The following is a 230686-nucleotide window of genomic DNA, read 5'->3' as shown; positions in this document are numbered from 1 at the left end:
GGACCACTTCCGTCTACAATTGTTCCGCTTACAGTATAAGTTGGCTGTGTTCCGTTAATTACAACTGCCGTCTGATTCACTGTTACATTATTTAGCGATACTGGAACAAAGGTATAACTCGCTTTTAATGCTGTAAGCGAATAGTTTTGTCCTGAAGTTAAATTATTGAATGCAAAGTTTCCTGTTTGAGAAACTACTGTCTGGATAACGGCATTAGATGCATTACGTAATTCAACAGTAACATTGGTAACCAAAGTCGATCCGTTTTTTACAGAACCAGAAATACTTACTGTTCCTGGAACAACGCTACCGAAAGAAACATCCACTTGGTTTAATAATGAATTCGGAATTGCACCTCTGGTATCTTGAGATAATTCCCAAATCATACCTCCTGCTAAGTTTTTCGATTTTATATACTGCACTTTTAAGTCCATTGACTGTTTATCTTCATAAGAAATAAACTCTTTTCTAGTAGCATTATATAAATAAGGAACTTTAGTCGTATTATCAAAATAACGAACCCATCCTGCCGAAGCCGCAGATGCCGTAACCATCATCGTGTTTGGATCTAAATAAGCATGCGAATTGGTAACTGGATTTCCAACTAAATCACAGATTTCGATACTTCCAGATTTTTCACAAGCTCCCGAACCATCCCATGTTCCGGTTGGGTTTTGCGGATTTGTACATCCAGGAACTACATATCTTGGTGCTGCAACAAATAATCCGTTTGTTGAATTTGCAGCAACATTATCGAATTTTTTTCCGTAAAAAGGCAATCCCATGATTAATTTATTGGCAGGAAAACCAATTACGTTTAGATATTGATTGGTTAATTCGTCTAATGATTCTGATTGCGTTGCGCCATACAACGGATCGTTTGGATTTCCACTTGCATATAAAGGAGCATTATAGCATGTTTTATCATACCAGTTTCCTCCAAAATCATATCCGAAGTAAGTAATATAATCACAGTAAGTCGAAATATCTTCGCTCATGCCATACTGCGCTCTGTTATTTGGTCCTAAATACTGTTTAGCAACGTTTCTAACATTGTTTCCTGCAGCAATGGTAACCAATTTATTTGGCATTGCCTGACGCATTGCTTTCAATAAAAGCACTAAGTTTTTATTGTCGTCAGGACTGTATTTTTGCGGAGGAACAGGCGCGCCATTTACTATTTCTGTACCGTCAGTCCCGCCCGAAAGAGGATATTCCCAATCGATATCAAAACCGTCAATAAAAGGATACGTAGTAATAAAGTTTGCCATATCTGCTGCTAAAGCTGCTCTTGCTACAGGACTTGCAGCAATTGGAGAAAGATCTTGTCCTTTTGTCCAGCCTCCAACAGAAATTAGAATTTTTAAATGCGGATACTTTTCTTTTAATTTCATTAAATCATAAAAGTTTCCTTTTACTGGCGCATCCCACGGAATGCCGCCTTCCATATGCTCATAATCAGCATAAGTGTCTAAACATTTTAACTTGGTATTCTCTGGATGGGCAGGATCATAAGTTGTGCCATAAAAAGAATAATTTAAATGCGTTATTTTACTTCCATCAATTTTAGGAACATTAAAATCCCTAGCATAGATAGACCATTGCGCATAATACCCCACTACTTTTTTTCCGTGAGCTGGTTGAGCCAACGCTAGTAAGGGAAACAATAACAAAAAGAGCAATCTGTAATAATGTTTCATAGTTAATAAATATTAGTTAATAGAAAATAAATAATTGGGCCACAGAAGCTTTTAAAATCTTCTGGGTTTCGCTCAACTGCAGATTGGAACCCCGCGGTCGATTGGAAATAAACTCAAATTACATTCTATAGATAAATATTACTATTACTGATTCATTCATAATCATTAGTAAATAGCAGTGATTGATATTTATTTATAATTCTAAAAATTAATCTTAAATACAAATGATAAATTTGGGACTAATCATCAATCTATACTCTCGTTTTTTGTCATGTTTTGTGGTATTCTAATTCTTCTATTTGGTTTTAAAGGTTAATACTAGTCTCATGGCTTATATTTTTATTATTGAATTAAGTTAAGTGCTGTTTACTTCTGAAATCTTGGCTATAACTATCTCTACCGAGGAACTCCGGCAGAGATAATTAAAAGCCTGATTAATGTAACTCTAAAACACTAACTCAACCAAAATTTATATTAGTTTCTTTAAACTCTCATAAACTGACAATTCTACGTCAGCATGATCTTTTGTATTGCATTGCTCTATTAGACTTTTTAAATCTGGTGGTTTTAAAGTCGATTTATTATCTAATACAAGCAATAATTCTTGCGATGCATCACTTAATTTTTTTGACAAAGGCAAAATTGGCTGCACTAATGGCGCATTGGCACTTAGCGCTGTTAAGTCTTTATTTACAGTAATCCATTTATTAAAAAATGCCGTTACTTTTGCTTTATTATCAGCCGATTTATTTGCTAAATATTGATTTACTGCAGCATCAAACGCAAGTGCATCTTTTGCATCTGGTCCGCATGCATCTGCAAACAAGGTAAACGGAGAATACATCTGGTACTCTGTTCCTCCTTTGTTACGCGTATATCCTTTTAAAGGCTCACTAACTTTAGAAAATTCTTCAAGCGACTGAATGTTTTGATTGTTGGCAATATTTCTTAAAATAACATCTTTGTTGCGAATGTGCGTAATGCCTAGCTCTTCTAATCTGAAAGAGATCTGTTCTAAACGTTTGCGCATATTTTCTACATCCACTACATCTTCTGCAGACCACAATCTTTCAGCAATAGCAGCTGTTCTTGGCCAAACTCTAGAATCTATGGTTGTTGGTGTAGCCAATTCTGTCCACATTGTAGCTTCTCCACCCAAGATTCTTGCTTTTTCGTCGCTAGTTAAATTAGCTCCTTTTGGCATCGGATCATTTAAATAATGGCTTGCTATTGGATACATTAGATCGATATAATAGCCATTTGAAAGAACGGTTTTGTATCCTTTTTTAACTGCATCTACTAAAGATTGTCCTGCTGGCATTCCTTCATTTGGACCTCTCCAAGAATGTACAATAGCTTCTTTAGATAAATCTTTTGTCAAGATTTCTTCCCAACCCATTAATTGCTTTCCGTGTTTCTTTAACATCGGTGCCAATTGCATTGTAAAATAAGTTTGCAATTCGTGGTTGGTTTTTAAATTATGCTTCTTTTTGAATTCTTGAATCTTCGGATTTGCATCCCAATCTTTTCCTTCGTTTTCATCTCCTCCAATGTGGAAATAAGCGCCAGGAAATAATGGACAAACCTCATCAAAAACTTCACTTAATAATTGATATGTTTTAGGATTTGAAGGATCTAATGTTGGCGAAAAAATACCCGCATTTCTTTCAATTCCATAGGTAGCAATTGCTGTACCTTGAATATTTTTTTCGGATGTTCCTCCTGTCAGCGTGATTACTTTACTGCCAATTTCTGGATAAGCCGTTAAAATTGCAGATCCGTGACCTGGAACATCTATTTCTGGAACAATTAAAATACCGCGCTCATCGGCATATTTTACGATATTTTTAATTTCCTCTTGTGTATAATACATTCCATCCGAAGCTAATTGAGTAAACTTTGGATGTTTTTTCATTTCGATTCTCCAACCTTGATCATCAACCAAATGCCAGTGAAAAACATTCATTTTCACAGCTGCCAATGCATCAATATTTCTTTTAATTACGTCAATTGGCTGAAAATGTCTTGAAACATCAATCATTAAACCTCTCCATGTAAATCTTGGGAAATCTGAAATTTTTGAAACTGGAAAATAAAAAGATTTTGAGTTGTTTTGAAGCATCTGCAACAATGTCTCCAAACCATGTAAAGCTCCTAAATCGCTTGAAGCGTTTATTGTTATTTTATTAGAAGTAATATCTAAATGATAACTTTCGTCTTCGTACAAACCAATTTTACCGCTTTTAGTGCAATTGATCTGCAATTCTGCATTTGGAACTTCATTTAGTTTTTCAATAAAACCTTGTTCGAAAAATATACCTGTTCTACCATCTAAGCGGCGCAAAAAACGAGTTACTCCTCCAAATATTCTAGCGTTTGGATTTCCTGTAATGTTTACTTTAAAATTTTTAGTTAAATTAAAATTACCTTCATTAATAACAACATTCTGAGGCCAAGGCATAAGATTTAGCTGCTCCTTCTGGACTTGAGCACCTGCTGTTAAACCTGCAAATAATAGTACAAATAGATATTTCATTTTTCTTTTTTTTGGTTGGATAGTTTTTTATAAGTATCCTAAATTTATAAAAAAAACAAAACTCAGAATGATTTCAGCTTTTACCTCACTTTGCTATGAGATCAATCTGAATTTTGCTATTTGATTCATTCTAAAATGAATCGGAAAAAATTTTTAGTAATCAAAACGTTTAAAAGCTTCGATCGCTTCATATTCAGCCAAACCTAATTCATCATATAAAATGGCTGTATTTTTATTTCGATCTTCTGCCCTAACCCAAAATTCACGAGAGTCGTTACCTTGAAACATCACCCTGTCTTTTTGAGACTGATGGTGTAAAATAGCATGACGTTTCAACAAAACCTCTGATGGGCTTAATGGAACTGCCATATCTATTTCGTGAATATCCCACTCGTGCCAAGCTCCTCTATAAAGCCATAACCAGCAGTCATCCATGTACGGTTCTGGCTTAAGTTCTTTTAAAGCTGCAAAAATGGCATTTAAACAAACCTCATGTGTTCCGTGCGGATCTGCAAGATCTCCAGCAGCAAAAACTTGATGCGGTTTTATTTTTGCAATAATATTTTTTACAATAGCAATATCTTCTGGCCCTAACGGATTCTTTTTAACTTGCCCCGTTTCATAAAAAGGAAGATCTAAAAAGTGTGTATTCTCATCTTTCAGTCCAATATATCTTGTTGCTCCGTAAGATTCTCTTCTTCTAATCAATCCTTTTAATTTTCGTACTTCCAAAGAATCGATCTGAATTTCAGATTTGTTATTTAGAAATTCGATTACTGATTTGAAATTGATATCTGATTTTTCATTTCCGATAAAATCGCTGGCAACTTCTGCAAATTTTAATGCTTCATCATCTGAAACCGCAATATTTCCAGAGGTCTGGTACACCACGTGAACATCGTGTCCTTGTTTGATTAATTTCGAAAACGTTCCTCCCATAGAAATTACATCATCGTCTGGGTGAGGACTAAAAAGAATAATTCTCTTTTTTGCCGGATTTGCCCTTTCTGGACGAAATGAATCATCTGTGTTTGGTTTTCCTCCTGGCCATCCGGTAATCGTGTGCTGCAAAATATTGAACATATTAATATTCATATCATAAGCAGAACCTTCTTGAGCCAAAAGATCAGACATTCCGTTATTGTTATAATCGCGGTCTGTCAATTTCAGAATAGATTGTTTTGTTTTTTGACACAGCCAAACAATCGCTTTACTTTTTAATTCAGGAGTCCAAAGACATTCTCCAACTAACCAAGGCGTTTTGAAACGGGTTAACTCTGAAGCTGCCGACTGATCTAAAACAAAAGTTGCGTTTGGATGATTCTGTAAAAATGTTGCTGGAATTTCTGAACTGATATCGCCTTGAACTGTTCTTTTTATAATGTCTGCTTTATTTTGCCCCCAAGCCATCAAAACAATACGTTTTGACCTCATGATGGTAGAAACCCCCATTGTTATGGCACGTTTCGGCACATTATCGATACCATTAAAAGCAGATGAAGCATCGACTCTAGTGATGTGATCTAAGGTAATAATTCTTGTTCCTGAATTGATATGCGAACCTGGCTCGTTAAATCCAACGTGTCCCGTTCTACCAATTCCAAGCAATTGAAAATCAAGTCCACCTGCATTTTTAATATTCATCTCGTAATCGATACAATATTGATTGATTTCCTCAATTGCTACTGTACCGTCAGGAATATTAATATTTTCAGATTTGATATCAATGTGATTAAAAAGATGCTCATGCATGAAATAATGATAGCTCTGATTGTTCTCCTTAGTCATTGGATAATATTCGTCCAAATTAAAGGTGATTACATTGCTAAAACTAAGTCCTTCTTCTCTGTGCATTCTCACTAGTTCCTCATAAACTTTAATAGGAGAAGAACCTGTTGCCAGACCTAAAACACAAGATTTATTTTTCTCCTGTTTAGATCTAATTAGCTGCGCAATTTCCTGTGCTACAATTACAGAAGCATCAATCGAGCCTTTAAAGATTTCAATATGAATTTTCTCAAATCGAGTTTCTTCAAATTTTCCCGCGCTTTTGTAACTAATATCAGGTTTTATTTCTAAAGCACTTTTCATTTCTTTTCTTTTTTGTAGTAATTACCATTTTGGTTTTAAGAATGGTATAGATCGCTTTCGCCATCTATACCATACTACTAACCAAACTTAATATTCTCGTTTTTTTTAGAAATTTGGAGCGTTAACATCCCACCAAGTTCTTGTTCCACCATTGTCAGGACCGTTAAGTTTTGCAATACCTGTTTTAAGACCTTCTGGGTTTCCGTCTTTTTCAGTAGAAACAAAGTTGATTCTTCTTACACCATATTCAGTTGTAATTGCACCAGCACTTTGGTTGTTAAGAATTGGTAATAATTTAGGATAACCCGTTCTACGGTGTTCAGCCCAAGCTTCCATACCGTCAGGGAAATTAGCAATCCATTTTTGAGTAATGATTTTTTGTAATTTTACTTCATTGCTTGCTGCATCATCCCAAGCAACAGTTACTTTATTCACCGCTAAACCACTATTGAATGGAGCAACTGGATCTACATAATCTTTAGCTGTTTTTACATTATTTGCAATATAATCAGCAGCACCACCTACAGAAAGCTGTTCAAAAGAAGCTGTAATACCTGCTTTGTATAATGTTGCAGCGTCACCGCCCATATTCCAGCCTCTTAAAGCTCCTTCTGCTCTTAAGAAGTAAATCTCAGCTGCATTTAACCAAACAACTTGTTTGTCTTCATCTATTATCTTACCAAAATTCGAAAAATTAATGTGTTTTGACTTATCACCAAGAATACCACCTGTACGGATTCCTTTATATTCTCCCGGAAACTCTTCTGAAGTTTTAAAATAAACACTTATTCTAGGATCATTGTAGCCTCCCATGATAGACTCCATATCTGCAGACATACGGCTATCATTATATTCGTAAGCAGCAACTCTAAGTGGGTGTTGCGAAACATCTTTATTCACAATAAAGCTGTCTGCGTTTACTGTCATTACACCAAATTTTTGGTTAACTGCTTTTTCAGCTTCCGCTTTAGCTAATGCTGGATTTGCTTTTACAATACGCATTGCTAATCTTAAACGTAAAGAGTTTGCATATCTAACCCATTTTGTATAATCTCCTTTATAAGTCGAACGATCGATTTTTGTAAAAGAACTTACTTCTCCTGCATCAATTCTTTTTGTTAATTCCGCAACAGCAAAATCTAAATCTTTAAACATTAAGCCATAAGCTTCTTCTTGAGAATCATAACCAATTGCTGCATCTGTAGTACCTAATTTAGAATAAACTATTGGTCCCCATGAATCTGCTGCTTTATGTAAAGTTTGTACTTTTACTATTGTTGCTAAAGCATAAAACTCATCATATTTTCCTTTAGATGCAGCTTCAACTTTTAAGTAATTTGCCATTACTTGCGTGTAAATAGCTTCCCAACCCCAAAGGTTCCAGTTATCAGCAAGCGCATAAGAAAGATTATTATTACCGTCAAAACCTGGTGCTGTAGTATATCCACCCCAAGTGTTACCCGATAAATCAATAGCCACTTGATATTTCCAACCTGGTACATTTACCATCACGTTGTCAAACATCGTAGTGAAAGGTCCTTTAATATGATTAAAGTCTTGCGTTAGTTCCTCTTGAGTAAAACCATCAGGATTGCTATTAATCTCGTCAAAATTATCTGTACAACCAACTAAGGCCAAAAGACCAAGACAGATTAGTGATTTTTTTATATTATTTGTTTTCATGATGTTTTAATTAGAAAGTTACATTTAAATTAAGACCAATACTTCTTGTTGATGGTAAACCATAAATATCAACTCCTTGTAAGCCCTGACCTGTACTTAAAGCAATGTTTGGATCGAATGGTGCATCTTTATAAAAGAAGAATAAGTTTCTTGCGATTAATGATAAAGTTGCTGTATTAACAAATGGAATTGCTTTTTTATTGAAGGTATATCCAAGCGAAACCTCTCTTAAACTTACATTTGTTGCATCATATACATACTCAGCAGTAGCACCGTTAAGACCACCTACAGCTTCATAGTATTTTTGAGCATCTATTTTAGTCACTTTGGTACCATCAGGCATAACTGCATTTACAGCAACACCACCAGCATTTCTAGCATCTGCAGATCTTTTTGATACGCCATAAAAATCATTCATACCTTCAGTAATACTCATTACATCTCCTCCAAAACGACCATCGATCAAGAAGTTAGCTGTAAAAGAACCAAATTTGAATGTGTTTGACCAGCCTAACATAAAATCAGGGTTTGCATTACCAACTTCATGGAAATCAGCTTCAACTGCTAAATTTCCTTTATCATCTAAAACAATTTCTCCATTATCATTTCTTACAATACCTTTTCCTTCAATCACACCAAATGGTCTTCCTTCTGTTAAAGAGTATCTGTAGTTAATATTATTTACAGGAGTTAATGGAATTTTACCTCCTAATTCTTCTGGAATTTCTTTTACTTTATTTTTATTGTGAGAATAATTTACCATAGTTTCCCATGAAAATTTTTGTCCTTCAATAATTTTACCGCTAACAACAATTTCAAGTCCTTTATTTTCTATACTACCAGCATTTATTCCGTAGAAAGTATAACCGTAAGGGTTTGTTGCCGGAGCCGGAACTTGAATGTATTGATTTTTAGTTTCTGAGTTGTAGTAAGAAATTTCAAAACCTAATCTATTGTTGAACATTCTCCATTCAGTACCAAATTCAAATTCTGATTTCAATTCAGGTTTCAATCCTTCACCTGGTCTTGGGCCTACTACAGGAGGAATAATATTACCACCTTGAATAGTCGATTTTGGAGAAGTCACAAAAGCAGAAACGTCATTACCCACTTGAGCATAAGTTCCTCTCACTTTTCCGAAGTTAATCCATTCTGGCATTGTTGCCATTTCACTAATAAGAGCAGTAACCCCTACAGATGGATAAAAATAAGATGAAGTATCAGTATTTACTAAAGTAGAAGACCAATCATTACGTCCTGTAACATCTAAGTACAACATGTTTTTATAACCAAAAGTTGCAGAAGCAAAAATTGATTGAACCTCTCTTGAAGAACCTGTAGCCTGAAGGCTTAAGTTATCTAAACCACTTGCACTTGCAAAATTCCCCAAAGTAAACAAGTTAGCATTTACAAGCCCGCCAACAATACCAGAATCTAAAGTAGTCTGTTGATTTGCTAATGTATTATTGATACTTGCTCCTACGATAGCATTAAAGCTAAAATCTTCGTTGAAATTAGTATTAATTTTAGCAATCAAATCTCCATAACGCTGTGTGCTTAAATTAGCAACGTTTATATATCTACCGTTTATATTAGATAAAGAAGTATTGGTTGTAGCATAAATCTTTTTATCATAATCATTTTCAACTCTATTATAGCTATATCTTGCAGCAATGCTTAACCAATTGTTTGCTTTGTATTCTAAAGCTAAATTTCCGTTGAAGAAATTATCTTTATCAACAGATTTATTTCTGTTGATTAACCAATAAGGATTCTGAACATAAATATCAGCATTTGGTGCGCTGTAAAAGTTTTGGCCATATAGGTTTCTAGAAGGAATAAATGTTTCGAAATTATCTTTGTAATAATTAAAGTCATTTCCTCTTTGGAACAAATAAACTCCCGTTAATGGGTTTGAGTAAAGTCCGTTTACAGGTCTGTTATTAATTGTTTGCGATGTATATTTTGCATCAGCAGAAACAGTTAATTTATTGTTGAAAAATTTACCTGTCTGACGGATTCCAAAATTGTTTTTCTTTAAGCCATTACCTTCAATAACTCCTGAAGCTGTAGTATTAGCATAAGATATACTTGTTGAAGAAATATCAGATCCCGTTGTAAAAGCAGCAGAAGTAATTTGAGTAACTCCTGTGTTAAAGAAGTCTTTTACAAAATCATTCGACTGTACTTTTCCTCCCCAAGATTTTTGTGCATCCGCTGTTCCATATTCATACTGAAATTCTGGTAATGAATGAACAGATTCAAAAGTAGTAACAGAAGAAACAGCTAAATTTCCTGTATTTTCTTTAACTTTTTTAGAAGACAATAAAATAACCCCATTTGCTCCTTGAGATCCGTATAATACAGAAGCTGCTGCACCTTTAAGTACAGTCATTCCTTCGTAGTCGTCTGGATTAATCAAAGAAATAACATCTCCTCCGTCACGGTTACCTCCAGCAGTGCTACCAAATGAATCATTTGACGCATTTGTATTACCTTGCTGATTTGAAGTACCATTATACATAGGAATACCATCAATAACATAAAGTGGCTGGCTGTTCATGATAGAAGAGTTACCACGAATTACAACTTTTGTAGATCCTCCAGTACCTCCAGAACTTTTTGTTACAGCAACACCCGCAATTTTACCTGCAATTGTATTAATAACGTTGGCATCTTTTACACGAGTCAACTCTTCTCCTTTAAGCTCTTGAGCTGCATAAGTCAAAGATTTTCTTGTTTTCTTAACACCTAAAGAAGTTACTACAACCTCATTTAATGCATTTGAAGCTCCTTGAACCATCTTCACATTAATTGTAGCAGCATCTCCTACAACTATCGTTTGAGTCTCTAGTCCTACGTAAGTAAAAACTAAACTTTGACCTTTTTGAACTTCAATAGTGTACAATCCGTCAAAATCGGTAGTAGTTCCTTTTTGACCTCCTTGTACAGCAACAGAAGCACCAGGTAATGGCATACCATCAGAATCTGTAATCACACCCTTGACATTTTTTACTTGTGCAAGCGAAACTTGCGCCGTAAAAACAATCATAAAGATTAAGAAAATTTTTTTCATGTTTATTTTATTTTGTTAGTTATGATGTAAAATTATTCTTAAGGCATTGTTAAAAAAAATAAATTAAACCAACAGCAATAAAATTTAAACGAACGACACAAAACATTCAATAATACGCTTTACGAAAACGTTCTAATAGAAAAAATAAGCACAAATATCCTTTTTTTGCAAAATTTTATTCAAAAAAATTGGCTCTTTGCAGTTAATTGTTTAAAGTTGCACAATATTTCAATATTGTTAAGAAAAACCAAAAAAAACGCAAATAACTTAAAACCAATTGAAAGAAATACGAAAAGTTAAATTTGATATTAAACTTCAAAATCATATCTGGTTTTGGGGAGTATATTTTACTTTAAACTTTTTAAGATGGGGGGCTTACTTTAATGATTATCCTTATGCATTTAAGTCTAATGTAATTGAATTCTCACTAGTTATTCCGTTAGTGTATTTAAATTTATTTGTTTTAGTTCCCAAGTATGTACTAAAACAAAAATACATCCTGTATACTTTTTTGCTTCTAGTAAGCTTGTTTGTAATGTATCTGCTCAAAACGGCCCTAACCTATTATATTATATCAGAAAATATCTGGCCAGAAGCAAATCGCGAATACCATCCTTTTGAGATCAATCACATTGTTGCTGTTTGCATAGGAGAATTGTATGTTCTAGCAATGGCTTCATCTGTATATCTTACTTTAACCTGGTTAAGAGAGCGTGAAAGAAATAGATCATTGAGAGAAAATCAATTTAAAATAAAATTAAAATATCTCGAAAATCAGATTCAGCCTCATTTTTTCTTTAATACACTAAATAATCTGTACGCTTTATCTTTAGAATCATCAAAGAAAGTTCCAGATGTAATCATCAAACTTTCTAATTTGATGGAGTATGTTTTGTATGATGTAAAAGGAACCAAATTTGTTCCGCTTATAAAAGAAATAGATTATATTCAGAACTATATTGAAATCGAAAAACTTCGTTTTGAAAATGTTGAAGTGACCATAAATTTAGAATCTAATATAGAAGATGTTGTTGTACCGCCTTTAATCTTTATTTCTTTGGTCGAAAATGCATTTAAACACGGTGGATTAAACAACAAAAATTTAAAAATAAAAATCAATTGCAAAGTTATAAACAACAAAGTACTCGATTTTGAAATCTTAAATAATTTCGTAATTTCACAAAATCATAATCAAAAAAAAGGAATTGGTCTCGTTAATACAAAAAAGAGACTAAAGCTAATTTACAAAAACAATTTTAGCCTAAAACAGCAAACCAAACTAAATTTCTACATAATCAGATTGCAAATACCAACTCAGAATGAAGATTAAATGCGTGTTAATTGATGATGAGCCTCTAGCTATCAAAGTCTTGCAAAATTATTTTACCAATTTTACAGATTTTGAAGTTGTTGCGACATTCAATAATTCTCTAGAAGCGCTCGATTTTATAAACAGTACTCCTGTTGATGCCGTCTTTTTAGATATTAACATGCCCATGATGACGGGTTTTGAACTTATTAGTCTTATCGAAAACAAAACCAAAGTTATTATTACCACTGCATTTAGAGAATTTGCTGCCGAAAGTTATGATTTGGATGTATTAGATTATTTGGTAAAACCAATTCCGTTGCCAAGATTTATAAAATGCATCAACAAAATCACGACCGAATACAATCTTAAAAACAATATCAAGATTGAAACCGCAAAAGGAGATTCTCATATTTTTATCAAAGTAGATAAAAAAATGATGAAAATTAATATTGAAGAAATTCTATTTGTCGAAGGAATGAAGGAATATATAAAAGTTGTCACTCCCGATAAAACCTATATTACACATAAATCTCTTACATCCTTATCTGAAGAATTGCCTGCAGATCGCTTCCTTAGAATACATAAATCTTATGTAATTGCACTAAATAAGGTGAAATCTATAGAAGGAAACCGCGTTCAAATACAATCTTACAACATTCCGATAGGCAGAAACTACAGTAAAGAAGTTAAAAACAAGATATTGGAATAAAATATAATTACGAATTACATTTTCTAAGTAGGTTAAAATTAACACTTTGTTGAAAAAACATAGCCGTTGGTTTAAATTTAACATTATTTATACCTTTTTATTTTTTTTTGATAATCCTAACAAATATATTTACGGTCTTCAAAAAACAATAAAATAAAAAATTAACCTTATTATTATGAGTTCAGAAAATGTGCAAACCAAATGGGGGCAATTTATCTCTTTGATAATCGTCTTCTTCTTTTGGGGTTTTGTTGGTTCAGCCAATGATATCCTGATTCCAGTATTCAAAAAAGTATTTACGTTATCGCAAGTAAAATCTCAATTAGTAGCATGGGCTTTCTACGCTGCATATTTTGTTGGATCAATTATATTCTTTATCGTTTCTTTAAAAGTAGACGTTTTACAAAAATACGGCTACAAAAAAACACTATCTGCAGGATTAATTTTATCAGCAGTAGGTTCATTCCTATTCATTCCAGCAGCTACAATTCAAAGTTTCCCTTTCTTCTTAACAGCTTTATTCACAGTAGGTTTAGGATTCTCTATCCAACAGATTGTTGCAAATCCGTTAGCTATTAAAATGGGAAGTCCAGAAACTGGAGCACACCGTTTAACTCTTGCGGGAGGAATCAACTCTTTCGGAACAACAATCGGAGCTATTTTATTAGGTATCGCTTTATTCGGAATGGGAGATAACAAAAAAACAGCTCTTTCATTAGAAGATATTAAATTGCCTTTCATCATTTTAGGTCTTGCTTTTATTGCGGTTGCGGTATTTATGAATTTCTCAAAAATCGAAGATCCTGTAAAAGAGGAAGAAGCAGTAATTAAAGACAAACACAGCAAATTCAACATTCTTGACTATCCACAATTATACTTGGGTATGTTAGGAATTTTTATTTATGTAGGAACTGAGGTAACTATCATCAGTAATTTACCTGCTTTATTACACACTCACGAATTCGGAAACATCTTAGAAGATGCTGTAGCACCGTTTATTGCGCTTTACTGGGGAAGTTTAATGATTGGTCGTTGGAATGGTGGAGCAAACGTATTTAATACTTCAAACTTAGTAAATACAGCACTTAAATTTATCGTTCCTGCTGCTGCATTTGGAGTAATCATTGGAGCAAATATTTTTGCTGCTCACGATGTTTCTTCATTCTACATCTACCCATTCTGGATTTTACTATTTATTGCAGTAAGTTTTATTGGTGGTAAAAATGCTGGAAAAACATTAATGCTTTTCGGAATTTCAGGATTAACTATGATGGCATTAGGATTAGCATGGCCAGATCCAGAAATTGCTAAATTCTTCTTTATCTCTGGTGGATTATTCTTATCTATCATGTGGCCTTCAATCTTCGATTTAGCGATTGCAGGATTGGGGAAAAACACAGGAAAAGCATCTTCTTTCTTAATCATGATGATTCTTGGTGGTGGAGTTATTCCATTGGTACAAGGAAGCATCTGTGATTTAGATGCAACAAATCCAAACGGAATTTTCGGTATCACATACACTCACTTCTCTTACATTATACCGCTACTTGGTTTTGCATATTTAGGATTCTATGGTTTCTACTGCCCTAAAATTTTAAAAAGACAAGGTATTAGCCACATAGAAAGTGCTGGTGGAGGACACTAAGATTTAAAAAAATCCAATATAAAAAATCCAAATTCCAATTTTAAAACTGGAACTTGGATTTTTTTATTTCCAAAAAAAAGAAAACCTTAGAAACTTAGCATCTCAGAATCTTAGCAACTTTTATTTGGCATTAATAATATTACTCAAGTTCTTCTTAAAAAGAGCCTTATTTTGAACCGTTAAAGGATAAACCACATCTTTGTCCGCATGAACAATTACTTTATCTATATCGGCATTTAAAAGCGCTTGCGGATCTTTAATCTTCAAGGTGCAGGCTCCATCAAAAAAGCCGTCATCTTCTATAGTTTTTCTAGCTTCTATTTTTGTTCCGTCACTTAAGATTGCCGAAATCGTCATTTCGCTATTTAATGTTTTCGAATAAAATCCATCCATTACCAGCAAAAGACGATATGAATTTTTTAACTCAGGACCTTTAAACTCATGCCTCGTAATATTATATCGAAGACCTTTGGCGAGAGTTTGAAATTTAACTGAGCAATCTAGCTCATAAGTAGCAACATCGCCCGCTTCATTTACCGAAGTAATAACTTTAGCGGCTTGAGCGTTTATAGAAAAACTCGCTACAAAAAAAGACAACATAAATAAGATAACTTTCATATTTAACTATTTAAGATTCAATATAAAAGTAAAAAAAATCGTCTCTTCTCGTTAGAAAAAAGACGATTTTAATTTTGTAAGTATCTAAGGATTATTTATTTCCTTTTTCAAAGTCAGCTACAAACTGAGCTAAACCGATATCTGTCAATGGGTGTTTCAATAAACCGTAAATTGCAGAAAGAGGTCCAGTCATAACGTCTGCACCAATTTTAGCACAGTTTACAATATGCATAGTGTGACGTACAGAAGCTGCTAAAATTTGAGTTTCGTAACCGTAGTTATCATAAACCTCTCTAATTTCTTGAATCAAATTCAATCCATCAGTAGAAATATCATCTAAACGCCCAACGAAAGGAGAAACAAAAGTTGCTCCAGCTTTTGCAGCCAAAAGTGCTTGTCCTACAGAGAAAACAAGAGTTACGTTAGTTTTAATTCCTTTATCAGAAAAGTATTTTGCTGCCATAACACCTTCCTTAGTCATAGGAAGTTTTACAACAATCTGCTCATGTAATTCAGCTAACTCCTCACCTTCTTTAACCATACCTTCAAAGTCAAGAGCGTTAACTTCTGCACTTACATCACCATCAACAAGATTGCAAATGTCAACATAATGCTTAAGGATATTGTTTTTTCCAGTGATTCCTTCTTTTGCCATTAATGACGGATTAGTTGTTACACCATCCAAAACACCTAAAGCTTGTGCTTCTTTAATTTGAGCTAAATTAGCTGTGTCTATAAAAAATTTCATAATTTGTTTAATTAAAAATGGTTTGTTTGTATCTATAAATTTCTTTTCAAAGAAATTCTTTTTAAAGAAATCTAGCTGCAAAATTACAAAATCAATACCAATAAAGATTTTAAAATTAAAACCATTTTAAAATTATATGTTAAAAATAAGTGTATTTTTTACATTTTTCTACAGCTTATAATGATTCATAAGCATTTTCTCATACACTTTATCTGGAAGCGCACGTTTTAAAACAATCGAAAACTTCTGCATAAAAGCGCCCACTTTATAATGTACGTTTGGTTTTTTAGTTTGAATAATTTTATAAACTGCTTCTGCCATTTCATTTGGATTACTTCCTGCATCAACATGATCATTCATTGTGGCTAGAACATCGCCGTAAACTTTTTCGTAAGCAGAATTTTTAATAACTGGGGCGTGATAACGTCCAGCAGCAATATTGGTAGCAAAATCTCCAGGCGCAACGTTCGTAATTTCGACACCAAAAGCCTTAACTTCCATTCTCAAAGCTTCAGTAATCAATTCCAAAGCTCCTTTTGATGCAGAATAAACACTTCTATACGGAAGTCCCATATAACCAGCAATCGAAGTAATATTAATAATAAGACCTGAATTTTGCTTACGCATTTGTGGCAACGCCGCTTTCATAACTTCAATTGGACCAAAAAAGTTAGTCTCAAAATTATTTCGAATTTCCTCAGTCGGAATTTCTTCTAAAGGCCCTGTAATTCCAACTCCAGCGTTATTAATTACAATATCCAATCTTCCAGAAGTTTCGATAATTTTGTTTACCGCTGTTTTAATAGAATCAGAATTTCGAACATCTAAAGCAACTAACGGAAAAACTGAATTTAAAACTTTCTCAGGATTTCTGCTTGTTCCGTATACAACAAAACCTTTTTGATGTAAAAACTCACCAATAGATTTTCCAATTCCTGATGATCCTCCGGTAATTAAAACGACTTTGCTCATTTTTTAGTTATAAGTTATGGGTTATGAGTTATAAGTTTTTGGAATTGGGTTTATTTTGAACCACATAAAGCAGTCAATTTTGAACTTCTAACCAATAACATTTAACTTCAGATAGGGTCAAAAATAAAAAAATCCTCCAAAAAGGAAGATTACAAAACTATTAAATTATAAAAAAAATGGCAAGCGACCTACATCGCACCGCTCAACCACGTACCCTTGCTATGTTCCCATCCTGGGGGAGTCTGCAGGAGCTGGTCGTGTAGGACTTGCCGGTGCAAATATACAACCTTTTTATATTTTTGCAAGACCTTTGTAACAATAAAAATATCGTCGTATATTGGCTTATTGAAATTTTAAACTATGAAAAAATATAACTTCCTAGCTGTCATTTTATTAGGAATCACATTGGTTGGATGTGTAAAGGAAAAGAATGTTGAAAATTCTTTATTTACTATCGATGATTCTGCTTTTCCTGCTCATCTTACGCAAAAAGAAGCGCTTAATATTGGAATTTTAAACCCGAAATCTAAAGAAATTGACAGCGTTGCCTACTTTGTAAACGACCAAAGAGTTGGAGGTACAAAAGGTGCTGCAAATTTTAGATTTGAATTAATAGATCAAAAATTAGGATACCAATACTTAAAAGCTAAAGTTTATTTTGGCGGAGATTCTTCAGACGCAACTGCTAGAATTGAAGTCGTTTCAGACATTGAGCCTAAATTATTAAAATATAAAGTCGTAAATACTTTTCCTCACGACAAAAAAGCTTTTACAGAAGGTTTAGAGTTTTATAAAGATACTTTATACGAAAGCACTGGACAAGAAGGAGCTTCTTTTGTAAAAAAATACGATTACAAAACTGGAAAAGTTTACAAACAAATTGATCTAGACCAACAGTATTTTGGAGAGGGAATTACATTTATAAATGATAAATTATTCCAACTAACGTACAAAAACAAAAAAGGTTTCATTTACGACGCAAAGACTTTAAAACTTGAAAAAACCTTTGATTATGAAAAAGAGATTGAAGGTTGGGGAATGACAAATGACGGAAAGCACATTTATCAAACTGACGGAACTGAAAAAATCTGGAAAGTTGACCCTGCTACTCAAAAAATGATTGACTATATCAACGTTTATTCGGGAGAATCTAAAATTAAAGCCGTTAATGAAATCGAATGGATCAATGGAAAAATCTATGCAAATGTATGGTTCAAAGATGCTATTGCTGTCGTAAATCCAAATTCAGGAGCAGTTGAAGCCATTTTAAATTTATCTGATTTAAGAAAAACAATGACAGATATTACAAAAGATGATGTTTTAAACGGTATTGCATACAATCCTAAAACTAAAACTATTTTTGTAACGGGTAAAAACTGGAGCAAAATGTTCGAAATTACCGTTTCAGAATAAAGATAAAAATATTGAATTTTTAAAATTCCAAATTCCTATCTGACACAAATTTCACGAGTTTTCACAATTCATTAGTGAAAATTCGTGAAATTTGTGTTTTATAACAATATCCACAATGACAACATTAATCATAAACATACAAGAGTTATTACAAGTTCGCGAAACTCCTATCACTAAAGTTTCGGGTGCGGAAATGGCAAAACTTCCAACAATTAAAAATGCTTTTTTGGTATTAAAAGACAATTTAATTGAAGATTTCGGCTCGATGGATAATCTTCCAGAAATCAAAGCTGATAAAACTATTGATGCAACTGGAAAAGTTGTTCTTCCGTCTTGGTGCGACAGCCACACGCATATTGTTTATGCAGGAAATCGCGAGCAAGAATTTGTTGATCGTATAAATGGTCTTTCTTACGAAGAAATAGCCAATCGCGGCGGCGGAATTTTAAATTCGGCTAAAAAACTAAACGAAACTTCTGAAGAAGAAATTTATGAGCAATCTAAAGTTCGATTAGAAGAAGTAATGCAGTTAGGAACCGGTGCTGTAGAAATTAAATCGGGTTATGGATTAACGGTTGATGGAGAATTAAAAATGCTTCGTGTAATTAAAAAATTGGCAGAAAACTATCCTATCGCCATCAAAGCGACATTTCTAGGCGCACATGCTTTTCCTTTACATTACAAAGAGGATAAAGCAGGCTATCTTGACGAAATGATTAACGAGATGCTGCCAGAAATTTCCAAAAATAAGCTTGCTGATTATGTAGATGTTTTCTGCGAAAGCGGTTATTTTTCTGTAGAAGAAACCGAAAAAATAATGGAAGCAGGTTTAGCATTTGGCTTGAAACCAAAAATTCATGTCAATCAATTTAATTCTATTGGCGGAATTCAGGCTGGCGTTAAATTTAATGCACTATCTGTAGATCATCTTGAAATTATGAACCCAGAAGATATTGAAGCGTTAAAAGACACCGAAACAATGCCTGTTGCTTTACCTTCTTGTTCTTATTTTTTAAGCATCCCGTATACACCAGCGCGCGAAATGATAAAAGCAGGTTTACCTTTAGCGTTAGCAACAGATTTCAACCCTGGATCTACTCCATCAGGAAATATGAATTTTGTTGTAGCAACAGCTTGTATAAAAATGAAAATGACGCCAGAAGAAGCAATTAATGCAGCAACAATAAACGGCGCCTACGCAATGGGACTTTCAGAAACACACGGAAGTATCACAAAAGGCAAAAAAGCCAATCTGATTCTAACAAATCCTATATCTTCTTATTACCAGATTCCTTACGCTTTTGGAAGCAATCTTATTGAATCAGTTTTTGTTGAGGGCAAAATTTTAAAATAAATCGTTTGTCCAAATAAACAAACAGTTCAATTCAATAATTAAAATTTAATTTTATCTGCCAAAATCATTTAAATCTGCGTGAAAAAATCTATACGTAAAATGTTTCACGCAGATTTAAAAAGATTTAGGCAGATATTTGCAGATTAAATTGAAAAAATCACCACACATTACCCCATAAAAAAAGGCCTGTGAAAAATCACAGACCTTTAATATCTTAAGTGGTATTGTATCCCTTCGGCCGAATTATCTTAAACTAAAACTAGTTTTAGAAACTAATTCATCATTATCAAAAACATTGATAAAATAAGTTCCTTTAGCAAAATCTTTTCCTGGAAGATCTTCACTAACTTGTACAGTTTTATTTTCGTATTTCACTGTAGTTTTAAAGCTGTAAGTTAATGTGTTTTCTCCAAAACTTTCAGTTTTCTTTTCGCCTAAAACATTGTTTTTAGCGTCGATAACTTGAACATAATACGTTTTGTCTCCAGATTTTGCAATTTGATTTTCAGCAATTGTAAAACTAACTTTCAAAACATCAGCACGACTTGCTTTATCCGTTTCGATTTGTTTTCCAGAGCTTTTCAATTTGTAAGCCGAAGTTTTAGTATTTAAAACAGATAATTTAGATCCTTTTTCCACAGTTTTAGCCAATTCTTCATTTTGACCAACTAATACTTCATTATACTTTTTAGACTCTCCTAAAACTACAATAGTACTATCTCTTTGAGTTGTTAAAACACCATTTTGTTTTTTCAACTCATCGTTTTCAGCAACTAAAGTTTTCATTTTACTCTGCATTGCTTGAACTTGAGATCTGTATTTAGAAACATCTCCTTTAGACTTGTTCAAATCATCCATTAAAGCCACAACTTTGTCTCTTTCTTGGATTAATTCGTCAGACATAGAAGTGTTTTCAGCAATTGCAGCATCATAAGTCGCTTTTAACTCCTGTAAATCTTTCATTACAGACTCTTTCTCAGTCAAGGTTGTTGTAAGTTCAGTCTTAACCACCTCTGTATCAGAAGATAATTTAAAAATATACACTAAGCTACCGATCAGTAGGACTGCTAAAACTGCGATTACCGCCTTTAGACTTGAATTGTTGTTCTTTGGGTTTTCCATATTTAAATAATTTTCTTTAATAACAAATTTAAGAATTAATATAAGGTAATAACGTAAGTTTCTACAATTATATTATTTTTGGAAAATAAATTTTTTTCATGGAAAAATTAATCCCATTCACTATAAATGATTTAGCTAAAATCACAAATCACAGAAGTGGTGAAATAAAGTTCGGAGAAAAAATGATTGTCATTCCGCCAGGAATTGATAAGATTAATTTTATTAAAGAAAGTGAAGCTAAATATGTGCTTCTAGGAATTCCCGAAGATATTGGTGTGCGCGCCAATTACGGAAGGCCTGGAGCTGCTTCTGCATGGCAATCTGCGATAAAAAGCATTGCCAATATTCAGCACAATCGTTTTTCTAAGGGGAGTAACATTATTATTTTAGGACACATTAATGTTAGTGACGAAATGCGTCAGGTTGAAAACTTAGATTTTAACGACATTGACGATCGTTCAAAATTAAGTCAGCTGGTTGAAAAAATAGACAAAGAAGTCTCTCATACTATTTTCACTATAATCAAAGCTGGAAAAACGCCAATTATTATTGGTGGAGGCCACAATAATGCCTACGGAAATATTAAAGGTGCTGCTCTTGCGAAAGGAAAACCTATAAATGCAATCAATTTTGATGCGCACTCTGATTTTAGAATCTTAGAAGGCCGCCATAGCGGAAACGGATTTTCATATGCTTACGAAGAAGGTTTCTTAAAGAAATATTTCATTTTTGGCCTTCATGAAAATTACACTTCAAAAAGTGTTTTAGATATTATAAAAAAATTGGAAGACCGCGTTCGATACAATACTTACGACAGTGTCAACATTAGAAAAGAAAAAGATTTTAATCGCGAAATGATTACCGCTTTGGATTTTATTAAAAGTGATGCTTTCGGAATTGAAATTGATCTTGATGCGATTCCAAACATTGCCAGCAGCGCCATGACTATCAGCGGTTTCTCTGTTGAAGAATTAAGACAGTTTGTTTCTTTCTTTGGCGAACATAAGCATGCTGCATATCTGCATATCTGCGAAGGAGCACCAGATTTAGATAATTCTCCAAACAATAATTTAATCGGCAAATTGATTGGTTATTTAGTTACCGATTTTATCAAAGCAAACATCGAACCCGCTTGATTTTAAATACCCTATTAGGTTATGCCATAAGGCCTATTTGCCAAATAAAAGCAAATTCAAACAAACGATTGGACGAATAAACATATCTTTGCACAGCATTTTAGTTATTAAAACTGAAATACTAAATACCAAAGATATGTTATTCGAAGATCTATCACTTTCAAAAAGTATACAAAAAGCCGTATTTGAAGAAGGCTACTTAAATCCGACTCCAATTCAGGAAAAATCAATTCCGATTGTTTTAGAAGGCCGTGATTTAATTGGCTGTGCACAAACAGGAACAGGAAAAACGGCAGCATTTGCTATTCCAATCATACATCAATTACACCGAATTGTCGGTTCATCAAAAAAAGCAAAAGTGATTCGCGCGCTTGTGGTTACGCCTACTCGCGAACTAGCAGTGCAGATCGGTCAAAGTTTTGACACTTATGCAAAATATACCAACTTAACACAACTGACTATTTTCGGAGGAGTTTCTCAAAATCCGCAAGTTGATGCTTTAAAAAATGGAGTTGATATTTTAGTTGCCACTCCAGGACGTTTATTAGACCTTCATAAACAAGGTTTTCTTGATTTAAATCATTTGCACACTTTAGTGCTAGATGAAGCCGATCAGATGCTGGATATGGGTTTTATAAACGATGTCAAAAAAATCGTAAAACTGACTCCTAAAAACAGACAAACGTTACTTTTCTCTGCAACAATGCCAATTGCAATTCGCGAACTTGCAGAAATGTTTCTTCAAGATCCAGAAAAAGTTGAAGTTTCTCCCGTTTCTTCTACAGCAGAAAATGTCGAGCAACGCATTTATTTTGTTGATAAAACAGAAAAAAGAAACTTGCTATACAATTTAATTAAAGAAGAAAATCTATCGAACGTGCTTGTTTTCTCGAGAACCAAACACGGCGCTGACAATGTGGTAAAAGCGCTTCGCAAAAAAGATATTCCTGCAGAAGCTATTCACGGAGATAAATCGCAAAACGCAAGACAAAGAGTTCTAGATGCCTTCAAAAACAAAGAAGTTGGAGTTTTGGTTGCAACCGATATTGCAGCACGAGGAATTGACATCGAGCAATTGCCTTATGTAATCAATTTCGATTTACCGAATATTCCAGAAACTTACGTTCACCGAATTGGCCGTACAGGTCGTGCAGGAAATGGCGGAATCGCAATTTCTTTCTGCGGAAAAGATGAACTTCCGTATTGGAAAGACATTCAAAAATTAATAAAAGTTGATGTAAAAACGATTGCTGATCATCCGTATCAATGGCATTCTGGAAGTCCAGAAGCTGGAGAAAAGCCTAAAAGTTCAAACAGAAGCGGCGGAGCTCACAAATCGAGAAAGTCAACAAACGCTAAGAAAAACAAAAAACGCTGGTACTAAACAGCGTTTTTTTCTTTTATAAGGAAATTAATTATTTTAAATAATTTAACCGGTTCAAAAGGTTTAATAATAATATCATTCATTCCAGATGAAATCGCCTCATCTGTAATTTCATCTTTATCAAAAGCCGTCAAAGCGACAATAGGAGTTTCTATACCTTGAAGACGTATTCGTTTGGTGGTTTCAAATCCGTTCATTAAAGGCATATTAATATCCATTAAAATTAGATCGAACGTATCGTTTTCTAAGGCTTTAAGAGCTGCAAAACCATCATCGACTACTTTACAGGAATAATTATTTTTTTCGATAATCTTTTTGGTAACAAGCTGATTAATCAAATTGTCTTCAACCACTAGAATTTTATAAACTTCGCTTGAAGTCAAATCAACTTCAATCTCATCAATAATGCTTTTCGTTTTGGCTAAATCATGCTCAAAAGCAATGGTAAACGAAAATGAAGTTCCTTTTCCTAAATCGCTGTCCAAAGTAATGGTGCTTCCAAAAAGCCCTAAAAGTCTTTTTACAATACTAAGCCCCAATCCTGTACCTTGATAATCTTCGTCTTTACGGCCAACTTGAACAAATTTTTCAAAAATCTTATTTTGATCTACAGCGGCAATTCCTATTCCGTTGTCTTTTATCAAAAAATCTAAATAATGGAGCTTTCCTTCTACTTTATTCAGTTTTACTATAATTTCAACTTGTCCGTCTTTGGTAAATTTCAAAGCATTACTAACCAAATTCATTAAGATCTGAGCCAAGCGCAATTTATCTCCAATTAAATATTCTGGAATATGAGAATCAATATCAATAGAAATGCTATTATTATTCTTCTGTGAGAGAAAAGAAAGCGAATTCTTAATTACCGTAATTTCATCAGAAATATTAAAAGTCAAATTCTCCAATACAATCTTGTTCTCTTCAATTTTGTTTATCTGCAAAATATCATTTACGAGAGACAATAGATATCTTGCAGAAAATTTTAAGGAACTTAAATGCTGGCTTCTCGAAATTTCTTTATGTTCTTCGAGCAGCATATTGGTAATTCCGACCACTCCATAAAGCGGAGTACGCAATTCGTGACTTATAGTCGATATAAATTGCGTTTTGAGCAAAGAGGCTTCTTCTGCGATTTCTTTCGCTTTAAGAAGCTCTAAATTGTGTTTTTTCTTGTATCTGATATTCTTTATCAGTGTGATAATTAAAATTAAAAGAATAAGCGAAATCAAAATAAAAAGAATTACAATGATTTTTGACTTTCTTAAACTTTGAGATTGCTCTACTTTTTCTCCCTCAACTTTATCAATCTGCCTTTTATATTCGTCCAATTCTAGACTTAGACCAGCTTGAGAAGCTTTTTTTAGTTTTTTAACATCATATAAATTATCAGAAAGATTATAATGATCAACAAGCGCTTCGTAGGCTTCTTTGTGTTTATCGATTTTATTTAAGAAATGGGCATATTCTAAATATGCATGTGCCAAATCTGTTTTTTCCTGGCATTTTTTTCCTGATTCAATAGCACTCAAAAAATAGGCATTTGCAGCCTTGTTATCATTTTTATGGCTAGCATAAATACCGTTCAGCATATCCACTATAACTTCTGTCGATCCGTCGTTATATTTTAATTTCGTGCTATTAACATATTTCAAAAAAAGATGCCCTTGATTGAAGTTTCCAATATCAAAATACGCCCAAGCAATATTGACATTGGTAAAATACACCTCTTTCAAATCATTAATTTTCAAAGCATAAGCAACTGCTTTTTTATAATTACGGATTCCTTCATCAAACTGTTTCTTTTCAAAACAATACATATTCCCTAAATTATTATAGAGAAGACATTTTATAGAATCGTTATCGGTTTTATTGGCATAATACAGCCCCTTTTTGTAGAAGAAAATCGCTTTATCAAACTCTGCCAATTCATTATAGTTGGCCGCGATAATATTGTAAGAACGAGCAGTAAGACAGTAATCTTTTAGTACTGTTGCCGCATTTAAGGCAGCTCTAGAATAGATAAGTGATTTTTCGAAATTAGATTCTCTAAAATTTAAAAGTGCTTTCTTAACAGTCTTATCAATTTTAGGATCTAGATTACAATTAGATTGCGCGATTGCCGAATTGGCAAAGCAATTCAGAATCAAGAGTAAAAGTAACAAAATCCGTTTTTGGGGCATCAATCGGCTAGTTTGATCAAATATACACTTTAAAATAAAAAAAAGCTGTATTTCATAAAAAAATACAGCTTTTCAAAATATTATTTCAATAACTAAGATAAAAAAATTAAAATCTTAGCTTTTTTATTATTCTTTATTATTTTCCCATTGTCCAACAACAGAAGTCGCTAATGCATTTCCTAACACATTTGTTGCACTTCTAAACATGTCGCAAAAGTGGTCAATTGGAAGAATTAACGCAATTCCTTCAATCGGAATATCAAACATACCACATGTCGCCGCAACGACAACCAAACTAGCACGTGGCACACCTGCAATACCTTTACTGGTAAGCATTAAAACTAAAAGCATTGCCATTTGTGTTCCTAAATCTAAATGCACATTATAGAATTGAGCAATAAAGATGCTCGCAAAAGTCATGTACATCATACTTCCGTCAAGGTTAAAGGAATATCCAAGTGGCAGCATGAAAGAAACGATTTTATCTTTTACTCCAAAACCTTCTAATTCTTCTGTTAATTTAGGAAATACGGCTTCACTACTTGTAGTTCCAAAAGCGATTGCCAAAGGCCCCGTAATACGTCTTAACAATTCTGTCATTCTTCCTTTTAGGAAAATATATCCGATTACAATTAAAATTGCCCAAAGCGTACCGATACCAATTAAAAACGAACCGAAAAATTTGAAGTATGTAATAACCAATTCTTCTGCATCTCGAATAGCAAACACACCTGCAATGGCTCCAAAAACTCCAATTGGAGCAAACTTCATTACATAGTTTACCATTTTCAAAACAATGTGCGATAGTTTATCAAAAGCACTAATAATTGGCTTTACTGTTGACCCTAAAGAAGCTGCTGCTAACCCGAAGAAAATAGAGAAAACTACAATCTGCAGAATTTCATTGGTAGCCATCGCTTCCACAATACTTTTTGGCACGATATGCTCAACAAAATTATCAAAAGACAGATTTTGTGTTTTACCTGTAACCTCAGAAGCCGCTGCCATATCAACGTGTTCTAGCTTTAAACCAACACCTGGCTGCAAAATATTTACGTAAAACAATCCAATTAAAAGAGAAATAAATGAAGCTGTAAAAAACCACCCAATAGCTTTTCCTCCAATTCTTCCAACAGTTTTAATATCACCCAATTTTGCAATTCCCACTACCAAAGTCGTAAAAACCAATGGAGAAATAATCATTTGCACCAAACGAATAAAGATGGTTGCCAGCATTTTAATTTTACTGCTAAATGCCTGCGCTGATTCTGGCGAAATGGTATTGTGCAATATAATTCCTAAAATGGCTCCAAGAACCATCGCAATTATAATTTGCCCTGTTAATCCCGAAAGAAATGATTGTTTTTTAGTTTCTGTAACTTCTTGCATTAATTTATTTTTTAATTATTAAAATAATAAGACCCTCACTGTCTTACCTTTTATTAATATGTTTTGTTGATCAAATAAAAATCAGCCAAAACAATTGCGGCCATCGCTTCAACGATTGGCACTGCGCGAGGCACTACACATGGATCATGACGTCCTTTTCCAGTCATTGGTGTAATGTTTCCTTTATTATCTAAAGAATCTTGAGTCTGCATAATAGTTGCAACTGGCTTAAAGGCAACTCTGAAATAAATATCCATTCCGTTGCTTATACCACCTTGAATTCCGCCTGATAAATTTGTTTTTGTAGTTCCGTCAGGATTGTATAAATCGTTATGCTCGCTTCCTTTCATTTCAGATCCAGAAAAACCGCTTCCGTATTCAAAACCTTTTACTGCATTAATAGAAAGCATTGCTTTTCCTAATTCTGCATGAAGTTTATCAAATACTGGTTCTCCTAAACCAACTGGAACATTTTGAATTACACAACTCACAACACCTCCAACAGTGTCTCCCTGTTTGCGGATCTCACGAATATATTCTTCCATAGTCGCTGCAGATTTCTCGTCTGGACAACGCACTGGATTGCTTTCAATTTTAGAAAAATCTAATTCTTGGTATGGTGTTTCTAAGTGAATTGGACCAACAGAAGAAACATAAGCATTGATTTTAATTTCTGCCAACATTTGCTTTGCAATTGCACCTGCTACTACTCTACTTGCTGTTTCTCTTGCAGAACTTCTTCCGCCACCACGATAATCGCGGAAACCATATTTCTGATCGTAAACATAATCAGCATGGCTTGGTCTGTAATTATCTTTTATATGAGAGTAATCGTCTGATTTTTGATTGGTATTTGGAATAATGAAACCGATTGGAGTTCCAGTCGTTTTTCCTTCAAATATTCCTGATAGAAACTGAACCGCATCTGGCTCTTTTCTTTGTGTAACAATTGCCGACTGACCTGGCTTTCTGCGTGCCATATCTAGTTCAATTGCTTCAAAATCTAATTGTATTCCTGGAGGACATCCGTCAATAATTCCGCCTAAAGCTTCACCGTGAGATTCTCCAAATGTAGTTACTTTATATAGTGTGCCGAAGCTGTTTCCTGCCATTGTGTTTTGTTTTGAGCAAATGTAAGTTTTATGAATTAAATTAAAAAATTTAAAACTGGTATTATTAACGAAACATTAAATGGGATAAAAATCACAATTTGGTAAAATTACCCTCCTTTTGATAACCTTTTAATAAAATTAAATTTCACAAATTTTCTTTCATTTGTAAAACTTCAAATCAAGAAAAATTGAAAAAAAGAAATGTCGAATTGGTCATTCTTTCTGATGTCCATTTAGGAACTTACGGAAGTCATGCTAAAGAACTAAACAACTATCTTTCAAGCATTAAACCCAAAACTTTAGTTTTAAACGGCGATATAATTGATGCTTGGCAGTTTCGTAAATCGTATTTCCCAAAAGCACATTTACGAGTAATTCAGCGCATTATCGGAATGGCTTCTAAAGGAACAAAAGTTTACTATATTACTGGAAATCACGACGAGATACTTCGAAAATTCAGCGATATGAATATGGGAAATTTTGCTCTAGTTGATAAATTAGTTTTAGAATTAGACGACAAAAAAGCTTGGATTTTTCACGGAGACGTTTTTGATGCCTCGGTTCAGCATTCAAAATGGATTGCAAAATTAGGCGGACTGGGTTACGATTATCTAATCCTAACGAATCGTTTTGCCAATTGGTGTCTAGCTAAATTAGGACGCGAACCTTATTCTTTTTCTAAAAAAATAAAAGCCAGCGTTAAAAAAGCCGTAAAATTCATTTCTGATTTTGAAACCACAGCAACCGATCTAGCCATTGAAAAGAATTACGATTATGTAATCTGCGGACATATCCATGAACCAAAAATAGTAACCAAGGAAAACAAACACGGTTCTACTTTATACCTCAATTCTGGTGATTGGGTAGAAAATCTGACTGCTTTAGAATACCATAAAAAACGCTGGAAGCTTTTCTCTTACAAGGCTAGCAACTTTGCTGAAGAAGAAAATCTTTTAGAAATGGAAGATCTTATCACATCTCAGCTCATATCTTCCATAATCCTTAAATAAAGGCCTCAGAAGGAGTTTTTTAAGAATTTTAACGGTCGGAATTCCTAAAAATGAAAATTATATAACAATTTTCAAAAATATTATACGTTCTCTATTTGACCGATATAATACATTTGAAAAAAATTAATTAACCATTTTTATGAAAAAGATACTTTTATCTGCCCTTATGCTTCTTGGTTTAGCATTTACGGCTCAATCGCAAGAAATTTCGAAACACGCTTTAGGATTACGTCTGGGAGACAACAACGGATTTGGAGGAGAAATATCATACCAATTAGGATTAAATCAAAAAAACAGACTTGAATTTGATTTAGGATGGAGAAACAGCAGTGATGTAGACGCTATAAAAGGAGTTGCTCTTTACCAATGGGTTTGGAACATCGACGGAGGTTTTAACTGGTACGCTGGTGTCGGTGGAGGATTAGCCGCTTGGGATCACGATTACTACAACAATAATTATAGATACAGCGATAGCGGAACTTATGTTTTTGCAGCTGGAGATATCGGTATAGAATATAGATTTAGCGAAGTGCCACTTACCCTATCATTGGACGCAAGACCAGAAATTGGTTCAGGTTACTATGATGATGACAATTTCGGATTTGACGTTGGTTTAGGAGTTAAATTTAGATTCTAAATTAAAATTAAAAAATAATTGTAAGAAGAAACCTGTCGTTTAAAAGCGACAGGTTTTTTTTATGGTTTCAAAAGAAATTTTAAAAAAGGGCTTCGACTGCGCTCAGCCTGACAAACTTTGAAATCGCTTCCTAAGAAACAATCAATGTCAGGCTGAGCGCAGTCGAAGCCCAGCCCTTACATAATTTTACTTAATAATAATTTCTTTCTTAGAATGAATTTTCACCACCGTATAAGGATATGAAATTACCTGCATCGTCATAGCATCTTTTGCTGGACTATTTTCTTTTACAGTGATAATGATATTTTTATCTGTTTCTTCTACCTTTTCAACATCTATAGAATAACCGCTTGTGTTTTTTTCGCCCATATTTAGAATCACATAATTATAATCCTGAATATCGGGATCCTTCATTTTATGCGCCAAAAGCGGATCGTTTTCAAGCATTTTGATTTCATTGGGCTCTGTCAAAATTTCAAAAAATTTAATATTTCCACCGCCATCCGATTGCGTTGTTAAAACTTCGTACAATGCCGCATTTGAACTTCCAACCTTCTTCACTCCGCACGAAATCAAAACAAAAATCGCTAAAACAGAAATTACTTTTTTCATCTTATTCTTTTAAATTAGTGCTTCTCCAATTTGTAATCATCAACCGCTTTCTGATATAAAGCCTCATATTTAGGCAAGATATTTTTAATATCAAATTTTCTTGCCACTTCAAGAGCATTTGCCTTAAACTGACTTAAAACCGCATCGTCTTTTAAAATCTTCAATGCGTTTTGTGCCATTTCCTCGACATTTCCGACATTGCTTAAGTATCCAGAAAAACCATCAAAATTTACTTCAGGCAAACCTCCAGAATTACTTGAAATTACTGGAACACCACATGCCATTGCTTCTAACGCCGCCAAACCAAAACTTTCAGTTTCTGAAGGCAATAAAAACAAATCGGTCATGCATAAGATTTTATCAATTTCGTGGCTATTTCCAAAGAAAATCACTTTGTCTAAAATCCCCAATTCCTGACATAAAATCTCTGCTTTTTCCTTTTCAGGTCCATCACCAACCATCATCAATTTAGCTGGAATTTCTTTCTGAACGTTATAGAAAATCTTAATAATATCTGGAATACGTTTTACTTTTCTAAAGTTACTAATATGAGTAATAATACGCTCATTCTCATTCGCCATTACATAACGGTGACAAGGCGCGTTTGGATCTTTTTTGACTTTGTCCAATTCAATAAAATTCGGAATCACCTTAATTTTATTTTTGATTTTGAACAATTTCAACGTATCATCTTTCAAACTCTGCGAAACCGAAGTCACATAATCTGATTTATTAATACTAAAAGTCACCGCAGGCTTATAAAATGGATGATTCCCAACAAGTGTAATATCCGTTCCGTGAAGCGTTGTAATCATTGGTAGATTAATCCCTTCGTTCTTAAGCATTTGTTTTGCCATATAACCTGCATAAGCATGCGGAATGGCATAATGCACGTGCAGAAGCTCAATTTTGTACAATTTTACCATATCAACCAATTTACTAGACAAAGCTAATTCGTAGGGCTGATAATGAAACAAAGGATATTCCGGAACGTTTACTTCGTGATAATGAACATTCGGATTCAAAAGTGCCAATCTCACTGGCTGGCTATATGTAATAAAATGTATTTCGTGTCCTCTTCTGGCCAATTCGAGACCTAACTCAGTAGCTACTACACCACTACCTCCAAAAGTAGGATAACAGACAATTGCTATTTTCATGTATAAAATTTAATTCTACGAAAATACTCAAAAATAGCGTTTAATTAACCGTTTAAATTGTTAGATTTTTGACAAAATTAGATTAACTCTGGTTGATAAATATTTTTTAGAAGCAGAACAATATCATTCAAAAGCACTTGCAGTCCCGCTGTCCGCTAAATTCCCGATCAACAAAAACTACGGCTGAAAAAGCCTTGTTTTTCTAAATCGGGAGATACCGCTCCCATCGGGGCTAGATTAGACCTTTTTGTTTTCATAAGAACCTATTTTACCCAACTTTGTCAAAGTTTAAAACTTTGACAAAGTTCTTACTTACAAATATTCCGTAACGAAACCCGACAGTTTTTAAAAACCTGTCGGGTTTAATTCGCAAACACTATCACCCAAAATTGACAAACTTCTTTACCAACTAAACCTAACAGGTTTTAAAAACCTGTTAGGTTTCCAACCTGAAACTTGAAACCTGAAACTTGAAACTTAAAACCACAAAAAAAGGCACAAAATTTAAATTTCGTGCCTTTTAAATATATTTTTAAATACTCTTAGAAAAATCTGCTGTGCCAGCTATCGGCTGCAGGAACTTCCCAAGACTCATTAAATTCTTCGATATTGTTTACCAAATTATTGAAAACAATTGTATTCTCAGAAACTGATTTATCTTTTACCATTTTCTTGAAATCAATTAATGGTTTATGTGCAATATGTTCTCCAAGTTTAAAAGTAACATTCATTTTATCCAATAAATCAACGTTGTACTTTTTCTCTAAACTTTGAATAAATTCAACAGAACTATCAATAGAACAACCTGTAGCAGCCTGTACATCTTGATTTACTGCCAATATTATAAATCGGTTGTATTTTAATAAAAACGAAGCTTCTAGACTTGTGCCGTGTGCAGCCCATTGTTCTACAAAAGCTTTTAAATCCGTTTCGATTTCAGAAAACTCTTCCTCAGAAAATTTTCTGTTCGACTGGTAAATCCAAACTCTAGACTCACCTGGTAAATTTTCAAAAGGTATATACATTTTTAACTTTTTTTTGTTTGTTTTTGTTTCAGGTTTAAAGTTTCAAGTTTCAAAACTTAGTAGCTTAGCATCTTAGAACCTTAGCACCTCTTTTACAAATCTTGTGCATTTGCAATTAACTCAGCAACGTCCATAACTTTTACCTCACCCTCTTTATGAGCATGTTTAATACCATCGGTTAACATTGTATTACAGAACGGACAACCCGCAGCAATAATGTCTGGTTTTACTTCTAATGCATCTTCTGTACGAAGAACATTTACTTCTTTGTTTCCAGGTTCAGCATCTTTAAACATTTGTGCTCCACCCGCTCCGCAGCATAATCCATTTGCTTTAGAACGTTTCATTTCAACTAATTCAACGTCCAATTTCTGAATTAAATCTCTTGGCGCTTCGTAAACTTTATTGGCTCTACCTAAATAACAAGGATCGTGGAACGTAATTTTTTTACCTTTAAATTGCCCACCCTCAACAGTTAATCTTCCATCATCAATTAATGATTTCAAGAATTCTGTGTGATGAATAACTTCGTAATTACCTCCTAATTCTGGATATTCATTTTTCAATGTATTAAAACAATGCGGACAAGCTGTAACGATTTTCTTAGCTTCATAAGCATTCAAAACCTCGATATTCATCATAGCTTGCATTTGAAACAAAAATTCATTTCCAGCTCTCTTTGCAGGATCGCCAGTACAACTCTCTTCTGTACCTAAAACTGCAAAAGAAACATTGGTACGATTTAAGATTCGTACAAATGCTTTAGTAATTTTTTTTGCTCTATCATCAAAACTTCCTGCGCAACCTACCCAAAACAAAACCTCTGGCTGTTTTCCTTCGGCAAGCATTTCTGCCATTGTTGGTACTACTAAATTTTCTGACATTTCTCTCACTTTTGTTTAATCGGTTAGTCGTGAAATTGTTTAATCGCTAAAAGCAAAATGACAATTCTGTAAAAACCGAAATATTATTTTAAAAATCGATTAAACGGTTAAAGAACTAACCGATTAAACAATAAATATTAATTCTCGTTTTTCCAATTTAAACGGTCTTGCTGGCTGTATTGCCAAGGTGCACCGTTATTTTCAATATTAGTCATCATTGCGTTTAATGACATTGGAGCAGCACTTTGTTCCATCACTAAATAACGACGCATATCCATAATAATAGATAACGGACTAATATTTACAGGACATTCCTCAACACAAGCATTACAAGAAGTACAAGCCCATAATTCTTCTGGAGTAATATAATCGTTTAATAATGTTTTGTTATCTGGAACAAACACACCTTTATTAGCATCAATATTTTTACCAACTTCAGTTAAACGATCTCTTGTATCCATCATAATTTTACGTGGAGACAACTTTTTACCCGTTTGATTTGCTGGACAAGAATAAGTGCAACGTCCGCATTCTGTACACGTATAAGCATTTAACAACTGAACCCAGTTTAAATCCTGAACATCGCTTGCACCAAATTTACTCGGAGCAGCGTTTTCATCAACCGGAGCTGCCGCAAACGGATCAGCATTTGGATCCATCATTAATTTTACCTCTTTTGTAACAGAAGCTAAATTATCAAATTGCCCTTCTGGTTTTAAGTTTGCAAAATACGTATTCGGGAAAGCCAAAAGAATGTGCAAGTGTTTTGAAAAGTATAAATAGTTCATAAAAACTAAAATACCCACAATATGTAACCACCAGAAAACTTCAAATAACAATCCAACTGTTTCATTAGATGTACCATTAAAAATTGGCGCTATAAATTGACTTATTGGATAACTTCCTGCTTTATGAAAATGAGAATATCCTCCTGGAACATTCTGCAAATGCAAATCTGAAGCATTCATTAATAAAAACAGAATCATTAAAACTGTTTCAAAATATAGAATGTAATTGGCATCACTTTTTGGAAAACCAGTTAAATCAGAATGTATAAAACGCTTTAATCGAATAAAGTTTCTTCTTAGCCAAAATACCGTAACAGCAAAAATTACAAGTATTGCCAATATTTCAAATGAAGCAATTAAAACATCATAAACTACACCTAAATAAGGCGCAAAAACTCTATGTGTTCCAAAAAGTCCATCAATAATAATTTCTAATAATTCGATATTAATTATTATGAAACCTACATATACAAAAATATGAAGGATTCCTGCAACAGGGCGTCTCACCATTTTTGATTGCCCAAGAGCAATCAATGCCATGTTTTTCCAACGAGCTTTAGGATTATCTTTTCGATCTACATCAACTCCCAAATTAATATTTCGGATGATTTTTTTTACGCTCGCTGCAAAAAAACCGAAACCTACTATAAGAAGTACTGCGAATAAAATATTATCTAAATAACTCATTTATAATTATTTTTTATCTGTTGAGTTTGTTTCTTCTGTTGGTGCCACGTATGGTTTATTTTTCTTTCCAAAAAGAGAAACATTTACGTAACGAGTTGGATAAAGACGAAGATCTTGCAATAACAATTCAAGCTCTTTTGAAGTTTTAGTCAGGTTATTATACAAAGCCTCATCGTTAAGTATTTTTCCTGCTGTACCTTTTCCAGAATTCAAATTATTCATTAAAACATCAACTTTAGCTAAAGTTTGGTTCAAATTGCGAACTGTTTTACCTAAATCTGCTTTATTTAATGAATCTGAAATCTTATTGAAGTTGCCAGACATTTTATTGAAGTTTGTAACCATTCCATTAATCTGTCCTTTATTCGTATCCAAGATATTGTTAAGACTTCCAGATGCTTTATGAAATTGTTGCATTGTCTGACTTAATTCAGCAATTGTTTTCTTTAGATTTTCTTGAGTATTCTTATCTAAAGTATTGTTTAATCCTGTAACCAAATTATCAATATTCAAAAGCATTTTATCAAGCTTTTGCTGAATTGGTTCAATTTTTCCTCCTAATGATTCTGTCAAACCTAATTCGACAGTAGAAATTAATTTCTGTCCATCTTCTGCTAATTCTTTGTCAGCAAAATTCGGAATGATTTTAATTTGTTTTCCTGCAATTAAACTTGGAGAATAAATTGCCGCTGTACTGCTTTTCGTAATTGGGAAATCTGTTTTAAGCTGAAGTTCAACCAGTAATTTACCTGTTACTTCATCAATTGTAATTTTACTTACTTTACCAATTGCAAGTCCATTTAGTGTTACTGGAGCTGATGGTGATAAATCTTCAACATTATCATATTCAGCATATAAGACAGTATAATTAGTAAAAAGATCTCTACCTTTTAAAAAACTATATCCCCAGATAAATAATAAAATAGATACGATGACTAAAATAGCCGTTTTAATTTCTCTTGTTAGTTTCAAAATTCTAAGTGTTTGTACAAAATTAATATAAATATTCGAACTTGCGCTTATTATTTAAGCGCGTCCTGAATACTGATTTTTTCCCCATCTTTAGTTGCTACTAAAAATGCAGCGCCATATCCTTTAGCTTTAGCTTCTTGCAGATATTTTTGAGCGGTTTCGTAACTTGAGGTTTCTTCGTAGAAATATTTATAAATATTATTTTCGTACACCATTGTTACATTTTTCAATCCTTTAAAATTTTTAGGCTCTAAAGGTGTTTTTTTGATACTTGCAATAAGCTGTACTTTAAAAAATGTCCCTTTTGGAGCATTTTTCGCTACTGCAACTGGAGTAGTTGTTTTTGGTTTTGCAGGCGTAGTATCTCTTACGGGCCGACTCTCAGGAGCTTCCGCTCCTGTCCCAAAATATTCACGTTTATAACTTAAAATAGCTTCTGCAATTGCTCTTGCAATATCATCTTGGCCTTCTTCAGAATTCAGGATATTTCCTTCTGTTGGATTCGACACAAACCCTGTTTCCACCAAAACCCTAGGCATATAAGCTTTATGAAGTACCATAAAGGGAGCTTGCTTCACTCCTCCGTGACGAAGTTTTTTTCCTAATTTCTCAAAATTTTCCTCGATTTTAGTCGCAAGTGTAATACTATTATCTAAATATTCTTCCTGCATCAAAGTCATACCAATCATCGACTCTGGCGAGTTAGGATCGAAACCTTCATATTTACGCTTGTAGTCTTTCTCTAATGTAATTACAGAGTTCTCTTTTTTCGCCGCTTCAAGGTTTGAGGCTACTTTACTTAAACCCATTACATAAGTTTCTGTTCCGTCGGCAGCCGTATTTTTATTTGCATTACAGTGAATAGAAACAAAAATGTTTGAATTTGCACGGTTGGCGATATTAGCTCTTTCAACTAAATCTATAAAAACATCTGTTTTACGAGTATAAATTACATTAACATTAGGATTAAGTTCTAAAATCTTCCCCACTTTCAAAACAATAGCTAAAGCAATATTCTTTTCAATTCGTCCGCTATAAACCGCTCCGAAGTCATGATCTCCGTGGCCCGCGTCAAGCGTTACCTTAAACACATTTGACTGACTCTGAGCACAAAAGGACGATATTATTAGAAATAAAGTAAATATTACCTTAAATTTGTTAATTCTATTCATAAATCTAAAAGTTAATTTTAATAAAATGCAGCTGTTATAATTTTTAGAATTGATTATTTTTGCCAAAAAATTATATGTAAGTTTGACATGTCAAAAAACAAGCCATAATTTTACAAAAATAGCATTTAAACCTTTGCACACAAACTTATTTAATATCGTTTTAATATCATTTTTCCTAACTATAGGTTGTGGTAATTTATACTCGCAAGAAATAAAAAACAAAAAAAAGCCTTTACCTGCTGTAAAACAAACAGATAAGGAAAATCCTGCCATTACAGACACCATAAAACTAGATACTGTTAAACCCAAAAAGACTTTTTTGGATGGAAAAGTAAGATACAAAGCAAAAGATTATGCTAAAATTGATCAGAAAAAAAAGCTGATCACCTTATATAATGAAGCGGAATTATACTATAAAGATGTTGAATTAAAATCTGGTATAATTGTTCTTAATTATGAAAAAGACGAAGTTTATGCCGGAAGAATTAAAGATTCTGCAGGAGTATTAACTCAATATCCTAATTTCAAACAGGGATCAAGCGAAGTGCAACCAGATTCTATTCGCTTTAATTTTAAAACAAAAAAGGCTTTAATTTATAATTCAAGAACAAAACAAGGCGAATTAAACATTAAGGCTTCTGTTACTAAAAAAGAAAACGACTCTGTATACTTTTTAAAAGGTGCACGTATTACGACTGCTCAAGATATCGATCATCCTGAATACTATTTCCAAACGAGTAGAATTAAGTTTGTGCCAGGCAAAAAAATTGTTGCAGGCTTAACGCAAATGGTAATTGCCGATGTTCCTACTCCACTTGCATTACCTTACGGTTTTTTCCCTTTAAGTAAGGAAAAAAGCGTATCGGGTATTATCATTCCGAGTTACAACGATTCTAACACACGTGGATTTTCATTGCAAAATGGAGGTTATTACTTTGCTTTAAGTGATAATTACGATTTAACCGTACTTGGTGATTATTATACCAACGGAAGTTACGCCATGCGTTTTGAATCTGCATATGCGACAAGGTATAAGTATAGAGGAAACGTGAACATTCGTTTTGAGAATTTAATTAGCAGTGAACGCGGTTATCCTGATTATTCAAAACAAAGTATCTACAATATTCAGTGGTCGCATTCTAAAGACACAAAATCGAACCCAAATTCTACTTTCTCTGCTTCTGTCAACATGGGTAGTAGTAAGTACTTTAAACAGTCTATCAACCAAGCCAATATTGGATCGAACTTAAATAACACATTAAGTTCTTCTATTTCATATAATAAAACATTTAATACGATCCCAGGTTCCCGTATTGCGTTATCTGCAACTCATAGCCAAAATACGCAAACAGAAGACATTATTATGACGCTTCCGTCTTTACAGGGAAGTATTGACCGTATCTATCCTTTTGTTGGAAAGAATGGCGTTAAAAAAGGATTAATCAAAAACATCAACTTACAGTATAATGTAAGCGGTAAAAACTATTTTAAAACCAAAGATTCGCTATTTTTCAAACCACAAATGTTTGATGATGCGCAATTAGGGTTGCAACAGACTATTCCGTTAAGCACGAACTTTAAAATCTTCAAATATTTTAGTGCTGGAGCTTCTACAACTTATCAAGAAACATGGGTAAATAAAACGATTCAAAAAGTTTACGACCCTACAGAAGGACAAACAGTTAACAAAACTGTAAATGGTTTTGATTCCTTTAGAACATACAATTTCAGCACCAATTTAGGTACGACGATTTACGGAACTTTTAATTTTGGAGACGATAAAAGAATCCAATCTATTCGACACGTAATGCGTCCGAGTGTAACTTATGCTTATACTCCAAGTTTTGAAAAATACTATGACACATATGCTGTTGATGCTTCTGGCAGAATTACTTCTGAGTATACCCGATTTGAAAGCGGAATATATGGATCGCCAGGAAAAGACAATTCAAACATTGTTGGTTTTGCTTTGAGCAATACTTTTGAAGCTAAAGTAAGAGATCGAGACAGCACAAAAACAGAACCTAAAAAAATAATGCTGTTAAACAACTTAAACTTTAGCACAAGCTACAATTTTAATGCTGACGGAAAATCAACATTTGGATGGCAGCCTGTATTAGTTAGTGGTGGAACACAGTTTTTTGACAATAAAATGAATATGAACTTTGGCGCCACATTAGATCCTTATGCGATTGATAATGGTGGCAACAAAATTGACAAATTCAACATTGACAATGGCGGAAGTTTATTCAGAATGACAAGTGCAAACGTAACTGTAAACTATTCATTCTCGAATAAAGGAAGCGGAAAAGAAAAAGAACAAAACACACAGAGTCAGCGAAACGGAGGTCGAAGCGATGACTTATTTGGTACCAATACCGACTTAAATGACAGCCGTAACAGCCAGTTTGCCAATGAACCCGAAAAAGATGATGTAATTACAGAATTCTTTAATTCTAAAGTTCCATGGGATATGACACTTGCCTATTCGTTAACCTATTCAAACATCAAACGAGAAAGCACTATTTCTGGAAACTCTCTTATGATTTCCATCAATACCGATCTTACCCCTAAATGGAAAGCTGGGGTTTCTACAGGATACGATTTTGTACAAAAAGGAGTTACCTTTACACAATTCCGTTTTGAAAGAGATTTATTAAGCTGGAGAATGGCCTTTAACTGGCAACCTTTGGGTACAAATTCTAACTGGAACTTCTTCATCGGAATTAAATCTGGTATGCTTAGCGATATCAAATGGAACAAACGAAGCGTTTCAAATAGATAATATACTTTCGAATCAAAATAAAATTTTATTATGAAAAAGATCATTTTCACTGAGAAAGCTCCGGCTCCAATCGGGCCTTATAATCAAGCCGTATTATCTGGAAACACACTTTATGCTTCTGGACAAATTGCAATCAATCCTGAGTCAGGAGAATTAATTACAGAGAATATTAATGATGAGACCCATCAAGTGATGCAAAACATTGCCGCTATTCTTGAAGCAGCAGACATGACATTTGAAAATGTTGTTAAGTCAACTATTTTCATCATGGACATGAATAACTTTGGAGCAATAAACACGGTTTACGGTTCTTATTTTAACGAAAAAACCGCTCCAGCTCGTGAAACGGTTCAAGTGGCTTGTTTGCCAAAAAATGTTAATGTAGAAATTTCTATAATCGCTGTGCAATAGCATCTAATAATAATTGTGCCGTTGCTTCATTGGTTGCCAGCGGCACATTATGCACATCGCAAACACGAATTAGCATATTAATATCAGCTTCATGCGGATGGCTTGACAAAGGATCTTTAAAAAAGAAAACCATCTGCGTAATTCCTTCTGCTACTCTTCCTGCAATTTGCGCATCGCCTCCAAGAGGTCCAGATAGCATTCTTTGAGTTTTAAACCCCGCAGCTTCTGCTTTTCCTCCCGTAGTACCAGTACCAATAAGCCTTATCTTTTCATTATGCAAAACAGCTTCATTTTTGATTAAGAAATCGATTAAATCCGCTTTTTTTCCATCATGAGCAATAATGGCAATTTCCATAAAACCAGAACTATTGATTAGCGACATGGTAAGCAATTAATCCGTCAATAGGCCTTCTTAAAACATTACCCAATTGAAGTTCATATTTGTTAAATGTCTCTTGCAATTCATCTTTCAAGTAAAATGCAATTGAACCAACAAAATGTACTGGAACTTCTTTGCAGTTATCAAATTGTTTGATGTAATTCTTAACGAAAGACTTCATTCCTTTGAAGATGATTTTTCTGCAGAACTCAGTGTCTTTATGCTTAATTAAGAATTTAGCGTAAGTAGCTAAATAAGCATTCGGGTTTGGTTCTTTATATAATTTGTTTTTAATAAAATCTGGATCAACGTCGTACTCTTTTTCAAGTTCAACAGCCAATTCTTTAGGCATTTTATTAAAATAGTATTTTCTAATTAATTCTTTTCCAAAAACATTACCACTACAATCATCCATAACAATGTATCCTAATGATTGAACTTTTTGGTGCAATACTTTTCCATCAAAATAACTGCAGTTAGAGCCTGTTCCTAAGATTGAAACTATTGCCTCTTCTCCTTTTGGAGTTGTTGCGTAAACAGCTGCATAAGTATCTTCTTGAACATCTACAAAGGCGTTAGAAAAATATTCTTGAAAGATTCTTTTTAACCACTCTTTCATTCTATCTGTACCACATCCGGCACCGTAAAAGAATAAATGTGTAGCATTTTTTTTATTTTGTAAGATATCAAAACGGTCATTTAATCTTTCGATAATTTCTGGCTCGTCTAGAATTTCAGGATTTAATCCTAAAGTTTGTGTTGTGAATAATACTTTTCCATTATCATCTATCGCAATCCAATCGGCTTTAGTAGATCCACTGTCAACTATTAATTTCATTTGTTTAGTTTTTGGAATTAGGTTTCTCTATTTTTAATTTAAAAGTGTACTTTTTACATTAATTATAGAAGTAACAAAATAAGAAAATCCCGTTATTGTAAAGTAACGGGATTTTGCAAAAATATATATTATTATTTTAAACCTGCAATATGTACAGATAAATCGATTAATTTGCTTGAGTATCCGTACTCATTGTCATACCAAGAAACCAATTTGAAGAAAGTCGAATTTAAACCGATTCCTGCACCAGCATCAACGATAGAAGTTCTTTTATCTGAAATAAAGTCTTGAGAAACAACTGCATCTTCAGTATATCCTAAGATACCTTTCATTTCGTTTTCTGAAGCTTTTTTCAATACAGCTAAGATTTCTTCGTAAGTAGTTTCTTTAGCCACTTTTACAGTTAAATCTACAACAGAAACGTCAGCAGTAGGTACACGGAAAGACATTCCAGTTAATTTTCCATTCAAAGATGGGATAACTTTTCCAACCGCTTTAGCAGCACCTGTTGAAGAAGGAATGATGTTGATTGCAGCAGCACGTCCACCTCTCCAGTCTTTTCTAGAAGGTCCGTCAGCTGTCATTTGAGTTGAAGTAGTTGCGTGAACAGTAGTCATTAAACCTTCAACGATTTCGAAATTATCGTGGATAACTTTAGCCAATGGAGCTAAACAGTTTGTAGTACAAGAAGCGTTAGAAACAACTAAATCAGAAGCTTTTGCAGTTTCGTGGTTAACTCCCATTACAAACATTGGAGCATCAGCAGAAGGAGCAGAAATGATAACTTTCTTCGCTCCACCTTTTAAGTGCTCGCTTGCAGTTTCGATAGTTGTGAAGATACCAGTACATTCCGCTACTACATCTACATCAACTTCGTTCCATTTTAAGTCAGCAGGATTTCTTTCTGCAGTGATACGGATGTTTCTTCCGTTTACATATAGTTTTCCTTCTTTAACTTCTACAGTTCCGTTGAAACGACCGTGAACTGAGTCATATTTTAATAAATAAGCTAAGTGGTCTACGTCTAACAAGTCATTGATTGCAACAACTTCTACATTATCTCTATTGAAAGACTCTCTAAAAACGATTCTTCCGATACGTCCAAATCCGTTTATTCCTAATTTTACTTTTGACATTTTACTAAATTTTTTGCTTTTGTTTTTATTACACTAATTCAAAGTCTAATTTCCTCACAATAAACTTCTCTCTCTTTTTAAACTTTATATTGGTTATGTCGACATGATGTCAGACACTCTTAATAATTCTCTATCAATTTCTGATTTCCCTTTGATAGCTTGCTCAAGTGGTGTTAAGATCACTTTATCTTCACGAAGTCCAACCATATAGTTCGATTTTCCTTCAATTAAAGATTCAACTGCTTTAACTCCTAAACGGCTTGCCAAAACACGGTCAAAGCAAGATGGAGAACCACCACGCTGCATGTGTCCTAATACAGAAACACGTACATCATATTCTGGTAAATTAGCTTCAACATAATCTTTTAATTCGAATACGTTTTTACCAATTTTATCTCCTTCAGCAATTACAACAATACTAGATGATTTTCCTGATGCTTTACTTTTTTGAAGTGAATCTAAAAGACGATCTAAACCTAAATCTTCTTCAGGAATAAGAATTTCTTCTGCTCCTGCACCAATACCAGCGTTAAGAGCAATATGACCCGCATCTCTACCCATAACCTCTACAAAGAAAAGACGATTATGAGAACTTGCTGTGTCTCTAATTTTATCGATACAGTCTACAACAGTATTTAAAGCCGTGTCGTACCCTAAAGTAAAACTTGTACCATAAATATCATTGTCAATTGTACCAGGAATTCCCATTATTGGGAAATCGAATTCTGAATTAAAAATTAATCCTCCAGTAAAACTACCATCACCACCAATAACAACTAAAGCATCTACACCAGCCTTAACTAGGTTTTCGTGTGCCTTTTTTCTACCTTCAGGGGTTCTAAACTCAACTGAACGAGCCGATTTTAAGATCGTTCCACCTTTGTTTACAATATTATTTACGCTTCGTGGTCCCATTTCTTTGAAGTCACCTTCAATCATTCCCTGGTACCCTCTATAAATTCCGATGCATTCTATATTATGGTATGCGCAAGTTCGAACAACTGATCGTATTGCAGCATTCATTCCAGGTGAATCTCCTCCTGAGGTAAGAACACCTACTTTTTTTATTGTTTTTGGCATTATTTAAGTATTAAAGTGTAAAATTAGCAAACATTCAGCACTTTTCGGGTTACGATTATCATAAATTAATAAAATCTGTTAAATTCAAACGTTTTCGTTAATAAGTTTTTTCAAGGAAAAAATTTCATTAAAAATAATAAAACCGTATTTTTTTAATTAAATCGTCAAAATTAACAATACCCAGATGAAGTGTTATAAAACTCAGAATTTCTCGCTCCAATGAAAAATTCTATTAGAGCGCCTAAATTTAGCACAAAAAAAACCATTATCGAGAATAATGGTTTTATAAATGTCTATTTTTAACAAAGTGTTAATAATCACTGTCAGGAATTAATCCCTGATTATTATTTGGAGTTTGTGTTTGCGACTGTTCTTTTTTCTTCTTTTCTTCTTCTTTTTTTCGTTTCTCCTCGTCTTCTTTTGCTTTCTTTTTGTTTTTCTCCGAATCTTTTTTACTTGTAAAATTCATATAATCCGGATTTAAATAAGAATCCTGCATTTGATCAGCAGAAGAACCTTTTACCGCTTTTTCTATTTTATGGCTTTTAAATAGCTTATTGACAAGCTCGCTAAAGGTATCGAAATCTACTTCGTACGAAATACCGACTCCTTGCGTATAACCAATCCCTTGTCCTATATAATTAATGTCATTTTCTTTATTGAATAAGCGAAGATTCATCGTACCGTCTTCATTTACACGATACAAAATCTCAATATCTCCAACAATAGCCGATTCGTTTACACCTCCAACAGGAACTCCCAATTTACCATTGATTGTAATTCGTTCATTTACCTGAGACGATATATTAGCAACAAACTGACCGTCAACCTCCTGCCCTGTTCTTCTATCTGCCGCAATATAATTCAAGTCGATGTTTACTTTATCATTATCCGATTTGATAATTCCACCCAGTAAACTCGAAGCCGTTTCTGTTAATGTACCAGAAAAATCTCCTTGGCTGAATCCGTCGGTACTCATAAACGAACCCGTTGACAATAAATAAAGCGCCTGTGTCTGACGAATATCTTTATCATCCAACTTATACTGTATCTCCGATTTTAAAACATTACTTACTGATGGAAACTGAATATCAAAATTTGGTTCTGGACTAGCCAAATCTCCCCTCAACCCAATAACAACTTCTACAGGAACTTTTTTATTGAACGAAGAAGTATTATCTAAAAGCACCGCTGGATTGGCCTGTGTTTTATAAACGGCTTCCAAATTCAGTTGGGCACGCATTGGGTTTCCTTCCCAAATAATAGAACCTCCTTTTTTAACCGTAAACTTTTTATCGATAAGTCCGCCATATTTAAAATTATACGTTCCTTCGTATGCCTGGAAATCTCCCCACATATTAAACTTACCCAAAGTATTAATTTTAAACAAAAGCGATCCATATCCTTTTCCTTTCATACCATGACCCGAATTTCGATCTAGAATAACTTCTACTTCGGCATCTGGCGTAATATCAAAATCAAATTCTAGCTCAAGTCCATTATAATCTCTGGTTTTTTCTACAATTCCATTGGCTAGATTGTACTTTTCTTTTGGAGTTACAAAATGAATCCAGCTGCTTTCTCCAACACTTTGCGTATTATTAATAGGTATCTTAACCTCGGTTCCTTTTTCAGATTTTGCATCTACCTTAATAAACAGAGCGTCAACGGGACCTTTTATACTGGCCGATCCGTTTATAAATGCCGTACCAAAATAGGCTGCATCATCACTATCTTTTGTATCGAGCGCTACTAATCGTTTAGAAGTAATATTCAAATCTAATTTCCAATCTCCAAAATTATTATGCTCAATACTTCCGTTCAACAAACCTTTTGTGTTGTATTTAGTATCTGTCAACTGATTATTCCTAAACAAGAATTTCTCGTTTGTTAAATCAATTACTGTTCTATCGCTAAGTTCGTAATCTGTATTGAGGTATGGAATGGTCATTCCTGCTTTTTCCACATACAAACGACCGTTGATTTCTGGTTTTTTCAAATTCCCAATAACAGCAGCATTTCCAGAAACAGAACCACGAACATTAGACAAAACATCTCCACCGATAGTTCCTAACGTAGCCAAATTGAAACCTTCAAGTTTAAGGCTCATGTCCATAACTGTTTCTTTATTCTCTACGGCAAAAGTTCCGTTGGCCCTAAATGATTCCGTAAAACCATTTTGAATCGATGAATTAACCGTAAATTTTTTAAAGCTTTCATCTCCAGAAATATCAAAATTAAGCGTACCCAATTCTGTCTTATTCATAACCAGATGATCGATTTTTATGGATGCCGTGGGCTGATAAACATTTTTATTCTGCTTATAATTGACATTTCCATTTAAATTACCATCAAATACAAATTTGGAATTTGCAGGTGTAATTTTATTAATATCAACATCTTCAAAAGTCAGTTGGAGATCTTTATAATCTGTTCCTTTAATAACTCCGTTTAAATCAATTTTTTGGTTTTCGTGAGATAAAACGATATTATCAAATGTGAAATTTTTAAAAAATTGATCAATTATAATCTGATTATCTTTTTCAGCATCTTCATTTAAGTACCAGATATAGTCCTTAAACTTCATTTCAGATTTCTTGATCCCGATAATGTTGTTTTTACTCTTGTCTATCGTATGGTATAAATCTAGATTAAAGTAATCCTCGCCCTTATTCCCTCCTTTAAACTCCGAACGCACATAAAGAGTATCATTTGCTGTAACATTAATCAAATTAAAATCACGTATTTTATAATAAGGTGTTTTAATACTGTCTAATTCGACATAAGCATTATAAAGCGGATTCTTATTATCAATATTAATGCGGATATTATCAAAGGTATTTTTGTCTGCGGTAATTTTTTTAGATCTGAATCGGAATTTAAATTCTTGCAAATCCGAATCAATTTTTCCGCGCACAACTGTAGAGGAATCAATATTAATTTGCGGATAAAGCATTTCAACCACTTTATCGTAAACACGGAAATTAAATCGTAAAAACTGCCCTTTTCTAACTTTATAAGGCTTGTAATTGGTATATAAACTACCTACAGAATTCATAACCAATTTATCCAATTGATCAAATCTGAATTTACCCACAATTTTTCCGTCGACCACATCATTCGAACTAATCGTGATGGTTCTCAAACGATCGGCATCAAAACTGGAGTTCAAATTCACCTGATCAAAAACATAAGTCGATTTTGGGTTTTCATATTCTGCATCATTAATAAAAATGTCTCCTTGCAGATTTTCGATAGAATTTCCAGTTAATTGAACGACCACATCTCCTTTAAAACGCGAAATCGAATCTTTGACCAACTTAAGTTTTCGCAAATCAGAATTTTCAACATTGATATGAAAATCATAACGATTCTCTTTTTTACTCAAATCCAGCAAACCATCAAAACTTAAATTCAAGTTAGGATCGTTTATTGCAATTTGCCCTTTATAATAAGGAAGCTTAAAGTTTCCATTTACTACTATATTATTGTAGGTGTATTTATTGTAATCCAGTTTCGCAATATCTCCTTTAATAACCGTATTCAAATATTTTTCGGTAAAACCAACTCCATCCACATCAAGATTTAATGTAGTTCTGCCAATATCTTTTCTGCTTAAAACAGTTCCAACATCAAAATTCGTCAAAATGATATTCCCAGAATAAGAAGCGCGATCAATAAAGTCCATATTATTCATATGAAGATCAACCTGTCCGTTCCCGATATCGGTAGCAATTTTAAAAGCTGTTTCTAGTTCTGTGGTCGTTACTTTTGCTTTTCCGACAATATTAAACTTACCGATTTTCTTCATTTCCTTCGGAAGTTTTTTACCTAAAACTCCTGGAAGCAAAACCACCAAATCATCATAACTAGAAAGCAGTTTATCAAATTTTCCATCCATAGAAAACTTCTGCTCTTTACTGCCTAAAAGATTTCTAAAATTGATTGTCCCGTTAATTTTTGATCCATTTGTATCGCTTAATCTTAACTTTGTAAGCGTCATATTATTCAACGGACCATCTAGTTTTGTTTTCAGTTTAAAATGCTGATTTTTTCCTAAACCATCATAAAAATAACGGATATCGTTTGTTGCAATAGAAGACGAATCTATCACAACATTAAATCGAACTTTATCTGTAAAATCAAGAAAATCTGACGGTTTATAATTTAAAATAGCTAAACCATAAATAGAGGATCTTTTGGTTTTAATAGCCAGATTTTCAACTTTAATCTGTTTTTTAGTATAACTAAATTTTCCTGCAAAATTAGATACATACAAACCGCGGTGATCCATAAAAGAAAATCGGTGAATGTTTGTATTTACATCTGGCCCATACAATTTAAACTCACTGATGTAGGCATTTAGTTTTGTAAAATCCAGAAATTGAGGAGTAGTTTTATTTTCATCGACAACAGAAAATCTTCCTTTTTCGATATAAGCATTCTTTGCCGTTAGTAAAAAATGTTTCGTCGATTTTTTCTTAGGAGTATTTTCAACTTCAAAAGCTTGAATAAACTTATTGATGTTGTTCTCGTCTTCGCCTTTATAGGTTTTCAGATTAAAAATCAAACCTGTTAAACGCAAATCTCCAAAAATTAAATCTCCGTCCAACAATCTGCTAAAACTAGCAATATCGGTAGTAATGATATCCGAATAAATCATCGTTTTTTTATGATGATCTAAAATTGTTACATTCTTCAATTTTACTCCGCCAAAAATATTGATTGCCGTTTTTTCAACATTAATATTAACCTTGTAATCTTCGTTTAATGAGTTGGTAACATAATTGGCAATCTGTGTCTGAACGACAGGAAGAGATAATATGATAGCAAGCGCTAACAAAAGTAAAAGCAACCCCATTAGGATTCTTGATATTATTTTTTTTACTTTTTTGATAGCTTCTTTAATTTTAGTTTTTCTTTTAATTTATTTTGAACAGACAAAGTACGGCTGTTTTTGATAAAAATTCTTTAATTTTGGGGCACTGCTTAAATCAAAGAAATATAATCGTTTGATTTGTCAAATATAATTCAAAATTTGTGCCTTTATATGCAAAATCCAGAGGTTTTTATTCTAGCCATCGAAAGTTCATGCGATGATACTGCTGCCGCGGTTTTACATAACGACAAAGTATTGTCAAATGTTGTTGCCAATCAATTAATTCATAATCAATACGGAGGTGTTGTTCCTGAATTGGCTTCCCGAGCGCATCAGCAGAATATTGTCCCTGTGATCGATGCTGCACTTCGTAAAGCAAATGTACAAAAAGAACAGTTAAGCGCAATCGCGTTTACGCAAGGACCAGGATTAATGGGCTCTTTATTGGTGGGGACTTCCTTCAGTAAATCATTGTCATTGGCTTTAAATGTGCCGCTAATTGCTGTAAATCATATGCATGCTCATATCTTAGCTCATTTTATTGATGAAGAAGGATATGATAAACCAGAATTTCCTTTTTTAGCTTTAACCATTAGCGGAGGACATACTCAGATTGTAAAAGTGAATAGTTTTTTTGATATGGAAATTATCGGAGAAACCACAGACGATGCTGTAGGTGAAGCATTTGACAAAAGCGCTAAAATTCTTGGACTTCCCTATCCTGGAGGACCTTTGATTGATAAATATGCAAAAGAAGGAAATCCGAAAGCGTTTCCTTTTACAAAACCGAAAGTTCCGGGATTAGATTTTAGCTTCTCTGGATTAAAAACAGCTATTTTATATTTCATTCAAAAGAACAAACAGCAGAATCCGAATTTTATTGAAGAAAATCTGAATGATATTTGTGCTTCTATTCAGCATACGATTATCGAAATCTTAATGGATAAAATAAAATTGGCTGTAAAAGAAACCGGAATTACACAAATTGCAATTGGCGGTGGAGTTTCGGCAAATTCAGGAATTAGAAATACACTGAAAGAGACCGAAAGCAAATATGGCTGGAAAACTTTTATTCCGAAATTTGAATATACAACAGACAATGCTGCAATGATTGGAATTGTAGGATACCAAAAATACTTATCTAATCGTTTTGAAACTTCTGCTGTGGTTTCTAAAGCAAGAATCGAATTTTAAATCATGCAGTTATTTTTTAATCCGAATATAGACGAAACAACCGAAAGCTTTTCTTTTGACAAGGAAGAAAGCCGTCATATTATAAAAGTCCTTAGAAAAAAAGATGCAGATATTCTGCATGTTACCAATGGTTCTGGGCTATTGTTTGAAACTCAGATTACATTGGCTTCAGACAATAAATGTATTGTTGAAGTCCTTAACATTACGAATGCCGAAAAACCAAAGTTTCATTTGCACTTGGCTGTTGCGCCAACTAAAATGAACGATCGTTTTGAATGGTTTCTGGAAAAGGCTACCGAAATTGGAATTCAGGAAATCACTCCTATTTTCTGTGATCGTTCTGAAAGAAAAGTGATTAACCGAGATCGTTTTGAAAAAATCATTCTTTCGGCAATGAAACAATGCAACGAAACATTTCTTCCGAAATTAAATGAAGCTATTTCGTTGAAAGAATTCATTAAACAGCAGCAAAATGGCTTACAGTTAATTGCACATTGCGAAGAAACCGATAAAAAATCATTGAAAGAGGTTTTAAAACCAAATGAAGATGTAACGATACTAATTGGTCCAGAAGGCGATTTTTCTGAAAAAGAAATTGCATTGGCATTAGAGAATAATTACAAACCTGTAACTTTAGGCAATACACGATTACGTACTGAAACAGCTGCTGTTGTGGCTTGCCATAGTGTTGTGTTTTTTAATGAATGAATTAACCGCACAAAGTTTGTCATCCTGAGGAACGAAGGATCTCACGCGATTAGACAAAGATTGGCGACAAACGGTGAGGAATTTCTAATGTGATCCTTCGTTCCTAAGGATGACAAAAAAGCCTTTTAAACATATAAGAGCATTAAAATTACATGAAAAAAATATTTTACCTATTATTCCTTTTTTCAATCTCTTCTTTTTCACAAGAAATTGCTTTGCTTAAATACAGCGGTGGTGGCGATTGGTATGCAAATCCTACTTCTTTGCCTAATCTTATTAGTTTTTGCAACGCTAATATTAATACCCGCATAAAAAACAAACCTTCGACTGTAGAACCAAGCAATCCAGATTTATTTTCGTATCCGTTTGTGCACATGACCGGGCACGGAAATGTTGTTTTTAGCGATGCCGACGTAACAAACTTGAGAAATTATCTAACTGCTGGCGGTTTTCTGCATATTGATGACAATTACGGAATGGATCAATTTATTAGAAAAGAAATCAAAAAGATATTCCCAAATAATAGTTTAGTTGAAATTCCAGCGAATCATCCTATTTTTCAAAAGCCTTTTCCTTTTCCAAACGGATTGCCGAAAATTCACGAACACGACGGAACGCGTCCGCAGGCATTTGGAATTTTTATAGACAATAAGCTGGTTTTACTTTATACTTTCGAATGCGACTTAGGCGACGGCTGGGAAGATCCTGAAGTTCATAATGATCCTGCAAACGTAAGAGACAAAGCCTTAAAAATGGGCGCAAACATTATCAATTATATTTTTACTAATTAAATTTTAGAAGGTGCAGCTGACTCACGAAGAAAATCAATTTGAGAGAAAAACATTTCCCATTACATTAGTTTGCGATCATATTTACTTTCAGCAGAATATTGGTTCTTTGTTCCGAATTTCTGAAGCTTTTGGAGTTGAAAATATTATTTTCTACGGAAAGAATATTCCGTTGACGCCTCGTAAAATAAATAAAACTTCACGAAGCACGCATCTTCATGTAGCACATTCTGTTATTGAAGATTTTGCTGCACTTCAATCTTTTCTACTGGATAATGATTTTGAAATTATCTCTCTGGAAATCGCTTCTAATAGCAAACCTTTAAAAGAAGTTTCTATTCCGAAAAACAAAAAAATAGCGCTTTTAATAGGAAGCGAAATCAACGGAATATCTGAAGAACTTCTAAAACTTTCTCATCAAATCGTGCATATCAATATGTTTGGCAAAAACAGCAGTATGAATGTTGTTCAGGCTGCCAGTATTGCGCTTTATGAGATTACTTCTTTGTAAAAAATCTTTTTTAAGCATTTTATTTCATTTTTAAATCAATTTACTCGTTTTAAATTATCGATAAACTACAGATAATCACGACGAAATGCATTTTAAAAACACAAAAGAAAGAAAAAACCTATTAATATTTTTTATTCAAATTTTGTAGGAATCAGCATTTGTAAGGGTTTGTAAAATTTCTGACAAAATAATCTTTGTAATATTTTTCTACAATATATTTTTGTTATAAAATTGCTGCAATATTTAACTAAACAACGATTTTATAACAAAAAACCCAAATTATTATGAAAAAAGTTATTATTACCACATTTGTAGCCTTAATGTTATTTGCTTGTCAAAATGACCAATCAGCAGATTCTGCTAATCCAGATGCGAGTGTTGCTTCTAGAAGAGGATGCGCAACACAAGACGTTTTAGAGGCGCAATTAAAAGCTGATCCATCATTGGCTATTAGAATGAACGAAATTGAAACTTTTACTGCAACACATGCAGGTTCAAATTTTACAGGCCGTTTGGTAAATGGAAAAATCGAAATTCCAGTTGTAGTGAATGTTCTTTACAGAACTGCTGCACAAAACATTTCGGACGCACAAATTCAATCACAAATTGATGTTTTAAACAAAGATTTTAATGCTTTAAACTCAGATTACAATAATGTACCAGCATTATTCTCAGGAGTTAAAGCTAACATTGGAATCACTTTTGTTTTAGACCAAGTTATTAGAAAATCTACAACTAAAACTTCTTGGGGAACAAATGATGCAATGAAAAAAACTGCTCAAGGAGGAATTGCTCCTACTTCCCCAACTACAAAATTAAACATGTGGTCTTGCAACATTGGAGGCGGAATTTTAGGATATGCTCAATTTCCTGGAGGTTCATCTGCAACTGACGGAGTGGTAATAGATCCTCGTTATTTCGGTTTATCTGGTGCAGCAAACGCACCGTTCAACTTAGGAAGAACTGCCACACACGAAGTAGGCCACTGGATGAATTTACGTCATATTTGGGGAGATGCAACTTGCGGAAGCGATCTTGTTGCTGACACTCCTACTCACAATGAAGAAAACTATGGAGTTCCTGCATATCCACACTACAGCACTTGCTCTGGAACACCGGTAGAAATGACAATGAACTACATGGATTATGTCGACGATGCTGCAATGTACATGTTTTCAACTGGTCAGAAAAACAGAATTTCAGCTATTTTTACGACTGGAGGAGCTAGAGCCTCTTTTGCACAATAGTTGATCTAAAAAAGACAAATGAGCGAGATGATTTTCATCTCGCTTTTTTTTATCTTAAATTTTTAAAATGCTTTTTCCTATATTTATAGTCTAATATTGAAACATGATTACATCAAAAACTATTTCGAACGGAATTTTAAGGGCATTAGCCACAATCTTAATAATTGGCATCGTTTTATATTTTTTATATGAAATACAAACTGTTATTGTTTACTTGTGCATTTCTTTAATCCTATGTTTAATTGCGAATCCGTTAGTTTTATTTTTAAAGAATAAATTAAAATTCAGCAATTCGTTGGCGGCCACCACCACCATCATCCTTTTTATATTTCTAATTGTAGGTTTTATCCTTTTGTTTGTTCCTTTAATTATTTCGCAAGCCAATAATTTAGCATTGCTAGATACTGCACATCTTCAAACCAATTTTATAGAGGCAGAAAGACACCTTGAGGAATACTTTAATATTCAGCACATTGATTTAAATAAAGTGATAAAAGATTCTAAGCTTACTTCTGTTTTAGATTTCAGTTATTTTACAGGATTCATCAATTCGATAATCAATTTTATGGCCAATATGGGAATGGGATTGGTTTCTGTATTTTTTATTACTTTCTTTTTTATTAAAGATCAAGATATCTTTAAAGATCAGGCAAGAAGAATATTACCAGATTCAAATGAGGATAAAATCTTAAATTCTATTACCAAAATAAATCATTTGTTAACTCGCTATTTTGTTGGTTTATTATTGCAATTGATCGTTGTTTTTATTCTTTATTTAATTGTGTTACTGATCTTTGGAAATAAAAATGCTTTTGTAATCGCCTTCTTATGTGCCATTCTAAATATAATACCCTATTTGGGACCAATTATCGGAACCACTTTGGCAGGGCTATTAACCATGATAAGTATGATCGGGAAAGATTTTCAATCAGAAATTCTTCCTACAACCATTTATGTAATTATTGGTTTTTTAGTGGTTCAGGCCATCGACAATAATGTTAGCCAGCCTATAATTTCATCAAAAAGTGTAAATTCGCACCCATTAGAAATATTCTTGGTTATCTTAATCAGCGGTATTACGTTTGGAATTGTGGGTATGATTATAGCCATTCCTGTTTTTACCATGATCAAAGTAATTTTAAAAGAATTTTTTCCTAATAATAAAATTGTCTCCGTATTAACCGAAAGAATTTAGCATTGAATACTTCTATTTTGCATCAAGAAATACAGGAATTTATAATCCAAAATACTGGTGCAGATGTAACAAAATTGGCGTTGCAAAAAAATCCGTTTCCAGAGGTGGATTGGATTTTAATTTTAAGTCAGATTGAAGCCCGAACAAAGGCCAAAGAAAAACTGCCGACTTGGTTTGCTACGGAAAATATAATTTATCCGAGCAAAATATCTGTAGAACAAACTTCTTCAGAGAAAACAGCGGCTTACAAAGCTTCTTTAATTTCTGGCGAATCTTTAATTGATTTAACCGGAGGTTTTGGTGTTGATGATTATTATTTTTCGAAAAATTTTAAATCGATAACCCATTGCGAAATAAACGAAGAATTATCTGTCCTTGTATCGCACAATTTTAAACAGTTAAAAGTTGAAAATTGCACTTTTCATGCTGGCGATTCTCTTCATTTATTAGAAGAAACCAATCAGAAATTTGACTGGATTTATATTGATCCTTCACGAAGAAATGACAGCAAAGGCAAAGTTTTCATGCTGAAAGATTGTCTTCCAAATGTTCCAGAACTGCTGGGTTTTTATTTTGAAAAATCGGATCATATTTTAATTAAAACCGCGCCATTATTAGATATTTCAGCGGGATTGTCAGAACTAAAAAATGTAAAGAACATCCATATAATAGCACTCGAAAACGAAGTTAAGGAACTGATTTTTGAAATTCATAAAGATTATTCAGGCAACGTAACTTTAAAAACTGCTAATATTCTAAAAGAAAAAACAGAAGTTTTTGAGTTTGTTTTAGGCGATGAAATCTCGTATCCGTCCTTTGATTTTCCAAAGAAATATCTTTACGAACCCAATGCCGCGATTATGAAATCTGGTGGTTTTGATGAAGTAAGCATCACTTTTCAAATAGATAAACTTCATAAGCATTCTCATTTATACACTTCTGAGGATTTAATTGATTTTCCAGGAAGAAAATTTGAGATTCAAAAAGTTATTTCATACAATAAAAATGAAATGAAGAGTGAACTGGCAAGTCAGCAGGCGAATATTACTACTCGCAATTTTCCCGAGACGGTAGAAAACATTAGAAAAAAGTGGAAAATAAAAAATGGCGGTAATTTGTATTGTTTTTTTACAACTGATGTAAAAGCTAACAAAATAGTTTTAATTTGCACCAAAATAAACTAATACAATGAAACAACTAATTACACTAACTCTTTTTTTATTGACTATTACCGCATTTGCACAAAAACCATGTGAATACAGTGTAAATGTAAATGACTCAATTGGAAGCTATAAAGTAACCAATGAGTATTTAATGAGCGAAAAATATTTTGGAGGAAACTTTGATTACATTTTCTTTTCATTAGCACAAACCGACGGATTGCCAACTTTAAATCTTCAGGCTATTCAAAAAAGTAAAGATTTTATTAAGGCAAACTGCTTTGATAAAAATTCAAAAATCTTTTTACAATTAGAAAACGGAAAAATTGTAACCTTAATGCACATTAACCAAGAAAATTGCGGTACATTAATTCGTGACGAAAAAGGTTTTAACAACCGTGTAAATACTGGAATTTTTATGTTCATGAAAGACAATTACGAAGAACTAAAAAAATCTCCGATCTCGATTATGCGAATAAAATACTTGACCAACATAGAAGATTATGTTGTAAAACGAGAGTTAACATCTGAGTTAACAGGAAAGGTAACCAATCCGAATACTTATTTCATGCAAAATATTAGATGCGTTGAGTAATCAATCGCATTTCCATTTCTGGTTGGAAACCTTATCTTTTAAACCTGCTTTTAAATTATAATGCCACCACTCAGAATCAAATGAATTGAAGCCATTTTTAATCATTGTATTTTTTAAATAAGCTCTTTTGGAAAGAATTTCTTCTGAAAGCTGTTTAAAATTATGACTGGCCATAATTCCAAAAAAATCAAAAGAAGTTCCCATATCCACTTCTTTTCCTGTTATATCAACCAAAGAAATATCTACGGCTCCACCTCTATTGTGGATGGAGCCTTTTTTTGGATCTGCGACATAAGTTGGATTCGACACAATCTCCCACATTTTTTTCTGAATATCTAAAGGTCTGTAGCAGTCAAATAATTTGATTCGGTATCCTTTCTTCAAAAAATCATTATTGGCCGCAATTAAAGCTTTTACCGTCTTTAAACGAAGCATGCATTCTGCGCAGTCGTATACTTTGGTTTTTAGAAAATTATCTTCCGTTGCATATTTCATATCATAGACAAAATCATTGCTATAATCTCTTAGGTTTACAAAAGTCGTATCTGAGATTTTAGCTTCAGATGAAGATACATAGGCTTCATTTTGCGCTTGTAAAGAGCTAATTCCTAAAAGAAAAAAAACTAAAATTCTCAAAGTGTGATTCATTGCCTAATAATTTAAAAAATTGAAATTAAACAAAAAATATTAAAAAACGATTCTTATGGTTCCTCTTTAAAGCTAAAAATTAGTTTTTTGAGTCCGAAATCCATCCTAAATTACTTTTAAAACAAAAAATATTTTTAATATCTTTATGAAAATTAGACTATTATGACTTTGTATATTAAATTATTAATTCAAAAAAATCAGTTATATGAATTACAGAGCCACATACATTTCGACAGTTATATTGAGCAGTTTACTCTTTGTTTCGTGCAAAAAAGAAAGCTTTAAAAGTATTCCCAAAACAGATTCTACTTCAATAAAAACAGAAGCTTTAAAAGAAGACAGCATCGTTTTAAATCCAAATGATTCTTTATATGCTTTAGCTGATAAAAGTGTTATCGGAACTCAGTTTTTGACCAAAAGCAAGTTGGCACCAAGATTAAAAAAACTATTAGGAACCGACTATGATCAAATGGTAGCAAACTGGAATACCGAAACTCCTTTTGAGAAACAAGATAATATATTGCACGCTTGGGGATGCAAACAGCACGACTGCGGCAGTTACTCTTATGATTTGTATATTGATGTTAAAAGCAATAAAATTAATGTCTACAAATTTGCCGAATCAAAACTAACGGTATTTAAAGAAGATAATTTTGACATTGAAATTAAAGGCAACCTTTTAAAAGACTTGAACATTAAAAAGGAAAATATCATAAATAAAAAATAAGCATAACGTTAAAAAAGTATCGCTCCTCTGGAGTAAATTCAAAAAAAGTCTGGTTCAATAATGAACCAGACTTTTTTTTATAAAATAGCTTTTAATAACTATATCTCTCCTGTCACTAAAATATTTTCTTTTACTCCTTTGTTTTTCAACATTCTAAAATGAGAACGAACGGCATGATAAAATGGATATGAAGTGTAAGGCAAATTATATTCTGCTGCATATCGTTTTATAATTGGCGTAATATAAGGATAGTACGTGTGGCCAACCGCTGGGAAAAGATGGTGCGCCACGTGATGCGTAAATCCGCCATATAAAAAATTAGCCAATTTGCTTTCTGTACTAAAATCTTTAGTTACAATCATTTGATGTACCACCCAAGTATCAGAAAGATTTCCGTCTTCATCTGTACCCGGAAAATGAGCATCTTCATCAACGTGGGTCGAAACCAGCGCCACAACCCCGATTGCACTTCCGAATAAATGCATAGACAGCCAAGCAAAAAGAACGGTATACCAAGGCTGGCTTAAAAGCAACATGGGAACAAAAAGCAGGTAAGTTAAATTAATAATCTTGGCCGCAAACATTCTGTAAACTTCTTGTCTCGGAATCTTGTCGACTACTCTTTTTACATAATTATCCTTCGTGCCGAAAAAGTCTTTAAAATCTCTAATGTAGAGCCAGTTTAAGCTATAAAGAGGATAAATAAACCACATATAAATATGCTGATACTTGTGGTAATTAAACAACGGACTGTTTGGGAATATTCTAATAATATCGCTTTGTTTGATATCTACATCCCAATCGGGCACGTTTGGATAAGCATGATGCAAACTTATATGACGTCGCATCCAAAGCCAATGATTACTCCCAAAGAGTTCTAAAACATACAAAAACCATTCATTATGCTTTGGCTTTTTGAACAAAGCTCCATGTGCAGCATCATGAAAAGCATTTATAAATAAAACAATCATTGTAATACCAGCCAAAATGTAAAAAAGAAATAGTAAGGCAGTCTGGTTGCCGAAAATTAAAATACAGGCATAGAATAAAAAAAATACTGCTAAAAGTCCGAGGGACTTTACAACATTTAATACATATAAAGACGAGTTTTTTAAGACCGTTTCATTCACTTCTAAACGCATCTTTTTAAAAAAATCATCTGTTCCTGGTTTAACGTAAACCGGTCGTTTTAATTTTTCCATATTGGTTACTGCTAGAAATTGTTAACCAAATTTAATAAAAAAAAACTTAACCTCTTAGAATATACTCAACTAAAAATCAGGTATTTCACAATAAAAAACCACTCTAAAAAGAGTGGTTAAATTAATACTGTAAAATTAGAATTGTTAGATATTTTTTTTGGAAAACTTTTACTATTCCTCAAACTTTTTGTTTGCTAATCGCAGTCTAATATCATGAATACGACCTTCTATTTCTTGTAAATCATTTAAAATAGTTTGCTTTTCATAAACTGCTCCAGCTTCATTAACCAAATTTTGCTCATCTGGAGCAAAAAGATCATTCAAATCTACATCCGGAAAGTTTTTACTTAAGCTAAGAATAAATTCAGAACCTATATTAGCCGTTCCATGTAAATACCTTCCAATCATTGCAGGGCTAAATCCTAAAATTGCCCCGACTTCCTTCTGCTTTAATCCTTTATCCCTAAAGAATTTACTTAGTTTCTCGTGATACATCATCATTAAAATTCAAACAAAATATAGTTAAAATATATTTTTTAACATTAAAAAGAATATAAAATATAATAATATTCTTACATTTACACAGACTAACAACCATGCCATTAATAATTAGCAAATATATGTCAAAATTAATCAATAATAACAATTTTAAAGAAGATAATTCTCACAATAAAAAAGCTTATGAATTTATAGATAAGCATTTACCTGTAACTTATGTTGATCTTACCATTTCTTGTATTATCAAAAAAGGGCACCCTGTTCCAAGCAAAGCATTAATTAGAAATGTACGAAACAAAACAATACTTAGAAATGATATTTTATTAGCATTGGTAGAAGTAGCACACGAAAACAAAGAAGCCATTGAAAAAATAAAGCTTTTAACGTCTCAATAAATTTAAGAACTGGAAAATCAAATAAATCCTAACAACAATATTATGTCTTCTACGAACAATAAAAGCAAAAAGACACTTCAGTCAAAAAAAGATATCGAAAATGGCCAATATAATCGTTCTATTAAATTATACGGAATGACTTTGGAGCAATACCATCAAGGTAAAACGATCCATTCTCAGTGTTTTGATCAGCTCAAAAAATTCAAATAAATAATTTACAGCAATTTAAAAGATGCCCATTCCTTCTGGCTTAATTGTAAAACCTATACGCACCATATTAGTATGTTCCTGATAATCTATTAAACTTTCCGTGTAACCAATAAACCATTGAAGAGTGACGTAATAATTTTCATTTTTATAAGGTCGCCAATTAAGCTGTGTCTGCAGAGATCCGTAATTAATAAGCCCACTGCCTTTCCTAAAGAGAACATCTGCGCTCCAACGTCCCGGTTTTATCTGATAAGTTGCACTGGCTTCTCCATAACCAACATATTGGGTTAATCCAGGATTATCATCTTTATCAACAATAGGAATCCAGCCTCTTATTCCAACAATCCATCTTGGCGAAACTTGAGATTTTAATGAAAAAGCGATCATATTCCATGTTCGGGAATAGATGGAGTCTCTACCATTTGACTCGTGTTCAACTGAAATCGACCCGTATGTTAATCTCCCTCCTTTTAAATAAAAAGGCCGAACAATTGCAACTCCAGGATTAAAGTTAATTTCTGAGAAAGGCTTAGAGCTTGCATATATATCCCAAAAAGCTTTTTGGGTATACATTAAGTAGGGGAAAAATCCACCCCATAAAGGCTTAGAATTTAATCTTAGTTTGAAACTAACTTGATACTTTACGTCTGCAGAGTTTCTGGTTATAGGCTCATCTAAAGGAATTCCTGTCAAAAAGTAATTATCTTTATGAACCGAAAAACTATTTTCTTTCAATAAAGAATCTGCCGCTCGAAAATTCTTTTTTTCTTCAACAATTTGAGAATTGGATTTAAAAGATATTAAAATCAGGAATATTGATAAATATTTAAAATGCATTAAACGTGTAAATTTGAAGTTATTTGATGTCATTTACACTAAGTTAAGCTATTTTAATAATTAAAAAAAATAATAAACCCTATCACTTAACAATAATTTTCTAAGTTTTACTTTTTCCAATTACTTACAAACAAGTCATAAAGAGCTTTTTCATTCATATCAATTTCTGAAGCCGAGTACATTATATTCAATTTCGAATTTTGTTCATCAAAAGCCAGTTTCCAAAGAAACTTAGAAGCACGGTCGTCATACTTGTTTACATTATCAATTGTAACAGCAACTAAAGTATCACCGCCTACTTTCTTTAATTGCAAATCGGTAACATCTTGCCACTCTATTCTTCCAAAAGCTTTGGCCACTGGAGTCGTTCTTGCAGAAAAACCACTTGAATCTATTTCAATTAATGGAGATTTATCTTTTATGCTTGTAAGAATTTTAAATATTAAAACAAGCATTATTAAAAGAATTGCACCAGAAGCAATGGAAAGTTTTATTTTAAATATTCCGTCAAAAGTTCCTATGCCGTATAGAAGCATAATTGCTATTAAAATACTGATTCCGCTAGCATATAAAAGTAAGTTTCTGGTTTTCTTAGCGTTTCGGTATAATTTTATTTCTTCGTTCATGGGGCGTAGTAAAAATTTTTCGTTTGTTATTAGAATTAAAAAGAAACAAGCAATTTACTACAAAATAATTTAAGAATACAAGGATCCCCCGTAAACATTGGGTTAATTAGAGTATTAAAAATCAATTTCAAAAATTACATTTAAAGCAACTCTGCTTACAAAACATTATAAATCAATTTTCTAGACGACTGGGAATTGTATAACTTCTATCTGAAATTAAATACTTTCAAACACAATCTCCATTTGTACCTTTATTATAAAATTAAATATTCATAAAAAAAATAAAGGTTATGGCAGAAATTAAAATTGAGAAAAAGAAGCCAATTTGGCCATGGATTGTAGCAGTCCTATTAATCTCAGCACTTGTATATTATGTCTTTTTGAGAGATGATCAAGTGCGAAATGAAAACAGAATGGAAATCGAAAACAATTCTAGTGTAGACAGCACAGCAAATTATTAAGAAACTATGGAAAATAAAGATAGAAATTTATACAGATTAGATGAGCTTTCTGATTATAAAGTTGCCTCAAACTATTCAGACGTAAGAGGTTGGAAAATTGTAGACGGAGACAACCGCACAATAGGAAAAATTGATAATCTTTGGGTTAATAAAGATATGCAACGAGTTGTTTATCTTGACGTTAATCTTGATAAAGGATTAATAGAAGACAGTCGTAATGAAGTACATGATGCAATTGCGAATGAAAACGGAAGGGAATTTATATACAAAGATGGAGACAGCCATATTATTATACCAATTGGTTCTGTCAGCATAAATAAAGACACTAAAATTGTCATGGCAAACAATATTGGATATGATACATTTAGAAAAACAAGCAGATATAATTGGCAAAATGATTTTGATAGGGAGTACGAAAGAAGAGTATTGAATTCTTATTATCCTACTGAAGAATCGCGCCTTGCTTCTGAAAGTAACGATGATACTTTTTACAAACGTAAAGAATTTGACAATTATTGATAAATGTGATTTGCATTAAAAACAAATCTTACAAACGAATAAAGACCAAACGTTCAAGAATGTTTGGTCTTTATTTTTTTAGACTTTCAAGATCTATTTTTACTATTAAATTTTTAATATTTTTATTTCTTATTAAATCAGTTTTTGTAATGACACTTTCATATTTTGAACAAGAAATTACTGTTTTATTTCAAAATGACATCTGCTTTTAAGAAATCAGACAAACTCTTTTCCAATATGTTAACCACTTTTTATATTGCTTAATCTCTCAATCTCCCAAATTTAAAATCAAATTCATTTTCACTTGGTGTTAAATATAAAACCTCTAAATTTTATTTCTAACTGTAAAATAAAACACTACAAATTATCCACAATTTTAGTAATATTAAGTAGAAATTCCTGAGTATGTTTTATATCAAAATAATTTTGCTTCATCCATTCTATTTGATATTTTACTGGTAAATAAATACCCCATTTTGATGTAATTAAGGAATCTGGATTTTTTTCTAATTCTTCTGTTATAATTTCCTCAACAACATCCACATTTGAAGCTATGTAATTAAATTTATCCAGAAAATCATCTTGAGATTCATAAATTTCGAATGAGCCTGTACTCTCGTCTAATGAGTTCTTTATTCCAGAAAATTTAAAAAGAAATTGTAATGTTCTATTTATTTTAGTACCTGTAAAAGTGTAGAATATGAGTTTTTTTTCTGAAGTCAACAAAGGTCTTTCCATCTCCATATTTTTGATTTCAAAAACAGAAAAATCACTTCGCATCTCATCTAACTCTTCTGAAGCTTCCTCACTCAAATCATTATTTTTTTGATTCTTACATAGTAACTCAAACATCTTATTTCTAATTCTGTGATGCACCACTCCACTTCCTCCAAAAAAAAGAGGTTTTTTACCATCATTTGTAGGTTTAACTTCGATTTTTTTTGCTTTGAAATCGACAAAAATAATTTTCCAGATTTTAGCAGCTAATAAAATATTTTCATCTTCTCTAACTTGTGCCGTTAATGGAATTTCACCGATTTTTATTCCTGCATTCACAACCTTAAAGTTATCTTCAATAGTAAAGGAACTGTAAAAATCCCTGCTGTTGACGATTTTTTCGCCTTCAATTCCTATAATAACTTCATCCCTTAATTTTTCGAATAAATCAATAGCAATTAAATGGTTTAAAATCTCTTCAATATCTTTATTCTCAATGTCATTGAATGCGAAATTTTGCTTTAGTATATTTACTAATTCCTTAAAATTAATGCCTGAGTTTCCTTTTGTTATTGACAAAGCCTGATGCAGTAAAAGATCATGTGCCAAAGTCATTGAGTCTTTTGGCTCAATAAAACCTTCTTTATACAATTCCCAGCAAGCCAATGACTGCAATAAGCTCCATTTATCTGTTGCATATAAATAAAGGAAACTTTTTGCACCATCTCTTCGGCCACTTCTTCCAATTCTTTGAATCAATGATGCAATACTGTGGGTTGCATCTATTTGTACTACTTGATCAACAGAACCAATATCAATTCCGAGTTCTAAGGTTGAAGTACAGGAAATGCAAAAATTTTGTCTGTTGTTGCTTTTTGCAAAATATTCGACATATTCCCTCACCTCTTTGTCGACAGATGAATGATGCGAAAAATAATTCACATGACCGTTTAGCTTTTCAGAAAGTTTTTTTAATTTAACAGCTACTTCTTCTGCCAATCCACGGCTATTAGGAAAAACAAGAACTTTATTATCTTTTGTTTCGAGGTATAAATCCTTCAATAAAGCTAGTGGCAATTCAGGTCCGGTACTTTCAAAATATTTAAATTTAGCTTCAATTTCTTTTGATTTACTATCTCTTAAAACTACTGTTGGCACGGTGGTACCTGCAAATTTCTTGACCTCATCATAATCTCCCAACGTTGCTGAAAGTCCAATTAGCCTAAATTGATTATCATTTAAATCCTGTAATCTTGATAAGATAGATTTTAATTGCACACCTCTTCCCGATCCAATAAATGAATGAATTTCATCGATAACAACAAATTTAAGATTCGAAAAAAGATGCTTTACGTTAAAAGGCTTGTTTGAAAGCATAGCTTCCAAAGATTCGGGCGTTATTAAAACCACTCCCGATGGATCTTTTATTAATTTCTCTTTTAAAGTTTTATTTGCTTCTCCATGCCACTTTACAACATTAACTTCTAAGTTTTTACACAATTCTTCAACTCTGTAGAACTGATCATTAATTAATGCAATAAGAGGCGAAATGTATAAGACCTGAACTCCTTTTTCGTTGAAATTTACTTGCGATAAAATAGGCAGAAAAGCCGCTTCAGTTTTTCCCGAAGCAGTTCTAGATACCAAAATATAATGATTATCTGTTGTTAAAACTCTTGAGATCGCTGCATTTTGAATGGGGCGTAATTGCTCCCATCGCTTATCACGAATATATTTTCGGATTGGTTCTGATAATAATTCAAATGACATTATAATTCCTCTATGCTGTCCATTAAAACAGTATCTGGTCTTTCATCTGAAATTTCAATCTCTCCAAATAGTTTTTGTTTATCTAAATCAGGATTCTGTCTTAATATGTTTAGAATATTTAAAAAATCCCTAATAACTTCTCTTGGCGTTAAAAATTCAGACGCTCCGGGTTTATTAAACATTTCTTCCATGAAGTTTTGTATATCTTCATCGGAAACATTTGTCGATATTTTATAATTATAATCAAAGATTGCTTTAAGCTTTATTAAAAGCACAAAAATTTCGTTATGATCGAGTGGTAATAATTTAATTACAGGTTGTGCAAAATCCCGAATTTCTGCAGTCTCAAACTTATTTGTCTCTAAACGTGATTTTAAGGCATGATAACTAAATAATCCTCTTCTTTCATTTTCTAATACTTCTTTAGTTCCTGCAAAATTGAAAAAAAGATTACTCACTTTACCTTGAAAACAATCATTATATATTGCCAGAATCTTTTCATAATTTTTTTCTCTCGTTGCAGAAACAGATATTTTGTAAAGATTTATAGCCTCATCAAGATTGATCATAAAACCACTATAGCCCATGCTTACAAACAATTTTGTAAAGTTTTTAAGCATATCATAATAATTTAAGTCGTTGATTATTTCTCTCACACCTAAATCTTGTTTGGCTTCCGTTTTGGTATTATATTCTCCTTTTAACCATTTTAAGGCATTTCTTCTTAATTGCTCATCATCTTTAATATAACCTTCGTAATATTTCATCACAACTGTTCCAAAATCAAAACCTCCAACTTCGGTTATTTCATTGATGGTTTTCATTATGTTATTCTGAATAAGACTCAAATATTGTTCTTCTCTAATATTTTCTAATGAAATATTATTCGATTCTGCTGTTTTCATAACCACTTGCTCTATCCATTTTTCCATTAAAGTTGGCAATGCTCCTCCTTCAGGTTTAGTCTGAATAGCGACATTGTCCATAATAGCGGCATATAGCGCTACTCCTTTTCCGTCATTTGAATACAGCCTATTATCTGGTGTAAAATCTGCATTTGCTACTACAAACTTTTGTTTTAGTGCAACCGTATTTAGTAAGTGTAACATGAATGATTTTCCAGACCCAAAATCTCCGATCCAAAATTTAACCATACTATGTCCATTTTTCACATCTTTTAATGCGCTTACAACCGCATCAATTTCTTCTGAGCGTCCAACTGTAATATGTTGAACACCAATTTTAGGGACAACACCTCCTATTAATGAATTAATAATTGCTGTAGCTTCTTTAGGTTTTATGTTTTCTGTCATTTTGCTAAAATTCGGTTATAGTAATTTTCGTTAATAATATAAAAATCATCTTCTTCTTCAATCAAAACATCATCTAATGTCTCATAACATATTTCATTAATACTTTCTATCAATTGGTTTTTAAACATTCCTTTTGATTTTGCGAAAGTTTCAAAATCAGCCTGAAGAACAGAAAAATTTGCCTTAGAAAAAGAATCAAGGACATCTTGCTGTATTTTTGTAAAATTGAATAAGCTGTCATAGAGAGATGTATCCGCCGTGCTGCATTCAGAAACAGTCTGCCTCTCGGGTTCTGGATTAATGACTGACTCTGTTTTTAAATCTTCCTGTTCATCTTCATCTCTAAGATATTCATTAAGAAGTTCAACGGTTCCCGAGTGTTTTTCATGAACCTGCTGAATAGCATTTCTATCTAGTTGAATTTTTTTTCGTTTAGCTGTATAAACATTGTTTACAGCTTTTAAAGCCTTTTCTAAATCTTTATCTTGTATAAACTCATTGATTATAGCTTGAAAATCATCAAACTGATCACCATTTTTAAACAAAATTTTTTGTACTGTCACACCTAGTGGTTTCTGATCAAATTTTACCGACTTTAAATCATAATGAATGTAATAAACGTACAATGTAAGCGACGCTTCTTTACTATGAACTGCGATAAATTTTGATGCATCATAAAAAATATTTTCTACTGATGGATTATCTCTATTTAAATATCCAAGATTGATAATCTGTTTTATGAATGTGTCCGAATCTTGATTGAAGTTACTAGTTAATTCATCAAATTTAATTTTCCAACGAGTTGTATTTTGGATATTTAATTCATAATCCGTTTTTTCATCAGGCTCTTTAATTGTTGGTGCGTAAATTTGTAATATCTTATTTAACCTTAATAGTATTCGCTCGTTGTATTGCTCTTTTACAGCATTCGATATATAGGTTAGATCTACATTAAGTTTTCTCTTGTGTCCAAAAATTTCACGAACAGTATTTTCACAGTATTTGAAAATATTAGAATGAAGCTCATTTACAACAGTTTCTATAGAGTATTTATAGTTATTACTTTCAGGTTTATAGTTATAATGTTTTTGCGCAATAATATCAGCTACTGTAGTAAGTTCTTCATGCAAAGAAGATGAATCTTTTGTACATCTTTCATCTAATCTTTTGATTACAGATAAATAAAATTTCATTATTTCGACAGCACAATATTCAATATTAAAGAAATTATTAGCCGGATTCCAAATGTTGTTTAAAAGCACAGCATCTTCATCACTTAGATTTAATTTGACTCTAAACTGAAATCCCAATTTTAGCTGATCATATCCCGAATAGTCATCATAGTAATTTTCCTGTATACGAATTCTTTCTGAATCTTTTCTTAAATCGTGTTGCTCTAATTTTTTAATAAAATGAGAAACACTGTATGTTTTTGTTTTAGGATAGTTTATTTTTAATTCGCTTAATTCTTTTTCTAAACGAGCAATATTTTTATGATTATCAAATTCTTTTAAAAGGTCAAAAAGCAAAACAAATGCATAATTATTATTCCCATCAAGATCTGTATAAATACCGTTTAAGAAATTAAATTTAAAAGTTTTATAAAAAACACGTTGTTGGCTTGTCGCTGAATTTATTTCTGAATATGAATATACATATTGATGTCCCCAATAAGGAACATTTGAAGGTTTTGAAATATTCGAAAGACTATATGATTCTCCTGTAATATCTATGATAGAATTATCCATACATCCTAGATTTGATTTTATCAATACTATTTTACAAATCAGATTTATTATAATAAATCGTCCATAAGATCAGAAAAATCAAATTCATGTATCAACATAATAGAATGTCCTTCTTTTCTTAAGTTAATAGCTTTTTCAACTTTTCTACCGTAACATGAAAAAGCCCAAGCTGGGTTTCCATTGTCACCAACAATTAAATAATCAGTCTTTTTAGTAAGGCTGTCTGTTGGTATACCGCCAAGTTTAATAATATCTCTATGAAGATTCTCTCTATTTCCTCTTTGTAAAACACCTGTAATGCAAAAAGTTTTACCTTCAAAAACTACCTCAGGTTCACTTGTACAAAGACCAGAAATATTTACATCAATTGTTTCATTTTCAATCTTCTGTCTAATTTCATTATCTTGAATTTGTACAAATTGCTTGAAAAAAGCCATCAAAACTACTCTTTCTTCTTCTTCAATTTTATTATCAGATAAAATAGAAAGAACTAAACTTCTTATTTCATCATAAGGATAATAGGTGTTTAAATGTTCATTTTCATCTAGCCATTTTTGAAGATCGTAAATTTCTTTATCAGTAATAATCCCATCTGCTAAAATACCGTGACAAATCCCTTGCAAAATCTGAAGATCTGAAGTTACTGCATTAAAGTAGTAATTACCGTTTTCGTATTTCTGACATAACCAATATAAATCATCAATTGTTTCTTTTGGTGGAATTTTATTAGAGATAGCATCTTCAATAATAATCATGAATTCGTTCAAAGGATTACGATTCATTAACTCTCTATAAGCAATAATCCATTTTTGAAGTTCTTTTATTTCTTGGATATTAATTTCATCATCTAATTTAATACCTAATAAAAATCCTTTTAGAGAACTAATAGCCTTATCTGTTTGGGACTTTACAGTATATATTTTTAATAATTCCTGATCGATATTTTTCATAATTAAGTATTTTTCTTACAATTATAAACAATAATTTTGATTTAAAGATTATTTATAAAGTGTAAATATTAAGCTTTATGTTTTGTAATCATTATGGAAAACCATAATCACAAAAAATTATATCAAAAATATCATTCCCAGATTAAAGATACTTAAGTATATATACCTGTTTTTTTTAACTTACTTAATAACATTTCAAATAGATCATTTATAAATTATTTGAGGTTAATTAAAGACATTAATAAATATCATTGCAGTGTAAAAAAATTGTTTGTTGAATACCCAAAACTTAAGTTGGTTTTCATTAAAATATTTCATTTAAAAAAAGCTGTTTATTGAGATTCAAACATTGGGAGAATAAGTTTTCTAATCCTATAAGTTTTGGGATTGATCTCTTAAAGTTACCTTTATGGCATTCAAACAAAAAACAAAAAAGCCACTCGATTTAATGCAAATGCCCCAAATAGTGTCTAACTTTTTGGGGCATGCTCACTTTTAGCAAATTCGTTTTATTAGATTTCTTTTTATCTCTTTAACTGCTCTACTTTATTTTGAATTTGATTTAATCTTTCAAATAAACTTCCTTTCACTTTAATTACTTCTATCTCAAAATCGTCAATTAATTCGCCAAGAAGATCATTTACCTCATATCTCAGTTCTGGCAAATTGGAGTCTGAACAAGAAATTCTATCCGGTTCTTCAATAGAAACCCATACAAAAACGTCAATTTCTTTAATTGCATTTTGTATTTTAGTAAATACTGATGAAAAATTCAGTTTATTGTCAACCGCAAGCGCATAAGCTAAAAGATCAATTGGAGAACGATCAAAAATAGCGTTTCTATTACTTCTTAAAATTTGCTTTAAAGAATGCTCTAGCTGCATCATATAATCATCGGCGGTAGGCATTTCAGAAAAAGCAAAACCCATTTCCTGTAATTCAAAGTATGGCTCTGGATAAAACTCATAATCAGGAAAAGATTCATGCAGTTTTTCTGCCAATGTTGTTTTACCAACCAAATGAGCTCCCAGTATTGCTATTCTCATGTCATTTTGTTTTTTATCATCAACAACTAAAAATAACTAAAATAGAATCAAAAACAAAAAAGCCACTCGATTGGAGTGGCTTTTGTGATCCCAGAAGGATTCGAACCTTCGACCTACGCATTAGAAGTGCGTTGCTCTATCCAGCTGAGCTATGGAACCATTATTTTAAAATTTCTACGAATAGAAATCAAAACTATCTACATAAAACAAAAAAGCTACTCGATTGAGTAGCTTCTTGTGATCGCAGAAGGATTCGAACCTTCGACCGCCTGCTTAGAAGGCAGGTGCTCTATCCAGCTGAGCTATGCGACCATTATTTCAATTGTAGTCGGGGTGGCAGGATTCGAACCTGCGGCCTCCTGCTCCCAAAGCAGGCGCGATAACCGGGCTACGCTACACCCCGAGGCAAAATTTAAGCGGAGAGACAGGGACTCGAACCCTGGCGACGGTTACCCGTCGACAGATTAGCAATCTGCTCCATTACCGCTCTGGCACCTCTCCTTGCTAGTGGAATTGCTTCCGTTTTGCGAGTGCAAATGTATAACAACATTCCTTTTCTCACAAGCTTTTTTTTGAGTTTTTTTAGTTTTTTTTTATCTTTTTTCAAAACCACTTCACAATCAAACAAATAGAATTAACAAAAATTTGACCTTAAATTTAAAATCACCCTATTCAATACAAAATTTGAATTTATTCAAATAAACATTAAATTTGCTTACTAACTATTATTAAACAGAAAATGAACAAAAGAGTTGTTATCGTTTCTGCCGTTAGAACACCTATCGGAAGTTTCATGGGCGGGTTATCTAGTGTACCTGCACCAAAATTAGGGGCTGCTGCCATAAAAGGAGCGCTTTCAAAAATTAATCTTGACCCAAAATTAGTCGATGAAGTTTTCATGGGGAATGTAATTCAGGCAGGAGTTGGACAAGCACCAGCGCGCCAGGCTGCATTATTTGCCGGATTATCTGAAGAAGTTGCTGCTACAACAGTAAACAAAGTATGTGCCTCTGGAATGAAAGCTGTAATGTTTGCTGCACAAGCAATTGCATGCGGTGACGCTGAAATTGTAGTAGCGGGCGGAATGGAAAGCATGAGCTTGATTCCTCACTACGTTCAAATGCGTGCCGGAAATAAATTTGGTCCTGCAACTATGTTGGACGGAATGCAAAAAGATGGTTTAACAGATGCTTACGACAACAACGCAATGGGAGTTTGTGCTGATTTATGTGCATCTGAATATAAAATCAGCCGTGAAGAACAAGATGCATTTGCCATTCAATCTTACGAAAGAAGTGCAAAAGCCTGGGACGCCGGAAAATTCGACAATGAAGTTGTTCCTGTTGAAGTACCGCAAAGACGTGGCGAACCTGTTATATTTTCAAAAGATGAGGAATATACTAACGTGAAATTAGATAAAATTCCATCTTTAGCACCAGTTTTCACTAAAGACGGCACTGTAACTGCTGCAAACGCTTCAACAATTAATGATGGAGCTGCTGCTTTGGTTTTAATGTCTGAAGAAAAAGCAAACTCATTAGGTTTAAAACCTCTAGCTTACATAAAAGGCTATGCAGATGCTGCACAAGAACCAAAATGGTTTACAACAAGTCCAGCAAAAGCATTACCAAAAGCTTTAGACAAAGCAGGAATTTCAATCTCGGATGTTGATTATTTCGAGTTTAACGAAGCTTTCTCTGTTGTTGGATTAGCCAATGCAAAAATATTAAATCTTGATAACGATAAAGTAAACGTAAACGGTGGAGCGGTTTCATTAGGACATCCTCTTGGAGCTTCTGGAGCACGTATAATCGTAACTTTACTGAATGTTTTAGAACAAAACAATGCAAAAACTGGAGCAGCTGCAATTTGCAACGGCGGCGGTGGCGCATCGGCAATTGTTATCGAAAGAGCTTAAAACAATATCACAAAAAATCAGGAGTAAATACAACTCCTGATTTTTCAACTTATAAATTTCCTTAAATGTTTGGAATTTGCAATTTAGCCATAGTACCCGTTCGAGCTGAAGCCAGCGACAGAAGTGAAATTGTCACACAGCTTTTGTTTGGCGAGCATATCGAAATTTTAGAACGCAAAAATCAATGGGCACGAATTAAGATTCAGTTTGATGATTATGAAGGCTGGGTAGATTCTAAGCAATATCAGGAAATTACCAAAGAGCAATTTGATCTTTTGAGCAAAGAGTCGATTATTTTAAATGCAGATTTAATTGATTACATCACGGCTCCAAACAATCTCCTGCTTCCAATTCCGCTTGGAGCTTCATTATCTTTTTTAAACAACAGCGAAATCAATATTTCAAACTTCGATTTCGAAGGAACCAAAACCAGCGGCATCAAACCTAAAAGCGCTTTAATAAAAACGGCTTTTATGTATTTGAATGCTCCCTATTTATGGGGAGGAAAAACCCCTTTTGGTATTGATTGTTCTGGTTTTACTCAAATGGTTTACAAATTGAACGGTTATAAAATTCATCGTGACGCTTCTCAACAAGCTCTTGAAGGAGATCCTTTAAGCTTTATTGAAGAATGCGAACCAGGTGATTTGGCTTTCTTTGATAATGACGAAGGAAACATTACCCATGTCGGAATCATAATGGACAACAATTACATCATTCACGCAAGTGGAAAAGTTCGTATTGACCGTTTGGACCATACTGGAATCTACAATCCAGAATTAAACAAACACACCCATAAACTACGCGTAATCAAAAAGATTATCTAACCCTCAAAAAAGCAAAATGACAAAACTTGAATTATCCAAAACAGGCTTTCAGATTAATAACCTAAACATCGAATTCCCAATTGATATCACAGTTTTAAAACAAGCTTTAGGAGATTACAGATATCTAAAAAAACAATACAATCATATCTATACTTGGGATGAACTTGGCATTATGGCGTTTTCTAAAGAAGGAAACAAAGTCGAAAGTTTGGCCATTGAATTTGAGGTTAGAGAATATGATTATTGCGCAAAAAGCATCTTTGCAGGAGAATTTATTTTTGACGGACAAGAATTATTTCAATACTACGAAGACAATAAAAATCAGCTTGTAAAGCTTTTTAAAGGAGATCGAAGTGGCGCTTTCATTCTTAACGGGATAAGTGTTTGGTTTGATAAAGAAGATGGCAAAATTACGTCTCTGAGCATTTCCGGTTCCGAAGAAAAAGAAAAGAAAATCACTGCAGCTATTGACCCCGAATTCAAATTATTTGAGCCCTTATGGCAGGAATGGATTTCGGAAATCAATAAAATTGTTTCAACAAACAACGATTACTACAATCTTACAGAAGGAATTTCTGAAGAAGATATTCAAGAACATATGGAGCTTGAAGATAATATTACTATACCGCCAGCTTTAATAAATTTTTATAAAGTTAAAAATGTAGATTACGACCCAGTAACGGCTGTTTTCCAGTTTGGAGTAAACAATTGGAGCTACGATTTAATTCCGTTTGAAGATATTGCCGAAGAATGGAATTCAATTCAAGATTTACAATTTGACGAAGAAGACTTACCAGAACAAGAAATAGATTTCGAAAAAATACAAACCAATAACTACGCTAACCCAAAATGGATTCCGTTTGCTACAGGAAGAAATGGCGATTATTTGCTTTACGATACAGATCCAGCTTCAAAAGGAAAATTTGGACAAATCATCGAACTTCAAAATGAATCTTGGGACAGAAATATTGTTGCTGATTCTATAGAAGAACTAGTTCAAAATGAAATCAACAATTTAAGAGCCGGTAAAACGGAGCATTTTGATTTTATTATCGGAAAAGAAGATTAAAGTACGCGGATAAAACAGATTCGCTTTGCGAAAACACGGATTTACACGGATTTTTTTTTCTCGCAGATTAAGTAGATTTATTTTAAAAATTCATTTAAAATCTGTCCGAAACAAAAAAAATCTTTTTAATTACTTTAATCTGTGGCAAAAAAAAATTAGTGCAAATTCGTGAATTCGTGGCGAACAAAAATTAAGCACTCAATCGAATCGTCTTTCTAAACTCAGACGGACTATAGCCCTTTTGTTTTCTAAAAAACTTATTAAAATGGCTTTCATCGGTAAAACCAAACTCATACGCAATTTCGTTAATACGCTTATCGCTAAATTGCAAACGGTGCTCAATTAGTTTTGTTTTGTAATTACTGATATATTGTTGCATCGTTTCGCTGGCATGTTTCTTAAAATAACGCCCTAAATACGTATTCGAAATCCCGAAATAATCGCTGATAGATTCTGCTTTAATCTTTTCAGGATAGTAAATATTATTCTGAATATATTGCAGAATATCCATCGCTTTTGCTTCCGTATTTATCGTTATTTGTTCTGGAAGATATTTCGCAATATTTCTCGCCACGATAATAATCAGCGTATTCACCAACTGCTGAATCAGTTCCTGATTGTAAACATCTTTATCCTGATGCTCACGGCAAATGGCTTCAATCATAACCTTTACCAGACATTTGTCAGGATCATTTTTAAGAATACAGCCCGGCTGATGATTAGCGTTTTGAAGAATATACTCTAACCGCTGAATATTTTCATTCTGCAGACTAGAATTTTTCAAATAAATATCATTAAACCTCAAAAAGAAAAATTTCGTTTCGGTTTCAATTGTAAAATTATGACAATCTTCAGGCGTCAATAAAAACAAATGTCCCGGATCATACTCAAAAATATTCTTATTAATACACTGCCTTCCTGTTCCTTCCAAAATGTAAACCAGTTCGAAAAAATTATGACGATCTCCTACATCTGGATATTCATTCAGCGTTTCAAAAGAAACCGTAAAAGGTTCATATAAGTTTTCTTTTTTCATAATTCTATTTATTTGAAGATGCAAATATACCTAAAAAAGACAAATATATACCAAATAAGAATCATAAAAACAGTATAATTTTGCCTCGTCAATTTTAAATACAAAAAATCACAATCATGGAATATAGAAAACTAGGCAACTCAGAACTTGAATTATCAGCTATTACTTATGGTGCATTTGCTATTGGCGGAACCATGTGGGGCGGAACAGAAAAGAAAGATTCAATCGATTCTATCCACGCTTCAATCGATCATGGAGTTACAACAATCGACACCGCTCCTTTCTACGGATTTGGTTTAAGCGAAGAAATGATCGGAGAAGCTATTAAAAGTCAAGATCGTTCTAAAGTTCAGTTACTTACAAAATTCGGTTTGGTTTGGGACGGAAGCAATAACGGAAAAGGAGATTTCTTTTTTGACGCAGACGATAATGGAAAAAAAGTTCCGATTTACAAATATTCATCAAAAGCAAACGTAATTAAAGAAGTTGAAGAAAGCTTAAAACGCCTTCAAACCGATTATATTGACTTATTGCAAATTCACTGGCCAGATTCAACAACTCCAATTTCTGAAACAATGGAAGCCGCAGAAAGCTTAATTCAGCAAGGAAAAATCAGAGCTTTTGGAGTAAGCAATTACAATGTTGCACAAATTAAGGAAGCACAAAAAACAATTCAAGTCGCTTCAAATCAAGTAGCCTACAGCATGCTGAACCGTAAAATTGAAGAAGAATTAATTCCTTTTACAGTTGCAGAAAACATCGGAATCATTGCTTACAGCCCAATGGAAAGAGGCTTATTGACTGGGAAATATTTCACAGACAGCAAATTAAAAGAAAACGACCATAGAAACGGTTATTTCAATCAGTTTGATCTTCAAAAAGTAAAAACATTAGTCGAAGAATTAACTTCTTTAGCACATGCAAAAGAAGCAAGCTTATCACAATTAGTTTTACGCTGGACATCTTTACAAAAAGGAATTGCAATTGTTTTAGCGGGAGCAAGAAACGCAGAACAAGCCATTTCAAACGCCAAAGCAATGAATTTCGATTTATCAGCTTCAGAACTAGAATTTATAAATCAAGCGATTGCTAAAATAAAATAATTCTCTTTTTTAAACACATAGAAACATAGGTTTCATAGCGCACAAAAGGTGTTTCAATTGCATTAACAAACATAGTCAACGTAATTTGTCATTCCGAGGAACGAGGAATCTCCGTAAGTAACTCGCCAAAGATTTGCCAACTATGTGTTAGAAACTAGTTTCTTTCCATTCCCTTTTCCAAGAAAGAAAAACCTATGTTTCTATGTGTTTAAAAAAAATCTCAAAACTTAAATAATTTAGAATTTGGGCGTGTCCCAAGGGCCGGGCTATCCGCTAAATCTTTTACTTTTTAAAGAAAAAATTAAAAGGATATCGCTCCTATCCCTCACGCATCACGTATCCATAACAACATAAAGTAAAATGAAAAAGATATTTATTATTAACGGCGGACAAAAATTCGCGCATTCAGGAGGACAATTCAATAAAACCGTTCAGGATTGGACAGTTGAATTTCTTTCTAAAAACAACGATTACAAAATAAAAACAACTCACATTGAAGACGAAATAGATCTACAAAAAGAAGTAGAAAAATTCGTTTGGGCAGATTTAATTATCTATCATACACCAGTTTGGTGGTTTCAACTTCCAAACCTTTTCAAAAAATACCTCGATGATGTTTTCACGCAAGGACACAACAACGGAATTTATAAAAGCGATGGAAGAAGTCGTGTAAACCCAGACATCAATTATGGAACAGGCGGACTTCTACACGGACGCAAATACATGCTTACTACAAGCTGGAATGCACCTGCAACCGCTTTTACACTTCCAGGAGAATTCTTCGATCAGACTTCTGTTGATGATGGCGTAATGTTTGGTTTTCACAAAATGAACAAATTCACCGGAATGGAAAAAATAAACGGCTTCCATTTTCATGATGTAGAAAAAGGCGCAACACCAGAAAATATTGTTATCTTTAAAAAACAATACACCGAACATTTAGAGCAAACTTTTAAAAACTTATAATTATGATTTCGATTACAGCAATTTTAAAAAGTAAACCAGAGCATTTAAATGAAGTTCAAAACCTGCTGACAAATTTAGTTTCTGAAACTAGAAAAGAAGCAGCCTGTATTCGTTACGATTTACACACTTCCGAAAATGTTTTTATTCTTTGGGAAGAATGGAAAGATCAGCCAGGATTAGACCTGCACAACAATCAATCTTATTTACAAGAATTCATCAAAAAAACCGAAAGTCTGGTTTCAACTCCGATTCAGGTTTATAAAACTGCTCAGATTCTATAAAGGTTTTCTGCCACGAATTCACGAATTTATTTTTTTAATCTATACGCAAAGATTTTTAAACTAATTCGTGAATTCGTGGCGAATAAAATCTTATTTAATACCGCCAAAAGCCCCAAAACACATATTCTTGTGTAAAATTTCGACTTTTGAAAAACCTACTTTTTTCATCAAATCCAATTGATAATTCATAGATCTTGGAGAATCTTCCTTTTCGATATAATCCAAAACTTTCTGACGATACTCTGCCCCTCCTATTCCTTCTAAATATTCGCCATAACGTTGCCAAGTATATTCATTCAATAATTCTGTGTCTTGCGTGATCAAATCAGAAATCATCAAACAACCACCTGGCTTCAATAATTTAAATAATTTAACGAAAGTAGTTTCCCAATCCTGATCGTCTCTCAAATGATGTAAGACTGCTCCAGCCAAAATAATATCAAAGCTGTTTTCTTCTAAAGCTGCTTCTCGAATATCGCCTTGTTTGATTTCTACTTTTCCATTTGTTACTGCCGAAACTCTTTCAAAAGCGCGATCCAACATTGGCAAACTCAAATCGACCAAAGTACAGTTTAAATTTGGCACTTTAGATAACATCATTAACGTGTAATTTCCGGCTCCACAGCCAACATCTAAAATGGATGTAGCATTTGGAACAATTCGCTTTGAAGCTTCTGTTATTAATTCTAAAGAAATAGTAGCATCTATTGTAGCCACTTGTCCTGTTTCTAAGTTTGAAAATCGTTCGACATCATTGTCAAATCGTTCTTTGATTTCTTCAATAGTTGATTTTTTCATAGCCCTTGTTTTTTTTCTCTCGCAGATTAAACAAATGGAGCGAATCTTTTTGCTATTATATGATCGGGATATTATTATGATTAAGATGATTTATCTAAAACTAATAATCTGCTACATCTGCCCTATCTGCGAGAGTTTAATTTATCTTAAAAGTTACAAGTTTACTGTTATGAATTATTCGTTACAGCTCTCCCACTTTTAACGTTTCACTTCTAACATTTAACTTAAAACCAAAACTACCTCTTTCATAAATACTTTAAAAATACTATTTTTATCAATTAATAATACTTTAAAAGTATCATGGAATTACGTCACTTAAAATATTTCTTAGCAGTTGCCGAAGAACTGAACTTTACCAAAGCCTCAGAAAAACTCTTTATTTCGCAGCCACCATTAAGCCGACAAATAGCAGAGCTAGAAGATGAACTTCAGGCAAAACTTTTCATTAGAAACAATAAAAAAGTAGAACTTACCGAAGCAGGAAAGTATTTTAAGGAAGAAGTCAAAGCGCTTTTTCAGAATCTGGAACGCATCTCGATCAAAACAAAAAAGATTGCAGAGAACGTCTCAGGCGAATTTAGAATTGCATACATCAGTTCGATTTATTCTTCTGTCATTTCAGATTTGATAAAACATTTGAAAGCGCAGTTTCCGTATGTCAATTTCAAACTTTTCGAGATTTCCACCACAAAACAGATTGATGCTTTAGAGCAAGGAAAAATTGAAATGGGAATAATTAGATCGCCCATTCATTCTGCAAAAATAAAATCTCATTTATGGTTTAAAGATGGATTTTCGTTGGTTTACAATAAAAAATCCGTTCAGATAAAATCAGAAAATGAAATTGCAAACCTAAAAGACGAAACGTTTGTTTTCTTCAATAAAGATTATGCGCCACATTATCATGAGGTTTTATTGGAGCTTTGTGCTTTTTATGGCTTTACGCCAAAAATTATTCATGAAGCGAATAACATCAACTCCATCGTACAATTGGTCAAAAACGGATTAGGAATTTCAATTGTTCCGTCAAACATTACCAAAAACAATCAAGATCCTGAAATTGGTTTTATTGAATTGAAAAAAGTGAATTTATATACGAATGTTTCAATTATTACCGCAAAAGAAGATGAATCTGAGATTACTCGATCTGCGGTTGAGTTTTTATTGCCACAAAGGCGCTAAGACGCATTTTTTTTAATCTCGCAAAGCGCGAAGTCGCAAAGCTTTTATTTATAAGTTGCCTCCAGCTTTAGCTGGATGGAAAAATAATTAAGTTCAAAAGGCTTTAGCCAAACAACTACTGATTTGGCTAAAGCCTTTTCTAATTCAACTTTTATACCTCCAGCTAAAGCTGGAGGCAATTCAATAAATCCTTTTAATCCTTTAATCTGTGGCAAAAAAACTTCGCGCCTCTGCGACTTTGCGAGATTAAATCATAAGAAACTTTGTGTGTTAGCGCCCTCGTGGCTATAACAAAAAATCGTTACAATTTAGTACAGAAATCCGCACCACAAAAAGAGAACTTTTAAATATCTTAGCAAATTCAAATTCTACAATAAAATTTCAATATAAAATGGCCGAGCAATCTTCAATTCAGTGTCCAAACTGCGGAACTCCTATCGATGTCAATGATGTTTTAAAACATCAGTTGGAAGACAGCATCCGTAAAGAATTCCAGCAAAAAGCAAATGTTCAAAACCGTGAATTAGAGCTTAAAAACGAACAATTGGAAAAAGCCAAGTCCGAATTTGAAGCGAAGAAAAAACAGGAAAACGAACTTTTTGCTGAACGTTTGGAGCGCGAGAAAAAAACGGCCGAAAAAGAAATTTCAGAAAAACTAAAAGCGAAACTTGAGGAAGAAAACAAAGATCGTTTGTTATTGATGGAAAAAGAACTCTCTGAAAAATCTGAAAAAATCAGGGAATTAAATAAAATGGAAGGTGAAATCGCAAAATTACAACGCGAAAAACTGGAAATGAAAGATGCTATTCAAGCCGAAGCCGAAAAGCAATTGAATACACAATTGGCTTTGGAACGCGAAAAAATAAGAAAACAGGAAGACGATAAAAACGAATTAAAATTCAAAGAACTTCAAAAACAGCTTGAAGAACAAAAAAAGCTAACTGAAGAAATGAAGCGTAAGCAAGAACAAGGCTCAATGCAATTGCAAGGCGAAGTAATGGAATTGGCGATTGAAGAATGGCTTGCTAACAACTTCCCTCTTGATAGCATTGATGAAATTAAAAAAGGTGCAAACGGCGCCGATTGTCTTCAAGTTGTAAACACCAGAGAACATCAAAATTGCGGTTCTATTTATTACGAAAGTAAAAGAACAAAAGCGTTTCAGCCTTCTTGGATCGAGAAATTCAAAAACGATATTAGAACCAAAAGAGCCAATATTGGTGTTTTGGTAACTGAAGTAATGCCTTCAGGAATGGACCGAATGGGAATGCGCGACGGAATCTGGATTTGTACCTATGAAGAATTTAAAGGTTTAAGTGCTGTGTTGCGTCAATCTTTAATTCAAATTAATCAAGCAGTTCAGGCACAGGAAAATAAAGGCGATAAAATGTCTATGTTATATGATTTCCTTACAAGCAACGAATTCCGTTTGCAGATTGAAGGTATTGTAGAAGGTTTTACGCAAATGCAAAGCGATCTCGATTCTGAAAAAAGAGCGATGCAGAGAATTTGGAAACAACGCGAAAAACAAATCGAAAAAGTAGTTCACAATACTTTAGGAATGTACGGTTCAATTCGTGGTATTGCCGGAAATGCGGTTCAAAGCGTAAGAGCTTTGGAATTGGATTTCATTGAAGAAGAATCAGAAAATGAAGAAGATCCTAAAGAATTGTTTGAGTAACAATATTTTTATCAAAATAAAAAAGGCTTCGAAATCAATCGAAGCCTTTCATTTTTTTTAATTAACCTTTTTTGAAAGACATTGTAAGTCCAAATTGGTTTGAAAGGAAAAGTTTATTATCCTTAATAGAATAACCTGATGTTGTTTTTAACAACTGCGTGAACTCACCTTCTTTTTTTGCATCACACTTTTTAGTTTCTGTTGTGAAATTTGAAAATTGAATTTTCCCTTCACCTTTTGAAACTAAATTGCCCTTTACAGCATTACATCCAGTCGAACCAGAAAATGCAGAGGAGGTAATTACAATTTTCGGAGAACTTGAAAAATCTTTATCAGTAATAACTTTCCCGTTTAAGTTTTCCAAAATCCAAGTTTGCTGTAATTTCTTTTCCACTAAATCTTGATTAGTAGAAGTTGTTGTTTTTGTTTCTTTAGTCGATTTACAACTGCAAACTAACACCATTGCAATTAATAACATTAAAATCCTTTTCATGTAAAATAAATATTATAAGTTTTATTTTACAAAAATATTTTAGTGCTAATATAAAAAAGAGCCGAATAAGCTTTATTTTAGATAAAATAGGACATTTTAAAACTCTAATCTACCTTCTTAAAAACAGCCAATTTCGCAGAAGGATTCGACAAAGTCAATTGATTATTTCCAATAGAATATGTTGTTGTGCTTTGTAAAGCTTTTAAAAACTCACCTTCTTTATTTCCTTGCGGACAAGCCATTAAAGTTGAAATCACTTTAGTGAAACGCAAAACATCTTTTTCAAAAAAGATTTGTCCAGTTATCGAATTACAGCCTCCAAAGCCGGAGAATCTATTTTCTGCAGAATTAATTTCAAGTCTCGGAAATTCTTTTTGAAAATCGGTTGCAAAAACTTTATAGCCATTTAATTCTTCCAAAACCCAAATATCGTGAAGTCTATAATCGGTAAGATATTTTCCGCAACCGCTTAGTTTCTTCGTTTCTAATTCCGAATTATTTCTGATTTCGACTTTTACGCTGTAAGGAGAAATCGCTCCAGACATAGAATCCTGACAATCCAATTGCTGAATCGTAATGGTTGCCGAAGTATTTTCATTACTTACTTGATACATTTTTACATTAGCATCCATAGCCCTAATTGCATCAACTGCTTGAAAAGCGATTTTTTCCTTTCCAGGAATTAATGACGTAAAAACGATTTCTTCATTCCCTATTTTGATTCCCCAAAATGGCTCATTTCCAGTTCCTTTAAAATAATATTTTAGATCTTCTTCTGTTGAACTTACAGAAGATGTTGTGCCAGATTCTTTGTTTGCAGTCGTTTTACAGCCAATTATTAAAGCTGCTAATAACAATATTACAAGTAATTTTTTCATAAGATCTTAGTTTAAAAAATATTCCTTTTATAAAACATCTGTAAAATTCTTATGAATTTACGATATTTTTTCGAAATGCTTATTTAGAATCCTTTCAAATTTAAAAAAACTAAGTAAGGAACAAATTGTTCAAAACCCGCACCACGTAAAAGATTAAGACAAAATACGTAGTCCACCGAACTTACTTACTACTTAAAAAATATTTTATTTACGTATTTTTATAAGTATAAATACTTATATTTGCGTAGTAATACTTAATTAAAGAAATCATGATTAGAGTAATAGTAGTTGGAAACGGCATGGTTGGTTATAAATTTTGCGAAAAGTTTGTTGCAAAATCAGGACAGGAAAAGTATCAAATCACAGTATTTGGAGAAGAACCACGACGCGCCTACGATCGCGTTCACTTAAGCGAGTACTTTGGAGGAAAGACAGCAGACGATCTATCACTTTCAACAAGCCAATGGTATGCTGAAAACAACATTATTCTAAATACATCTGAACTAATTACAGATATTAATCGTGATGCAAAAACTATTCATACACACTTAAATAAAACACATACGTACGACTACTTAGTTTTAGCAACAGGTTCTTCGGCTTTTGTACCACCAATTGAAGGTGTAGAAAAAGAAGGTGTTTTTGTCTACAGAACCATCGAAGATTTAGACGCCATTATGGCTTACGCCAAAAAAATAAAACAAAAAGGCGCAACCGAAGCAGCCGTTTTAGGTGGCGGTTTATTAGGACTTGAAGCTGCAAAAGCCGTTAGAGATTTAGGATTGAATCCGCATGTGGTGGAATTTGCACCGCGTTTGATGCCGAGACAATTGGATCAAGGCGCAAGTGATATGCTTCAATCAAAAATCGAAGAATTAAATATCGGAATTCATCTTAACAAAGCAACGCAATATATTGACGGAAAGGAAAGTATAACAGGAATGATGTTTGCAAACGAGGAATTGTTAAAAGTAGACATGTTGGTTATATCGGCCGGAATTAAACCTCGCGACGAACTGGCAAGAGTTTCAGGACTTGAAGTTGGTGTACGAGGCGGAATTGTGGTAAACAATCAAATGCGAACATCAGATCCTTCTATTTTTGCGATTGGCGAAGCAGCATTGTACAATCAAAACATTTACGGGCTTGTTGCTCCAGGTTACGAAATGGCAGATGTAGCTGCAGAGCAAATCTTAAATGGCGATAAAACCATGAGAGAAACCATCGATATGTCAACACAATTGAAATTAATTGGTGTTGAAGTTGCGAGTTTTGGTGATCCTTTTATTGAAAATAATGACGTTACAGCTATTATTTATGAAAATAAATTAAGTGGCGTTTATAAAAGAATCAACGTTACCAAAGATTCTAAAAAATTATTAGGTGGAATTTTAGTTGGAGATTCTAGCGATTACAATTCGCTATTTCAGATTTATATCAACGAAATGGTATTGCCTAAAAATCCAGAAGATTTGATTTTAGGTTCTCGCGATGGTTCAGAAGGTTCTTCTTTAGGAAGCGTAATGGATTTGCCAGATACAGCTGTAATCTGTTCTTGCGAAAACGTAACAAAAGGCGCTATTTGCTGTAAAATTCTAGACGAATCTTGTGCTACACTTTCAGATGTTGTGAAGGCAACCAAAGCAACTTCTGGCTGTGGAGGCTGTAAACCAATGGTTTCTGATTTGGTAAAAGCCACTCAAAAATCTTTAGGAAAAGAAGTAAAAGAAGTTATCTGCGAGCATTTCAGTTACACACGTCAGGAATTGTTCGATTTGGTAAAAATCAATAAATACGAAAATTTCTATGACGTTCTGGATCATCACGGAAAAGGTGACGGTTGTGAAATTTGCAAACCTGTTGTTGCTTCAATTTTCTCTAGTATTTATAATGATACTGCGAACAAACACGTTACTACTCAAGATACAAATGATAGATTTCTAGCCAATATTCAAAGAAACGGAACGTATTCTGTAGTTCCGAGAGTTGCAGGAGGCGAAATTACAGCCGAAAAACTAATTGTAATTGGCGAAGTGGCAAAACAATTCGATTTGTACACTAAAATTACGGGAGCTCAAAGAGTTGATTTATTCGGAGCACATTTAAGTGATTTGCCAAAAATCTGGAAAATCTTAATTGAAAATGGTTTTGAAAGCGGTCACGCCTACGGAAAATCGCTTCGTGCTGTAAAAAGCTGTGTTGGAAATGCTTGGTGCCGTTACGGAATGGACGACAGCGCCGGATTTGCTATCGAATTGGAAAACAGATACAAAGGAATTCGTTCTCCGCATAAATTAAAAGGTGGTGTTTCTGCCTGCATTCGCGAATGCGCCGAAGCCCGCGGAAAAGATTTCGGATTAATCGCTGTTGAAGGCGGATGGAATTTATACATAGCAGGAAATGGTGGAGCGAATCCAAAACATGCCGTTTTATTGGCTGAAAAAATCGACAAAGAAACCGTAATCAAATATATGGATCGTTTCTTAATGTATTACATACGCACTGCTGGTCCGCTTATTAGAACTTCAACTTGGTTAGAAAAACTAGACGGAGGTTTAGACTATCTAAAACAAGTAATCATCGAAGACAGTTTAGGAATCTGCGAAACGCTTGAAGCTGAAATGCAGACTTTGGTAAACACTTTCGAGTGCGAATGGAAACAAGTGTTGGAAAAACCAAGATTATTAAAACGCTTCAATCATTTTGTGAACTCAGACGAGAAAGACGACAATATTGCTTTTGTTCCGTTAAGAGATCAAAAAATGCCGAAAGCTTGGTCTTAAAAAATGTTTTAATCTCGCAAAGACGCAAAGTCGCAAAGTCAAATTACAAAAGCTTAAAGAAAAAACTTAGTGCCTTTGCGCCTTTGTGGCAAAACACAATAAAGCTCCAAAAAAAAGAAAAAAAAATCATTTAACGTTTGCTGTCCTTCTTACCCTCTTTTTTACTGCGCCATCAAATCTCTCTTGATTGTAAAAAGAGGGCTAAGAAACAGGAAACAAAAACTCAATCAAAATGGAAGAAATCTTAAATCAATACGAAACAGTTCACGCAAGCGATGCAACAATTTGGTTCAAAGCTGGTAAAGTAGAAGATTTCCCGACCAACCGAGGCGGATGCATTAAATACAAAAACAAACAAATCGCCATTTTCAATTTTACACGCCGAAACGAATGGTACGCTTGCCAAAACGCTTGTCCGCACAAAATGGAAATGGTGCTTTCAAGAGGAATGACAGGATCTGCAGAGGATATTCCGAAAATCGCTTGCCCAATGCATAAAAAGACTTTTTCACTTGTTGATGGTTCAAATTTAAACGGCGAAGAATACAGCATTGCCACTTATCCAATTAAGATTGTTGAAAACGAAGTTTTTGTTGGATTTGTAGATTAATTATAGCCACAGATTACACAGATTAAAAGGATTTTTTCTTCGCCACGAATTTCACAAATTACACTAATTTAATTCGTGGAGATCCGTGAAATTCGTGGCGAAAACAATTCAAATTATACACAAAGATTAAAGGATTTTTTTAAATAAATCTTTTAATCTGTGGCAAAAAACCAAAACAATAATTCGTGCTAATTCGTGAAATTCGTGGCGAAAAAAAATAAACCCCAAATTAAATCCAAAAAATCCTTTAATCTGTGGCAAAAAAACAAAAACAATAATTCGTGCTAATTCGTGAAATTCGTGGCGAAAAAAAACATAATTCCGTATCTTTGAAATTCTATTATCAAACCAAAAAATGACTACACCTTTTCAAAAAGCAAGCGAATGGATTGATGCTGAAAACGCACAAGATCCAAACATCGAATTAGACCAAAACGCCGAATATCCAAAAGAATTATTGTATTCAAACAGGATGTACGAAAAACTGATGCAATTTGAACCGAATGCATCAGAAGAAATCCAGATTGCATCAAAAGCACAGCACATCTGCCGATGGAAAGTGGCCCGAGAATCCTACCCAATGGATCGCGTGGGTTATTTAAAATGGAGAGAAGAACTGAAGAAATTCCACGCAAAAACCACTGCTGAAATTCTTGAAAAAGCTGGATATGATCAGACTTTCATCGATCGTGTTTCTTTCTTAATTGAAAAAAAACTACTTAAAAAAGATGCCGAAACCCAATTGCTAGAAGATGTAATTTGTTTGGTATTTTTAGAATATTATTTAGAACCTTTTGTTCACAAACATGATGAAGAAAAGCTAAAAAATATCATCAAGAAAACTTGGGATAAAATGTCGGACAAAGGGCATCAGGAAGCTTTAAAAATCAATTATTCTGAAGAAAATTTAAACCTAATAAAAGCTTCTTTAGGATTGTAAAAAAGATATGAAAAAAAGCAATCAGGAAGCAGCAGAAAAAATCACTTTCAAAAATTTACGCCGTCTGTATTTTTTTGCGCTTCTTACTATTGCCTTAACTATAATTATAAGTCAGTTTTTAGTACAATACAATCTGAATCAGCAGTTAAGCGATTCTAAGATTATCAATTTTTCTGGTAAACAAAGAATGCTAAGCCAGAAAATTGTAAAAGAAGTTCTGATCTTACATTACGTTTCTGATTCGGCTACAGCCAAAAAAACTTCGCATTTAAAAGAAGTTCTAGAAATTTGGAAAAAGAACCAAAACGCACTGAAAAACGGCAGTGACAGTTTAGCTTTTCCAAAAGAAAAATCAGAAACACTTTCTAAATTATATCTTGAAATCAATCCGATTTTCAATAAAATTGCGCAAACTACAGATTCTTTTTTGTTAAATCTGCAACAGAAAAAATCGGCTTCTGAAAATCAAAAATTGGTTCAGATTATTTTAGAAAACGAAGGCGTTTTCCTTTCAAAAATGAATCAAATTGTAACCCAATACGATCTTGAAGCGCACGAAAAAGTAACCGAACAACGCCGAATCGAATATTGGATTTTTGGTTTTACACTTTTAGTTCTTCTGCTAGAATTCTTCTTCATTTTCAAACCAACAAATAAGAAAATCGAAAGGTTAATTGCCCAACTTTTATCTTCTGAAAAGAAAGCTTTAAAACTGGCATACGACACCGAAATCATTAGTGAAATCAAAGAAAACTCGGTAAAAGAGTTAAAATCGCTCAATTATGCGATGGAAAATACTTTGCTTTATTGCCGAATTTCACCTGATGGCTCGATTATTCATATTGGAGAAAAATTCGCAAAACTTCTTAATTACACTAAGTTTTTATCTAACAAAAAATTCTCTGAAGTACTAACCGAAGACGAAAAAGAACAGGTTAATTTTGACCGTTTAATTTTCGAAAAACAGCGTAGCGGTTGGCAAGGCGAAATCAAAATTGTAAATAAAGACGAAAAAGAAATCTGGCTCGATTTGTCGATGGTTCCCGTAATGATCAAAAAAGACGAACTAGAACTTTTGATTGTTTGTTTCAATATCACTGAACGTAAAAAAGCACAGCGCGAAGTAGAACGCTTAAACCTTGAAAATACAACTGAAAAAATCAATCAGCAAAAGATCATTTCAAGCAAAATTGTTGAAAATCAGGAAAACGAACAAAACCGAATCGCCAAAGAAATTCATGACGGAATCGGACAAATGCTTACAGGTCTAAAGTTTAGTTTAGAGAGCATCAATTTAGATGACAGAGAAAAATCAGAACAAAAAATTGAGTATTTAAAGAAACTTTCGCTTGACATTATAAAAGGTGTCCGCACGGCAACTTTCAACTTAATGCCACCGGAATTAAGCGATCACGGAATCGTTTCTTCTTTAGCAAAACTCACACAGGAACTTTCAAAACTGACAGGAAAAGAAATCCTTTTTTACAACAAAACCGATTTTGACCAGCGTTTAGATTCCCTAATCGAAATCAACATTTACCGTCTCACACAGGAAGCGATCAACAACGCGATTAAATATGCCGAATCGTCACATATTATTGTACAGCTTTCGCACAGCGAAACACTTTTAAGCATCATCGTAGACGATAACGGAAAAGGTTTCAACGTGAATTCAGTCAACAAAAAACGCAACAGCGAATCTGGAATGGGACTTTTATTCATGAAAGAAAGAATCCAATATATTAACGGGCGTGTTTTTATGAACTCGATTCCAGGCGAAGGAACGAGGATTACGTTCAACATCCCGATTCTTAAATAATGTGGCAATGTGCCAATTTGATAATTAGATAATTTACCTAAACGTCGAACTTCCATTTGTCAGGCTGAGCGAAGTCGAAGCCACCGCAAAGTAAATCGACAAAATCATTGTCTAATCATCTCATTTCTCATTAATTTGGGCGAGCCACCATCCCGATAAGAGGGCCAAAATTACTTTGTGTTTATTAGCCCTCTTATCGGGATGCTGTCGGGCTATCCGCGCTACTTCGGTAGCTTGCTCCTATCCCTCTCGCGGGCAGTTGTTTTTCAAAAGATGATTTAAGTTTAACACAAGATCTTTCCAGCATTTTTTGTCCTCCTGAGGAACGAAGGATCATACTAGAAACTCCTTAATCTAAATCCACAATATTTAAAAATCATTTAACAGTTTTAGAACAAAAAAATCTGCTTAAATCTGCGGAATCTGCGTGCAAAAATTAGTGATTTAGATTGTAGAATTTCTTTGCGCGGGCTTCGACTCCGCTCAGCCTGACAGTAATGCTTACAATTGGAATTTGGAATTTTGATATTGGAATTAATTTTCTAATGATTTTTTAATGTTGGAGTTTGGAATTTCAAAAATTTGGAAATTTAAATAAAAAAAGTACGTATATTAGCATCTTCTTTTTAGATGAATATACGTAAAAATAGAGAATCAAAATTAAGTAAACTATGAGCAATATCATTCGAGTAGTACTGGCAGATGACCATGTTTTTGTTAGAGACGGAATCAAATCCTTACTGGAAAATGAAGCAAACATCGAGGTTGTAGGAGAAGCAATCGATGGTGCAGATGCTCTGGAAGTAGTTGCCGCAACGCAACCAGATTTACTTATAGTAGATATTCGTATGCCTAACTTAACTGGTATCGAGGTAGTAGAAAAACTTAGAAGCGAGAATAACAACGTAAAAATAATCATGCTTTCTATGCATGAATCAGAAGAATATGTGTTGAAATCGATAAAAGCTGGCGCAGACGGTTATTTACTGAAAGGTTCGAGCAAAGAAGAATTCCTAAAAGCTTTACACAGTGTTGCTGGTGGAGGCAAATATTTCAGCGGTGATATTTCTTCCATTTTAATCAGCCAACTCACTAATTCATCGCCATCTTTAGAACCTAAGCAAACCTTGGGTGAAGAAATGATGATAACAAAAAGAGAAAAAGAAATCTTGACGCTTCTTTTATCGGGAAAAGGAAACAAAGAAATCGCTGAAGCGCTTGACATCAGTAAAAGAACTGCCGAAGTGCACCGTTTCAACTTGATGAAAAAACTGAAAGTAAAAAACCTAATGGAACTTTCAAATAAAGCGGCTGAGTATTCTTTAATTTAAAAATACGTATAAATACGTAATTATTTTTCAAAAACTGCGTTTTAGCAGGTTTTAACTAAGTTATAGTACTTATTTTTACATAAAAATATAAGTGCTATGAAAAATACAAACTCACTATCGCAATCACACAAAATTTTATTTTTGAACACATTGGCATTTACAGTGTGTTTTGCCTGCTGGACATTAAACGGGGTTCTGGTAACCTTCTTAGTCGATAACGGAATTTTCCATTGGGATGTTATACAAGTTGGATGGCTTTTGGGCATTCCAATTTTAACAGGTTCAATCATGCGACTTCCAATCGGAATTTTAACTGATAAATTTGGCGGAAAATATGTTTTTTCGCTTTTACTGCTTCTAAGCTCAATTCCGTTATTCCTCCTTACCTACGCCGACAGTTTTTTCATGTTTGCTCTACTTAGTTTCTTCTTCGGAATGGTCGGAACCAGTTTTGCAGTCGGAATTGGCTACACGTCTATCTGGTATCCAAAAGAATGGCAAGGACGCGCTTTAGGAATATTCGGAATGGGAAATGCAGGCGCAGCAATTACCACTTTTTTAGCGCCTTCTCTGTTAAACCATTTCTCTATTGATGATCCACAAAATGGCTGGAAACTTCTTCCAATTATTTACGCTATTTCCTTGGTTGTAATTGGGGTTGCGTTTTTAATTTTCGCTCAAAATAAGAAAATAGAAAGCAATGGCAAAACTATTTCACAAATGCTTACCCCGTTAAAATCACAAAGAGTTTGGCGCTTTGGAGCCTATTACTTCTTAGTTTTCGGATGTTTTGTTGCCTATTCTCAATGGTTATTACCAAATTTCATGAACGTGTACCAAACCAGTTTAGTAATGGGAGGATTGTTTGCAACAATGTTCAGTTTACCATCTGGAGTAATCAGAGCTTTCGGAGGTTATTTATCTGATAAATTCGGTGCTAGAAAAGTAATGTATTGGGTTTTGGGCTCTTCAGTAATTTTGAGTGCCTTATTGTCGATTCCTAAAATGGAAATTACAACTTCTGGCCCTGGAATCTTAGCAGCAAAAAAAGGCGTTGTAAACGTAATCAGTGACAAAACCGTAAAAATTGGAGATAAAGAATATCCAATTGCGCAAAAAACAGCCAATGGTAATGAAAATGCTATTTTTCCCACTTCTACAAGCTGGCAAGATGTTGTAGTAACACATAATCAAAGTGTAGCAAAAAAAGAACTAATCGCAAAAGGTGTAACCGTTATTAAATTTGATGCTAATATGTGGGTGTTTCTGATTTTAGTAATTTTAATTGGAATTTCTTGGGGAATCGGAAAAGCAGCGGTTTACAAACATATTCCAGAATACTTCCCAAATGAAGTTGGTGTTGTGGGTGGAATGGTCGGAATGATTGGCGGTTTAGGCGGATTCTTTGGACCAATTATCTTCGGATACTTATTAACTGCAACCGGAATCTGGTCTAGCTCATGGATTTTTATTTTAATCTTCTCAACTGTCTGTCTAGTTTGGATGCATTACACTATTACACAACTATCTAAGGAAAAAGAAGTTAAAATAAGTAAAGCAAAATTAGAGCCTGCATATTAGACTTAGATTAAAAAAAAATTAGAAACATGATCTTAATCATAGTTTACTACCGTATTTTCTTATAAATTTACCTTCGATATAAATACAAGAATTTTATGAAAAAACTTAAACTAATTTTATTACTTATCGTAGGATTAAGTTTTGAAATCCAAGCTCAAGAATTAGATGTAAATCTGCAAATTAGGCCACGTTTTGAATATCGTAACGGATTCAAACAACCGTTGAAATACGGCCAAGAAGGAACATCGCAAATTTCACAACGCTCTCGTTTAGGCATTAATTACAAACAAGAGGATTTAATCGTAAAATTGAGTTTACAAAATACCCGAACTTGGGGAGATGTACCAACGACAACTACTTCCGATAAAAATGGAGTAGCAGTTTTCGAAGCTTGGGCACAATATAATTTTACTGAAAAATGGAGCGCCAGAATGGGACGTCAAGTGCTTTCTTATGATAATCAGCGCATCCTTGGAGGATTGGATTGGGCACAGCAAGGACAAAGCCATGACGCGTTAATAGTTTCTTTTCATAATGAAAGTCAAAAATTAGATTTTGGAGGTGCATACAATTCAGATGCTGAAAATCTTGTTCAAACAGCTTATACTGTACCTAATATGTACAAAACCATGCAATATGCTTGGTACCACAATCAATTTAACGAAAATTTAGGCGCAAGCTTTTTAGCATTGAATACAGGATATGAATATACTCGTAATCCAAATACTGCAGAGGGTAAAATTCTAGTAGATTACAAGCAAACTTTTGGACCTTATGTGACTTATAAAAAAAGCAAATTAGATACCAGTTTCTGGGTATATGGACAAACTGGAAAAAGCAATGATCATCAAGTGAGTGCTTGGAATGCTGCTGCCAATTTAGGGTATAATATAACAGAAGCTTTTAAACTAGATTTAGGTTACGAATTTTTATCTGGAAAATCTTCAAATGACGAAAGCAACGTAATCAAATCTTTTAATCCGCTTTTTGGAACCAACCACGGATTTAATGGCTATATGGATTATTTTTATGTTGGAAATTATGTCAATAGCTATGGTTTACAAGATGCCTTTATCAAACTAAACTACAATGTAAACAAATGGCAATTTGCTTTGATTCCGCACGTATTTTTAGCTGCAGCTGATGTAGTGAATGTTCCTCTCAACGAAAAAATGGATTCTTATTTAGGAACTGAGATTGATGCTACTTTTGGATATAATTTCAAGAAAAACATAACTGTAACCGGAGGTTACTCTCAAATGTTTGGATCTAAAACAATGGAATTTGTAAAAGGTGGAGATACAAGCCATACTAATAATTGGGCTTGGTTAATGGTATCTGTTGATCCTAAAATTTTTAGCTGGAAAAAATAATTTTTCTTTAAAATTAACTCATAAAAAATCCCTTTTTCCCATTTCGGAAAAAGGGATTTTTTTTCATCCCCAAAAACTTCATTATTTGTTTTAATTATTTATATTTGAAGCGATTATGAACCCCCAATTCTATCCTAATGAAACCATTTCTAAAATTGTCATTGGTGACTTTTATTGTCACACAAACAGGCATTGCTCAAAAGTACAATGATGCCTTAATTTCTAAAAACTCTGAAATAAATTTTGCAAAAACGCAAAAAAGAGGAATCAAGAAAAACAACATCGTTTATTATGTCGAAAATGACTTACAAACCATTTCTGCTTACAAAAGAAGCAAATTGAAATGGCAAACCAATGTAATTTCTGTTTGCGGAAAACCAAAAAAAGGAGAACCTGAAATTAGATATGTTAGTTATAATTCAGACAAACTGCTTATCGTGATCGGAAAACATAATTTTGCTGAAATTGATGTAAATAGTGGCGAAACTAAATTTGTTGGCTAATCTCATAAAAGTATTACTTAAAATATAGTATATCTTACCCTTTTTCAGTTTTGGAAAAGGGTATTTTTTTGGCGAAATTATGAAAGCAACATTATGCTATAATTTGTACTTTCGTTAGCAACAAAAACTTTTCTTTATTAATCAATCTGAAAACAAAAAACTGTGAAAAGACTAAAATATTCGTTAGTATTAGGATTAAGTACAAGTATTTTTTTAACCCTTTATATTAGTTATAAAGGAAAATATAATTTTAATGTTATACTTTTCACTGCTGTCTTTATGTTTATTTTTATTACATTAATATCTTATTTTAAGATGTTTGCCCACATAAACAATAAAGAAATTAATTTTCAAGAATTAAAAAATATAATCTATTCTGGAAGAGCAAATCATTACTTAAATGGAATTGCAGTTGGTGGTAATCTATACTTAACAGATAATCAACTAATCTTTCAAACCAACATCCTTAATTTTATACAAAAACACGAATGTATAATTAATTTAAAGGATGTTACTTTAATAGAATTTGAAAAAACTTTAGGAATGGTCAACAACGGATTATTAATAAGAACCGAAAATGGTTTAAAAGAACAATTTGTTGTAACGAACAGAGAACAATGGAAAAATGAAATTGAAAAAAAGCAAAAAATAGGATTATAAAATCAATTTAAATCCATAACAATAATGAAACTCATCGCTTGGAACTGCAATATGGCATTCAGAAAAAAAGCTCAATATATTCAAGCTTTAAATCCTGATATTGCTGTAATTTCTGAGTGTGAAAGTCCTGAAAAACTTAAATTTCCAGATGGCATAAAATTACCTTCGGATATTCTTTGGTACGGCGCAAATCCTAATAAAGGAATTGGCGTTTTTTCGTTCGGAGATTATAAATTTGAATTGTTAGGATGTCATAATCCAACTTTCAAAAACATCCTTCCAATTGCTGTAACAGACGGAAAAATTGACTTTACTCTATTTGCTATTTGGGCCAATAATCCTGCAGATAAAGAGGGCGCTTATGTAACTCAGATTTGGAAAGCAATTAATTACTACGAAGATTTAATCAAAGAAACTAAAACCATACTAATTGGCGATTTCAACAGCAATTCTATTTGGGACAAACCGCGTCGAGAAGGAAATCATACAGCAGTTGTAAATAAATTGGCCGAAAAGAATATTTTTAGCACTTATCATAAATACTTCAATCAGATTCAAGGCAAAGAAGAACATCCAACTTGGTACTTGTACCGTCATGAAAATAAACCGTATCATCTTGATTATTGTTTTGTTTCTAATGACTTTATGGAAGTTTTAGAAAGCGTTGAAGTTGGCACTTACAAAGATTGGACATTGTATAGCGACCACAAACCTTTAATAATTAAATTCAATATATAAACCATGAACAATTGGACTCAACGTTGGGACGACCGTTATAAAACCGAAGAATTCGCATACGGCGAAGAACCCAACAATTACCTTAAAGAACAAATTGAAAAACTAAAAACCGGGACGATTCTTTTTCCTGCTGAAGGCGAAGGAAGAAATGCCATTTTCGCAGCGAAATTAGGCTGGGAAGTTGCCGCTTTTGATATTAGCGAAGAAGGCAGAAACAAAGCGCTTCGTTTGGCAGAAAACAATAATGTTTCGCTTGATTATCAAGTTGGCGAACTGGAAACTTTAGATTTTCAGGAGGGACAATTTGATGCGATTGCTTTAATCTATGCACATTTTCCAGCTACCATAAAATCTGAAATTCATAAACAACTTGACAAACTTTTACGAAAAGATGGTTTTATCATTTTTGAAGCTTTCAGTAAAAAGCATTTAGAATACGTTACCAAAAACGAAAAAGTTGGCGGACCAAAAGATATCGAATCTTTATTTTCACTAGAAGAAATCAAAGCTGATTTCCCTAATTATGAAATAATTGAATTAGAAGAAAAAGAAATTGAACTAAACGAAGGCTTATTCCATAATGGAACTGGCTCTGTAATTCGATTTGTTGGCAAAAAAAATAAAAAATAAACTATGATAAAAAAAATAGTACTTCTCTTTCTATTCCTATCTATTCAAAGTTTTGCTCAAGATAATCAACAACTTACCTCAAAAGATATTTATTCTAAAGATGGACTTGTTTATAAAGTCAGTAATGATTCTCTTTTTTCAGGTTCAATAGAAAACCGTCGATGGACGAATAATATCTTACTATCAAAAAATGATTTTAAAAATGTATATCTAATACTTTACACTGAATACTATAACAAAAGTAAAAAAGGAATTCCTTGCAGAAAAACTTATTATTATGATCAATCGTTTTTTAAAAAGAAAAAAGAGGACAAATTAGATTTTGATGGAAGCATTTATTCTTCCTCTTACTTTGACGAAAATGAAAATAAAATTTTAGAAGAAAATTATTCTGAAGGCAAATTAATCTACAGCTGTCAATATAAAGATGGAAAGAAAAATGGCAAACAATTCTGTTTATCAAAAACTGGAAAAGAATTGAATTATATTTATGAAAATGGAAAAAAAGTAAACTAATTTATTTAATTTTTTATGTTCAAAAAATCATTAAAAATCTTTCTTGGAATAATTGTTTTTTTAGGAGTTTTAATATTGTATTTATTAAGCGATTTCAATCCTCTTTACAGAAATAAAGAATTTGTATTATTAACAAATAAATTAAACGAAGCTAAAAAAGAAGATTTTACATCGTTTATTGATATTCATAACAAAATTTACAAAAAGATAAAAGAACCAAGTTGCCCTTGCAGAGATGCCTCAAATAACATTCGCCCATCCAGACATGCCTATTCACTTACTAAATTACTTTATGAGCTAAAAATAAAACAAGAATTTAGTCAAAACGAGTGTCTCAAATTTGTTTTAGTAAACTATGATTTTGGATATAAAAACATTGGTGTAAAGGCTGCTTCCAAATTCTATTTTAATAAAAACATAAAAGAGCTTGATGAAAAAGAAAAGGTAACATTAATTGCCATGCTTAAAAATTCTAGTTTGTATAATCCAATTCGAAATAAAAAAGGAGTTCGCAATAGAGTCCTACTTTTGGAACTTGCACTGCATAGCCAGAATAAAGAGTAGAACCTTAAAAATACTTATGCTCCATAATTTCAGATCTCAACTCTGAAACTTCTAAAATCCCAACACGTTTTCCTTCCGTTTTAATCAATGCTTCTTTTTTAAGGCTTGATAAAATACGTATTGCTTGTTCTTCTGTAGTTCCTGCAAAATCGGCGATTTCTTTTCGCGAAAGCTCGATATCAATCAAACCATTCGTTTGTCCGAATTTGCGATGAATATAAAGCAACAAATCAATTACACGCTCGCGAACATTCATGTGTGCAATCTTGCGGATATTGTTTTCGCTTTTGTTCAATTCTTCGGCATAAAACAACATTAAAGCATAGGTAAATTCAGGAACTTGCTGTAAAATTTCCTGCATAGTTTCGTTGCTGAAGTTACACAGAACCGTGTCTTCCAGCGCATAAGCACCAATTAAATAACGTTTACTCGTTCCAAATCCGCGGAAACCAATAATGTCTCCATTTGCGGTTAAACGAACGATTTGTTCACGACCATTAATTCCGGTTTTTACTGTTTTAGCCTTTCCTTTGCAAATAAAATAAAGACCTTGCAACGGCGCACCTTCTGTAATAAACTGATCTGTTTTTTTACAGGTAATACTTTGCTTTTTAGAAACATAACCTGCCATCTGTTCTAAATGCAGATGTTTCTTGATAAAACAATTTTCATTGACGCAGGAATAACAAACGGTTTGCTCTTCTTTCATGAGTCCTAAATTTTAACAGATTAAAAACTAATTTGTTGTTCCTCATTTATTTTCATCAAAATTAAAAAAATAAATCCAAAAAATACGTATTAATACGTAAAAATACTTATTTTTGCGTAAGTACTTTTCTAAAGTCAGATCAATCAATAAAAATAGTATCTCTAAATAGAACTCTAATGCAAACTACGAAGATCAAAACTACCTGTTCCTACTGTGGCGTTGGCTGTGGTATAATTGTGACCAACGATGCAAAAAATGGAGTAATGGTAGAAGGCGACAAAGATCATCCTGTAAACAAAGGAATGTTATGTTCTAAAGGGATGAACTTGCACTACGTAGTTAATGATACCTCTGACAGAATTTTGTATCCAGAAATGCGAGGAAGTAAATCCTATCCGCTGGAACGCGTCAGTTGGGATACCGCTCTTAACCGCGCTGCTGCTGTTTTTTCTTCTATTATAAAAAAACACGGACCAGATAGCGTTGGATTTTATATTTCTGGACAATGTCTAACTGAGGAATATTACTTAGTCAATAAACTTGTAAAAGGGTTTCTAAAAACCAACAATATTGACACCAATTCTAGACTTTGTATGAGTTCTGCTGTTGTGGGTTATAAAAAAACTTTTGGAGAAGATTCTGTTCCAATTGCTTACGATGATATTGAGCTGGCGGACACTTTTTTAATTACAGGAGCAAATCCTGCTTGGTGCCACCCTATTCTTTTTAGAAGATTAGAAAAACACAAAGAGAAAAATCCGAAAACCAAAATAATTTGTATCGATCCTAGAAGAACCGATACGGCTGCTTTTGCCGATTTACATTTGCAGATTATTCCAGGCTCAGATATTATTTTATATCATGCCATTGCCAAACGCATTATCGAAAAAGGTCACGTCGATCATGATTTCGTTAAAAATCACGCCGAAAATTTCAAACAATATAAAGACCTTGTTTTAGGAACTTCTCTTGAAAAAGCTTCAAAACTTTGCGGAATTTCTGTAAACGACATTAAACTTGCCGCCGATATTATAGGAAAAGCAAAAGGTTTTATTTCGCTTTGGGCAATGGGATTAAACCAAAGTGCTGTTGGCGTTGATAAAAATACGGCATTGCTGAATTTATCTTTGTTAACTGGACAAGTTGGAAAACCAGGTTCTGGGCCATTTTCATTAACAGGTCAGCCCAACGCAATGGGCGGAAGAGAGGTTGGCGGAATGGCAACACTTTTGGCTGCACACAAAGACATTGCAAACCCAACACATCGTAAAGAAGTAGCTGATTTTTGGGGCGTTGACGAGATTTCGGACAAACCGGGTTTAACAGCAACAGAAATGTTTGAAGCCTTAGAATCTGGAAAAATGAAAGCCGTTTGGATTATCTGCACCAATCCATTAGTGAGTTTACCCGATTCTAGAAGAGCCGAAAAAGCTCTTAAAAATGCAAAATTCGTAGTTGTTCAAGATATTTCGCATAATGCTGATACAGCCAAATTTGCCGATTTATTATTGCCTGCTGCGGGCTGGTTAGAAAAAGAAGGAACAATGACCAATTCGGAGCGCCGTATTTCGTATCTGCCAAAAGGAATCAATGCGCCTGGAGAGGCACTTCCAGACATTGAAATCTTAATTCGCTTTGCAAAAAAAATGAATTTCAACGGATTCAATTTCAACAGTGCCGAAGAAGTATACAAAGAACATTGTGCGCTTACTAAAAACACTAATATTGATATTTCATTTTTGAATTACAATCGTTTAAAAAACGAAGGAACTTTTCAGTGGCCCGTTCCAGATTATAATCATCCGGGAACTCCACGATTATTTACCGATAAAAAATTCTATACGCCTTCAGGAAAAGCGATTTTTAATCTTCCCGTTTCAATCGAAAATACTTCGGTACAACCTAACGATGAATTCCCTTTTATTTTGACAACTGGAAGAATTCGCGATCAATGGCATACGATGACTAAAACAGGGAAAGTATCGAGATTATTAACGCATATTCCAAGTCCAGTTTTAGAAATAAATCCGATTGATGCTTTTAAAAATGATATTAAAAATGGGGATATTGTTGTGGTTTCAAGCAAAAATGGAGAAGTTCGCGTAAAAGCAAAAGTGACTGATTCGATCAAAGAAAAGGTCGTTTTTCTGCCAATGCATTGGGGAAAACAGCTTGAAAATGATTTAAATAGAACCAACAATTTAACGAATACTGTTGTCGATCCAGTTTCAAAAGAACCTGATTTTAAATTCACAACCGTTTCGATTAAAAAATACGTAAAACCATTTCAGAAAATTGCAATTGTTGGCGCTGGAGCGGCTTCTTTCCGATTCATTCAAAACTATCGTGAATTCAATTCAACCGATGAAATTATTGTTTTTTCGAATGAAGTAAATCCGTTTTACAATCGTGTTTTACTTCCCGAATATATGACGGGAGAATTTACTTGGGAACAGCTTTTAAAAGTTAAAGATGGCGAAGCTTTCAATAAACTGAAAATTACCATGAAAGCTGGCGTGGCAATTGAAAAATTAGATCCAAAACAAAAAACAATTATAGATAGTCAAGGCGAAATTCACACTTTCGATTCGTTGATTATGGCAACTGGAAGCCGTCCTTTCGTTCCAGAAAATGCACAGCTTCATCTTCCTGGACGCTTTACCGTTAGAAGAAAAGAAGATGCCGACCGTTTGAAAAAACACTTAGACAGCACCAATCTTCCGCCCGAAGAACAACATGTAGTAATTATTGGAGGCGGACTATTAGGATTAGAATTAGCCGCGGCTTTAAAGCATAAAAAAGTAAAAACTACAATTATTCAGCGCGCTTCTCGTTTGATGGAGCGTCAGTTGGACCGAATTTCAAGCAAATTATTGGCCGAAGAAGTTCAGCTTCGTGACATTCAGATTTATTTTGATAATGAAGTTAGCACCGTTTTTGAAACCGATAATCCAAATGAAATTGAAATTGCTTTAAAGAGCGGAAAAATCATTACGGCAAATGCAATTGTGTACACGATTGGAACAATCCCAAATATCGAAATTGCTCGTGAAAGCGGTTTAGCCTGCGGACGCGGCGTAAAGGTCAATCAGTATTTACAAACTTCAAATCCTGATATTTTTGCGATTGGAGAAATAGCAGAATTTGATAATAAACTGTTCGGAATCACTTCTGCCGCCGAAGAACAAGCTGACATTCTAGCAAATTTCCTTGCTGGCGATATTAGCAGTTATTACAAAGGCTCGATTTTAATGAATATTCTAAAACTAGAAGACATTAATCTTTGCAGTATTGGCGATCTTAACATTCCAGAAAATGATGATTCCTACGAAGAAATTGTTTTTGCAGATTTGAAAAAACGTTATTACAAAAAATGCATTGTAAAAGATGATCTTTTGGTTGGAGCGATTTTAATGGGCGATAAAAACGAGTTTGCCGAATTTAAAACGATGATTGAAAGCAAAATCGAATTATCAGACAAACGAAATACGCTTTTAAGAGGAAGCTCAAATGCAAAACCAGTTTTAGGAAAATTAGTTTGTTCCTGTAGCCAAGTTGGAGCTGGAAACATCGAAGAAACAATTAAAAGCGGTGTAAGTGATTTTACGGATTTATGCAAAAACACAGGAGCAGGTTTAGGTTGTGGAAGCTGCAAAACGGAAGTAAAGGAAATATTGGCTAAGTGCAAGGTTTAGTTGCTTTTGTTATGTTGTGTTGATCTAAACGCAAAGTTCGCAAAGCTATGCGCTAAAATCTTTACCCAAAGCTTTGTGAACTTTGGCAACTTATTATAAAATAAAAAAACTTTGCGAAACTTTGCGAAAAACCTTTGCGAACTTTGCGGTAAAATTTATGTTCAAAGTAAAGCAACTTGAAACCTGAAACAAAGAAAACCTGAAACAAAGAAACAAAAATGGAACTAACAAGATTAATAGTAAAAGGAGGCGTTATTTCGCCAGGAGAACTTAGGGAAGTTGTAAACATCGCTTCGGAAGAAGGTTTAGATTCGATTTCGTTTGGTTCTAGACAAGATATTATTTTTCCGAAAGGATTTAAATCTTTGGATAAAACCACTTTAGGAAAACATCATTTTGTTTTTCCAGATCAAAAAAGCGGTAATAACATTGTTTCTTCTTATGTTTCGACAGACATTTTCAGAAATACCAATTGGCTTACTGGAAATAGATTTTTATATATTTTGGAAGAATTTAAAGAACAACCCAAACTTAAAGTCAACATAACCGATCCGAAGCAGCAATTGGTTCCTTTGTTTACAGGTCATTTGAATTTCATTGCTTCAGAGCATGAAGATTATTGGTATTTATACATTCGTCTTCCAAAATGGGAAAAAATAGAAGTTTATCCTGTTTTGATTTACAGCTGGGATTTGGCTAAAATTTATTACGAAATCGAAAAAATTTCAGAGGAGGATGCAATTGATATCGAACTGCTTTTCTCTTTGGTTAGCGAAGCTTTAGACACCAACAACAGAACAATTGACAAACCATTGAATATTCCCTTTTACCCATTTCCGTATTACGAAGGAATGAACAGAATGGGAATTGATCAATACTGGCTGGGATTGTATTGGAGAAATAATTTATACGATTTGGATTTCCTGAAAGAAATGTGCGATCTATGTTTTGAATGCAAAATCGGAAAAATCTGTATTACGCCTTGGAAATCTTTCATAATCAAAGGAATCCCGAAAGACCGAAAACTAGAATGGGAAAAATTCTTAGGAAAACGCGGTATTAATGTTCGCCATTCGTTATTAGAATTGAATTGGCACTTACCCGTTGCGATGGAATGGGCTTTAAATCTAAAAACTTTTTTGGTTAGAACATTAGATCAATTTGATATCAGTACATATGGATTGAATTTCGGAATTTCAGAATACAATCGTGATGGGCATTATTTTACTTCGATTGTCATCGAAAAAAATGAACTTCCTATAGCTTTAGAATCGATCAAAATCAGAGATACTTATAATGTATTGTTCGCTAAGAATTTCGATCCAAATACTCGCGAATATATTGTGCATTCACAAGATATAGATAAGCTCGAACTGCCAACTATTTTAATTGAATTAAGCCGAAAATATTTTGAAGAACTAGGAAACACAACATCTGAAACCACCGAAAAACAACAGAAAAAAGAAAAACCACAACAGGATATTTACCAATGCCAGGAATGCCTAACGCTTTATAATTCAGAATACGGAGATGAAACTCAGGGAATTCCAAAAGGTCTTTTGTTTGAAAATATTCCAGAAACGTATTGCTGTTCTCTTTGTGAAGCGCCAAAAAGCAATTTTAGAATTTTGGAAACAGTTGAAAATTAATAAGTTCTACTATTTCTGTATTCAAAAATTGCGTATATTTAGCTTAACTAAGAATTTACGTTAAAGCACCATACTTCAAAAGCTTTAAAACCACTTGGTTAAGATCTATTTATTCAATAAAAAATACAGTTATGATAAAAAGAACAACACAATCTTCTGCTGATAAAGCTACCGATGTTCCGGCAGAAACAGCTGTAGAAAGCACTACAGAAATACAGCCAGAAACTAAGACAACAATTAAAAGGACTACTAGAACTGCAGTAAAACCAGCAACTGCCAAAACAGCTACAACAAGAACAGCTGCGGCAAAAGCACCTGCAGCGACTGTCAAAACTGCAGCAAAAACTCCTGTAAGAGCAGCTTCTAAAATAGCACCGAAAGCTACTGTGAAAAAACCTGCAACAACAGCTGCAAAAACAGAACCTATCGTTTCTGAGATTGTAGAAATTAAAACCAATGACGTTGCAGAAAGCAAACCTGTTGTAACTGTTGAAAAAATTGGCAAGGAGAAAAACGACATAAAATCTAAGCTAAAAGCTAAACTTAAAGCAAAAAAAGAGAAAGAAAAGAAAAGAGAAAAAGCGATTAAAGCTGATATCAAAAAATTAGAAAAAGAGAAAAAAGCAAAACTAAAAGCAGCCGAAAAGAAAAAAGAAAAGGCTAAAAAAGCGAAAGCTAAGAAAGTTGCTGATAAAAAAGCGAAAGCTCAGAAAAAAACAAAAGCTAAAAAGAAAAAATAGTTTTGAGAAAGGTTTGACTTTAAAAAAGTTAAACCTTTTTTTATTTTCATTAGCAATGTCACATCCAGTTTGTCATCCTGATTTCTATGATAAAACTAGGCGGAAAAGGCTTCGACTTCGCTCAGCCAGACAAAATTTTTGTCATCCTGAGCGAAGTCGAAGGACTTATAACGATGAGTCACTCATAACTCATAACTTAAAACTCATACCCGCCAATCGCAATCATACTGCGATTGTCAAAGTGTTTTTTAGGATCGTCCATTTCATCCATAGTAACCATTCCTGCGCGGACTTTCTTTTTGTTTTGAATGGATTCTGAAATTAACTCGGTAATCGATTCTCCATTTCTAAAAGCAGTCAGTAAATCGGTTTCTGAATTAGAGAAAAGGCAGTTTTTAATTTTTCCGTCTGCCGTCAAGCGGATGCGGTTGCAGCTGTCACAAAACGGATTTGTAATCGAACTGATGATTCCGAAATCGCCTTGGAAACCTTTAATTTTATAATTTCTAGAAGTGAAATTTTTTTCATCTTCTAATTTCAGAATTTCTTCTGAAGAAAATGGAGTTCCAACTAAAGATAGAATTTCTTGTTGCGAAACCATTTTGCTTCTGTCCCATTCGTTTCCTGCAAAAGGCATAAATTCAATAAACCTAACCGAAATAGGCAAAAACTGAGTCAGTTTTACAAAATCTACAATTTCATTATCATTGAAACCTTTCATCAAAACCACATTTACTTTTACCTGAAAATCATGATTTAAAAGCAAATGCAGATTATCAATTACTTTCTCAAACTGGTTTCTAAGCGTTATAGAAGCGAATTTAGAAGCAACTAAAGTATCTAAACTCAAATTAATTTTTTTGACTTTAAACTGCTTTAAAACATCAATATGGCGATCAACTAAGATTCCGTTTGTTGTCATGGAAAGTGAAATGCCAAGCTCTGATAATTTAGAAACAATTTCAGGAAAATCCTTTCTCAGCAAAGGTTCACCGCCTGTTAATCTTATTTTGTCAACACCATTTTTCACGAAAGTTTCGGCAATTGCAAAAATCTCATCGGCCGTCATTAAACTGGCTTTTGGAGATAATGCGATTCCATCCGCTGGCATGCAATACGTACAACGCAGGTTGCATTTTTCCAGCAGCGAAATGCGCAGATAATTATGCTTGCGCCCAAAACCATCCGTCAAAATAGTGTTAGAGGCTGTCATGATTTTTTCCTTTTAAAATATGAAAAACGTGCATTACATGCGGAAAAACAGCATCCATAGATTCTCTAACGCCATTTGTCGAACCCGGCAAAGCCAAAACTAGACTTTTACCCAAAGTTCCCGCAACACTTCTAGAAAGCATTGCATACGGCATTCTCTGCTGGCCGTAACTGCGAATGGCTTCTTCGATTCCTGGAATTCTACTTTCTAATAATGGTTCTAAAGCTTCTGGCGTAACATCTCTTGGAGATAATCCAGTTCCGCCTGTAAAAATGACCAGCTGATTATCTTTAGCGAAAGCTTTTGTTTTTTCCTGAATAACATCTAATTCATCTGGAATGATTTCATAATGAGAAGTTTCAACTCCGTAAGAATCCAGTTTTTCTACAATTGTTTTTCCTGAACGATCTTCTTTATCGCCTGCAAAAATCGAATCGGAACAAACGAAAACTGCCGCTTTAATTACATTCGGAAATTTATTTTTGAAAGACGATTTTCCGCCTTCTTTATTAATTAATTTGATAGTCGAAATTTCGATTTCCTTGTCAATTGGTTTTAGCATATCGTACATTGTCAATGCCACAATTGACGCGCCGTGCATGGCTTCAACCTCAACTCCCGTTTTGTAAACAGTTTTTACTTTAAAAATGATATGAATGTCTAGACCTTCGATATTGTATTCTACAGAAGTAAATTCAATTGGAAGCGGATGACAATCTGGAATAGACAAATGGGTGTTTTTTACCGCAAACAGTCCAGCCGTTTTTGCCATTTCAAACACGTTCCCTTTTGGCACTAAATTGTTGACAACAGCATCAATTGTTTCTTGCTTGCTGACTTTTACAATTGCGGTTGCTGTTGCGACTCTTAAAGTGCTTATTTTATGCGTAATATCTACCATTATAATTTCTTAGGTATTTTGTTTCCAAGTGAATGTATCGTTTTCAAACATTTCTTTGCCAAAAATCGGAACATCGGTTTTAATCCAATTTACAATGGCTTCTGTTGCTTCATAAACTTGCTTGCGACGTGTTGCCGAAACAAAAACAAATAGACAGATTTCGCCCGCTTTTACAACGCCTAAACTGTGGTAAATGTGCATGCAGGTTAAATCGAATTTAGCAAAAGCTTTTTCTCGAATTGCGTACAAAGCTTCATTCGCCATGTCTGTATACGCCGAATAATCGATTGCTACAACCGTATTGTCGTGAATAACATCGGCACGGACTTGCCCTAGAAAAATATTATGCGCTCCAATCGTATGTTTTGATTGATGTTTAGCGATTGATTCCGCTATAAATTCAGGAGCAATTGGTCCTTCTACAAATACATTTTTACTCATTTTTATGTTTTTTTTGCCACAGATTACACAGATTAAAAGGATTTCTTTCTTTTTCTTTTGTCAGGCTGAGCGAAGTCGAAGCCCACGTCCAATTGGAACTCCCTTCGACTTCGCTCAGGGTGACATGCTAACTTATAATCCTTTTTAATCCTTAAAATCTGTGGCCTATAAATTTATCTCCGTTTCTAATAATTGTTTCATCGCTAAAGCACCACCAGCAATGCTTTTTATATTTTTAAATTGATGTTTTTGAAGCAATTCAACTGCTATTTTACTTCTGATTCCAGATTGGCAAAAAACGTAAATAGTTTGATTTGAATTCAGTTTTTTAATTTCGTTTTCTAGATTCACCAACGGAATCTGAAGACTGTTTTTCAAATTTATTTTAGGTTCTTCATCTACATTTCGAACATCTAAAAAAAGAACCTCATCATTTTCTATTTCATTTAAAAGAAGTTCAAATTTTATTTCTTCTATTTGATTTTCAGATGAATTGTATTTATGTTTGAAATCTTCTTTGCTCATTTCTAATTCTGAGCTTTTTTCGAAATCATATTTCTGTTGCTCATTTTTCAAAACATTATAAACTAGAATCTTTCCGCTCAAAACTTCTCCAACTCCAAGAATCATTTTTATGACTTCATTGGCTTGAAACATTCCGATAATTCCAACCGAAACTCCTATTACACCAGCATCTTCGCAATTTAAAGCACTCTTATTTTCATCTGGATACAAACATCTATAGGTTGGACCATTTTGATAATTGAAAACTGAAACTTGTCCCTGAAATCTAAAAATAGATCCATAAACCATTGGCTTATTGGTTGCGAGGCAAGCATCATTAATTAAATATTTAATTGCAATATTATCTGTTGCATCAACAATAATATCGTATTTTTCAAATAAGAAAAGTGCATTTTTTCCAGACAATTTCTCTGCAAAAACATTTACTTTAATAAGCGGATTCAGTTCTAAAATCATCGCTTTCGCTTCAGCCGCTTTTCCCTTTCCAACCGCCAAACTTTTGTAAATTACTTGTCTATGAAGGTTCGAAATTTCGATACAATCATCGTCAACAATTCCGATTCCCCCTACTCCTGCACCTGCCAAATAAGGCAGAATTGCGGCTCCTAAACCTCCAGCACCAATAACCAGAACTTTAGCTTTCAGCAATTTGTACTGGCCAATATCTCCTATCTCAGGAAGTATCATTTGTCTGTTATATCGTGAAGTTTCGCTCATAGGTTTCGTTTTATCCTCCGGCAAATGGTGGCAATAATGCTACAATATCACTGGTCTGTAAAGTAAAATCTGAAGTTTTGGAAACTATTTTCTGATTTACAGCAACGCTAAAAGTCAGTGATTCAAACTCATATTTCTCGTTTAAATCCTGTAATAATTGCTGTAATGATAATTCTTCCGAAAAAGATAATTTTTCGAATTCACATTTTGTTTTTTCAGCAACAGCTCCAAAATATTTAACCTCGATCATTTTTATAAATTTAAATTCTGAAAAATAAATTCGTCTTCAAAGTGTTCTTGAAAATACGAAATCCAACTTGATGTATTTCTCACTACTTCGCCAATCACAATAATGGCAGGCGATGATATATTTTTTTCAGCCACCAATTTAGTAATTGTATTGATAGTTCCAATTACTTTTTGCTCTGAGTTTTTTGTTCCATTCTGGATAATCGCAATGGGCAGATCGTCATTTCTGTTTTGCTGATAGATCGAAATGATTTCGTCTAATTTATGCATTCCCATTAAAATAACCACCGTTGCTGCCGATTTTGATGCTAACAAAATATCTTTTGACAATTTGTGGTCTGAGGTTGTTCCTGTAATAACCCAGAAACTTTCGGCAACTTTACGCTGTGTCAAACTGATTCCTACTGAAGCAGGAACTCCTAAAGCAGATGAAATTCCAGGAACAATAGCCGTTTCGATTCCGAAATCTTCTGCAAATTCTATTTCTTCACTTCCTCTTCCAAAAACAAACGGATCACCGCCTTTTAAACGTACAACATGTCCATAACGATTTGCCATAGAAACAATTAATTCGTTAATCTGGTCTTGTGTGTATGCGTGACAGCCTAAACGTTTTCCAACAAAAACAATTTCTGCATTTGATGCATATTCCAGTAATTCTTCGTTTACTAAAGCATCGTACAAAACCACATCGGCACTTTTTAAAGCTTTAATTGCTTTTATAGTAATCAATTCAACGTCGCCAGGACCTGCGCCTACAATCGTCAATTTTGGTGTTTTTAAATTTCGCATAGTCTTTTAAGTTAAATTGATATTCAGGTCGTTTAACTCGTCAGCCGAATTAATATTGGTAAAATGAAAGTTCTCGCTTTCTTCTATGTTGATAATCTGATGCGGCAGTTTGGCTAGCAGATCCATCATTTTTAATTCATTAGAATCAATTGCTTCTTTTATAACTGGAACAATATTTTTTGAATAAATTCCGATTAACGGATGGGTTTTACTTTCGGAAGCAAAAACTGTAATACCTGCTTCTTGCGTATGTTTTGAAATTAATTCCTGCAATAATTCGGTTGAAATTAACGGAATATCACAGCTTAAAATCAGATTAAATTCGGTTTCAGAATGTGATAAAGCGGTGTAAATTCCTCCCAGCGGCCCTTTGTCTACAACTAAATCCTGTATTTTTTGATAGGGCAAATAATCATATTCTTTTGATCCCGTAATCAGCTTAATTTGATTTGTTATGGGCAAAATCGCCTGAATGATATGTTCTATAAATGGTTTATCTTGAAACAAAACCAATCCTTTTTCTGACTGCATTCTGGTGCTTTTTCCTCCGCAAAGAATAAATACTGTTAGTGTTTCCATGGTCTTTTTTGTTTCAGGTTTTTAAGTTGCAATGAGTTTTTTTTACCGCAAAGTGCGCTAAGTTTTTTATTCATTTAACTTTTAAATTAAGTTCGCAAAGCTTTGCGAACTTTACTATTTCAAAAACCGCTTTTACAAAACCTTGCGTGCTTTGCGGTTAAATTCAATTTATTTTCAGGGAAAGATCAATTTAACGCTTGCCATTAAAATCACTGTTCCTAATACCATTTTTAATGTTCTGTTGGAGAAAGATCCACTTCCGTAAAAACCTCCTAACATTCCTCCTACTACAGCAATTGGAACGAGATAAAAACTTTCCATCGGAATTGTTTTTCCTCCTAAAAAGAATCCCATCATTCCCGCAAATGAATTCACAAAAATGAATAAACTCGATATTGCTGCCGATTCTTTTACTGATGCCCATCCTAAAAATAATAGAATCGGACTTAATATAATTCCACCTCCAATTCCCAGCATTCCAGATAATAACCCGATGGTAAAACCAATTGCCAAAGCAAATGGAAGATTTATTTTTACTTCTTCTTTTTCTTTAAAATTAAAAACTCCAAACAATCTCAAAGCCGCAAAAACCAATACAATTCCTAAAACAATTTTATAAATCGTATTATCTAAGGTTATAAAACCGCCAATAAACGCCGCTGGAATCGATGCTATCGCAAACGGGTAAAAGAGCTTTGGTTTGAAATAATTGTTTTTATAATAAAACAAAAACGAAATACTCGAAACAAACAAATTCAACAGCAAAGCCGATGGTTTCATTACAGAAACTGGAAAAGCAAAAATGCTCATCAATGCCAAATATCCCGATGCTCCGCCATGCCCTACGCTTGAATATAAAAATGCAATTATAATTAAGGCAAAACTGAATAATAGTATATTTTCGGAAGTTAGGAGACTCATGTATTTTGTTTTATTTGTTTCAAGTTTAAAGTTTCAAGTTTATTGCTATGTGTTTTTATTTATATAGCGCTTTTCGTTTTTTATCCAAAAATCTTTATTCTTTATTCTTTATTCTTTATTCTTTATTCTTTATTCTTTATTCTTTATTCTTTATTCTTTATTCTTTATTCTTTATTCTATCTATAAAACTCTAATCAATTGGTAGAATCGTTACCAACTCCCCTTTTTTGATATTTTCAACATCTTCTGGCACTATTACTAATCCGTTCGCGACAGCAAAAGAATTTAGCATTGCAGAACTTTGTCCATCTAAAATTTCAACACTTATTTCATTATATAATGCTTTTAAAAAGAGTGTTTTACCTGTGTTATTTACGATGTCGTTGTCTAATTTTCGAACAATCTTTAACAAATTTGTATTAGAAAATCCCATTCTGTTTTTGACTGCTGAATATACATAAATATAAAAATTAGTCAGAGACGAAGCGGGGTTTCCAGGAAGCGCAAAAACCAAAGTATCTTTTTTAGAACCAAAAAACATTGGTTTTCCAGGTTTTTGATTAATCTTGTAAAAAAGCTCTTCTACTCCATTTTTCAACAATGCTTCTTTTACAAAATCATAATCCCCAACAGAAATTCCGCCAGATATAAGCACAATTTCATTCTTTTTCAGAATAAACTGCAATGCTTTTTTTGTTGCTTTTAAATTGTCTTTAACAGTATGAACTTTAATTTTATTAATTCCAATGGTCTGCAGTGCAGCTTGAAGCATTAAAGAGTTACTTTCGTAAATTTTACCTTTTGAAAGTTTTTTTCCTGGTTTTACCAATTCATTTCCTGTGACTAAAATAGCCACTTTTGGTTTTTTATAAACTGTTATTTCTGTAATTCCTAAACACGCTAAAAAACCAATTGCCGCCGGCGTAATCAATGTATTAGCTTCAAAAACAACATCATTTGCTTTTATCTGTTCGCCTTTGTTTCTTACATTGGCAAATGGTTCTGGCATTTTTGCAATCAAAATTGAATCTTCGCTTGCCATGACATGTTCCTGCATAACCACGGTATCTGCATCATTAGGAACATAAGCACCAGTAAAAATACGAACAGCTTCTGTCGGTTTCAATTTGAAATTGGAATGATCTCCAGCTTGCGAAATACCAACAATATCATATTGATGTCGAATGCCGTGCTTAAATGCGTATCCGTCCATAGCGGATTGGCGAAATGGTGGCATATTGATTGGAGAAATTACTTTTTCTGCTAAAACATATCCCAGTGCTTTGCTGACAGGAATACTTTTCCAAGGCATTTTAGTACTATTCGCTTCAATAATTGCTATGGCTTCTTCAACTTTAATCATTATAGGTATGTATTAAAAAGCAAAAAATACTTATCACAAATATAAGTACTTTTACTTAGTTTGAATTATTAATAATCTTAATTCTTTTAAAAAATATAAATTTAATGCATTTACCGTTAATTGATTTAGAAAAAACCAAAATATCTTTAAGAAATTAAGGATTTTATTTTCTTTCTTTTTTGAAATTTCCCTTAGGAAGATAATACAACCATGAAAAACCAATAAGAAACAGGATTGCCGAAGCGATAAATGCTGGTATTAAAATTTCTTTATTGTTATCTAATGCATTATTTAGAGAAGCATACAAAAGCCATATTTGTATACTGACGTTTAAAATTAAAATAAATATAAGTGTTGAAAGTATGTTATTCAACTTATTGGGGTTTGAATTGTTCTGGCCTGTTCTAAAATTACTCATATCTTTATTTTTTAGCTATCCTTTTTCTCAATAAATGCTTTCACAAAAACAGCATTTTCTTTAAAAATCACTTCTAATTGTGGCAAAGCTCTTGGCGGTGGTCCTGCGATTACGTCTCCCGTCATGGCATCAAATGAACCTTCGTGACAAGGACAATGTATAATCCCGGTTCCGGGCTTGTAGAATACGGAACAAGAAAGATGTGTACACTTTTGTTCGTATGCTTTAAACTCACCATTTTCTAAGTGAATCAAAATATACGGAATCGTACTTCCTTCCAAAACAAAACCTCTTGTACCGCCTACAGGAACATCTTCTTTATTGCAAATAAAATGCTCGCCCTGAACTTCTTCTTTTGGCAATAAAAATGCTTTTGCAGTTACAAAACCGCTTCCAACCATTAATCCGCCAGAAACAAAAGTTAAAAATTTAGCAAAATCGCGTCGGCTGACTTGAGTTGATTCTTGTTTTTTTATTGGAAAATCTTTTTTCCAGTTTTGATTTAAGTTATCTTCTTTAGACATGACTCGATATTTAATAAATTCTTAATTCTGTACTTCCTTTTGGCATCATAATGTTGACTTTAGTCTTAACTTTCTCTTTGCCAAAAATGAAATTATTAATTGGTGTGCTATTGGGTCTCATTTCTTCTATTTCATTTCTCGTTCCGTAAAACAAAGCCCCACTTGGACATACGGTTGCACACATTGGTTTTTTGCCCACACTTGTTCTGTCGTAACACATTGTACATTTCATCATCAAATCGTATTCTTCGACTTTTTTTGGAACCCCAAATGGGCAGGCCATTACACAATTTGAGCAGCCAATACATCTTTCTGTATTGGCAGTGTGCACGACTCCAAATTCGTCCTGAGAAATAGCATCTGCAGGACAAACATTGGCACAAACCGGATCTTCACAATGCATACAAACCTGCACTGTGGTTTGAATTGTGGCAGCACGATCAACATAATTTACACTGATCAAAGTTTGCTGACCATTTGTTTCACATTCAGCACAGGCCATTTCACAGGCTTTACAGCCAATGCAGCGTTGCATATCTACAAAAAATTCCTCGCTGGTATTAAAATTGGTTAAATTCATAAGTTCTTTTTTACAGATTAAACGCTTGCATATGCATCAGATTCTTTCGAAGGCGGAGCCATTGTTCCCAGTGGTTCCAATTGGCACGCACAAACTTTAAATTCGGGCATTTTAGAAACAGGATCAAGCGTAGCAATAGTTAATTGATTTGCTGATTTTATTCCTGGCCAATGATACGGTACAAAAACAGTATCCTGTCTAATTGTTTCTACAATATTTGCTGGAAAAATTCCTTCTCCTCTTCTTGTTGATACCTTCACTAATTCTCTTTGTTTTATTCCGTATTTTGCTGCCAGATCTGGATGAATTTCTACAAATGGTTCAGGAAATTGATCTACTAATTTTCCAATTCTACGGGTTTGCGTTCCGCTTAAATATTGAGAAACCACTCGCCCAGTAGTCAAAGTAATCGGATATGCATTATCTGTCACTTCACTTGGCAATCTATAAGGCGCTGGGTTAAAATGCGCTTTTCCATCTGGAGTTTTAAACTTTTTATCTTCCCATAGCCTTGGAGTTCCTGGATGGTCTTCTGTCGGGCAAGGCCAAAAAACTCCCATATTATCTTCTACTTTTTTATAAGAAATTCCGAAATAATCTGCTGTACCTCCTTTCGAAGCCACACGAAGTTCATTAAAAATGGCTTCGCTATTGTCATAGGTAAATTTATCTTCCTCTCCCAGTCTTTTGGCAATTTCTAATAGTATGGAAGTATCTGTTCGTGCTTCTCCTGGAGGCGTTACAGCTTGTCTAACTCTTATAACACGTCCTTCTGCAGAAGTTGTAGTTCCTTCTTCTTCTTCCTGTAAAGAGCCTGACAAAACAATATCGGCATGGCGGGCAGTTTCATTTAAAAAGAAATCGATACAAACATAAAACTCTAACTTTTCCAGCGCTTCTCGCACATAACTATTATTTGGAAGAGAAACTAATGGATTAAAACAAATTGAAAGCAAACCTTTTATTTCTCCTCTATGAATAGCATCAATTATTTCATAAGCCGAAAGTCCTTTTCCAGGCATATCTTTTTCATCAATACCCCAGACTTCAGATATGTATTTACGATGTTCGGGGTTTTCTATATCTCTATTTCCCGGCAACTGATCGCATTTATGACCGTGTTCTCTTCCTCCCTGTCCATTTCCTTGTCCGGTTATTGTTCCATATCCACAATACGGTCTTCCAATTCTCCCTGTGGCCAAAACTAAATTTATACACCCTACCACATTATCTACTCCTTTAGAATGCTGTTCGATGCCTCGAGCATGAAGTAAAAAACTTGTCTTAGCTTTACCCCATAATTCTGCTGCTTCCTTAATTTTGTTTTTATCAATGCCTGTTATTTCCTCTGCCCATTCTAATGTATAATCTTTCACAGCGTCTATCGTTTCCTGAAAACCTGATGTGTAATTATCTATAAAATCATGATCTAGCATGTCGTGATCTACCAAATATTTCAACATGGCACCATACAAAGCAGAATCTGTTCCGGGTCTTATATCCAAATGAATGTCTGCTGTTCTAGCTAGCGGAATCATTCTTGGATCAATTACAATTAATTTGGCACCACGGTCTCTTGCTTTCCAAATCCAGTGTGTTAATGTTGGAAAAGTTTCGCTGATATTTGCTCCTGTCACAATAATAACTTCGGCATATTCCAGATCTGAATAATTATTTGAAGCACGATCTAAACCAAAAGCTTTTTTATTGCCCGCACCAGCGCTCACCATACAAAGTCTTCCGTTATAATCTAGATTCTTTGTTTTAAGGGCTACGCGCGCAAATTTTCCGACCAGATAACTTTTTTCGTTACTCAGTGATACTCCTGAAAGCATTGAAAAAGCATCTTTTCCATATTTTTCCTGAATTCGTTTTATTTCCGCAACAGTTTTATCCATTGCATTATCCCATGATATCTTTTCAAAACCTTTTCCTTCAACTCTTTGTATAGGATGTAAAAGTCGGTCAGGGTGATTGTTCTGAAGATAACGTTGTACACCTTTTGGACACAAACGACCTTCGTTAAAAGGAAATTCCATCCAAGGTTCAAAACCAACCACCTTATTTTCTTTAACTAATAATTGAATACCGCACTGCATTCCGCAAAAACAACAATGTGTTTTTACAACCTCATCTGGTTCATCTCTTCCTTCATAACCGTCAAGAGGCGCGTAATTTTTATGAGGTCCGAAAACTTCTATTATTTTTTCTGCTGATACTGGTAATTTTGCCATGCTTATTTTGTTTTTTTGTTTAAAGTTTCAGGTTTCAAGCTATCCACAGATTGTACAACTTGGAAACCTAAAACAGGAAACTATATTTTTATTTGAAGTTTGAAGTTTCGCACAAACTTGAAGCGTTAAACCTGAAACTTTTTAAATTATCCAAATAACTTACCTCCCTGCGATCTGGCTCTTAAATGTGCCTGAGCTAATCTTGATCTTTTACCTTCTGGACTTAAATCAAGATGAGAAGTTCCGTCTTCATGTGTAAAATCAAATCCCAACTGATTGGTCACTATTTTTAAATCATCAATATGAAGTTTTGTTGCGAACTCTTCTCCTGTGTGCGGACAAACGGCCATTCCTTTTTTAATGCCCTCCTGTTTGTAAATGTGTGCACCAATTTGTGCCGGACGCTGAATAATGTGGAAGAATTTTCCAAAGGGAATCCAAATCAAAAACATGATAACTGTTACGGCATGAATTACAGCTAAGAAGTCATAAGCAAATCCTTTCATAAACTGATAGGAATACGTCAGACATAAACCCGTTACTGAAATTGCAATCAATAAAATTAGAGGTAGCAAATCGCCTTCAAAAGTTTGTGTTGCAATTAATCCCGGATTGGTTAATCTTCTTCTTAAGTAATAAACCGAGCCAATAATTACAAGCCATGAAGACCAGTTTAAGGCATGAAATATTAAGAATGCAAGAAACGATCCTATTTCAAAATCCATCATTTTAAATCCGAAAAAATGTGCTTCGTAAATCGAAATAGAATTAGGAGCCAATGTAAAATGGATCCATCCAAATGTAAGCGGTATTGTAATGGCAAAAGCCGACAGACAACCTAATGCAATACAAAAATGCGCAAACCAGCGATATTTACTTCTCGGATAAATAAATTTCTGAACGACAATATTCTGCACCGATTCTTTTCCTAAAAACCATAAATGAGAAAATACTCTTCCAGTAAATAGAAATTTTATACTTCGTTTAAAGTACATCCATGTTGGAGGACGCTGCAGCCAAACGGTGTATCTGTAAACGATTCCGAAGAAGGCGAATATCGTTCCAAAAAGGTATGTTACAAGTGCTGCATCAAAATTTTGTAATTCTCTCGAACCATAAAATACAAACACAACAGTAAGTATAGAAACAGCCGAAGCGACCAGCAAAGCTTTCGTGTTATATGTTTTGTTTTTCATCCTTAATTAAAAATTTATTGGTTAGTAATTTTAACTTGGTTTTTCGCAATTTTTACGATTATAGAACCACCAGTTAATAGCTGTAGCTAAAAGGGTAAAAAGACAAACACCAATAAAAAACTGATTTACAGTACCATTTGCTGAAATATTATTGCCTATCAATTTAGAAAAGATAAAAGGTCCAAAAGCAGCAATAGCAGCCGTCCAACCAATTACTCCTGCGGCCTGACGTGGGTTTTCTTTAAAAATAATTGGATATTGTCTAAATGTTCCTGCATTTCCAATACCTGTAAAAAAGAACATTCCTAAAATTACAGTTACAAAAAGCGGAAATTGATCCATACTTGTCGGCGCTACCAAACCTTGTGTTACTAAAAGTATTGATCCTGCTAAAATTCCCATGCCTGTTATAGTCGTTAAAATAGCACCTCCTACTTTATCGGCCACAAAACCGAAAGCTATTCTGCTGGCAGAACCAATTAATGGGCCATAAAATGCATATACCAAAGGATCTGGTGCATTGGGAAAATCTCCATATAAAAATTTAATCATAAGAGGAAATGCTGCAGACAAACCGGCAAATGTCCCAAAAGTCATTACATAAGTAATTGTACAGTACCAAGTATGTTTATTGGAAAAAATATCTAATTGCTCTTTTACAGAAGCTTTCATCGGAATACTTTTCAAATAAAACCAGCTTACAAATGCCATAATTATTAAAAATGGCGCAAACCAAAATGCAGCAGACTGTAGATAAATTGGTTTGTTTTTAACTGCTGGATTCTCGGGACTAATATTGTTCAGTATTTTTTCAGCTAATTTTGGGTTAGCATTTGCAATTGCTTTTGCCTTTGTCTTAATTGGAAGTGACGAAAAAATAACTGCATTATCTTGAGAATTAACTGCCGTGCTAACAGAATCTACAATATTCTTTTTCACATTAGATAAGATTCGAGCCTGAACTTCTGTGTCCAAAGAAGCAAAAACTTCTTTTTGTTTCTGCACCGATGAATTTTCAAATACCGTTATGGTTTCTTTTGGGTCAATACTCGTAAATACCGTTGAAGCTCCAAAAATTCCAACACTAATTACTAAAGGCGTAACGAATTGTGCAAGAGAAACTCCAAAGTTTCCAATTCCTGCCTGAATTCCAAGAGCAGTTCCTTTTAGTCTTTGTGGAAAAAACAAACTTGTACTTGGCATATAGGAAGAAAAATCTCCTCCGCCAAAACCTGTTGTAAATGCTAAAACTGCAAAAACCCAAAATGGCGTATTTACATCCATAATTGCAAAACCAATTCCGATTACGGGAATTAATTTAATTGCTGTTGCAAAAGATACAATGTGACGAGTTCCAAATATTGGAAGCAGAAAGGTGTGAATAATTCTTAATAACCCTGCCGCCAACCCTGGAATTGCAGTTAACCAAAAAAGCTGATCTTTAGAAAAACTAAATCCTAATCCTGGCAATTTTACTGCAATAACACTCATCATAAACCAAGAAGCAAATGATAATGTTAAAGTAATTGTTGTTATAATTAAAGTTCTCCATGCTATTTTACTTCCGTCAGAATTCCAATATGCTTCATCTTCTGGGTTCCATTTTTCTAACCAAGTTTTCATCTTTATTTTATTTAAATTATTGATTATCTTCTATTTGTCTTACAAAATTTGGTGATTTTGTTCTCATAGCTTTTATGATTGTGCGGTGCATCCATACCAGACAAAGCACAGAAACTAGAAATATAAAAATCCATGAACTGGTCCAGAGTCCGGTATAGGTAAGGAGATATCCAAAGATTATGGGACCTAAAAACCCTCCTAAACCTCCTATTAAACCAACCATTCCGCCTACTACACCAACTTCATTTGGAAAATACTCTGGAATGTGTTTGTAAACTGCTGCTTTACCAATTCCCCAAGAAATGCCTATCAGGATTACCAGAACGATATAAACCCAAAGATTGGCACTGAAATTAATTTGGGTAATGCCATGAGCTAATAATTCTTTCTTTTTAACTTCCTGATTTTGCTCTACAACAATTTCTTGCCATGATTTCTTTACGGGAAAAACAGAAGATTCGCTGTTAGTTTCTAAATCTTTTTTACTGTTGATTTGATGTTTTTTACCGTTTACAATTATTTCATTTGCAGTAATTTCTGTAACTGTTCCGTTGGTAAGCGACATAACGCCAGGACCAGCAGTAATGATTTCCATCTTTGGAAACATCAACAAAAAGCTAATTATAATTGAAGATCCTAAAACCCAATACATCACTTTTCGGGCTCCGAATTTATCTGATAGATAGCCTCCTAGAGCTCTGATTACGCCAGACGGCAAACTGAACATTGTGGCAAACATTCCTCCCAAGACCAAACTTGTACCGTACACATTCACAAAGTTTGGAAGAAGCCATTGCGAATAGGCAACAAAAAACCCGAAAACTAAGAAGTAATAGGCACCGAATCTCCAGACTCTTGCTTTTTTAAGGGGCGACATTAGTTCGCCAATAGTTTTTGATACTACCTGATTGGTTTTGTTTTTAGCAAAAACAATAAACAGGATTCCTATAAGCACTAATGTTACTCCATAAATAACAGGAAGCATTTTCCAGCCATTAGTAGGATCATTTTCTGATAAAGTATTTAATAAGGTTGGCGCTATAAAAGTAGTCAATGCGGCACCTGCATTTCCCATTCCGAAAATCCCTAAAGCCCTGCCTTGCCATTCTTTAGGATACCAAATTGAGGTATAACCTATTCCGACAGCAAAACTTGTTCCCACTAAGCCAAAGAAAAAACTAAGAATGGCAAAAGTCCAGAAAGAATCTGCAAACGGCATTAAAAAAAGTGGAATTGAACAAAGTAATAATAAAGCAGAAAAAATAACTTTCCCTCCATATTTATCCGTTAAAATCCCGATTGGAAGTCTGAATATAGAGCCTGAAAGAATTGGAATTCCTAAAAGCCAACCAATTTCTACAACAGTGAAATTAAATATTCCTTTATCAGCCAAAAAAGTAATCAAAACGCCGTTTAAAGTCCAACAAGCAAAACAAATTGTAAAAGCAAGTGTGTTAAGGAATAAAATTCTGTGAGACTGAGATAGATTACCCATAAATAGAAAATTACTTTGATTTAGATTGAGAATACTATTCCTCAATTACAAAGCAAAACTACAGGGTTAAATTCTTACTAAAAATGACAAATATCATATTAAAGGATAAAATGGTATTTTATTAAACCAAAACATTACTTATTGAAGAATAAATATTTATAAAACAAACCAATTGCAACACAACTTTATAAAGAAAGAATATGTGCTCTATTATTTTTTTATAAATTAATATTATAAAGATGGTTTTCAGACGTTTTAAGAGCTCCATTTTACGTCTTAAGCACTCTTAAATTTATAAAAAAGGGTATAAATACTACATTTTTATTTTATTTCTAATTTTAAATTTAACATTTCTGTGAATCAATAATTTAGCACGAAATCAATTGAAATAAGGCATTCCAAGAGAATCAATTCTTTAGGTTCTACTTTAAATGAATATTTTTTTGAAAAAAACTTTACAAACTTTTGGTTTTTATTATATAAAATTTAACTTTGTCTATATGATTAGTAGAGTTTAAGATAATATTTCAAACTATAAAAATTATTATTGTGAAAACAACAGAAAGCATATCGCGTTACATTCTTCCTAAAAAATACACTTATAGCACTATTTGTTATATGTGTTTCTGTTGTTAATAATCTACTTTTATTTTGTTTGCCTTTAGAATACATATCAAAGCAAATCAAAAAAAAAACCACCAAAAATATTTACTGAATTTTAACCAAAAGTCTCTCCGATGCATTCAATTGTATTGGAATAGATTCTTGAAACCACACCTATTATTCAACAAATTAAATAACTAACAACTAAAAAAAACTAAAATGAAAACATTGCAAACCTGTTGCTGTAAATAAAAAAAGCCATTTCTGCGGCAACAGAAATGGCAAGGCTTAAAGAACATTTATCACTAAATCAAGAACACTTTTAGAGTGCTGTATAAACAGTGCTCAGGGCGCCTTGTTAATTACTTAAAACCAACACAAAGAAATGAAAAAAAAGTTAAACATACACATACTGCTGTTTCTACTCTTCATAACGGCAGGAATACAAGCCCAGAATACCACCCCGCTTATACAATCAAAATTGGACGGAACTGTTGTAGATGACATTACAAATCAGCCCATTATCGGTGCTTCTGTAACCATTAAAGGAACAACTCACGGTGTTGTTACAGATGCAGAAGGAAAATTTTATTTTCAGACGGGACAGAAATTTCCTTACACTTTGATTGTAACTTACATCGGATATAAAAAAATAGAAGTAATTGTTGAGAAAAATCCAGTAATCATTAACCTTAAAGAAGAACGCCAAGAACTAGACGAATTGGTTGTTGTGGGTTATGGAACTCAAAAAAGAAAAGACATTACAGGTTCTGTAGCTTCTGTGCCTAAAGCCAATTTATCTCAGGTCACTTCATCGGCAGATAATCTTTTAAGAGGCGCTGTTGCGGGAGTTGTAGTTACACAAAGTTCGGGGCGTCCGGGTGCTTCTTCGAGCGTTCGTATTCGCGGAGGAAACTCTATTACTGCTGGTAACGAACCTCTATATGTTGTTGATGGAATTTTAATCTACAATGATAACAGCAATAGTGGCGCTGGAGTAACTTATGCCGGAGCAAGTGTAAATGTTCTGTCAACTATTAACCCTGCTGATATAGAATCGATAGAAGTGCTGAAAGATGCATCGGCAACAGCAATATATGGCTCGCGTGGTGCCAATGGAGTTGTAATTATAACCACTAAAAAAGGAACAAAAGGACAGGATAATATTTCGTACCAAGGCTATTTCGGATTCCAGAATATTTCAAAAAAACTAAAATTAATGAATGCCAGCGAATGGGCAAGTTTAAGAAACGACGTTCAAGCAAGTATTGGTCAAGCTCCTTCTTTCTCTGCAGCACAAATCGAAGCTTTAAAAACTTCTGGAAATTACGATTGGCAGTCTGCAGCATTTATCACTGCGGCACCCGTTCAAAGTCATAATCTATCTTTTTCTGGCGGTGACGAAAAATCTAGATATGCAGTTTCTGCAGGTTATTTTGATCAAGATGGTATTGTATTAGGATCTGATTTTAAACGTATTTCGCTTCGAGTTAACTACGAAAGAAATTATTCTCAGAAATTCAAATTTGGCGTAAATGCCAACTATACCAATTCAATTGCAAATGGTGTGGGTACAAATGGCGGTGCGGCGGCCGGAAGAAATCCGAATCCGCTTGTAAGTGTGGTCTTGACAGCTCCTGTTGTTCCTATTAAAAATGCAGATGGAAGCTATAATGTAACCAATAACCCTTACGCAACTTCTGTAAATGGTTATATTCCGAACGCAATTAACGATTTGGATAATACAACTAACGAAACCAAATTAAACAGAATCCTAACCAGTTTATTTGGCGAGTATAAATTCAATAAAGAATTAACTGCAAAAGTTGCGGTTAGCGGTGATGTTTTAAATACAAAACAAAATTATTATGCTCCTTCAAACACTACTACAGGAGCTGGAACAAAAGGATTAGCTTCTATCGGAGAAAGATCAGTAGGTTCTGTTTTAAATGAAAACACGCTTAATTACAACACTCATTTTGGCGAAAATCATAAGTTTTCTGCTTTGGGAGGTTATACACTTCAATATACAAAAGGCGAAGTTGTAAATGCTGGAGCTCAAACTTTTGTTAATGATGCCAATACTTATAATGCTATTCAAGATGGTGTACCTGTAAAACCTTATAGTGATGCTTACGAAAGCGTACTAAAATCTTGGTTAGCGAGAGTGAATTATTCTTATAAAGGAAAATACAATTTAACGTTATCTGGACGTGCAGACGGTTCTTCTCGATTTGGTTCAGAATCACTTTGGGGTTATTTTCCTTCTGCCGGATTTTCATGGAATATTACCGATGAAGAATTTGCGAATAACATTAAAGGTGTAACCGAAGCAAAATTAAGAATTACAGCCGGAACAACAGGAAACCAAGAAATTGGAAACTATCTGCCTTTGGCTTCAATGGGATCTGTAAATTACTCTTTTGGTGGAACTTTATACACCGGTTTAGCTCCTACCCGATTGGCAAATCCAGATTTGAAATGGGAAAAAACAAATCAGTATAACGTTGGTTTGGATTTATCCTTATTAGACCGAAAAATCAATTTTGTTTTTGATGTCTATTACAAAAAGACAAAAGATTTATTAATCAACGTTCCAGTGCCGTTGAGTTCTGGCTACGCGACAGTGCTTCAGAACATTGGAGGAGTTGAAAATAAAGGTTTTGAGGTTGGTTTAACAACAGAAAATATAAAAACAAAAAACTTTGCCTGGAACTCCAATATCGTATTTTCTTTAAACCGAAACAAAGTGACTGAGATTGGAAATGGTGTAAACGAATTTTTCCCAGTTGTTCCAAATGGTTCTTTGCTACAGCAACAGCCTGTTATTGTAAAAGTAGGTTTGCCTTTGGGAAGTTTCTGGGGATATAAAACTAACGGAATTTTTCAGACTCAAGAAGAAGTTAATACACAACCAAAAATCAACAGTTTGGCAAACACCAAAGTGGGTGACAGAAAATATGTGGATACCAACGGAGACGGTGTTATTACAGCTCTTGACAAAGGAAATCTAGGTACTTCTCAGCCAAAATTTGTGGGGAGTTTCAGTAACACCATTTCATACAATGATTTTGATTTGAACTTTTCATTTCAAGGAGCATACGGCGGAAAAATCTTCAATGCCTTAAATCAGCAATTAGAAATTTCGACTCTTGGAACCAATGCCGCTTCTACATTGAATGACCGTTGGACACCAACCAATCCGAGCAACGAAATCCCGAGAGCATCTAGTTCTCCATTAGGAATTGTTTCTGAACGCTATGTTGAAGATGCTTCTTTCTTACGATTAAAATTAATCACATTAGGATACACCTTGCCCAAAAGCGTTTCTAAAAAATTGGGAACCAAGAGTGTGAAATTTTACATCTCGGCAGAAAACCTCATTACATGGACTAAGTATACTGGCTATGATCCAGAGGTAAGCTCATACGAACAAAACAACTTATATCCGGGAATTGATTTTGGCTCTTATCCAAACTCCAAAACATTCATCTCGGGCTTGAACGTAACTTTCTAAGTAAAAAAATATATAATGAAAAAGACAATCATAACATTCCTTTTAAGTGCCGGTTTATTGGTATCGTGCGCCGATCTTGAGGTAACACCTACCTCGTTTGTAACCGAAGACAATTATTTTATCACACAAGATGATGCTACTGCAAGTGTGACTGCTGTTTATGCTTCTTTAAGTCTTGATCCTGGTGAGCAGAGTTTATTTGGAAGAAACCTTTATTTCTTGACCGATATGGCTTCAGATTATGCAGCAGCTGGAGTTTCGGCAACCAATCCCCAGGTTAGAGCTTTGAGCAGTTTAACGCATGATGCGACTTCAGATCGTGTTCAAGTGGCTTGGAGACAAATTTATAACGGAATCAATAGAGCCAATGTATCTATTGATAACATTCAAAAAGTTTCTGGTTCAGAGGTAATCAAAACCAGATTGATCAATGAAGCTAAATTTATTAGAGGGCTATTGTACTTTCAGGCAGTTCGTCTTTGGGGCGGCGTTCCAATTGTTTTGCACGAAGCGACTTCTATCAATTTAGGAAATTTAAAAACAAATCGTTCTACAGTTGATGAAGTTTACAATCAAATCATTAAAGATTTAACAGATGCTGAAGCTCTTCCAAAAACGTATACAGCCGCAGATGCAGGTCGTGCTACATCGGGAGCTGCAAAAGCAATTTTAGCAAAAGTATATCTGACTAGAAAAGACTGGCCAAATGCTATTGCAAAATCTAGAGAAGTAATTGATGGCGGATACGGATATGCTTTGTTTGAAGAGTTTCAAGATATTTTCACTAAAACAAAAAAGAATGGAAAAGAGCATATTTTCTCGGTTCAATTTGAACCAAATCAGGCAGGAAACGGTTCTAGCGGAAGTACTTTCCAAGCCACTTCTTTTACCGGATTTACAGCTACAGAACCAGCAGATATTATCTCAGACGTTGCTTTGTTTTATGATATTTATGCGCCTAGCGATAAAAGAAGAGATGTAAGTTACGCCAAACAGCTGCTGAATCCTGCAACGGGAACACTTTATACTTTTCCGAAACCAATCTTCAAAAAATACTTGGATTTGTCCAATTTGGCTACTCCTGGAAACGTAGCTATCAACTTTCCTGTTATTCGTTATGCAGATATCCTTTTGTCTTTAGCGGAAGCTATAAATGAACAGGGTGGACCAACGGCAGAAGCATACGAATTAATCAATCAAGTAAGAAGAAGAGCTTTTGGGAAGCCTATTACAACTCCAGACGCAGCTGTGGATTTAGTCGGATTAAATCAAAGCACTTTTAGAGCAGCGATTCAGGAAGAACGCAAAAAAGAATTTGTTCAAGAAGGGCAAAGATGGTTTGACTTAGTACGATGGGGAACATTGGTTACCGAAGTGAAAAAAGTAACCGCTAAAAACTCAGTTTCAGAACGAAATAACCTCTATCCGATTCCGCAAAGCGAAAGAAATATTAACCCTGATGGATTAACGCAAAATCCTGGGTATTAAAAAATTTAAACACATAGAGACATAGATTTTTTTTAATAAAAGAATAAAAAAAGAAACATGTTTCTCACACATAGATTACTATGTGCATTTAAACAAGTGAAACACCTTTTCAAAGCAAAGCAAATCTATGATTCTATGTGTTTAAAAAACAAGAACCATTATTTAAAACCATATAACTAAAAAACTATAAAAAATGAAAAATTTAAAAAATAGCATTGCAATCAAAAGTCCGAAGAAAGGGCTTTTGATTACTGCTTTCCTGATTGCACAATTGGGAATAGCACAGGAACAACCAGAATTTAAAGGAGTAATCGGAAAAACATTGGCTGATTCTAAAGAATACTGGCCAGATCCTGTAACGGCGCCAAAAGGTGCTCCGAATGTGGTTTGGATTCTTTTAGACGACGTAGGATTTGGAGCTTCAAGTACCTTTGGAGGATTGATTAATACGCCTACTTTTGATAATTTGGCAAATAATGGTTTGCGCTATACCAACTTCCATACAACAGCAATTTGCGCCCCTACCCGTGCGGCTTTATTGACTGGTAGAAACTCAGGAAGAGTTCACGTTAGTGGATTTTCTCATACTATTTTATCCGCAGGTTTCCCAGGCTGGGATGGAAGAATTCCTTCTGATAAAGGAACAATTGCAGAGATTCTTCGCGATAATGGATACAACACTTTTGCTGTTGGAAAATATGGCGTTACACCAGACGAAGAAGCATCAGATGCGGGTCCGTTTGACCGTTGGCCAACTGGAAAAGGTTTCGATCATTTCTACGGATTCTTAGGTTCTCAAACCGATCAATACAATCCTGATTTGGTAGAAGATCAAGTTCATATTAAACCTGACGGACGTCATTTGAATGAATTGATTACAGACAAAGCCATCAGTTATATTCAAAAACAGCAAAAAGCGGCACCAGGAAAACCTTTCTTCCTGTACTATGCTCCTGGAGCGGTTCATGCACCTCATCAGGTAGCTGAAAAATGGGTTGAGCCTTACAAAGGAAAATTTGACGAAGGTTGGGATGTTTACCGCGAAAAGGTATTGGCAAACCAAAAGAAATTGGGAATATTTCCTCAAAATGCAGGACTGCCAGATCGTAACGCTTTAATTACGGAATGGAAAAAATTAACTCCAGACCAAAAGAAAGTATATGCAAGATTCATGGAAGTTTACGCAGGATTCCTGACTTATACTGATTATGAAATTGGAAGAGTTGTAAATTATCTGAAAGAAAGCGGCCAGCTAGATAACACTTTAATTTTTGTTGCCATTGGTGATAACGGAGCCAGTAAAGAAGGAACGCTACAAGGAACAATTAATCAAAGTTTGTTTGCTCAAGGAAAATCAGATGAAGAAAATTTCCAAAGCAATTTGAATAATATTGGAGAAATCGGAACAGCAAAAGGTCTAAATACCAATTATCCTTTAGGATGGGCACAAGCAACCAATGCTCCTTTCAAAAACTGGAAACAAGATGCACATTCAGAAGGTGGAACTCGTAATCCGTTGATTGTTTTTTATCCAAATGGAATTAAAGATAAAGGCGGAATCAGAAATCAATACAGCCACGTAACCGATTTGCTTCCAACTACATTGGCTGTTGCAGGAATTAAAGCGCCAGAATATATCAAAGGAATCAAGCAAGATATTATTCAAGGTTCTTCTTTCCAGGCTTCTTTAGATAATCCGAAAGCCGAATCATTGCACAAAGTACAGTATTACTACATTTTTGGAAATAGAGCAATCTACAAAGACGGATGGAAAGCTTCTGCAGCCCATTTACCAGATTCTTTTGCTGTGAAAAAATCTTTAGGAAGCAACGAAAAACCTGCTCCGAGCAACTTCGATACCGATGTTTGGGAACTGTATAACCTAAACGAAGATTTCAACGAACGTAATAATCTGGCGAAAAAATATCCTGAAAAACTGGCTGAACTTCAAAAATTATTTGACGAACAGGCCAAAGAAAACAATGTGTATCCGTTGATTGACTGGCAGGATGTTTACAACAGAAGAATCCACAACACAGGCGCCGATAAAGGAAAAACAGTTTCCGATTTAATCAAACAGGCAACTAAACCTGGAGGAACCAATAACTAATTGCAGAACCTGCAAGGTTTCAAAAACCTTGTAGGTTTAAATTAAAAGCTTAAAAAAAACATCCCTACAAGGTTTGAAAAACCTCGCAGGCTATAAAACGAAGAATTATGAAACGAGTAGATTATGAAATTATAGGAAAAAAGATTGTCGTTGGGATAATCTTGTTTTTAGTTCCACTGGCGATTCTGGCTGGCGGATTAGCAGTAGTAAATCAATTTTTAAAATAAGAAATCATGGCTATAGTTCAGAAAGAAAAATTAACGAGAGACTTAACAATAAGTTTCTTCATTTATTCATTGCCTGTAGTGGCAATTTATCTTTATTTTAAATTAACGGGTGGAGCTGTAAGTGAATCGCATATTACACTGCCTTCGTTTTTAGAATTTGCACAACCCGTTTTTGCTAATATCAGAACTTGGGGATTAACGGTATTTATGCTTGTTTTGGGAGTTATAGAATTTGCAGCAGGTTTATACGATGACGAATGGACAGGCGAAGAACGTAAAATAGATATCGTTTGTTTCTTAGCTCCAAAATTGCTTTTGCCTCCTGTAATTGCTTTTTTTAGTTTAACTGCTTTGCCTTATTTACTGCCAAACTTAGCAAACTCATTATCATGGGTTCCGTTTTGGGGAGGCTTTTTCTTAATTGCCATTGCAGACGATTTAACGCAATATTGGTATCACAGACTGCATCATCAAGTCCCGTTTTTATGGCGTTTTCATAGAACACATCATTCAGCTCCGTATATGGGAATGGCGATGGCTTCTAGACAAAACTTTATTTACACGCTTTTCTTTTCTCAAATTTATTTGACAGCAACTTTAACCTATCTAGGTTTAGGTCTTCCTGCTTTATTTGTTTTAGTAATTAAAAGTTTCATCACTTTAGGCGCGCACTCAAGCATTCCATGGGACAAACCTTTTTACAAATACAGAGTACTACATCCAATTGCATGGGTTTTAGAAAGACTGATTTCTACTCCTGCAACACATCAAGCGCATCATGCAGATACAAGCGGAGACGGAGTTGGGCATTTTAAAGGCAATTTCGGAAACATGTTTTTTATCTGGGATATCATTTTTGGAACAGGACTAATAACCCGTAAATATCCAAAAACATTCGGAACAAAATCGTACAAACAAGAAGAATGGTATGCGCAATTTCTTTGGCCAATTTTTAAATCTAAAAAAGAAGGAAGTTCTCTTGCCGAGGGAGTATTATCATTTCCATTAAAACCTAAAACGGTTGCTCCTGAAGAAACTCCTACTCCAGTATTAGAACAAGTATAATAGTTACTGATATGAAAAATCAAATCTTTAAAAACAGTATAACAGCAATTGCCTTTTTATGGGCAGTTGCTGCTTTTTCGCAAAATGAAATTCATAGCTCATTGTCGTTAGATTCATTTTATTCGAAAATAAAAAGTCAAAAAAATCCGCAGATTGTTGATGCAAGAACTTCTGAAGAATTTGCTTTGAATCATATTGAAGGCGCTGTAAACTTTAATCTTCAATCTGAAAACTACGCGCAATCTGTTGCTAAATTAGATAAAACTAAACCCGTTTTTATTTATTCTATCGGAGCTGGCCGAAGTGTGGCTTTAGAAAAAGAATTGTTAAAAAATGGCTTTTCTGAAGCCTATAGTTTAGAGGGCGGAATTGCCAACTGGATCGGAAACGGAAAACCTTTTTATTCGAATCTAAAAAGTAAATTGTCTCTGGCAGAATTCAATAAAATTATTGCCGATAACAAAACGGTTTTGGTTGATATTGGTTCCAAATACTGCGCGCCTTGTAAAAAAGTAAAACCAGTTTTAGAAACCATCAGATCTGAATACGGAACCCATTTAAAAATCGTAGAAATCGAATTGGAAGACAGTCCGCAAGTTATTGCCGATTTAAAAACAGTAAAAGTTTTCCCGACTTTAATTTTATATGAGAATGGTAAAATTGTTTTTAAGAAAGAAGGTATAAATGATTTGAAAAGTGAAGTTGATGTTGCGTTGGCTTCTAAGTAACGCTTTTGAACCGCACAGTTTGTCAGGCTGAGCGAAGTCGAAGCCCGCAATCAAAATCGACAATCTTTATAGAGTTTCTTGCGGAGATTTGCTTCGCCAGTTCGCTCTCGCTCGTGTCCTCGTTCCTCGGAATGACAAAAATGCGTGTAAAACTTTGACAAAGTTCTTATAGACTTCAATTCCACTAAAACCCAACCAAAAACCAAACTATGGCAACCTATAAAAAAATAACCAAAATTGTTACCCTTATTTTACTAGTGCTTCTCATTCTGGCAGCATTTTTATTCTGGCCAATTAATACAGACGGAACATTAGTCAAAGAAGATCAAAAACTTGCCGAAGGGAAAAAAGCCTTTTTAGCCTCAAAAGCTCCATCTGATTCTACAGTAAAAAAGCCAAACATCATTATTCTCCTTGCCGATGATTTAGGCAAATATGATATTTCGCTCTATGGCGGAAAATCGACTCCTACTCCACAGATTGATTCTTTGGCGGCTTCGGGAGTTACTTTTACCGACGGATATGCATCGGCTGCAATTTGTTCGCCTTCGCGCGCCGGATTAATCACAGGAAGATATCAGGAGCGTTTTGGGCATGAGTATCAGCCAGGAGATCGCTATCCTAAAAACAATTTGGAATATTATGCTTTTAAGTATTTAGTCAACACAAATAGCTGGAGATTAAACGATAAAATCGAATATCCAAATGATGCCTCAATTGCAACACAAGGACTTCCGAAATCTGAAATTACTTTTGCCGACTTAGCCAAAAGACAAGGTTACGCTACAGGAATTATTGGGAAATGGCATTTGGGACATAATAAAGGATTTTTTCCTCTGGACCGTGGCTTCGATTATCATTACGGATTTTATCAGGCGTTCTCCTTATTTGCTCCAGAAGATAATAATCCAGACATCATCAATCATCATCATAAAGATTTTACCGATAAAATGATTTGGGGCAAAGGTCGTGTCGGAATTGGACAGATTCGCCGAGACAGCACAATCATTGATGAAAAAGCCTATTTAACCGAAAAATTTGCAGAGGAAGCAGAAACTTTTATTGATAAAAATAAATCTAAACCTTTCTTACTTTATATTCCCTTTAATGCGCCACATACGCCATTTCAGGTTCGTAAAAAATATTACGATCGTTTTCCGAATGTAAAAGATGAAAACAAACGCGTTTATTTTGCTATGATCAGTGCTTTAGACGATGCAATTGGAAGAATCCGTGAAAAAATCAAAAAAGAAGGTCTTGAAGAAAATACTTTAATCGTTTTTGCAAGCGATAATGGAGGCGCTGATTATACTTTTGCCACAACAAATGCACCTTTAAAGGGTGGTAAATTTTCTCATTTTGAAGGCGGAATCAATGTTCCTTTTGCACTTTCGTGGAAAGGAAAAATCAAACCTCACACTGTTTATAAAAATCCTATAAGCACTTTAGATATTTTCACAACCATTGCATCAGCGATTGGTTCTGATTTACCTAAAGATCGAGTTTATGACGGAGTTGATTTAGTAAAAACGGTAAATGAAAATAAAGTTGCTCACAAAGATTTATACTGGCGTTCGGGCGATGCAAAAGCCATTAGAAGCGGCGACTGGAAATTAGTCATCAGCGGAAGAACCCATGAAAAATGGCTCTACAACCTTGCTTCTGATAAATTTGAAAAAACAGACCTCTCACAAAAAAATCCTGAAAAAGTAAAGGAATTACAAGCCGCTTTACAAAACTGGGAAAAAGGATTAATTAAGCCGCTTTGGCCTAATTTAACCTATTACGAATTTGACTTTGGCAAACAAAAATACTTTGTCGATTTGTAACCAATCTACAAACATTACAGACTTAATAATTCTAATATCCTAACAGGTTTTAAAAACCTGTTAGGTATTTACTTTTAAGTCAGTACAGGTAAAACAGAAAACCTACACAGATTCAAAATCAACTACATAGCAGTTATTATTTAATTCCCTACAAATAATACCTAACAGGTTTTTAAAACCTGTTAGGATAACAAATTAATTAAGAATAAAATGTCAACCTCTACAAAATTTACAATTCACGAAGATTGGACCGTCGTTATTCTCGGTTTTCTAATTATCGGAATTTCTCTCTTTATTTTTCTGCCAGAAGTTCCCGTTTTTAAATGGACGAGCGGAACAGACTTAATAAATAATGTTTTCGAAATAAAAAACATTCAAACCATTGGTGTTCAATTTCTTTATTTTATTTCTATTGGAGTAATCGGCACTTTCTTAGTTGGAAAATCAGTTAAAAATTTCATTTTCGGATTTCCAATCATTTATCTCTTGACCATAATCGCCATAATCATTGCAGGAAATTCTGAAGTAAAAGCGCTAAATCTAGAAGCAGTTATTTTCAGTTTAGTCATCGGATTGATAATTGGAAATTTCTTCCAACTTCCAGAATGGTTTCGTTCTGCTTTATCAACCGAACTTTTTGTCAAAATCGGATTGGTTTTATTGGGAACAAGTGTTATTTTTTCTGATATTTTAAAAGCGGGTTCATTAGGTTTAATTCAGGCTTTGATCGTAGTTTTATCCGTTTGGTATTTTGCCTTTTGGTTATGTAAAAAACTAAAAGTCGACGACGAATTGACCATGATGATCTCAAGCGCGGTTTCTATCTGTGGCGTTTCGGCTGCAATCGCAACTTCGGGCGCGATAAAAGGAGATTCTAAAAAACTGTCTTATGTTATTTCGATGGTTTTAGTAACTGCCATTCCCATGATGATTTTTATGCCGATCATTGCCAGTCATTTTAATTTTCCAGAAGAAGTTACTGGCGCTTGGCTCGGCGGAAGTATTGATACTTCTGGAGCTGTCGTCGCATCTGGAACTTTGGTTGGCGAAACAGCTTTAAAAATAAGTACAATTGTCAAATTTTCTCAAAATGTTTTATTGGGTATAGCCGCATTTGCCATTTCTATTTATTGGACTTACACTCATAATCAGTCTTCTGAAATTCAAAAATCGAAACCAACTCTCGGCGTAATCTGGGAACGTTTTCCAAAGTTTGTCATTGGTTTTATTGCAGCTTCTATTGTTTTTTCATTTTTTGTTGCACCAGAAACTCGCGATGAACTAAAAGAAAGTTTAAAAAATCTCCAAGGACTTTGGTTTGCATTGGCTTTTACAAGTATTGGATTGGAAACCAATTTTAAAGATTTACTTCAAAACAATAGCAGAAAACCTTTAATAGCTTTTCTCGCTGCGCAATTCTTTAATATCATTATAACATTGATTATCGCTTTTTTGCTTTTTAAACCTTAAAAATAGCATTACTATTCTATATCAAACCCGACAGGTTTTAAAAACCTGTCGGGTTTGATACTTTTAAAATCCTATTACATTCCATAGGAATGTCTGGTTGATAGAATTAATTTGAATTTTGAATATACGTTCCGTAGGAACGTTTGGAATTTATTCACAAATGCATTTATTTCTATAAAATCAAGTGTCCTTACAGGACACACGATACCGAACATTTTTTTTCTACCGACGAGATATTCCTACGGAATATTAAAAATTCCCGCTGATCTGTGTTTATTAAAAAAAGCAAGTAAAAACTGTATAAACAAAATAGTTGACATCTACTTTTATTTTTTAAAACAAAAACAATAAATAACTAGTTTACAGCGATTTAAAAACACTTAAAATATATTTAAAGTTCTTTAAATATACTTTTTTTCAAAAAAATTAAATAATCTTTTGGTTTTCATTATAATAAAATTAACTTTGTCTATAGGATTAGTAGAGTTTAAACAATAAAGAACTACATTTTGAAAACAACAGCTTACACATCGCATTACATTCTTCCTGAAAAATTCACACATAGCACTTTTTGTTATATGTGCATGTGCTGTTAAAAATCCAATCTCCATTTTCGTTTCTTATCGAAAATAAAATCACAAACTAAATTACATCTTGACAACAAACGATTAATACCAAAAGTATTGAACAATTAACTATGTCAAAACCATATTAACTAAAAAAAATAATAACTAAACAAGATTACAAAATGAAAATAATGCACTGCCCTATCCTTTCATAGTAAAAACCATTTCTGCGGCAACAGAAATGGCAAGACTCAAAGAACATTTATCACTAAAGAAAGCCTTCGGAAATTGGAAAACCAATTTTCCGTACCGCTTTATTATTTAAATCCAAAAAAGTAATGAACAAGCAATTACATGCCTTTTTGTGGCTTTTTGTATTCTTAATTTCGATCGGAATTAAAGCACAAAATACACAGCCCTTAATTAATTCGACCTTAAATGGTACAGTCGTAGATCAAGTTACCAATCAGCCCATTCCTGGCGTAACGATTCAGATCAAAGGAACAACTCATAGTTCTGTAACCGATTTAGACGGAAAATTCTATTTTCAAACGGGACAAAAATTCCCTTATACTTTAATTGTAAGCTATTTAGGTTACGTTACCGCAGAGCATATCGCAACCAAAGATTTCATTCAGATTTCGCTAAAAGAAGATGTAAAAGAATTGAATGAAATCGTCATTATTGGATACGGAAGCACTTCTAAAAAAGATTATACTGGAGCCGCCGAAACCGTAGCTCAGATGTCATTAAAAGCGACTCAGAAAACATTAGAAAGTTCGCTTCAAGGTTCTGTTGCGGGTGTTAACGTAACACAAACTTCGGGTCAGCCGGGCGCTGGTATGAGTATTCGTATTCGTGGAGGAAGTTCAATTCAGGGTGGAAATGAGCCTTTGTATGTCATCGACGGATTTCCTTTATACAATTCAGAAGTCACTTCTGGTGTTTTGAGCGGTACGCCAACCAATCCACTTTCAACCATAAATCCGTCAGACATCGAATCGATTACGGTTTTAAAAGACGCTTCTTCAACAGCCATTTACGGTTCTAGAGGAGCAAACGGAGTTGTTATTATCACAACCAAAAAAGGTTCAAATACTGCTACAACTGTAAATTATGATTTTACAATCGGCCAGCAGTCGGTTCGTAAAAAAGTTGATGTTCTAGACGCACAAGGTTTTTCGAGATTAAGAAATGCCGCTTTGTATGATTCCAATCCAGCAGGCGGACCAAACCAATATCTGACCGATGCACAAATTGCCCAATTAGGAAAAGGAACCGATTGGCAAGATGCTGCTTTCCAAAAAGGATTGACACAAAATCACCAATTAAGTGTTTCTGGCGGAAACAATCAGACCAAATATGCGGTTTCTGGAAACTATTACAATCAGGAAGGAATCATAAAAAATACAGGTTTTGAACGTTTCAGCGGACGTGTTAATTTAAATTCAAAAATAAGCAGTAAAGCAAGATTTGGTTTGAACTTAACGATTGCCGAAACCAAATCGAAAGTAGCGCCGAGTGGCTTGGTTACCGCTTTATTGAGCATGCCTCCTACTGCAACGATTTACGAACCAGACGGAAGTTATACTTTAAGAAATCCGTTTGAGAATATTTTTGCCAATCCGATCGCGACATTAAACGAACGCAAAAACCAATCTATTACCGATCGTATTTTAGGAACTATCTACGGTGAATATGATATTTTGAAAAATCTAGTTTTGAAAGTTTCTTTTGGAACCGATATGATTTTCAACAAAGAAAAAAGCTATTTACCCTCTAGCATTTATGAAGGTTCTATTACCAACGGAGAAGGAAAAATTGGAACTGCCGATTCTAGCAGCTGGTTAAACGAAAACACCTTAACGTATACAACAATAATTGGTGAAAAACATCATCTGAATGCTTTGGCGGGTTATACACAGCAAAGCTCAACCAGAGAATTTAACACTTCTGGATCGCAGCAATATGTAAATGATATTACAGGTTATTACAGTTTACAAAGCGGAAATGTGGCTTTAATGCCAACCTCTGGAGAAAGCACTTGGGCGTTAAATTCGTTCTTATCAAGGGTAAATTACAATTACGATTCGAAATATTTCTTAACAGGAAGTATTCGTGCCGATGGTTCTTCGCGTTTTGGAAAAGACAATAAATGGGGTTATTTCCCTTCTGTTGCCGCAGCTTGGCAGATTAGTAACGAATCGTTTTTTAATCCTGTAAAAGACGTTATCAATAGTTTAAAAATCAGAACAAGCTGGGGTGCTACAGGAAATCAGGAAATTGGAGAATACCAGTCTTTATCTACTTTGACGAGTGTAAAATATCTTTTTGGAGACCAGATTTATACCGGTTTTACGCCTACGCGAATTTCAAACAACAATTTAGGATGGGAATTAACGAACCAGTTTGATGCTGGTATTGATGTTGGATTCTTTAATGATAAATTGAATTTAACGGTTGATGTGTATCGCAAAACCACCAAAGATTTATTGTTAGACGTTCAGCTTCCGTACACAACAGGATTTACTTCTTCACTTCAAAATTTTGGATCTGTAAGAAATCAGGGAATTGAATTTGGCTTGAATGCTTCTCTTGGAAATACTGCTTTTTCTTGGACATCGAACTTTAATATTGCTTTCAACCAAAACAAAATCATTGCTTTAGGAAATGGTGCCGAATTTTACACTTTCGGAAACTATATTTTAAAAGTCGGACAATCATTGGGAACTTTCTACGGTGCCGTAACTGACGGAATTTTACAAACAGACGAAGTGGCTACAAAAGGAGTTTATACCGGAAATGCAACGCCAAAAGCGGGAGATCGTTTGTATAAAGACATTAACGGAGACGGAGCATTTACAACCGCTGCAGACAGAACAAGTATTGGCGATGCACAGCCTGATTTTGTTTTCGGATTCTCTAATAATTTCACTTACCGAGGTTTTGAACTAGCCATTTTAGTGAATGGTTCGGTTGGAAATAAAATCTTAAACGGAAACCTACAAGCACTGGAATTGTATAACGGACAGCAAAATGCATCAACCTCAGCATTGGATGCTTGGACACCAACAAATCCGAGTAATACAACGCCAAGAGCAAAATTAGATCCTGCACCGGTTTTCTCTAATCGATTTGTAGAAGATGGCTCTTTCGTGAGATTAAAAAATATTGCTTTAAGCTACAATCTTCCTAAAAAAGTATCGGAGAAATTAAGTTTGACCTCCGTAAAATTTAGAGTAATTGGAGAGAACTTATTAACGTGGACAAAATATACTGGCTACGATCCTGAAGTAACAAACGGAACGACAATTTCTCCGGGAACAGATACCGGAATTTATCCAGCTTCTAAAACAATTTCAGGCGGTTTAATCGTAACATTCTAAAAGACTTATCATGAAAAAAAATATAATATTCAGTTTAGCGGTACTCTTTTTAGTGAGTGCCTGCAATTCTTTAGACGAAGATCCAAAAGCTTTTATTTCGTCTACCAATTTTTATAAAACCACCGAAGATGCTGATGCTGCCGTTATTGCTATTCATAATGCCATAAACAGTTCTACGCATACATTGTACAATCGTTTAATTCAGATTGCGACCGAAATGGCAACAGATGATTATGAAGCAGGACCAAGAGCAAGAAATGCACATGTTAGGGCTTTGTCCAATTTAACGCATGATGCTTCAAACGACCGTATGATTGAGTTATGGCGACAAAGCTATGACGGAATCAATAGAGCAAATGTTGCAATTGACAATATCGGGAAGAATCCAAATCTTAATTCACAGAAAGACAAAGATTTAATTAACGAAGCAAAGTTCTTAAGAGCGCTTTTATACTTTAATTTAGTACGATGGTTTGGAGATGTTCCGTTGGTTTTACACGAAACAACAGTTTTAACACCAGAAGCAATCAATGTCAGCAATACACCTGAAGCAGATGTTTATACGCAGATCGAAAATGATCTAATTGATGCCGAAGCACTTCCTGTAGTGCAGCAAAATAAAGGCCGAGTAACGGCTGGCGCTGCAAAAAGTATTTTAGCAAAAGTATATTTAACTGAAAAAAAATGGCAGAAAGCAGCCGAAAAAAGCAAAGAAATCATTGACAGTAAAGTTTATGATTTATTCGAAAATTATGCTGATGTCTTTAATGTAGCAACCAAAAACGGAAAAGAACATATTTTCTCAGCTCAATTTAAAGGATTAACCAACTGGAACGGAAATATGCTGGCTTCTACAGCAGCGCCAACTTCGGTTCCTGGAATTGCAGGAGATCAAGCAGATGCATTGCACAAGGAAGGTAAACTTTTTGAAGCGTTCGCTGAAACAGACAAAAGAAAGTACATCACTTTTGCAGTCGAATTTGTAAGTCCGACCGATGGAAAAACGTATAAAGTTACGCCACATTTCAACAAATATTTTGATCCAGCGACACCGACTTCGCCAGGGCAGTCTTCTAAAAATACGCCAATTATACGTTTTGCAGAAGTATTGCTGATCTATGCAGAAGCTTTAAACGAACAAAATGGAGGTCCAACTCCAGAAGCGTACGCAGCGGTTGACCGAGTGAGAACTAGAGCTGGAGTTGAATTATTAGCGACAACTTCTCCAGCATTAGGTCAAGACGCGTTTAGAGAAGCGGTTTTTGAAGAAAGAAGAAAAGAATTGGTTTACGAATATCAGCGTTGGTTTGATTTGGCAAGAAGAGGCCCAGATTATTTTGTAGCTAAATTAAAAGCCGCAGGAAAAACCAATGCACAGCCAAAACACGTTCACTTTCCTATTCCGCAAAGAGAACTGGATTTGAATCCAAATTTGAAACAAGTTCCGGCTTGGAGATAGTTTTTTAACACGTAGAGACATAGACTTTTTTGCTTTCGAAAAGAATTTAAAAAGAGAATATATTTCTCCACACATAGCTATGATCTTTATTACAAGTAAAACGCCTTAATACGTGTATAAAATCTATGTCTCTATGTGTTAGAAATAAAATTAAAAATATACTAACAGTAAATTATAAATAAGATGAATAAAAGAATAAACATTTTATTTTCTGTTTTATTGACAGGAATAATAGGTTCTTATGAAGCCGAAGCCCAAACCGCATCATCTAAACCCAACGTAATTTTGATTATGGTGGATGATATGGGATATTCTGATTTAGGGAATTACGGTTCTGAAATTAAAACGCCAAATCTGGATCGTTTAGCAAAAGAAGGAACTCGTCTCCGCGAATTTTACAACAACTCAATTTGTGCGCCTACAAGAGCTTCTTTATTAACGGGACAATATCAGCACAAAGCGGGAGTTGGTTATTTTGATGTGAATTTAGGACTGCCAGCTTATCAAGGATATCTAAACAAAGAATCTCTAACTTTGGGTGAAGTTTTCCGTTCTGGGGGCTACAGCACTTTAATGTCAGGAAAATGGCACGTAGGTTCAGAAGATCAAGCGCAATGGCCAAATCAAAGAGGTTTTGATAAGTTTTACGGAATCTTAAAAGGTGCTGCGAATTATTTTGATACCAAACCACTTCCTTTCGGGAAAACGGCTTATCCTGTAAAAATGATCCGCAATAATGAAGAACTGCATCCAAAAGACGATTCGTACTATTTCACAGATGAAATCGGAAACAATGCGGTTACTTTCTTAGACGAACAAAACAAAGAAAATAAACCTTTCTTTTTATACTTAGCTTTTACAGCACCTCACTGGCCTTTACAGGCAAAACCTGTAGATATTGCCAAATACAGAGGCAAATTTGATGAAGGCTGGGATGCTTTAAGAGAAAAAAGAATTCAGAAGTTAAGAGAAAACGGCATTTTGCTTCCTAACCAAACTATTGCACCTCGTGATCCAGAAGTTCCAGAATGGGATAAACTGACGTATGACGAAAAACAATTCTGGAAAGCTAAAATGGAGGTTTATGCCGCAATGGTAGACAACATGGATCAAAACGTTGGGAAAGTTTTAGATAAATTGAAAGCGTTAAAGAAAGATAAAAACACTTTAATCATTTTCATTGCAGACAATGGCGCTCAAGGCGGATTCAATACGTACAATCCATTAAGAAGAGGTTTAGTTCGTAACGACGGGCCAATCGGAACTTCTGGATCTTTTGATTATCAAGAACAAAACTGGGCATATCTTTCTAATACACCTTTACAAGATTATAAAAACAATATGCACGAAGGCGGATTCAGTTCTCCGTTCATCGCTTGGTATCCATCTAAAATTAAAGCAGGAAGAATTGATAAAGGAACAGGACATATTATTGACCTTGCTCCTACTTTCTACGAATTGGCTGGAATTGACTATCCTAAAACGTTAAACGGTGTAACTTCTAATCCGCTACCTGGAAAAAGTTTATTGCCCGTTTTATTTGATAATGCATCAGAAGTAAACCGTGGCGCACCTTTATTCTGGGAAAGAGCTGGAAACAGAGCGGTTAGAGAAGGAAAATGGAAATTGGTTTCTATTTATCCGTCTTACCAATGGGAACTTTATGATCTTGAAGCAGACCGTGGCGAAACAACAAACGTTGCCACACAAAATCCTGGAATTGTAAACGATCTTTCGGCCAAATATTTTGACTGGGCAGATAAAACAGGAGTTGTAGAATACAGCAAATTCAAACAAAAAGGAGAATTGATTCCGGGCGCTGCTGCTAAGAAATAATCTAATCTTACGGAGATTTATCTTTTTTGAATTTTAAAAAGCATTTAAGGGTTGAAAAATGAGTTATAAAAACTTATTTTTCAACCTTATTTTATTGCTTAAATCAAAACACAAACCACTAATAAACAACACATTAAATCCAAAATATTTTATTTTTTACAGAATAATTTCATAACGTATCAAATAAATTTCAAAAAAGATTTGGATTTTATCATAATAAATATAACTTTGTCTATAGAATTAGTAGAATTTAAATAATTAAAGCACTACATTTTGAAAACAGCAGAAAAAATATCGTCTCACATTTTTCCTAAAAATTATACATACAATACATTTTGTTGTATGTGTTTCTGTTGTTAATTCCTTCACTATTCCCTTTTTAGCGATTTCCATTTTAAAAAAAATGGGAGCCAAAAAGCGATTCTCTTTATTTCCCAAACACTTTCCTACTGTAATCCTATAATCACTTTGCTGTTTTTCATCAAGAGGATTATTATGGCATCAAATACTATTTAAAAGGTTTTGATTCAGATATCAGTTATGGCAAGAATTTCAATTACAAACCAAAAACCAATTGTTATGAAATCTTTTTATCACGAAATAGCGCGACAACATCAGGAATTATTAATCCTCCCAGAAAAAAAAGTTATCCATCAATTTATTGATGATTTTTTCCTTCTGCTGTATTCAAATACAACAAAGACTTATGAAACTGAGGCATCTGTAAGGTATAAATTCAATCTTCTGGAAAAACAGTTTGATGAACTAGTCACCGATTTTTCTCCCAAAAGTGATTCAAGACAACAGACTGAAATCTTTTTTGAAGCCATTCCGCATTTGCACAAAAAAGCCATAAATGATGCGCTTACCATTTTTACAAAAGATCCAGCCGCAAAATCCTTCGAAGAAGTCTTGTATTCTTATCCCGGCTTTTTTGCTATTGCGGTTTATCGATTTTCACATCAATTATGGGAACAAGATCTAAAACTTCTTGCTAGAACTATATCTGAATATGCACACATAAAGACCAGTATAGAAATTCATCCTGGCGCTCAAATCGGAGATAATTTTGCCATTGATCACGGAACCGGAATTGTAATTGGCGAAACCACAATTATTGGCAATGATGTACAAATTTATCAAGGCGTTACGCTTGGGGCTTTGAGTGTGAAAAAAGAAGATGCTTTTATAAAAAGACATCCAACAATTGAAGATAATGTAGTAATCTATGCCAACAGCTCCATCCTTGGCGGTCAGACAATCGTTGGAAAAAATTCAATTATTGGCGGTAATGTCTGGCTTACTAACAGTATTCTTCCAAATTCTATTGTGTATCATAAGAACGAAATAAAAATTAAAACACTTTCAGAAAACAAAAGGGAAACACCAAAAGACACTGCAATCCTAACTTTCAATTACAACTCAGGAGAAAGATATTTATCTGTAGATGAGCTGTTTGAATAGAATTTATGAATAACTTTAAGGAATCAAAAAATAAATTATAAACCTATAAAAACTCAAAAAAATGGCCGAAACAAAACCACAACAGACCGCATTAGGCGATGTTGCAGCAAGACAGCTCGCAATAGCAACTCGTACCGTTCCACAAATCGGAACCGTAACACCAAGATGGCTAACACATTTATTACATTGGACTCCAGTAGAATCGGGTGTATTTCGTTTAAACAAAGTTAAAAATGCCAATCATATCGAAGTAGATTGTTCTGCTCGTGACGAAAGAGTTTTGCCGAATACTTTTGTTGATTATATCGATAATCCAAGAGAATATAATCTTGCGGCAGTACAAACCATTGTTGATGTTCACACCCGTGTTTCTGACTTATACAGCAAACCTTATAATCAGATTTCGGAACAACTTCGCTTGGCAATTGAAACGATTAAAGAACGTCAGGAAAGCGAATTAATCAACAACAAAGATTATGGTTTATTGAGCAATGTTGTGCCTTCACAAATCATTAAAACACGTACAGGAGCTCCAACTCCCGATGATTTGGATGAATTGCTTACAAAGGTTTGGAAAGAACCTGGATTCTTTTTACTTCATCCATTAGCAATTGCAGCTTTCGGACGCGAATGTACACGTCGTGGTGTTCCTCCTCCTACTACATCTTTATTTGGATCTCAGTTTTTAACTTGGAGAGGAATTCCGCTTATTCCATCAGATAAACTGCCAATTGTAAAAGGAAAATCTAAAATCATATTATTGCGTACAGGCGAAAGCCGTCAAGGCGTTATCGGATTAATTCAGCCGGGATTGCAAGGCGAACAATCTCCAGGATTATCAGTTCGTTTTATGGGAATTAATGAAAAAGCAATTGCTTCTTATCTGGTTTCACTTTACTGCTCTTTGGCTATTTTGGTTGACGATGCCATAGCTGTATTAGAAGATGTAGAAATAGGAAAGTATCATGAGTACAAATATTAGCAACAACGGTTTACCCAACATAGACGATTTGCAGCATTTGGCAAACGAGCTGTTCAAGGCACTTCCTAACGAATTTCCAAAAGAAATATCGTTAAGTCCGGATAAAGCTGAGCATCCGCGTGCGACAAAAATTGCAGAAACGTTCTTGCAAACAGGAAACATTGGTTCATTAGATCAAATTCCTTTAGCAGTTCCGTCGAATGTACAGCCAGTTCAGCATTCCTTTAGCGGGTTTGGCGCTTCTCCTACCGTATCCAATTACGAAAACACGGGAGCTTTTGCTTTACCGCCAAATGCTGGAGCGGGATTTGATCCAAAGGGCGAAAAGAGTTCTTCTGGAGTTCAGGAAAATCATGATTTAAACATGGATGATCCGCATACTGGTTTTCATGATATTAATTTAAATAATGGAAATCCGCAACTGAATCAAGAATCTGCTTTTTCGCCATTGTTGCTCAACAATCAATATCTGCCATTTCAAACAGAAAACTCTTCGTTTGAAATTGAATTGCAGGCAGCCTTGGCTTTTGTTGATACACAATTTAAAAAACGAGAAGATTTTCCGTTAAACGGAAATGAAACGGCAACATCCTATTATTTTTTAGACCAGAATCCTTTTGCATTTGACAGAAAAAGCACCAATATCGCCGTCGGAAATTCTTTTGATGCTAAAGAAATTAATCTTTTCAAAGGACATCATTTTAATGCCGAATTGGTAAAAAAGGATTTTCCGATTCTGAGAGAAACCGTAAACGGAAAACCTCTAGTTTGGTTTGACAACGCCGCAACGACTCAGAAACCACAATCGGTTATTGATAGAATTGCGTATTTCTACGAACACGAAAATTCGAATATTCATCGTGCCGCACACGAACTAGCTGCTCGCGCCTCTGATGCCTACGAAGCTGCCCGCGAAAAAGTAAAAACCTTTTTGAATGCCAGTTCGGTAAACGAAATTGTTTTTGTTCGAGGTGCAACCGAAGGAATAAATCTAGTTGCTTCAACTTGGGGCGATCAGAATTTAAACTCGGGCGACGAAATTATTGTCAGTAATTTGGAACATCACGCGAATATCGTTCCGTGGAAACGTCTTGCTGATAAAAAAGGTTTGAAGCTAAGAGTGATTCCTGTTGATGATGACGGTCAGATTTTGTTGGATGAATATGCAAAACTGCTGAATTCGAGAACTCGTTTAGTGGCTTTTACACAAGTTTCGAATGCATTAGGAACTGTAACTCCAGCCAAAAAAATAGTTGAAATGGCACACTCTGCCGGAGCAAAAGTTTTAATTGATGGTGCACAATCGGTTTCGCACATGAAAGTAGATGTTCAGCATTTAAATCCGGATTGGTTGGTTTTCTCTGGACATAAATTATTTGGTCCAACAGGAATTGGCGCTTTGTATGGAAAAGAAGATTTATTGAACGAAATGCAGCCGTATCAATCTGGCGGTAACATGATTCAGGATGTGACTTTTGAGGAAATAAAATACCATAAAGCACCGAATCGTTTTGAGGCTGGAACAGGAAACATTGCCGATGCTATTGGTCTTGGCGCTGCTATTGATTATGTAACAAAACTAGGGATTGAAGCGATTGGGCAATACGAGCATTATTTATTGGAATATGCCACGAATTTGATAAAAGAAATTCCAGGTGTACGATTAATAGGAACTGCCAAAGATAAAGCGAGCGTTTTGTCCTTTAACCTGCAAGGCTACTCAAACGATCAGGTCGGACAGGCCTTGAACAAAGAAGGCGTTGCGGTAAGAACAGGACATCATTGTGCACAGCCTATTTTACGCAGAATGGGAGTTGAAACTACGGTTCGTCCTTCATTAGCTTTTTACAATACAACTCAAGATGTAGATACTTTTATTAAAACCTTATGGGAATTGAAGAAAGTGAAATTCTAAAATAAAAATGAGTCAATGCTTTAAAAACACTGACTCATAAGAAATAGTTACTTTTTTTGATATTTTAAGTAATTATAAACAGAAGGCGATTGTTTCATTACAGTCGCCTTTTTATATCCTTAAAGTTACGGAGAATTAATTAATTTTTAAACTCCTCCAAAGATTTCTCGATAATCTCAAGACATTCATTAATTTGCTCTTCGGTCATTACCAAAGGCGGTGCCAATCTGATTTTGTTACCATGCGTTGGTTTTGCCAATAATCCGTTGTCTCTGAATTTAAGGCAAATTTCCCAAGCCAAATCAGATTCTTCACCTGTATTGATTACGATGGCATTCAAAAGTCCTTTTCCGCGAACCAACGTAATCAGGTTATTTTTTTCAGCGATTTTATTTAATCCGTCTCTTAAAATAACTCCTAAACGTTCTGCATTTTCAGCCAGTTTTTCATCTTTAATCACTTCCAAAGCTGCAATCGCTACGGCCGCTGCAACAGGATTTCCTCCAAAAGTAGATCCGTGCTGTCCTGGTTTAATCACATTCATGATTTCGTCATTACATAAAACAGCCGAAACTGGATAAACTCCTCCAGAAATCGCTTTCCCTAAAATTAAAACATCAGGCTGTACATTTTCGTGGTGAACAGCTAATAATTTTCCTGTACGTGCAATTCCTGTTTGAACCTCATCGGCAATAAAAAGAACATTGTGTTTTTCGCAAAGTGCTTTCGCTTTCGCTAAATATCCTTCAGAAGGAACATAAACTCCTGCTTCACCCTGAATTGGCTCAACCAAGAATCCAGCAATATTTTTAGATGAATTTAAAGCGTTTTCAAGCGCTTCCAAATTATCATATTCGATTTTGATGAAACCATCTGTAAAAGGTCCGAAGTTCTTACGAGCCGTTTCATCATTAGAAAATGAAATGATAGTTGTCGTTCTTCCGTGAAAATTATTCTCACACACAATAATCTGCGCCTGATTTTCTGGAATTCCTTTTACTTCGTATGCCCATTTTCTTGAGATTTTCAAGGCTGTTTCAACTGCTTCAGCACCTGTATTCATTGGAAGAACTTTATCGAAACCAAAATATTTAGTTACATATTCTTCGTAGTTTCCTAATTTATCATTGTAAAAAGCACGAGAAGTCAAAGTCAGTTTTTGCGCCTGCTCTACCATTGCATTTACAATTTTAGGATGGCAATGACCTTGATTTACCGCAGAATAAGCAGATAAAAAATCATAATATTTCTTTCCGTCAACATCCCATACATATACGCCTTCTCCGCGCTCTAAAACTACAGGAAGCGGGTGGTAATTATGAGCACCATATTTGTTTTCTTTTTCAATCAAAACTTCTGATTTTGATGAAAGTGTTTTTTCTGTACTTATCATAATATGCTTTTTATTTCTACAAAAATATTAAAATTAAACAAATATCAATCCCAAAAACGATATTTTGACTTAATTATAACAAAATAAAAGTCAAAAACACAATTTAAGCACTTTTAAAAAGACATATTTATTTTTTTCGAAATACGATTGCGTGTCTGTTTATTAAAAAAAAGAATTACTTTTATAAATAACAAAGACTCAATTTTTAACCGATTTATATTGAATGGAATTATTAGACGAATTTGATATTAGCATTATCAAAGAATTAGAAAAAGATGGAAGAATGGCCTTTTCTTCTATCGCCACTAATCTTAAAATATCAAATACAATGGTGCATCAGCGTATTAACAGAATGATTGAACAAGGTGTAATTTCTGGGATAAAACCTATTATTCAGGAAAAGAAAATTGGTTACGACTGGGCTTCTTTTACTGGACTTACATTAAATAAAGATTCTGATTCTGAAAGAATTATTGAGGCTCTTAAAGAAATTCCTGAAATTACCGAATGCTATTACGTAACAGGTTCTTTTACGCTTTACATCAAAATCATAGCAACAAATCATGAACATATGCGTCGTATTCTTTACGAAAAAATCGACGGAATTCCGGGCATTGACAAAACCGATTCTATTGTAGAATTGGGTTGCGCTTTTAAACGAAACATATCCTTATAAAAAGAAAAACCATTCTTTTAAAGTATTGGTTACAAACCTCACAAGAATTTACTTGTGAGGTTTTTTTGTAACATAATATTTCTGATATTTGTTAAAAATTGAAGAAATTATGAAAAACTCCATAATCATTTTATTCAGTGCAATCTTATTCTCAAATCTTATGAATGCGCAATTAAAACCAGTAAAATATACAGAAGGAAGCCAGCAGCTTAATGGCTTATTTATAAAATCTGCTAAAAAAAGCAGTAACAATCCAGGAATTTTACTTCTACCGGCATGGCTTGGGATTGATAATGCTTCTAAAGGAATCGCAGAAGAGTTATCTAAACTGGGCTATCATGTTTTTATCGCTGATATTTATGGCGAAGGAAATTATCCTAAAAATACTAGCGAGGCAGGAAAACAGGCTGGTTTTTATAAAACAAATTTTGAAGCGTATCAAAAACGTATTGATACTGCTTTGAAAGAATTAGTAAAAGCTGGCGCAAATGCCGATAATATTGTTGCTATTGGATATTGTTTTGGAGGAACTGGTGTTCTTGAAGCGGCCCGCGGACATTTGAATGTCAAAGGTATTGCTTCCTTTCACGGTGGTTTAGGAAAAGATGCCAGCAGAAAAAATGAACCAATTGCTACGAAAGTTCTTATTTGTCATGGAGCCGATGATCCGTTTGTTTCAAAAGACGAAATCGCTGCTTTCCAGCAGGAAATGCGTGATGGCAAAGCAGACTGGGAAATGATTTATTATGCAAATGCTGTACATTCTTTTACAAATCCTGAAGCAGGAAATGATAATTCTAAAGGTGCTGCATATAATGCTGTCGCTGCAAAAAGATCTTTTGACCATTTACAGCTTTTCTTAAACGAAGTCCTGAAAAAATAATTTCAAAAAATAGATACCTAAAAACTACCAGAACAAATCAATTAAAAAAAACCAATGTCACATAACAAAATTAGAGAAGACAAAACTTGTCTAAATTGCAGACATGTTGTGGAGCAGAAATACTGCCCCAACTGTGGACAAGAAAATAGTGATAGCCGAAAGACTTTTCATCATTTATTTATTCACTTTTTTGAAGATTTAACCCACTATGAAAATGCTTTTTGGAAAACAATAAAAAATCTTCTTTTTAAGCCATCCACGCTTACTAAAGAATACCTTTCGGGAAAACGCTTGTCTTATCTTGCACCAGTTCGACTTTACATTTTTATAAGTTTTATTACATTTTTATTAATTGCAATGTTTCCAAACAATGTAGGTGAAAAAATTGATAAAAGTGAAGAAGCACTTAACAAAGAACTCTCTAAAGCTACTGACACCCTAAATATAAGCAGAAAGGACGACAAAAGATACTTTCATTTTAAAACGATGAAAGAACTTGATTCGATTCAAAAATATGGAAAACCAAATGAGAAACTGAATGCTTCTTCGTATTGGTTTTCAGAAAAAGCAATACACGTTACGGAAAAATATACCAAAAAAGAGATTTATGAAAAATTCGTCGAATCGTTCTTTCATAACCTGCCTAAAATTCTGTTTATCATCATGCCGTTTTTTGCTTTTTTCTTGTGGCTTTTTCACAACAAAAAAAGATGGTATTATTTTGATCACGGAATTTTCACACTACACTATTTCTCTTTCCTATTACTGATTTTCCTCATCATGTTTATTGTTGACAGATTGATTGGTCTTTTTGGAGAAGATAGTCCGCTGTCTTTTATATCATCAATTACAACATTTGCAGGAACCATCTGGATGTGCTATTATTTTTATCCTGCACACCACCGTTTTTATGGCGAATCAAGAATAGTCTCTTTTATAAAAAGCTTTTTATTGTTTATAATAAATTCTCTTTTTATCCTATTTTTACTGACTTTATACGTTCTTTACACATTTATTAATTTACACTAACTAGAATGAAAAAAATACTCATTTTATTATTAGTTGTTACTGCGTATTCTTGTAAAACCGCGCAGTCAACAACAGCCAAAGACAATTCCGATCCGTCAAAATATGTTAAAGCTATCAGTGAAAAAGATCTTAAAAAAATGCTTTACACTATTGCTTCTGACGAAATGGAAGGCCGCGAAACGGGTTCTAAAGGACAGAAAAAAGCAGGCCTTTACATGATCGAGCAATACAAAAAAAGCGGAATTTCTTTTCCAAAAGGAGCATCGGACTTCTATCAGCCAGTTCCTGCAGCATTTATGAATGCAAAACGCAATCAAAACCTTCCTGATTCAGAAAACATCTGGGCTTACATTGAAGGTACAGAAAAACCAAATGAAGTTTTGGTAATTTCTGCACATTACGATCATGTGGGTATCAAAAATGGAGAAGTATACAACGGTGCAGATGATGATGGTTCTGGAACTGTAGCGTTGATCGAAATGGCTAAAGCTTTTGCTAAAGCTAAAAAACAAGGACACGGCCCAAAACGTTCTATTTTGTTTCTTCATGTAACTGGTGAAGAGCATGGCTTACACGGATCTCGTTATTATTCTGAAAATCCATTATTTCCTATTGCCAATACAATCGCAGACATCAACATCGACATGATCGGACGTCGTGATGTGGAGCATTCAAATACAAACAACTACGTTTATGTAATTGGTGCTGACAGATTATCTTCTGATTTACACAATGCAGTTGTAGCTCAAAATGAAAAATATATCAAAATGGACTTAGATTTTAAATTTAATGATCCAAAAGATCCAAACCATTTCTATGAGCGTTCTGACCACTATAACTTTGCAAAACACGGTATTCCAGCTGTTTTCTTCTTCAACGGAGTTCACGAAGATTACCACGGAAAAGGCGACGAACCTCAAAAAATTGAATACGATGCTTTAACCAAAAGAACAAAACTGGCTTTTGTCGTAGCTTGGGATTTAGCTAATAGAGAAAATAGACCAGTAGTTGATAAGAAATAGTTTTTTAAAGATACTAAGGTGCTGAGATGCTAAGATTCTAAGTTTTATTTTAGAAACGATCATAAAAAAAGGATGAGTAAAACTCATCCTTTTTTGTTTCTATATATTTTTTGATTTACTAATTTACTCAAAGCTAAAAACCTTAGAATCTTAGAGGCTTAGCAACTTTAACTAGTCATTCATCGAAATCAAAAACTCTTCGTTGTTTTTTGTTTTCTTGAAACGATCGTTTACAAAATCCATAGATTCTACTGGATTCATATCTGAAAGATATTTACGCATAATCCACATTCTTTGTAATGTTTTTTCGTCTAATAATAAGTCATCTCGACGTGTACTTGACGACGTAAGATCGATTGCAGGGAAAATACGTTTATTTGCAATTTTACGGTCTAATTGAAGCTCCATGTTACCTGTTCCTTTAAATTCTTCGAAGATAACTTCGTCCATTTTAGAACCCGTTTCTGTTAATGCAGTTGCAATGATACTTAAAGACCCTCCGTTTTCTACATTTCTAGCAGCTCCAAAGAAACGTTTTGGTTTTTGCAATGCATTGGCATCAACACCTCCACTTAATACTTTTCCAGATGCTGGTTGAACCGTGTTGTAAGCTCTTGCTAAACGTGTGATAGAATCTAATAAAATCACAACATCGTGACCGCATTCTACTAAACGTTTTGCTTTTTCCAAAACAATGTTAGCAATTTTCACGTGTTCTTGTGGTTCTCTATCAAAAGTTGAAGCAATAACTTCACCACGAACACTTCTTTGCATATCGGTAACCTCTTCAGGACGTTCGTCAATCAGAAGAACAATTAAGTAAACTTCAGGATGGTTTGCTGCAATTGCATTTGCAATATCTTTAAGAAGCATTGTTTTACCTGTTTTAGGCTGTGCAACGATCATACCACGCTGACCTTTACCAATTGGTGAAAACAAATCTATAATTCTGGTTGAAATCGAACTGCCTTTTTCGGCTAGTTTAAATTTTTCTGAAGGGAAAACTGGTGTCAAGTGTTCGAAAGAAACTCTATCGCGAACAACTTGCGGATCGTGTCCGTTAATTTTTAATACACGAACCAAAGGAAAAAACTTCTCACCCTCTTTTGGCGGGCGAACCACACCTTTTACAGTATCTCCGGTTTTTAAACCAAATAATCTGATTTGTGAAGTTGATAAATAAATATCATCTGGAGAAGCTAAATAATTATAATCTGATGAACGTAAAAATCCGTAACCATCAGGCATCATTTCTAGAACGCCTTCACTTTCAATAATTCCGTCAAATTCAAAGTCTGAATCTCTGAAATTATTGTTGTTCTTTTTATTCTTATGATTAGGATTTTGATTATTGTGATTTCCGTTTCCATTGCCATTCCCGCTCTGATTTTGATTCTGATTCGGGTTTTGATTTTGGTTTTTATTCTGATTCGGATTGATCTTTTTAACTGGAGCAGTTTGAGGAGTTTTTTCAGCTGTTTCGGCTGTTGGCTCAGAAGTAGTTGGCTCTGATGGGGCTGCTTCTACATTTTCCTCTGCAGGAACTTCACTTACAGCCTCTTTTTCTTTTTTAAGAGCTACTTTTTTCTCGTATGCCGATTTGCTGAATTTTACAACTTTAGGCTCTTTTTTTGCTACTGGCTCTTTTTTATCCTGTGCTTCTACTGTCGCCGTTTCTGCAATTGGCTCAATTGTATCTGCAGCATCGTTTTTTTGAACAGTTTCCTCTACTTTATCAAATTCTAAAACGGGTGTATTTTTGGTATTTGCTGCTTTTGTTTTGGCTGGAGCAATTCTGGCACGCTTTGGTTTATCTTCTTTGGCATCAGAAACTACTTCTGTTTGAGAAGCTTGAGCTGGCGCATTAGAGCTCTCTTGGTGTGCTAAAATCTGACTAATTAAAGTCTCTTTTTTGACACCAGTAATCTTTATTGTTTTAGCTAACTTAGCTATTTCTTGAAGCTCAGAAAGCTTCATTTCTTTTAATGCAGAAATATCAAACATGAATGTTCTATGAATTTAATTATTTTAAGGAATACTGTAAAAAGAATAGGTAGATAATTAATTTGAATTGACCGCAGTATGAAGTGCTTACGGTATTATGATGCAATAATACGAATAAAATTTTATCATACAATAGTATTTTAAAAAAAGAAAATATATTTTTGTAAAACATTTTTAGACCATGATACAAAGAATTCAGTCTGTATATTTATTTCTAGCTTTTGCTGCAACTGGCATTTTAATGCTTTTTGTTCCGCTTTGGACAACTAGTGCAGGAAAGCCATTCTTTTTTATGCAGGACCAGCTTTATACTGTTTTATTAGGTTTAACGACTATGCTTAGTATTATCAGTATCATTTCATTCAAAAAAAGACAAAATCAGTTTGTATTAAACAGATTGAATATAATATTAAATTTAATTTTATTAGGATTATTTGTATATCGATCACTAAATTTATCTGGAGGGACTGAGGTCTCTGAGAAAGGTATTGGGATGTTCATGCCGATTGTTGCTATCGTGTTATTAGTTTTAGCTAATAAGGCCATCAAAAAGGACGAAGATCTTGTAAAATCTGTTGATCGTTTGAGGTAAACCTATAAACTTAGTTTATTTGTGCGAAGAAGAACCCGAATTTTAATTCGGGTTTTTTTTATGCCTTATTTTATCATAAATCAGACCTAAAGAGCATTATAAATATGTGATTTAGATGATAAATTTGCATTTTCGAATTCAAATATAAACATGACACCAAAAATAAGGATTCATCTTGCAGATGATCATCAAGTATTAATTGATGGTCTTTCGAACCTGCTCCAAACTGTTTCAAATTTTGAAGTGGTCGGAACTTCTTTAGACGGCACCACTGTTTATGATGATGTCATGAAGGACAAAGCCGATATTTTAATTCTAGATATCAGTATGCCAAAGAAAGACGGCATAGAGGTACTGAAAGAGTTTTATGAAAAAGAAATGCCTTGCAAAGCCATTATTTTATCCAGCTATGATGATCTAAAAATCATTAAAGAAGTTATGAAATTAAGCGCAAAAGGCTATCTGTTAAAAAATTGCGCTGGAGAAAATATTATTGAAGCTGTCGAAGCTGTTTATCAAGAGCAGGAATATTTTAGCGACAGCGTTAGAGAGAAAATTTTCAATACTTTTAGAGACAATCCTAAACTAAATCAAAACGCGATTATAGAAAACCCAATTCTAAGTCCACGTGAAGTCGAAATCATTATTTTAATTGCCCTAGAATACAGCGGTACAGAAATTAGCAAAAAGCTTTTTATCAGCTCCCATACTGTCGAAACGCATCGAAAAAACATCATGAAAAAGCTTAATATAAAAAGCACAATAGGTCTGGTAAAATATGCTCTTAAAAACAATTTGATTAATCCTTAAAGATTGCTTTTATGTTTCGTTTCAAATTCATCGTATTTCTTCTTTTACTTTTTTCTTTTGAAGGAAATAATATCGCACAATCAAAGGATACAGCAAAATTTTCACAAACGGCAAATAACCAAACTACCGTTAATCATCTTAGTAAATCAGAACAGCTTCGAAATAAAAAAATCGTTAGTCTAACCATTATACTTACTATCATCATTTTTCTTTTGTTTTACTTTTTATACCAAAACAACAAACTAAAACAGAAAATAAAACGAAAAGACACCAAACAGAAAATCCTTCTCAATATCATTAATTCTGGAATCGATTCTCAAGAAGTAGAGCGTAAAAAAATTGCTTCTTTTCTTCATGACAACATCAACTCGCTGTTGTCTTCTGCGGGATTACATTTAAATACGTTTACAGCTCAAAACGATGTAAAATCGGAAGAAATACGAAAAGCAAAAGCTATTCTATCAGAAGTGCATGAACTTTTACGCGATATGTCTCACGACCTTATTCCGTCGCTTTTGGTTCGTTTTGGATTAATTTATGCGTTAGAGGATTTATGCGAGAAAAACTCAAACTCTGCAATTGAATTTGAATTTTCAAGCACTATTCCGATCAGTAGAAGATATGTTGAAAAATTTGAAATGAAAATCTATTTCATAGTTAGTGAATTGTTTAGCAATATTACCAAACACAGCAATGCTAAAAAAGCAAAACTTTCTTTAGCAGAAAAAGAAAACCAACTTATCCTCCACATTCACGATGACGGAATTGGTTTTAAAACACAAAAATTAAAAGACGCTGAAGGCTTCGGCTTAAGCAGAATTAGAGCTAGAATCAAAAAATACAAAGGAACCTTATCGATAGCTTCAAAAGAAAATCAGGGAACGAAAATAAAAATTCAGATTCCGCTGCCGCATTAATTACTTCTCTCCTATTTCGATAATTTCCAAATCTTTGATTTTATCATCATCTATCACAAAACGCAACATGGTTCTCACTTTATGAAAACCGCTTTTTCCTGCCGCGCCTGGATTCATGTGCAATAAATTATTCTTTTTATCAAACATGACCTTCAAAATATGCGAATGCCCACAGATAAATAATTTAGGCGGATTCAAAGCTAATTCTTCTCTAACATTCTGATTATACTTTCCGGGATAACCACCAATATGAGTAATCCAAACCGAAACATTTTCACATGAAAAACGATTATTTAGAGGAAATTCTAATCTCGCTTTTGCATCGTCAATATTTCCGTAAACAGCTCGTAAAGGTTTTAGTTTTTTAATCGTATCCGTCACTACCAAATCTCCAATATCTCCAGCATGCCAAACTTCGTCTGCCTGAGCAACATATTTTAAAATAGTATCATCGATGTGACTGTGAGTATCGGAAAGGAGAAGAATTTTGGTCATTTTTTTTTAAGAGGCTAAGATTCTGAGGCGCTAAGATACTAAGTTTTTTTTCTGTAGAGACGCACCTCAGTGCGTCTTTCGTGCTGTTTTTAAATTTAGTTATTTTCTAATCTCAGGTGAGACGCAACACAATACGTCCATACAACAAAAAAACCTATCAACTCTGAACCTTTATCTCTTTGTTTCTAAAAAATCTCCAATCTGATGTTAGACGCACTGCAGTGCGCCTCTACAGAATATACATGATGAAAAAAAACTCAGAACCTTAGAACCTTACAATCTTAGCATCTTTAAAAAAACCTATCTGAAGTAAGACGCACTGCAGTGCGTCTCTACAGAATATACATGACGAAAAATCTTTGCAACTCTGAACCTTTGCAACTTTGCAACTAAAAAATTTCCAATCTGACGTGAGACGCACTGCGGTGCGTCTCTACAGAATAACCGCGACAAAAAAAAAACTATCTAACGTTAGACGCACTGAAGTGCGTCTCTACAGATACACACAACAAAAAAAACTTTGTAACTCTGAATCTTTGCAACTTTGTCACTAAAGAAAAAAACTTAGAACCTTAGCATCTCAGAATCTTAGCATCTTTTCAAAAAAACCTTTGTACCTTTGCACCTCAGAACCTCTGTCCCTTAAAATGAGATATTTTATTCAATTCGCTTATAACGGAACACATTATCATGGCTGGCAAATACAGCCAAATGCTTCTTCAGTTCAAGAAACCTTAAATAAGGCTTTTTCGGTTTTATTAAATGAAAGCATCAGCATTATGGGGGCCGGAAGAACAGATACTGGTGTTCATGCAAGCGAAATGTACGGTCATTTTGATACAGAAAAAAACTTAGACATTCCGGTTTTAATTCACAAACTGAATTCTTATTTACCAAAAGATATTGCAATTTTTAATATCATTCTGGTTCACGATGATGCCCATTGTAGATTTGATGCTACAAAACGAACTTACGAATATCACATCAATACAGTAAAAAATCCGTTTTTACAGGAATTGAGCTGGTATGTTACACAAAAATTGGATGTTGCTTTGATGAATGAAGCGGCGCAGTTACTACTGAAACATACCGACTTTCAATGTTTTTCAAAAGTTAACACTGATGTAAACACGTTTGATTGCACGATTTTTGAGGCATATTGGAAACAAGAAAACGAAAAACTGATTTTTACCATTTCGGCAAATCGTTTTTTAAGAAATATGGTTCGCGCCATTGTGGGCACTTTGATCAATATTGGTTTAAAGAAAATTACTTTAGCTGATTTTGAAAATATCATTGCCAGCAAAAGCAGGGAAAAAGCAGGATTTTCGGTTCCGGCACATGGTTTATATTTGACCAATATTTATTACGATTATTTATAAGCTTTAAGCTTTAGGCAATAGGCTTTAGGCTTATTTCTTACAGCTAAAAGCTAAAAGCTTATGGCCTAAAGCCTATAGCATAAAGCTCCTAAAAATAAATGAAAGCAAAAGCATTCGATACAGGATTATTCAAAAGAATTTTAAAATATACCCGACCTTATAAATGGCGTTATTATGGCGTAATCATATTTGCCATTTCGCTGTCTATCTTCGCTGCACTTCGCCCCTATTTACTAAAAGAAACGGTCGATGGCTACATCAAAACTCATGATAAAATGGGCTTACTGATGTATATCGTTTTGATGGGAGTAGTTTTACTAATGGAGGTATTTTCTCAATTTTACTTTGTTTATTGGGCCAACTGGCTCGGACAAGATATTGTAAAAGACATTAGAACTAAACTTTTTAAACACATTTTGAGTTTCAGAATGAAGTATTTCGATTTGGTTCCCGTTGGACAGCTGGTTACTCGAGCTGTTTCGGATATTGAATCGATTGCCCGTATTTTCAGTCAAGGTTTGTTTATGATTATAAGCGATTTGATGAAAATGATCGTGGTTCTTATTTTCATGTTTTATATGAACTGGAAACTAACTTGGATCGTTGTAGTTGCAATGCCTATTTTGGTTTACATTACCAGAATTTTTCAACGTAAAATGCAAGTGGCTTTTGAAGAAGTTCGAACGCAAATTGCCAATATGAACTCTTTTGTACAAGAGCGCGTGACGGGAATGAAAATCGTGCAGCTTTTTAACCGCGAAAAAATCGAAGCAGAAAACTTTAAAGAAATCAACAACAAGCATAGAGTCGCTTGGATTAAAACGATTTTGTACAACTCCATCTTCTTCCCGATTGCCGATATTATTTCGTCTATTACTTTAGGTTTGGTTGTGGTTTATGGCGGATTCAGAATTTTGAATGGAGATCATTTTACCACTTTTGGTGATTTGTTTTCGTATACGATGTTTATCGGAATGCTATTTAATCCGTTGAGACAAATTGCAGATAAATTTAACGAGATGCAATTAGGAATGATCGCTGCCAATCGTGTTTTCGACATCATCGATACGCAAGATCACATTCAAGATACAGGAATAATTGAAGCACCTGTTTTTGACGGAAGAATTGATTTTAAAGACGTTCGTTTCAGCTATATTCCAGAAGAAGAAGTCATAAAAGGTATTGATCTTTCGGTTTCTGCTGGACAGACCGTGGCAATTGTAGGTTCTACAGGAGCAGGAAAATCTACTATTATTAATTTATTGAATCGTTTTTACGAAATCAATAGCGGAACAATCTGCATTGATGGAGAAAATATCGAAAACTATACTTTGGCTTCTTTAAGAAAACAAATTGCTGTTGTTTTGCAAGATGTGTTTCTGTTTGCCGATACGATTTATAACAATATCACTTTACACAATCCAGAAATTACAAGAGACAAAGTAATTGACGCAGCAAAAAAAATTGGAGTTCATGATTTTATTATGAATCTGCCAGATAATTATGATTTTGATGTAAAAGAGCGAGGCGTTATGCTTTCTTCTGGACAGCGCCAGCTTATTGCTTTTTTACGTTCTTATGTGAGCAACCCGAGTATTTTGATTTTGGACGAAGCAACTTCTTCTATCGACACCTATTCTGAAGAGATGATTCAGCGTGCAACAGAAACAATTACAAAAGGAAGAACTTCGATTATTATTGCGCATAGACTCGCAACAATTGTAAATGCCGATAAAATTGTGGTTATGGACAAAGGTTTGATTGTCGAACAAGGCACACATCACGAATTACTAAATAAAGCAGATGGCTATTACAAAAACCTGTACGATTCGCAATTTTCAGTAGCTAATTAGCCTTAAGAAATTACTCACATACTTAATTTTCAAAATCTTACAAAAATTTAAACATCAAAAACGCGGATATTTCTTGTATTTAGGAAAAAATGATTTTATCACAACTCCATCATTTTAATTGTATTCTTACAAATAAATAAGTAAGTTTGAGGAACAAATAATCATTTTTAAAAAATCCTATGAAAAAAAAATTACTTTTTATCGTTTTCTTTTTAGTCTTTTCGGCTAATGCATTCTCAATGCAAATTTTTATAAGAGTTGTTGGTTCTACGGAAACCATAACCCTTGAGGTAGAAAGCTCTGATACCATTGATTACATTAAGTTTAAGATAATGGACAAAACAGGAATCCTCCCAGATACTCAAAGGCTTATATTTGCAGGAAGACAACTAGAAGATGGCAGAACATTATCTGATTATAACATTCAAAAAGAAAGCTCAATAAATATGATTATTCGTAAGGAAAGATAATAATTGTTTTTTTTCTCCTATAGAAAAAAGACACTTCTAAAAAGTGTCTGAAATTAAAAAATAAAAGGGTTTGACTTTTAATTGAAAGTCAAACCCTTTTATCATATAGTGTTAAGAATTGATTTTGAATATCATTCAAACGAAATCTTATACAATTTCAATAGTTAATTAGCCTTGAGAAATTACTTACACGCTTAGTTTTCAAAATCTTACAAAAAATAAAATTCTGAAAACACGATGATTCATTGTATTTAAGGAAAATTTATTTTAACACAACTTTATAATAGCACTTGTATTCTTACAAATAAACAAGTAAGTTTGAAACTTAATAATCATTTTTAAAAAATACTTATGAAAAAAAAATTACTATTACTCGTTTTATTTTTAGCCTTTTCGGCTAATGCATCTGCAATGCAAATTTTTATAAAAACCTTGACTGGGAAAATTATAACTCTTGAAGTTGAATGTTCAGATACTATTGATAATATTAAGTCTAAAATACAAGATAAAGAAGGAATTAAGCCTGATTGCATTAGACTAATATATGCAGGAAAACAACTTGAAGACGGAAGGACATTATGCGATTATAACATTCAAAAAGAAATGGTTGTACATATGGTTCTTAGAGAACCTTGCAACTAATCACTCTTAAAGAAGGTGTCTAGTGTATTTAGAATAAAATTTTGATGCACTTATTGCTTCAATTTCAAATACAATACTTTGTATATCAAAAGATTACCCTAAGTTATCCAAGTTTAAAAAAAGGGTTTGACTTTAATTAAAGTTAAACCCTTTTTCATATATAGTCAAGAATTGATTTTTAATATCACTCAACCCCAATCTGAAGCTATTTTTTTCAATAAAGGGAATCTAATAATTTCAGAAAATGGGTCAAACCAATAAATTAATAATTATTTAGCTATAAATTGACGTTCCTTTCCTAAATTAAAAAACTGCAATATTCATAAATTGTGATTTAAAATCCGACTAAAAACTGTCAAAAACGCTTTAAAACGTTAAATTAGCGTTATAGAAATCATAAAATTGACCTTTCACAATCAGTTAGATAGCAGAAATTTTTTGTTTATTCTTTATCTTTGAGAATATAGAAATCAAATGTAAAAGACAATGCCACAAAATAGATTTTATCCTGATGAAAAATTCAAAGAAATAGAAATAAATGCCTCATTACAATTAAGATACGCCATTTCGAACAGAGGAAGACTAATCAGTTTTACCGACCATATTGAAAACGGACGCATTTTAAAAGGAGGTTTAAGCGACGGATATCCAACTTTCCGTTTTAAGGTTAAAAAAGACGATAAAATCGTAAATAAATATCTCTTCTTATACAAATTAGTGGCTCAATACTTTATTCCAAAAGATTCTGAAGATCAGACCTATGTTTTGCACTTAGATTACAATAGAGCTAACGATGATGTGAGTAATCTGCGTTGGGCGACCAAACAGGAAATGATGGCGCACAGCCGTAAAAGCCCGCGCGTTATTCAGGCAAAAAAGAACTTAATCGAACACAATCTTAAAGCTGATGGACGAAAATTAACAACCACCAAAGTCATGTTAATTAAAAAAATCCTAGCAAGACCTGAGCAAAAAACACGTCTTAAAATGATTGCCAAACAATTTGGTGTAAGCGAAATGCAAATTAGAAGAATTGCCAGCGGAGAAAACTGGGGACATGTTAAAATTTAATGGTGAATGGTGAATTGATAACGATTTGTCAGGCTGAGCGAAGTCGAAGCCCGCGCAGAGCTCTTCGACTTCGCTCAGAGAGACAAAATTATAATAGCCACAGATTACACAGATTAATACAGATTTTTTTAAATCATTTTAATCCTAATAATCTGTGGCTTGTTTTTTATTACAAAATATTCAAACAACTGTCAGGCTCAGCGAAGTCGAAGCCCACACAAAGCTCTTAGACTTCGCTCAGAGAGACAAAATTATAATAGCCACAGATTACACAGATTAACACAGATTTTTTGAAATCATTTTAATCCTAATAATCTGTGGCTTATTTTTTTATTACAACAGATCCAACAACTTTCAGGCTGAGCGAAGTCGAAGCCCGCACAAAGCTCTTTGACTTCGCTCAGAGAGACAAAATTATAATAGCCACAGATTACACAGATTAACACAGATTTTTTAAAATCATTTTAATCTTAATAATCTGTGGCTTATTTTTTTCATACAATTCAATAACTGTCAGGCTGAGCGAAGTCGAAGCCCGCGCAAAGCTCTTTGACTTCGCTCAAAGAGACAAAATTATAATAGCCACAGATTACACAGATTAACACAGATTTTTTAAAATCATTTTAATCCTAATAATCTGTGGCTTATTTTTTTATTACAACAGATCCAACAACTGTCAGGCCAAGCGAAGTCGAAGCCCACACAAAGCTATTTCATGGAAAAAGAACAAAATTAATAGCCACAGATTACACAGATTAACACAGATTTTTTAAAATCATTTTAATCCTAATAATCTGTGGCTTATTTTTTATCTTTTTCAAGACACTTGTCACTAATTACTAAGAACTAATCACTAAATCTTAAAAATCACTTCATAATTCACAATTTACAATTCACAATTAGTTCGCTTTCTGTGAAAAGACCAAAATCTATGTCTTTAAAAATAAAATTTCAAGTGTTCATATAAAATAAATCCTTAAATTCGCAAACACAAATAACAAAAGAAGAAATCGAAAGATGAGTTTCGGAAATACAAACTTCATTTTCGATAGTTAATACTAAAAGCAAAAAAAATGAAATACGACGTTATTGTTTTAGGAAGTGGTCCTGGAGGATATGTAACAGCGATTAGAGCTTCACAATTAGGCTTTAAAACTGCTGTAGTAGAAAAAGAAAATCTAGGTGGAGTTTGCCTTAACTGGGGATGTATCCCAACAAAAGCGCTTTTAAAATCTGCTCAAGTTTTTGATTACCTTAAACACGCTTCTGACTACGGATTGAAAGTTTCTGAATTTGATAAAGATTTCCCTGCAGTTATTCAACGTAGCCGTGGTGTAGCTGAAGGAATGAGCAAAGGTGTTCAATTCTTAATGAAAAAGAACAAAATTGACGTTATCGAAGGTTTTGGAAAATTAAAACCAGGAAAAAAACTTGACGTTACTGATAAAGACAATAAAGTTACAGAATATAGCGCTGATCACATTATCATCGCAACTGGTGCTCGTTCTCGTGAGTTACCAAACTTACCTCAAGATGGTGTAAAAGTAATTGGATACCGTCAGGCAATGACATTGCCAACTCAACCAAAATCTATGATCATTGTTGGTTCTGGAGCAATTGGAGTTGAGTTCGCTCACTTCTACAACTCAATGGGAACAGATGTTACTATCGTAGAATTTATGCCAAACGTAGTTCCTGTAGAAGACGAAGATATCTCAAAACAATTTGAGCGTTCTTTGAAAAAATCAGGAATTAAAGTAATGACTAACTCTTCTGTTGAGCGCATTGACACAACTGGTGCAGGAGTTAAAGCTTTTGTTAAAACGGCAAAAGGAGAAGAAGTTCTAGAAGCTGACATCGTACTTTCTGCAGTTGGAATCAAAACAAACATTGAAAACATCGGATTAGAAGAAGTTGGAATTGCTGTTGATAGAGATAAAATCTTAGTTAACGCGTACAACGAAACTAACATTCCAGGATACTACGCAATTGGAGACGTTACTCCAGGTCAAGCTTTAGCTCACGTAGCTTCTGCTGAAGGAATTAACTGTGTAGAAAAAATTAAAGGTTTACACGTAGACCCAATCGATTACGGAAACGTTCCTGGTTGTACTTACGCAACTCCAGAAATCGCTTCTGTAGGTTTAACAGAAAAACAAGCAAAAGAAAAAGGTTACGAATTAAAAATTGGTAAATTCCCATTCTCAGCTTCTGGAAAAGCAAAAGCTGCTGGAAATGCTGACGGATTCGTAAAAGTAATCTTCGATGCTAAATACGGAGAATGGTTAGGATGCCACATGATTGGTGCCGGTGTTACAGATATGATTGCTGAAGCAGTTGTAGCTCGTAAACTAGAAACTACAGGTCATGAAATCCTTAAATCTATCCACCCTCACCCAACAATGAGCGAGGCTGTTATGGAAGCTGTAGCTGATGCTTACGGCGAAGTAATTCACTTGTAAAAATATACCGTTTTACGGTTATATATAATTCTCAATTTATAAAATCCGATTTGTGAAAACAAGTCGGATTTTTTTGTTTACTACATATAAAAATTGATAATCATTTAATTACACAATATCATTTTAACCGCATTCTATTACAAAAATAACTTCTCGTGTATTTTTTCATATTTAAGAAATTATAAGTTTACACTCTAATTAAACTTATAAAATAATGAAAAAGTATATATTAATAATTTTCACTGGTATGTTTTTATCTTGCGCTAGTACAAATCCAAAATTAAGTGCAGTTATGAAATTAAAAAATGGAACAAGCATAGAAGGATTAATGACAGATCCGTCACATTATGTTGGATCAAAAACTGGAAAATTATCAATAAAAACTGCAAATGGCAAAGTTAAATATAAGAATGATGAAATTGAAAAAGTAACAATAATGGGGCAAGATAAAATTTATGTTCCTTATTTTAAAAAGAAATTTCTCTCTCTAGAAAAAAATGGAAAAATAGGTTATTTATGGCTCACCCCTGTTAAAATACCACAAGGGAAAGCATCACTTTACAGTGGTGAAAAAGAACAAACTAACCAACATGGAAGATATATTGGAACAACTACTTTTTATTATGTCTGGAAAAATGGAGAAGAAGCTTCTAATTATTTCACCAGTACAGAACTTGGGCTAATAGTAATTAATGAAGGTAATGTGTTTCGATCAATGATCGAGAATGTCTTTTCAGATTGTCCGGAATTGGTAAAAAAAGCACAAAATGAAAGATATAAACCAAAAAATAAAAGTGCTATAGATATTGTAAATGAGTACAATTCAGTTTGTGGAAAATAAATTATGAATTAAGCTTTTGTACTAAAACCATCTTTTCAATTGTAAATTCAATTTATAAAAATCCGATTTGTGAAAACAGGTCGTATTTTTTGTGCCTATAATTTTGTCATTTCGACCGAAGGGAGAAATCTCCATAAGTAGCTCGACAAAGATTAGTAAAAATCTTTGCAAATAACTTTACTTTGCGGAGTTTCTTGTGGAGATTTCTCCCTTCTCTCGAAATGACAATACTTTCTCTAAAAAAGCATTACTTTTAAATTAAAACCTCAAAATAATTAAATAACATTTCTCCCAAAGTACTAAAAAGATTACTTTTATAAATCATTATAAATATCCTTTTTTATGGAAGAAACAAAAATATTCTACGCCGACGGAGAAAATCCAAAAATGATCGAAGCTTATAAAAGAGCACAAGAAACCTTTAAATATTTCTGGAGAGAATTATCTTGGGAATACAGAAGAATAGTTCCAGGATTGGATGTTGCTTGTGTAAAATTGGCTTTCACTCAAGATATAGACGACGAAACGATCGTAGAACATATGTGGATTAACGACGTAAACTTTGACGGCGAAACGATATACGGAATTTTAGTAAATGATCCCAATGACTTAACCAATGTCAATAATGGAGACGAAATTGCAATTCCGATTAATCAAATCAGCGATTGGTTATTTGCAAGTCAAGGAAAAACATACGGGGCTTTTACCATACATGCCATGCGTTCAGAAATGGACGAAGACGAAAGAAAAGACCACGACGATGCTTGGGGCTTAGAGTTTGGAGATTACAATGATATTCTGGTTGTTACAAATCAGAAAGACAAACCAGAAAACTTGGTAGAGCATCCGATGAGTATTAATATGAAAGAAAGTCTAATCGAATTCTTAAAAAACAATCCAGAAGAAATAGAAGCACAAGACGATTTAGGCTACACTTTTTTACACCGTGAAGCCATTGCTGGAAATCAAACTTCTGTAGAACTTATTTTAAAAGCAGGCGCAAATCCAAATGCAAAAACCAATAGCGGAAAAACAGCTTTAGATTTTGCCAAAGAACTCAAATGGGATCATTTAATACCTTTATTTCAATAAAAAATTTCAAAATCCGATTTACCAAAAGTAGATCGGATTTTTGTTTAATAACCCTCTTTTCAAAAAAGAATATTTTTTCATTTTAAAATCAAAACTGATCATTTTTTCATCTGTTTACAATAAAGAATGTGCTACTTTTGCAGCACCAAATCTAACATGCCATAGAATGAAAAAATTATTCTTTACGCTTATACTGTTATCTTCAGTTTTATCTGCCCAAACCAAAACCGACAATGATTTTGCTTCTCGTCTAAAAAGCACTTTTTCTCAATCTACAGACTGTGTCAACGACTTCGAAAAAGTATTAAAACCAGCAGAACTTCAATCGTTAAACACTACCCTTAACGCTTTCGAAAAAAAACACCTTTATAAAATTGTAGTCATAACAACTCCTTCTGTTGAACCTTTTAAATCTTTTGACGAATTTGCAGTAGATCTTGACAAATTTTTATCAAAAGATCCGCGATTAGACCCAACCCTTTTAATTGTTGTCAGCAAAACATTAAGGCAAATTCAGGTTTTAAGCGTTGACTTTATAAAATACAAGCTAAATTCTGAAGACACACAAAATATAATCAGCACCTATTCGATACCCGAACTTAAAAAAGGAAACTATTTTAAAGCTTTAGAACAGGCTTCAAATGAATTCATGAAAAAACTGCAACAACAATAAATACATCAAAATCCGATTTGCGAAATCAAATCGGATTTTTTTTTTATTACATGGAAACTAATAGTTAGAAAAAGACTTATTTTAGTGTAAAAATAAGTTTTACTAGAAATGGAATTAGAACAATACAAAAAAGAATTTACAGAGGATGATGCTGTTGGCTGGTTAGAAATTGATAAAGAATTTGAACGACTTTATCCGAATCAAGAACCCAAACATTTTGCGCCAGCAATTAGTTACATGCTTGGCGGAGAACATCCGCTTGATGGTGTAAGCTATTACGAAAGCAAAAATCAAGAAGATCATTACCATTTTATTACTTACGGCTTTTCTGAATTGTATTATAATGAAGAAAAAGCAGACGGAGAATTTAGCAAATGGGGATTTGAACTTACTTTTAGATTAAAACCTTATGTAGCCGATAACGAAAATCCGAGCTGGGCTGTGGCTTTGCTTCAAAATATCGCCAAATATGTATTTGACAGTGGAAATTGGTTTGAAGAGTTTCATTACATGCCAGCAAACGGACCAATTCGTCTGGACACAGAAACCGATATTACGGCATTAATTTTTGTGAATGATCCCGAAGTCCCTAAAAAACAGACACCACACGGCGAAGTTTCATTTTTACAAATCGTCGGAATTACTACAGAAGAATACAAAAACATTAAGGAAAACCCAGAAAAGGTTGAAGCATTAGTCCATAAATTAAAAGAAAATAATCCATTATTAATTACCGATTTAAATCGAAAAAGTTAATTTGCAAACAAAATGATTAATTACAATAATAAAATTTTTAAACCTGTAAGTAACACAGAAAACGGAGAAACTTCTAACGAAACTTCATTTCATTATAAACAAGAAGGAAACATTTTAACTTCTGAATATTCTGGCGGAAAAATCGTTAAAGGCCATTTAATTGGTTTGGTTGACGGCGCGGGAAATATCGAAATGAGATATCATCAAGTGAATGAAAAAGGCGAATTAATGACTGGTTTCTGCACTTCTAAACCTGAAATTTTAGCAAGCGGAAAAATTAGGCTTCACGAAACGTGGCAATGGACTTCTGGAGATTTATCTAAAGGAAATTCTATACTTGAAGAACAATAAGAAAATATAAACAGTATAATCAATGAAAAAAATTCTCTTACTATTCCTTATTTTAACCAGTGTATCATACGCGCAAACAAAAAAAGAAATGCTAGTAGGCAATTGGTTAGGAACTGATGCTAGTGGCGCAAAGAATACAATGATTTTTACTTCAGATAATTTTATTTCGATGACCGTTAATGGTGAATTAATCGACGGGAAAAATTATATCGTTAAAGGAGGAAAAAACAACGGGCAAAAAGGCCTATTAAAATATGAAATTGATGAATCTAAAACGCCTATAGCGCTAGATATTATCGCTTATGCTTTAGAAAAAGGCAAGCAAATTGAAAAAGGCAGGTTTTTAGCAATATTAGATTTTAAAAGTAATGATGAAATTAAAATCAATCTCAGTTTAAACGGAGTTAGAGCCACAGAATTTAATGAATCTAATGCAGCAAGTACAATTTTGCTGAAAAGAAATTAAATACAAAAATGCATGTTAAGCATCGTAGAATCTAGAGATACCGATTTACCTCATTTAAGAGAATTATTCTTAAACGAAAGACGGCGCACATTTACAGAACAAGATATTTCAGAATTTGAATTAGACGATTTTGACAAACAAACACAAGGTGAATACATTTTAACGGCTCTTGTAAACAATATTCCAGTCGGATTTGTTTCGATCTGGATGCCAAACAATTTTATTCATCATCTTTACGTTGATGTTAAACATCAAGGAAAAAACCTTGGTACAGAATTATTAAAAGCCGCCATCTTAAAAACCTCATTTCCAATTACCCTAAAATGTCTTACAAGCAACACTAAAGCAGTTGAGTTTTATAGAAAAAAGGGCTTTACAGAAAAATCGCGTGGAAATTCGAGCAACGGAACTTATATTCTATTTGAGTTGACCAAAGAGGTAAAATAATCCTAAAATGCTGAAGACATGAGCCAGATTCAAGATTACAACAATTCTCAGACAGCAGAAAACAAAGAAATCTGCGATCTTCTTTTGGCGATTATAAAAGAAAATCTTTCTGATGCCGAAAGCAAAATCTGGCATGCGCATCCGGTTTGGTTTCTAGACGGAAATCCGATTGTGGGTTATAGCAAATTAAAAGATTCTGTTCGATTACTTTTCTGGAGCGGACAATCTTTTGACGAAGAAAAACTCCAAAACGAAGGTTCGTTTAAAGCTGCCGAAATGCGTTATACAAACGTTGATCAAATAAACGAGCAAGACTTAAAACGCTGGTTAGAAAAAAGCAGAGAAATTCAATGGGATTATAAAAACATTGTCAAACGAAAAGGCGTTTTAATTCGATTAATGACCAAACCATATTAACAGATCAATACATAAAATCGTATACATTAACCTCAATAATATTTTAAAAATAAAGATGCGACCGTTAAACGAACTCATAGATCAAAATGATTCTGGATGGAAATTAGTAAACGAATGGATTTACACCGCCAAAAACAAAGTTGAAGTTCTGCCTGCTGATCCTCAAAAAGCCAAAGATGCTTTGTATCACACCCAAGTTACAACCAGTTCGCCAATGGGAGCTATTGCATATAAAACTGGAGGAATTTTAATCGACAATGGCTGGATCAGAATCCTAGGTTCTGGAAGCGCGAAACTTAACCGAAGTCTTCCAGATTGGAACAAAGGAAAATCTTTTAAGGAATTTGGAGAAGCTCCTTCTTTCTTTTTAATTGCCGACGATGCTTTGGGTGGTTTTTATATATTGAATGGTGGCGCATTGGGAACCGATCTTGGAAAAGTATATTATTTTGCACCAGATAATTTAGAATATGAGCAGCTCGACATTAGCTATTCTGAGTTTTTAGAATTTTGTTTTAATAACGACTTGGATAAATATTATTCTGGTAGCCGTTGGGAAAACTGGAAAGAAGATCTTGCTGCACTACATGGCGATCAGGTTTTCAATTTTTATCCGTTTCTATGGACCGAAGAAGGAAGTGATATCAACAAAGTTCAAAGAAAAATGATTCCTGTTGAAGAACAATACAACCTTAATTTAGATTTAAGAAAACAGCTTAGCCATTAATCCAAATACATAATAGTCAATTTTATATGGCGTGTCCCTCCGGGTCAGGCTGTCCGCTATATTCCCGATTAACAAAAACTACGGCTAAAAAGCCTTGTTTTTCTAAATCGGGAGATGTCGCTCCCATCCTTCACGCATCTCGTATTCATAAGAACACTTTTGTTTTTATATAATTTGTACATTAGTAAGATCAGAACTACAACCAAAAACACCTCTAAATCATGCTAAAACAAATTTTCATCCTTCTCATTTTTTGTTTCGGAATTCAATTGCATTCACAAGAAATTGGTTTTACAACTCCAGATTATAAAGCCATCGAAAAAGAAATCAACGACAAAAATTCAAAGTTTTACTATCCTAAATTAATGGAAAGACTCACGAAAAACGATACGCTTTTATCGCATGACGAATACCGCCATTTGTATTTAGGCTACGTTTTTCAACCCAAATATGATGCCTTTTGGAAATCGCCAGACGAAGAACAGCTTCGCAAATATTATGACAAAGAAGAACTCGAAGCTTCAGATTACGATGAAATAATCAAATTGTCCAATCATACCTTAAGCGAATTCCCATTTGACTTAAAACAGCTCAATTTCCTCACTTACGTTTATCACTTAAAAGGAGACGAAGCATCTGCAAAAATTGCTTCTTTTAGATTTCACAGCATCATGAATGTCATACTTTCTTCTGGCGACGGAAAAAAATGCGAAACTGGTTTTCATGTCATAATGGTCGAACACGAATATATTTTACTCAATCTTTTTGAAATTGAATCTAAAGGACAATCGCTCGTTGATAATTGCGATTATCTAAGTTTTGAAAAAGGCGCTTACAATGTAGACGGTATTTATTTTAACATCGAAAAAATGCTAGAAAACGAAAAGAAAATGCTTCGATAAAAGAATTTAAAAAACAAAATATCATAGCTTCAGCAGATTGTAATGCTGGAGCTTTTTTTTGATAAAAACTATTTATTTATTGTTTATCAATAAATTTTTATTATTTTAGCAGCATAACTTCTAATCTTGAATAGCATGGAAATTAAAATTGGAACACCGCAGATTCTAAAAATCCTCAATATCTTATCGTGGATTATTTTTATTGGCTTATGCGTAGAAGCTGGTATGTATCTTTTTAACGGAATTTACACTATGACGATAAACTCCTATAATGCTCGTTTTCTTCATTTGCTTGACTTATATAATTACAGCCCTAGTTTTTATATTCAAGAAATATGCTTTATCAGCATCGTGGCAATCTTAAAAGCCATTATGTTTTATCTGATTGTAAAAATGTTGCATGAGAAAAAACTAAACATCGAACAGCCTTTTACTGCCGAAATGGGGCGTTTTATATCTTATCTTTCTTATCTCGCTTTCGGAATTGGCTTGTTTTCTTTCTGGGCTTTCAAATTCAACAATTGGCTACTCATTAAAGGCGTAAAACTTCCTTCGTTGGAATCACTTAATCTTGAGGGCCACAGCATTTGGATCTTTATGGCCATTGTAATGTTTGTGGTAGGACAGATTTTTAAAAGAGGAATCGAAATTCAATCTGAAATTGACTTAACTATTTAAACAAAAAATTATGCCCATTATAGTAAATTTAGACGTCATGATGGCAAAACGAAAAATGTCATTAAACGAACTTTCAGAAAAAGTAGATTTAACCTTGTCTAATCTTTCCATTCTAAAAACTGGCAAAGCAAAAGCAATTCGTTTCAGTACACTCGAAGCCATCTGTAAAGTTCTAGATTGCCAGCCCGGCGATATTTTAGAATTTTCTGAAGAATAATTTCATTTCGATTTAATTTGTATTTTAGTACAAATCAGATTGGAATTTCAAAACAATTACAAATCTAAAAAACCTGGAAATGAACATTCTAATTGTTTATGCGCATCCGAGCAAAAAATCGTACACTTTTCAAGTTTTAGAAAGATTGAAACTAGCCTTGAATACTGAAAAATGGAATGTAGAAATCTCCGATTTATTTGCGTCCAATTTTGTGAGCGATATGTCTGAGGAAGAATACGAACGAGAAGGTTTTGCCAAAACAAAACTTTCTATTTCTACAGATGTTTTAGCAGAACAAGAAAAAATAGAAAAAGCAGACTGCATTATTTTTCTATATCCTGTTTGGTGGAGCGATTGTCCTGCAAAATTAAAAGGCTGGTTTGATCGGGTTTACTCAGTTGGTTATGCGTACGGACAAAACGAAACGTCTAGAAAAATGAAAACTATTCCGTACGGTCTTGTAATTTGTACAGCAGGTCATCCGAATGAATTCTTGCATGAAATTGAAATCGCACAAAGCATGGAAAAAATTATGCTCGAAGACCGACTTGGAAAACGTTTTACACATAAAGAAATGATTATTCTTGGCGGAACATTGGAGCTAGAGAAAGTTATGGAAGAGCATTTTTTTCAGATTGACCAAATTGAGACAAAAATTAAAATCAGAACAAAACTTTAGACTTCTTTTCTAATCAATTTTATTGAATCTTAAAAAAATATTGATTTTACTTAATTATGGTAGTAAAAAAAAATGTACTAGAGCAAAAAACAAACGAGCAGCTTGAAGAATATATTAAACCTGAAACTAGATACGTACCGCAGGCCACTAAATTTGCATTCGAAATTCTCAAAACTAGAGGTAGAGTTTTTTCTGAACAAGAAGTAGACACTATTAATCTACTAATTAATAAAACCGAAGAAAAAAAAATACGCCCAATCCATGAAAATCACATAAAATCTTCAAATCTAATTTTCATTTCAATAATTTTCGGATTGATCGATTTATTTTTTGCACTAAAGTATATTCCAAAATGAATCAGGACTTTTTTCTTCTTTTGTAGCTTTCATTTTTGTTGGAATTTTAGGGTATTTAATTCGAGAAGGACGTGATTTAAAGATTCTTTTATTAGTACTGTACGTAATTGGATTACTTGGTTCGATTTCAACTTTAACTTTTGAATTAACCTATTATCCATTAAACGGAATCCTAAGTCTTTGCCAACTAATATTGCAACTTTTGGCTATAATTTTACTATTTATGATTCCAAAAAAATTTGAAAGTATAAAAACCAACGAATTTGAATTATGGCTCTCTGCCGAAAATGAGAAAATTACCGAAAAATAAAAGCGATTTCTTGTCCGAAACGCACCTTAAAATTGTCTTTTAAACACCTTAACCAATTGATTTTTAGATTGTAAATTTACTTTACTAATTTAAAAGTCAATTAATTATGAATACTCAAGATTTTACCACAACAATACTTGTCAGTCAATCGCCAGAAGAAGTTTTTAAAGCCATACAAAACGTTCGCAGCTGGTGGTCTGAAGAAATTGAAGGCAAAACATCCAACCAAAGAGACGAATTTAAATACCATTATGAAGACGTTCACCGTTGTAAAATAAAACTGATTGAAGTAATTCCGAATCAGAAAATCGTCTGGCTGATTGAGGAAAACTATTTCAGCTTCACCCAAGACGATACCGAATGGACCAATACGACTGCTGTTTTTGATATTTCGAAAGAAAACGACAAAACGAAACTCAGTTTTACACATGTGGGTTTAGTGCCAGAATATGAATGTTTTGAAGTTTGCCAAGCAGGATGGACCAATTACATTGAGAATAGTTTGAAAAAACTAATTGAAACAGGAAAAGGTCTGCCGAATGCTACTGGAAAACCGCAAATTGAAACCGAAAGAAAATTATCCGAAAAATAGAATCACATTTCATACTATTATTTTAGACTACGTCAATCATAGATTTGGCTAAATCTATTTTGCTAATGCTTCGCAACTTTGTATCAACAAAAAAATAATAGTATGAAAATTATAGTTACAGGTTCTCTAGGGAACATTAGCAAGCCTTTAGCGAAAGCTTTATTAAAAGAAAAATATCAAATTACAATAATTGCAAGCAGTAGCGAAAGAAAATCGGAAATCGAAAATCTTGGGGCTCAAGCCGCAATTGGATCTGTAAATGATGTCGATTTTTTGACTCAAACTTTTACAGGAGCCAATGCCGTATATTGCATGATTCCGCGCGCAAATTATTTTGATCCAAATCTTGATTTAGACGCTTTTACGCGTACAATTGGAAATAATTATGCAGAGGCTATCACAAAATCTGGCGTAAAACGAGTAGTCTTTTTAAGCAGTATTGGCGCACATTTAGAACAAGGTTCTGGAATTATTCAGCGTTATAATGAAATCGAAGCGGTTTTGAATAAACTTTCAGATGTTTCGATTACCTTTATGCGTCCGACTTCTTTCTACTACAATTTGCTGGCTTATATCCCGATGATTAAAAACCAAGCCATTATAGCTGCTAATTATGGAGCCGATCAATTGATTCCGTGGGTTTCTCCAAACGATATAGCCGAAGCAATTGCAGAAGAACTTACAACTCCGCTTGACGGAAAAAAAATACGTTATGTGGCTAGCGAAGAAGTTTCTGGAGATCAAACCGCAAAAATTTTAGGCGATGCCATCGGAAATCCAGATTTGAAGTGGAAATTAATATCTGACGAAGAAACACTAAACGGATTAATTGCTCTAGGAATGCAGCCCAAAATCGCAAAAGGTTTGATAGAAATGTATGCCGCGCTATACAGTGGTTTGCTAAGTGAAGATTATTACCAAAATCGTCCTGCGGTTTTAGGAAAAACAAAACTGGCAGATTATGCAAAAGAATTTGCTGCCGTTTTCAATCAAAATTAATTACCTTGTACTATGGCAAATCAGCAACCACTTCGATTTAAAACAATAAGCGAATTTCATGATTTTAGAGATTTGCCAAAACCCGAACACCCTTTGGTAAGCGTTTACAATTTTGAAGATTTAAAATATCTCCATAATGAAGAACCCAAAAGCTTAATCCTAGATTTTTATTCGATTGCTTTAAAAAGAAATGCCAATGCAAAAATGCGATATGGCCAACAGGAATACGATTTTAAAGAAGGCGTTTTAATTTTTCTTTCGCCAGGACAAGTTTTTTCTATTGAAGGAAATGCCGAAATGCAACATACAGGATGGTCATTATTGATTCATCCTGATTTTCTTTGGAATACGCCACTTGCTCATAAAATTAAACAATACGACTATTTTGGTTACGCGGTCAATGAAGCGCTTCATCTTTCTGATAAAGAAGAGAATATGCTCATTGATATTATCAAAAATATTCAGCAGGAATACCAATCCAATATTGATAAATTCAGTCAAGACGTTATTATTGCACAAATTGATTTGTTTCTAACTTATGCCGAAAGATTTTACAACAGGCAATTTATTACTCGAAAAATAAGCAGTCATCAGATTCTGGCACGATTAGAAAAATTGCTCGAAGATCATTTTACTGATGATTCTTTAAAACAAAAAGGACTTCCAACAGTTCAATTTATTGCCGAAAAACTAAATGTTTCACCCAATTATCTCAGTGCACTATTAAAAACACATACTGGTCAAAGCACACAGCAGCATATTCACAATAAATTGATTGAAAAAGCAAAAGAAAAGCTTTCGACTACTACTCTATCTATCAGCGAAATTGCATTTGAATTGGGTTTTGAGCACCAGCAATCCTTTAGTAAATTATTCAGAACAAAGACCAACACTTCGCCTTTAGAATTCAGGCAATCATTTAACTAATTGCTTTATTTTTCATACATTCGTTAGGTAAAAAACGAAAATCATGAATCCATTTTTAAGAAATACTTTGGCTGTAATTGCAGGTCTTGTAATTGGCAGTATCGTCAATATGAGCATCATTTTAATAAGCGGCTCTATAATTCCAGCACCAAATGGTGCAGACGTTACTACTACTGAAGGTTTAAAAGCAACCATGCATTTATTTGAGCCAAAGCATTTTCTTTTCCCATTTCTGGCGCACGCACTCGGAACTTTTGCAGGAGCATTGACAACCGCTGTTGCTGCAATTAAACACAAAACAAAACTGGCTTTCGGCATTGGAGGTTTCTTTTTATTTGGTGGTCTTGTTACAATTTTCACTTTACCTTCTCCACTTTGGTATGGTTTAGTTGATTTAGTTTTTGCTTATATTCCGATGGCATATTTGGCTTCTAAAGTTGCTGTAAAAAAATAAAATCATGGAAAATCAAAAAAAAATAAAACCAGCCAAAAAATGCTATGAACATCTTGGCGGTAAATTGGGAGAATTGCTTCTAGAAACATTTGTCGACAAAAAATGGATTGCCCAAAACAATCCCACAGAGAAGCATTTTTACATAACCGAATTGGGTAAAAAAGAGTTTAGTAAACTTGGTATGGATCTTAACAAAATAAAATCGGAAGCCATTTAATTTTATAAATTTCCTTTTCTTTTCTACAAAATTTATAGCACTTTATTTCATAACTTAGTTTGCTTTTAAATCTTGAATCATGACTAAGAAAGAAATCGCTAAAAACTTCCTGAAATTGGCAGCAAAAGGACATTCTCACGAAGGTTTTCGATTATATGTCGGAAAGAATTTCAAACATCACAACGCGTACTTCAAAGGCGATGCAGACACCTTAATGCTTGCCATGGAAGAATCTGCTAGAACAAATCCGAATAAGATTTTTAAAATTCATCATATTCTAGAAGATGGAAACTTGGTTGCTGTACATTCACATCTTAAACAAACGCCTTCAGACATTGGTTTTGCCGTTGTGCATATTCTCAAATTCAAAGACGACAAAATCGTAGAACTCTGGGATTTAGGGCAGCCTGTTCCAAAAGATTCTATTAATGCAAATGGAATGTTTTAAATTTTGTTTCACGTTTCAAGTTTCAAGTTTCAAGTTTCAAGTTTCAAGTTTCAAGTTTCAAGTTACCTACAAAACGTGAAAACTGAGAATTGAAAATTGAACCCTTAAAAAATTCACCACTAACAATCAAATGAACTTCATCGCCAAAATTTCCTTATTAACAATTCTAATTTTCACTTCTTGCAATTCATCGGCACAGAAAAAAGAGGATTATAAAAAAAGTATCGACAGTATACTTCAAAATTCTAATCCAAAATTTAATGGTGTGATTTTGATTTCGCAAAGCGGAAAAACATTGTATTCTAAAGCGCAAGGCTTTTCTAATTTTGAAACTAGAACACCTTTGAAAATGGATACTCAATTTGAAATCATGTCCAACAGTAAATTAATTGCCGCCGTTTTGCTTTTGTTGGAAGTAGAAAAAGGAAAAGTAGATTTGAATGCTCCAATCAAAAAATACCTGCCAGAGCTTACGCAAACTTGGGCAGATTCTGTAACAGTTCATCAGCTTTTAAATCACTCGCACGGAATTATCGATTTACAAAAACCATTGGCTTTTAAACCGGGAACCGATTTTAAATACGGAAATCTAAGTTTTAATCTGGTTGCAAAAATTGTGGAATTCAGCTCTAAAAAAAGCTATAGAGAGGTTGCTGAATCGCTTTTTAAAAAATTAAAAATGAATCATACTTTTTGTTATTCAAAAGATAAAGAACAAAATCTGGCGGCGGGTTATTATAATGTGAAAAATCAGGTGGAAGCTGATACATCAAGACAAATCACAGATGAAACTTTAGGTGCAGACGGCATTATTTCAACCGTTTCTGATCTTGCTATTTGGAACAATAATCTTCATAAAGGAAAAATATTAAAACCCGAATCGTATAAATTATTAACTAAAAACACCATTTTATCTCAGCATAATTTCTTCGGAAAAGAAAAACAACCTTATGGATACGGAATTCGAATTGTAGAAGAAGAATCAATTCAATATCTTGGACATACAGGATTAGGAGACGGATTTTCTGGTGTAAATTTGTATTTCCCAGAAAGCGATGTTAGTCTGATTGTTTTAGAAAATCAAATGCCTGAAGATGCTAATTTATTTTATGCTTCTGAATTCAAAATCAAAAACATCCTTCTAAAAAGCGATTTATTAAGTAAAAAGTAAACCAAATGGCAAAAAATAAAACTACAGAAACTCAAAACAGTGTTACTGATTTTATTAACGCTGTAGAAAATGAAGTTAAAAGAAAAGATGCTTTTGAACTTCTTAAAATAATACAGGAAACAACCGGTTTTGAACCCAAGATGTGGGGACCAAGCATTATTGGTTTTGGAAGTTATCACTATAAATATGACAGCGGACATGAAGGCGAAGCACCATTAGCTGGATTTTCGCCAAGAAAAACAGCATTGACCGTTTATTTCTATTTGCCAGAAGAAAAAAGAGAAGAACTTTTATCGAAACTAGGAAAACATACCTCTTCAAAAGCTTGCATTTACATCAAAAAATTGGCTGATGTCGATATCGAAATTTTAAAAAAGATAATTTTGCTTTCTACTCAATACACTCAAAAATTATATCCCTCAAAATAAAATGATTACATTCTTAATTCTAGTACTTTTAATACTGTTTGCCCTTTACAGATTTCTTCAGCATCCAAAATTTGGAAAAGCTCCTTCTGGCGAAAGATTAACTTTGATTCAAAATTCGCCTCAATATAAAAACGGAAAATTTGAAAATCAATCTTTTACACCCGACCTTGCAGAAGGAGAAAGTATGGCTGGGGTTTTGTTTGAATTCTTTTTCAAAAAAGTAGAAAGAAAAATTCCAACCGATTTGATTCCGTCTGTAAAAACCAATTTGCATCAACTTTCTCTTGATCAGGATATTTTAGTTTGGTTTGGACATTCGTCTTATTTTATTCAGTTGGAAGGAAAACGATTTTTAATTGATCCCGTTTTTAGTGGAAACGCCTCTCCTATTCCTGGCACAACAAAATCTTTCAAAGGTTCTGATATTTATTCCGTCGATGATCTCCCAGAAATTGATTATTTATTGATTACACACGATCATTATGATCATTTGGATTACGATACGATTTTAAAATTAAAACCTAAAACAAAAAAGATTATCACCGCTCTTGGAGTGGGTTCACATTTTGAGTTTTGGGGATTTCCATCAGAAAAAATTATTGAAAAAGATTGGTACAGCACCATCAAATTAGATGAAAACCTGACGATTCATACTACGCCATCAAGACATTTTTCTGGCAGAAGTTTTAAAAGATGCAATACACTTTGGACTTCTTTTGTTTTGGAAACTAAAAATTTTAAGATGTATTTGGGAGGCGACAGCGGTTACGATTCTCATTTTGCTGCAATTGGTGAAAAATATGGGCCTTTTGACATCGCTTTATTGGATAACGGTCAATACAATGAAAAATGGAAATACATTCATAATATGCCTGAAGATGTGATAAAAGCAATGAAAGACTTGAAAGCAAAACGCGTATTTCCGGTGCATTCTTCTAAATTTTCGCTATCACTTCATGCTTGGGACGAACCTTTGAAAAAAGTAACCGAATTGAATAGTTTGTCTGAAAATCCGATTCCTTTAATTACACCAATGATTGGCGAAATCGTTGAATTGAAAAATGATAAACAAGAGTTTAAACAGTGGTGGAAAGGGGTTAATTAATCATCAATTGTGAATTGTTAATTGTTAATTGTTAATTGTAATGTCACCCTGAGCGAAGTCGAAGGGCGCTCCAATTGGCACTTGGGCTTCGACTTCGCTCAGCCTGACAACGAACACAGCACTTGAAACTTCAAACCTGAAACTTGAAACCAAAAAAATGAAACCAAAAATATACTATTTCGCAATTGCATTTCTATTAACAATAAACCTATTTTCTCAAAATACCTACGTCTTTTTAGGATCGTATAATCGTGATAAAACAGCAGAAGCTATTCAAGTTTATCAATTGGATACATTGAGTGGTAAATTAACCAAATTTACTTCTGTTAAGAATGTTGTCAATCCGTCTTATTTAACGTTATCTCCAAACGGAAAATACATTTATGCCTGCACAGACACCAAAACTCCAAATGCAGGAAGCGTAAGCAGTTTTGAATTTAATCCGTCGGCAAAAACATTGACTTTTTTAAACAGTCAGCGAAGTGGTGGCGAAAATCCTGTTTATGTCAGCGTGCATAAAAACGGAAAATGGCTTGCCAATGCCAACTATACTGAAGGAAGCGTTTCGGTTTATCCGCTCTTGGAAAACGGTAAAATCGATTCGATTGCTCAGAATTTTCAATATAGGGACGGAAGCGTAAATAAAGACAGGCAAACTCGATCTCATGTTCATTCGGCAGTATTCTCTCCTGAATGCGATTATTTGTTTTTACCCGATTTAGGAGCCGATAAAATACGCTGTTATGCATTTGATGAAAATCTAAAAAAGCCTTTAATCGAAACTAAAAATCCGTTTACGAAAACCGATTTGGAAGCTGGTCCGAGACATTTTACTTTTCACCCCAATCAAAAATGGGGCTATTGTATTGAAGAAATGGCGGGGCAAATAAGCGTTTACAATTACGAAAATGGTGTTTTAAATAAAATTCAGCGTATTGCGACGCATTCCGATAAAATAAAAGAGGGTTTTGAAAGCTCTGATATTCATATTTCACCCGATGGTAAATTTTTATATGCTACAAATCGTGGAAAAGAAAACAATATTGCGATTTTCTCTATTGACGAAAACGGTTTGCTTAAAAGCATTGGCTATCAGTCTACTTTAGGAAAACATCCTAGAATTTTTGCAATCGACGAAAGCGGTAAATTTTTAGTTGCTTCGAATGTGCTAACAGGAAATGTGATTGTTTTTAAAAGAGATTCTAAAACTGGATTATTAAAGAAAATAGGAAAAGAGATTAAAATGGAAAACGTTTCTTGCGTGCAGATAAAACAGATTTGATTTTTTTATTTCACGCAGATTTTGCTGATTATAGCAGATTTTATTTCTTGCTTTATTTTTTACATTCTGTCTAATTAGACAAAAACTAATCATAAAAAACCAAAAAAATGGAAATATCAAATTTCAATTTACAGCCCGATTTCTTAGAAAATGAGATTTCAAAGTTAATTCCGTTAGAAGAAAAACATTTTGAGGCATTATTTGAAGCCGCTTCCGATCCGTTAATTTGGGAACAAAATCCAGCCAAAGATCGATATAAAAGAGACGTTTTTAGAACTTATTTTGATATGATAATTACAAAAAGTCCGTTCTTAATTCTCGATAAACAAACCAACGAAATAATGGGAACAACGAGTTTTTACGATTACAATCCAGAAAAATCGAGCGTTGGAATTGGCTACACTTTTATTACCAGAAAATATTGGGGCGGACCTTATAATAAATCAAACAAAAAATTAATGATTGATTATGCTTTTCAGCATGTTAATTCGGTACTTTTTCATATCGGATCAGAGAATTTCCGTTCCCAAAAAGCCGTTTTAAAACTCGGAGCAGAAAAAATCAATGAACTGACATTTACTGTTAATGGTCTAGAAGTGCCGTATTTTGAATATGAATTGAAGCGATAATAGTTTGCAGTTGTCAGTTACAGTTTTCAGTTTCTACATAACTTCTAACATTTAACTTCTAACACACAACCTTTCACAAAAAAGAAAAATGAAAAGAATAACTGTATTCTGTGCTTCAAGTTTTGGTACAGAAAAAATTTATGAAGAACAAGCCATTTTAGTTGGAAAGACATTGGCCGAACAAGGTATAGAATTGGTTTACGGCGGAGCAAACGTTGGTTTGATGGGCGCTGTGGCAGACGGAGCTTTAAACGCCGGCGGAAAAGTAATTGGTGTGCTGCCTAATTTTTTAAGATCTAAAGAAATTGCTCATCTAGGTTTAACCGAATTAGTTTTGGTGGAAAGCATGCACGAAAGAAAAACCAAAATGAATGATTTATGCGATGGCGTAATTGCGCTCCCTGGAGGATTTGGAACTCTAGAAGAACTTTTCGAAATGCTGACTTGGGCACAATTAGGGCTTCATAAAAAACCAATCGCTATTTTAAACATAAATGGTTTTTACGATTCGCTAATAGCATTACTGCAAACCATGACCGAAAAAGGATTACTGAAAGAGGTTAATCAGAAAATGCTTTTAGTAAGTGATTCTATTGATGATTTATTGCATCAAATGCAAAATTACACTGCGCCAACGGTCGGAAAATGGATTGATAAGAAAAAATTATAAATTGTGAATTATGAGTTAAGACTTACCTATTCAGAATAAAAACTACAAAATTTAGAGTTATATTTACATTTCCTTCTTTACATACAACTAATTGACTTTAAATAAAATGAAAACAGAAAACAACAAATATGCAAAGGCCGAAATGCTGATAAGAAAACCTGTTTCAGAAGTTTTTCAGGCTTTTATTGATCCTCAGATTACAAGTAAATTTTGGTTTACAAAAGGATCTGGAAAATTAGAAGAAAATAAAAAAACAGAATGGACTTGGGAAATGTATGGTTTTTCGCTCTCGGTTACGACAGTTGTTCTTCAAGAAAACAAAAAGATTGTAATTGAATGGGGAAATCCAGATGAAATTACTTTGGTAGAATGGGTTTTTAGTCCGTTGAATGAAAATGAAACTTTTGTTAGTATCATCAATTCTGGTTTTCATGGAGACACCGATAAAATAATCGATCAGGTTCGTAATTCGACTGAGGGTTTTACTTTGGTTTTGGCTGGAGCAAAAGCTTATTTAGAGCATAATTTACAATTGAATCTAGTTTTGGATCGCTTTCCTAAAGGTCTTGCTTGATTGCATGATTTAACCGCAAAGTGTGTGCATTTATTTTTTACCGCAAAGAGCGCAAAGGTTACGCAATGTACGCTAAGTTTTTTAAGAATTATTAAAATGAAAAGTTCGCAAAGTTTTGTGTCTATAAAGCTTTGCGAACTTAAAATATAGATTCTGTTAAGGTTCTTAATTAAAATACCTTAGCGAACTTTGCGGTAAAAATGAAAAACACTTTTTAAAATTTTGTACTCCAATAGGAACTTGAAAAAACAAAAAAAATGGAAACAAAAAAACCAGAAAACATAGATGAATACATTGGCGGATTTCCTAATGATGTTCAGGAAATTTTGGAAACAGTTAGAATGACGATTCAGAAGGCGGCGCCAGATGCCAAAGAGAAAATAAGTTATTCGATGCCCGCTTTTGAACAAAACGGTATTGTTGTTTATTTTGCTGCTTTTAAAAACCATATTGGACTTTATGCATTACCAAGCGGACATGTTGCTTTTGCAGAAAAACTTTCTAAATATAAATCTGGAAAAGGATCTGTACAATTTCCATTAAAAGAGGCAATGCCTTATGACTTGATTACTGAAATTGTCAAATTTAGAGTCAAAGAAAATCTGGAAAAAGCAAAAAAGAAATAAACCACAATGAATTTATCCCAACATTACGACCAACTTTACAAGTCATCTTCTGAAATCATTTCGGCAGGAAAATATGCTATTGATTCTGAACTTAAAAATGAATCTGATTCTCGTTTTGGAATCACGTTGCTTATTCGCCCAAATGATGAAATTAAAGCTAATATACAGTCTTTCCTAAACGATTTGAAAAAAGCCGAACCTGAGCAATATTTTTACCCAGATTCAGACATTCATATTACTGTTATGTCGATTATTTCTTGTTCTTCAGCTTTTACATTAGATCAAATTTCACCGAATGAATATATTGAGGTAATTTGCAGAAGTCTTGTAGATGTGGAAAAAATTCAAATTCAGTTTAAAGGCATAACCGCTTCTCCGTCTGCGCTTATGATCCAAGGATTTCCAAGTGACGAAACACTGAATAATTTACGAAATAGACTTAGAGAGAATTTCAAAAATTCAGGATTACAGCAAAGCATAGATAGCCGCTATTCTATATCCACGGCGCATTCAACTATAATGCGTTTTCAGGAAAAGCTCCATGATCCGAAAAAACTAATAGAAATAGCAGCAAAATTTCGTGATTATGATTTCGGAGAATTCGAAGTTAAAAATTTAGAATTGGTTTACAATGACTGGTATCAGCGTAAAAATACAACGCGCGTTTTAGGTGATTTTGGATTGAGATAATTTACTTGAAACCAGAATAAATTTTGTTAATAAAAACTTCTATTTTCAAGATTTAAGCTTTACAAAATACATCTACCTTTGAGTTCAAAATAACCAAATTTAACAAACTTAAAACGGTGGATAAAAAACTTTACGGCCTAGATCATTTACGTGCTTTTGCAATCTGTTTTGTTTTTTTATTTCACTATCAAGTTCCCGTTTTTGATTATCCAGAATGGCTTCCTGCAATTGCTAAATTTGGCTGGACAGGAGTCGATTTGTTTTTTGTTTTAAGTGGTTTTCTAATTTCTTCTCAGCTGTTTTTTCAAATTAAAAATGGCATCGAAATTTCGTTTAAAGACTTTTTTGTAAAACGCTTTTTTAGAATTCTGCCTGCTTTTTGGTTCGTCACAGCAATCTATTATCTTTTTCCTTTTTTTAGAGAAAGAGAAGCGCTTCCTCCTTTATGGAAGCTACTCACTTTTACTCAAAATTTTGATTTAAACCTTCAAGATTTTGGTGCTTTTTCGCATGCTTGGTCACTTTGCGTAGAAGAACACTTTTATCTTCTTCTGCCTCTATTTCTGTACTTTTTGCTCAACACAAAATTCTTCAGCAAATCCTATTGGTTGCTAATTATCTTTATCTTGTTAGGATTTGTTATTCGATTTTATAGCTGGGAAAAATTATATATTCCAGTAATTGAAAATGATAATTCTTGGCTTTATTGGTACAAATATATTTACTACCCAACATACAATCGCTTGGACGGACTTTTGATCGGGGTTGCAATTGCAGCTTTTTATCAATTTCTTCCTGAATTTTGGAATAAAATCTCGAAATACGGAAACCTTTTACTAATAATTGGACTTCTAATATTGTTTGGTGCTTATATTCTTTGCATTGAAGAAAGATCTTTTTACGCATCGCTTTTCGGATTTCCAGTAATTGGGCTCGGCTATGGTTTTGTGGTTATGGGCGCAATATCTCCTGAAAGCGTTTTATACAAATGGAATTCTAAAACCACTACTTTTATTGCAGGGCTTTCGTATGGAATTTATTTAACGCACAAAGGAATTATTCATATTACGCAGGAATTTCTCGCTTCTTTACACATTGATACCAGTAGCACATTATCAATGTTAATTTGCATTCTTACTTGTGTAGGAGCCGCATATCTACTGTATCAAATAATTGAGAAGCCATTTATGAAATGGAGAACAAGGTTTTTGAGTGAGAAAAAACTATTGCTTGAATTTCCCAAAATGCCATAAAACACCAGACGGATCGTGCAGAAAACATTCGCTTCCCCAATCTAAATATTTTATTGGAGTCAGTTTTACTCCTTCAAATTTTTCAGGAAGATTTAAAGCTAAAAGTTCGCTGTAATAACGCTCCACATTATCCACTTCCAGAAAAATCATAGTATTTTCAATCCAACTTTTATCATAGTAATCTTGAAGATAAAAAGCGATTTCTGCTGTTTTAAAAACCGAAAAATTAGATTCTAAGACCGTTTCTTCAAATCCTAAATCGCGATAAAAACTTCTTGAGATTTCAAAGTTCTTAGCACCTATAAACGGTCTGATAGATTTAGCTCCGTGATTCATGTACTATAAATTTATGTCGTTATAATAAATTAAAAACCATTTATTATCGATCAGTTTAAATTGTCTTTCTACTTCAAAACCACTGTCTGGAATCCAAAACTTTTCTGTGATTAAAGTGTCTGTTTTTACTAACGAATGCTGGTATTCCTCAATTTCTGTTTTTTCAGCAACAGGAATTACTTGAAACTGCCAATTCTTTCTTGTCCAATTGTATTGCTCAAAACCAGAAACATGTTTGCCTTCTATCGGAAAATCAACTCTTGAAACTTGAAAAAGAGAATCAGAATGGAATTTTTTATTGAACTCGTCAAAATTCTCAGGCAATTCTTTTTTTATAGGTTTTGCAATGCTATCACTTTTAATAGCAATTTCAGAGTTTGATTTCGTCTCTTCTTTTACTTTATTACAATTTACAGAAATAAAAGCGAAAGCCAAAACAGGCAAAATAGTAGCGATTTTCATGAAGATTAGATTTTAGCTTTTCTTCAAAATACTTCCCAAACCGCGTCCAATTTGTTCTATTGCTTCGATACCTTTTGCCAAAGGCGATGCAGTAAAATCTTCGTAAGCATCCATTGCACTTTCTTTTCTATCGTCTTGCGGATAAACAAGCATTACATTGTTGCTATCGAAATATTTTTCAAATTTCGTTGGCAATTTATCAAAGATAGACTGATAGGAAATAGAACCTTTTCGAGATAAATTGACAACTACCAAATCGGTTGGTTTTATTTCACCAGAAATGCTTTCAAAATCTTCCCAATCCGAAACATTTTTAAAACCAAATTTGCTGTTCAGTTTTAAATGAGAAGCAATTTGCTGAATAGCCTGATAGGTTCTTTCTTCGCCGTAAATCACAATCGGAATACTTAATTCCTGTGCCAAACGACTCACTTTTTGCATTAACAAATGAAAACCAATTCCTCTTTCTGAAAATGGCGGACAAATGAAAACCAGTCTTTTTTCTTCAATAAAATTCTTTTGAAACCTGCAGATAAATAAAGTCTTATCTACATTATTGATAATCGAATCAACATTTTCTCCAAAGATTTTATCAATAAATCCTGTTTTCCTTGGCCAGCCCACTATCACAATATCCGACATGATTTCTTTAGAAGTTCTTGCAATTCCGCTCGCAGGATTGTGATCGATTCTGGCAATAGTATTAATTTTTACTTCTGAAGCCGATCCTTGAATTACAAATTTATCGGCGGCTTTTCTGTATTTTAAAATGTTCTTTTCCGCCTGATTATTGTTTGGAACGATCGTCAATAAAGTAACCGGATTCGATGATTTTTTATCTTTGATCAAAAGCGCAAAATCCAATAAACTTGCTGCAGCAGAGGATTTTGCCAACGGAATCAAAATATGTTCGTCTAAGATCTGATCTCTGTCTGCGTCTTCATGTGAAATTTCTTCTTCGCAGATGGCAATTTTTTTCGCTGCTTTTTCAGTTGCAAAAGAAGCTACAATACATGTAATCAGAATTAGAATAATCGTTCCGTTTAAAATGTTTTCGTCTAATATTTTTGCTTTAAATCCGACCAAAATTACCGCCAAAGTTGCCGCGGCGTGCGCACTGCTCAATCCAAAAATAAGCTGTCTTTCTGTTCTTGTGTATTTAAAAACAATTTGAGTAAAAAACGCTGCAATCCATTTTCCAAATATCGCTACAACGCTCAAAGTTCCTGCCACTATTAAAGCTGTTGGTCCGCTCAAAATAACGCTTACATCAACTAACATTCCCACAGAAATTAAGAAAAACGGAATAAATAACGAATTCCCCATAAATTCAATTCTATTCATCAAAGCCGAAGAATGCGGAATCAGCGGATTCAAAGCCAAACCTGCAACGAAGGCTCCGATAATTGGCTCTACTCCTGCTACTTCAGCCAAGAAAGCTGCAAAGAAAACGACAGAAAGCACAAAAATATAATGGGCATGCTTTTCACTTTCTAACTTCTTAAAAAACCATTTTGCTACACGAGGGATAATCAAAAACATTATAGCTGAGAAAATTGCCAATGAAATGATCAATTTAACCCAAAATGCCTGATTTAGATTTCCCTGACTGCTTCCCATAATTACTGCCAGAATAATCAAAACGGCAGTATCTGTCAAAATAGTTCCTCCAACCGTAATGGCAACAGCCTGATTTTTAGCAATTCCTAATTTACTCACAATCGGATACGCGACCAAAGTGTGTGTAGCAAACATACTTGCCGTTAAGAAACTCGCATTAAAATCATATTTCAACAAGTAAAAGCAAACAGGAAATCCTATTGAAAGCGGAAGAATAAAGGTAAAAAAGCCAAAGAGCAAACTCTTATTTCTATTGGCTTTAAACTCGTTCATATCCAATTCTAAACCCGCAATAAACATGATATACAAAAGCCCGATTGTAGAAAATAAATCTACTGCAGAGTTTTTTGCCAGAATATTTAAGCCATGCGGACCAATGATAACCCCAGAAATAATAAGTCCGATAATTCCAGGAATGTTTATTTTTTTTAGTAAAATGGGACAAAGCAGGATTATAAATAGTATTAATGAAAAAATCAATACTGGATTGCTTAGCGGTAATTCGAATTCTTGTAATAGATGTCTGAAAAATTCTATCATATGGTAACTTTATCTTCTTGTGGCATTATCATTTGTAAAAAGACGTTTTCAGAATTAAAACAAAATCCATGAAGTATTAATAATAAAGAATCGAGTAATGCAACTCGTTCTTGTACAAAAATACCGAAAAAACACTAACTTTTTACGGAAACTGCATATTAAGGTTTTAAATTTATTTCGTTGCCGAATTATTAAATTTTAATATTTATTTTAACAAATACGCAAGATTAACATTAAAAAAGAAATCATCATTGCATTATTCGATTATCTTTGTCTTAACAAAAAATGAACAATGGAAGAATGTATCTCTGTTTTTGATATGCTTAAAATTGGTGTTGGCCCTTCAAGCTCACACACTTTGGGTCCTTGGCGCGCTGCGGAACGCTTTCTAGAAGAACTGAAAGAAGAAGCAATTTTAGACGATATTACAAGGGTAAAAGTCGATTTATATGGCTCACTTTCTTTAACTGGAAAAGGCCATGCAACAGATCTTGCGGTAATGCTAGGATTAAGCGGACAAGATCCTGAATATATTCCTGTAGAAGACATTGCAGGAATTATTAAAAAAATCGAAACCACAAACGAAATCAATTTGGGCAACCAAAAAGTGATTCCTTTCTTTTTTCTTCAAGACATTGTTTTTAATAAAGACTTTCTTCCGTTTCACGCAAACGGACTGAAATTTACGGCTTACCAATCTGACGATTCAGAATACGAATCGACTTTTTATTCTATAGGTGGTGGCTTTGTGGTAAAAGAAGAACGTACAAATGCGAAACTGAAAGAGGTTATAAAATGCGCCTTTCCTTATCCCATTCAAAACGCAGCAGAATTATTGAATTATACCGTTACTGAAAATAAATCGATTTCTGAAATTGTATACGAAAATGAAATTTCGATGCGTCCAGAAGCCGAAGTGCATTCTGAATTAATGCGTATTTGGAACACGATGTTGGAATGCATGTACATTGGTTGCCATTCTGAAGGAATTCTTCCAGGCGGACTTCACGTACGAAGAAGAGCTTTTGATATGCACCAAAACTTAATTGGATTATCTAATTACAATGACCCGCAAAGCTGGTTGGAAGAAATTAGAAAAACGGAAGTTAAATTCCGTCAAATCTTAAAATGGGTAAGCTGTTTTGCCCTTGCAGTTAATGAAGTAAATGCTTCTTTAGGCCGTGTGGTTACTGCTCCTACCAACGGAAGTTCGGGTGTAATTCCCGCTGTTTTAATGTACTACATGGTTATTGAAAACCATAATGCAGGCGAAAAAGAAATCAAACAATTTTTGATGGTGGCTGGTGAAATTGGAAGTATCTTTAAAAAAGGTTCTACTATTTCTGCAGCAATGGGCGGATGTCAAGCTGAGATTGGCGTTTCGTCTTCGATGGCTGCGGCTGCTCTTTGCGAATTAATGGGCGGAACTCCTGCTCAAGTTCTTATGGCTGCTGAAATTGCCATGGAACATCATTTAGGTTTAACCTGCGATCCTATTGGCGGTTTAGTTCAAATTCCATGTATCGAAAGAAATACAATGGGTGCCATTAAAGCCATAAACGCTGCTGAATTAGCTTTAGAAACCGATTCTAAAAATGCTAAAGTTCCATTAGACAAAGTGATTAACACCATGTGGGAAACAGCAAAAGATATGAATTCAAAATACAAAGAAACCTCTGAAGGAGGTCTTGCCATTGCTGTAAACATGGCTGATTGCTAAAACTTAAAGTTTGCCACGAATTCCTCGAATTAGCACTAATTTAAATACAAAAGTAATTCGTGAAAATTGGAAAAATTCGTGGCAAAGAATATTAAAATCACTACACAATTACTCTATTGTAATAGGAAACAGTCCATTTCTATTAGGATTTAAAGACCGAAAACCATTTTCTCTCGAAATATTCTATAATTGCTAATTCCCTTTTTACAATTATTCAATACTTTTACAACATCAAAAAAACATTAAAATGTCAGTAGCAAAAAAAGATTATAAAAGAATCACAACAAAGTCATTAATTGAAATGAAAAGCAACGGAGAGAAAATCTCTATGCTTACTGCGTATGATTATACAATGGCAAAAATTGTTGATACCGCTGGTATCGATGTAATTTTAGTTGGTGATTCGGCATCAAATGTAATGGCTGGTCACGAAACGACTTTGCCAATTACTTTAGATCAAATGATATATCATGCTTCTTCTGTAGTTCGAGCTGTAGAAAGAGGTTTAGTTGTAGTTGACTTGCCTTTTGGAAGTTACCAATCTGATCCAAAAGAAGCTTTACGTTCTTCTATCAGAATTATGAAAGAAAGTGGGGCTCATGCTGTAAAATTAGAAGGCGGAAAAGAAATTAAAGAATCTATTAAAAAAATATTACACGCAGGTATTCCTGTAATGGGGCACTTAGGTTTAACACCTCAATCTATCTACAAATTCGGAACTTACAGTGTTCGCGCTAAAGAAGAAGAAGAAGCTGAAAAATTGATTGAAGATGCTCAAATGCTTGAAAAAGTAGGCTGTTTTGCTGTTGTTTTAGAAAAGATCCCAGCAGATCTGGCTAAAAAAGTAGCTGAAAGCATTTCTATTCCAGTAATCGGAATTGGAGCTGGAGGCGGTGTTGACGGTCAGGTTTTAGTAATTCACGATATGTTGGGAATGAACAATGAATTTAGCCCACGTTTCTTACGCCGCTACTTAAATCTTTACGACGAAATGACAAAAGCAATTGGTCAATACGCTGCAGATGTTAAGGCTAGTGATTTCCCGAACGAAAAGGAACAGTATTAATTTTTAAGATACTAAGGTTCTGAGTTGCTAAGGTTCTAAGTTTTTAGGTTCAAAGAGACATAGTAGCAAAGGTTCAAAGATTTTTATAAATTGCCTCCAGCTTTAGCTGGAGGTTTATTTTTAAGATATGTTAAAGGCTTTAGCCAAACTTTTTCAATTTAAAATTTCACTTCAAAATGAAAATTATTTCAGACAAAAACAATCTACAAATTCTGCACGAAGACAACCACATTATTGTGGTCAACAAACGTGTGGGTGATATTGTACAAGGTGATAAAACGGGCGACAAACCTTTGTCTGATGTTGTGAAAGAATATATTAAAGCAAAATACAACAAACCCGGAGATGTTTTCTTGGGTGTAATCCATCGATTAGACAGACCTACAACTGGAATCGTTGTTTTTGCTAGAACCAGCAAAGCTTTATCGCGTATGAATGAATTGTTCAGTAATCGCGAAACCCAAAAAACATATTGGGCTGTTGTCAAAAATAAACCAAAGGAAGCAAAAGCAAAATTGGTTCATTATTTAAAAAGAAACGAAAAAAACAACACTTCAAAAGCACATTTAAAAGAAGTTCCAGATAGCAAATTGGCCAGTTTAGATTACACTATAATAAAAGAACTTCAGAATTATACCGCTCTGGAAATCAATTTGCATACGGGTCGTCATCATCAAATTCGTGCACAATTAAGTGCAATCGGATCGCCAATTAAAGGAGATTTAAAATATGGCGCAGACCGAAGCAATCCCGATGGAGGAATCCATCTTCATGCCCGAAAACTAACTTTTGTCCATCCTGTTTCAAAAGAGAATATCACAATTATTGCCCCTACTCCAGATGATCCTATTTGGAATGCTGTCTGATTTTTATGATTTAATTGTTAATTTTTTAAATTTTATCGATTAACTTGCATAGAGAAAAAACAAGCAAATCGAAAAAAATGGACTTTAAAAGCGACATCGGATATCGAAAGGAAACTCTCAAAAAGTTATTATATAATATTCAAAAAAGCGAAGATTTAATTGTAAAAGCTTTATATGATGACTTTAAAAAACCAGAGTTCGAAGCTGTTTTAACCGAAACGAATTACGTTATTTCAGAACTTAAGGATACAATTAAAAACCTGAATAAATGGGCAAAACCAAAACGCGTTTTTCCATCTCTTATTAATTTTCCCTCTTCCGATTATCTCTATAAAGAACCTTATGGAGATGTATTAATCATTGCTCCATGGAATTACCCTTTTCAGCTTGCTTTGTGTCCGCTCGTAGCTGCAGTTGCTGCAGGAAATAGAGTCGTTTTAAAACCATCTGAACTTACCCCTCATACCTCTGCCATAATTGCAAAAATTATAGAAAAAACGTTTCACGTTAAGCACGTAGAAGTTTTTGAAGGTGGTGTTGATGTTTCTAATAAACTATTGGCGCAGCGCTGGGATTATATCTTTTTTACAGGAAGCGTTGCTGTTGGCAAAATTGTTGCAAAAGCGGCAGCCGAAAATCTAACTCCCGTTACTCTTGAATTAGGCGGAAAAAACCCTTGCATTATTGATGAAACAGCCAATTTAAAACTGGCTGCCAAACGAATTGTTTGGGGAAAATTTATCAACGCGGGACAAACTTGCATTGCACCCGACTATATCCTAATTCAAAAAAACATGAAAGTCAATTTCATTTCTTATATGATCGAAGAAATTATAAAAGCCTATGGAAAGAAAATTGACAAATCTCCCGATTTTGCGCGAATTATAAACACAAAAAACTGGTATCGATTGACCAATATGATTCAAGGTGAGCACATTTTGTTTGGTGGAGAAAGCAATGCTAGCCAACTTTATATTGCGCCTACTCTTCTTGAAGAACCAGATTTGGACAGTGCCGTTATGAAAGAAGAGATCTTTGGCCCTATTTTGCCGATTCTTGTTTACGAAAATGAAAGTGACATCGAAAATGTTGTGAGTCGTTATGAGAAACCTCTTTCATTTTACATTTTTAGCGAAAATAATTCATTTGCAAAGAAATTAATTTCGAAATACTCTTTCGGAGGCGGATGTATCAACGATACCGTTATTCATTTCTCTAACAACAGACTGCCTTTTGGCGGTGTCGGATATAGTGGAATCGGTGCTTATCATGGTAAACGAAGCTTCGACACATTTTCTCACCATAAAGCAATTGTTAAAAAAGGCAATTGGCTTGATTTGCCTATGCGCTACGCACCTTACAAAGACAAATTGGGCCCAATAAAACGAATTTTAGACTGGCTGTAACAGTAGCTAAAAACATTTTGGAATGTTTTGTAGATTTTTATACGGAATTGATTAAAAATATTATATTTACGTCAAGATACCTTTCAAATATTACAAGTCTATAAAACAATCTTACATAAAAATGAAATCTACACTTAACCAAATTGAGGACATTAAAAAAAATGGCTTTTCCCTTGATTTTGCTACGGTTTTTAATCACGCTTTCGAAAATTATAAAAAAATAGCACTTTACTCGGGGCTTATCATCCTAGTTTTTTCAATTATTGCAGCCGTCGCTTTTATGGGTATAATGATTGCCTATTTTGGTGCCGAGGCGATGACGAAAGATTTCATTCAAAATTTTGAGAATCAACAATTCACTTCAATTCAACTCGTAATTCAAACCGTTGCTGTTTCTTTGGTTGCAGGAATTACAGCTCCTTTTGGTGCTGGTTTCCTAAAAATGGCCGATTCTGCGGATAAAGATATCGAGTTCAATGTTTCCACTATTTTCACTTATTACAAAGCACCCTATTTTGCACAAATTTTTGTTGCAGCTTTTATTCCAGCAATTTTAGGAACTGCGATTGCCAATTTAATCGAAAGTTCGGGAATTGTATTTGTTGGAAACATCATTTCGTTTATGGTTTCTTACTTTATGTATCTTTCCATTCCATTGATTGTTTTTGGAAACCTTAAAGCAATAGATGCTATAAAATCTAGCCTCATTATCGTTACAAAAAATCCGCTTAACATATTTGCTTTTTTTATCATAGGTTTTCTTGGTTCAATGGTTGGATTTATTGGCTGTTGCGTCGGAATTATATTTACGGTCGTTTTTAACAGTTCTATGATTTATGCGACTTATTTTGCCATTTTCGGAACACAATCTGAAGAAGAAGATTCAATTGATTCAATCGGAAAATACAATGTAGATTAAAACCGAAAATTCTTATTTACCGAGAACTTAACCACTTCTTTTAAGAATTTTCAAAAGGCTATTTACTAAACCAACATACCCCAAATTCTATGGTCGCAAACTATAGTTTTTTCACTTCGGTTATTTCAGGAATTTCCACTGTCGGGAGTACCTTAGAATCAATTATGACTGGATGGTATGTTTTTAATTCCGATATCATTTACTATAACAACCATAAACTTTTTGTTTTAGGTTTATCGCTTTTTGCCTTCCTTTCGCTCTTGGTTTATCAATTTTTTAGAATTAAAGCTAAAATTGGATATTTCATCGAAAAGAAGAAAGAACAAGATGCTGTTGGAAGAGAATACCAGCTTTATATCTTATTTTTTGGTATTGCGGTAATTGTAATCGAAATCATAAATGAAATTTTCAAAATAAGACCCAAAAGCCTCTTAATTGTAAATGTATCAATTGGGGTTTTGGTACTTGTCATTTACACAATAACAGATAAAATTAAATGGATACGAGATAAAATCCAGCAGATTTTTATTTCTAGTTTTTTTATTTACATCAGTTACGTAGCCTACAACATTGTTACACTAAAAAATGATGTTGTACCCATTATTGTTTTCCTGATTTCTTTTTTCTTTTCGTACAGCATTCTTAAACCCATAAAAATTTATTGGGCCTTTGTGGCTTTAACGTTTACCTTCCTAATTACAACGTTAGCATTTCAACTTATTCCAATAAAATCTTCGATCTTACTGCTTAATTTCTGCATTCTAATTTTCATTATAAATCAAGTAAAATATGCAGTTTTATTAAACAATCGCGACAATTTTAGATTTGCAAACGAAATCGTTCATAAAGGAAATTCACTTACAATAGCATCCAATCAAAAAGGTGAAATACTTTTCTGTAGTGAAACCGTAACTCCTATTTTAGGATACCAACCCGATCAAGTTATGGGTTTGAAATTCTGGGAATTAACCCATGATTTAGAATCAGAAGAAAAATTCAATCCTGTTAGAGACCAAGAAAACAAACTTTATATTAGAAAATTAAAAACCGAAAACGGCGAATACAAATACATTCAATGGAAAGATAAAAAGTTTTCAGACGATTTAATTATTAGCATTGGGCAAGATGTTACCGAACAAGTTATCGTTCAGGATCAATACAAAAACCTAATTGAAACGGCCACCGATATTATTTTTGAAATAGACGCAGAAGGTCATTTTACTTTTATAAATGAATTTGGTATTTCTGCTCTTGGATATTCTCAAAACGAAATAATCAAAAAACACTATTCCAATTTTATTCATGATAATTACATCAATAGCGCCGTAGATTTTTACGAAAATTTGGTTCTCAATGAAAACAATTATCCCATTATTGAAATTCCTATTTTGAAGAAAAATGGTGAAGAAATATGGATGTCTCAAAAAATTATTGTTCGTAAAAATGAATTAGGATTAACAATTGGCTTCTCTGGAATTGCAAGAGATATTACCGAGAAAAAAAATATCGAAAACGAGAAAAAAAGACGTCTTAAAAAAATTGAAGCCTATAACAATTCAACCAAAAAATTATCAACTACAGATTTTAGCAAGTACAACGAATTAAATACTGTCATCGATTTAATATTAAAAGAAGCTGCTTCTATAAGCAACACTAACCGCGTAAGTTTTTGGAAATATGATGATGATTTAATTACCTGTAAAAATCTTTTTAGCCTTGACAATCAAAGTTTAAGCGACAAAAACATTTTAAATAAAGAGTCCTATCCTATTTATTTTGAAACCTTAAACAATAAAGCAATTATAAACGCGCCAGACGTATTCAATAAATTGGAAACATCTGAGTTTCAAAAGCTTTATTTTACAAAAAACAATATCAAATCAATGCTAGATGTGCCTATTTTTTTAACAGGCCAATTAGCAGGTGTTGCGTGTTTTGAAAGCACAGAACAAAAACGAGAATGGGACAATGAAGACATTAATTATGCGAGAACCATATCTGATGTAATTTCTCTTGCCATTTCTTCGCAAATGCGTTTAGAGGCAGAAAGAAAATTGGAACTTAAAAGCCAGCTTTTATCCGCGCTTTCATTATGTACAGAGAAGTTTCTGCTCAGCAAAACGACTCATCAAATGTTTCAGGAAACGTTCAATATTATAGGAAAAGCAGCCAAAGTAGATCATATGTATTATTACGAAAAAGATGCGATCTATAATACTGTAAGTCAAAAATATAAATGGTCACGAGAGGGCGTTGTCCATCAGATTACCCCTTTGCATCATATGACAGAAGAAAATCTTCAAGAAATATATGATGTCGCATCGCAAAGAAAAATCCTAAATATATTTACAAGAAATCTTAATGAAGGTTTTTTCAAAAAACTTCTCATTGACAATGAAATACAATCTATCTTAATTTTACCTATTTATATTAATGATCTTTTTACAGGTTTTATTGGTTTTGATGATTGTACAACCGAAAGAAAATGGACTGAAGATGAAATAAACATTTTTCAGGTATTGGCCAATAATATTTCATCGGCCTTAGAAAGAAACCGTAATGAAACTAAAATTATTGAAAGTGAAGAGAAATTTAAACTGATTGCAAACAATATTCCTGGAACAGTTTATTTATCAAAATTTGATGCTTTCTCGACCAAAATATTCTTAAACGATGAAGTTTTAAATCTTACCGGATATTCAAAATCTGAATTCATTGAAAATAATTTGTCTTTTCTATCGTTAATTCATCCAGATGACAAAGAAGAAGTAATCAACAATCAAATCGATAATCTACAGCACGGAATGCCTTTACACAATGTGTATCGCATTCAGCGTAAAAGTGGCGAATTTATTTGGATAGAAGAATTTGGAGATGTAATTAAGCGAGACGATGAAATTGAATTTGTAGGCGGAATCTATTTTGACATTACAAGTAAAAAAGAAATAGAAGACGCGATAAAAGCCAAACAGCTTGCTGAAGCGGCAAACAAATCAAAATCGGACTTCTTGGCTAATATGTCGCACGAAATTAGAACTCCTCTAAACGGAATTATTGGTTTTACACACTTATTAATGAAAACGGATTTGGAGGAAATTCAAGAAAAATACATGACTACAATTAACCAGTCGGCTCATTCCCTTCTTGAAATTATAAATGATATTTTGGATTTCTCAAAAATTGAAGCAGGAAAACTGGAACTTTTTATTGATTTATACGACATAAAAAAAATCTTAGGACAAGTTTTCGATTTAATTGTTTACGAGTCTAATAAAAAAAATCTGGAACTGGAATTGAATATTGATCCAGATGTTCCCAAATATATCTGGACAGATATTGTTCGTCTCAAACAGATTTTGATTAACCTGCTTTCAAATGCGGTTAAATTTACAACAGAAGGTTCTATCAAACTAAACGTTTCGGTTTTAGAAAAGAACCATGGCAACCATTGCATTATCCGTTTTGCTGTAATTGATACCGGAATTGGAATTCTTGAAAAAAATCAGAAAAAAATATTCAAAGCTTTTCTGCAAGAAGACAGCTCAACAACAAGAAAATTTGGAGGAACAGGATTAGGATTAACGATATCTAACCAATTGCTTGCTTTAATGGAAAGCCGTTTACAGCTGGAAAGTAAAATTGACGAAGGAAGTACTTTTTTCTTTGATTTAAATTTAAAAACAAGCAATCACAGCATTAATGATAAATATAATGCCGAGCTTAAAAGTTTGAATATTGACTTAGATTCTGACGAAATTGAGATAAACGACAACAATATTACCTTTTTAATTGTAGAAGATAATAAAGTAAACATGCTTCTTCTAAAGACAATTATAAAAAATCTATATCATAATGCTTTTATTTTCGAATGCGAAAACGGTTATGAAGCCATTCAGCAATTTGAAAAAATTAATCCGACCATTATTTTTATGGATATTCAGATGCCAATTATGAATGGTTACGAAACTGCAAAAGCAATTAGAAATACCAAGAAGGGCCGTGATGTTCCTATTATTGCCGTGACAGCAGGCGCGGAAAAAGAAGAACGAAACAAATGTATTTCGGCCGGAATGGATGATTACATTTCTAAACCAATTATGAAAGGAAGTGTTGAAGAAGCACTAGTTAAATGGCTAGGGTGATTTTTTTAGTTTCAGATTGTTTGCTAAAACTAAAAACTGCGACTGATAACAAAACATAAACCTTTCAATTGTAAAATTTATCATAAAAAATCTATAAATTCGTACAACGTTTTAAATAACAAGTTAAAAAACAATTCAATATGAAATGGCAAGGCAGAAGGCAAAGTGATAATGTCGAAGACAGAAGATCAATTTCTGGTGGAGGAAAAGCAATAATTGGCGGAGGAGTTATTGGGATCATTGTTTTGCTTCTAAATGTTTTTGGCGGCGAAACAGGTCAGCAAATAGCGCCAATACTAGAACAAATGCAAGGCGGACAAGGACAACAAACTGAAGCTGCAGCTCCGTTAAGCAAGGAAGACGAAGAAATGGGAAATTATGTAAGAACTTTATTAGCGTACAATGAAGATACGTGGACAAAGATTTTTGCAGAGCATGGAATGACATACGAAAAGCCAAAATTAGTTCTCTTTAAAGGCGCTGTACAAACTGCCTGCGGTGGGGCATCATCTGCTTCGGGGCCTTTTTATTGTCCAGGTGACCGCAAAGTATATATGGATTTAGATTTCTTTGAAGAATTAAAAACTAAATTTGGTGCAAAAGGAGGCGATTTTGCCATTGCATACGTTATTGCGCATGAAATTGGCCATCACATTCAAACTTTAATGGGAACATCTTCTAAAATGCGTCAGATGCAGCAAGGAAAAAGTGACGCCGAAGCTAATAAATTATCTGTAGCATTAGAATTACAGGCTGATTTTTATGCTGGAGTTTGGGCACATGATAATCAAAAAGATCTTGATGTTGGAGATATTGATGAAGCTTTAAGTGCAGCAAATGCAGTTGGAGATGATGCAATACAAAGTAAAATGCAAGGACACGTTGTTCCCGATTCTTTTACTCACGGAACTTCAGAGCAAAGAATGTACTGGTTTAAAAAAGGTTTTAAAACTGGAGATATAAATCAAGGCAATACATTTGAAGAAATTCGATAATACATAAAACCAAATATAATAACCACCAAAAAAAGCCCAACTTAGCAGTTGGGCTTTTTTAATGAAATTCCAATAAAAAGATTCCAAATTCCAATCTTTAATTACATTGAAGAACTAAAGAATTACAAAAAAAATCCTTGTTATCCTTAAATTATTCATCAGCATATAAAAACATAACCAGCGGTTGAAACCGCTGGAACGCAACGTTACCACAATGCATATCCTTATCGTTCCCGCGGTTGAAACCGCGGGCTATATTTTGAAATACTAAGTTTTTAATTCAAGCTTTCTTTAATAAAATTCCAATAAAAAAATTCCAAATTCCAAGTTGTTCTACTTTTGGAATTTGGAATTTTTTTATTGGAATTTTGCTTTTTTTGTTTTCGTCAGAAAACAAAAAAAGCCTTGAATTTCTTCAAGGCTTCTTATCTGGGTGGCTGACCGGGTTCGAACCGGCGACCCGCGGCACCACAAACCGCTACTCTAACCAGCTGAGCTACAACCACCATTTTTCTGCTTAGCGAGTGCAAATATAGAACAAAGGTTGAGTTCTACAAAGAAAAAAATGAAAAATTTTTATAAAAATTACATCAAATTTTCTAAGCTATTGACTGCCAAACACCTTTCAACCGTAAAACCTTCTGCAAAATCTTTCCCAACTAACCTTCCTAAGTCCTGCGCGCGATAATTTAAGCTTTCAAAAAAGTTTTTACTCGTAATTGGCGTCGAAGGTTCTTTTGAATTCGGATCGTAAAATTGAGTTTTGTATGCCATAATCGCTTCAACCTTCTTTTCTTCAAATCCTGTAATGTCTACAACGAAATCTGGTTCTAGATTTTTCCATTGAATATAATGGTACACCACTTTAGGCCTCCACGCCTCTTGTGGCACTCCATCAATCGAAGTTTCAATTTTCATTAACCCTGAAAGAAAACAAGAATCAGAAACCAGTTTGCTTCCTTTTCCGTGATCGATATGACGATCGTCGACTGCATTGCATAATACAATCTCAGGTTTGTACTTACGGATCATTTTTATGACTTCTAATTGATGTTTTTCGTCATTAACAAAAAATCCGTCACGCATTGCTAAATTTTCACGCACAACAACCCCTAAAATCTTTGCTGCATCTTTTGCTTCCTGATCTCTAGTTTCTGCTGTTCCGCGTGTACCTAATTCACCACGCGTCAAATCTACAATACCTACTTTTTTCCCTAGGGAAACTTCTTTCAAAATGGTTCCAGCACAACCTAATTCTACATCGTCTGGATGTGCCCCAAAGGCTAATATGTCTAATTTCATAATTTTTAATATCAATATCAAAAATCAATTTCAATTACAATTCTGAAAATGATTTTTTTGTTTGTTTTGTTTCAGGTTTAAAGTTTCAAGTTTATAGGTTGCTTTCAAGTTGTCAGGCTGAGCGGAGTCGAAGCCCTTTACGATATGCCCTTCGACTTCGCTCAGGGAGACACACAGCTGAAAACTCATAATTCATAACTTCTAACTCATAACTCTTAAGACCCTTTTCATCGTCATTGACTTATTGACGCTTTCCTCCCATTCTTTTTCTGGAATACTTTCTTTGGTAATACCGCAACCCATATATAAAATCGCTTTTTCGTCCTGAATCTGCATGCATCGTAAATTTACAAATAAATCAGAACTAGCATTATTTCCTTCAAAAGTACTGTTCAATTCACCTAGAAAACCGGTGTAAAAAGTTCTATTGTAATTTTCATTTTCTAAAATAAATGCTTTCGATTTCTTTTTTGGAAGTCCGCACACAGCAGGTGTTGGATGCAGCGTGTCTATTACTTCTTCTAAAGTCGAATTCTCTTTTAAAACTCCAGAAATATCTGTTTTAATATGCCAGATCGATCCTGCTTTTAAACTGTAAGGCTCAGAAACCACAACAGAAGCTGTAAACTCTCGAAGTCTTTTTACAATAAAATCAGTAACAAATTGCTGTTCGTCTTTTTCTTTCTGCTGCCAAACGATTTCTCCTTCTTGATTATCTTTTTGCGTTCCTGCCAAAGCCATCGTTTCAAAAACATTTCCGTTTGCTTTTAGCAGTTTTTCTGGAGTCGCCCCCATCCAAAGTCCAATTTTCGGATGAAAAAAACAATAGCAGAAAGTGGCTGGATATAGCTGAACCAAGTGCTGAAAGGTTTCAATAAAATCAAATTCAGACAAAGGAACTTCTTCACTTCGTGATAAAACCACTTTTTTGAATTCTTCATTTTTAATGGCTTGAATTCCCTGCACTACTAGATATTCATATTGAAATTTAGCTTCAGCATCAAAACTCAAATCGTCAATTTCAATGGGTTCAAATGAAGTCGTTTCTTTTTCGGCGGTAATAATTTCCGATTCCTTTTCAGGAATTAAGATTAATTGTTTTTCATCAAAAGAAGCAAAAACAAAACCTTTTTCACTATAATCCGAAACGGTATTTAGAATATTATTTTGCTGTAAAATCCCAACATAATTTTCTGTATTGGGTTTTGAATAAAGTACAAAAGGTAAATTTTGTTCTTTATGATTTTTAATTTTTAAGAAAAATGAATTCATATTTATTCGCTTTTCTTTCTATCCAAAACCATATTCGTCAATTTGCAAAGCGAAACCAAATTTCCTGCTTCATCGGTAATTTTGATTTCCCAAAGATGAAGACTTCTTCCTTTGTGAATAATTCGGGCTGTTCCGAAAACATAACCCTCGCGAATACTTTTTAGATGATTTGCCGAAATTTCGATACCTCTTACCTCTTGTTCTTTCGGATTGATAAAAAAGAAAGAAGCTGCACTCCCAACACTTTCTGCCAAAGCTACAGAAGCGCCTCCGTGCAACAATCCCATTGGCTGATGAACACTTGGATTTACAGGCATTTTTGCAGTTAAAAAATCTTCTCCGGCATCGATATATTCTATTTTTAGCGTTTCCATCAATGTGTTTTTAGAAAACTCATTACAGCGCGCTAAAATCTGCTCTTTTGTATAATTCATTAAAATAAACTTTAAAATCGTAAAATTAAAGAAAGATAAGACATAAATCTAAAAATCGGATTCTAAAATTAAAAATCAATTATGAACTTGTCAGTTTTTTGCTATTTTTACAAAAACAATCAAAATCAATCTTTGGCTTTTTTTGCCACAGATTACACAGATTAAAAAGATTTTCATCTGTCATCGTACAATTTATTCGCCACGAATTCACGAATTATTCAAATAAAAATTCGTGAATTCGTGGCTAAAAAAAACATTCAAATGCGTCAATACTTTGCACTTTCCATTATTGGTTTAATTTTAGTTTTTAGTTCTTGCAGAACTGATTTTGATACTGTTGCCAGTTCTGGAAATTTAAAGTTCTCAAAAGACACTGTTTACTTAGACACTGTTTTCAAAAATATTGGTTCAAGCACTTACCAATTAAAAGTTTATAATAATAGCAAAAATGATATTTCGATTCCGATTGTACAATTTAAAAAAGGCTTAGATTCTAAATATAGAATGACTGTTGACGGAATGGCGGGCAACAACGGGAAAATTTTTAAAGATGTTACGCTTTTAGCAAAAGACAGTTTGTACATTTTTATAGAAACCACCGCAGATATTACAGATGCGAATCCTGATGATTTTTTATATACCGACGAAATCCAGTTTGACAGTGGCGCAAATTTGCAAGAAGTAGCTTTGGTTACTTTAATCCAAGATGCGGTGTTTTTATACCCAAATCAAAATTCCGACGGGACCAAAGAAAAAATTAAAATTGATGGTAAAGATGTTGATGGATTTTATTTAAATGAAAATGATCCTGCAAATGGAAATGAACTTCTTTTTACAAATGAAAAACCATACGTAATTTATGGCTACGCGGGAGTTCCAGAATTTAAAACCGTAACTTTTCAAGCTGGTGCCAGAGTTCATTTTCATGCCAATTCTGGATTGTATGTTGGCGATAACGCTTCTCTACAAATTAATGGAACAACCTCTACAACTGATAAACTTGAAAATGAAGTAATTTTTGAAGGCGATCGTTTAGAATCGCTTTATTCTGATATTCCTGGACAATGGAAATCGGTTATTTTTTCTAATGGAAGCGCCAATCACACTATCAATCATTTAACTTTGAAAAATGCAGTTATTGGTTTAGACTTGCAAAGTCCTTATAATACATTCGAAATTAAAAACACTCAAATTTATAATTGCGCCGAATACGGAATTTTAGCTCGAGATACTCATGTTATTGCTAGCAATATTGTCATAAACTATGCTGGTTTAGCTTCTCTATCCTGCGTTTATGGTGGAAATTACAACTTTACGCATTGCACCTTTAACAACAATTGGTCAAGCAGTTCTCAAGTTGCAGTAAATTTAAGCAACTCTTTAGCTGGAGCAACTCCAGAAACCAATCCTTTAACCAATGCTATTTTTAATAATTGCATTATTTATGGTTCGGCTACAAACGAATTCAATTTGGATAAAAATCCAAATGCGCCATTTGTCTATCAACTTAATAATTGCCTACTGAAATTCAGCAGTTCGACTAAAGATCCTAATTATCAATTCAAAACAGATACAGAACATTACAGTAATATCATTCTGAATGAAAATCCGAAGTTTTATAATGTGTCTCAGAATAAATTTAATATTGATAAAACCTCTGCCGCTTTCGCGAAAGGAGATCCCGTCTTTATGATTCCAACCGACATTTTAGGAATTACAAGAACTTCGCCGCCTGATTTAGGAGCTTATCAGAATCAGGATTTTCCTAAGTAACTTTTTTTTTGCCACGAAGGCGCTAAGACACAAAGTTTTTTTATAAAGTATCTACATAGTTTGTCATTTCTCCTCCGTCGAAATGACAAAAAATGACGAAAATCTTTGCGGTTCAGATAAAAAATCTTTGCGCCTTTGCGCCTTCGTGGCAAATAAATTATCTACATTCTGCAAATTTCTCGGATTTCCTTTAGAAAAATTTGTAATTAAATTTTAAGAATTCTCTTCTTCATATGAAGTAGTTTTTTGATTGAAATTTGAAAAACAACAAACGTTTACAGGCAAAAATTAAAGATCTAAAAATGTTAAATTTTGGACGCTTTAACTAGCAAAAAAATTGCATTTTCAGGGCAAAAAAGGGCAAAAATAAATAATTAAAAAGGCGTTTATTGTTGCTTTTTTTTTCGGTTTAGATTGACTAAATTTGCACCTCAATACAACAAACTACACAAATGATCCATTTCTTTGAAAACCAAAGCAAAACTGTTTTTGCAGTACAAACGCAAAACGAAATTTCAGCTCAAGACATTTCAAAATTAAACTGGCTTTTTGCCGACGCGAATAAGATCGAAAAATCTGCATTGACAGGTTTCTTTGTTGGTCCTCGCGCTACCATGATTACACCTTGGAGTACAAATGCTGTAGAAATTACTCAAAACATGGGGATTTCTGGCATTATCAGAATCGAAGAATTTCATCCTGCAACGGAAGATTTTACTGATTTTGACCCAATGCTTTCTCAAAAATTCAACGAATTAGATCAAGAAATCTTCACTATCAACATTCAGCCAGAACCAATTTTGGAGATTGATGATATTGCAACTTACAACAAAGTAGAAGGTTTAGCTTTAAGCGAAGAAGAAGTAGAATATTTAAACAATCTTTCGACTAAATTAGGAAGAAAGTTAACTGATTCTGAAATTTTTGCTTTTTCTCAAGCCAATTCAGAACACTGCCGTCACAAAATTTTCAACGGAACTTTTGTTATTGATGGTGAAGAAAAAGAAACTTCTCTTTTCAAATTAATCAAAAAAACATCTCACGAAAATCCTAACGATATTGTGTCTGCTTACAAAGACAACGTTGCTTTTGTAAAAGGGCCAAAAGTGCAGCAATTTGCACCAAAATCGGCAGACAAACCTGATTTTTACGAAATAAAAGAATTCGATTCTGTTATCTCTTTAAAAGCAGAAACACACAATTTCCCAACAACAGTTGAGCCTTTCAACGGAGCTGCAACAGGTTCTGGAGGAGAAATTCGTGACCGTTTAGCCGGAGGACAAGGTTCATTGCCATTAGCAGGAACTGCGGTTTATATGACTTCATATTCTCGTTTGAAGTCCTTCGACTCCGCTCAGGATGACAGAAAATGGGAAAATGCTGTTGAAGAAAGAAAATGGTTGTACCAAACACCAATGGACATTTTAATCAAAGCTTCAAACGGAGCTTCAGATTTCGGAAATAAATTTGGTCAGCCGTTAATTACAGGTTCTGTTTTAACTTTCGAACATTCAGAAAACGACCGTAAAATTGGTTACGATAAAGTAATTATGCAAGCGGGAGGAATTGGTTACGGAAAACTAGATCAATCTATCAAAAAGAAACCACAAAAAGGCGATAAAATCGTAATTCTTGGAGGAGAAAATTATAGAATCGGAATGGGTGGTGCTGCGGTTTCTTCTGCAGATACTGGAGCTTTCGGTTCAGGAATCGAATTAAATGCGATTCAGCGTTCAAACCCTGAAATGCAAAAACGTGCTGCAAACGCGATTCGTGGTTTGGTAGAAAGCGACAATAACCCAATTGTTTCTATTCACGATCACGGAGCTGGAGGACACTTAAACTGTCTTTCTGAGTTAGTGGAAGAAACTGGTGGATTAATCGATTTAGACAAATTACCAGTTGGAGATCCAACGCTTTCTGTAAAAGAAATTATTGGTAACGAATCTCAGGAAAGAATGGGATTGGTTATTGGTCAAAAAGATATTGATACGTTGCAAAGAATTGCCGACAGAGAGCGTTCACCAATGTATCAGGTTGGAGATGTAACGGGAGATCACCGTTTTACTTTCGAATCAAAATCAAATGGTTCAAAACCGATGGATTATGCTTTAGAAGATTTCTTCGGAAGTTCTCCAAAAACGGTTATGACTGATAAAACTATCGATAGAAAATATGCTGATGTTGCTTACAATTCAGCAGATTTCGAAACCTATTTAAAAGACGTTTTACGTTTAGAAGCTGTTGCCTCAAAAGACTGGTTGACTAATAAAGTGGACCGTTGTGTTGGAGGAAAAGTAGCTAAACAACAAAACGCAGGACCGCTTCAATTGCCTTTAAATAATGTTGGAGTTATGGCTCTGGATTATTTAGGTAAAGAAGGAATTGCAACTTCTATTGGACACGCTCCTATCGCTGCTTTGATTGATCCGGTTGCAGGGTCTCGAAATGCTATCGCAGAATCGTTATCAAACATTGTTTGGGCTCCAATTAAAGATGGTTTAAAAGGAATTTCATTATCTGCAAACTGGATGTGGGCTTGTAAAAACGAAGGTGAAGACGCTCGTTTATATGCCGCTGTTGAAGGTTGTTCAGATTTCGCAATCGAATTGGGAATCAATATTCCGACAGGAAAAGATTCACTTTCGATGAAGCAAAAATATCCAAACGACGAAGTAATCGCGCCGGGAACGGTTATTATTTCGGCTGGAGGAAACTGTACCGACATTAGAAAAGTAGTTGAACCTGTTTTACAGAAAAACGGAGATTCTATTTATTATATCAATTTGTCTCAGGATGATTTCAAATTAGGAGGTTCCTCTTTTGCGCAAATCAGAAACACAATCGGAAACGAAACTTCTACTATAAAAGACGCTTCTTTCTTCAAAAATGCTTTTAATACCATTCAGGAATTAATTGGTGAAAACCAAATTTTAGCGGGTCACGATATTGGAAGCGGTGGTTTAATTACTACTTTATTAGAATTGTGTTTTGCTGATGTGAATTTGGGAGCTAAAATTGATTTCAGCGCTTTCGCGGAAAAAGACTTATTGAAAATCCTTTTCGCTGAAAACATCGGAATCGTTTTCCAAGCAAAATCAGATGCTGCCGTTGAAGCTAAATTGAATGCAAACAATATCGAATTCTTCAAAATCGGTTCAGTTCAAGAAACTGCAAGTTTAGAATTTGGAGATTATAAATTGGATATTCCAACTTACAGAGACATTTGGTTTGAGACTTCTTATTTATTAGATCAAAAACAATCTAAAAATGGAAGAGCTCAGGCACGTTTTGAAAACTATAAAAATCAGGTTTTACAATATACTTTCCCTGCACATTTTACAGGAAAAAAACCAGAAATCGACAATTCTAAACCAAGACCAAAAGCGGCTATTATTCGTGAAAAAGGAAGTAATTCTGAACGTGAAATGGCAAATGCTATGTACTTAGCTGGATTTGACGTAAAAGACGTTCACATGACGGATTTAATTTCTGGTCGTGAAACGCTTGAAGATATTCAATTTATCGGAGCCGTTGGAGGATTCTCTAACTCTGATGTTTTAGGTTCTGCTAAAGGTTGGGCGGGAGCTTTCTTATACAATGAAAAAGCAAAAACAGCTTTAGACAAATTCTTCAAAAGAGAAGACACTTTATCAGTTGGAATCTGTAACGGTTGCCAATTGTTTATGGAATTGGAAGTTATTAATCCAGAACACGAAGTTCATGGAAAAATGCACCATAACGAAAGCCAGAAACACGAAAGTATCTTTACTTCTGTAACAGTTCAGGAAAACAATTCAGTGATGTTGTCAACATTAGCTGGAAGTACTTTGGGAGTTTGGGTTTCTCACGGAGAAGGTAAATTCAAATTACCTTATGCAGAAGATCAGTACAACATTGTTTCTAAATATGCTTACGAAGGTTATCCTGCAAACCCGAATGGTTCTGACTACAACACGGCTATGATGTGTGATAAAACAGGAAGACATTTGGTTATGATGCCTCACATTGAGCGTTCGACTTTCCAATGGAACTGGGCACATTATCCAAAAGATAGAAATGACGAGGTTACGCCTTGGCACGAAGCTTTTGTTAATGCCAGAAAATGGATTGAGAAAAACTAAGAAATATATTTTTACTAAAGCGCCCGAATTTTATCGGGCGTTTTTTTTTATAGCCACAGATTAAAAAGATTATCACAGATTTTTTTTAGCAACGCTTAAAATCATTCTAATCCTTTTAATCTGTGGCAAAAAAACATTATTTAAAACGACTCTAAGATTAATTTAATGGTATCTTAAGACAGCTTAAGCAAGCGTAAACATTCTGGTAAATATCTTTGCTACATGAAAAATATTATACGCAAAATATACCTCGCAATCCTCTTATTTACTTTAAGCCAATTTTCTTTTGCTCAAAAAACAGCAATAAAAGGAACCATCACAGACGGAAAAAATCCTGTAGAATTTGTTGATGTAATTTTAAAAAACACAGCCGATTCAACCAAAACCGATAATTACGCCGTTACAGATATTTCTGGAAATTTCTCATTAGAAAATGTAACTTCTGGAGAATATCTACTTCAGTTTAAATTAATTGGTTTTAAAACCAATACTAAAAAAATAAAATATAGTGGTACAGCTATTTCACTTGGAACCATAACTTTGCAAGAAGATGCCAACCAGCTTAATACTGTAGTGGTAAACTCACAGAAAAAACAGATTCAGAAAACAAACGAAGGCTTTATTTTTAATGCTGTTTCGAATATTTCGCAAATGGGCGGAACTGCTACAGATATGCTTAAAAGTATTCCAACGGTTGCCGTCGATGCAGAAGGCGGTATTACGTTAAGAGGAAAATCGCCAATGATTTTGATCAACAGAAAAAATTCGGCTATTACCAATATGGATCAGATTGCTGCGAGCAGTATTGAAAGTATTGAAGTAATTAGTAATCCGACGGCTAAATATGATGCAAATGCCGAAAGCGGTATCATTAATATAAAACTCAAAAAGAACAACCTCAGCGGTACAAATGGTGCTGTAGCATTGGGCGCAGGTTTTGGCGCAAAAGGAAGAGTAAATAGTTCTGTTCTTTTCAATCATAAAACAGAAAAATGGAATTTTGGTTTAGGCTATGACAATCGTTTTGCTGGAAGAACAAAGAAAATAAATGCCGACCGAACCAATTATTTTATTGATGACGAACATTATATTCATCAAAATCGAAACGATGAACGAACTGAAGGCCTTCAGAATCTGAAATTAAATATTGATTTTTCTCCAAATGACAAAAATAGCTTTTCATTTGAAGCACTTGGAAATCTAGAAACTCAAGACAATGACGAGACTTTATACACGCAAGTAAACACAAATGCCAATGCCTTTTTCTCCAATAACAGAAGACATTCATTAGAACTGGAACGTTCAAAAGTTGGCGAACTTGCTTTTACCTATGATCGTAAATTTGATGATGACCGAAGAAGTTTAAATACCTCTATTACTTCTTCTTTCGGAAAACACAGAGAAAATACCGATATTGACACTTATAATTACGATGAATATCAGCAGCAGATTGGTGATGCTTTACTGCAGAGAACACACAATTACGAGAATCAAAATATTTCTAATGCAATTGTAAATTATACTTTTCCAGTTTCTGAAAAATCGATTATAGAAACTGGCTACAAAGGAACTTTTCGATTTTTTAATTCAGATTTTGAAAGCGCTGATATGATCAATGGCGATTATGTTGTAAATCCGTTAGCTAGTAATAGTTTCAAATTTAACGAACAGATAAATGCCGTTTATGGTCTGATGAATTCTTCTATTGGCGATAGCGAAAACCCAAAATGGAAATACAATTTGGGTTTGCGTGCAGAAAATGTTTCCAACACTGGAGCAACACAAAATAACAGTGACCATTTTAGTAATAATTACTTAAAAGTTTTTCCATCGGCTTCCATGCAATTGAATTTAACCCCAGATGAGTTTATTAAACTGGGATACAGCAAACGAATTAACCGCCCTGATCTAGATGATTTAAATCCGTTTATTGACATTACCGATGCGTTAAATCCGCATGGAGGAAATCCATATTTGAAACCTGAAATCATTCATATTGCCGAAATCAGTTATAATAAAAACTGGGGTAACTACTCTTTTTCGACCAATACCTTTTACAGAAATGCAACCGATGCTATCAGACAATATGCACAGCTTTTGGACAATGGAGTGGTTTTACTTCAGCCCCAAAACATTGGAAGCACGGTTACTTATGGTTTAGAAACCATTTTCTCTCTTAAACCAGTTGTTTTTTATGATGCTAATATTAGTTTAACCGCTTTTCAGCAAAACATCAATGCTGACAATTTACCACAGGCCGATGATATTGTAAGCAGTGCCTTCAGCTGGTACGGAAAAGTGATTAACAACTTTGTTCCTTGGAAAGGCGGAAAACTTCAAATTATTGGAAATTATAATTCGGCCGTTGCCACTTCACAAGGAAAAAGAATTCCGATTTATAATGTTGATATGGGATTTCAGCAAAAATTAGGAAAAGGAAATGCCCGTTTAGGTCTAGTTGTAACCGATATATTTAACACTTTAGAAAGCGGTTATAAAAACAATACATTATTATTTAGAAATAGCAGAACTTCAAAATCTGACACAAGAGCTTTGATGGTTACATTTGCTTATACGTTTAGATCTGATTTTAAAGAAAAATTACTAGAAAATCAGTTTTCAACGGAGTAAAAACAGATCTAAAATGATAAAAATGCAAAAATTTCATTCTTGTATTTTCAAGCTATAATTCTATTAAAAATTGGATTATATTCGCCAATAGAAATCAGCTCGACAGATTTCTTACGCCCAAAAACATTTAATCCTACATAGAATGAAATTTTTACATTTATTAGTGGTAACACTATTTTTTACTGCCTTTCAATCACATTCGCAAGTTCAAGTTGATCAGATTATCCATAATTCAAAAGAGCGTTATATTACTACCACAATTGGCTATCCAGTTCCTGGAACTTACGCTCCATTAAACCAAAAGCAACCTATTACAGTTTTAAATCCAGACGGAACAGGTTTTATTCAAGCTGAAGATTTAAGCAAACAAAAAATAAATTGGGGAATTGAATGTACTGAAGAAGGTGTTCCTGTTTTTAAAGAAGGATTCAATAGTGCCTCTTACACATTCTGGTACAGACCAAATGACAGTAATGAATGGTACTATTCTCAATTCTCTATTCATTTTGCTAAGAAAAAAATGTTTTTAATGGGCGAAAGAGTAAAAGTATACGAAGATTATAATGTACAATAGCCTTAAAAAAACGTCTTCAAATTAAATTTTTCTTGATTTTTTTGAAATTTTACGGCGAAAAAGAAAACGTTTTCGTTGATTTTTAATAGTCTTTATAAATTTTCCCATTAAATTTTATAAAACTGAAAATCATACCCAAATTTTATTTAATTTGCAATAAAATTCAATATATTAAACATGGTTTCAATCACACGCCTTTTTGATTTTCCCTATTATCAACAAGAAACTTACAACCTTCCAGTTGCTCTCGCAACCAAAAAAAATGGAGTCTGGGAAAAAACATCCAGTGAAGAATATATTGCAAAAGCAAATGCTATTTCGAGAGCATTATTGCGTATGGGCGTTCAGAAAGATGATAAAATTGCTTTAATTAGTTCAAATAACCGTACCGAGTGGAATATAATGGACATTGGTATTTTGCAGACTGGTGCGCAAAATGTTCCAATTTATCCAACTATTGCAGAAGAAGATTATGAATATATTTTAAACCATAGCGGCAGTATTTATTGTTTCGTTTCTGATGACGAAGTGTTACAAAAAGTAAATGCAATTAAAGCCAATGTACCAACATTGAAAGAGGTATATTCTTTTAATGAAATTAATGGCTGTAAACATTGGTCAGACTTATTGGTTTTAGGCGAAGATGATAGCAATCAAAGCGAAGTTGAAGCTAAAAAAGACAGTATTCAAACAGATGATTTAGCTACTATTATTTATACTTCTGGAACAACAGGAAAACCTAAAGGAGTTATGCTTTCGCACAAAAACATTGTGTCTAATGTTTTAGACAGCTCACCAAGAATTCCATTTGATCCAGGAAAAAGCACCGCTTTAAGCTTCTTGCCTATTTGTCATATTTTTGAAAGAATGATTTTGTATATCTATCAATATTATGGCGTATCGGTTTATTTTGGAGAATCTATTGATAAAATCAGTGACAACTTAAAAGAAGTCCGTCCAACTGTAATTACAGCTGTACCAAGGCTTTTAGAAAAAGTATACGATAAAATTTATGCTAAAGGAGCTGAATTAACCGGTATCAAGAAAAAACTGTTTTTCTGGGCTATCGATTTAGGTTTAAGATATGAACCATACGGAGCAAATGGCGCTTGGTATGAATTTCAGTTAAAAATTGCACGCAAATTAATTTTCAGTAAATGGAAAGAAGGTTTGGGAGGAAACTTAGATTTAATGGTTTCTGGAAGTGCTGCCTTACAGCCGCGCTTGACAAGAGTTTTTGCTGCTGCAGAAATTCCAGTAATGGAAGGTTACGGTTTAACGGAAACTTCTCCGGTAATTGCTGTAAACGATCAAAGAAACAAAGGATTTAAAATTGGAACTGTCGGAAAGCCGATTCGTAATGTAGAAATAAAAATTGCCGAAGATGGAGAGATTTTATTAAAAGGTCCGAACGTAATGTTAGGCTATTATAAAGATCCTGAGAAAACGGCTGAAGCTGTAATTGACGGTTATTTTCATACAGGAGATATTGGAGAAATTGATAGCGAAGGTTTCTTAAAAATTACCGATCGTAAAAAAGAAATGTTCAAGACTTCTGGCGGTAAATATATTGCTCCGCAAATGATCGAAAATGCCATGAAACAATCTCGTTTTATTGAACAGATTATGGTTATTGGTGAAGGCGAAAAAATGCCAGGTGCTTTTATTCAACCCAACTTTGAATTTGTAAAAGAATGGGCAAAAATCCATAAAATTACTTTAGGAAGTTCTGATGCAGAAATCAGTGCTAATGCAGATGTTATCAAACGAATTGATGAAGAAGTAGAAGGCATCAACAAAAAATTCGGACATTGGGAACAAGTAAAACGTTTTGAACTTACACCAGATGTATGGTCAATTGATGGCGGACAGCTTACTCCTACTCTAAAATTGAAACGTAAAATCATTAAAGAAATTTACAAAGATCTTTACGCTAAAATCTACGGAAACAATTAATAAATCAAGATAATATAACCAAAGTGAAAAGGCTGTCTCGTTGAGATAGCCTTTTTTAGTATTACAAAACGGGTATTTTTACTTTGAACATCAAACCATAAATCCTGTATTTTAGCTTTATCTTTTACAACTGAAAAGCTATGCCTTGGAATACCCTTGAACAATTATGGAAACGTACTGTTGATCCTCAAAATACTGATATAGGTAAAACAAACTGGAATAACGAAATTAAAACACTGTATCAATTAGGTATTGGTATGGAAGATACTTTGTATTTTCTATATTCTGAAAGACCAGATTTTGAAACCTTCAAAACATGGATTAATAATAGAAAAAGAAATACTGTTGAAGAAATTGAGGATTTAACTGTAAATGTATTGTCTGACCAAGATCTTGATTTTTGGAATCGGAACGGTTATGTTGTGGTCAAAAATGCTATTTCAAAAGAAGATTGCGAAGCTACACAAAAGGCCATTTGGGAATATTTAAAAATGAATCCTAATGAAAAAGAAAGTTGGTACAATCGTCATGAACAACAAAAAGGACTTATGCTTAATTTTTCGGATCATGAAACTTTAAACCGTAATCGTTTTTCACCAAGAGTAAAAAAGGCTTATGAACAGCTTTATGGAAGTACGAATATCTACAAAACAATAGATAAAGTAAGCTTTAATCCGCCCGAAACAGATCATTTCACCTTTCTTGGAAGTCCGCTTCATTGGGATATGAGCTTAAAAAAACCACTTACTTATGGTCTTCAAGGCTTATTTTATTTAACTGAATGCAGAGAAAATGATGGAGCTTTCCATTGCGTTCCAGGTTTTCATAATCAAATCGATGAATGGCTCGACGAACTTGAACCGCACGAAAATCCTCGTGAAAAAGCTTTAAAAACGTTACAGCCAAAACCAATTACTGGAGATGCAGGCGATTTTATAATCTGGCACAATGCATTGCCACATTGCGCAACGCCAAACAGAGGAGAAACCCCGCGAATGGTTCAATATCTCACTTATCTACCAGACGATTACAATGCTGCTGGAGAATGGATTTGATTGATTTATAGCAATTGTAGAAAATGCGAAAAACTGCAAATACAATGATTTACAGTTCTCTACAGTTATCAGCTATCCTTTTTGATAACTGCGATTAACAAATTAAATTCTAATTTTTAAGGCACCAATTCAAAATCTTTGCAATGTTTTTGGCATCGTCAATTCCGCGGTGATGTGTTCCTTCTAACGGAATATTCAGCAATGCAAGCGCACCATTCATTCCTGTTGGTTTAACCAAGCCAAACTTTTCGGCAAAATGCTCTTTTATATTGATATGCTCCTCTCCCATTGGATAGGAAATACCAAACGATTTACATTGTTTTTTCAGCATATTTAAATCATACTGACCGTAACTTGCCCAAGTATACAAATCGGGATTATACTCGTCAATAAGCTCATTAATGGCATCTTCGAAACTAACTCCGTTCTTATCAAGTAAATCCTGAGTAATGGTGGTCAATTCCGTACAGAACAAACTAACGGTTGAACGTTGTGGTTTTACCAGTATTCCTTTATTCTTAGAAATTGCTCCCGTTTCTGTATCCAACACAGCCAAACCAATTTCTATAATTTCATTTTGCTGCCCGCTCGGGACCGCGCCTTGCCAACATGTGGCTTCTAAATCGATAATAATAATTTTATCTGTAGTTTTCATTTTTTTCATTTTCTTAAATAATTGTGTTTTTTTTTAACCGCTAAAAGCGCAAAGGTTTACGCAAAGGAACGCTAAGATTAATCTCTCGCAGATTTAGCAGATTTTTTTTAATAATCCTTTTAATCCTATTAATCTGTGGCTAGAAAACTTAGCGCCTTAATGCCTTTGTGGCAGAAACCTTTAGAAAAACATGCTTTTAAAATCTAGAAAGAAACTTCTTTTCTTAGACTTTTTTTCAGGTTTTTCTCTTTTTTCAGAACTCTTTTTTTCAAAAACAGCCTTAGCTTTCTCAAGCTTTTTAACTGGTTTTGTTTCTTCTTTTTTAGAAGTTTCATAAAACTTTTTGAAAGGACGTGGCTCAAAATCAACCAAAATAGCTGCCATATTTATAGCATCAATATTTGACGGATCTGTTTCTCCTTTTAAGAACGTTTCGATAGGTCTGAACTTGTCTTTCTTTTCCTTAAACTTGTTCTTTTTGGTATGATCGAAATCTAAGCCCAGAAGATTCTTGAAAACATTCAAATCATCTTGAGTTGGGTTATTCTCGAAAATAAGCCAGCACAAATCACGAAGTTTACCACGAGAAGGCTTGTACAAATAATCAAAGTATTGACCGCCCTTTTCTGTCTTGTATTTATTTCTAATTGCTTTTTTATATTTTTCTAGTGTATTGTTTTGCATGATATTTTTCTTTTGCAATTCTTGGAAATCTCAGGAAGTCGAAGGCTTTTCTGGGAAATCCAATATCACAAAAGTTCAAAAGCACGCTTGCTTTACTAGAGAAATATCTCTAAATGATATATTTGGTTTCCCGAAAATTTACCTTTTCATTCCATAGGCTAATGCATTCTAAATCTGCTCCTTTAATTGAGGCAAACGAAGATTCACTTAACTCCACTGTATCCGTTTGACCTTTATGGCCCGACGCAAATCCTATTTCTTGATTCATCCTTAAATTTTTATTATTAAACTTAAACGATCAACATTTACTGCTAATGGTTCTTTTACTTTACGAAGATTTCTTTTAATTGACCAATTACGTTTCCGCCGCCAGAAATGGTGATTTCACCAATTTTATCAGCGATTTTTTCAACGTACTCCATCTCTTTCAACTTCCACAACATTTCATTTTCTTCCATCAGCTTTGCTGTGTTTAGCAAACTTCTTGTTGCAGCAGTTTCTTCTCTTCTCATAATGCTATTGGCCTGCGCTTTTTTCTCAGCAACCAAAACCTGATTCATGATTTCTTTCATATCTCCTGGAAGAATTACATCTCTTATTCCAGCATCAGAAATTGTTAAACCTAAATCTTTGATCTTAGTTTTTGCTTCTTCTAAAATTGCATCGGCAATTGCATCCTTCTTTGACAATAATTCATCTAAAGTTAATCCGCCAACAAAAGCTCTTAAAGCCAGTTGCATTGCGACATACAATTGTTTTTCAAAATCTTTATTTTCAGTCAAAGCTTTCATAATATCAACCACTTGATATCTCACAAAAAAGTTAATTCTTAATCCTGCTTTATCTTTAGTCAACAACTCCTGACCAGAAATTTCCAATTGTTGCTGTCTAGTATCAACTGTTTTCACTTCGATTGTAATGGCGTTATTCCAGAAATAATGTGTTCCAGATTTTAATTCTTTCACAAAAGTTCCGTTCACAAATAACAAAGCTTTGTCATTACTTGCTACAATAAATTTTCTTGTGAAGTATCTCATCTTAACATTTTCCAATAAGTTTACTGGAATATTTTCTGTGATTTCAATCTTAGACAAATCTGCTTTAATAAATTCATTTTTTACAACTCCTTTCCAAAAAGCATACTTTCCTGGCACCAAAACTTCTTTAAAATTTCCTTTTACAAATTGCAACACAATTTCGTTATCGGCAACTTCAACAACTTCCAAAAGAGATGCTAACACTTCATTTTGCAATAAAATATCCAACTCAAAAGGAGCCTGAAAAGATCCGTTTAGATCGTAAATCATAATGTTTTTGTTTCCAAAAATCCAGTGTAATCCTTCTTCTAATACTTTTATTAATTTTCTATTTTCGAACACCAAGCCTACTTGGTAAGTCTCGATTTTAATTCTTTTTATCATAATTATATTTTGTTTCAGGTTTAATGTTTCAAGTTTTGAAATCTATAACCTCTATTATCTTTCTTCTTGCTAAATAAAAAAACCTTTTTGCCTTTCTCCTCTAAGAAAAACGGACGAATAGTTTGTTCTTTGTCTGTCTGAATTGTTTCTGATTTTATTTTATTGAGAGAATCCCCAAATTCTCTTAACAATCAAACCAAAAAGAAAACAGACTTTTCAAGACACATTTCGATTCGCACTGGCTTTATCAGAGTGTGAAACATCAGATTCTAAAATCCTAATTTCACTGACAAAGACAAATTAGTTTTTTCTAATGGTACATCTTTTTAAGAGTGATGCGCTCTACTGTTACAGGTTTTTGAGACCCGTCGACTAACCAATTCGTCCAACCGAAACGTGTTCGGTGCAGGATTCGAACCTGCATAAACATTCTATTACTCTACCAACTGAGTTACCACATTACTGTGGATGGGAATCGAACCCACGACAAATAGATCGTGTGATAATTTTTTGGAAAACCATCAAAACCTCCAAACCAAGCTGAATAGAAAAACATAATACGCTTTCGCGAAAAGTCTGCTACAATGGTGCTATACAGAAACACCCAACAAGGCTTGTTTGATATTTTTAATCAAAGTTTCCTTTGATATTCATTTTTTTTTTAAGAACGTTTTTTGTTTCTAAAACAAAGATTCAAATGATCCTGCGCAATTATTCTGCGCAGGATATTTTTTTAATTAATCCATTCTATAACCGTCGATAAATAAGCTTCTCTTACTTCATCAAATCGAGTTATGTTCGGAATATGATTTACTTCTAACAAATATTTAGAACCATCTTTTCCAACGATATAATCATTTCCAATCATATCCATCTTCAAAGTTTCTTTGATATAAATTGTATCTGCTAGTAAATCTTCATCAACAGGCATAAAACCTGCGTTATCAGGATGAATAGATTTTAACCAATCGTCTCCTTCTAATTTAATCTGCCAATAAACATCTCCAATCATCATGATACGAACGGCTTCTCCTTCATAATAAGGTTCAATTGTAGCAGTAAATTGGCTTTCCCATTCTCCTGTAAAACGATGTTTATTCTCGCCGCAATGCCAATTACCCCATTTGGCAACCGTATCATTTGCAATAGTTACAGAAGCTCCAGCACTTATAAACCCACGAGGTGCACTAAATTTTGAAAGAGATAATGCTTTTACCAGACACGGAATCTTAAATCGACAATCCAACATTGCTGCCGCATTCGGGTAACATTCTCCTTGCCAAATTGCTAAACCAGTAATAAAATCGAAATCATTATCATAAATTCCATAATAAACCACTTTATCAACTGGAAGCATTCCAACTCCATTGGCTTTTTCCATGTAGAGCACTTCATCTTTTACTACGATTTTAGGAATAGACTGATGCCAAATAATATGTCCTGAATAACTGGCTTTTATTACATCATACTCTTCTTGTTCAATTCCAACAAGGGCTATTCGGTTGTATAATTCTTTCATTTTTTTACTTTTTAGCGTTATTTACTTTTATACAGATTCTAATTTCATTCGTTTAATACCAAAATCTGATTTTCTTAATTTACACATTCGCTCATCTGAAATGTGATGGAAAACAATACCTTCAATGTCATTCTCTGATAAGAATATTTCTAAATCCTTAAAATCAAGACTTACAAAATCAAGTATTTCACTTCCGTGTTTTACCAATGTATGTTTCTCAAAATTTTCCGGGTTTCCTTGTACTTTAGGTCCGCATAATTCGTAGGTTCCGTCAACTTTGCTTTCTAATCCATCAAAACCTTCAAAAAAATGTTTGTCCTCCGATTTTGAACGGTCGCATTTTAACCAGTGTGGATGATGACCTGATTTTGGATCGGCTTCCTGACAAGGAATTGCACCCATCGGGATTGCTCTTCCTTTTTTAGCATCAAACCTTTTAAATATTTCACCGCCTATAATCGCTGCCGATGTACCATCAAATTTTCTAGTTGCAATGGCTTCTCCATCAAAAACCCATTTGTTTTCAATATTAATTTTATCTACTACCCTTCCTAAATCATTAGGATCTTTGGCGAATAATGTGCTTATCTTTTTCATCGTATATTTTTTAATTTTTCATTTTGTACAGGAAGAGAGACTCGAACTCTCAGAAAACTGATCCTAAATCAGCCGTGTTTACCATTTCACCATTCCTGCGTTTTTTTAAAGTTGCTAAGGTTCTGAGATACTAAGAAACTAAGTTTTTTTAACTTTTAAATCCGAATCTCAACAACTTTAAAAACCATTTCATTTGTCTGGGAAGCAGTCCCGATAGCTATCGGGAGAACCTGCGACCTCCCGCATCCAAAGCGGGTAAACAACCTCCGTTATCTTCCCAGATTTTTTTTAAAGGTTCTAAGGTACTGAGATGCTAAGGGACTAAGTTTTCAACCTCTACCGCTTTGTACCTTTGCAACTCTATCACTAAAAAACTCAGAATCTTAGTGCCTTAGCACCTCAGTACCTTTAAAATAAGCGGCTCATACGGGAGTCGAACCCGTTTCTCCCGAGAGACAATCGGGAAGGTTAGCCAGTAACCCCAATGAGCCAGTTCCTTCTAGAGAACAAGTGATTTTGGAAGGATTCGAACCTTCGACCATCTGCTTAGAAGGCAGACGCTCTATCCAACTGAGCTACAAAATCATTTCTTTTTTGGCATAAAAAAAGCACCCGATTAAAGGTGCTTTACAAAATTCAACGTGATATAACTATCCTATTGCCTATATTGATGCACCTGCATTGTCAAACGTCCAAGATCGAATCTTGCGTTTAGTGGTAATCCGTATGATATTTTATTTTGTAAAGCCATTTTTTATGCTGTATTATATTTTAAAATTCTTGTTATTATTTGAAACGCTGTGTTTCAATTTTGTTTGGCAAAGATAAAGTCGAAAAAATCATATTTCCAAATATTTTTCAAGATTATTTTTCTGATTATCAACTAGTTATACCTAAAATTAAAACAAAGAAATTCCTGTCCGCAAACTGGTGCAGATCTTTATTTTGTATCAAATGACTGTTACTCATCAGATTACTTTCCAATACTATATTTCTCTATTTTGATTAATCATTAAACATTTTGGTCAATTATTTTTTTAGTTTTTTTTAGTTATGGTTTGTTTTTCTATCATTTTTTGTAATGTTGAGCGAAGTCGAAGTGCTTTTTAAACGAATTCGAAATGGCTAAAAACAAAAAAAGCGCCCTACTTTGAGGACGCTTTTTTATTTTATGATGAGTTTGACTCTAAATTTTACATTTTAATTTCATAAAAATACATATTGCATCCTGATACTTTAGCCGGAAGTGATCCTGCTAAGTGGTCAAAATATTTTGCAATTGAAAGTCTCATCTGTATTTTTATGTTTTTTAATTATGGGAACAAATGTAATATTTTATTTCTTAATTTAACATTTTATAATAAAAATGTTAAAATTATTATTTCTCAAACTTAACTATTAAGCATACGTCTTATCAATCTGACTCAAAATAGTCGGATCCTGAATTTCATTGTCTTTCGCAAACAATAAAACTTTAGACATAACCTCAGCCGATTTTGGATCGTCGTCTGCAAATGGAAGGAACAAACGCCCTCTATGTTGCGAATGAATTGGCAATATCGATAAATATTTACCTGGAACCTGATGTACAACCGCGCTTCCTAAGTGTACGCTGTATTCTGCCAATTGTCCTTTTATGATGGCATGATTTCCAGTAATTTCAACATTTTTAATTTTAAATAAACGAAGTGTTTCTCTTAACAATACGGCTCTCATTTCGATAGAAGAATGGCTCGCTTCTGGATCAACTCCGCCAACATGGGCAACGCTTACCACTAAATCAATGTCGCGCATGACTTCTGAGAAAATCCTCGGATTGATATCTTCAAAAGCAATGTTTTTATAATCTTTTAAAGAATGGAATTCGATAGTTTCTAAAGTCGGACTTTCAACATCTGCTGGCGAAAACCAATCTGCCATTGCATACATTTTTACCTGATAGCCTTCTTTATGGAAAACTTTCTGCAATCCTTCCTCATAATCTACTTTCCAACCTCTTGTTTTCAATAAAGCCAAAGTTTGATTCGGCTGTACTTGATGCCCTGCATAACGTCTTGAAACTGATTTTTCTTTCAATTCATCTGGCGTTGGAACATACAATTCTCTGAAAATCTGTTTAAATGGCTGTTGCAGTTTATTATCGAAACAATATTTCTGGTAATCTACCCAAACATTATTTTTATGTAAATCAAAACAGTGTGCAATTCTGAAAGTCTGATTTTCGTTTAACGAAATCATTTCTCCTAAACCGGTCACTAAACTTCCATCAACATAAAAACCAATCTGATTATCATTAGAAATAAAAACCAATTTCTCCAGATGTTTTGAAATAATTGGATGCTCAAAAAGGTTTTGCATTTCTGCGAATAAAAACTCGTCTCCGCGAATCATACTTTCTTCCAAACCTTTTCTCGAACGTGTCCATTGCTCACGCATGGTTTTTCGGTAATTCGTCAGTTCTAGAATGCCTTTATCTTTTTTGTATTTCGGCGGAATCGATTTTAATTCTTTTCCTGCTTTATAGGTAACCAAATCGGCTTTTCCTTCATTATTGATCACCAAACTTATCGTTACATCATCTAAAACCACTTCGGTTTCTTTTGATAATATATTCTGAACTTGCTTCGTTTCCATTGCCCAAGTCAAACGAACTGGATCTGGATAACCCGCATTTCTAGCTAAGTTTTCCAATGCCACACGAATCGCCAAAGCTTCGCTCGCCTGTTTCATCGAACCAAATTCTTTACTTTCTTTTTTAAACTGCTGTAAATATTCGTAACGCGCCAAAATATCTTTTTCTGGACTTGCTTTACTTAAAGGCACCAATCCGTAAACGCGCAAATAATCTTGATCACGTTTGTCTTTTACTTTGGCTGTAACTTCCCTAATTTTCAAATCGCCTGTAATCGTGTCTGCATATAAACGCGCACGACGGTGGCCGTTTCCGTCTGTTACATATTTAGCCGATTCGTACAGCATTTCCCATTTTGCTTTTCCAAGTTTTTTGTAAGCCGATGTAAACCAATCTTTATCTACAGCTCCATCTTTAAAATCTTGCAAATCTAAAGTCGAAAATCTAGCCGCTTCACTTTCTAATTCTGAATTTGTAGCACTGTAAGATGCCGTTTTGGTATGCGCATGAAACCACCAAATTCCTTCATCAAGACCATTCCAATCCAAATAACTGCTGATAAACTTTTGCCATTGAGGCGCATAAATAGCAGTCTGAATCAATCTTTCTTCAGAGATTTTAGCTTTTTTAATTAAAGCATTAAAGCTTTCTTGTGTATCTGTCTCTAACGGATAACATCTTTTCAATAAGAAACTAAATAATTTCTGTTTCGTTAAATCGGTGTAACTCCACGAGTAAATGTAGCCTTTGTACAAACTTGCTTTGCCTAGCGCTGTAATCAATTCGACCAAACGGTTGGCACCAAAAATCTTCTGGAAACTCTGTACCAAATGCGTTACCGAAGTATTAGAATCTCCTCTTTTAACCTCAACATCCAAAAATGTTTCGCGAATTTTATCTACCATCGAAACTAGGAACGGAAATCTAACCAATAAGTCTTCGCTTCCTTGATTTCTGTAATTTCTGTTTCCGCCCGTTAAAAATGAAATTCTTTCTGGTTCCAAAATACCTTCGTACAATTCACCTTCGGTAATTAACTTTTGTTCAAATGCAGCACTATATAACTGAACGAAAGGTTTGCAGTGCGAAATATTTTTTTCCAGTCCGTTTAACTGTCTCCATCTGTACAGATTCCATATCTTAATTTCTTGTTCTGTAGTTACATATCTTAAGTCAATTCTGTTTAGATAAACATCAAAAAAGTTCTGGCTTTGCCAGCCGTTTCCGTTGTTGTTATTGTAATAATATTCATTTTTACCTGGCACGTATTCAAACTCTTTTACAGATTCTGGAAGATCTGCATACAAAGCGCTACTAGCGTCAATTAAGAAATCTACTTTTTCTTCAAAAGCATATTTTACTTGCAACGCATTCAGAATATTCAGAATCGCATTGTCCCAATCGTAACCTCTTTTGTTTGGGTGCGGCAGTAATTCTTTATAATAAAAAACATGCTTTTCTAGAAAATCTCTCCAGATTTTTCGATCGCAATTGCTTACAAATGTCAGCAAAAACAAATCTCGTTCTACTAGACCTGAATTTTTAAACCATTCTTCCCAAACTTCATACAACGGATAATTGGTTGCAGCCAATTCTGAATTCTTATCTTCTTTTAGATTTTTTAATGGTCTAAAAGAATTCCCCAATAAAACAGTCGATTTGCTGTTATCGTAGTTTTCAATTTCGTATTCGTAATTTCTGTTTTCTTCAAACAATTTATAAAGCTTCGCAATTTCGTCTTTAATATGCGACATCGATTTGGAGAAACCGTACTGATGTTCTTTTACCGCTTTTGCATACACAGAATCTGCTTTTGGTTTTGGCAATTCGTAAACTGAAATTTCATTTGGCGTAAAAAATCCGTAACCGTTTTCTGCGCTTAAAAGATCTCGTTTTTCTGAAGGTTCTAACTGCTCAATAAATTTGGTTTCTTTCTCGGTAATTTTTGGTCTTTGCAGATAATCTTTTACCCAATCGTTAACCTTATCTGTCAGTTTATTATTTTTCTGAAGCTGCAGCATTACGTCCAACATAGACATACGCTGTTCTAAATCGCCTTTTTCTACGGTCTGATTAACAAAATTGACTACTTTCTGATCTTCTTGTTTAATCAGAATCGCTGTTAGATTCTTTTTTAAATTAGAATTTTTACGTTTAAATAATTCCTGAAAAACAGCCAATTCGTCTTCAGTTAAACTCAAATCTTTTAAAACATTAACCGCCGAAGCCACAAGAGATTCTCCTCTGTCTTTTAAAATTCGCAACGCAAAATTTCTTTGAAATTCAGTTGGTTCAGATTTGGTTTGATTGTTTTGATTGCTGTAATACGAATAGCTATAAAAACTTCCCAATAAATTTCTAGTCAGTTTCTCTCTTAAATTGATCGAGAAGCCTTCAAAATGTTGTAAAACCGCTTCTAATCTTTCGGTATTATCGCCCACCAAATTAATTGCTGCGGCATAAAGCGTATCTCTTTCGAACTTTACATTTAACCACGAAAATACTTTTCCTTCAAAAGTTTTTTCTTTCTCAATAATGCTTTGTGCAAGATTGTAAACTTTATCAAAGAAGTTCGGATAATCTGCATTTTCGATATAAAACTTCGATTTTGTATTGGCTTCCAACAAAGCATTCATTCTCGGAACTGCAAATGCCAAAACCTGCAAATTCTCATCTTCTAAAGCTTTAAAATAAAGAGGCATTTCGATATAAGGATCGTTGGTTTCTCCAGCAAACTTCAATGCCAGCGATTTCTTTTCGACCGAACCGTTTTCTAATAATTCATGCAGATACGGAACTGTTTTCTCGACATCCAAAACACCTTGAACCCAAAGCGCCATATAGACTTCGTTATTATTTTTGCTTTTTATGCCAGTCGCAATCATTTCTGGTTTTGAAAAATAACCCGAAGCCAACTCAATAATATTACGAACCGTAGTTTCTTTTTCAGAATCCCAGCCCAAACCTGTCCACGTGTCAATCGCTCTTACAACCGATGAAAAACGAGTCAGTTTATTATCAATAAGTACTTTGATCATATATTGCAAAGCGCCGATACTCGTTTCGTCTAAAGCTTCCAAAATCGTCTGGCGTAAACCTTCCTGACGTTGCGCCGCAAGAAGTAGTTTTTCTACCAACTCCCAATGCTGCTGTTTTTCGCTATTTAAAAGTGCTTTGATGATATTTCTAGACACTTTTCCGTGTGTGTCTTTATTGAAAATAATGTCTTCAAATAATTGAAAAAGTCCTTCTTTACCAGAATCTAATGCAGCAGACCAAACCATGAATTTAGTAATGGTATTTGAAATTTCGGTATCGTAACGAATTTCATCTTCAATACTCAAATTATAATAAAAAGTGGTGCTGTCCTGATAATTGTATTTGTAAGGTCCATTTAGCAAAGAACGCAGAAAATTAATCTGATTAACCAACAGATAACTTTTATGATTTGGTGCTCTAAAAGCTCTTCGCGTATACCCGTTCTGATACATTTTTTGAGGCAATCTGTTCCAAGCTTCTTTTACGTATGCGGCATTTTCTTCACCAAAAAAGTAAAGCAGTAAATCGTAATAGTTTTTATCTTCCCAGATATTCTCTTTTACCAAAGCGGCAAACTTTTCGGCTTCTTTAGAACCAAGCGAAATATAATTGCTGTAATAATTGTCCTGAAGTTTCAAGAGTTCTAGACCAAACTCCGCCACTTCTTTTTTCAGTTTTTTTCCAGAAAGTAATTTAGAAAGCAAATTACTGTTTACAATTTCTTCCAATTCTTTTTTAAATCTCTTAATTGGATTTTCAATTACTTTACTTTTTAATAAATCTTCAATTGTCATAATTTTTATTTTTTTGTGAAAAGTGAAATGTAAATTGTGAAATATTTTTTGTAAAAGCCTAAGTCTAACTTTCACATTTAACAGCTCACGACTAACATTTTAATTCTCACATTTTAAATTTTACGTTTTACGTTTCACATCTAACATCTAACATCTCACAACTAACAATTACCAATAGCTTCCCGCCAAAAACGTAAGCCTAATAAAAGTGATGGATTTGTTTTGAGATAAATCTATTTCCTCGCTTAAAGTTTCCAGCTGATCGTCGCCGTAGAAAACAGCGTACAAACCGTCTTCAAAAGCTACAATGGCATTTTCCTGCGCTTTGGCCAAATCTACTTGATTGTGATTGTACAGCGCGCCAAAACCTACTTTTCCGGTATCGGTAAGAATGGGTAAATAATTTTCTTTGGGAAGATGGATTTTGTCTTCGTCTTCAAACTCAAAGGATGAAGAACGGAACAATTGTACCTGATGGTCAACAATCGATTCTATGAGTTTTTGTGTAGTAATAACAGGATTTTCTATATCCAGAGCGATACTTTTTTCCTGAAGTAACGGATGTTTTTTTCCTAATTGTTTAACTGAGATGCTTATATTCATCTTTATCGGCTTTTATTTTAAAAGGGTAATGTAAGAATTTTAGAGTGATTTGTCCTTAAAATAATGTCTTTTTAATGTTAAAAAATCTAGGAATTAAAAGTACTATTTGATTGTAAAAAAATACCCTGCCAATTGGTATTGGCAGGGTTTGGGTTTTTATTCGGATAATTTACGATTGCTTACACAAGCCTTCTGAATCTGCTTCTCTGAAAATGGCGATAACGTTTCTGCCAGATTACGGCTGGTTCTTAAGCAGCTCAGTATTTTTTGCCTTAAATTGATATCGTCGCCAAACTCTGTATGCATTAATAGCTCGAAGATTTCCTGCAAATACAGGGGCTGTTCTTTGTAATCTCCCTCAAACAATTCGTCTGAAAGGAAATTAATTACGGATGGCACTACATCACGATGTGTTGGTTTTTGATTTTCTTTTGACATTTTCGAAAATATTTAAACGCACGAAGCCCTCATCTTCGGTTGTGTCAAAACACTACAAGGAGTGGAATTAGGGCTATCACTAGCTCCAGCAACGTGAATGAGGGCTCGTTATGTTAACTTAAAATTTAAGTTTCGGATTACTCCTTGTATAGTATTTTGACTTTACAAAGATATATTTTTATTTTAAAAAGAAAGAAAAAACTTACTTTTATTTGTTTTTTTGAATTATAATGCTAAATTTATATTGAAAACAAAGATAGATATTAATTTGCGGTGTAATTGTTTTTTGTAACCTAGCAGTAAAAATTATTGAAATGGAAATAAAATTTAAGTTGAATATATAATTTTCAGAATAAAACAAATTTCAGAAAAACATAAAAAAATCATTACTTTTGCGCGAGATGAGTCAATCTGATTACATAAAAGATATTGCTAAATATGGTCTTGAAAATGATCAGGAGAAATTATTGTCTGCTTTGAACGAATTTATTGATTATTCAAAAAAAAGCAAGAAAGTAAATTTTGCTATTCAATTACAATCTATATTAAAAGAATCTATTCGTGAACAAAAAATCAGTACTCTTACAAAAGTAGGTACTGAATCATACTTTAATAGAATCGAAGATCGTGAAACTGGCGATCTCATTTTAGAAAAACTTACCTCTGACTACAAACTTGAAAACATTATTGCAGATAATAATGTTAGCGAAAATTTAAATCATTTCATAGAGGAGCACCATAAATCAGATGTCTTAAAAAAATTTGGTTTGCCTATTGCTAATAAGTTATTATTACACGGTCCATCAGGCTGTGGAAAAACTTTAGCTTCATACGTCGTGGCTGGAGAACTTAAAAAAATGATGGTAGTTGTTAATCTTGGAGCAATTGTATCATCTAAACTTGGTGAAACTAGTAAGAATCTTTCAAAAATATTTCGAAAAGCAGCTTCTGAAGATTGTATAATTTTTATTGATGAATTTGATTCTTTAGGAAAAATTAGAGATTATAGTCAAGATCATGGAGAAATGAAAAGAGTAGTAAATACAATTCTACAATTGTTTGATTATTTACCTCAAAGTAGTATTGTCATTGCTGCAACTAATCAAAAAGAAATGCTTGATGATGCCTTATTAAGAAGATTTGACTTTTCTATTGGATTTAATTTACCAACAGAAAAAGAAATAAAAGAACTAATTTCCTTAACTCTAAAAAATGGTAATTTTACTTTTGACAACAAAACAAAGGCAAATACTCTAATAAAAAAATCGATTGGACTTTCTTACTTCAGCATTCAAAAAACTTTAGTTACTGCAATTAAAAGAAGCCTATTTGCAATAGAAAACCCAGAACTAACATTGAATGCAAAAATTAATACTTCTATTTGGGAAAATTTAATTGAGACAGAAAAGAAATCTATGAATATTTAATAATTTTCTGCTTCAAGATCTAAATCACTAATTACATTTAAAGAATTAATAAGTTGCATTTCTTCATATAATCTATTTGAAGTTTTATTTTTGTACGGAAGCTCTTCTATTGTTGTAACCAATGAAAATTTCACTGGTGCCTTAAGCAATTTTTCTTTGTCAATTGAATCTAAAAGTTTATGTAACTTAGAGTTTATTGCAATTTTAACCTTTATATTTCCATCTTTGTCAATATTCTTTTTAAGAAATTTAAGAGTTAGTTTAAATTTAACCTTTTGTGAATTACTTAATACTTTAGGTTTATAATAATAATCCTGTGACCAAGAATTCTTTAGTTTGATGTTTTCCATCTTATTATAGTTAATACCTAAAGATTGAGCAGGGAATCCGTTTGGGTTTGTTAATATCCTACCATTTATATCTTTTTTATAATCTTCCAATGGTATATTATCAAAGAAACCAAATGCAATATGTATTGGACAATAGGTAAATTGGCTTTTATTTAAAGGTAAAAAGCTAAAACATAAAGTTGAAGTAAATTCTAATATTGATTGAGAATTCATCAAATCCAATAAATAAGCAGGTAATTTTAGAGAAAAACTTTTAATTGTTTCTGGTACGATCTCATCTTCCAAAATAAATGTTATTCTATCTCTTGAAGAATTTATTGCAAATTCCTCATTAGGGAAACCATTTCCAATAATTGAGTTTTTTATAGTTTCTATTTCAGAATTTATTTCATCAGTTTCAGAAGAATTAATTATCAATGCTTTTATTGTTTGCATATTCTTTGATAGCTCAGGATATTTTTTAAGTATTCTAGCTGCTAAATTGGCTACAAAAGGAGATGAATAACTTGTGCCTATTTCTTTACTGAAAAAAGTCCCTCTTTCTATCGTTAAAACTTTTAAACCAGTTTTATTAATATCTAACCAATTATCATAATCACCTCCATGAGAAATTACATCAGGTTTAAATAATAGTTTATTTGTTCTTTTATGATTTAAGTTCCCTTTTATATCTTTAAAAATTTTCAAATCCCAATTTATATGAAACGTTCTACTATAAATAGCAGGAACTAAACCCAAAGGAGTTATTCTCTCATATTCATTTTCTTCTAAATTTGATGCATAAGCTCCAACTGTCAAATTATTCATACTTTCTGCCGGACTACAGAGATTGGTATTCTCAGACATAAAATGTAAGGGAAATAGAGATTTATTAGTAGTCGCATCTAAAAAATGTTGAGAATCTCTAACATTTGAAATTGAAATAAAAATGAGTATATTTAACTCATGCGATAATTTATCTAATGCAAATGCATAGCTAGACATGCATTCATTATGCTTTTTACAAGCATCATATCCAATTGTAAGAGTAAAAATTTGAACATTATATTCTAATTTTGCTCTTCTGATTAATTCCACAACTTCACTTTCAAATATTTGACCGGAGTTATTATCTAATGTTTTAATGCTTAAAAGCTTTGCATCAGCTTCAAAATTCCCAACATGATTTGGATATAATTTATCTCCTAATGCAGCGATTGTTGCAACAGCCGTACCATGATCAACATTATCAATAAATGACGATGTACTTGTAAGGTTAAATGAAGCATCATTAATGATTATAGAATTTAATGGAGATTTGTTTTCAATTCCTGTATCTATAATGCCAATAATTGGCAAATTAGCATCACTATTTATAATTTCAAAACCATATGATTTATCCGCTAAATTATAAATATTAGGTCTAACAAAACCTGAGCTATAGGAATTAACAGATTGTATAACATCAAAATTATCAACTATTTCTATAACTGTATTCTCATCAACGTTAATTATCTCGATAACATTTAATTCCACATTGTTCTTGAATTCAATACGATTTTTTTCAAGATAATTAATCAGTCTATTTTCTATCTTATTTTTAATTGAGTCAAGCTCCAATGAATCAATCAAACTTATTATCAAATGATTTTTAAAAGTTTTGCAATCAATTATTAAATCTCTAGACAAAAAGTCGAAATCTTTAATGAATTTTACGTTTAGATCGTATTCAGGATTATTATGATCTTCTGTGTTTATGAAAATTTCTAATTGCTTTACAAAATTGTTAAATCTCTCATAATTAGAAATAGCAAAAATAGCTTTTGTATTCCAATCAAAATAAGCAATTATATCAAGTCCGAAAACTGACCTATAAATATTTTCAAATTTAGATGAATCAAAAATATCATGGAAGGTGATTGTAATTAATTCAATTACCTCAGGCATAGCAATTGTTTTTCTTATTGCTCTATCTTTTCTTTTCTTATTAAAACTGTTTAACGATCTTATAAAATCTTCTGTTTTTGGCGTATAATCTTTTTCTATCTCGAGATTCTCTTCTTCAATTTCAGTAGAATTTGGATTATATCGAGATTTTTGTTTGAAAATAACGACGCCCTCTTGAGGATTTTTAAAATAAAGATGCTCTTTTTTCATAAGTACTTTTTAAATCGAAAAACAAATTCAGCTAAAATCCATCTGCTTTTCACCTGACAAATAACTAAAATTTTTCTGATTAAATAATATTTTATCAATCTATTTTTTATTTGCAAAACTCTATCGTGTTAATTTCGTTTAAATAACATTAATTTTCAAAAATGCCTAAAATTTGACAAGATATTTTACGGTTTTCCATAATCATAATAATTATTAAACTATTACTACCCCTCAAATATATACAAACAAAAAGCCTTCAAACCAAGTACAAACCCCTGATTTAAAAGCCAACAAATAGTCTTTATAATTAAAATCTAAATCCCAAAAAAGCTTTTAGAATTTCGAGTCGTTTCCTCCGCAACTTTACCTAAAGTAATTCCTTTAAACTGTGCAATTGTTCCGGCAACATACGGCAGAAAAGCGGGTTCGCAACGGCGTTCGTGGTATTTCTTCAAGAGGCTGTTCGGGACATTTTTAGGAAGCATAAACGGCGCATCGGTTTCAATCATCATTCGGTCGAGCGGTACGTACTGAATGACTTCTTTTAAATGGCTGAAACGCTTGGCATCTGAAATAGCTCCCGTAAAACCCAGATAAAATCCGTTATCGAGATAGGTTTTGGCTTCTTGCAACGTTCCCGTAAAACAATGTACAACGGCTTTTGGCAATTGCGGTAAATAGTCTTTGGTAATATTCATAAACGAATTAAAAGCACTTCTTTCGTGCAAAAACAAAGGTTTCTGTACTTCGATCGCCAATTCTAATTGGGCTTTGTAACATTCTTCCTGTTTGTTTCGGGGCGAAAAGTCACGATCAAAATCGAGTCCGCATTCGCCAACAGAAACTACGTGTTTCAGTTCTAATAATTTCCTGAGTTTCGAAATACTCTGCGCATCAAAACTCTTCGCATCATGCGGATGTATGCCCGCCGTAGCGTACAACACGCCCGGATATTGCCTCGCAATCTTCGCAGATTCTTCGCTATTTCGTACGCTGGTGCCTGTGAGTATCATTTGCGATACATCGGCGTCGAGCGCGTCTTGTACGACATCGTCTATGTCGTTTTGGAATTGTTTGTTGGTTAAATTAATTCCGATATCTATATATGTTTTCATTTTTTTGTTTTTTGCCACGAAGGCACTAAGACACAAAGTTTTTTTATTCTTTGTGTCGGTTATTATTGTTTTAAGTTGCTAAGGTTCTGAGATACTAAGATACTAAGATGCTAAGTTTTTCTTTTTAATCTCGCAAAGTCGCAAAGTTTTTGTTTCACGCAGATTTTCCAGATTCTAGCTGATTTAAAATGATTTTTTTAATAATCTGCGAGCATCTGCTTAAATCTTTTTAAATCTGCGTGAAAAAATCTTTAACCACGAAGTTTGTCATCCTGAGGAACGAAGGATCACATCCAATATTCCTCAAAGAGAATCGCCAATCTTTGTAGAGTTTCTTGTGTGATCCTTCGTTCCTCAGGATGACAAACTGGGCGTTAGACGCACTGCTGTGCGCCTCTACACTGAAAACCGAGACCGAGACTGATCACTAAAAACACACCTCTACACTGAAACTGCGACCACGACTGAACACTAAAAAACTGATCACTGACCACTAGTCCTCACGGCTCCCATCATCTGCCATTCTCACCAATTTCGGAGTAAACTTCGCCACAACGTCCACTAAATCCTGTTGCGCTTCCATAACCTGATTGATATCTTTATACGCCATTGGGGCTTCGTCCAAACCTGCTCCGATAAGCGTAACGCCATGATCTTTCAGGATCGATTTCATTTCGGATTGTGTGATGTTTTTTATGGCTTGGGTTCTGCTCATTTGTCTTCCTGCTCCATGCGAAGCCGAATTAATGGCGTTCTCCTCGCCTTTTCCTCTCACCAAAAATCCCGGTGCGGTCATACTTCCCGGAATGATTCCCATAACGCCTTTTCCGGCTGGGGTTGCTCCTTTTCTATGTACGATCACTTCTTCGCCGTTCCAGATTTCTTTCCAGGCGAAATTATGGTGGTTTTCGACTTTGGCTAAAATCGTTGCACCTAGAGCACGTTCCATTTTGTTATGGATAATCTCGTGACAAGCCGAAGCGTAATCTCCCGCCAAATTCATCGCCAGCCAATATTCTTGTCCTAATTGTGAATTCATATCTAAATACGCTAAGTTTTTTGCCACTTCTGGAAGTTTACATTCGTCTTTGGCTATTTTAGTATAATGTCCTGCAATGGTTGCTCCCATTCCGCGTGAACCAGAATGCGTTAACAAAGCGACGTATTTTCCTTTTGGGATATTCAAAACCGCATCGTCTTTTGCAAATTCCATGATTCCGAATTCCACAAAGTGATTTCCACCACCTGAAGATCCTAATTGCGACCAGGCTTTATCTTTCAAATTCTTCACAAACGGATTCATATTGAACGTTTCGTTCTCTAAAACCGCATGATCTGATTTGTACTGACCGTGAAACCCGTGACCTGCTCCAAAAATAGAATTCGCAATTAATTCTCTTTTGAATTTAGCTTCGTTTTCAAAGTAAAAATCTTCTGGAATATCATAAACCGACAACGCCATTCTACACCCAATATCAACTCCAACACCATACGGAATAATGGCATTTTTTGTCGCCAAAACTCCGCCAATTGGTAATCCGTAACCTTGGTGCGCGTCTGGCATTAAAGCGCCCGCAACCGTAACAGGCAGTTTCATGGCAACTTCCATTTGCTTTCTGGCTCCGTCTTCGATATGATCCAATCCGTAAGCCGAATACGCATTCGGATTTTCATTTAAAGCAATAAAATCTTCTGGTTTTTCATTCGATTTTTCGATCAAAGCAACAGCCAGTTTGCTGAAGATTTTATCGTCTATATAATTCTCCGGAGTTTCTAAGACGTTTTTGAAATTGGTAATCATTTCGTCTCTTGTGAATCCGTTTCTTTTGCTGTTTATTTTTAAGGCAATTCCAATTATTTTTCCTTCTGGAAATCCTAATTCTAATATATCTGTACCGTTTATTTGTGTTTTCATTTTTCTTTCTTTTTTGATAGTACAAAGGTTAAATGCTACTGCGCAGTTATTTTGCGTAGACATATTTAATTCTAAGTTTTTTGCTCTACGGAGAGATAGTTCTCGCAAAGTCGCAGAGTCGCAAAGTTTTTTTTGCCACAGATTAAAGGATTAAAATGATTTTTTTCTCATTTTTTGTCATCCTGATTTCTATGATAAAACCAAATCTTTTTCATAAAAGGTTTGGTTTTTTATTACCGCAAAAACTCGATGGATTATTTTGTTTCTCACGGCATTTAAAACACTCATTTTATTTTTTCCT

The 230686-nt window shown here is 33.8% G+C and carries 194 protein-coding genes, 8 tRNA genes and 1 other RNA gene (1 of these 203 cut by a window edge); 118 read left to right on the top strand and 85 right to left on the bottom strand.

Annotated features, from left to right (window positions below):
* The 5 genes from chiA to ACFO3N_RS04120 form a co-directional block, all read right to left on the bottom strand.
* Positions 1–1700, bottom strand: partial view of a T9SS-translocated chitinase ChiA gene (chiA, locus tag ACFO3N_RS04140; RefSeq protein ID WP_379795421.1) — the 5' portion only. Its footprint begins 3037 nt before the window's first position; 1700 of the gene's 4737 nt are visible here — the first part of the coding sequence; it begins with the start codon at positions 1698–1700; its stop codon lies beyond the left edge, outside the window.
* Positions 1701–2169: 469 nt separating this feature from the next.
* Entirely contained in the window at positions 2170–4236 is a 2067-nt protein-coding gene (locus ACFO3N_RS04135; RefSeq protein ID WP_379795419.1) for a beta-N-acetylhexosaminidase, read from the bottom strand.
* Positions 4237–4389: 153 nt separating this feature from the next.
* Positions 4390–6327: a glucosamine-6-phosphate deaminase gene (gene nagB / locus ACFO3N_RS04130; protein ID WP_379795417.1), complete on the bottom strand. Its 1938-nt coding sequence runs from the start codon at positions 6325–6327 to the stop codon at positions 4390–4392.
* Between the two features lie 105 nt (positions 6328–6432).
* Positions 6433–8010, bottom strand: coding sequence for a RagB/SusD family nutrient uptake outer membrane protein (locus ACFO3N_RS04125; RefSeq protein WP_379795415.1), 1578 nt, complete (start codon positions 8008–8010; stop codon positions 6433–6435).
* 10 nt (positions 8011–8020) lie between these two features.
* Complete coding sequence (locus ACFO3N_RS04120) at positions 8021–11086, bottom strand: SusC/RagA family TonB-linked outer membrane protein (RefSeq protein ID WP_379795413.1); 3066 nt, start codon at positions 11084–11086, stop codon at positions 8021–8023.
* A 277-nt stretch (positions 11087–11363) separates the two neighbouring features.
* Here ACFO3N_RS04120 and ACFO3N_RS04115 point away from each other — a divergent pair, with 277 nt between their 5' ends.
* The 3 genes from ACFO3N_RS04115 (at position 11364) to ACFO3N_RS04105 (ending at position 14752) form a co-directional block, all read left to right on the top strand.
* Positions 11364–12416 (top strand): sensor histidine kinase, encoded by a 1053-nt coding sequence (locus ACFO3N_RS04115; protein ID WP_379795411.1) that lies wholly within the window; start codon positions 11364–11366, stop codon positions 12414–12416.
* Entirely contained in the window at positions 12406–13107 is a 702-nt protein-coding gene (locus tag ACFO3N_RS04110; RefSeq protein ID WP_095930523.1) for a LytR/AlgR family response regulator transcription factor, read from the top strand. Before ACFO3N_RS04115 ends, ACFO3N_RS04110 begins: the two co-directional genes overlap by 11 nt.
* Before the next feature lie 175 nt (positions 13108–13282).
* Positions 13283–14752 (top strand): MFS transporter, encoded by a 1470-nt coding sequence (locus tag ACFO3N_RS04105; protein ID WP_379795408.1) that lies wholly within the window; start codon positions 13283–13285, stop codon positions 14750–14752.
* 120 nt (positions 14753–14872) lie between these two features.
* On the opposite strand, the gene ACFO3N_RS04100 is transcribed toward ACFO3N_RS04105, so the two are convergent.
* The 4 genes from ACFO3N_RS04100 to ffs all read right to left on the bottom strand — a co-directional run bounded on the left by ACFO3N_RS04100 (position 14873) and on the right by ffs (position 17362).
* Positions 14873–15370, bottom strand: coding sequence for a hypothetical protein (locus tag ACFO3N_RS04100; RefSeq protein ID WP_095930521.1), 498 nt, complete (start codon positions 15368–15370; stop codon positions 14873–14875).
* A gap of 91 nt (positions 15371–15461) precedes the next feature.
* Positions 15462–16118, bottom strand: coding sequence for a fructose-6-phosphate aldolase (gene fsa / locus ACFO3N_RS04095; protein ID WP_198856298.1), 657 nt, complete (start codon positions 16116–16118; stop codon positions 15462–15464).
* 168 nt (positions 16119–16286) lie between these two features.
* Positions 16287–17090 (bottom strand): SDR family oxidoreductase, encoded by an 804-nt coding sequence (locus ACFO3N_RS04090; RefSeq protein ID WP_379795406.1) that lies wholly within the window; start codon positions 17088–17090, stop codon positions 16287–16289.
* A gap of 174 nt (positions 17091–17264) precedes the next feature.
* Positions 17265–17362: signal recognition particle sRNA small type (gene ffs / locus ACFO3N_RS04085), an RNA gene on the bottom strand.
* 88 nt (positions 17363–17450) lie between these two features.
* Between ffs and ACFO3N_RS04080 the strand changes: the two genes are divergently transcribed.
* Both ACFO3N_RS04080 and hutI read left to right on the top strand, forming a co-directional pair.
* Positions 17451–18503 (top strand): glutaminyl-peptide cyclotransferase, encoded by a 1053-nt coding sequence (locus ACFO3N_RS04080; RefSeq protein ID WP_379795404.1) that lies wholly within the window; start codon positions 17451–17453, stop codon positions 18501–18503.
* A 115-nt stretch (positions 18504–18618) separates the two neighbouring features.
* Entirely contained in the window at positions 18619–19857 is a 1239-nt protein-coding gene (hutI, locus tag ACFO3N_RS04075; protein ID WP_379795402.1) for an imidazolonepropionase, read from the top strand.
* Positions 19858–20100: 243 nt separating this feature from the next.
* On the opposite strand, the gene ACFO3N_RS04070 is transcribed toward hutI, so the two are convergent.
* The gene (locus ACFO3N_RS04070; RefSeq protein ID WP_095930515.1) at positions 20101–20979 is read right to left on the bottom strand and encodes a hypothetical protein; all 879 of its coding nucleotides are present in this window, start codon (positions 20977–20979) and stop codon (positions 20101–20103) included.
* A gap of 98 nt (positions 20980–21077) precedes the next feature.
* Here ACFO3N_RS04070 and ACFO3N_RS04065 point away from each other — a divergent pair, with 98 nt between their 5' ends.
* Both ACFO3N_RS04065 and ACFO3N_RS04060 read left to right on the top strand, forming a co-directional pair.
* Positions 21078–22115 carry a formimidoylglutamase gene (locus ACFO3N_RS04065; protein ID WP_250836727.1) on the top strand — a complete coding sequence of 346 codons (1038 nt, stop codon included), beginning with the start codon at positions 21078–21080 and terminating at the stop codon, positions 22113–22115.
* Between the two features lie 136 nt (positions 22116–22251).
* On the top strand, positions 22252–23499 hold the full coding sequence (locus ACFO3N_RS04060) for a DEAD/DEAH box helicase (RefSeq protein ID WP_250836728.1): 1248 nt from the start codon (positions 22252–22254) through the stop codon (positions 23497–23499).
* Here ACFO3N_RS04060 and ACFO3N_RS04055 read toward each other — a convergent pair.
* The 3 genes from ACFO3N_RS04055 to aroC form a co-directional block, all read right to left on the bottom strand.
* A complete protein-coding gene (locus tag ACFO3N_RS04055) occupies positions 23496–25661 on the bottom strand; it encodes a response regulator (protein WP_379795399.1) in 2166 nt (721 codons plus the stop codon). The two genes, ACFO3N_RS04060 and ACFO3N_RS04055, sit on opposite strands and share 4 nt — an antisense overlap.
* A gap of 144 nt (positions 25662–25805) precedes the next feature.
* A complete protein-coding gene (locus ACFO3N_RS04050; protein ID WP_379795397.1) occupies positions 25806–27068 on the bottom strand; it encodes a dicarboxylate/amino acid:cation symporter in 1263 nt (420 codons plus the stop codon).
* A 53-nt stretch (positions 27069–27121) separates the two neighbouring features.
* Entirely contained in the window at positions 27122–28180 is a 1059-nt protein-coding gene (gene aroC, locus ACFO3N_RS04045) for a chorismate synthase (RefSeq protein WP_379795395.1), read from the bottom strand.
* Positions 28181–28368: 188 nt separating this feature from the next.
* Here aroC and ACFO3N_RS04040 point away from each other — a divergent pair, with 188 nt between their 5' ends.
* Positions 28369–29190, top strand: coding sequence for a UDP-2,3-diacylglucosamine diphosphatase (locus tag ACFO3N_RS04040; RefSeq protein ID WP_379795393.1), 822 nt, complete (start codon positions 28369–28371; stop codon positions 29188–29190).
* 139 nt (positions 29191–29329) lie between these two features.
* On the top strand, positions 29330–29827 hold the full coding sequence (locus ACFO3N_RS04035) for a hypothetical protein (RefSeq protein ID WP_379795391.1): 498 nt from the start codon (positions 29330–29332) through the stop codon (positions 29825–29827).
* 186 nt (positions 29828–30013) lie between these two features.
* Here ACFO3N_RS04035 and ACFO3N_RS04030 read toward each other — a convergent pair whose 3' ends face one another.
* The 7 genes from ACFO3N_RS04030 to ACFO3N_RS04000 all read right to left on the bottom strand — a co-directional run bounded on the left by ACFO3N_RS04030 (position 30014) and on the right by ACFO3N_RS04000 (position 37127).
* On the bottom strand, positions 30014–30439 hold the full coding sequence (locus ACFO3N_RS04030) for a protease complex subunit PrcB family protein (RefSeq protein ID WP_250836734.1): 426 nt from the start codon (positions 30437–30439) through the stop codon (positions 30014–30016).
* A gap of 14 nt (positions 30440–30453) precedes the next feature.
* Positions 30454–31599 (bottom strand): N-acetyl-alpha-D-glucosaminyl L-malate synthase BshA, encoded by a 1146-nt coding sequence (bshA, locus tag ACFO3N_RS04025; RefSeq protein ID WP_095930507.1) that lies wholly within the window; start codon positions 31597–31599, stop codon positions 30454–30456.
* A gap of 542 nt (positions 31600–32141) precedes the next feature.
* Positions 32142–32624 carry a hypothetical protein gene (locus ACFO3N_RS04020; protein WP_057116491.1) on the bottom strand — a complete coding sequence of 161 codons (483 nt, stop codon included), beginning with the start codon at positions 32622–32624 and terminating at the stop codon, positions 32142–32144.
* Positions 32625–32716: 92 nt separating this feature from the next.
* Complete coding sequence (locus ACFO3N_RS04015) at positions 32717–33508, bottom strand: (Fe-S)-binding protein (protein WP_250836736.1); 792 nt, start codon at positions 33506–33508, stop codon at positions 32717–32719.
* Positions 33509–33645: 137 nt separating this feature from the next.
* Positions 33646–34983 (bottom strand): 4Fe-4S dicluster domain-containing protein, encoded by a 1338-nt coding sequence (locus tag ACFO3N_RS04010; protein WP_379795388.1) that lies wholly within the window; start codon positions 34981–34983, stop codon positions 33646–33648.
* A 6-nt stretch (positions 34984–34989) separates the two neighbouring features.
* Positions 34990–35955, bottom strand: coding sequence for an MlaD family protein (locus tag ACFO3N_RS04005; RefSeq protein ID WP_379795386.1), 966 nt, complete (start codon positions 35953–35955; stop codon positions 34990–34992).
* Positions 35956–36005: 50 nt separating this feature from the next.
* Complete coding sequence (locus tag ACFO3N_RS04000) at positions 36006–37127, bottom strand: N-acetylmuramoyl-L-alanine amidase family protein (RefSeq protein ID WP_379795384.1); 1122 nt, start codon at positions 37125–37127, stop codon at positions 36006–36008.
* An 82-nt stretch (positions 37128–37209) separates the two neighbouring features.
* Between ACFO3N_RS04000 and ACFO3N_RS03995 the strand changes: the two genes are divergently transcribed.
* A complete protein-coding gene (locus ACFO3N_RS03995) occupies positions 37210–39912 on the top strand; it encodes a putative LPS assembly protein LptD (RefSeq protein WP_172426924.1) in 2703 nt (900 codons plus the stop codon).
* 30 nt (positions 39913–39942) lie between these two features.
* Entirely contained in the window at positions 39943–40323 is a 381-nt protein-coding gene (locus tag ACFO3N_RS03990) for a RidA family protein (protein WP_379795382.1), read from the top strand.
* Here the strand turns inward: ACFO3N_RS03990 and ACFO3N_RS03985 are convergent.
* The 5 genes from ACFO3N_RS03985 to ACFO3N_RS03965 form a co-directional block, all read right to left on the bottom strand.
* A complete protein-coding gene (locus ACFO3N_RS03985; RefSeq protein WP_095930559.1) occupies positions 40304–40678 on the bottom strand; it encodes a methylglyoxal synthase in 375 nt (124 codons plus the stop codon). The two genes, ACFO3N_RS03990 and ACFO3N_RS03985, sit on opposite strands and share 20 nt — an antisense overlap.
* A gap of 10 nt (positions 40679–40688) precedes the next feature.
* Positions 40689–41540 carry an N-acetylglucosamine kinase gene (locus ACFO3N_RS03980; RefSeq protein ID WP_379795380.1) on the bottom strand — a complete coding sequence of 284 codons (852 nt, stop codon included), beginning with the start codon at positions 41538–41540 and terminating at the stop codon, positions 40689–40691.
* Between the two features lie 131 nt (positions 41541–41671).
* Positions 41672–42676, bottom strand: coding sequence for a type I glyceraldehyde-3-phosphate dehydrogenase (gap, locus tag ACFO3N_RS03975; protein WP_012026555.1), 1005 nt, complete (start codon positions 42674–42676; stop codon positions 41672–41674).
* Positions 42677–42769: 93 nt separating this feature from the next.
* The gene (pfkA, locus tag ACFO3N_RS03970; RefSeq protein ID WP_095930499.1) at positions 42770–43756 is read right to left on the bottom strand and encodes a 6-phosphofructokinase; all 987 of its coding nucleotides are present in this window, start codon (positions 43754–43756) and stop codon (positions 42770–42772) included.
* A gap of 310 nt (positions 43757–44066) precedes the next feature.
* Entirely contained in the window at positions 44067–48617 is a 4551-nt protein-coding gene (locus ACFO3N_RS03965; protein WP_379795377.1) for a translocation/assembly module TamB domain-containing protein, read from the bottom strand.
* 189 nt (positions 48618–48806) lie between these two features.
* On the opposite strand from ACFO3N_RS03965, the gene tsaD reads away from it, so the two are divergent.
* The 8 genes from tsaD (at position 48807) to ACFO3N_RS03925 (ending at position 56033) form a co-directional block, all read left to right on the top strand.
* A complete protein-coding gene (gene tsaD / locus ACFO3N_RS03960; RefSeq protein WP_129745714.1) occupies positions 48807–49829 on the top strand; it encodes a tRNA (adenosine(37)-N6)-threonylcarbamoyltransferase complex transferase subunit TsaD in 1023 nt (340 codons plus the stop codon).
* 3 nt (positions 49830–49832) lie between these two features.
* Entirely contained in the window at positions 49833–50537 is a 705-nt protein-coding gene (locus ACFO3N_RS03955) for a 16S rRNA (uracil(1498)-N(3))-methyltransferase (protein WP_379795374.1), read from the top strand.
* Between the two features lie 152 nt (positions 50538–50689).
* On the top strand, positions 50690–51328 hold the full coding sequence (locus tag ACFO3N_RS03950; protein WP_379795372.1) for a DUF4159 domain-containing protein: 639 nt from the start codon (positions 50690–50692) through the stop codon (positions 51326–51328).
* A gap of 10 nt (positions 51329–51338) precedes the next feature.
* Positions 51339–51836: a TrmH family RNA methyltransferase gene (locus tag ACFO3N_RS03945; RefSeq protein ID WP_379795370.1), complete on the top strand. Its 498-nt coding sequence runs from the start codon at positions 51339–51341 to the stop codon at positions 51834–51836.
* 284 nt (positions 51837–52120) lie between these two features.
* Positions 52121–53083: a zinc metalloprotease gene (locus tag ACFO3N_RS03940; protein WP_379795368.1), complete on the top strand. Its 963-nt coding sequence runs from the start codon at positions 52121–52123 to the stop codon at positions 53081–53083.
* Positions 53084–53186: 103 nt separating this feature from the next.
* Positions 53187–54278, top strand: coding sequence for an AI-2E family transporter (locus ACFO3N_RS03935; RefSeq protein ID WP_379795366.1), 1092 nt, complete (start codon positions 53187–53189; stop codon positions 54276–54278).
* Between the two features lie 2 nt (positions 54279–54280).
* Positions 54281–55462 carry a THUMP-like domain-containing protein gene (locus tag ACFO3N_RS03930; protein ID WP_379795364.1) on the top strand — a complete coding sequence of 394 codons (1182 nt, stop codon included), beginning with the start codon at positions 54281–54283 and terminating at the stop codon, positions 55460–55462.
* A gap of 4 nt (positions 55463–55466) precedes the next feature.
* Positions 55467–56033 carry a hypothetical protein gene (locus ACFO3N_RS03925; RefSeq protein ID WP_379795362.1) on the top strand — a complete coding sequence of 189 codons (567 nt, stop codon included), beginning with the start codon at positions 55467–55469 and terminating at the stop codon, positions 56031–56033.
* Here the strand turns inward: ACFO3N_RS03925 and ACFO3N_RS03920 are convergent, their stop codons facing one another.
* Entirely contained in the window at positions 56034–56681 is a 648-nt protein-coding gene (locus tag ACFO3N_RS03920) for a M15 family metallopeptidase (protein WP_379795360.1), read from the bottom strand.
* 205 nt (positions 56682–56886) lie between these two features.
* Between ACFO3N_RS03920 and ACFO3N_RS03915 the strand changes: the two genes are divergently transcribed.
* Complete coding sequence (locus ACFO3N_RS03915; protein WP_379795358.1) at positions 56887–57408, top strand: hypothetical protein; 522 nt, start codon at positions 56887–56889, stop codon at positions 57406–57408.
* 98 nt (positions 57409–57506) lie between these two features.
* On the opposite strand, the gene ACFO3N_RS03910 is transcribed toward ACFO3N_RS03915, so the two are convergent.
* Positions 57507–58610 carry a fatty acid desaturase family protein gene (locus tag ACFO3N_RS03910; RefSeq protein WP_379795356.1) on the bottom strand — a complete coding sequence of 368 codons (1104 nt, stop codon included), beginning with the start codon at positions 58608–58610 and terminating at the stop codon, positions 57507–57509.
* Between the two features lie 171 nt (positions 58611–58781).
* Positions 58782–59111, bottom strand: coding sequence for a helix-turn-helix domain-containing protein (locus tag ACFO3N_RS03905; RefSeq protein WP_320492029.1), 330 nt, complete (start codon positions 59109–59111; stop codon positions 58782–58784).
* 119 nt (positions 59112–59230) lie between these two features.
* Between ACFO3N_RS03905 and ACFO3N_RS03900 the strand changes: the two genes are divergently transcribed.
* Positions 59231–59503 carry a hypothetical protein gene (locus ACFO3N_RS03900; protein ID WP_379795354.1) on the top strand — a complete coding sequence of 91 codons (273 nt, stop codon included), beginning with the start codon at positions 59231–59233 and terminating at the stop codon, positions 59501–59503.
* Between the two features lie 42 nt (positions 59504–59545).
* The gene (locus tag ACFO3N_RS03895) at positions 59546–59713 is read left to right on the top strand and encodes a hypothetical protein (protein ID WP_379795352.1); all 168 of its coding nucleotides are present in this window, start codon (positions 59546–59548) and stop codon (positions 59711–59713) included.
* Between the two features lie 15 nt (positions 59714–59728).
* On the opposite strand, the gene ACFO3N_RS03890 is transcribed toward ACFO3N_RS03895, so the two are convergent.
* Positions 59729–60583, bottom strand: a complete 855-nt coding sequence (locus tag ACFO3N_RS03890) for a phospholipase A (RefSeq protein ID WP_250836756.1) — start codon at positions 60581–60583, stop codon at positions 59729–59731.
* 74 nt (positions 60584–60657) lie between these two features.
* Positions 60658–61176 carry an STM3941 family protein gene (locus ACFO3N_RS03885; protein ID WP_379795349.1) on the bottom strand — a complete coding sequence of 173 codons (519 nt, stop codon included), beginning with the start codon at positions 61174–61176 and terminating at the stop codon, positions 60658–60660.
* 290 nt (positions 61177–61466) lie between these two features.
* On the opposite strand from ACFO3N_RS03885, the gene ACFO3N_RS03880 reads away from it, so the two are divergent.
* Both ACFO3N_RS03880 and ACFO3N_RS03875 read left to right on the top strand, forming a co-directional pair.
* Positions 61467–61637: a hypothetical protein gene (locus tag ACFO3N_RS03880; protein ID WP_379795347.1), complete on the top strand. Its 171-nt coding sequence runs from the start codon at positions 61467–61469 to the stop codon at positions 61635–61637.
* 6 nt (positions 61638–61643) lie between these two features.
* On the top strand, positions 61644–62156 hold the full coding sequence (locus ACFO3N_RS03875) for a PRC-barrel domain-containing protein (RefSeq protein ID WP_320492033.1): 513 nt from the start codon (positions 61644–61646) through the stop codon (positions 62154–62156).
* 357 nt (positions 62157–62513) lie between these two features.
* Here the strand turns inward: ACFO3N_RS03875 and ACFO3N_RS03870 are convergent, their stop codons facing one another.
* The 9 genes from ACFO3N_RS03870 to ACFO3N_RS03830 all read right to left on the bottom strand — a co-directional run bounded on the left by ACFO3N_RS03870 (position 62514) and on the right by ACFO3N_RS03830 (position 70201).
* The gene (locus tag ACFO3N_RS03870) at positions 62514–64643 is read right to left on the bottom strand and encodes a DEAD/DEAH box helicase (protein ID WP_379795345.1); all 2130 of its coding nucleotides are present in this window, start codon (positions 64641–64643) and stop codon (positions 62514–62516) included.
* Positions 64643–65956 (bottom strand): ATP-binding protein, encoded by a 1314-nt coding sequence (locus tag ACFO3N_RS03865; RefSeq protein WP_379795343.1) that lies wholly within the window; start codon positions 65954–65956, stop codon positions 64643–64645. The genes ACFO3N_RS03870 and ACFO3N_RS03865 overlap by 1 nt, the downstream gene beginning before the upstream one ends.
* Positions 65953–67704: a tellurite resistance TerB C-terminal domain-containing protein gene (locus ACFO3N_RS03860; protein WP_379795341.1), complete on the bottom strand. Its 1752-nt coding sequence runs from the start codon at positions 67702–67704 to the stop codon at positions 65953–65955. Before ACFO3N_RS03860 ends, ACFO3N_RS03865 begins: the two co-directional genes overlap by 4 nt.
* A 47-nt stretch (positions 67705–67751) precedes the next feature.
* Positions 67752–68654, bottom strand: coding sequence for a BRCT domain-containing protein (locus ACFO3N_RS03855; RefSeq protein WP_379795339.1), 903 nt, complete (start codon positions 68652–68654; stop codon positions 67752–67754).
* Positions 68655–69178: 524 nt separating this feature from the next.
* On the bottom strand, positions 69179–69700 hold the full coding sequence (locus ACFO3N_RS03850; protein ID WP_379795338.1) for an ATP/GTP-binding protein: 522 nt from the start codon (positions 69698–69700) through the stop codon (positions 69179–69181).
* An 85-nt stretch (positions 69701–69785) separates the two neighbouring features.
* Positions 69786–69859, bottom strand: a tRNA-Arg gene (locus ACFO3N_RS03845).
* A 79-nt stretch (positions 69860–69938) separates the two neighbouring features.
* Positions 69939–70012, bottom strand: a tRNA-Arg gene (locus tag ACFO3N_RS03840).
* A gap of 16 nt (positions 70013–70028) precedes the next feature.
* Positions 70029–70103, bottom strand: a tRNA-Pro gene (locus ACFO3N_RS03835).
* A gap of 14 nt (positions 70104–70117) precedes the next feature.
* Positions 70118–70201, bottom strand: a tRNA-Ser gene (locus ACFO3N_RS03830).
* 238 nt (positions 70202–70439) lie between these two features.
* Here ACFO3N_RS03830 and ACFO3N_RS03825 point away from each other — a divergent pair.
* The 3 genes from ACFO3N_RS03825 (at position 70440) to ACFO3N_RS03815 (ending at position 73514) form a co-directional block, all read left to right on the top strand.
* Positions 70440–71618 carry an acetyl-CoA C-acyltransferase gene (locus ACFO3N_RS03825; protein ID WP_379795336.1) on the top strand — a complete coding sequence of 393 codons (1179 nt, stop codon included), beginning with the start codon at positions 70440–70442 and terminating at the stop codon, positions 71616–71618.
* Between the two features lie 65 nt (positions 71619–71683).
* A complete protein-coding gene (locus tag ACFO3N_RS03820; protein ID WP_250836760.1) occupies positions 71684–72445 on the top strand; it encodes a C40 family peptidase in 762 nt (253 codons plus the stop codon).
* A gap of 16 nt (positions 72446–72461) precedes the next feature.
* Positions 72462–73514 carry an SMI1/KNR4 family protein gene (locus ACFO3N_RS03815; protein ID WP_379795334.1) on the top strand — a complete coding sequence of 351 codons (1053 nt, stop codon included), beginning with the start codon at positions 72462–72464 and terminating at the stop codon, positions 73512–73514.
* Positions 73515–73704: 190 nt separating this feature from the next.
* On the opposite strand, the gene ACFO3N_RS03810 is transcribed toward ACFO3N_RS03815, so the two are convergent.
* Positions 73705–74550: an AraC family transcriptional regulator gene (locus ACFO3N_RS03810; RefSeq protein WP_095930479.1), complete on the bottom strand. Its 846-nt coding sequence runs from the start codon at positions 74548–74550 to the stop codon at positions 73705–73707.
* A gap of 116 nt (positions 74551–74666) precedes the next feature.
* On the opposite strand from ACFO3N_RS03810, the gene ACFO3N_RS03805 reads away from it, so the two are divergent.
* The 3 genes from ACFO3N_RS03805 (at position 74667) to ACFO3N_RS03795 (ending at position 76900) form a co-directional block, all read left to right on the top strand.
* On the top strand, positions 74667–75653 hold the full coding sequence (locus ACFO3N_RS03805) for an aldo/keto reductase (protein WP_379795331.1): 987 nt from the start codon (positions 74667–74669) through the stop codon (positions 75651–75653).
* 360 nt (positions 75654–76013) lie between these two features.
* Entirely contained in the window at positions 76014–76619 is a 606-nt protein-coding gene (locus ACFO3N_RS03800; RefSeq protein WP_379795329.1) for an NAD(P)H-dependent oxidoreductase, read from the top strand.
* Positions 76620–76621: 2 nt separating this feature from the next.
* Complete coding sequence (locus tag ACFO3N_RS03795) at positions 76622–76900, top strand: putative quinol monooxygenase (RefSeq protein ID WP_379795327.1); 279 nt, start codon at positions 76622–76624, stop codon at positions 76898–76900.
* Positions 76901–76990: 90 nt separating this feature from the next.
* Here the strand turns inward: ACFO3N_RS03795 and ACFO3N_RS03790 are convergent, their stop codons facing one another.
* A complete protein-coding gene (locus ACFO3N_RS03790; protein WP_379795791.1) occupies positions 76991–77725 on the bottom strand; it encodes a class I SAM-dependent methyltransferase in 735 nt (244 codons plus the stop codon).
* Positions 77726–77998: 273 nt separating this feature from the next.
* Here ACFO3N_RS03790 and ACFO3N_RS03785 point away from each other — a divergent pair, with 273 nt between their 5' ends.
* Positions 77999–78880 (top strand): LysR family transcriptional regulator, encoded by an 882-nt coding sequence (locus ACFO3N_RS03785; protein ID WP_379795325.1) that lies wholly within the window; start codon positions 77999–78001, stop codon positions 78878–78880.
* Between the two features lie 44 nt (positions 78881–78924).
* On the opposite strand, the gene ACFO3N_RS03780 is transcribed toward ACFO3N_RS03785, so the two are convergent.
* Positions 78925–79095: a hypothetical protein gene (locus ACFO3N_RS03780; protein ID WP_379795323.1), complete on the bottom strand. Its 171-nt coding sequence runs from the start codon at positions 79093–79095 to the stop codon at positions 78925–78927.
* Positions 79096–79271: 176 nt separating this feature from the next.
* Between ACFO3N_RS03780 and ACFO3N_RS03775 the strand changes: the two genes are divergently transcribed.
* Entirely contained in the window at positions 79272–80561 is a 1290-nt protein-coding gene (locus ACFO3N_RS03775; RefSeq protein ID WP_379795321.1) for a DUF2130 domain-containing protein, read from the top strand.
* Positions 80562–80622: 61 nt separating this feature from the next.
* Here ACFO3N_RS03775 and ACFO3N_RS03770 read toward each other — a convergent pair whose 3' ends face one another.
* Together ACFO3N_RS03770 and ACFO3N_RS03765 are read right to left on the bottom strand one after the other, a co-directional pair.
* On the bottom strand, positions 80623–81054 hold the full coding sequence (locus tag ACFO3N_RS03770) for an META domain-containing protein (protein ID WP_379795319.1): 432 nt from the start codon (positions 81052–81054) through the stop codon (positions 80623–80625).
* Between the two features lie 104 nt (positions 81055–81158).
* Positions 81159–81932, bottom strand: coding sequence for an META domain-containing protein (locus tag ACFO3N_RS03765; protein WP_379795317.1), 774 nt, complete (start codon positions 81930–81932; stop codon positions 81159–81161).
* A gap of 269 nt (positions 81933–82201) precedes the next feature.
* Between ACFO3N_RS03765 and nirB the strand changes: the two genes are divergently transcribed.
* The 13 genes from nirB (at position 82202) to ACFO3N_RS03700 (ending at position 95980) form a co-directional block, all read left to right on the top strand.
* Entirely contained in the window at positions 82202–84715 is a 2514-nt protein-coding gene (gene nirB / locus ACFO3N_RS03760) for a nitrite reductase large subunit NirB (protein ID WP_379795315.1), read from the top strand.
* Between the two features lie 232 nt (positions 84716–84947).
* Entirely contained in the window at positions 84948–85325 is a 378-nt protein-coding gene (gene nirD / locus ACFO3N_RS03755; RefSeq protein ID WP_379795313.1) for a nitrite reductase small subunit NirD, read from the top strand.
* 355 nt (positions 85326–85680) lie between these two features.
* Positions 85681–86265, top strand: a complete 585-nt coding sequence (locus tag ACFO3N_RS03750) for a DUF4202 domain-containing protein (RefSeq protein WP_379795311.1) — start codon at positions 85681–85683, stop codon at positions 86263–86265.
* A gap of 7 nt (positions 86266–86272) precedes the next feature.
* Positions 86273–88084 carry a PAS domain-containing sensor histidine kinase gene (locus ACFO3N_RS03745; protein ID WP_379795309.1) on the top strand — a complete coding sequence of 604 codons (1812 nt, stop codon included), beginning with the start codon at positions 86273–86275 and terminating at the stop codon, positions 88082–88084.
* Between the two features lie 671 nt (positions 88085–88755).
* Entirely contained in the window at positions 88756–89415 is a 660-nt protein-coding gene (locus tag ACFO3N_RS03740; protein ID WP_379795307.1) for a response regulator, read from the top strand.
* Between the two features lie 96 nt (positions 89416–89511).
* Positions 89512–90996, top strand: a complete 1485-nt coding sequence (locus tag ACFO3N_RS03735) for an MFS transporter (RefSeq protein ID WP_379795305.1) — start codon at positions 89512–89514, stop codon at positions 90994–90996.
* Positions 90997–91091: 95 nt separating this feature from the next.
* Complete coding sequence (locus ACFO3N_RS03730; RefSeq protein ID WP_379795303.1) at positions 91092–92369, top strand: alginate export family protein; 1278 nt, start codon at positions 91092–91094, stop codon at positions 92367–92369.
* Between the two features lie 137 nt (positions 92370–92506).
* On the top strand, positions 92507–92872 hold the full coding sequence (locus tag ACFO3N_RS03725) for a hypothetical protein (RefSeq protein ID WP_379795301.1): 366 nt from the start codon (positions 92507–92509) through the stop codon (positions 92870–92872).
* A gap of 162 nt (positions 92873–93034) precedes the next feature.
* Positions 93035–93532 (top strand): GRAM domain-containing protein, encoded by a 498-nt coding sequence (locus ACFO3N_RS03720; RefSeq protein WP_379795299.1) that lies wholly within the window; start codon positions 93035–93037, stop codon positions 93530–93532.
* 24 nt (positions 93533–93556) lie between these two features.
* Positions 93557–94270, top strand: a complete 714-nt coding sequence (locus tag ACFO3N_RS03715; protein WP_379795297.1) for an exonuclease/endonuclease/phosphatase family protein — start codon at positions 93557–93559, stop codon at positions 94268–94270.
* Positions 94271–94273: 3 nt separating this feature from the next.
* Positions 94274–94900 carry a class I SAM-dependent methyltransferase gene (locus ACFO3N_RS03710; protein WP_379795295.1) on the top strand — a complete coding sequence of 209 codons (627 nt, stop codon included), beginning with the start codon at positions 94274–94276 and terminating at the stop codon, positions 94898–94900.
* 3 nt (positions 94901–94903) lie between these two features.
* Positions 94904–95416 (top strand): hypothetical protein, encoded by a 513-nt coding sequence (locus tag ACFO3N_RS03705; RefSeq protein ID WP_379795293.1) that lies wholly within the window; start codon positions 94904–94906, stop codon positions 95414–95416.
* Positions 95417–95431: 15 nt separating this feature from the next.
* The gene (locus ACFO3N_RS03700; protein WP_379795291.1) at positions 95432–95980 is read left to right on the top strand and encodes a transglycosylase domain-containing protein; all 549 of its coding nucleotides are present in this window, start codon (positions 95432–95434) and stop codon (positions 95978–95980) included.
* A 4-nt stretch (positions 95981–95984) separates the two neighbouring features.
* Here ACFO3N_RS03700 and ACFO3N_RS03695 read toward each other — a convergent pair whose 3' ends face one another.
* The gene (locus tag ACFO3N_RS03695) at positions 95985–96689 is read right to left on the bottom strand and encodes a Crp/Fnr family transcriptional regulator (protein WP_379795289.1); all 705 of its coding nucleotides are present in this window, start codon (positions 96687–96689) and stop codon (positions 95985–95987) included.
* Positions 96690–96865: 176 nt separating this feature from the next.
* On the opposite strand from ACFO3N_RS03695, the gene ACFO3N_RS03690 reads away from it, so the two are divergent.
* From ACFO3N_RS03690 to ACFO3N_RS03680, 3 genes are all read left to right on the top strand, one after another.
* Positions 96866–100384 carry a molybdopterin-dependent oxidoreductase gene (locus tag ACFO3N_RS03690; protein WP_379795287.1) on the top strand — a complete coding sequence of 1173 codons (3519 nt, stop codon included), beginning with the start codon at positions 96866–96868 and terminating at the stop codon, positions 100382–100384.
* 218 nt (positions 100385–100602) lie between these two features.
* Positions 100603–102033, top strand: a complete 1431-nt coding sequence (locus ACFO3N_RS03685; RefSeq protein ID WP_379795286.1) for a rubredoxin — start codon at positions 100603–100605, stop codon at positions 102031–102033.
* A 131-nt stretch (positions 102034–102164) separates the two neighbouring features.
* Entirely contained in the window at positions 102165–102773 is a 609-nt protein-coding gene (locus ACFO3N_RS03680; protein WP_379795285.1) for a hypothetical protein, read from the top strand.
* Positions 102774–102969: 196 nt separating this feature from the next.
* On the opposite strand, the gene moaA is transcribed toward ACFO3N_RS03680, so the two are convergent.
* From moaA to ACFO3N_RS03600, 16 genes are all read right to left on the bottom strand, one after another.
* A complete protein-coding gene (gene moaA / locus ACFO3N_RS03675; protein ID WP_379795284.1) occupies positions 102970–103986 on the bottom strand; it encodes a GTP 3',8-cyclase MoaA in 1017 nt (338 codons plus the stop codon).
* Complete coding sequence (gene moaCB / locus ACFO3N_RS03670; RefSeq protein WP_379795283.1) at positions 103973–104887, bottom strand: bifunctional molybdenum cofactor biosynthesis protein MoaC/MoaB; 915 nt, start codon at positions 104885–104887, stop codon at positions 103973–103975. Before moaCB ends, moaA begins: the two co-directional genes overlap by 14 nt.
* Before the next feature lie 9 nt (positions 104888–104896).
* Complete coding sequence (locus ACFO3N_RS03665; protein WP_035648088.1) at positions 104897–105328, bottom strand: molybdenum cofactor biosynthesis protein MoaE; 432 nt, start codon at positions 105326–105328, stop codon at positions 104897–104899.
* 165 nt (positions 105329–105493) lie between these two features.
* A complete protein-coding gene (locus tag ACFO3N_RS03660) occupies positions 105494–106570 on the bottom strand; it encodes a ThiF family adenylyltransferase (RefSeq protein WP_379795282.1) in 1077 nt (358 codons plus the stop codon).
* A 10-nt stretch (positions 106571–106580) separates the two neighbouring features.
* Positions 106581–106820 (bottom strand): MoaD/ThiS family protein, encoded by a 240-nt coding sequence (locus tag ACFO3N_RS03655; RefSeq protein ID WP_379795281.1) that lies wholly within the window; start codon positions 106818–106820, stop codon positions 106581–106583.
* Between the two features lie 2 nt (positions 106821–106822).
* Positions 106823–107611: a uroporphyrinogen-III C-methyltransferase gene (cobA, locus tag ACFO3N_RS03650; protein WP_379795280.1), complete on the bottom strand. Its 789-nt coding sequence runs from the start codon at positions 107609–107611 to the stop codon at positions 106823–106825.
* A gap of 6 nt (positions 107612–107617) precedes the next feature.
* A complete protein-coding gene (locus tag ACFO3N_RS03645; RefSeq protein WP_379795279.1) occupies positions 107618–108190 on the bottom strand; it encodes a molybdenum cofactor guanylyltransferase in 573 nt (190 codons plus the stop codon).
* A gap of 174 nt (positions 108191–108364) precedes the next feature.
* Positions 108365–109111: a sulfite exporter TauE/SafE family protein gene (locus ACFO3N_RS03640; RefSeq protein ID WP_379795278.1), complete on the bottom strand. Its 747-nt coding sequence runs from the start codon at positions 109109–109111 to the stop codon at positions 108365–108367.
* Positions 109112–109301: 190 nt separating this feature from the next.
* Positions 109302–110474 (bottom strand): molybdopterin molybdotransferase MoeA, encoded by a 1173-nt coding sequence (locus tag ACFO3N_RS03635; RefSeq protein WP_379795277.1) that lies wholly within the window; start codon positions 110472–110474, stop codon positions 109302–109304.
* Positions 110475–110637: 163 nt separating this feature from the next.
* Positions 110638–110892 carry a DUF6755 family protein gene (locus ACFO3N_RS03630; protein WP_379795276.1) on the bottom strand — a complete coding sequence of 85 codons (255 nt, stop codon included), beginning with the start codon at positions 110890–110892 and terminating at the stop codon, positions 110638–110640.
* 11 nt (positions 110893–110903) lie between these two features.
* Positions 110904–111416, bottom strand: coding sequence for a Rieske (2Fe-2S) protein (locus ACFO3N_RS03625; protein ID WP_379795275.1), 513 nt, complete (start codon positions 111414–111416; stop codon positions 110904–110906).
* A gap of 10 nt (positions 111417–111426) precedes the next feature.
* Entirely contained in the window at positions 111427–111996 is a 570-nt protein-coding gene (locus ACFO3N_RS03620) for a 4Fe-4S dicluster domain-containing protein (protein WP_379795274.1), read from the bottom strand.
* 17 nt (positions 111997–112013) lie between these two features.
* Positions 112014–114230 (bottom strand): molybdopterin oxidoreductase family protein, encoded by a 2217-nt coding sequence (locus ACFO3N_RS03615; RefSeq protein ID WP_379795273.1) that lies wholly within the window; start codon positions 114228–114230, stop codon positions 112014–112016.
* Positions 114231–114376: 146 nt separating this feature from the next.
* Positions 114377–115426 carry an MFS transporter gene (locus ACFO3N_RS03610; RefSeq protein ID WP_379795272.1) on the bottom strand — a complete coding sequence of 350 codons (1050 nt, stop codon included), beginning with the start codon at positions 115424–115426 and terminating at the stop codon, positions 114377–114379.
* Positions 115427–115456: 30 nt separating this feature from the next.
* On the bottom strand, positions 115457–117049 hold the full coding sequence (locus ACFO3N_RS03605; protein ID WP_379795271.1) for a magnesium transporter MgtE N-terminal domain-containing protein: 1593 nt from the start codon (positions 117047–117049) through the stop codon (positions 115457–115459).
* Between the two features lie 16 nt (positions 117050–117065).
* Positions 117066–118544 (bottom strand): MFS transporter, encoded by a 1479-nt coding sequence (locus ACFO3N_RS03600; RefSeq protein WP_379795270.1) that lies wholly within the window; start codon positions 118542–118544, stop codon positions 117066–117068.
* A gap of 988 nt (positions 118545–119532) precedes the next feature.
* Here ACFO3N_RS03600 and ACFO3N_RS03595 point away from each other — a divergent pair.
* The 13 genes from ACFO3N_RS03595 (at position 119533) to ACFO3N_RS03535 (ending at position 143189) form a co-directional block, all read left to right on the top strand.
* The gene (locus ACFO3N_RS03595) at positions 119533–122664 is read left to right on the top strand and encodes a SusC/RagA family TonB-linked outer membrane protein (protein WP_379795269.1); all 3132 of its coding nucleotides are present in this window, start codon (positions 119533–119535) and stop codon (positions 122662–122664) included.
* A gap of 15 nt (positions 122665–122679) precedes the next feature.
* Entirely contained in the window at positions 122680–124152 is a 1473-nt protein-coding gene (locus ACFO3N_RS03590; RefSeq protein ID WP_379795268.1) for a RagB/SusD family nutrient uptake outer membrane protein, read from the top strand.
* Positions 124153–124345: 193 nt separating this feature from the next.
* On the top strand, positions 124346–126262 hold the full coding sequence (locus ACFO3N_RS03585) for an arylsulfatase (RefSeq protein ID WP_379795267.1): 1917 nt from the start codon (positions 124346–124348) through the stop codon (positions 126260–126262).
* Positions 126263–126495: 233 nt separating this feature from the next.
* Entirely contained in the window at positions 126496–127554 is a 1059-nt protein-coding gene (locus tag ACFO3N_RS03580; protein WP_379795266.1) for a sterol desaturase family protein, read from the top strand.
* A gap of 11 nt (positions 127555–127565) precedes the next feature.
* Positions 127566–128282: a thioredoxin domain-containing protein gene (locus tag ACFO3N_RS03575; RefSeq protein WP_379795265.1), complete on the top strand. Its 717-nt coding sequence runs from the start codon at positions 127566–127568 to the stop codon at positions 128280–128282.
* 209 nt (positions 128283–128491) lie between these two features.
* Entirely contained in the window at positions 128492–130111 is a 1620-nt protein-coding gene (locus ACFO3N_RS03570) for a sulfatase-like hydrolase/transferase (RefSeq protein ID WP_379795264.1), read from the top strand.
* 210 nt (positions 130112–130321) lie between these two features.
* A complete protein-coding gene (locus tag ACFO3N_RS03565; protein WP_379795263.1) occupies positions 130322–131581 on the top strand; it encodes a YeiH family protein in 1260 nt (419 codons plus the stop codon).
* Positions 131582–132485: 904 nt separating this feature from the next.
* On the top strand, positions 132486–135533 hold the full coding sequence (locus ACFO3N_RS03560; protein ID WP_379795262.1) for a SusC/RagA family TonB-linked outer membrane protein: 3048 nt from the start codon (positions 132486–132488) through the stop codon (positions 135531–135533).
* Between the two features lie 10 nt (positions 135534–135543).
* Positions 135544–136992, top strand: coding sequence for a RagB/SusD family nutrient uptake outer membrane protein (locus ACFO3N_RS03555; RefSeq protein ID WP_379795261.1), 1449 nt, complete (start codon positions 135544–135546; stop codon positions 136990–136992).
* A gap of 183 nt (positions 136993–137175) precedes the next feature.
* On the top strand, positions 137176–138828 hold the full coding sequence (locus ACFO3N_RS03550; RefSeq protein WP_379795260.1) for an arylsulfatase: 1653 nt from the start codon (positions 137176–137178) through the stop codon (positions 138826–138828).
* A gap of 579 nt (positions 138829–139407) precedes the next feature.
* Complete coding sequence (locus ACFO3N_RS03545; RefSeq protein ID WP_379795259.1) at positions 139408–140292, top strand: serine O-acetyltransferase; 885 nt, start codon at positions 139408–139410, stop codon at positions 140290–140292.
* Positions 140293–140353: 61 nt separating this feature from the next.
* The gene (locus ACFO3N_RS03540) at positions 140354–141274 is read left to right on the top strand and encodes a family 2A encapsulin nanocompartment shell protein (protein ID WP_095928820.1); all 921 of its coding nucleotides are present in this window, start codon (positions 140354–140356) and stop codon (positions 141272–141274) included.
* Positions 141258–143189, top strand: a complete 1932-nt coding sequence (locus ACFO3N_RS03535) for a family 2A encapsulin nanocompartment cargo protein cysteine desulfurase (protein ID WP_379795258.1) — start codon at positions 141258–141260, stop codon at positions 143187–143189. The genes ACFO3N_RS03540 and ACFO3N_RS03535 overlap by 17 nt, the downstream gene beginning before the upstream one ends.
* Before the next feature lie 139 nt (positions 143190–143328).
* On the opposite strand, the gene rocD is transcribed toward ACFO3N_RS03535, so the two are convergent.
* The gene (gene rocD, locus ACFO3N_RS03530; RefSeq protein ID WP_379795257.1) at positions 143329–144582 is read right to left on the bottom strand and encodes an ornithine--oxo-acid transaminase; all 1254 of its coding nucleotides are present in this window, start codon (positions 144580–144582) and stop codon (positions 143329–143331) included.
* 223 nt (positions 144583–144805) lie between these two features.
* Between rocD and ACFO3N_RS03525 the strand changes: the two genes are divergently transcribed.
* The 4 genes from ACFO3N_RS03525 to ACFO3N_RS03510 all read left to right on the top strand — a co-directional run bounded on the left by ACFO3N_RS03525 (position 144806) and on the right by ACFO3N_RS03510 (position 148192).
* Positions 144806–145258, top strand: coding sequence for an Lrp/AsnC family transcriptional regulator (locus tag ACFO3N_RS03525; protein WP_095928823.1), 453 nt, complete (start codon positions 144806–144808; stop codon positions 145256–145258).
* Positions 145259–145367: 109 nt separating this feature from the next.
* Complete coding sequence (locus tag ACFO3N_RS03520; protein WP_379795256.1) at positions 145368–146141, top strand: dienelactone hydrolase family protein; 774 nt, start codon at positions 145368–145370, stop codon at positions 146139–146141.
* A gap of 54 nt (positions 146142–146195) precedes the next feature.
* Positions 146196–147170 carry a DUF3667 domain-containing protein gene (locus ACFO3N_RS03515; RefSeq protein ID WP_379795255.1) on the top strand — a complete coding sequence of 325 codons (975 nt, stop codon included), beginning with the start codon at positions 146196–146198 and terminating at the stop codon, positions 147168–147170.
* A 5-nt stretch (positions 147171–147175) separates the two neighbouring features.
* On the top strand, positions 147176–148192 hold the full coding sequence (locus ACFO3N_RS03510; protein ID WP_379795254.1) for a M28 family peptidase: 1017 nt from the start codon (positions 147176–147178) through the stop codon (positions 148190–148192).
* Between the two features lie 171 nt (positions 148193–148363).
* On the opposite strand, the gene rho is transcribed toward ACFO3N_RS03510, so the two are convergent.
* Positions 148364–150196, bottom strand: coding sequence for a transcription termination factor Rho (rho, locus tag ACFO3N_RS03505; protein ID WP_379795253.1), 1833 nt, complete (start codon positions 150194–150196; stop codon positions 148364–148366).
* A 181-nt stretch (positions 150197–150377) separates the two neighbouring features.
* Between rho and ACFO3N_RS03500 the strand changes: the two genes are divergently transcribed.
* The 3 genes from ACFO3N_RS03500 to ACFO3N_RS03490 all read left to right on the top strand — a co-directional run bounded on the left by ACFO3N_RS03500 (position 150378) and on the right by ACFO3N_RS03490 (position 152515).
* Positions 150378–150788, top strand: coding sequence for a DUF4293 domain-containing protein (locus ACFO3N_RS03500; protein WP_379795252.1), 411 nt, complete (start codon positions 150378–150380; stop codon positions 150786–150788).
* A 150-nt stretch (positions 150789–150938) separates the two neighbouring features.
* Positions 150939–151598, top strand: coding sequence for a response regulator (locus tag ACFO3N_RS03495; RefSeq protein WP_379795251.1), 660 nt, complete (start codon positions 150939–150941; stop codon positions 151596–151598).
* Positions 151599–151609: 11 nt separating this feature from the next.
* Positions 151610–152515, top strand: coding sequence for a sensor histidine kinase (locus ACFO3N_RS03490; protein ID WP_379795250.1), 906 nt, complete (start codon positions 151610–151612; stop codon positions 152513–152515).
* Here the strand turns inward: ACFO3N_RS03490 and ACFO3N_RS03485 are convergent, their stop codons facing one another.
* Positions 152516–153010: a metallophosphoesterase family protein gene (locus ACFO3N_RS03485; RefSeq protein WP_248727597.1), complete on the bottom strand. Its 495-nt coding sequence runs from the start codon at positions 153008–153010 to the stop codon at positions 152516–152518.
* A gap of 647 nt (positions 153011–153657) precedes the next feature.
* Between ACFO3N_RS03485 and truA the strand changes: the two genes are divergently transcribed.
* The 36 genes from truA (at position 153658) to ACFO3N_RS03305 (ending at position 181867) form a co-directional block, all read left to right on the top strand.
* Entirely contained in the window at positions 153658–154392 is a 735-nt protein-coding gene (gene truA, locus ACFO3N_RS03480; RefSeq protein ID WP_379795249.1) for a tRNA pseudouridine(38-40) synthase TruA, read from the top strand.
* A 98-nt stretch (positions 154393–154490) separates the two neighbouring features.
* Positions 154491–156245, top strand: coding sequence for an ABC transporter ATP-binding protein (locus ACFO3N_RS03475; RefSeq protein ID WP_379795248.1), 1755 nt, complete (start codon positions 154491–154493; stop codon positions 156243–156245).
* Positions 156246–156424: 179 nt separating this feature from the next.
* The gene (locus tag ACFO3N_RS03470) at positions 156425–156715 is read left to right on the top strand and encodes a ubiquitin-like protein (RefSeq protein ID WP_379795247.1); all 291 of its coding nucleotides are present in this window, start codon (positions 156425–156427) and stop codon (positions 156713–156715) included.
* A 351-nt stretch (positions 156716–157066) separates the two neighbouring features.
* Entirely contained in the window at positions 157067–157357 is a 291-nt protein-coding gene (locus ACFO3N_RS03465; RefSeq protein WP_379795246.1) for a ubiquitin-like protein, read from the top strand.
* A 486-nt stretch (positions 157358–157843) separates the two neighbouring features.
* Entirely contained in the window at positions 157844–158428 is a 585-nt protein-coding gene (locus ACFO3N_RS03460; RefSeq protein ID WP_379795245.1) for an NUMOD4 domain-containing protein, read from the top strand.
* A gap of 1073 nt (positions 158429–159501) precedes the next feature.
* Positions 159502–160890, top strand: a complete 1389-nt coding sequence (lpdA, locus tag ACFO3N_RS03455) for a dihydrolipoyl dehydrogenase (protein WP_073416603.1) — start codon at positions 159502–159504, stop codon at positions 160888–160890.
* A 214-nt stretch (positions 160891–161104) separates the two neighbouring features.
* Positions 161105–161731: a hypothetical protein gene (locus tag ACFO3N_RS03450; protein WP_379795244.1), complete on the top strand. Its 627-nt coding sequence runs from the start codon at positions 161105–161107 to the stop codon at positions 161729–161731.
* 342 nt (positions 161732–162073) lie between these two features.
* Positions 162074–162823, top strand: coding sequence for a DUF2314 domain-containing protein (locus tag ACFO3N_RS03445; protein WP_379795243.1), 750 nt, complete (start codon positions 162074–162076; stop codon positions 162821–162823).
* Between the two features lie 166 nt (positions 162824–162989).
* Positions 162990–163496, top strand: a complete 507-nt coding sequence (locus ACFO3N_RS03440) for a TPM domain-containing protein (RefSeq protein ID WP_379795242.1) — start codon at positions 162990–162992, stop codon at positions 163494–163496.
* 108 nt (positions 163497–163604) lie between these two features.
* A complete protein-coding gene (locus ACFO3N_RS03435) occupies positions 163605–164252 on the top strand; it encodes a suppressor of fused domain protein (RefSeq protein WP_379795241.1) in 648 nt (215 codons plus the stop codon).
* A gap of 12 nt (positions 164253–164264) precedes the next feature.
* The gene (locus ACFO3N_RS03430) at positions 164265–164603 is read left to right on the top strand and encodes an avidin-fold protein (RefSeq protein WP_250836823.1); all 339 of its coding nucleotides are present in this window, start codon (positions 164265–164267) and stop codon (positions 164601–164603) included.
* Between the two features lie 22 nt (positions 164604–164625).
* Positions 164626–165069 (top strand): hypothetical protein, encoded by a 444-nt coding sequence (locus ACFO3N_RS03425; protein ID WP_379795240.1) that lies wholly within the window; start codon positions 164626–164628, stop codon positions 165067–165069.
* Between the two features lie 12 nt (positions 165070–165081).
* A complete protein-coding gene (locus ACFO3N_RS03420; protein ID WP_379795239.1) occupies positions 165082–165516 on the top strand; it encodes a GNAT family N-acetyltransferase in 435 nt (144 codons plus the stop codon).
* 18 nt (positions 165517–165534) lie between these two features.
* A complete protein-coding gene (locus ACFO3N_RS03415) occupies positions 165535–165933 on the top strand; it encodes a DUF1801 domain-containing protein (protein WP_379795238.1) in 399 nt (132 codons plus the stop codon).
* A 55-nt stretch (positions 165934–165988) separates the two neighbouring features.
* Complete coding sequence (locus ACFO3N_RS03410) at positions 165989–166660, top strand: DUF2625 domain-containing protein (protein WP_379795237.1); 672 nt, start codon at positions 165989–165991, stop codon at positions 166658–166660.
* A 221-nt stretch (positions 166661–166881) separates the two neighbouring features.
* Positions 166882–167562: a DUF4919 domain-containing protein gene (locus ACFO3N_RS03405; RefSeq protein ID WP_379795236.1), complete on the top strand. Its 681-nt coding sequence runs from the start codon at positions 166882–166884 to the stop codon at positions 167560–167562.
* A 135-nt stretch (positions 167563–167697) separates the two neighbouring features.
* A complete protein-coding gene (locus ACFO3N_RS03400) occupies positions 167698–168240 on the top strand; it encodes a DUF2975 domain-containing protein (protein WP_379795235.1) in 543 nt (180 codons plus the stop codon).
* A 10-nt stretch (positions 168241–168250) separates the two neighbouring features.
* Positions 168251–168457: a helix-turn-helix domain-containing protein gene (locus tag ACFO3N_RS03395; protein WP_057116634.1), complete on the top strand. Its 207-nt coding sequence runs from the start codon at positions 168251–168253 to the stop codon at positions 168455–168457.
* 79 nt (positions 168458–168536) lie between these two features.
* Entirely contained in the window at positions 168537–169136 is a 600-nt protein-coding gene (locus ACFO3N_RS03390) for an NAD(P)H-dependent oxidoreductase (RefSeq protein WP_379795234.1), read from the top strand.
* Between the two features lie 56 nt (positions 169137–169192).
* Entirely contained in the window at positions 169193–169492 is a 300-nt protein-coding gene (locus tag ACFO3N_RS03385; RefSeq protein ID WP_379795233.1) for a hypothetical protein, read from the top strand.
* A gap of 416 nt (positions 169493–169908) precedes the next feature.
* Positions 169909–170394 carry an SRPBCC family protein gene (locus ACFO3N_RS03380; RefSeq protein ID WP_379795232.1) on the top strand — a complete coding sequence of 162 codons (486 nt, stop codon included), beginning with the start codon at positions 169909–169911 and terminating at the stop codon, positions 170392–170394.
* A gap of 102 nt (positions 170395–170496) precedes the next feature.
* Entirely contained in the window at positions 170497–171393 is an 897-nt protein-coding gene (locus ACFO3N_RS03375; protein ID WP_379795231.1) for an NmrA family NAD(P)-binding protein, read from the top strand.
* A gap of 12 nt (positions 171394–171405) precedes the next feature.
* Entirely contained in the window at positions 171406–172320 is a 915-nt protein-coding gene (locus ACFO3N_RS03370; protein WP_379795230.1) for a helix-turn-helix domain-containing protein, read from the top strand.
* Between the two features lie 43 nt (positions 172321–172363).
* Complete coding sequence (locus ACFO3N_RS03365; RefSeq protein ID WP_379795229.1) at positions 172364–172774, top strand: hypothetical protein; 411 nt, start codon at positions 172364–172366, stop codon at positions 172772–172774.
* A gap of 4 nt (positions 172775–172778) precedes the next feature.
* Positions 172779–172991 (top strand): ArsR family transcriptional regulator, encoded by a 213-nt coding sequence (locus ACFO3N_RS03360; RefSeq protein WP_379795228.1) that lies wholly within the window; start codon positions 172779–172781, stop codon positions 172989–172991.
* A 79-nt stretch (positions 172992–173070) separates the two neighbouring features.
* On the top strand, positions 173071–173439 hold the full coding sequence (locus ACFO3N_RS03355) for a nuclear transport factor 2 family protein (RefSeq protein ID WP_379795227.1): 369 nt from the start codon (positions 173071–173073) through the stop codon (positions 173437–173439).
* 130 nt (positions 173440–173569) lie between these two features.
* The gene (locus ACFO3N_RS03350) at positions 173570–174610 is read left to right on the top strand and encodes a serine hydrolase domain-containing protein (RefSeq protein ID WP_379795226.1); all 1041 of its coding nucleotides are present in this window, start codon (positions 173570–173572) and stop codon (positions 174608–174610) included.
* A gap of 5 nt (positions 174611–174615) precedes the next feature.
* Complete coding sequence (locus ACFO3N_RS03345; protein WP_379795225.1) at positions 174616–175038, top strand: DUF1801 domain-containing protein; 423 nt, start codon at positions 174616–174618, stop codon at positions 175036–175038.
* A 1-nt stretch (position 175039) separates the two neighbouring features.
* Complete coding sequence (locus ACFO3N_RS03340; RefSeq protein WP_379795224.1) at positions 175040–176143, top strand: MBL fold metallo-hydrolase; 1104 nt, start codon at positions 175040–175042, stop codon at positions 176141–176143.
* Between the two features lie 157 nt (positions 176144–176300).
* Positions 176301–177425 (top strand): lactonase family protein, encoded by a 1125-nt coding sequence (locus tag ACFO3N_RS03335; RefSeq protein ID WP_379795223.1) that lies wholly within the window; start codon positions 176301–176303, stop codon positions 177423–177425.
* Between the two features lie 107 nt (positions 177426–177532).
* Positions 177533–178054, top strand: a complete 522-nt coding sequence (locus ACFO3N_RS03330) for a GNAT family N-acetyltransferase (protein WP_379795222.1) — start codon at positions 177533–177535, stop codon at positions 178052–178054.
* An 88-nt stretch (positions 178055–178142) separates the two neighbouring features.
* Positions 178143–178724 (top strand): LOG family protein, encoded by a 582-nt coding sequence (locus ACFO3N_RS03325; protein WP_379795221.1) that lies wholly within the window; start codon positions 178143–178145, stop codon positions 178722–178724.
* A 106-nt stretch (positions 178725–178830) separates the two neighbouring features.
* Positions 178831–179298, top strand: a complete 468-nt coding sequence (locus ACFO3N_RS03320) for an SRPBCC family protein (protein ID WP_379795220.1) — start codon at positions 178831–178833, stop codon at positions 179296–179298.
* Between the two features lie 257 nt (positions 179299–179555).
* Positions 179556–179924 (top strand): iron chaperone, encoded by a 369-nt coding sequence (locus ACFO3N_RS03315; RefSeq protein WP_379795219.1) that lies wholly within the window; start codon positions 179556–179558, stop codon positions 179922–179924.
* Between the two features lie 6 nt (positions 179925–179930).
* Positions 179931–180614, top strand: a complete 684-nt coding sequence (locus ACFO3N_RS03310; RefSeq protein WP_379795218.1) for a 2'-5' RNA ligase family protein — start codon at positions 179931–179933, stop codon at positions 180612–180614.
* Positions 180615–180730: 116 nt separating this feature from the next.
* Positions 180731–181867: an acyltransferase family protein gene (locus tag ACFO3N_RS03305; protein WP_379795217.1), complete on the top strand. Its 1137-nt coding sequence runs from the start codon at positions 180731–180733 to the stop codon at positions 181865–181867.
* On the opposite strand, the gene ACFO3N_RS03300 is transcribed toward ACFO3N_RS03305, so the two are convergent.
* Genes ACFO3N_RS03300 through ACFO3N_RS03290 form a run of 3 tightly spaced genes read right to left on the bottom strand, consistent with a single transcriptional unit; the run spans position 181838 to position 184825 of the window.
* Complete coding sequence (locus tag ACFO3N_RS03300) at positions 181838–182203, bottom strand: VOC family protein (RefSeq protein ID WP_379795216.1); 366 nt, start codon at positions 182201–182203, stop codon at positions 181838–181840. The two genes, ACFO3N_RS03305 and ACFO3N_RS03300, sit on opposite strands and share 30 nt — an antisense overlap.
* A gap of 3 nt (positions 182204–182206) precedes the next feature.
* Positions 182207–182665 (bottom strand): hypothetical protein, encoded by a 459-nt coding sequence (locus tag ACFO3N_RS03295; protein ID WP_379795215.1) that lies wholly within the window; start codon positions 182663–182665, stop codon positions 182207–182209.
* Positions 182666–182677: 12 nt separating this feature from the next.
* Entirely contained in the window at positions 182678–184825 is a 2148-nt protein-coding gene (locus ACFO3N_RS03290) for a cation:proton antiporter (protein WP_379795214.1), read from the bottom strand.
* A gap of 292 nt (positions 184826–185117) precedes the next feature.
* Between ACFO3N_RS03290 and ACFO3N_RS03285 the strand changes: the two genes are divergently transcribed.
* From ACFO3N_RS03285 to ypfJ, 7 genes are all read left to right on the top strand, one after another.
* The gene (locus ACFO3N_RS03285) at positions 185118–186545 is read left to right on the top strand and encodes an L-serine ammonia-lyase (RefSeq protein ID WP_379795213.1); all 1428 of its coding nucleotides are present in this window, start codon (positions 185118–185120) and stop codon (positions 186543–186545) included.
* A 247-nt stretch (positions 186546–186792) separates the two neighbouring features.
* Positions 186793–187611, top strand: coding sequence for a 3-methyl-2-oxobutanoate hydroxymethyltransferase (panB, locus tag ACFO3N_RS03280; RefSeq protein ID WP_095928867.1), 819 nt, complete (start codon positions 186793–186795; stop codon positions 187609–187611).
* Positions 187612–187787: 176 nt separating this feature from the next.
* Complete coding sequence (locus tag ACFO3N_RS03275) at positions 187788–188477, top strand: RluA family pseudouridine synthase (protein WP_379795212.1); 690 nt, start codon at positions 187788–187790, stop codon at positions 188475–188477.
* Between the two features lie 77 nt (positions 188478–188554).
* The gene (locus ACFO3N_RS03270) at positions 188555–189883 is read left to right on the top strand and encodes an aldehyde dehydrogenase (RefSeq protein ID WP_379795211.1); all 1329 of its coding nucleotides are present in this window, start codon (positions 188555–188557) and stop codon (positions 189881–189883) included.
* Between the two features lie 121 nt (positions 189884–190004).
* Positions 190005–190802, top strand: a complete 798-nt coding sequence (locus ACFO3N_RS03265) for a DUF2189 domain-containing protein (protein WP_379795210.1) — start codon at positions 190005–190007, stop codon at positions 190800–190802.
* Between the two features lie 89 nt (positions 190803–190891).
* On the top strand, positions 190892–194944 hold the full coding sequence (locus ACFO3N_RS03260) for a PAS domain S-box protein (protein ID WP_379795209.1): 4053 nt from the start codon (positions 190892–190894) through the stop codon (positions 194942–194944).
* 140 nt (positions 194945–195084) lie between these two features.
* Positions 195085–195939 carry a KPN_02809 family neutral zinc metallopeptidase gene (ypfJ, locus tag ACFO3N_RS03255; RefSeq protein WP_095928872.1) on the top strand — a complete coding sequence of 285 codons (855 nt, stop codon included), beginning with the start codon at positions 195085–195087 and terminating at the stop codon, positions 195937–195939.
* Between the two features lie 432 nt (positions 195940–196371).
* Here the strand turns inward: ypfJ and ACFO3N_RS03250 are convergent.
* From ACFO3N_RS03250 to ACFO3N_RS03235, 4 genes are all read right to left on the bottom strand, one after another.
* A tRNA-His gene (locus tag ACFO3N_RS03250) sits at positions 196372–196445 on the bottom strand.
* Positions 196446–196524: 79 nt separating this feature from the next.
* The gene (bshB1, locus tag ACFO3N_RS03245; RefSeq protein WP_379795208.1) at positions 196525–197241 is read right to left on the bottom strand and encodes a bacillithiol biosynthesis deacetylase BshB1; all 717 of its coding nucleotides are present in this window, start codon (positions 197239–197241) and stop codon (positions 196525–196527) included.
* 201 nt (positions 197242–197442) lie between these two features.
* Positions 197443–198513 carry a chorismate-binding protein gene (locus ACFO3N_RS03240; protein ID WP_379795207.1) on the bottom strand — a complete coding sequence of 357 codons (1071 nt, stop codon included), beginning with the start codon at positions 198511–198513 and terminating at the stop codon, positions 197443–197445.
* A 2-nt stretch (positions 198514–198515) separates the two neighbouring features.
* Positions 198516–198947, bottom strand: coding sequence for a PaaI family thioesterase (locus ACFO3N_RS03235; protein ID WP_095928875.1), 432 nt, complete (start codon positions 198945–198947; stop codon positions 198516–198518).
* A gap of 261 nt (positions 198948–199208) precedes the next feature.
* Between ACFO3N_RS03235 and ACFO3N_RS03230 the strand changes: the two genes are divergently transcribed.
* The 6 genes from ACFO3N_RS03230 (at position 199209) to ACFO3N_RS03205 (ending at position 211060) form a co-directional block, all read left to right on the top strand.
* The gene (locus ACFO3N_RS03230) at positions 199209–200720 is read left to right on the top strand and encodes a hypothetical protein (RefSeq protein ID WP_379795206.1); all 1512 of its coding nucleotides are present in this window, start codon (positions 199209–199211) and stop codon (positions 200718–200720) included.
* A 452-nt stretch (positions 200721–201172) separates the two neighbouring features.
* Entirely contained in the window at positions 201173–204844 is a 3672-nt protein-coding gene (gene purL, locus ACFO3N_RS03225) for a phosphoribosylformylglycinamidine synthase (RefSeq protein ID WP_379795205.1), read from the top strand.
* Positions 204845–205066: 222 nt separating this feature from the next.
* The gene (locus ACFO3N_RS03220; RefSeq protein ID WP_379795204.1) at positions 205067–207475 is read left to right on the top strand and encodes a TonB-dependent receptor domain-containing protein; all 2409 of its coding nucleotides are present in this window, start codon (positions 205067–205069) and stop codon (positions 207473–207475) included.
* Positions 207476–207617: 142 nt separating this feature from the next.
* Entirely contained in the window at positions 207618–208049 is a 432-nt protein-coding gene (locus ACFO3N_RS03215) for a hypothetical protein (RefSeq protein ID WP_379795203.1), read from the top strand.
* Positions 208050–208226: 177 nt separating this feature from the next.
* Entirely contained in the window at positions 208227–210005 is a 1779-nt protein-coding gene (locus tag ACFO3N_RS03210) for an AMP-dependent synthetase/ligase (protein WP_379795202.1), read from the top strand.
* A 140-nt stretch (positions 210006–210145) separates the two neighbouring features.
* The gene (locus ACFO3N_RS03205; RefSeq protein WP_379795201.1) at positions 210146–211060 is read left to right on the top strand and encodes a phytanoyl-CoA dioxygenase family protein; all 915 of its coding nucleotides are present in this window, start codon (positions 210146–210148) and stop codon (positions 211058–211060) included.
* 109 nt (positions 211061–211169) lie between these two features.
* On the opposite strand, the gene ACFO3N_RS03200 is transcribed toward ACFO3N_RS03205, so the two are convergent.
* From ACFO3N_RS03200 to ACFO3N_RS03150, 11 genes are all read right to left on the bottom strand, one after another.
* Positions 211170–211715, bottom strand: coding sequence for a 3'-5' exonuclease (locus tag ACFO3N_RS03200; protein WP_379795200.1), 546 nt, complete (start codon positions 211713–211715; stop codon positions 211170–211172).
* Positions 211716–211895: 180 nt separating this feature from the next.
* Positions 211896–212399, bottom strand: coding sequence for a hypothetical protein (locus ACFO3N_RS03195; protein WP_379795199.1), 504 nt, complete (start codon positions 212397–212399; stop codon positions 211896–211898).
* A 323-nt stretch (positions 212400–212722) separates the two neighbouring features.
* Complete coding sequence (locus ACFO3N_RS03190) at positions 212723–213820, bottom strand: slipin family protein (protein WP_379795198.1); 1098 nt, start codon at positions 213818–213820, stop codon at positions 212723–212725.
* A gap of 733 nt (positions 213821–214553) precedes the next feature.
* Positions 214554–215339 (bottom strand): ATP-grasp domain-containing protein, encoded by a 786-nt coding sequence (locus ACFO3N_RS03185; RefSeq protein WP_379795197.1) that lies wholly within the window; start codon positions 215337–215339, stop codon positions 214554–214556.
* A gap of 27 nt (positions 215340–215366) precedes the next feature.
* The gene (locus ACFO3N_RS03180) at positions 215367–215936 is read right to left on the bottom strand and encodes a hypothetical protein (RefSeq protein WP_379795196.1); all 570 of its coding nucleotides are present in this window, start codon (positions 215934–215936) and stop codon (positions 215367–215369) included.
* Positions 215937–215962: 26 nt separating this feature from the next.
* A tRNA-Leu gene (locus tag ACFO3N_RS03175) sits at positions 215963–216035 on the bottom strand.
* 319 nt (positions 216036–216354) lie between these two features.
* Positions 216355–216427 (bottom strand) — tRNA-Asp (locus ACFO3N_RS03170).
* A gap of 20 nt (positions 216428–216447) precedes the next feature.
* A tRNA-Arg gene (locus tag ACFO3N_RS03165) sits at positions 216448–216521 on the bottom strand.
* Positions 216522–217334: 813 nt separating this feature from the next.
* A complete protein-coding gene (locus ACFO3N_RS03160) occupies positions 217335–222401 on the bottom strand; it encodes a DUF4132 domain-containing protein (protein ID WP_379795195.1) in 5067 nt (1688 codons plus the stop codon).
* Between the two features lie 168 nt (positions 222402–222569).
* Entirely contained in the window at positions 222570–223004 is a 435-nt protein-coding gene (locus ACFO3N_RS03155) for a hypothetical protein (protein WP_379795194.1), read from the bottom strand.
* A gap of 156 nt (positions 223005–223160) precedes the next feature.
* The gene (locus ACFO3N_RS03150; RefSeq protein WP_379795193.1) at positions 223161–223442 is read right to left on the bottom strand and encodes a hypothetical protein; all 282 of its coding nucleotides are present in this window, start codon (positions 223440–223442) and stop codon (positions 223161–223163) included.
* A gap of 401 nt (positions 223443–223843) precedes the next feature.
* On the opposite strand from ACFO3N_RS03150, the gene ACFO3N_RS03145 reads away from it, so the two are divergent.
* Positions 223844–224869: an AAA family ATPase gene (locus ACFO3N_RS03145; protein ID WP_379795192.1), complete on the top strand. Its 1026-nt coding sequence runs from the start codon at positions 223844–223846 to the stop codon at positions 224867–224869.
* Here the strand turns inward: ACFO3N_RS03145 and ACFO3N_RS03140 are convergent.
* The 3 genes from ACFO3N_RS03140 to ACFO3N_RS03130 all read right to left on the bottom strand — a co-directional run bounded on the left by ACFO3N_RS03140 (position 224866) and on the right by ACFO3N_RS03130 (position 230385).
* Complete coding sequence (locus tag ACFO3N_RS03140; protein ID WP_379795191.1) at positions 224866–227355, bottom strand: S8 family peptidase; 2490 nt, start codon at positions 227353–227355, stop codon at positions 224866–224868. The two genes, ACFO3N_RS03145 and ACFO3N_RS03140, sit on opposite strands and share 4 nt — an antisense overlap.
* A gap of 314 nt (positions 227356–227669) precedes the next feature.
* On the bottom strand, positions 227670–228470 hold the full coding sequence (locus tag ACFO3N_RS03135; protein WP_379795190.1) for a TatD family hydrolase: 801 nt from the start codon (positions 228468–228470) through the stop codon (positions 227670–227672).
* Positions 228471–228963: 493 nt separating this feature from the next.
* Complete coding sequence (locus ACFO3N_RS03130) at positions 228964–230385, bottom strand: RtcB family protein (protein ID WP_379795189.1); 1422 nt, start codon at positions 230383–230385, stop codon at positions 228964–228966.
* Positions 230386–230686 lie beyond the last annotated feature (301 nt).

Source organism: Flavobacterium chungangensis (assembly GCF_042654045.1).
GTDB lineage: Bacteria > Bacteroidota > Bacteroidia > Flavobacteriales > Flavobacteriaceae > Flavobacterium > Flavobacterium chungangensis.
This window is presented reverse-complemented; position numbering and strand designations above follow the sequence as displayed.

What these genes read in the sequence shown, in the direction of transcription:
- ACFO3N_RS04135 (WP_379795419.1), bottom strand. Translation starts at nt 4,236, where the DNA reads ATGAAATATCTATTTGTACTATTATTTGCAGGTTTAACAGCAGGTGCT.
- nagB (WP_379795417.1), bottom strand. Translation starts at nt 6,327, where the DNA reads ATGAAAAGTGCTTTAGAAATAAAACCTGATATTAGTTACAAAAGCGCG.
- ACFO3N_RS04125 (WP_379795415.1), bottom strand. Translation starts at nt 8,010, where the DNA reads ATGAAAACAAATAATATAAAAAAATCACTAATCTGTCTTGGTCTTTTG.
- ACFO3N_RS04120 (WP_379795413.1), bottom strand. Translation starts at nt 11,086, where the DNA reads ATGAAAAAAATTTTCTTAATCTTTATGATTGTTTTTACGGCGCAAGTT.
- ACFO3N_RS04110 (WP_095930523.1), top strand. Translation starts at nt 12,406, where the DNA reads ATGAAGATTAAATGCGTGTTAATTGATGATGAGCCTCTAGCTATCAAA.
- ACFO3N_RS04105 (WP_379795408.1), top strand. Translation starts at nt 13,283, where the DNA reads ATGAGTTCAGAAAATGTGCAAACCAAATGGGGGCAATTTATCTCTTTG.
- ACFO3N_RS04100 (WP_095930521.1), bottom strand. Translation starts at nt 15,370, where the DNA reads ATGAAAGTTATCTTATTTATGTTGTCTTTTTTTGTAGCGAGTTTTTCT.
- fsa (WP_198856298.1), bottom strand. Translation starts at nt 16,118, where the DNA reads ATGAAATTTTTTATAGACACAGCTAATTTAGCTCAAATTAAAGAAGCA.
- ACFO3N_RS04090 (WP_379795406.1), bottom strand. Translation starts at nt 17,090, where the DNA reads ATGAGCAAAGTCGTTTTAATTACCGGAGGATCATCAGGAATTGGAAAA.
- ACFO3N_RS04080 (WP_379795404.1), top strand. Translation starts at nt 17,451, where the DNA reads ATGAAAAAATATAACTTCCTAGCTGTCATTTTATTAGGAATCACATTG.
- hutI (WP_379795402.1), top strand. Translation starts at nt 18,619, where the DNA reads ATGACAACATTAATCATAAACATACAAGAGTTATTACAAGTTCGCGAA.
- ACFO3N_RS04070 (WP_095930515.1), bottom strand. Translation starts at nt 20,979, where the DNA reads ATGGAAAACCCAAAGAACAACAATTCAAGTCTAAAGGCGGTAATCGCA.
- ACFO3N_RS04065 (WP_250836727.1), top strand. Translation starts at nt 21,078, where the DNA reads ATGGAAAAATTAATCCCATTCACTATAAATGATTTAGCTAAAATCACA.
- ACFO3N_RS04060 (WP_250836728.1), top strand. Translation starts at nt 22,252, where the DNA reads ATGTTATTCGAAGATCTATCACTTTCAAAAAGTATACAAAAAGCCGTA.
- ACFO3N_RS04050 (WP_379795397.1), bottom strand. Translation starts at nt 27,068, where the DNA reads ATGCAAGAAGTTACAGAAACTAAAAAACAATCATTTCTTTCGGGATTA.
- aroC (WP_379795395.1), bottom strand. Translation starts at nt 28,180, where the DNA reads ATGGCAGGAAACAGCTTCGGCACACTATATAAAGTAACTACATTTGGA.
- ACFO3N_RS04035 (WP_379795391.1), top strand. Translation starts at nt 29,330, where the DNA reads ATGAAAAAGATACTTTTATCTGCCCTTATGCTTCTTGGTTTAGCATTT.
- ACFO3N_RS04030 (WP_250836734.1), bottom strand. Translation starts at nt 30,439, where the DNA reads ATGAAAAAAGTAATTTCTGTTTTAGCGATTTTTGTTTTGATTTCGTGC.
- bshA (WP_095930507.1), bottom strand. Translation starts at nt 31,599, where the DNA reads ATGAAAATAGCAATTGTCTGTTATCCTACTTTTGGAGGTAGTGGTGTA.
- ACFO3N_RS04020 (WP_057116491.1), bottom strand. Translation starts at nt 32,624, where the DNA reads ATGTATATACCTTTTGAAAATTTACCAGGTGAGTCTAGAGTTTGGATT.
- ACFO3N_RS04015 (WP_250836736.1), bottom strand. Translation starts at nt 33,508, where the DNA reads ATGTCAGAAAATTTAGTAGTACCAACAATGGCAGAAATGCTTGCCGAA.
- ACFO3N_RS04010 (WP_379795388.1), bottom strand. Translation starts at nt 34,983, where the DNA reads ATGAGTTATTTAGATAATATTTTATTCGCAGTACTTCTTATAGTAGGT.
- ACFO3N_RS04000 (WP_379795384.1), bottom strand. Translation starts at nt 37,127, where the DNA reads ATGAATAGAATTAACAAATTTAAGGTAATATTTACTTTATTTCTAATA.
- ACFO3N_RS03990 (WP_379795382.1), top strand. Translation starts at nt 39,943, where the DNA reads ATGAAAAAGATCATTTTCACTGAGAAAGCTCCGGCTCCAATCGGGCCT.
- ACFO3N_RS03985 (WP_095930559.1), bottom strand. Translation starts at nt 40,678, where the DNA reads ATGGAAATTGCCATTATTGCTCATGATGGAAAAAAAGCGGATTTAATC.
- ACFO3N_RS03980 (WP_379795380.1), bottom strand. Translation starts at nt 41,540, where the DNA reads ATGAAATTAATAGTTGACAGTGGATCTACTAAAGCCGATTGGATTGCG.
- gap (WP_012026555.1), bottom strand. Translation starts at nt 42,676, where the DNA reads ATGTCAAAAGTAAAATTAGGAATAAACGGATTTGGACGTATCGGAAGA.
- pfkA (WP_095930499.1), bottom strand. Translation starts at nt 43,756, where the DNA reads ATGCCAAAAACAATAAAAAAAGTAGGTGTTCTTACCTCAGGAGGAGAT.
- ACFO3N_RS03965 (WP_379795377.1), bottom strand. Translation starts at nt 48,617, where the DNA reads ATGGGGTTGCTTTTACTTTTGTTAGCGCTTGCTATCATATTATCTCTT.
- tsaD (WP_129745714.1), top strand. Translation starts at nt 48,807, where the DNA reads ATGCAAAATCCAGAGGTTTTTATTCTAGCCATCGAAAGTTCATGCGAT.
- ACFO3N_RS03955 (WP_379795374.1), top strand. Translation starts at nt 49,833, where the DNA reads ATGCAGTTATTTTTTAATCCGAATATAGACGAAACAACCGAAAGCTTT.
- ACFO3N_RS03950 (WP_379795372.1), top strand. Translation starts at nt 50,690, where the DNA reads ATGAAAAAAATATTTTACCTATTATTCCTTTTTTCAATCTCTTCTTTT.
- ACFO3N_RS03940 (WP_379795368.1), top strand. Translation starts at nt 52,121, where the DNA reads ATGAAAAAAGTTATTATTACCACATTTGTAGCCTTAATGTTATTTGCT.
- ACFO3N_RS03935 (WP_379795366.1), top strand. Translation starts at nt 53,187, where the DNA reads ATGATTACATCAAAAACTATTTCGAACGGAATTTTAAGGGCATTAGCC.
- ACFO3N_RS03925 (WP_379795362.1), top strand. Translation starts at nt 55,467, where the DNA reads ATGAAACAACTAATTACACTAACTCTTTTTTTATTGACTATTACCGCA.
- ACFO3N_RS03920 (WP_379795360.1), bottom strand. Translation starts at nt 56,681, where the DNA reads ATGAATCACACTTTGAGAATTTTAGTTTTTTTTCTTTTAGGAATTAGC.
- ACFO3N_RS03915 (WP_379795358.1), top strand. Translation starts at nt 56,887, where the DNA reads ATGAATTACAGAGCCACATACATTTCGACAGTTATATTGAGCAGTTTA.
- ACFO3N_RS03910 (WP_379795356.1), bottom strand. Translation starts at nt 58,610, where the DNA reads ATGGAAAAATTAAAACGACCGGTTTACGTTAAACCAGGAACAGATGAT.
- ACFO3N_RS03905 (WP_320492029.1), bottom strand. Translation starts at nt 59,111, where the DNA reads ATGATGATGTATCACGAGAAACTAAGTAAATTCTTTAGGGATAAAGGA.
- ACFO3N_RS03900 (WP_379795354.1), top strand. Translation starts at nt 59,231, where the DNA reads ATGTCAAAATTAATCAATAATAACAATTTTAAAGAAGATAATTCTCAC.
- ACFO3N_RS03895 (WP_379795352.1), top strand. Translation starts at nt 59,546, where the DNA reads ATGTCTTCTACGAACAATAAAAGCAAAAAGACACTTCAGTCAAAAAAA.
- ACFO3N_RS03890 (WP_250836756.1), bottom strand. Translation starts at nt 60,583, where the DNA reads ATGACATCAAATAACTTCAAATTTACACGTTTAATGCATTTTAAATAT.
- ACFO3N_RS03885 (WP_379795349.1), bottom strand. Translation starts at nt 61,176, where the DNA reads ATGAACGAAGAAATAAAATTATACCGAAACGCTAAGAAAACCAGAAAC.
- ACFO3N_RS03880 (WP_379795347.1), top strand. Translation starts at nt 61,467, where the DNA reads ATGGCAGAAATTAAAATTGAGAAAAAGAAGCCAATTTGGCCATGGATT.
- ACFO3N_RS03875 (WP_320492033.1), top strand. Translation starts at nt 61,644, where the DNA reads ATGGAAAATAAAGATAGAAATTTATACAGATTAGATGAGCTTTCTGAT.
- ACFO3N_RS03870 (WP_379795345.1), bottom strand. Translation starts at nt 64,643, where the DNA reads ATGTCATTTGAATTATTATCAGAACCAATCCGAAAATATATTCGTGAT.
- ACFO3N_RS03865 (WP_379795343.1), bottom strand. Translation starts at nt 65,956, where the DNA reads ATGACAGAAAACATAAAACCTAAAGAAGCTACAGCAATTATTAATTCA.
- ACFO3N_RS03860 (WP_379795341.1), bottom strand. Translation starts at nt 67,704, where the DNA reads ATGGATAATTCTATCATAGATATTACAGGAGAATCATATAGTCTTTCG.
- ACFO3N_RS03855 (WP_379795339.1), bottom strand. Translation starts at nt 68,654, where the DNA reads ATGAAAAATATCGATCAGGAATTATTAAAAATATATACTGTAAAGTCC.
- ACFO3N_RS03850 (WP_379795338.1), bottom strand. Translation starts at nt 69,700, where the DNA reads ATGAGAATAGCAATACTGGGAGCTCATTTGGTTGGTAAAACAACATTG.
- ACFO3N_RS03825 (WP_379795336.1), top strand. Translation starts at nt 70,440, where the DNA reads ATGAACAAAAGAGTTGTTATCGTTTCTGCCGTTAGAACACCTATCGGA.
- ACFO3N_RS03820 (WP_250836760.1), top strand. Translation starts at nt 71,684, where the DNA reads ATGTTTGGAATTTGCAATTTAGCCATAGTACCCGTTCGAGCTGAAGCC.
- ACFO3N_RS03815 (WP_379795334.1), top strand. Translation starts at nt 72,462, where the DNA reads ATGACAAAACTTGAATTATCCAAAACAGGCTTTCAGATTAATAACCTA.
- ACFO3N_RS03810 (WP_095930479.1), bottom strand. Translation starts at nt 74,550, where the DNA reads ATGAAAAAAGAAAACTTATATGAACCTTTTACGGTTTCTTTTGAAACG.
- ACFO3N_RS03805 (WP_379795331.1), top strand. Translation starts at nt 74,667, where the DNA reads ATGGAATATAGAAAACTAGGCAACTCAGAACTTGAATTATCAGCTATT.
- ACFO3N_RS03800 (WP_379795329.1), top strand. Translation starts at nt 76,014, where the DNA reads ATGAAAAAGATATTTATTATTAACGGCGGACAAAAATTCGCGCATTCA.
- ACFO3N_RS03795 (WP_379795327.1), top strand. Translation starts at nt 76,622, where the DNA reads ATGATTTCGATTACAGCAATTTTAAAAAGTAAACCAGAGCATTTAAAT.
- ACFO3N_RS03785 (WP_379795325.1), top strand. Translation starts at nt 77,999, where the DNA reads ATGGAATTACGTCACTTAAAATATTTCTTAGCAGTTGCCGAAGAACTG.
- ACFO3N_RS03775 (WP_379795321.1), top strand. Translation starts at nt 79,272, where the DNA reads ATGGCCGAGCAATCTTCAATTCAGTGTCCAAACTGCGGAACTCCTATC.
- ACFO3N_RS03770 (WP_379795319.1), bottom strand. Translation starts at nt 81,054, where the DNA reads ATGAAAAGGATTTTAATGTTATTAATTGCAATGGTGTTAGTTTGCAGT.
- ACFO3N_RS03765 (WP_379795317.1), bottom strand. Translation starts at nt 81,932, where the DNA reads ATGAAAAAATTACTTGTAATATTGTTATTAGCAGCTTTAATAATTGGC.
- nirB (WP_379795315.1), top strand. Translation starts at nt 82,202, where the DNA reads ATGATTAGAGTAATAGTAGTTGGAAACGGCATGGTTGGTTATAAATTT.
- nirD (WP_379795313.1), top strand. Translation starts at nt 84,948, where the DNA reads ATGGAAGAAATCTTAAATCAATACGAAACAGTTCACGCAAGCGATGCA.
- ACFO3N_RS03750 (WP_379795311.1), top strand. Translation starts at nt 85,681, where the DNA reads ATGACTACACCTTTTCAAAAAGCAAGCGAATGGATTGATGCTGAAAAC.
- ACFO3N_RS03745 (WP_379795309.1), top strand. Translation starts at nt 86,273, where the DNA reads ATGAAAAAAAGCAATCAGGAAGCAGCAGAAAAAATCACTTTCAAAAAT.
- ACFO3N_RS03740 (WP_379795307.1), top strand. Translation starts at nt 88,756, where the DNA reads ATGAGCAATATCATTCGAGTAGTACTGGCAGATGACCATGTTTTTGTT.
- ACFO3N_RS03735 (WP_379795305.1), top strand. Translation starts at nt 89,512, where the DNA reads ATGAAAAATACAAACTCACTATCGCAATCACACAAAATTTTATTTTTG.
- ACFO3N_RS03730 (WP_379795303.1), top strand. Translation starts at nt 91,092, where the DNA reads ATGAAAAAACTTAAACTAATTTTATTACTTATCGTAGGATTAAGTTTT.
- ACFO3N_RS03725 (WP_379795301.1), top strand. Translation starts at nt 92,507, where the DNA reads ATGAAACCATTTCTAAAATTGTCATTGGTGACTTTTATTGTCACACAA.
- ACFO3N_RS03715 (WP_379795297.1), top strand. Translation starts at nt 93,557, where the DNA reads ATGAAACTCATCGCTTGGAACTGCAATATGGCATTCAGAAAAAAAGCT.
- ACFO3N_RS03710 (WP_379795295.1), top strand. Translation starts at nt 94,274, where the DNA reads ATGAACAATTGGACTCAACGTTGGGACGACCGTTATAAAACCGAAGAA.
- ACFO3N_RS03705 (WP_379795293.1), top strand. Translation starts at nt 94,904, where the DNA reads ATGATAAAAAAAATAGTACTTCTCTTTCTATTCCTATCTATTCAAAGT.
- ACFO3N_RS03700 (WP_379795291.1), top strand. Translation starts at nt 95,432, where the DNA reads ATGTTCAAAAAATCATTAAAAATCTTTCTTGGAATAATTGTTTTTTTA.
- ACFO3N_RS03695 (WP_379795289.1), bottom strand. Translation starts at nt 96,689, where the DNA reads ATGAAAGAAGAGCAAACCGTTTGTTATTCCTGCGTCAATGAAAATTGT.
- ACFO3N_RS03690 (WP_379795287.1), top strand. Translation starts at nt 96,866, where the DNA reads ATGCAAACTACGAAGATCAAAACTACCTGTTCCTACTGTGGCGTTGGC.
- ACFO3N_RS03685 (WP_379795286.1), top strand. Translation starts at nt 100,603, where the DNA reads ATGGAACTAACAAGATTAATAGTAAAAGGAGGCGTTATTTCGCCAGGA.
- ACFO3N_RS03680 (WP_379795285.1), top strand. Translation starts at nt 102,165, where the DNA reads ATGATAAAAAGAACAACACAATCTTCTGCTGATAAAGCTACCGATGTT.
- moaA (WP_379795284.1), bottom strand. Translation starts at nt 103,986, where the DNA reads ATGACAGCCTCTAACACTATTTTGACGGATGGTTTTGGGCGCAAGCAT.
- moaCB (WP_379795283.1), bottom strand. Translation starts at nt 104,887, where the DNA reads ATGGTAGATATTACGCATAAAATAAGCACTTTAAGAGTCGCAACAGCA.
- ACFO3N_RS03665 (WP_035648088.1), bottom strand. Translation starts at nt 105,328, where the DNA reads ATGAGTAAAAATGTATTTGTAGAAGGACCAATTGCTCCTGAATTTATA.
- ACFO3N_RS03660 (WP_379795282.1), bottom strand. Translation starts at nt 106,570, where the DNA reads ATGAGCGAAACTTCACGATATAACAGACAAATGATACTTCCTGAGATA.
- ACFO3N_RS03655 (WP_379795281.1), bottom strand. Translation starts at nt 106,820, where the DNA reads ATGATCGAGGTTAAATATTTTGGAGCTGTTGCTGAAAAAACAAAATGT.
- cobA (WP_379795280.1), bottom strand. Translation starts at nt 107,611, where the DNA reads ATGCGAAATTTAAAAACACCAAAATTGACGATTGTAGGCGCAGGTCCT.
- ACFO3N_RS03645 (WP_379795279.1), bottom strand. Translation starts at nt 108,190, where the DNA reads ATGGAAACACTAACAGTATTTATTCTTTGCGGAGGAAAAAGCACCAGA.
- ACFO3N_RS03640 (WP_379795278.1), bottom strand. Translation starts at nt 109,111, where the DNA reads ATGAGTCTCCTAACTTCCGAAAATATACTATTATTCAGTTTTGCCTTA.
- ACFO3N_RS03635 (WP_379795277.1), bottom strand. Translation starts at nt 110,474, where the DNA reads ATGATTAAAGTTGAAGAAGCCATAGCAATTATTGAAGCGAATAGTACT.
- ACFO3N_RS03630 (WP_379795276.1), bottom strand. Translation starts at nt 110,892, where the DNA reads ATGAGTAATTTTAGAACAGGCCAGAACAATTCAAACCCCAATAAGTTG.
- ACFO3N_RS03625 (WP_379795275.1), bottom strand. Translation starts at nt 111,416, where the DNA reads ATGTCTAAAGAAGATAACTTAAATCAAAACTGGAAAAAAGATTTTCCA.
- ACFO3N_RS03620 (WP_379795274.1), bottom strand. Translation starts at nt 111,996, where the DNA reads ATGAATTTAACCAATTTTAATACCAGCGAGGAATTTTTTGTAGATATG.
- ACFO3N_RS03615 (WP_379795273.1), bottom strand. Translation starts at nt 114,230, where the DNA reads ATGGCAAAATTACCAGTATCAGCAGAAAAAATAATAGAAGTTTTCGGA.
- ACFO3N_RS03610 (WP_379795272.1), bottom strand. Translation starts at nt 115,426, where the DNA reads ATGAAAAACAAAACATATAACACGAAAGCTTTGCTGGTCGCTTCGGCT.
- ACFO3N_RS03605 (WP_379795271.1), bottom strand. Translation starts at nt 117,049, where the DNA reads ATGAAAACTTGGTTAGAAAAATGGAACCCAGAAGATGAAGCATATTGG.
- ACFO3N_RS03600 (WP_379795270.1), bottom strand. Translation starts at nt 118,544, where the DNA reads ATGGGTAATCTATCTCAGTCTCACAGAATTTTATTCCTTAACACACTT.
- ACFO3N_RS03595 (WP_379795269.1), top strand. Translation starts at nt 119,533, where the DNA reads ATGAAAAAAAAGTTAAACATACACATACTGCTGTTTCTACTCTTCATA.
- ACFO3N_RS03590 (WP_379795268.1), top strand. Translation starts at nt 122,680, where the DNA reads ATGAAAAAGACAATCATAACATTCCTTTTAAGTGCCGGTTTATTGGTA.
- ACFO3N_RS03585 (WP_379795267.1), top strand. Translation starts at nt 124,346, where the DNA reads ATGAAAAATTTAAAAAATAGCATTGCAATCAAAAGTCCGAAGAAAGGG.
- ACFO3N_RS03580 (WP_379795266.1), top strand. Translation starts at nt 126,496, where the DNA reads ATGGCTATAGTTCAGAAAGAAAAATTAACGAGAGACTTAACAATAAGT.
- ACFO3N_RS03575 (WP_379795265.1), top strand. Translation starts at nt 127,566, where the DNA reads ATGAAAAATCAAATCTTTAAAAACAGTATAACAGCAATTGCCTTTTTA.
- ACFO3N_RS03570 (WP_379795264.1), top strand. Translation starts at nt 128,492, where the DNA reads ATGGCAACCTATAAAAAAATAACCAAAATTGTTACCCTTATTTTACTA.
- ACFO3N_RS03565 (WP_379795263.1), top strand. Translation starts at nt 130,322, where the DNA reads ATGTCAACCTCTACAAAATTTACAATTCACGAAGATTGGACCGTCGTT.
- ACFO3N_RS03560 (WP_379795262.1), top strand. Translation starts at nt 132,486, where the DNA reads ATGAACAAGCAATTACATGCCTTTTTGTGGCTTTTTGTATTCTTAATT.
- ACFO3N_RS03555 (WP_379795261.1), top strand. Translation starts at nt 135,544, where the DNA reads ATGAAAAAAAATATAATATTCAGTTTAGCGGTACTCTTTTTAGTGAGT.
- ACFO3N_RS03550 (WP_379795260.1), top strand. Translation starts at nt 137,176, where the DNA reads ATGAATAAAAGAATAAACATTTTATTTTCTGTTTTATTGACAGGAATA.
- ACFO3N_RS03545 (WP_379795259.1), top strand. Translation starts at nt 139,408, where the DNA reads ATGAAATCTTTTTATCACGAAATAGCGCGACAACATCAGGAATTATTA.
- ACFO3N_RS03540 (WP_095928820.1), top strand. Translation starts at nt 140,354, where the DNA reads ATGGCCGAAACAAAACCACAACAGACCGCATTAGGCGATGTTGCAGCA.
- ACFO3N_RS03535 (WP_379795258.1), top strand. Translation starts at nt 141,258, where the DNA reads ATGAGTACAAATATTAGCAACAACGGTTTACCCAACATAGACGATTTG.
- rocD (WP_379795257.1), bottom strand. Translation starts at nt 144,582, where the DNA reads ATGATAAGTACAGAAAAAACACTTTCATCAAAATCAGAAGTTTTGATT.
- ACFO3N_RS03525 (WP_095928823.1), top strand. Translation starts at nt 144,806, where the DNA reads ATGGAATTATTAGACGAATTTGATATTAGCATTATCAAAGAATTAGAA.
- ACFO3N_RS03520 (WP_379795256.1), top strand. Translation starts at nt 145,368, where the DNA reads ATGAAAAACTCCATAATCATTTTATTCAGTGCAATCTTATTCTCAAAT.
- ACFO3N_RS03515 (WP_379795255.1), top strand. Translation starts at nt 146,196, where the DNA reads ATGTCACATAACAAAATTAGAGAAGACAAAACTTGTCTAAATTGCAGA.
- ACFO3N_RS03510 (WP_379795254.1), top strand. Translation starts at nt 147,176, where the DNA reads ATGAAAAAAATACTCATTTTATTATTAGTTGTTACTGCGTATTCTTGT.
- rho (WP_379795253.1), bottom strand. Translation starts at nt 150,196, where the DNA reads ATGTTTGATATTTCTGCATTAAAAGAAATGAAGCTTTCTGAGCTTCAA.
- ACFO3N_RS03500 (WP_379795252.1), top strand. Translation starts at nt 150,378, where the DNA reads ATGATACAAAGAATTCAGTCTGTATATTTATTTCTAGCTTTTGCTGCA.
- ACFO3N_RS03495 (WP_379795251.1), top strand. Translation starts at nt 150,939, where the DNA reads ATGACACCAAAAATAAGGATTCATCTTGCAGATGATCATCAAGTATTA.
- ACFO3N_RS03490 (WP_379795250.1), top strand. Translation starts at nt 151,610, where the DNA reads ATGTTTCGTTTCAAATTCATCGTATTTCTTCTTTTACTTTTTTCTTTT.
- ACFO3N_RS03485 (WP_248727597.1), bottom strand. Translation starts at nt 153,010, where the DNA reads ATGACCAAAATTCTTCTCCTTTCCGATACTCACAGTCACATCGATGAT.
- truA (WP_379795249.1), top strand. Translation starts at nt 153,658, where the DNA reads ATGAGATATTTTATTCAATTCGCTTATAACGGAACACATTATCATGGC.
- ACFO3N_RS03475 (WP_379795248.1), top strand. Translation starts at nt 154,491, where the DNA reads ATGAAAGCAAAAGCATTCGATACAGGATTATTCAAAAGAATTTTAAAA.
- ACFO3N_RS03470 (WP_379795247.1), top strand. Translation starts at nt 156,425, where the DNA reads ATGAAAAAAAAATTACTTTTTATCGTTTTCTTTTTAGTCTTTTCGGCT.
- ACFO3N_RS03465 (WP_379795246.1), top strand. Translation starts at nt 157,067, where the DNA reads ATGAAAAAAAAATTACTATTACTCGTTTTATTTTTAGCCTTTTCGGCT.
- ACFO3N_RS03460 (WP_379795245.1), top strand. Translation starts at nt 157,844, where the DNA reads ATGCCACAAAATAGATTTTATCCTGATGAAAAATTCAAAGAAATAGAA.
- lpdA (WP_073416603.1), top strand. Translation starts at nt 159,502, where the DNA reads ATGAAATACGACGTTATTGTTTTAGGAAGTGGTCCTGGAGGATATGTA.
- ACFO3N_RS03450 (WP_379795244.1), top strand. Translation starts at nt 161,105, where the DNA reads ATGAAAAAGTATATATTAATAATTTTCACTGGTATGTTTTTATCTTGC.
- ACFO3N_RS03445 (WP_379795243.1), top strand. Translation starts at nt 162,074, where the DNA reads ATGGAAGAAACAAAAATATTCTACGCCGACGGAGAAAATCCAAAAATG.
- ACFO3N_RS03440 (WP_379795242.1), top strand. Translation starts at nt 162,990, where the DNA reads ATGAAAAAATTATTCTTTACGCTTATACTGTTATCTTCAGTTTTATCT.
- ACFO3N_RS03435 (WP_379795241.1), top strand. Translation starts at nt 163,605, where the DNA reads ATGGAATTAGAACAATACAAAAAAGAATTTACAGAGGATGATGCTGTT.
- ACFO3N_RS03430 (WP_250836823.1), top strand. Translation starts at nt 164,265, where the DNA reads ATGATTAATTACAATAATAAAATTTTTAAACCTGTAAGTAACACAGAA.
- ACFO3N_RS03425 (WP_379795240.1), top strand. Translation starts at nt 164,626, where the DNA reads ATGAAAAAAATTCTCTTACTATTCCTTATTTTAACCAGTGTATCATAC.
- ACFO3N_RS03420 (WP_379795239.1), top strand. Translation starts at nt 165,082, where the DNA reads ATGTTAAGCATCGTAGAATCTAGAGATACCGATTTACCTCATTTAAGA.
- ACFO3N_RS03415 (WP_379795238.1), top strand. Translation starts at nt 165,535, where the DNA reads ATGAGCCAGATTCAAGATTACAACAATTCTCAGACAGCAGAAAACAAA.
- ACFO3N_RS03410 (WP_379795237.1), top strand. Translation starts at nt 165,989, where the DNA reads ATGCGACCGTTAAACGAACTCATAGATCAAAATGATTCTGGATGGAAA.
- ACFO3N_RS03405 (WP_379795236.1), top strand. Translation starts at nt 166,882, where the DNA reads ATGCTAAAACAAATTTTCATCCTTCTCATTTTTTGTTTCGGAATTCAA.
- ACFO3N_RS03400 (WP_379795235.1), top strand. Translation starts at nt 167,698, where the DNA reads ATGGAAATTAAAATTGGAACACCGCAGATTCTAAAAATCCTCAATATC.
- ACFO3N_RS03395 (WP_057116634.1), top strand. Translation starts at nt 168,251, where the DNA reads ATGCCCATTATAGTAAATTTAGACGTCATGATGGCAAAACGAAAAATG.
- ACFO3N_RS03390 (WP_379795234.1), top strand. Translation starts at nt 168,537, where the DNA reads ATGAACATTCTAATTGTTTATGCGCATCCGAGCAAAAAATCGTACACT.
- ACFO3N_RS03385 (WP_379795233.1), top strand. Translation starts at nt 169,193, where the DNA reads ATGGTAGTAAAAAAAAATGTACTAGAGCAAAAAACAAACGAGCAGCTT.
- ACFO3N_RS03380 (WP_379795232.1), top strand. Translation starts at nt 169,909, where the DNA reads ATGAATACTCAAGATTTTACCACAACAATACTTGTCAGTCAATCGCCA.
- ACFO3N_RS03375 (WP_379795231.1), top strand. Translation starts at nt 170,497, where the DNA reads ATGAAAATTATAGTTACAGGTTCTCTAGGGAACATTAGCAAGCCTTTA.
- ACFO3N_RS03370 (WP_379795230.1), top strand. Translation starts at nt 171,406, where the DNA reads ATGGCAAATCAGCAACCACTTCGATTTAAAACAATAAGCGAATTTCAT.
- ACFO3N_RS03365 (WP_379795229.1), top strand. Translation starts at nt 172,364, where the DNA reads ATGAATCCATTTTTAAGAAATACTTTGGCTGTAATTGCAGGTCTTGTA.
- ACFO3N_RS03360 (WP_379795228.1), top strand. Translation starts at nt 172,779, where the DNA reads ATGGAAAATCAAAAAAAAATAAAACCAGCCAAAAAATGCTATGAACAT.
- ACFO3N_RS03355 (WP_379795227.1), top strand. Translation starts at nt 173,071, where the DNA reads ATGACTAAGAAAGAAATCGCTAAAAACTTCCTGAAATTGGCAGCAAAA.
- ACFO3N_RS03350 (WP_379795226.1), top strand. Translation starts at nt 173,570, where the DNA reads ATGAACTTCATCGCCAAAATTTCCTTATTAACAATTCTAATTTTCACT.
- ACFO3N_RS03345 (WP_379795225.1), top strand. Translation starts at nt 174,616, where the DNA reads ATGGCAAAAAATAAAACTACAGAAACTCAAAACAGTGTTACTGATTTT.
- ACFO3N_RS03340 (WP_379795224.1), top strand. Translation starts at nt 175,040, where the DNA reads ATGATTACATTCTTAATTCTAGTACTTTTAATACTGTTTGCCCTTTAC.
- ACFO3N_RS03335 (WP_379795223.1), top strand. Translation starts at nt 176,301, where the DNA reads ATGAAACCAAAAATATACTATTTCGCAATTGCATTTCTATTAACAATA.
- ACFO3N_RS03330 (WP_379795222.1), top strand. Translation starts at nt 177,533, where the DNA reads ATGGAAATATCAAATTTCAATTTACAGCCCGATTTCTTAGAAAATGAG.
- ACFO3N_RS03325 (WP_379795221.1), top strand. Translation starts at nt 178,143, where the DNA reads ATGAAAAGAATAACTGTATTCTGTGCTTCAAGTTTTGGTACAGAAAAA.
- ACFO3N_RS03320 (WP_379795220.1), top strand. Translation starts at nt 178,831, where the DNA reads ATGAAAACAGAAAACAACAAATATGCAAAGGCCGAAATGCTGATAAGA.
- ACFO3N_RS03315 (WP_379795219.1), top strand. Translation starts at nt 179,556, where the DNA reads ATGGAAACAAAAAAACCAGAAAACATAGATGAATACATTGGCGGATTT.
- ACFO3N_RS03310 (WP_379795218.1), top strand. Translation starts at nt 179,931, where the DNA reads ATGAATTTATCCCAACATTACGACCAACTTTACAAGTCATCTTCTGAA.
- ACFO3N_RS03300 (WP_379795216.1), bottom strand. Translation starts at nt 182,203, where the DNA reads ATGAATCACGGAGCTAAATCTATCAGACCGTTTATAGGTGCTAAGAAC.
- ACFO3N_RS03295 (WP_379795215.1), bottom strand. Translation starts at nt 182,665, where the DNA reads ATGAAAATCGCTACTATTTTGCCTGTTTTGGCTTTCGCTTTTATTTCT.
- ACFO3N_RS03290 (WP_379795214.1), bottom strand. Translation starts at nt 184,825, where the DNA reads ATGATAGAATTTTTCAGACATCTATTACAAGAATTCGAATTACCGCTA.
- ACFO3N_RS03285 (WP_379795213.1), top strand. Translation starts at nt 185,118, where the DNA reads ATGGAAGAATGTATCTCTGTTTTTGATATGCTTAAAATTGGTGTTGGC.
- panB (WP_095928867.1), top strand. Translation starts at nt 186,793, where the DNA reads ATGTCAGTAGCAAAAAAAGATTATAAAAGAATCACAACAAAGTCATTA.
- ACFO3N_RS03275 (WP_379795212.1), top strand. Translation starts at nt 187,788, where the DNA reads ATGAAAATTATTTCAGACAAAAACAATCTACAAATTCTGCACGAAGAC.
- ACFO3N_RS03270 (WP_379795211.1), top strand. Translation starts at nt 188,555, where the DNA reads ATGGACTTTAAAAGCGACATCGGATATCGAAAGGAAACTCTCAAAAAG.
- ACFO3N_RS03265 (WP_379795210.1), top strand. Translation starts at nt 190,005, where the DNA reads ATGAAATCTACACTTAACCAAATTGAGGACATTAAAAAAAATGGCTTT.
- ACFO3N_RS03260 (WP_379795209.1), top strand. Translation starts at nt 190,892, where the DNA reads ATGGTCGCAAACTATAGTTTTTTCACTTCGGTTATTTCAGGAATTTCC.
- ypfJ (WP_095928872.1), top strand. Translation starts at nt 195,085, where the DNA reads ATGAAATGGCAAGGCAGAAGGCAAAGTGATAATGTCGAAGACAGAAGA.
- bshB1 (WP_379795208.1), bottom strand. Translation starts at nt 197,241, where the DNA reads ATGAAATTAGACATATTAGCCTTTGGGGCACATCCAGACGATGTAGAA.
- ACFO3N_RS03240 (WP_379795207.1), bottom strand. Translation starts at nt 198,513, where the DNA reads ATGAATTCATTTTTCTTAAAAATTAAAAATCATAAAGAACAAAATTTA.
- ACFO3N_RS03235 (WP_095928875.1), bottom strand. Translation starts at nt 198,947, where the DNA reads ATGAATTATACAAAAGAGCAGATTTTAGCGCGCTGTAATGAGTTTTCT.
- ACFO3N_RS03230 (WP_379795206.1), top strand. Translation starts at nt 199,209, where the DNA reads ATGCGTCAATACTTTGCACTTTCCATTATTGGTTTAATTTTAGTTTTT.
- purL (WP_379795205.1), top strand. Translation starts at nt 201,173, where the DNA reads ATGATCCATTTCTTTGAAAACCAAAGCAAAACTGTTTTTGCAGTACAA.
- ACFO3N_RS03220 (WP_379795204.1), top strand. Translation starts at nt 205,067, where the DNA reads ATGAAAAATATTATACGCAAAATATACCTCGCAATCCTCTTATTTACT.
- ACFO3N_RS03215 (WP_379795203.1), top strand. Translation starts at nt 207,618, where the DNA reads ATGAAATTTTTACATTTATTAGTGGTAACACTATTTTTTACTGCCTTT.
- ACFO3N_RS03210 (WP_379795202.1), top strand. Translation starts at nt 208,227, where the DNA reads ATGGTTTCAATCACACGCCTTTTTGATTTTCCCTATTATCAACAAGAA.
- ACFO3N_RS03205 (WP_379795201.1), top strand. Translation starts at nt 210,146, where the DNA reads ATGCCTTGGAATACCCTTGAACAATTATGGAAACGTACTGTTGATCCT.
- ACFO3N_RS03200 (WP_379795200.1), bottom strand. Translation starts at nt 211,715, where the DNA reads ATGAAAACTACAGATAAAATTATTATTATCGATTTAGAAGCCACATGT.
- ACFO3N_RS03195 (WP_379795199.1), bottom strand. Translation starts at nt 212,399, where the DNA reads ATGCAAAACAATACACTAGAAAAATATAAAAAAGCAATTAGAAATAAA.
- ACFO3N_RS03190 (WP_379795198.1), bottom strand. Translation starts at nt 213,820, where the DNA reads ATGATAAAAAGAATTAAAATCGAGACTTACCAAGTAGGCTTGGTGTTC.
- ACFO3N_RS03185 (WP_379795197.1), bottom strand. Translation starts at nt 215,339, where the DNA reads ATGAAAGAATTATACAACCGAATAGCCCTTGTTGGAATTGAACAAGAA.
- ACFO3N_RS03180 (WP_379795196.1), bottom strand. Translation starts at nt 215,936, where the DNA reads ATGAAAAAGATAAGCACATTATTCGCCAAAGATCCTAATGATTTAGGA.
- ACFO3N_RS03160 (WP_379795195.1), bottom strand. Translation starts at nt 222,401, where the DNA reads ATGACAATTGAAGATTTATTAAAAAGTAAAGTAATTGAAAATCCAATT.
- ACFO3N_RS03155 (WP_379795194.1), bottom strand. Translation starts at nt 223,004, where the DNA reads ATGAATATAAGCATCTCAGTTAAACAATTAGGAAAAAAACATCCGTTA.
- ACFO3N_RS03150 (WP_379795193.1), bottom strand. Translation starts at nt 223,442, where the DNA reads ATGTCAAAAGAAAATCAAAAACCAACACATCGTGATGTAGTGCCATCC.
- ACFO3N_RS03145 (WP_379795192.1), top strand. Translation starts at nt 223,844, where the DNA reads ATGAGTCAATCTGATTACATAAAAGATATTGCTAAATATGGTCTTGAA.
- ACFO3N_RS03140 (WP_379795191.1), bottom strand. Translation starts at nt 227,355, where the DNA reads ATGAAAAAAGAGCATCTTTATTTTAAAAATCCTCAAGAGGGCGTCGTT.
- ACFO3N_RS03135 (WP_379795190.1), bottom strand. Translation starts at nt 228,470, where the DNA reads ATGAAAACATATATAGATATCGGAATTAATTTAACCAACAAACAATTC.
- ACFO3N_RS03130 (WP_379795189.1), bottom strand. Translation starts at nt 230,385, where the DNA reads ATGAAAACACAAATAAACGGTACAGATATATTAGAATTAGGATTTCCA.